Source organism: Nocardia sp. NPDC127579, from assembly GCF_042672005.1.
Taxonomy (GTDB): Bacteria; Actinomycetota; Actinomycetes; order Mycobacteriales; family Mycobacteriaceae; genus Nocardia.
Genome location: NZ_JBHXVZ010000001.1, coordinates 411,093 through 641,778 on the forward strand (window position 1 = coordinate 411,093; position 230,686 = coordinate 641,778).

A 230,686-nucleotide genomic window follows, 5' to 3' on the forward strand; every position below is an offset into this window, starting at 1 on the left:
AATCTCGGCGACCGCTCAGCTCCCCAACCCGACTCCGGGCTCCGTATCGGCCAGTCTCCCGAGCTGCCGTTGCACGCGGCGCAGCGGTTCTTCCGTCAGTACGCCGACCCCGGCGGGCACCTGGCGCGGCCGCTGAGCGATGACGAGCACGCATATGTCGCCGAGCTGGCCCACCGGACCGGATGCACGGCGGAGCTGACCTGGCAACATCAGGAGTCGTCGGCGCTGTCGGTGCAGTTCGTCGCCAAGGGCACACATCTTGCGAAACACGCTCCGTTGCACGCGTTGGCGGAGTTCGCACGTGGCCGCGCGGACGCCGCAGAAAACAGTTGGGGTGCGTGGGACCCTACGCTCGCGGCGACCGAGGACCTGGAATCCATGGCGGTACTGCGAGACCGGCTTGCCGCTCAACTGGGGGTGCCGCAGTCCGCGTTGACCGCGGACCGGTTGGCGGAAACCATTGCCGAGCAGCACTATCGAACAATCTCACGGGCCGGTGCCGTGGAGGCCTTCGCCGATGCTCATCGGCGGTTCGCGGAGGCCGATCACGAGCTGGCGCTGCAGCAACAGTTCCGGGAACAGCCCGTCCATCCGCCGATGTCCGATCCTTACGGCTGGAATCCGAACGAACATCTGGCGGAACGGGCGCGCCGGAACGCCGAAGCCGAGCGTGCGCTGTGGGCGCAGCGCCTCGGCGTCGCCGCCGCCCCGGACCAGTTCGCCCAGACCATCACCGAACTCCGCAGCGAGGTAGTGGCACGCGCCGCCGCCGTCACAGATCTCGCCGACGCCGTCCTGACAGCCACCGCTCCCGAGGCTGCCTCCCGCTTCGATCTGACCGTGGATGGGCGACGGCTTGCCTTGTCCGTGGCATCGGACGGTGCCGGTGGCTGGCTGATCGCGCCCGCAGCCCGCCGCGCAGCGCCGACGCCGGCTGCCCCCGCACAACCGGAACCGCAACCGAGCCGGCTGCGCCGTACAGCGGCTCGGTTCGGCGTCACCGAGCGCAACTGGCTCGAGCACCACATCCAACCCGAATATCCGTTCGGCGCCGGCGAGAACACCGCGTACTGGGGTGACGCGCTGGAAGTCGCTCAGGCCAAGCTCGGGATCCTGCCCGGGCTCGATCCGAAGAATGCGAAGGATCCGGCGTTCATCCTGCTGCAGATGTTCCGTCTGAACGAAGGCCGGTCGGAGTTCTGGCGGAAGCTCACCCACCGCGGCATTTCCGCGACCGGCGCGGTGCCCGCCACTCCGGCCATATTGGGATCGCAGCCGGCCGCCGAGCAGCTCGGCATCACCGATGACGCTATCGCCGGCGCGCAGGGCGCAACGACATTCACCCCGGGCGATACCGAATTCGGCATGCACAGCAGTGCATTCGTGTCGTCGGGGCAGGCCCGCGAACTCCATGGGCAGGCGCTGTACGAAATCGCGCGGCAACACGGGCTCACGCTGCCAGATCTAAGCCCCGCTGCCAGGGAGCGGGCCTTGAATGAACTGCGCTATCGCGCGGGTCGGCATACCGCAGCGGTCCGGGCGTACCTGGAGGCTCAGTGCCGCTTCACCGCCGAGAACCTCGTGCTGCCCTACCGGGCCACCAGCCTGACGGTCGGTGTCCAACAGGGGAAACTCGAACCCCGTGATCCGATGCAACAACTGGTGATGGAGCTTCGGGCGAAGCTGAAACTGAATCCCGACGCGGCGAATCCGGAGACGGCACCGACATTGAACAATACCCGCCAGCGCACCAAACAAGGGCACTGGTGGGATCTGGACTTCAATCGCAGCGACTTCGCGTTGAAGCTGTACCGCACCGCCTCGGCGCGCGAACAGCTGAAGAACGAGGTCATCACCTGGGCGGATTTTCTCGGTGTCGAGCACACCGCACCCATCGCGGAGCAGGTGCACGCACTAGGCGCGATCGGGCACGAATTATCCACGGCCATAGCCGGTTTCGAGACACTGTCCGGCCAGTACGAGCAGGCCGCGACCGATGTCGAGGCCGCCGCCGCCGCAATGGCCGACGGTGCGGGCACCGCCTGGTTGCACGCGAACTGCGACCAGGTACTCACGGCCCGGGTCGGGGTGATCGACGGTCCCCAGCCGCGGGTGTTCGTCCTCGACGGATCCGATGGTCACGATGACGTGCTGGCGGGAGTGCTGGCCGATCCCCTGCACGCGCCCTGGGCGCAGGCGCTGACCGACGGCAGCGCTGATCTCGAATACCTGGTGGTGCGGCCGGACCTCGGACTCGATGCCCGGCTGGTCCGGGTTCCCGCACCGCGAATTCATCAGGCGGTGACCGAAGTCGGTGGCATCCACCTGCCGGTCACGATGGCCAGTGACGACTATGGTCCGTGGCGGCCGCTCGCCGGTGCGGAGCCCGGCCCGAACGCGGTATCGCCGAGTAGCACGGGCCAGGACGTGCTACCGGATGCGGAAGTCGTGGCACAGTTCGAATCGGCCGCCACCCGGCTGGGAGTGCCCTTGATCGATCTGGCCCCGGGCCAGGTCGGCGAAGTCGTGGATCGGCTACGGAATGCGCTCGCGATGCGCGCGTTCCGGATCATGGCGCTGTCCGATCACGTCGCGGCGGGAAGCCGAAACCAGCTGGCGGAGGCGATGCGGGCCATCGTTGGACGCCTGGGACCAGCGCTGCAAGACCTGGACCTCAACGCCTATGCGGCGGAACCGGCAGCGACACTGACTCTGTGGACCGGTCGGCACCCGGACAAAACAGGTGATCTGCGCCTGTTGATGGAGCTGAACAGACAGGAGCCGGAGCTGCTGAACTGGGCTCCGCCGGGCGGTCTCACCGCGGCGGTGCTGTCCGACGATGCTGTGGATCTGGCAGCGGGATTCCTCGGCGATCTCGCGGCCGACCCGGAGTCCGGCATCAACACCGAACTCGAGCGACTCAATGTGCTCCAGGCGGTAGCCAAGACGCTGAGTTCCGACCAGGACGCGAATATCCGGATCATGCAATCCGAACCGGCGGCGGTCGCGAGTATCGTGCAGTCCGACCGCGACATCGTCGACCGCATTCTTCGGCTCACGCCGGAGGAGATCTCGAATCTCCAAGGCGCGCAGCCCAACGAAGTCGCCGACTACTTGCAGAACCAGACCGACGGGGCTGGCAATCCCCCTGCGGCCGATCGGGATTGGGTACGCCTGATCGGAATCGATCCGCAGCGCGCATTTCCCGACCTCATGGTCCCCGAAAAGCGAGCGGCCGCGGCCGATGTGGCCGCGGCAACCTATGCGAAGTTCAAGGTGGGCACGGGATTCGGGCGCCTGATGGACTCCCCCGAGCAATTGGCAACGGCCCGGGCCGAACTCCTGGCCGAACTCGACCTGGACTCCGCCGCGCTGGACACCCTGGTCGCGCTGGCCGACCAATTCCATGCGATCCGGGATCACGGCCTCTTCGCGCAGACGACTACCGCGATGATCAATCACTGTGTGCCCGAATCATTCGGCTATCTGCGCACACGCCAAGGCAATGTCGTCGATGAATTCACGCTCGATCCCAATCGGCTGAGCGGAGTGCCCTGGCACGAGCTGAAACCCTCATTCCGTGGCGTCGAGCCAGAATTCTTCGCCGAGGACAATCAACTCGGTGGTCGTGCCAGACTGATCGAAGGCATGATCGGCCGGGCGGCGAAATCACCCAGGGGTGCGACCATTTCGGCGTGGGTGCTGGAGAAGCGCTCCGCGGTGGATCAGCACGGTGTCGGTGCGCATGGTTACACGGTGACCCTGCTGGGCAAGAACTCCACTGGAAAATCGGTGTTCGACGTCAACGGGACATCAGCGGTCTACGAAGGGGTATCGAACGGGCAGGACGTCTTCGTCACCGCCACCGGCGAGCAGCTCAGCTTGACCGAATTGGCGGGCGGCACCGACGATGGCGTGACCGACACCTGGGCGGCGATCTACCGCCGGAAGCCAGGCGCTGAGATCGGCGTGGTCGTCCAGGGTGTCGGCGAAGTCAAGCCGCCCCCGAGTGATCTGCGCATCGGCTCGTCGCGGCCGTCACCCGATCCTGCGGATCCCGGGCCCGGGCAGGTGCCACCGCGACCGCCCGGTCGCGCAACGGATCTGGCGCAAGCCATTGCGCGGCGGGCTGCGGCCGTCGAGGTCCGCAATGCCGCCAGGGACCGCTTGGAGGCAGCCCATCGGCGGTCCCCGAGGATGGCCGACATCTGGAACTTGATGTCCTCGGACTACCGTGCCGAACTGGACCGGATGCACGCCGATGTCGTGCTCCTCGGTCAGCAGATGCTGGCGGACATGACGGAACTGGGGGACGCGACGCGCGCCTACCAGGCGGCTCGGCGGGAGGTGGCAGCGGCCGAGGACGCGGTCCAGGCCCTCGCCACCCGGGCAATCGGGCGAGTTCCCATGGCGAACATCGCTGGTGCCAACCCACTGGCCGGTCTGCGAGTCGCCGACCGGGGTCCGGTTACCCCACCGGTCGATGGGGCGGTGGGAAACACGCCCGCGCTGTACCGGGGTGGCCAGCGAATCTCGCCGGTGAACGACGAAATCCACCTCGACGCTGTGGAACTCGGTGTCACACCCGACACACCACTGGCCCCGAAATGGCCGGTGGGGCGGGTGCGGATGCCACCGCCGGCCGATGTCGGGCAGTCGGCGGATGGAGCTGCGGCACCGCAAGCACGGGGACCGGTCGCACCGTCCGGGTACGGGGTCGCACCGCAGCCGTCGGGGCATGCCCCACCACCCGCACCCGGGACGGCCGAACCTCCCGCGCCGGCGTATCCCGCACCCAGGGCCGCTGTACCGGCGGTGGATGGCGCGACCGATGTGCCGATATCGAATCCGCCTGTCCTACAACTGGTTGACGGGCGATCCGAACCCGAGCGCACCATAGGTGCCGCGGATGGCATCGCGGCGGTGAGCGATATCGGCTACCGCCGGTCGCGCAATGAGGATGCGATGGCGTTCGCGACCCTCGATCAGCCGGGCGGTCCGGTCCGGATCGCGGTGGTGTGCGATGGCGTCGCGTCACGTCTGGGTAGTGATCGCGGAGCACGGGTGGCCGCGGATGCCGCGCTCGCACACCTGCGCGCAGCACTGGCGACCGCGAATATCGATGTGACTCAGGCGGTCCGGGACGCCATCGATGCGGCGCAGCGCGCGATTGTCGAGCTCTCCGACCGAGAGTATCCGGACCTGGGGAACAAAGGACCGGCGTCGACGATCGCCATCGCGGTCACGAGTCCCGGGCAGGTCACGGCGGGCTGGGTCGGCGACAGCCGCGTGTATCTCCTCGATCCGGTGGGCCCACATTCCCAACGGCTCACCACCGACCACACGCTGTTGCCCGCGTTGATGCAAGCAACAGGGTCGACCGAAGCCGAGGCACTCCAGAACCGACTGACCAATGGCTTGACTCATCGGCTGGGCCGGGGCGGAACACTACCTGCCACAGACGATTCGACTTTCGGCGACTACGTGGTGACCGTCCCGGTCAACGCTCCACGCCACGTGCTGGTCTGCACCGACGGCATGTGGAAGGACACACCTCGGGCAGACGCACTCGCCACTGCACTCACCGCGCATCCCGGCGATCTTCGCACCGGGCTGGACATGCTGGCCGACAACGCGCTGCACCGGATTTCGCCCAGCGGGGAACTCGAGCAGCGCGGTACGGACAACATCACCGGTGTGCTGCTGCACGCCGACGCGCTGGGCAGGCCGGCCGGGCCTACCGGGATCAACACCTGCTTCTTCGATTCGGTGAACCGGGCGATCGACAAACAGGGTGATGTGCTGGATCGTCCGGGGTCGCAACCGGATAACCCATCCGGCGTGCTATGGCGGGAAGGCAAGGAGGCGTTCCGGGGCGCCCGGCTGAGCGGCTTCGGAACCAAAAGGGCGCACGCGAACCTGATCGCGGACATGATGACCAAGGGCGGGCCCGGCGCACTGGCCTGGGTACTGGATCAGCGCACCACGGTCGCACAGGACGGCGCCGACGCACACGGGTACACGGTCGAGTACTTGGGCGACGGCTGGTTCCGGATCGACGACAACTCCCCGGTCCACTTCGAGAAGATCGATGACGATGGGGAATGGTTCGCCGGACCCGACAACAGGTTGGTATCGCTGGCGGAACTGGCCGGCGGCACCCGTGCCGAAACCGTCGCCACCTGGGGAATCGTCTGGCGCGACGGCCAGATCGTGCCGAAGGTGGGTAGTCCCGCCGTCCCGCAACCCGGCGACGACCTGCGCATCGGCCAGACTCCCGAGGTCAATCCCCCCGACGGCCCGAATCGGCAGCCACCCGGCCACGCCCCGCCCGATCGATCGGACGACCATGCCGCCGGCACGTCCGAGGTCAGTGCCGAGGCACCACCGGCCGTCGCCACCGAGTGGCTGCCCTCTGCCCTCGTACCGCTCACCGCCGTTACCGCGATTCGGCGGCTGACGATCCAGGGCTTGTCCGAGGTGCTCGCCGATCCGGCCAACGCGCGCACGGCGATCGAGAACATCGCCGCGGAATTCGACCGGACGGCCCGGCAGACGACGCTGCGAGTCGGCGATACGGTCGCTGTGTGGACGGCACTGTTCCACCCGGATCAGCTTGCCTATCTGCGGTATTCACTCGAGCGGTCGATCGCTTCGGGCGCGTTGCAATACAAGGTGGCCGAGCAGGCCCTGCAATACATCACCGATCATCCTGAGCGGGTAGCCTCGGCCCTGCGGGCAAGCTACACCGACGTCGCCCCGGGATACTTCGCCTCCCGGCTGGACGACGACTACGTCATGCACGGCATGGACGGATATCCGCGCGACACCGGGAAACACGCGTTCATGCAGGCCGCGGTCGAACTGCTGACCGAGGCCTCGGCGGGGATGATGGACGGCCCCGAGTGGCGAGAACTCGCCGCCATCAAATCCGAACGCTCCCGTGATCGGGAACCGATCCTGGCGGCGGTCCCACCGGAACTGCGGCACGAGTTCGACCTGCCAGCCCATTCCATCGAGGAATTCGATGTACCGGGCGACAGAACGGTGCTGAGCGCCGCGACCAATATGGGCAGCGTGCTGATCGTGCTGCGCGGCTACCTCGACAGCATCGTCGAGCACGCGGACCAGCTCGGCGACTGGTCGTGGTCTGACATTCAGCAGGGAGCGCTCGTCGGCGCCAACTCGTTGAGTGTGATGGCTCGGACCACCTTCACCACGCTCGGCGAATTCACCGAGGGGAAGGACCCTTTCCAGCCCGACGACGGGTCGCCGGACCGCCTGCCGCCCCGGTTCCAGCTCGAGGTGAAACCCGCCGAGCACACCGTGAGACCGGTGCGGCTCATCGGTGAATCCCAGGAGCGCCGCAGCAACGATCGCGGCGGCGTGTGCCCGGGTGCGGTGAATGTCCGTCTCACCGGCGCGGCCGAGGCACCTGCCGAGTCATTGCAACAGTCCCTGCACGACTACGGGGTCGATGCGCACCACAGCTCCGGCGCGATCATCGCGATGCGCATCGGTGCCTTCCTGCTTCCGCTGCTGGCAAGGGATTACCCGCAGCTGCGGCTGACCGGTGACACTCTCACCGGGCGGATACCGGCCCCGATGGTTCCGCCGAGCCGGGCCGCCTACGATGCCGCAGAGCCGGACCAGGAAGCGCTCGAAGGCATCAGGCGCACGCCGGACGCCGTCATCACCACGATCCGGTTGGGACGCGACGGATTGTTCCGTCGCCCGGACGGGCGGCCGCACTTCACCGCGGATGACCTGAACGGCGACTACTTCGTCATGGGTACCGCACCGGGCGAATTCCGCACGCTGGGGTGGGGCGGGCACGTCGACCTGTGGGAAGCGTTTCCCACCGGGGGCGCCCCCGCCTCCTTCGGGATGTGGACCATCGCCGATGGCCGGCTTGTGTCCGTCACGGTCGGCAGTGGGCTATTCGCTTCCGACAGCTTCGACCCGAAGTTCGTGGCGCAACTGCGATACGAGCTGCTCCGGCACGGCATCGATCCGGCGGGTGTCGATTTCGCCAGTGCCGAACAGCAGGGCAAGCTGTGGCCGGAGCTCGGCTCATATCCCGGCCGGCTGAATTCGGTTACGCCGCAGGAACTTATCGAGAACCCCTCCATCGCTCCACAGGTGTTCACCGGTTGCGGTGACGACTTCTCGGTTCTCGTCGTTCCACAGGAGCAGCACGGTGACGGTGTCTCGGTGCGGCTGGCGCTACGGCCGGTGCGCGGCGAACCCGGGCAGGTCACGGTGCGGCTCGAACGAGCGGACGGCGCGATCGTGGCGCGGTACACCGACCTCGATCGCGGGCCCGAACCCGTGCGCGTCGACCGAATCCGCCGTGCCCTGCACGACCGGCTGGTCGACTGGCTGGCCCCGGCCGGGGTCGACCTCTCGGAGTTGCAGGCCGAGTTCGACGACGGCATGGCTTCCGACAGCGTGCAGCCGGCGTCGGCCGTCGACCAGCCTGGCCGACTGGCCGCTGAAGTACTTGCGGCAGTCGGGCAGTCGCCCGTCGGTGGGACCGCGCTGGGGATACCCGAGACATCCGGCAGGCGCGTAGCACTCGGAGTCGGCCCCCGCACGTGCGGGCTGGTCGCTGCCCAGGTAGCGGCGCTGGTCACCGGCACCCCGCTGGAGCAGTCGGCGCTGCACACCGAGCACATCGCGCGCGACGGGCTCAGCGGTGTCGACGAGGCGATCGCCGTACGAGCGGACTGGCACCACCAGGGCTTCGCCTCGCCGGAGGCGATTATCGACCAGGCTCGCAAGGGCGGAACGATCCTGGGCGCCGTCGGCTTCGGCGACCGGGGTGCGCACGCGTTCACCGTATTCCAGGTCGACAAGCACCACGCGGCTCGGTATCCGGAGTTCCAGGTCGGTGAGATCGTGCTCGTCGAGCAGGTCATCCGGTTCGATCAATGGGGCCGACCAGTCACCGATCTCGCGATCGTGCGCACCGCCGAGCTCGAGGACTGGGCGAGCGACCTCGCCGCGGAGGCCGGCGCCGACGCGACCTGGCACGGAATCGTCTGGTTCGGCCGCGACCAGACCGGCCGCGCTCAACCAGACCTGCGTTTGGCGCCGGGCCAGATCCCGAGCGGCACACCCGGCTCGTCCTACCCGCGAGCACCGCTCGGCATGCGCGACGCGTCGCCCGCTCCCTTCGTCACTGCGGGCAACCCTGCCGAGGTCGCCCGGCTGCTGTCGCGGCGGCACCCGGATCGGGCGCTTCGAGTATTCGGATTCGACAGTCCCCGAATCGAACTCGACGTCGCGAGGGATATCGCGGCGGCGGTCGATGCTGGGCTGGCAGCGTTCCGGATCACCGGGCTCCGGATCCGCTTCGGCGAGACCTCCTCGGGACTGGCGGCGGAGACAGTATCGGGCACGCTGACGGTCAACGAGGAATGTTGCACCAACCCCTCGGTCTTCGACGAGCAGGTGGCTGTTTCCCCCGTTCTCGGCACGCGGCCCGGCTCGCCGGTGTTCCGGGCCACCACGCTCGCCTTCGGTACCGCGGTGGTCGACGAAGGCGGAACAGCGCTGCTCGAGCTGGTCGATCAGCGCCTGCGACAACTACACGCGCAGTCCGATTCCGAACTGTCGCTGGAGTCTTGGGTGGCAGACAAGTTCGGCTCGGACGCCTGCGACGGCTTCGAGATCGACCTGTCCGAAGTGCTGACAGCCGCGGTGGCGATCACGCTGCTCGAGTCAGGAGCAGCCGATCCCGCAGTCCAGGCGATGGCATCGATGGCGGCCGATCATCTGGCCGACCCGGCTCCGGACTCCGAGATCGCCCCTGTCGTGGACGATCCGGACGGTGTCGAGGCGGACGCCGTGGCACTGGAGATCCTCACCGACCATCATCTGCGGATGGTCGCCAGGAACGGATACATTCCAGCTCCCGCCCCGGCGACCGATGCCGCGATCATCGGTCGAGCCCGGGCGCGACAGCCCGGCGCCCGCGCGGAACTGGAACGTCAGTTCGGCGCTGTGCTCGAAGAGCACGTAATGCGCACGCTGTCAGGCGATCTCGGACCGGCGGATCCGAGCTTCGTCGCGGAGATCGTCACGGTGACACTGAACCGGATGATCGTCGGGACCGATCCCATTCCCGAAACCGAGATCGATTTCTGGCTCTACTCCGTGGCCGACAACGCAATCATCTCCTGCTACAAGCGCCGACTCTGGGAGACCGCCGCATTCGCGCCCGGGGCGAAGGTCACCGAGACGTTGCGCGGTTCGCTCCAAGGCACCGACCGGCACGGATTGACGGCCGCGATGGCCGGTTCGATCGACGCCGATCCGCGGCTGGCCGCTGCCGTGATCCGAACCTGCTGGCAGGGCTTTGCCCCGGCCGATGCCGCGGCGCGGATATCGGGCGCAGGCCCGGCCGAGGTCCACCGCTTGGCTCGCGATGGTGCTCGCGCCGTGATCTACACGGTGGCCGAGTCAGGCGGACAATCTACAAATCAGGCTGTGCAGGACGGGATTCCCGCCGGCGAGACCAGCGACCCGCCCACACCCGAGTCCGCACTCGCCGAGGCCCGCACCGGAGCCATGATCGCCCTCATCGTCGCCGACGGCGATGCCGAACGCCTGGCGTTGGGCGGCGCCGAGGCCCATCCCGCGAACGAACTGCATCTCTCACTCGCATTGCTCGGAAAGGCGACAGACTGGTCGGATCACCGACACCGTGCGGCAGTACACCAGTTCGCTGCCGATCTCGCGAACGGGCACGGTGTCATCGACAGCCATACCTCGAACGCCACGGCCTTCAACCCGCCCCCCGACCGAATGTGCGTGGTGTACAAACTCGATGACCCCACCGGTGAGCTGGGCCGCCTACACACCACCATCGCCGACTGGCTCGCTGCGAGTGACCTACCGGTCCCGCCGCCTCCGGCCTACACATGGATGCCGCACATCACCGCTTCCTGGGGAACCGACGACATCGGCCCCCTCTTGGCGCGCAGCGGCCCGGTCCAGCTCGTCGGCCTCCGCGTCGCCTTCGCGGACCAGGTCACCGACTACCGGTTCGGGGACACGAGCCCCGACATCCCCTTCACACTGACCGACGGCGAATGACCTCAGGCGCGTTCGTCCTTGATGACCCGAATCACCTCGGCGATCTCGGTGTTGATCAGAGCGGTCAAGCGGGCTGGGTCGACGGCGACCGCCAGGGTGGGATCGTGGTCGGCTACGGCGTAGCGGCCGTCGCCGTCGAGGTCGCGCCAGTGGACGCAGCGGCGGACGATCCCCCGCGGCCCGAAACGGGAACTGCCCTGGGTGATTTCGATTCGGCCGGAGCCGGTGACGGTGGATTTGTGGAAGCGGTCGGCGCGTTCGCGGGCGCGGTCCTCGGTGAGTTCCTTGGTGAGTCCGCGCGGGATGTAGTCGGCGTTGTTCTCCGGTTCGGGGAGGTTGATTCGGCCCAGACGGCCGGGTGGGCAGTCCGGGAGGGCCTCGGCTACGGCGCGTCCAAGGGCCAGGGCATCGCATTCTGCGATGGTGAAACCCGCCGCATGCCACAGGGTTTCGCCGGGTGACTGGGTGGCCAGGCAGCCGGTGTCGCCGCGCCGCGCGGCGAGCAGGCGGATGACGTCGCCGTCCTCGGGTCCCTTTCTGCCGTTGACCAGGATCCGAATGTCCGGGCGGGCAAGGGTTTCCAGGAGGGCGCGCACATCGGGCCCGAGTTCGAACCGCTGGCGTTCGCGGATGTCCGCGGTGCGGCGGCCGAACTCCTCGTAGTCCGGGATCCGGCTGGTGACGACGAACGGGCTGGGGACCGACTGGCTGTTCATCGGCTCCCAGGCGACCACGAACTCCAGGTCGCTGAATTGCCAAGTCCGGCCGGTCATTCCTCGACGACCGCCCGGGTCACGACCTGGGGGCCGCCGACTGCCTCGTCGAGAGCGTCTTCGGAGAGCAGGTAGCTCGGCATTTTGCGCTTCTGGTTGTCCTCGCCCGCATTGCGGCCGGCCGCGCCCGAGGCACCCGGAGTGCCCGGCGTGGCCGAGGAGGCCGCGGACGCGGCCTTCACCGCCGAGGCGGTCAGCGGGAGCTGAGCGTAGGTTCCCGCACGCGGGAAGGTGCTGGTCGACTTGCCGAGCTCTTTGGCCGGGGTGGCCGCACCCGCGCCGCCGGGGCTCGCACCGCCGGTGCCCTTGGCGGCCGGATTGGCGCTGGCGGCCATGGTTTTCGGCGTGGTCGACGGTGTCGCGCCGGACGGATTCACCGTCGGCGACTGCGCGGAGGGTGCGCCGATGGCGGACGCCGCCTGCTGGGCCAAGCCGCTGAGCGCGCCCAGATCGCCACTGCCGGAACCATTTCCGGTCATCGCGGGATTCGGTGTCGGCGTGGTGGACGGGGTGCCGGCCGGAATACTCGGCAGCGTCGAACGTGGCATCACGCCGCCGCCCGGCCGGGTGCCCGAGCCGCGCGAGGGCGAGCTCGGCGAAGGCTGTTTCCCGCCAGGCGGATCCTGCGGTTTCACCGTGGTTTCCGGCGGGGTGAACCCGGGAATCGCGGCGGCGGAGGCGAGGACGGCGGGCTTGTAGATCGCGTCGATCACCTCCTGCCCGGCTTTGACAGCCTGCTCCACCTTCGAGAACTCCATCTTGGATGGGTCCCCGATGCACCCCGCCTCGGAGAGACGATGCGAGAGCACGCGCCGCCAGGACGCGACATTGGTCAAACCGTCGTTCATCGACACGGTCTCGTTCGCCAGCGCGATCGTCGAACCGACATAGATCTGCACTGCTTTGCCTGCGGCGTCGCGCCCGTTACCCTGCCATCTGTCACCGATGCCGTTCATGAGGGTCAGCAGGTTCTCCGACTCGCGCGCCAGAGTTTTCGCGACCCAGCCCCAGCGTTTGGCATTCTCCTGGATCGGCATATTGTGGTAACCCGCCTCGCGCATGGCGAAGAGTTCGGGAGCGCCGAAATGCAGGCCGTAATAGTCGGGGGTGAGATTCGCGCCCTCGAATCGCATACCGCCCTGCTGATATCGCGACGCGGGCGGCAAGATCTTCAGCAGATCAGCGGGTTTCGTGTGTTTGAGCTGGAACTCGAGCTGATTGTCCTTGCTGTAATCGCTGATCTCGTACCGATACGAGGCGATCTTGCTGTCCAATCGCTCGTTCGCGGTACCCAGCAACCCGGACCGATCCCGCGGAATCGCCTCGAGATCGGCCGCCGACCGAACATCCGCACCCAGCAACGCCTTTCCAGCGTTCACGAACGCGGTCTGCATATCGCCCAGCACCGTGACGTGCTGATCGAGCAACTCGCCGGCCCGGGTTCTGCGGTCGTTCAACGCTTTCGCCAAATCGGCCCCGGACAGCTTCGGCACGAACGGCTCCATCGTGGAGATTCCGTCCACAACCGCCTTGACCGCCAGCATGACACCGGCCAAATCGCTGGCGGCCCCGGCCAACTGCTTCGCCAACCCCGGATCGAGCTGAACCACACCAGGTTTGGCCAGCTCTTTCCAGGACGGTAGTACCCCAACCATAGCGCCTCCCGTTCGCTATTCCTGGGCTCACCGTAACCGGCCTCCGCGCGGGAGTCATCCGATTATTTGTCACGCACGATGCGATACTCGCTCATCCCTGATGGTCTGGACGATCTTCGCGATCTCCTTGTTGATCATGGTCACGAACTTCTTCTGATCGGCAGGCTGCGCGACCGGCGGCAGATCCGGGCCTATCAGATATCTGCCATCATCGGGCAGATCCCGCCACTTGATTTCGAAGCTGACCCGTCCGCGAGGTCCGAACACCGAAAGCCCCTGGAATACGCGCACTGTCCCGCGTGATGCCGCGACGGTGCTCTCGAACCGTTCTCCGGACAGCGAGGAGATGGTGTCGCCATAGGCCTCGTCCCAGAGGCCCGACCTACTGGTATCGATCATCTCCTCGCCCTTGGGCGCCGGTAGCTTGATGCTGCCCTGCTTCCCAGGGTCGACCTTCGGCAATTCGTCCACCACCGCGTCGGCCAGCGCCAGCGGATCGCATTCGGTCACCGTGTACGCCTCGGCACGCTCGAAGGTTCTGCCGGTCACCTGTTTCAGCACATAGGCGCGGTCGGCCCGGCGGACCGCGAGCACACGGACCCAACCACCCGGACGCTTGTACTCGCGCTCGTCGAACCCGCGCACCTCGAGCCCGATGTCCGGCTGTAGGACCGTCTCGGTGATCTCGTCGAGCAACCGATCCTCCTTGCCTCGCCACCGTTCCCGAACCTGGTGCAGCGCGTACTCGTATTCGTCGGCGGTCTGCATGTCGGTGACGTAGGTGAACGGCCGGGGAAGCACCGTGCCCTGCGTTCGCGACCACAGGGCCATGAACTCGGTGTCGGTGAACCTCCAGGTGCGGCTCACTGTTCGACCACCGGTCGCACCACCTTCGGCGCTTCACCGAGCAATTCGTCGAGGTGCGTGTCGGATTCGAGATAGGCCGGGCGCTTGTGCCCCTGCTGTCCCTGGCCCGCGCCCTGACCGGCCGCCCCGGCGGGGCCGGGGGATCCGGGCGCCATCTGCCCCGGGGCCGCGCCGGCGCGGCCGAGCGCACCGAGACCCGTTCCGGAGGTCGCGGCGGTGGCCGCACCCGCCCTGGGGAACAGCTTTGCGGCTTCGGTGAGCCCCAAGCCCTTTGCCGTGGCGGGGCCCGGCCCGGGGCCGCCGAGCTTGCCAGCCAGATCACCCATCTTGGGCATACCGCTGCCGTTCAAAGCGCTCTGTGCGGCCTGCTGCGCCGCTGCCAGTGCTTCGGTGGCGCCCTGCTGAGTACCGGCCAGGGCTTCCTGCGCGGCCTGCTGTGCCGCCTGCAGACCTTCCTGCGCGGCCCGCTGAGCCTGCGACGCAGCGTCTTTCGCAGCGGAGTCGGCCTGCTGCTGCTTGGCCTTCTCCTGCATCTCACGCTGGTAGGCAGCCTGATCGGCCGCCGAGTCCTTGGCGCGCTGCTCGGCTTCGGACTGCCGTCGGTCGTTGTCCGCGCGCTGCTTCTTTTCGTACTCTTCCTGGGCTTTCGCGCGCCGCGCCGCGTCTTTGCGCTGCTCCTCCGCGAAACGATCCGACTTTTCCTGTGCCTTCCGTGCGCGTTCCGCCGCCTCGCGCTGCTGCTTCTTCTGCTCCGGCGTCATGCCGGGTGCGGGCCCGGGGCCCGTCTTGGCTTTCGCCAGTCCGGGGCCGGGGCCGGGGCCACCGGGGCCCGGGCCGGGGCCTTGCGCCTTGGTATATGCCTTCCGCTCGGCCTCGGTGAGCTTGCCGTCGTTGTTCTTGTCCCCGGGGATCTTCTCTTTCCCGGTGAGCTTGCCGTCCTTGTTCTTGTCTCGGGAGTGGAAGATCGGGGGGATGTCGTTGAACGCCTCGGTCGGGTAGACCAGTTTCGGGATGTTCTTCGCCGTGAAGTTGGCGCCCCGAACGTATGTTTCACCGAACATCTGCTGTCGGTCGGTCAGATAGTAGTCAGGGTCGAGATCTTCGGTCGGAGCCGAGGGGCCCCACTTCTTGGTGTCCGACAAGTACTCGGTCACGTAATTCAACAGCGGCTCGTATTGATTCGCGACCGCCGCGAGCGGCTCCATGGCGGCGACATACCCCTTGAGCGCGGCTTTGATAGCCCCGGCACCGTCACCCTGCCAGGTCTTGTCGCCCTCCACATCGGCCGAATTCAACACCTCGGAGGCTATGGTGTTGAAGGTGGTACCAGCCTCTTTGAGCGTATCGCCGATTATCTTCCACTCACCCGCATCCTGTTTCACCCAGGTGGCCGGGTCGTGCCGCTCCAGGTAACTTCGGTTCGCGTGCAGGGTTTCCCATTCCTTGCCCTGCGACTCACCGATAGTGTTGGAAACGTTCCCTTTTCCCTTGGCGATATTCGGCTGCTTCCGATTATCTTTTACATGAAATCCACTATCATATTCACCGGGATCATATCTGGTGGCTTCCGTGTCATATCGACGTTTTCCGTCTTTGACGACCACTCGACCGACATCATCGACCTGCTTGCTTTTCCGATCATGCCAGGGATCGTCTCCCGTACGCTGATCCAACGGATCAGGGACGGTCCCCATCGGCGCGTGCGTGGTTCCTTTGTAATCGGACGAGATCGTGTCCAGCTGCCTGTGGAGATCGTCGACATTCCCCGTCTCGGCCGTCTCCATGTTCTTGCCCGCCGCGACGATGCTATCGAGCATGTCCTCGAGGATCTTGTGATGCGCGTCGAGGATCCGATACATTTCGGTCCCCTGCTTGGCGAATTCCTTGGCGAGCGCCGGGCCGGATGCGATCTCCGGCACCGACCAGTCCGGCATCCAGGTGAGCGTCTGGGCATTACCTCGGAGCTCGAACATCCGCCATTTCAGGTCGGAGATCGCCTGCCCCAACTTCACCGCGGCGCCCGGTTCGAACTGGATCCAATCCTTGTTGCCCGCACGTTTTTTGATGTCCGGCCAGGGATTCTTGTCAAGCTTCAGCCCCTCGGGCGGTAGCCATCCGCTGCCGCCGCCATCATCTTCCTTGGGTGGCATGCTCGTACTCCTCGACTATCTTCGAAACCCGGTGTCCCCGGACTCACCCGTGTGCCGTCCCGCGCCATCTTGTCACGGATTCACTCGATGAACATCTCGGCGTGACCCGGATGACTCAGTTACGCAATACATCCGACCGTTCGGACATTATCCTTTGCGCGCGGATATCCGAACACTATGACGGCCAAGGAAATTCCTAAGGAACGGTTAGGGAATGTGCGGGTAGTGGATGCGGTCTTCGTCGGACAATTCCGCGATACGGAGTTCACCCGCTCCCCCGCACACCGGGCACACCCGCGAGCCCAGGCAGGTGCGGCAGCGCTGGCGTCCGGTGGCGGTGGGCGCCTTGGTCCAGCCGCGGCCTCGGCAGGTCGGGCAGGAGCCCGCGCCGTCGCATTCGTAGCACAGGACGGCGCCGTCGCTGATCGTGTCGGCGGTGACGGCGGGGACCACCCCGGGCGACGGATCCGGCTGGTAGAGCTGGATGTTCGGGGTTTCGCCGAGCAGCACAATGCCGCCGAACCCGTCCTCGAGGCGGGCTTGCAGGCGGTAGCCTTCGCGGTCGCCGCGCACCGTGACCACGGTGGGGGTCTGCGGGTCGCGCTGCACCTGGACGGTCCAGCCCGCCGTGTGCAGTACCCGCGCGGCGTGATCGGCGCGGGTCGGGTCGGGCGGGCCGGACAGGTTGGCCAGCGCCTCGAAACGGTGCCGGGGCGGATCGGACCAGTCCACCTGGCTCGGGTGCTTCGGAATGACCACGTGCGGCACCGCACCCGGCACGAGCTGGCCGCCGAACCATTGCAGCTGACCGCGCAGGAACTCCGCGGACTGCTCCAGCCATTGGCGCACGCCTTCGATTTCCGTCATGACCGTGCACCACCTTCGTTCGCCGTAGCCGGACGGTAACCGACCGGGTTGTACACGATCACCATACGGTCGGTGGGTTGCGGCGCGGAGTACTTGGCCATGGCGGCCGGGTTGATCACGTTACTGGCGCCGGCGTCGATGGTGAACAGGTATTCGCTGCTGCCGTCGCCGGTGAACATGGTGTGCTCGACGACCTGGAAGCCGGCGGCGATCGAGGGCGGCAGTACCCGGTTGATGGCGAGCATGAGCTCGTCGCCCTGGATGTGCCCGCGGTCGCCGGGCGTACCACCCTGCACCAGTTCCGATTTCATGTCCCACTGGATTTCGATATGGGCACCGGGAACCAGTGTGTGCGGCAATTGCCGGGCGAGGGTGTCGTAGTCGCTGTCGCCGTAGTGGGCGCTGACATTGTTGATGAAGTAGCGGGCCACGCCGCCGTTGCCGCCGATATTGAGTACCGCGCCGTGCAACAGGAAATCGGCCCACACCATGAGCGAGCCCTCGCGCGTCAGCGGACCGGGGTCGAGGATGCCGAGGTTGCGGCGGCGCTGTCCGGCGTCGGCGTAGTCCATGGGCAGTTCGGTCTGTAGCACCAGGCCGCCGCCGGAGGTGTCCTGGGCGGGCGTCAATTCCACGGCAAAGCCACCGCGGCCGACACCCACGTCGACGGTGTGCCCGCCCGCGACGGCGGCCGGCACCGAGGGGCGCGGCACGAACAGCACCGGATGGTTCCGCTGCGCGGGCAGCCGGTACTGCGCGCGGGGGCGGGAGAGCACATCGACCGAGGAGTGGCCGTTGGCGTCGTCATGGATCACCACGACGTATTCGATGTCCAAGCCTGCGGTTTCGGCGCCGCGGTTGGCCCGATCCATGGCGTGGAAGAAGTCGAGCAGGGACATGCTCGCGCCGCGCGGGCTGGTGGCCAGGGTCCGGAAGTCCACCTGTCCGCTGTATCGATCGAGAATGCCGCCGACCCGATCGGGCATTCCGGCGTAGTCGCGGGCCTGCGCGCGCATCGCCTCGAAATCGATGGCTTGGTTGATCTGCTGCATGAAGCCGGGGGTGTTCTGCACCTCGGTGATCGCCGCGTCCAGCGCGCCGGCGCGCCACTCGGAGGCCATCGGGTCGTTGAAGGCGCGTTTGATCGGGTTCAGGGCGGCGACCAGATCGTCGGCGCTGAACTGCCCGGCGGCTTCGAGCCGTCTGCGAATGGCGCTGACCTCGCGGTTGGCGAAGATCGGCTCGAAGAGGCGGCGGCACTGTTCCTCGCGCATCCGGGCGCTGAGCGAAAGTCCTTCCGCCATCATGACATCGGAGGCATGCGGGCCGGTCAATTGGAGCGCCAGCTGCCCGAGATAGGTTCGCGTGCTCTCGTCGAAGGCCTGGACGGTCAATCCCTTCCCGAACACGGGGCGGTAGCCGACGGCATCGCTGTATTCCAGGGTGATCCGGTGTGCGAGCGCCGGATCGTGCTCGGTCAGTGCCCGAGTGGCCGCGCTGTCCCTGCCTACCTCGGCGATCAATTCCTCGAAGTCGGCCCGGATCTCTACGGTCAGCTTGCTGCGCGCGGGATCGAAGATCGACTGATCCAGTTGGGTCGCAACTATTTTCAGTTCGGCCACCCGCGGCCCCGGATGCTCGAAGGTCGGATCGGTCAACTGCCGGATCCGGACCAGCATGTGTGCGACGGCGCGCGGCACGTCGCGGGTGCGCAGGCCGTCGGCGAGCACGATGTCGAAGGCCGTGCCGTCGGAGCTCAGCTGGAAGCTGCCGACCTCGTTCTCGAAACCACTGTCGACCCGAACGTGCACCGGGCGACCGTCGGGCAGCCGGAAGTGACCGTCGCGGTGCCAGCCGGTGTCGACCGGCATGATCGCCTTCAGCATGTTCCCGATCGCCTGCTGGACCTGCTCCACGGTGAGCACACCATCATCGACGGTGCGGCCGTTGCCATCGAAATTGCCTATGCCCTCGATGATTTCGCTGTAATCGGCGGGCAGAACCGAGGACAGTGGCTGCTGCGACGGTTCCAGGTACTCCGGTCCTTCGACGTCCCCTTCCTCCCGAGCCGGAACGGTCTGGAACGGATTGCGGTATTCCACCTGCTCGGCGGGTTCGGCCGCGGGCGGACGGATCGTCTGTTCGGGGTCGAGGTACTCCGCCTCTTCGGTCTCCCGCCCCGGCACGATCGCCTCCGGGAGTGCGGAGCCGACACCGAAATAGTCCGGCTCCTGGTCGCTTTCGATGGATACCGGCCCACCGAGACCAGATTCGCTGGCGTCGCCGGAGGGTTCCGACACCTGCTGGACCGGTGGCGTCCGGGTTCCACCGGGCGCTTCGATCCCGATCATGGTCTGTGCTTGATCGACCGGCGGCGCGACGGCCGGGCTCGGGTCGATCATGGTCGGTTCGTGCGGCATCGCGGGCGGGACCGACCGGCGCGAGGTGGGCGTGGGTATCGAGGTCATCGTCTCGGCGCCCGCGACCAGACCGGCCACCTCGCCGACGCCGAGCTTGTGCGCGATGCGGGCCAGATAGGTCGCCACGGTGTGTACCGAAATATCCAGCGCCGCGGCGATTTCCGCGTTCGAATGATTCGCCGTGCGCCGCGTGTACACCTCGGTCTCGCGGGGGCTCAGTGCGGTGCGGCCCTCGCTCGACTGTGGCCGCAACGCCACGTCGGCGTCCATCGCGAGGATGCCCGCGCGCAAGGCGGTCGCCACCATGCCCGCGCGGTTACTGATGCCCAGCGCACGACCGATCCGGACCAGGTGATTCTTCACCGCGGACTCGGAGTCGTCGATGGCCAGGCCGATCTCCTTGTTCGACCAGCCATCGGCAACCAAGGCCAGGACCTCGAGCTGGATCTCGCTCAGCACCTCCGCGTGCAACCCGCCCTCGAGCTTCATCGCGACGATCGGATCGTCGAGCGGCAGCAGGCCCGAGCGCACGCCGACCGCCGCCATCGCGGCGCGATCACCGGTGCCGAGCTTGACCGCGATGCTGTTCAGATGCGAGCGCACCGTGAGCGGGGCCATCTCCAGCAGGTCCGCGATCTGCTTGTTGGTCAGACCGGTGGCGACCAGCTCGAGCACTTCTTTTTCCCGGGCGGTGAGATCGGTGTGGGTGATCGGCTGTGTCGGATGCGCCGCCAGGTCGGGGCCGTGCTCCGCGATCGACAGCAGCGCTTTTCCATTGGCGCCGTAGGCGATCGCGGACAGCATGCGGGAGCCCTCGGTCACGGTGCCCGGTACGTACTCGTGCCACGCGCCGTTGTCCACGTTGACGTCGCTGACCAGGATCTTGCCGTTGTCCACCCGCATCCAGGACGGGTGCGCCACCTCCATACCGCCGATCATGTACTCCTCGACCAGCAGCAGCGCGGTCGCCGGATCGGCGCTGTCGATCAGTCGCGCGGCGGCCGCGTCACGGGAGACGACCTGGCGCATGCGGCCACGCGCGTAGGTCTCCTCCATCTCGAGCGCGGTCCGCCCGGACGGCTTCGACTCGGCAGGCACGACGACATCGAGCCCGGCCTCGCGGCCGATGCGCATGGTAGGCCCGACACAGTCTTCGTATCGTCCCGAATCTTGTTGCGGCACAACGGCCTCGGGCATCGCGAAGCTCGTCGAGCAGTCGCCCTCGACACCCGGATCGGGTATCGGGGTGCTCGGCTGCGGACCGGCCACCGGCGCACCCGAGCCGAGGATGCGTCCGGCCATCCGCCGCAGGAAACTCCGTTTCGCGGTGGCGGGTTCGGCCCCCGCCGGCGCGGCCCCGGACTCGGGCCGTGATTCGGCTTCCGGCGCACTCTCGTTCGCCGTCCCCGGCGTCTGCGATTCGGTCTCCGGCGTGCTCTCACTCGCCGTCCGCGATTGGGCTTCCGGCGCACTGCCTACCGCCGGTCGCGGGGTGTACAACGCGACCAGGTCCGCCGGCACCAGCGGCGCGATCCGAGCCGAGCCGTCGGTGAGCAACCCGGCGATCAGCTCCGCCACCTGCTCGGTGGTGCCCGAAAGCCCCTGGAACCAGCGCGACAGCACCTCGCTCGGATGACCGGAATGGGTCGGCGGCGCCACCCGCCAAGTGCCCGCGCCGTCGGCGAACAGCCGCAGCGGGAAATGCGCCACCTCGATCGGCAACCCGATATCGACGAACTGGCCGGCCGGCCGATCGCTGGAATCCCGGATCGGCAGGGCGATCTGGCGGGTCACCAGCCGATGGGCGATCACCGCCGGATGCGGCTCGCTCAGCGATGGATCCACCCGCACCATCTGGAAGCCGGCCAGCGCGAGCTCGTGGGTGACTTGCGCGGGATCGATCCCCGCTGGGGCGACGGCCCCGGGCCGGAGCAACGCGAGCCACCGCCGGATATCGAGGACAAAGTCGAAGTTCGGATCCAGCTCGGCGCGCAGCCGATAGCGCAGGTAGTGGTCCAGCAGTTGGGGCACGACCTCGTCGTAGCGGGCCGCACGCAACACACCCTCGGCGTCCTCCGCCGACATCGGCTCGACCAGCAGCTCGCCCTCGGGACCCGTGGCGACCGACCGGTATTCGAGTTCGTACACCTGCCGCCAGAGCACGCCGTCGAAATCGGGCTGCTCCAGCTCCAGCTCGCGCAGCAGATCGACATGATTACCCGGTTCGGCGAGCACCAGCAGCCGCGGCTGATAGCTGCGCGGATGCGGGGGCAGCAGCGCGATCCGGTCCGCCAGCGGGCCTTCGTCGACCACCCGGCGCGCACCTGGGTTATCGGCGAGCAGCCGGTCCATGACCTGGCCGAACACCTGGCGCTGGACCACCGAGGACTCCAGCTCGGGAGTCACGGCGGCCTGGATCGCGGCATCCAGCGCATCCGGCACGGGCGCGCCCTCGTCGGTGTCCCACGGCAGCGGCCGGCGCAGGTCATCGTGGGCGGAACCAGCCAGGTCCAAGGCGATCTGGGCCTCCGCCGGGCCGACCTCGACCAGGTAGGCGCGCACGGCCGCGAGCCGTGCCCTCGCGCTGTCCTCGGCGGCCAGATAGGCCTGTTCGGCGGGGCCGCGCGGCACGAACACACCGTTCGCGCGCAGCGCCCGCAACTCCTCGACAGCGGCGACGAAGCGCTCGGCTTGCTGGTCGAGCTGCGCCTTGGTGAGTTCCGCGGGCTCGGCGACGACCTCGGGCGCGGAGGGGGCCTCGACGGCCGGGATGGCATGCGCGCCATCCCATTCCGAGCCGAAATGGGTCTCCAGATCGACCCCGTCGAGCACCGGTCCGAGCACCGTCAGCTGCGCGCGGACCGCGGCCGCGGCATAGCGGTGCGCCACCGCGCGCACGGCCGCCTGCGGTACCTGGTTCTCGTTGCGCAGGATGTCGTACTTGGATTCCACCGAATAGACGTTGCGCAGCAGATTTTCGGCGTGGTCGAAGGCGTCGTGATAGGCCACGGCCAGCGCGTTGCTGGTGTAGCGGCTGAAACCGCCGGTCTCCCGGCGATGGTAGAAACCGCGTGCCTCGGCCTCGGCCCGGAGGTCAAGCATCATCTTCAGATAGTCGGCGCGGCTCTCGGTGAGCAGCGCCAGCGGATCGCCGGCCGAGCGCATGGCCTGCGCGAGGTGCGCGGCGACGATCAATTGGCCACTGCCGACCTCGCCGCTGAAGGGCAGCACCAGGGTATTGGTGATCGGGTCGTAGCCCGATTCGCCGGTGAAGTTCTCGCGCCGGGCCTGGGTCAGGGTGACCTGGTCGAAGCCGAACCGGATCCGCACGCCCAGGCTCTCCAGCGTCCGCAGCGCCCAGCGACCGGTCTCGCTCGACTCCAATTCGGTTCGGATCCTGCTCATTTCGCCGGCCGCCGTGCGGTCCAGCGACGGCAGCAGGTTCCGGTCGGTGACCTCCAGATCAGGGACGGTCGCGACGGCACGGCGGGGGAAACCGTTGATGTCGTCCATCGAACGGCCGACTTCCGCGGACTGCGCCTGCGCGCGCTGCCACAGCTCGGTCAGCTCGACCAGCGCGCCCATCTGCCGTCGAGCCTGCCGCGGCCACGTGTGCACCGGCGCATTTCGGTTGTGCTCGGCCACGGCATCGAGCACGTAGGCCAGGCGGGCCGCGCGGTCCGAAGTGTCGGGCATTTCGGCGAGCCGCCGGGCCGTCATCGCGGGCACCTGCTCCAGCACCTGATCCCAGGCCGTCTCGATCGCTTCGATCTCCCGGCTCAGCGCCGCAGTGATGCGCATCAGCCGCTGCCGCTCCCGAACCTGCTGTGCGGAGAGCACGATTCTGCGGCCCATACTCTGGCGGCTCGCCCACTCGGCCTCGAGGGTTTCGCGCAGGTCGGTTCCGGCCATGAACTCGCCACTCGCCAGCAGCGCGTCCACACCGGCCAGCAGACGCGCGCGGCCGGCCAGCCCGGCGTCGACCCCGGGCGCGATATCCGCGGCGGCGTAGGCGGCGGAGTACTGCTCGAACAGCGCTTGCTGGAACGCCAGCTCGGCGCGATCGACGCCGAGCTGATCGGTGCGCGCGAATCCGGCCTCCTGCACCTGTTGATCGAACTCGGCGCGCCAGGCGATCGCGGTGGCTTCGGCCCGCAGCCACGGCTCCACATACGCGTCCTGCGCCATATCGCGGATCCGGATGGGCTCGGTCGCCACCGCGTCGGCCGCCACGGCCTGCATCCGGGCCGCGTGCGCGAGCACTTCCTCGGCGATGGCGATCAGACCGCGGCCGGTGGTGTCGATGGTGATCTGGCGGATCCGGCCGTGGAAATGGTCACGGTCGCCGAACTGGACGTGCGCCTCGGCATTGTGCAGGACCGCCATGGCCTCCTGGCCGATCGCGGTGCGGAACAGCAACTCCCACACCGGATGTGTGGCATCCCTGGACTGGCCGATGACGGTCGGGGCCAGCAATGGCTCCGGTGGTTGCGGACGCAGCGTGATCCGGGTGGTTCGCGGCTGGTCGGCGAACGGGTCATCCGGTGGCACGGGACCCTGATCGGACGCGGTCGCGCCGATGCGGAGGTCGTCGTCGGGCAGTGGGACGCGGGGGTCGCCGATACCTTCGACGACCACACCGTCGCGCCAGATCACCGCCCGCGTGACCGCGGTCTCGGCATTCGTGCTGTCGGTCAGCTCGGCCAGCGAAACCCGGTCGTTCCCACCGAAACTGAACCACGCCTGCCCTGCGTCGTCCGGGCTGCCCGCGTAGGTGGCCCGTTTCCCGTCGACATCGAAAACGTTGTTGCCCAGGTACTTCACCGTGTAGGCGTGCGCACCGATCCCGGTATCGGTGTCGGCGGTCTGACGCTGGTCCAGCACCCACGCGATCGCATCCGGCCCCGCCTGCTTCAGACCCTCGATCAGATTCGCGTGCGGTTCGTGCGGTCCCGCGGTATCGAAGCCTTCCGGCCGCGCCGCACCCAGCAGCGCCCGCACCTCGGACCACTTGCGCCCGAACGGACTCCGCGTCTCGGGATCCGGAAGACCGACCACCGCACCCTGATCGGCGACAACGCGGGCCAAGGACCGGTCGACGCAGTCGGCGAGCGGAAGCTCGGATGTCGGCTGGGCCCCGGGCAGGGACTGGCCGCCGGGTTCATGATCCGAAACCTGCTGTGGTGCTTCGGTATCCGGTGATGTGAAGTCGTGTCCGCCGTCATTGAGACCCGCGGCGAGATCCGTACCCGCCAGATTCGGCGCGGCGGCCGCGCCGACCGCACCGCCGACACCCGCGCTGTGTGCGGCAGCCGGATCGATCGGTGGCGTGTTCCGAGCCGGTACCCCGCTCACGCGCGGGTCGTGCGCGGTGCCGGTCCAGCCGCGCAGGCCCTTCGCGGCCTCCGCTGGACCCGGGCCGGCCGTATTCGGCGCGACGACAGCGCCGATCGCGCCGCCCACCCCGGCCGCGTACGAGGCGTCCGTTTGCGCGGCCGCGCGGTGCGGCGCGGCAGCGCGGGACAGGTCCAGGCTGATCGGGGCCACCGACCCGGTGCCGAGGGCGAGGTTCTTGTCGTAGTGGACGGCCGCGGTGGCGACCGGGGCGAGGGTGGCGGGTGCGCTCGCTGCCGCGGGATGGGCGGTAAGGACCTCGGCCACCGCGTGCAGGGTCTGGGCCGAATCCGGATTCGGCATGAGTGCGGCGAGAGCCCGCAGACGTTGGGGTGCAAGGATTTCGGCGATCCGGTCGACGTCGGCGGACGCGTCGAACGGTGTGCCGTGCGCTTCCCACAGCAGGTGCTCGTGCAGCGTCAACTCCAGGACGCCCGCGTGGTCGCCCTGATTGGGCACCCGGACCGGCATCAGGATCTGTGCGTGTTCGCCCTGGGGCAGCATGAGCTGGAATGCCTGCCACAGCGTACGCAGCTCGGTGTCGGCCGCAAGGGTCTGCGCGTGCGTCTGCGACCAGTCGCTCAGCGCAGTGGCGATCAACTGGTTGACGCCCAGCGGCCGGCCGAGTTCGACGATGCCGTGGGTGTCGTAGCCACGCGCCGTCAGCAGCCACTTGAGCGCGTAGGCCGCCTCGGCATAAGCGGCGCGGGCCGCGGCCGGGTCGGCGGCCGGTGCGGTAGCCGCGGCTGCGGTAGCCGAGCTCGGATCGGCCGCGGGTGCGGAAGCCACGACTGCCGGAACCATCGCGGCGGTGAGAATCACGTTGCCGCGCACCACGAATCGGCCGTGCATCTCGGTCAGTGGCAAGCCGTCTTTTCCGGTGGCCGCCACCATCAGCCGCACGTGGAAGGTACCGGCCTCGACGTCGAAGGTGACCAGCGAGTTCTGGAAGATGTGGTTCAGGCGCAAGCTCTGGTCGCCGGTCGCGGTGTACCAGGCCTTGAAGATGCTCTCCTTGGCCGAGAACAACACTTTGTCCCATGCGATGCCGGTATCCGGCAGGCAGTCCAATTGCTCCTGTATCCAGAGCAATTCCTCGACCCGGCCCGTGCCGTACATCATCTGCCGGACCGACCGGTTGTCCTCGGCATCGATGCCGACCGCACGGAACTGCTCGGCGTCGGCGATGGCCGCGGCGTAGTAGTTGAGCTGGTCGGCGCGGTCGATCATCTTGTTGGTGAGGCTGCCGACCACCCCGTCCGGGAACACCGGTTCGCCCAGCGGTCCGCGCGGAATTTCCACCTCGCCGTGGCCGTGCTCGGCCAGCGCACGCCGGGCGGCGGTCCGGGTATTGGCCTTCTCCCGCACCCACGACGGCGGCGAGTTCTCCTTCAGCAGGACAGCGGCCTCGCCCGGCAGCAGCGCCGCGGCCGGGTTGTCGCCGACGATCTCGTAGGTGGACAGTTCCGGCAGCAGCTCACCGATGAGCGAGCCCGGGGCCTGGGCCTGGGCAGTGCTGCCGTCATCCGGCGTCGCCGTCGCGACGGCCTGGTTCTTGCTGTCGTCGACCCCGAGGTCGGCCTCGTCGAAGATCTGTTTCGGGGTCAGGCCGGGCACGATCTCGGTGACGCCGACATGCAGGCCCATACCGCGGTAGGCGGCGTCACCGGGATGCTTCGGATGCTCGATCACATCGAGTCCGTGCTCGGCGGTGTAGGCGGCGACCCGGGTTCGGATGTCGGTAAGTACCTCGGTCAGGGTTTCCGGGTCGATGCCGATGACCACCGCGGAGAGTTCGTCACCGCCGGTGCGCATCGGCACGACGACACCGCCCGCCGCGTCCAGGGCGAAGCGGAAAGCCTCGGCGATACCGCGGAAGTGCACGTTCGCGGCGGCGGCCCGGTTGTTCATCGCGGCATTGAGGCCACTGAGGTTGGCGATATCGGCGGACAGGTAGAAGGCCGGTACCCCGGTCGCCGCGACGAACTGCTGTGCGCGCACCACCTCGGCCGTCTTCACCCCGGACAGGCGCGCGTCGTAGAACTCGGTCACCTCGTCCCGGGCGACCGGGCGGTACATTTCCGCGGCCACGACCTCCGGGGTCAGCGTGCCCAGGGCGTAGAGACCTTCGGCGAAGGCGAAGCGACGCAGCTCATCCGGTGATGGGTAACCCGCCAGCGCGGCGAGGTTGCGGTTCAGTCCGCCGAGGCCGAGTCCGCGCGGCGCCGCGCCTGTTCCGCTTGCAGCGCGGCCTTGGCCGCCGCTCGTTTCGCCGTCAGTTCGCGGCGCATTTCCTCGATCCGGCGTTCCCGTTGCTCCGGTGTCAGTCCGGTCAGTCCCAGTCGCGCGTCGCGGCTCTCCTGCGACATCGGTCCTCCCGTTCTTGCTGTCGTCGACGCCGAGGTCGGCCTCGTCGAAGATCTGTTTCGGGGTCAGGCCGGGCGTGATCTCGGTGAACCCGGCATGCAGGCCGACACCGCGATAGGCGGGGTCGCCGGGATGCTTGGGGTGCTCGATCTCGCTGAGGCCCTCCCGCTGAGCATAGGCAGTGACCCGGCGGTTCACCTCGGCCATGACCTCGGTGAGACTCTGCTCGTCGATGCCGAGCACGATCGCGCCGACCTCGTCACCGCCGGTGCGCATCGGAATCACCACGCCACCGGAGTCCTCCAGCGCGGTCCGGAACGCGGTCGCGATGCCGTTGTAGTACACGTTCGCCGGCTCGGCCTGGTTGTTGCAGAACGCGTTGAGCCCGCTCAGATTGGCCACATCCGCCGAGACGAAGAACGCGGACGCGCCGGTGTAGGCGGCGAAGGTCTGGGCGCGCAGCACCTCCGCCGTCTTCAGCCCGGACACTCGCGCGTCGTAGAACTCGGTGACCGCGTCCCGCCCGACCGGCTCGAACAGTGCCGCGGCCACGGCCTCCGGCGAGGACAGATCGGTCTCGCGCACCTTGCGCTCGAATTCGGCGCGATGCACGTCGTCCGGGGACTGGTAGCTCGGGGCACTCGAATCCGCTTCGGCGACAAGGCTGTTCACGACCGGATCGACGGTGTCCCTGGCCGCCGCGGTCAGGACCTCGGAGGTGTCCACGTCCCGCGCATGGTGCCACGCAAGGGCGATCAGCCTGTTGTAGAGGACTCTTTGCGCGACGGTGGCCGCATCGGGAGCGTGCCGGACCGCGGAGTACGCCTCGGCATAGGCTTCGTGGGGAACCAGATTGTGTTCGGCGTCGAAGCTGTATCCGCTGAGCTGGGCTTTCAGCCACGGCGGGAACAGATCCGCGAAATCGGCATCCTGCTCCGTGATCGGGTAGTTCCGTTCCGCCATGTGCTGGATGAATGCCGCGCGCAATTCGGCCATCGCTTCGTTCCAGTCGTGCGCGACCTCTTCCTTGGAGAACCAGTTGACGACGAGACCGTGCATCGCATGGCCGACCTCGTGGCGCATGACCGACCGCACCGGTGCGTCGGGCGAACCGGCCGTGAAACGGTTCTTCTGGTTCTGCTGAATCCTGGCGCGAAGCAACGCCGGATTGATGGCGTAGCGTTCGTTCAACGTGATGATCACCGCGCCGGGCCGCATTCCGGGCGCCGAGCCCACATAGTGCGTGCTACCCAGCGAGCGATCGCGGAGCGGGGCGATATCGACCGCGATGATGTCGAGGCCGGGCTGGGCGCGCACTTCGTCGCGAATCGTGTGGAGGAACTCCCGAATAGTCTGGATATCGACGTCCTGCATGGGCATGCCCGCCACATGGATACCGGTTTCGGCCGTGAACGCGGCGATCTCCGCCAGTACCTCCTGGCGTTGCTCGGCAGACCGCGTGTCGACCGGTGCCGTGTCGTCGAACGGTGTGCGGCGATTCCAGGCGGCCGCCTCCCGCTGCATCAGGTCGACCAGCACACGCTGACCGACGCTGACGTGCGTTCTGCCGTCCACGGCTGCCCGGGCGGCGACCTCGAACGAATGCGCCAGGGCTCCGGGGTCGAGCAAACCACTCGTCGAGTCGTAGAACGAGCCGAACTGAAGCGACATCCATTCCTCGAAGGGTGCGCGTCCCCGGTACTCGTTGTCGAACCAGTGCCGCAACGCATCCAGCGCATGCACTTCGGCTCGCCACCGCCCGGCGTATACCAGTGCCCGCCCGAAAGCCGAAACAGTATCCCAGTACAGCTTTTCCGGATCGATCCCGTTGTCGAAGTGCGACAAATTCACGGTGATCCGCGCGAATGCTTCCTGGCCGCCCCCGACTTCGACGTCGACTGGTTGTGAGCCTTTCACCGGAGATCGCGTGAACGCGATCTCGCGCAGATCTATCTCCGGATGCGCGACGAGCAGTTGGTGCGCCGTCTTCGCAAACTTCCGGGCGACGTCCAGGTCGCGTGTACCGCGAATCTCGTTGCCACCCAGAACTGCCAGGCGCGGATGATGATCCCGCAGCTCTGCCCGGATATCGAGAATATCCTCGGCGTTCTCGACGTCGAATCCCGCAGCGGGTTGGCTATCCACGCTGTCGGCGTCGGATGTCGCGGTGGGATCTGTTGCCGTCGGGCCGGCATCGGAACTGCCGAACTTATCGCCCAGCCAGCGCGCGGATTGCCTGGCGGCCCCGACGACATTGCCCATGAGCCCGCGGAATTCGGCGGATTCCCCGACGGTCCCGGTCCGCGAATCGGTGGGGTCCGCAACCTGATCGCCGATGGCGGCTTCCGGGTCCGCGGGCGTATTCCCCTGTGGCGCGGGCGGATCGGTCGGCTGCGCCGGATCCGGGTCGGTGTCGGGGCCGAGGTCGGTGTCGGGGTCCGGGTCGCTGTCGGCCGGGGTGCGGGTGAACCAGAGCGACTTGCCGCGACCGTTGGCGAAGGGGGCGTAATCCCAGGCGTCGGATTCCGAATGCAGGATCTTGATGCCGCGGCCGCGTTCGTCGTTGATCGCGGCGTCCTGCTTGTCGATTTCGGCCTGGTCCGGCTCGGAGGTCTCGGTCTCGCCGAGGGCGGCCGACACCGCGGCGCCGATCTCGGCGAGGTCCATACCCGCGATGCCGTCCTCGTCGAAACCGTCCAGCAGCGCATCGATATCGTCCTGACTCGGCTGCTCCGAGGCCGCCTCTGCCCGGGCTACCGCGGCACCGATCTCGGCGAAATCCATGCCGTCCAGGGCGCCCTCGTCGAAACCGTCCAGCAGCGCATCGACATCGGCCTGATCCAGCAGCTCGGGCGCAGGCTCGGCGGCAGCATCGTCCTGCTTCGCGGCCTCCTTCTTCGCCGCGTCCGCGGCGTCGCGGCGCTCCGCGGCGGCCGTCGCCAGACCTGCCATCCGGTTGGAACCGTCGCGGATCGGACCGCTGTCCGGATGGTCGGTGACATTGTCCTGGGTTTGCAGGAGGAGATGGCCGGTGCCGGGGAGGACACGCAGGGTGATCCGGACCTGGCCGGTGCTGTGCTCCAGGCAATTCGCGATGGCTTCGCTGGCGCTGACCACCACGTAGTGGACGCGGACGGGCGCGCCCGCGCTCCAGCCGATCGCGGCCAGTTCATCGCGCACCCAGTGCCGTCCGGCGCCGATCGGCTCGCGACGCGCCGCTTTGACGCGGTCGTGTTCGTCGAGATCGTCGGGGCGCGCGGTGTCGGTGAATTCCTCGCCGATCGTCGTTTCCCCGTAGTGCCCGGGATGGCCCTCGAACGTGACGCCGGATTCGGCGAGCCACGGCAGGATCACCGATTCGTGCATTTCGACGAAGGCGTCGGCGATCCGGATCGGGTCTGAACCCGGCCGGAAGGCAGGGGCTTTGGTGTCGACGCTCGCGTAGCCCAGGTCGAGGTCCCGGTAGCTCATGGTGGTGCCATTGCCATCGCGGGTGAATTCCAGGGTGACCCGGCCGGTGCCGCCGCGGGCCAGGTCGATCGCCAATGTCACCGACAGCGTGTCGACCGGGCCGGCGGTGTGCCGCAGGTCGACGCTCTCGACGCGGGTCGAGAAATGTGTTCCGGGACCGGACAATTGGGCCGCGCCCGCGCCGTCGTTGTCGAGCAGGTCGGAGACCGAAAGGGTGGGGGTTTCGTCGAGCCACAGGCTGGGAATGGTCAGATCGCCCAGGAACGGGATGGCGGCGACATCGACATTGTGCCGGGACAGCTCGAACTTCAGCTGACCGGCGAACCTCGGGTTATGGCTGGCCTGGAGGAAGGTGCCGCTGAACGGTTTGACCTCGACCAGTTCGCCGTTGACGATCTTCCAATCGCCGAACGCGGCCGGGCCCTCCGCGACGGTGGCATACCTGCTGTACAGGTCGGCGTGGTTGCCGCTCGTCGCGGTGCTGAACTCACCATCGACGCCCATGAGGAAGTGGTCGCCCTCGGGGTTGATCGTGTTGTACAGCTCGTTGTACGGGCCCCAGCGGAACAGGCCATCGGCACCCAGCCGGATGATCCGCATATCCGTTTCGCTGGACGTGCTCGGTTTGTACGCGTCCTCCTTATCCGGTTTCGCGGCCTCATACCGGTCGTCGGTCGGCACCAGGCCCGCCAGCGGTTCCGGCTCCGACGCGACTTCGGCGACCGGTGCGGGATCCGCCGGCGCGGGTGGGTTCTCGTCGAACTCGAACCACACGGTCTTGGCATGGCCGGGGTCGGGCGCACCCTCGGCGTCGTCGACCAGATGCCAGTCGGCACGGTGCGCGTAGGTCTTCAGCTGGGCGACACCGGTGATCGTGTCGCCCTGCGGTGCGACCGGGAATTCGATACTGCCGTCGGTCATTTCAACGCTGAGCAAGCGATTGCCGGTCGGCCCGGAAACCCGGATCTCCAGCGTTCCGTCGCCGTCGGTGTGCGCCCGGGCATTACGCGCCAGCTCCTCGGCCAACCGACCGGACCAGGTCACGTCCTCGGCGGTGCGCCAGCCGGGCATCAGTATCGGCGTCAACCGGCGCGCCAGCGTGATGTCATCCGGATTGGCTTGGCGCACCGGCATTTCCAGGTCGAACGTGGGAGCGTCCACGCCGTCCACGGTGACGATCACCGGGACGGTATCCCCCTCGGGGGTGATCTCCAGCCGCAGCCGCGCGGGCACCGGGCTGCCGGAGAGTTGCGCACGTACCGTGCCACGCCCTTCGCCGAGTACGGCGGACAGCAATTCGCCCACCGTGTTCGTCTCGGTCAGGCCCAGCCCGACAGCAGGCCCGGTCAGTTCGGTGAGGGCCAGCGCCAGATCCGAGGCGGCTGCCATACCGGTTTCGAGTTCTCGCGCCCCGTCGAAAGCCGCCTCGGATTCGGCCAGCCACGGCAGCACCAGGGACCGATGGAATTTGGTCAGCGCGTCGGCGAGCGGAGTGCGGGCACCGACGGGACCGAGATCGAGATCGGTGTAGGTCGCCGTGGTTCCGAGATCGGTGCGATCGAGCACGAGTGTCGCCGCACCGCTCGGGCCGCCCAGCTTGTCGATCGACAGGGTGATCGACACGCTGTCGCCCTCGGTTCGGACACCGGTCACACCCAGCCAGAAGTCCGGGCCGCTGCTGTTGAAGATGTCGGTGGCCGAGTCACCGGACCGGTCCAGCAATTGGTCGACGGTCGCCAGTGGCGCGGCGGGACGCCACACAGCGCCGTCGTGGTGCCCCTCCAGGGAAACCCCGGACAGGTTGATCTTGTTGACAGCCAGCAGATTCCGCAACTGCGTGGTGAACCGCGCCACCGTATCCGGGTTGTTGCCGAACGTCCCGCTGTGCGGCGACAGCTCGAGCACCTTGCCCTCGGAAACTCGCCAGAGACCGAAACCGGTCGGGCCATCCGCGGGATCCGCATAGGTGCTGTACAACGCGCCGTGTGGGCTGTTGGCCAGCGCCGCCACCTGGAGTGCGTCGGCCGTCGCCGAGCGGATGTCCGTCGGGTCTGTGCCGATCAGGAAGTAGGCGACCCCGTCGCCGGTGTTGTACGGCTCGTCGCCGTCGTAGAGCAGCCCGTCGCGCACGGTCAGTGCCTTGTAAGCCACCTTGTCCGCGATCTCCGGCATGTAGTGCGCGGGGTCCTTCGGCGGCGCCACCCGGTGGACAGCCTCGTCCGCGCCGATGTTGTATTCCGGCTGCGCCGCCGGATCGGCCGGGAACGTCTTGGTCGAACGCACCGCGACACCGTCCGCGTCGAAGACGACGCCGGACAGCGCGACCACGCCCGGTCGCGTCGAACCCCACACATAGGGCCGCCAGGTTTCGGTGCGCGGGTCGAACTCCATGACCATGCCGCCGCGCCAGGCCATGGCGTAGGCGTGCGCGCCGATACCGTTCGTGTCGGGGCGGTCGTGGTGTTCCACGACGAATATCTCGCTGGCCGGATCGCGGCTGTCCAGCAGGCGCAGAGCGATCTGGTCGCGGGAGCGCATGCGCTCCAGGCGACCGCCCAGATGCCGTTCGGTGATATCGGCGCTGCGGCCCCGAAGACCCGGCGGCTTGCCGAACGGTGTGATGCTGGTGCGAGGCTTGCCCTTCGCGATCGCCGCCGCCGACCTGTCGACACAGTCGTTGTCGGTGATCTCGGTCTGCTCGGGCAGCGCATGGCCCTGCGTGCCGTCGGCGGTCGGCACGCCGAGGTCGCGGGCCGCCGCGATATGCGCCAGCTGCGCCAAACCATCAGTGGGCGTGTGGGTTTCAGGGTCGGCGAGACCGAACCAGCGCAGGTACGCCTGCTCGTCGGCATTGTCGACCGCCGCCGGCGGGGTGGCCCGCGCGGACAGGTCGGTGGCCGAGAGCAGCTGTGGGACAGAGCCGACGATGGCCCGGGTGCCCTGCCGCAGGAACTTGCCGACCCGGCTGGGCCCGGCCAGCATGCGGAGATCGAACCCGCGGATCAGCTGGCTGACCCGCATGACCGTCCACTGCGCGGGCGTAGCCGGGGCGAGGAACACTCGTCCGTCCGGTAGACCGAGCCTTCCCGGTGTCGGAATATCTTGTGTCGACGCCGGATTCAGCCCGGTTACCGACGCGACCTGACCCGAGAGCCCGTGGTTCTCGCCGGCTCGCGCCACGACCGCCACATCCGAACCCACCGCGATGAGATGGTTCCGCGGCATTCCGGCATCCCGCCCGGCCATCAGGTTCTGGTAGGCGCGCAGCGCGTTGAACGACCCGATGCGGTCGCGCACCCCCTGATGGGCGTAGCTGTCGAGGTCCGCGCCGATCCGCCCGACCACCGCGACCTTGCCGGTGCCTACCTTTGCGACCGTGGCCTCGTACAGGTTCACCATCGCGTACAGGTACTTGTCGGCGTCGGCGAGGTCGACGTCACGACCGAACTCGACCCAGAGCACATGCTCGGCGGAATCCAGGTCACCGACCGAAAATTCGGCGGCGCCGCGACCGTCCACGATATTCGACTGCGCCGAGCGGATCCGCACCGGCGGCGGATCCAGCGGCGCGCGCACCTGCGCGGCGAGCTGGCGGCCACGGTAGAGCCCGCGCCAGATCGACTCGGCGTCGTTCAGCAGCGCCGCGTCGCGGGCTTCCAGATCGAGCTTGTCGCCGAGGCGGCTCACCACGCCGCGCAGCACATGCTGGTGCGCGGCGTCACGGACCTCGGCGGGCAGGCCCTCGGAATTGGCCATCGACCGCGGGTAGTCGTACAGCATCCGCAGTTGCTGGGCCGGGGTCAGCCCGGCCCACCAGCGCGCCAGCCGCAGCGAGTGCCGCGGGCTGGGATCGCCGCTCAGCAGGCTCGAGATATCGACGCTCTCCCCGGAGGCCGAGTGCAGATACATCAGCTGGCGAACCGCTTCGGCGCCCTCCTCCATGTCCGGGATCGGACCGTCGAGCCCGCGCAGGGTGTCCGCGGCGGTCCACGGCGCGTCGTCCGGCGATTCCGGCGGCCGGTGCCGGTTACCGGCGGGGCCCTCGGGGTAGCTCGGGGCGGTCCGATCGGTAACGACATCCGGCGGCTGGTAGGCGGTGCTGGACTGCCAATTCGCGGGCGTCTCGGTGACCGCTACGCCCAGCCCGGCCGCGATCAGCGCGAGTTTGCGCTGGGTCGCGTTCGGGATCCGGGCCAGGGTGTCGATGAAACCGTGGTGACCGGCGATGGGCTGGGAACCGGTGTTCGCGCCGACCACGCGCTGCGCGGCGAACTCCTCCACCGAGACGCCGATACCCAAGGGGGCGAACAGACTTCGGGCCGCACCCGGCGGTCGACCATCGGTCCAGGCCACGAGTTTTCCGGTGGGCGACACAACGTAGACGGGCACGCCGAAGCCTTCGGCCTGCGCGGTGGGGATGTCGAGTTCGGCGGCGACGGCATCCTCGAGGCCGAATTCCGTTGCGCTGGTGACGGGTCCGGTGCCCGCCGGGTCGATCAGCGTGACCGCCTCGACGAGACGAGCGGTGGGATCCACGCTGGCGAGCCGGCCACTGCTGAAGCCGCCGCGGGCACCCGCGGCATCGACGATGAGCGCGCCGGTGCCGTAACCGAACAGATAGTTCGACGGCACACCGAGTTCGTCTGCCTCGGAACGGTATTCGGGGTTCGATTCGGCAGTGTCGGCCTCGGCGTCCGGCAGGGCCAGACCATTCAGCGCCCGACCCTGATGGAGGCCGACCAGGTCACGGAGCAGCAGATTCCCGGCCGCCTCGGTGCGAGCCGCGACGGTGTTCGGATGGACGCCGAGATCCTGGCCGGTACCGACCCACGCGATCACCGCCACCGCGTCCTCGTCACGCAGGGTCCGCGCGGTCACGTCGTAGTGGTTGCGTGCCGCGAGCAGGACCGGATCGAGGCCGCTCGATGTCGCGGCATCGGGCACCATCCAGCTGACCGACCGGGCGGCCGCCACATCGCCGTAGCCGATCAGGGCCCGGCCCGGGCCGAACGCCAGCAGCTGGACCTGCGGCGGGCGCAGCGAGCGATGCACGGTCTGCGCCAAAGCCTCGGCACGCAGCAGGGATCGGGCCGTGTTGTGCAGGTCATCGCGGTGCGCGCGCTGCGGCGGCGTCAGGTCGGCTTCGGGAATCGCGCTGTACTGCTGGATCTGCCGGGCCATCGCGATCCGATTGGCGTAGTCGCGCAAGCTGTTTCGGTGCTCGTCGTGCGCGATCGGAACCTGGGCGGACAGGCCGTCGGCATTGCCGATCGCCTCCGGGAACACCCGCAGCAGCACGTCCTGATCGGCCGGCGACAGCGCGGTCCAGAAGGCGTTGTTCTCGGCGGTCAGCAGATTCGCGTCACGGACGAGATCCGGCGAGTTCTGGGCCCAGTGCGTCAGGACCGCCGGGCCGAGATTCCGTCCGGATGGGTGCGTGGCGAGCAGTTCGGCGGCGCGGCGGCGGTCCGCGTCGGTGAAGCCGGGGTCCACCGGGAACACGCGACGGTCATTCGGGTCGACCGGCGGCACGGAATCCATCTGCGCGATCGGCACTCCGGTTCGGGTGATCGGATCGACCGGGTGATCGGCGTTGGGCTGCAACGCTTTACCGTCGACGCCGAACCCGATCGCGGTGGTGAGCACCACATCCGGAGTTTCCTCCGACCGATACGGCCGCCAGGCCCCGTCGTCGACGTTCGGATCGCTGATCATCGGCTCTCCGCCGTCGCGGACCAGCTCCCCGTTCGGATCGAGATTCGCCAGCAACACCATGTGCGCGATGTTGTCGTGCATGTACTGCACGACAACGAACGCCGCGACCATCGGATCGTCCGGATCGGTGAGCTTGTGGGAGATCGTGTCCCGGTCGTCGTGCACACGCAGGCGGCCACCGGCATAGAACTCCGCCTGGCTGGCGGTGCGCCCGGCCAAACCACCGTTATCGTCGGGCGGGTCGACATCCAGGCCCAGGTCGCGACCGTTCCGCATCGAGACATCGACACAGTTGCCGACGTGCCCGTCGTAATAGGTGGGCGCGTTGTCTTCGAACCAGGTATCGCCCCATGGCGGCGACGGGTCGAGCCGGATCAGCTCCTGCGGGTTCATCTCGGACCCGAACGGCGCGGCATCCTCGTTCGACAGGGTCGGGTCGAACCAGCTCCCGTCGATCTCGACGAGCCGATCGCTCGCCGGATCGATCGGCATCCGCACGTCGGCGGAGTCCAGTGCCGCGGGATCCGCGATACCGGGCCGGTGCTCGTCGAAGGTGAGTTCGGCGTGGCGGCCGGCGGCGATCCGGCCGAAATTGCGGAGCGCCTCGGTCGGCGTCATCGTGTCGGGGTCGAAGTCGAAGTAGCTGGTGCTTACCGCGTCCGCGTGCTGGTATTCCCCGGCCGTGGCGAGTTCCGCGGCCAGCCGCTTGGCTCCGAAGGCCGCGGTCGCCGGATCCAGTCCGGTGCCCCACCCGAGGTATCGGCCCTGGCCACCGGGCTCGTCGGCGCCCAGCCAAGTCTGCTGATCCTTGGAAGTCGCTGCGACATAGATCTTCTCGGGGTCCAGACCCGTTTCGGCGGCATGCGCCAGCGGTAGGCCCGGCGAGCCGACGATCACGAGATCGGTCACCTGCGCGTCCGCGCCCGGCAGACTCGCCCAGGCCGTCGCGGCGATCAGCGAGCCCGCGCCGTCCAGCGCGAAGACATGCGTCTCCGGCTCCGGCGCGCGCAGCGCGTTGACGGCGGCCAGATCCCGGGCGAGCAACCGGCCGTCTGCGGCGACGGATTCGCCGTAGCCGAGCCAGGCGATGACCGCGTACTCACGGTCGGGGTCGGTGGCGGCCGCTGACTGGTGCAGATAATTGGCGGCGAGCAGCCCACCGGGCGACGTAGCCGCCGTCAGCTTGCCGGTGTCCAGCGTCGACACGACGGTGGACACCGAATCGGCGGTGGCGAGGTCGCCTTGGACGACGACGGACCGCACCTGCCCATCAAGGGTCGGTGTGTAGGTACGCAGCAGCACCCTGGGGCGGCCCGGCACATCCCCGGAGTTCGCCACCATTTCGGTCAGGTCGCGCCCCAGGTCCGAGATCGACTGCCGCAACTTGCCGGCATCGGGCGACAGCGCGGACTGCACCAGCAACGTGAACATGTCCTTGTCCAGCAGATGCTGGTTGACCTCATTGCGGACCGTGTCCGGAACACCGTCGGCCTGCCCGATCTCGCGCGGCGCGAGTTTGATCAGCGCGGCCTGCTCGTCGGCGCTCAGCCCGTCCCACCACTGCTGGTTCCGGACCGCCAGTGCACCGGATTCGGTGAGCAGGTCGGTGTGGGTTTCGGGGTGCAGCAGGACATCCGGGGTGTCGGAACCCAAGCGGGACAGTGCGTTCCGAACCAGTGCCTGCTCGTCGGGGGTGCCTTCGGGCGGTGCCCAGAGCCGGGGCGGCGCGCGGTCGCCGTGCGCGTCCGGGTCGGTGGTGCCGATATTGCCGAAGATCGGGTAGGCCTCCGGGTCGGCGGGGAATTCGGCGACGCTGCGCAGCGGAATACCGAATCTGTTGAAACCGATGCCGGACATCGCCACCGCGTCCGGCGAACCTTCGCCCCGCACATACGGCCGCCAGGCGCCGCCGTTTTCGTTCAGATCACGCACCATGATCACGCCGCCGCGGTTGGCCATCACATAGGAGTGCGCACCGATACCTCCCTTGGCGGCGGCGTAGTGATCGACCATGATCGCGATGGACAGCGGATCGTTCTCGTCGGCCAGACGCGCGTACACGTCGTCGCGGCTGCCGAACCGCTGGAGTCGCCCACCAGCCTGGTTCTCGAGCTCCTCGGCGGAACGCCCATCCATCCCCGGTTCATCGTCGAACGGCTGCACGACTACGCTTCCGGTCTCCTCACGCACCGTGTCGACCGAGAAATCGGTGCAGCGCTGCGCGCCCGGACGATCCGTCACCGGGGCGGGTGCCGCGCCGAGCAGCTCCGCGACCAGGGCCTGCTGCAATTCGGCGACCTGCAATTGGTTGCGCCGCAACGGCTTTGCCGCTTCCGCGATCGACTTGCCCTCGACCACACGCAGTTGTATGAACTTTCGCGCATCGGGGCTGAGCTGTTTCAGCAGCTCGGCGAATTCGCTCGGCCTGGTGCGGCGCATGGTGCGCAGCGGGTCCAGATCGGCATCGTTCGGTGGTGTGATCGGGCTCGGAGCATCCGGCGCGGCGAGCGCGGCACGCAGTGGCGCCTGCAATGCGGCGACCACGGCACGCTGGCGTGCCTCGACATCGATCTGGCGGATACCGAGTATCGCTTGCAGGTCGGCCACCGAACGCCCCTGCCGGAAGCGCAGTTCGGCGAAACGCCGGTCGTCGCCGATCAGGTTGTCGATCGCGCGGACCAGCGCGGGGAAATTCTCGGCGACCGCGGCCCGCACGGCGGCCAACGGAGCATGCGGCCGACCGCGCTGTGCGGCATCCGGTTCGGCGGCGGCGTGGGTGCCGTCGGCGACCGTGCCGGAATCAGCGGCACGAGCGCCGGGTTCGACGGTCGCCGCCGAGCGCGGGCGATAACCCGGCGCCGACTCGGGTGCGTCGTCGACAGGCGTTCGGGCGGCGGACACATCGAGGCTGGGTGCAACCCGCTCACCGACGCGGGGCGGATGCCCGTACAGCGCGAGCGCGAGTTTGCGCACCGCACGAGAGATCTGATTGGTCGCAGACTCGGCCGAAGCGTAGGCCAGGGCGATCGCGGTAAGACTTCGCCCTTCGACGACCGCCCACCGGGCCGAATCCTGAACGGGCGGGCTCAATGTCGCCAGCGCGCGCTCGAATGCGGCGGGGTCCTGGTGGCGCGCAGCGCGCAGCAGCCGGACCAGGCCTCGACCGCGGGCGAGCGGGCGAGCCGGCAACCTCTCCGACAGCAGCAGGTCGAGAGCCACTGGATCCAGCATCCTGGGTCCAGCGGAAGGATCGATCAGATCCGGCGCGACCGACGGTTCGGCAACCAGACGCTCACCGAGCGTGGGTAGCCGCCCACCGAACAACGCTCGGCCGACGCTCCGGAGCACGACCGATACCGCCGTCGCAGAAGTTTCGACCGCATGCAGGATCTCGTCGGTTGATCGCCCCTGCGTGACGGACAAATTGATGATTTGCCGGTGCAACGGCGGAAGCGCCGTCACAGCCGCCGAGTAGGCCCCCGGAACATCGTGCCGCGCCAGCCGCAATACGTGCACCAGGTCGTCACCATGCGCGACGATGTCACTGCCGTGCAGCGCGGCCAGCAACCGCTCGATAGCCCTCGCTTCCGCCCCATCCAGCGAAGTTCTCCGCAACCCGGCAACCACCGCCGCCTCGGCTGCTGTCAATCCGCAGAGCAGACGCAGCTGGAGCACCAGGCGATGGTTGCCGCGCAGTAGCGGGCTGAACTCGATCAGATCGCGCACCTTGGCAAAGTCCGCGACCATTGCCGCATCCACTCGAGCGGCGAGGTCCGGCCCCGACGGCGTGGCGGAGGCGGTGAGATCGGCGTTCGGCAACGGCCCGGAGTCCGGGTCGGCCTCGGCTTCGGCACGCAACAGGAGATCACCGAATCCCGGAATCAGCCCCTTCAGCATGGCCCGTAGCGCACCCTGCGCCAGGGAATCGGTCGCTGACTCCGAGAGCTGCATGGCCGCGGGTGGGACCACCCCGGTCATGAACCGCGCCACGATGATCTCGCGCTGGATCTTGGTGAGCCGCTGCAGCGCGGACCGTAGGTCCCCGGCGCTGGCCGCCGTCAGCACTCGATGCTCGGGCCCGTCGATATCCACCCCGGCGGTCTCGAGCAATGCATCGATCAGCACTGCACGCAGTGTGGCCACCCGCTGGTCGGTTCGGCTCGACGAGAGGGTTCCGTCGACCGGGCTCTGTCCCGGTGCCGCCTTGCGGCCACTACCGGGCAGCCGGTGCGCGTGGGCGCTCTGATGCTCCGGATCGAAGGCGTAGAGGGTCCCCGGCTCGCGCGGCTTTCGGGGTTTGCGGGCGGGGCTGTCGGTGACATCGGCGTCCGTAGCGGGGGGGATCTGCGGTACCGATTGCTGCTGTGGCGCAGTCGAACTCGAAGCCACCGAGGTCTCGACAGCGGCGAGCAGCGTGTTGTAGTGTTCCGCCGCCTCCAGGGCGGCAGCGTGGTTCAGCCAATCGATGTAGCGGTCGAGCGTCGCTGGGGCGGTATCGGGGTCACCGGACAGATCCCGTTGCTCCAGAACGCTTTCCAGCTCGGCGACCGAGGTATCCAAGGCGGCCGCGAGCGCGGTGGCACGCGCGGCGCAGTCGGCACGCAAGGAGTCCAGCCCGGTCGATCCGTCGGCCAGCAGGTTCGGGTCGGCGCGCAGCTGCTCGGCCTTGCCGATCCGGGCCACCATGTCGGCCAGGTTCTGGCGGGCCGTCTCCAGCCGAGTGTCCGGGTCCGGCTCGGCGACCGGGCTCGGCGGGAGCACCTGGGCGGCCAGGTCCGCGAACGCGGCCAGCTCGGCCGAGCCGATCGCCACCGCGACCCGACGCAGTTCGGCCACCGGATCCGGGCCGATGTGCCGCACCGCCTCGGACAGTTCGGGCACCGCGAGGATGGCGGCCAGCTCGCGCTGCAACGCGACCCTGGTCTCGCGCAGCTCGGTCTCGGTCGCCGCGTCGACCGACCCCTCGCGCAGTCCCTGAGCGTGGAGCTCTTGCGTGGCGTTGTCCCAGCGCATGCGCTCGCCGATCCACTGCCGCAGCTCCGGCAGCCGCCCGGCGTCCACCGCCCGCTGCCACGCCTCGGCATCCAGGGCCAGCAGCTGTCCCTGCACCACGTCGATGGCCTGGCGCAGCAGCCCGGGCCGTTGCATCAGCTCCGGATCCACACCGAGCATTGCCGCCAGTTCCGCGGCCGGAGTGGCGGCGACCGGTTCGGTCAATGAGGCGAACGGGTCGACATCGGTGATGCCGGAGGCGGCCAACCACGGAGTCAGGTTCTCGTGCAGTTCGCTCAGGACCGCGCGGGTGCGGACGGCGTCCGGGCCGAGAACGATATCGGTGTAGCGGGCGGCGAGCACGCCGTCGGATTCGGTGAGCTCGAGGGTGACCCGACCGGGGACGCCGCGCACCGGGTTGAGGGTCAGTGTCACCGAAACGCGGCCGGTATCGGCGTCCACGCTGTGGAAATCGATCCAGAAGTCGTCGCCGAAAGCTTGGAACAGCGTGTTGGCGCCTTCGCCGTGATGCGCCAGCAACCGTGCGACGGTCGGCGACAACGCCTCCGGGCGCAGTAGCCGCCCCTGATACTGGTCGGCTCGGAAGTCGACTGCCGACAGGTCCACGCGCAGCCGGAGCAGCTCGTATCGCAACTGCGCGGTGGAACGGACGGTGGGCGCGAACAATCCGCTGCGGGGCACGATGGCCTGGATCTGGCCCTCGACAACGATCCAGAGGCCGAATCCGGCGGGCCCCCCGCTGGCATCGGCGTAGGTGCTGGCGAGAGTCGGATGAGTACCGCCGGGCAATGGAAGCGACCGCAAGTCGCCCGGGGTGGTGCCCATGACGAAGACATCCCCCAGCGCGGCAGTGTTGTACAGCTCTCCGTTCAGGTAGAGCAAACCGTTCTGGTCCACGGTGATGGTCTGGTGGGCGCGTTCGGTCTGGCCGAAATCTATCCGGCCTTCGTGATCGGGTGGAATAGCCTCGTATTCCGGCTTGCTCGGCTCGGTGTCGGGGTCGGGGGCAGGCGTGTGGGGGCCTTCCGGTTCCGGCGGCGTTTCCGGGTCGGCGGGGTCCGTCGGTGGCAGGTCGGTGTAGTCGATGACCTCGACACGGTGATCTTGGAGAACATGCCCGTTCTCGTCTTCGATCCGCAGGTCCATCAGCCGGGCCCGGACGGCCGGGTGGACGCCGTTGACGAAGTGCCACTTGATCTTCGGCGGAGCGCCGTCCACCCAGTTGTCCCGATTCAGCAGCGCTACCAGCAGCTGCTTGCGCGCCTGCGCCTCCATCTCGGAGGCTTTGGACCGTTGGCTGTCGACTGCGTTGGTCTTGACCTCGTTCCAGCTCGCACCGTTGTCCGACAGGACGTCGACTTCGCAGACCAGAGGTTTGGTCGTGTTCGGCAGCTCGATCTCGGAGATCAGGTTGACCCAGTGGATCTCGCCGAGACGACCGGCCACCCAGATTTCGGCGAGCGTGCCCTCGATCAGCACCTCGGATCCCTCGAGGAACCGCATGTCGAGATCCGGGGTCACCGGTTCACCCGCCGGAGTGGTGCCGTCGTAGTAGTCGCCGGCGAGCACCGCGAGGTTGCCGCGCACCGACTCGATCACCTGGCGCCAACGGTCGATTCCTCGTTCCGCCAGATCAGGTTGCCTGCGCACGAGCGCGTCGATCGCCTGCTCGGCACGCGTCAGTTCGCGCTGCATCGCGTCCAGCCGATCGATGACTGCCCGTTGCGACACCGGAAGTTCCGGATCGACAGCCAGCAACAAGCCCTGTTCGTACCGGTTGATGTGCGCCATCGCATCGACCGGGTCGGCGCCGGCCGGCTCCACGCGGTTTCGGAGGTTGTTCACCCATACCTGGACCCGGTCGGTAGCGATGTTCGTGATCGCGCGCTGGCCTCGGGAACTGGCGATGTACTCGTCTGCGGCCTGCCGCGCCGTCTCGCGCGCCTCGGCCTCGGAACGCCCCTGGTCGATCAGGTTGCGAACCTGGTTGTCCGCATAGCTCTTGTGATTGGTCTCCAGAGTCTGCTGTACGAATGCTCGATACCGCCGCACCACCGCGTCGGCCGCCAGCGCCGCGTTCTCCGGATTCGTTGCGGTCTGCCTGATCTCGTCCACGATCGTGCGCAGTGATTGCGGCAGGTCGATCGGGACTGGCAGCAGGTCGATCGTATCGGGCAACTGCGGATCCGGCAGGACCACAGGTGAGGGCACGGCGACGGGTGCGGGCGTCGCCGCCTGCGTATCGGAACTCTGGACGGCGCCGATCGCCGGATACTGTTTCAGCGCCCACTGCTCGATCCGCTGCAGGACGTCACGGTCGATACCGCGCTGTGCCCGCTCCCCGACTATGTACTGGTCAGCCGCTTCCCGTGCGGCTGTCGCGGCCTCGGCCTCCGGCGTCCCTCGATCGATCAGGGTACGGAGTCTGTTGTCGACATAGTTGCGGTACGAACTGTCGGTGCGGTCGACGCGGAATGCCGCGTATCGCCCGAGGATCGCTTCCTTGACCCGAGTCGCTTCGGCCGGGTCCGAGACAGCGGCCTCGACGCGGGCGAGGAGCTGCTGGATACCCTGCGGCAGTGCACCGTCCAGCTGCGGGGCCGCGGGCGGCTCAGCTGCCACGGGCGCGGGTGTCGTAGCCGCCGGCGAGCTGGTCTCGAGCCCGAACGGATTCCGTCGCGCCCACTGTTCGGTGCGATCCGCCGCGGTGCGGGAGATGCCACGCTGCGCTTTGTCACTGGTTATGTACTCGTCGGCCAGCTGACGGGCGGCGACTTCCGCGTCCGCCTCCGGTGTCCCCTTCGAGACAAGCGCGGCGGCCTTGTTGTTCAGATATTCCTGGTACAGGCTGGCGGCGCGTTCGTTGTAGAACGCCCGATACTGCTCGCGGACAGCGTCTTTCGCGCGATCGATACTCGGTTGATCGGCCGCCGTCCGGTCGAGGCTGTCCAGTAGCTGTTGCACCCGCGCCGGAAGTGCCTCGGGAGGCTGCGGTAGCGCGGGATTCGTCGGGGTGCCCATCCCGACATAGAGGTCCGCGTCGGGCGCGACGGCGTTCGGGTCGGCGAACTCGGGGGCCAGGTGGACGGCCTGGCCGTTCTTCCACACCGCGGCCCACAGCGCGACGGTCTGGTCGGGGCGGCTGCCGGTGAGGTGGGCCAGGGAGACCTCGACGGGTGCGTCGGGCTCGCCGCTGGTGAGTTCGCGGGTACCGGCCGGGGTGGGGCGCTGGAACCACTCGTTGCCGTTGTCGTCGACCCGATTGAGGATGACGATTTCACCGTTCAGGTCGAAAGCGTGTGTGCCGTCGGCATTCTCGCCGACGTAGGTGAGGGCGGCGGCGTGGCCCATGGCGCCGTGGCGGTCGGCGGTGGCGCGCTGCTCGAAGAGGTAGGCGGTGGTGCCGGGGCCGGAGTCGAGCAGGCCGCGGACGAGCCTTGCGTAACCGGTGGACTGGTCGTCGCTGACGAAACCGTGCACGGGTGCGCCGTTGAGTGTGGGCACGATATCGCTCCACAGCACACCGGCCAGCCCGGCGTCCAGGAGGTCGGCGTCGGTGACCCGGGTGCCCTGCGCCTGATTGACGAATTCGGCGGCCACCCGCACGCAGTCGTTGTCGTGCTGATCGAGGTAGTACCGCGTCCTCGGGAAAGCACCGTCACCGTTGACCGAGACGGTCACCGACAGCACCTGTTCACCCAAACGACCGGTGACGCGCGCGGTGACGTTCACACCGCCGCGAGCCAGGTCGTGGTCGTTGGTCGTGAAGGATCGGGTGGCTCGGTGAACAGTGCGTTTCACCTCGGCCAGCGCCTCGTCGATCTTCGCCTGCGGCCAACTGTGCATGACCGCACGCAGACGACGGTCCACACCGTCCAGGCCCTGCATGCCGTAGTACAGCTCGAGCGAGAACTGGCGGGTTCGGATCGGGTCGTTGACGTTCGGGTCCAGCCCGGGGGTGAAGTCGAGTGGGTCGGCACGGCGGCCGGTGAGCCGCTGCCGCCAGGTTCGTTTGGCGGGCTGATGCGGGCGGTTGGCATCCCAGTCGAGCCCGGCGGCCTTGGCGGCGGCGTGGGCTTCATGCCCGGTGGCCTTGGGATGGCGTGCCAGATACTCCGCTTCGTACAGCGCGGCTTCGATCGCGATGATGTCCTCGCGAACCGGATGACCCTCGATCAACCGGTTCCACATTCGCACGACATCGGCGATCCGGTTCAGCTCGGCATTGCGCAACAGGTAGTCACGCGCCCGAATCATGTTCCGCAGCACCTGTTCCGGACTGCGAGTCTGCCCCGCATGGTCGCGCAGCCAGGTCGAACCATCGGCCCGTTTGGGCATGTGCTGGCCCTTGGGATCGCGCACCCACGCATTACCCGGACCACGGACCCAGCGCTTCGGGTCACCACCGGAATAGGCGTCGGGGTTCGACAGCGCGTTGTTGACGATCAACGCCAGCAGACTGTCGTGCTCGTCGACGCGGTTGCGTTCGAACTCGTCGTACGCGGCGTCGGTCTCCCGCTGGATCCGCCGAACCGCGCGTTCGTTGGCTTCCCACTCCGCGACTTGGGTTTCGGCGACGTCGACGCTCTCACCCGTGTACGGGTAGGCGACCGTGCCGTCGAGCCGCCGCTGCTCGGAATTCAGCGCGACCGGCGCGAGATCGGCACGATGCAGCGCTTGTGGATCCGGCTGCGCGTCGTTGAACCACGCGTAGGTCCGGGTGCCGCGCACCACGGGCAGCAGGTGGATCCACCTACCGTTGCGTACCGCCGGAAGCCACTGCGTCACATCCGAAATCGCCTGCGCGACATAGGGATGCCGGTTGACGAATTCCACCGAGAGCGGCAACTGCACCGACTGGCCGTGCGCGGTATTCGCCGGTAGGTGCAGCAGCCGGGCGACCGTCAGGACGAACTTGCCGATCCCCGGACGGTTCTGCACCGCGGATTGCGTCCACGGATGGGTGGAGATCCGATCCGCGACACCCAGGCCGAGAATGCGCGTGTGGAACAGGTTGAGCCCGACATCGGAGCTCCAGGCGTCCACGCCCTCCGGGACCGAGTAGATGTCCTTGGAGAACGGCAGATTCTGCGGGAACAGGAAGGCCGGAACCTCGCCGGGTTCGAACTCGTGCAGCCCGGCCATGATCTTGTCGAAGGTCGGCACCATCGACACCTTGAACAAGAACGGCGGCTGCGGGTCGGTCCACTTGGTCTTCTCCCACTTGCGCGGGTGCTTGGCCGGATCCCACGAACCGGACCGCTGCGTCAGCTCGGCATCGGTGGACGGCAACGCCACCGACTGCTGGAAGGCACCGTCGGCGTCGACCTCCACTTGGCGGAACGTCACATTCACCGGAATCACGGCCGACTTCGCCATGCTCAGCAGCATGTCCAGATCGGCCATCGGCGGCAGGGTCCGGTGCAGGGCCTGGCGATAGTCGTTGACATCGGTATCGGCGCCGACGACCACCGTCTCGGTGTCGAAGGCGGTGGGACTCGAGGACGGCCGCACACCCACCCGCTCGGAGACGGGCAGCAGTCCGAGATCGTTCAGCGCGTCCAGCGCGGCCCGCCGCTGCGCCAGCTCGCCGTCGAGATGCTCGGTGAGCGCGGCCTGTTCGGCTTCGGTTTCCTGGATCTGGTTCAGCACCTCGCGCAGCTGCTGAACCTGCTGTGCACCCTGCTCACGCGCACCCTGGAATTCCGGGTTCAGCTGGTTGATGTCATCGATCTCGTAGACGTCGGCCAGCGCGTTCCGCGACCTGGTGCCCGCCAGGATCTCCTGGGTCAAGGCCGCGCGCAGCTCGATCAGCGGACCGGCCGGGGTCTTCTCGAGCAGGACGGTGTGCGCGGCCTTCAACTCCTCCACCGCGTGCACCGCGTCGCGCAGCTCGACCTTCAGCACTCGCAGATCCGACTGCTTGGCTCGGGCGGCGGCCCGGGTGTCGACGCCGTCGTATTCGCGCTCGAGAATCGCCCGCTGCAATGTCGTCACCGCGTTCTCGCCGCGGGCGATCCGCGCTTCGAGATCGAGACGCAGGTTGTCCGCCATATCGACTCGATCGCGCATCTCGAATGCCGCGCTGAGGTTGTCGACCAGTTCCAGATCCTTGCGGAACTGCGCGGCCTGCGTCTCGTCGCCGATCGCGTCGATCAACTGTTGCTGCAAATCGGCGACCTGTGCGGACAATTCCGCCTGCCGCGCCTGCGTCCGCTCCTCGGTCCGGGTCAGCGCGTCGGCATGCGCTTGCACGGCGGCCGCGCGCGCCGCCTCCGCCTGCGCCTGCGCCGATTCCGCTGTCTCGGTGAGCTGTTCGGCCCGCGCGACTAGCTCGGTCGTATCCCGGCCCGCGGCCTGCGCCTCGGCCAGCTCGGTCCGCACCCGCGCCGCCTCAACACGCGCGGCGTTCTCGCTGGCCAGGGCCTCGGACATCTCGACGCGCAGCGCGGCGAGCTGCGTCGTCGACGGCGGCGCGTGCGCCGGGGGTTGACGATGCGGGCGCACCGGCAGGTTCGAGTCGGGAGTCTGACCGATGCGCAATGCGGCCCCGGGCTGAGCAGCGTCGCGGTCGCCGAGCCCCGTGAGCACTTCGCCGTCACGCCAGACCACCGCCCAGGTCGCCTCGGTGGTGTCGGTGGTGCCGCCGGTCAGATCCGCCAGCGATACCTCGGTGTCGCCGTCGAGGAACAGGGCCACGCCGTCGTCATCGATGCGGCTGTAGGTGTAATCCACCCCGTTGATCTGGAAGCTGTTGCCGCCCAGATACTTCAACGCGAACGCGTGCGCGCCGATACCGTGCGGGTCCACGTCCGGCGGGCGCACCTCGCGCTGATCGAGCACCCAGGCGATCGAATCCGGACCGGCCTGATTCATCAGGGCCAGCACCAGATTGGCGTGCGCGTAGTGCATGCCGAAGTCGAAGCCCTCGACCCGCGCGCCACCCAGCAGCGGCTCGACGTCCGACCACATCCGGCCCGCCAGGTTGTCCGGTTGCGGCTCCGGTTGAGTCACCACGTCGGGGCGGCCCTCCACCCGCTGATCGGCGGCGATCACGCGCATCGAATCGTCGACGCAGGTGTTGATCGGCGCTTGCTCCACGGTGGCGAGGGCTGTGGCGGGTGTAGCCGTGGCGGCGGGGGCCGCCACGGGTGTGACCTCGGCCGACCCCGGTGCCGCCAGCGTCAGCCCCGACTCGGCGAGCCACGGCGCGAGCTGGGCCCGCAGATCCCGCAGCACCGCACGCACCCGGGCCGGCTCGGTACCGAGATCGATATTGGTCAGGCTCGCCGTCGGAACCGCGCCGGTCCGATCGAGCAGCAGCGTGGCAGCGCCGGGCTCACCGCGAACCGGGTTGAGCCGCAAGGCTATTGCCAGCTGGTCCGGAGCAGACCGCGCACCGTCCACCGTGATCCAGAAGTGGTCACCAGTACCGGCGAAGAAGCCGGCGGCCTGTTCGGCCACATCGATGACCGAATCGAACTCCGGCATGCGCGCACCCGGCTGCCAGAGGCGGCCCTCCTCGATCAGCTCGAACTCGAACGCGCTGAGATCCGCCTTCAGCCTGGCCAATTCGGAGCGGATCTGCGCGACATTTCGCAGTTCGGCCGGGTCGTGGGTGAATCCACCCGAGGCCGGGATGATCGACCGCAATTGCCCGTCGACGATATGCCATGTGCCGAACATCGCCGGGCCCTCCGACGGACTGGCGAAGGTGTTGTACATGATCGGGTGCAGGACGGCGGTGGTACTGGCAGATCGGATGTCACCCGGCACGGCACCGAAGAGGAAGGTATCGGTGTACTCCGGGTCGGTTGTGTACAGGTTGTCGTTCTCGTCGCGGAACAGGCCGTTCTCGTCCACCCACAGCTTGGCGTACCGCACGTCGGAACCCGCGTACGGCATGTGGGTCGTCCCGTTGCGCGGTGTGGCCAGCTCGTAGCGCGGTGCGCTCGGGGTGAGATCCGGCTCCGACTGGGGGTCGGATTCGGCCATCGGCTCGATCGTCTCGTGGCCGTCCTCCAGCGCCTGTGCGGCGGCGCCGTCCACCGGCCCTTCCCCGGGGCGGCGGCCGTGGGCACGGTCCCACGCGTCGCCGTAGATTTCGGTGTATATGTCGACGTAGGTGGTGCCGTCCATCGGATCCGGCCCGATTTCGCGCATGCGCTCGGCGACGGCTGCTGCGCCACCGAGATCGTAGGCCAGTTCCAGGTCGTCGGTAGGCAGGTCGTAGTCGAGTTCGCGGAACTGCTTGCGTAGTTCGATCTCCTGCGCGTGCGCCCGGCTCTCCTCGGCCACCATCGCGTCGACATACGCCTGGCGCGGCAGCGAGATCCGGCTGAGGCTGCCGCTGACGGACTCGCCGCGGTGCGTCGCGTCGGCGTGGCTCGCCAGGTGCGCGAAGGCGAACGCCTGCTCGATATCGGAGGCGGCGATATCGACCACCGCGGTCCGGCTGTCCGGCAACAGGCGCGTCTCGACCATGGGCTCGTGCGTGATATCCACCCCGGCGGCATCCAACGCGGTGACCATCGTGTTCCCGATCACTGTCTGGTTCAACAGGTTCCGGACATCGTTTCGGCGACGCGCGGACTCCTGGTCGGCCTGCCCCCGCGCAGGTCCGACATTCCTGGGTTGTTCGGCACGGCGCGAGTCAGCCGCCATCTCCGCGGAGACGGTCTCGACCGTGAAGGTTCCGTCGAATCCGACGGTGACATCCAGGTAGGTCACCTGGCTGGGATTCCCCGCCATCGCCGCGATCGAGGGATCGCTTCTGATCGCTTCCTCGAGTGGCGTTTTGAAGTCCCCGCGCATCGCTGTGACCACGAGATGCGCCGGATTGCCGCTGACCAGCATCACCCGATCGGTCACCATACGGCCGCCGCCGAGGCCGACCACCATACGCTGATCGCGGAGGAATTCGCTGTCACCCAGTAGGTCACGCGCCGCGAGCGCGGTCATCGCGTCCTCAGCCTGCAGCGTCTGCTCGTGCGCGTGCAGGCTGCCTTCGGCCGCGTCGGATATGCGCAGCAGTTCGAACTGCTGGCGCAGCAGATCGGCACGCAGTTCCGATTCGGCCTCCGGGAGCGGAAGCCGGGGCAGGTCGATGGCGGTGGCGGGCCGGCCGGCAGCGGCCGACCATGCGTGCGCGAGCGCCGTACGCTCGGCCAGGTTCTGCCGCATCAGGGTCGAGATCTCCGCCTGCGCCAGATCGGGGAAACGGTTCCCGATCAGCAAGTCCAGGTATTCGGCCAAGCCCAGGAACTCGTTGGTGTACGCACTCTCGCGCGCCTCGGCGGCACGGTACTGATTCAGCAGCTCGTGGAATTCGGATCGCACCGCATCCGACGGTCGGCGGACCCGGCCACCCGCCTGGGCCTGCTCGGATTCGTGCCACATCTCGGTGTAGTACAGCGTGTAGTTGCGACCATCGTTCCACGCGGTGGTCGCGACCTCGTCGCGGATCGCCTCGATGGCGGCCGCCCTGGCCAGTTCACGCATCCGCGCGGGATCCTGCGCCGGATCGGTCCGCGCGGACTTCGCCATCGCCGCGTCGTAGGCGGCCAAATAGGCGATCTCCCGATCGGTGAACTCCAGGTCGTAGTCCGCGCTGCGCAGCTGGCGCACGAATTCGGCCGCTCGGCCGAACGCCGCGGCTTCTTCGCGGACCTTGGCATCGACGTAGGCGTCCACCGTCATCAGCCGCGCATGGGCCGGGGACTTCACGCCGACGCCGCGCAGACCCCACTCCGCGTGTACCGCTTCGTGCACCAGGTGCCGTGCCTGCTGCAATTGCGACGGCCCCACCCGACGGACTGTCGCGGTCAGAGTGGCGTGCCGATAGGTTGCGGCGGCGCTCCGGTCCAGTCCTTCGATATAGGTGACTCTGATTCCGGATCGGTCGATCAGGGCCAACGTGTCGCGACCGATCTGGGTCTGGGCCAGCAGAGTGCGCACCTGATCGGGGTACTGGTCCAGCGAGGTGCCGATGTAGGCGTCGTCGCCGGGCGGCGGCGCGTTCACGTCGCCGGTGTCCAGGATGACCGCCTGCTTGTTCCGGTAGGCGGTGGCCCACAGCGCGACGGCGCCCTCCCGGGTGCCGCCGGCCAGGTCCGCCAGCGAAACCTCGTGCGAGTCCTCGTCCGTGTCAGCCTTATTCGGGCCGGGTAGCGCCGCCACCGCGGCAGTCGGCGTGGGTGCGCTGAACCATTCCCGGCCGTTCGGGTCGATGCGGTTCAGGGTGACCGGCTGACCGTTGAGCTCGAAAGCGTGTGTGCCGTCGGGGTTCTGGCCGACATAGTGCAGCGCCACCGCGTGGCCGATTGCGCCGTGCCGATCCGGCTCGCCACGCTGTTCGAACACATACGCCGTTGTCCCTGGGCCCGAGTTGATCAACCCCTGCACCAGGCGGGCGTGCCCGGTGAACTCCGTGTCGGTGCTGAAGCCTTGCAGCGGTGCGTCGTTGAGCGTGGGCGCGATATCGCTCCACACCACGCCCGCCAGGGACGGCTCGAGCAGATCGGCGTCGGTGACCCGGACACCCTGTGCCTCGTTGACGAAACCCGCCGCGACCGGCACGCAGTCGTTGTCGTGCTTATCGAGGATGTACCGCGTCCTCGGGAAAGCACCGTCACCGTCGACCGCGACCGTCACCGACAGCACCTGCTCGCCGCGCGGACCCGTCACCTTCGCCGTGACGTGCACACCACCACGAGCCAGATCGTGATCGTTGGTCGTGTACGACCGCGTGGCCCGGTGCACGGTGCGCTTCACCTCGGCCAACGCCTCGTCGACCTTCGCGGGCGGCCAGCCACGCATGATCGCACGCAGTCGACTGTCCACACCGTCGAGGCCCTGCACACCGTAGAACAGATCGAGCGAGAACCGGCGGGTGCGGGCCGGATCGTTCACATTCGGATGAAGCCCGGGGGTGAAGTCGAGCGGATCGGGGCGACGCCCCGTGAGACGCTGCCACCAGGTCTGTTCCGCGGGCAGGTGCGGTCGAACCCAGTCGAATCCGGCGGCCTTGGCGGCGGCGTGCGCCTCGTGGCCCGTCGCCTTCGGGTTGCGCGCCAGGTATTCCGCTTCGTACAGCGCCGCTTCGAGCCCGATGATGTCCTCACGCACCGGGTGACCCTCGATCAACCGGTTCCACATCTGCACGACATCGGCGATCCGGTTGACCTCGGAATTGCGCAACAGATAGTCACGCGCCCGAATCATGTTCCGCAGCACCTGATCCGGTGGACGGGTCCGGCCCGTGTGGTCCCGTAGCCAGGTCGAGCCGTCGGCCCGCTTGGGCATGTGCTGGCCCTTGGGATCACGCACCCACGCCTTACCCGGACCACGCACCCAGCGCTTCGGGTCACCACCGGAGTACGCGTCAGGGTTCGACAGCGCGTTGTTCACGATCCGCGCCAGCTGACTGTCGTGCTCGGCTACCCGGTTGTGCTCGAACCCCGCGTAGGCAGCATCGGTCTCTTCTTGCAGCTCCTCGATCGCGAGTTCGTTGTCCTCCCACTGCTCGGCCTGAGTCTGCGAGATGTCGACGCTGTCGCCGGTGAAGGGATAGGCGATCGTGCCGTCGAGGCGCTTCTGCTCGGAATTCAGCCCGATCGGCGCCAGCTCGTCACGATGCAACGCCTGCGGATCCGGCTGCGCGTCGTTGAACCACGCGTAGGTTCGCGTGCCACGAACCACCGGCAGCAGATGGATCCATCGGCCCTTGCGCACCGCCGGAACCCACTGCGTCACACCGGCCATCGCCTGGGCGACGTGCGGGTGCCGGTTGACGAAGTCCACCGACAGCGGCAGCGCCACGGCCTGGCCGTGCGCGGTATTGGCGGGCAGCCACTGGGTCGCGCGCAGCACGGTCCGGCCGATCCACGGGCGATTGTGGACCAGGTTCTGCATCCACGGATGTGTCGGAATCCGTTGCAGGATACCGACAATCAGAATGCGGGCGTGGAACGAGATGAGCCCGACATCGGAAGTCCAGGCGTTCACGCCCTCCGGGACGGAGTAGATGTCCTTGGAGAACGGCAGATTCTGCGGGAACAGGAACGCCGGAACCTCACCGTTCTCGAACTCGTGCAGTCCCGCCATGATCTTGTCGAAGGTCGGCACCATCGACACCTTGAACAGGAACGGCGGCTGCGGATCCGCCCACTCCTCTTTCTCCCACTTACGCGGATGCTTGGCCGGATCCCACGAACCAGACCGCTGGGTCAGCTCCGCATCGGTGGACGGCAATGCCACCGACTGCTGATACGTGCCGTCGGCGTCGACCTCGACCTGCCGGAACGTCACATTCACCGGAATCAGGGTCGACTTCGCCATGCTCAGCAGCATGTCCAGATTGGTCTGCGGCGACAGCGTCGCGTACAGCGCCTGCCGATAGTCGTTGACCTTGGTATCGGTCCCGACGACCACCGTCTCCGCGTCGAACGCGTCGGGGCGCGAGGACGGACGGACACCTACCCGCTCCGAGACTGGCAGCAGTCCCAGCTCGTTCAACGCGTCCAGCGCGGCCCGGCGCTGCGCCAGCTCACCGTCGAGATGCGCGGTGAGCCTGGCCTGTTCGGCCTCGGCCTCGCGGATCTGGTTCACCAGCGTGCGCAATTGCTGAACCTGCTCGGCACCCGGCTCGCGGGAACCTTGGAATTCCGGGTTCAGCTGGTTGACGTCATCGATCTCGAAGACCTCGGCCAACGCGTTCCGCGCCCTGGTGCCCGCCAGGATCTCCTGGGTCAACGCCGCACGCAGCTCGATCAGCGGACCGGGCGGCGTCTTCTCGGTCAGCATCGTGTGCAGGGCTTGCAGCTTGGCCACAGCATGGTCGGCGTCGCGCAGTTTGATACCGAGCGCCTGTAGATCCGCCCGTTTGGCCCGGGCGGCGGCCCGCGTGTCGACACCTTCGGATTCGAGATCGAGAATCGCCCGGCGCAACGTCGCCTTGGTGTTCTCGCCACGGGCGATCTGCTCTTCGAGGGTGTTCTGCACCTGCTGGGCCATGTCGACCCGGTCGCGCAGTTCGAAGGCCCGGCTGAGATCGTCGACCAGGGCCAGATCCTGACGGACCTGCGCCACCTGGGTATCGTCGCGGACCGCGTCGGTCAGCTGCTGCTGCAAATCGGCGAGCTGCGCGGACAATTCGGCCTGCCGCGCCCGCGTCTGGTCCTCGGTCCGGCTCAGTGCGTCGGCGTGCGCCTGCACGGCGGCCGCGCGCGCCGCCTCGGCTTCGGACCTGGCCAGCGCGGCTGTCTCCAGCAGCTGTTCGGCCTGTGTGGACAGCACGTGCGCGTCTCCGGAACGCCCGTCCGCGAGTGCTTCCGCGGCCTGGATGTTCAACCGCACCGACTCGGCCATCGCCTCGGTCTCGCGCGCCACTGCCTCGGACATCTCGACACGCAGCGCGGCGAGCTGCGTGGCGGGCGGCGGCGCGTGCGCGGGTGGCTGCCGGTAGGCCGGGGCGGGCAGGTTCGGACCTGGGGTCTGACCGATATTCAGGTCCGCGGCCGGCTGGGCGGCATCGCGGCCGAGGCCCGCGATGACCTCTCCGCCCTTCCACACCACGGCCCAGGTCGCCGCGTTCCCTTCGGGCGAGCTGCCGGTCAGCTCCGCCAGGGACAGTTCCGGACCGCCGGGGCGGTTGGTGAACCACGCCGTACCGTCGCTGTCGGAGCGCACGTAGGTCACCGGTGTGCCGTCGAGCAGGAATACGTTGTCGCCCAGGTACTTCAGGGCGTAGGAGTGCGCACCGACATCGTTGTGATCGACGGTCACCCGCTGGTCCAGGACCCAGGCGATCGAATCCTTCCCGGCCCGTTCGCTCATCAGGCTCTGCACCAGGCTCGCGTGGTCGAAACCCTCGACCTGCGCGCCCAGCAGCAGCGGCGCCACATCCTGCCACCGCCGGCCCGACAGGTTCTCCGCCGACTGCGGCTCCGGCTGGCGCACCACATCCGGCCGACCCTCCACCCGCTGGTCGTTGGCCACCAACCGCAGCGAGTCGTCGACACAGGTGTTGATGGGTGCCGGTTCGGCGACTGCGACAGCCGGTACCGGGGCGGTGCGCGCCGGGGTCGCGGCGGTGCCGTCCTCGGCGGCCTGCGCCGGCATCGCATCGGTGAGCATGTCGGCGGTGAGCTGGAGTTGCGGGAAGTCACGACCGAGCAGCGGCAGCAGGAACGCGCCGATCCGGATCCCGATGGTCGCCCCGGAGACCTTCCCACCCGGCTCGACATCGAACGCCTGTAGTGATTCCTGTAGCTCCTCGATCGCGGCGACCGCCTCACCGAACGGCTTCATATTCCCGAAGCCCGGGCACACACCGCGGCGATCGACCTTGAGCATCTCCTTCGACCTACCGGTGATCGATACCGAGGTGATCCTCTGGTTCTCGGTGTCGAAAGTGATTGCGAACTCTGGTGGTTTCGCCGGAGAAGTGAAGCCACCCAGCGTCGTGAACGTGACCCCGGCCATGGTGGCGAACTTGGTCGTGAACTGCAGGATCGCGTGCTGGATAGTGGACCACGGCCAGCCCGCGATCACCTCGCTGTGCTTGGCCAGGCTCTCCAGATAGCCGCGCAGGACGATCGCGACGCTTTCCATATTCGTCGAGGCGCTGAGCACCGTCTTGTCGCCCGTCACATTGACGACGACATCGCTCACGCCGAAGGCGGGCAGATCGAACATGGCCCGGCGGTGCGCGGGGACGCTGTTCAGGATCGGATTCCGGCTGGCGGACCGCTCTTCCTTGATCGCCGCCAGCTCGTCCCAGACCGATCGGACGCCTTCTCGGGCCGGGTTCATCAGCGGCCAGGTGGCGGTCAGATGCTGGACCGCGGCCTGCGCGTAGGCGTGCTGGCCGCTCTCGCGCGGGTGGCCGTCCATGTCGTGCATGACGTAGTCCGTGTCCAGCCACGAGGCGTAATAGCCGGGCTGGAGGTTCGTGTAGTCCGCCCGCAACGCCGCACTCACCCGATCCGGATGATCGCTGATCTGTTGCAGGGCCATCTCGCTCAACTTGTACTGCAACACGCCTGATGCGATCGAGCGCTCCAGCGAATAGTGCAGGTACGCAAGCTGAGTCGGTGGGAAGATATCCGAGATCGGAACTCCCGGAAGATCCCCGGCCTTCAGTTTCAGGTCGACCTCGGCCTCGAGGAACTTGCGGCCGATCTCGGCGATGGTCTCCCGCAGCTCCGCGGCGAGCTCGGCCGGATCCCGCGTCGCGGCCTCGGCCGTCAGTGCCAGGACCTTCGACTGCCCCTCGACCGTCAGCGCGCGAATCAACGTGACCGCGCCACGCGGCATGTCGTCCGACTCCACCCAGCCGTGCGAAAGATCGCTGTGCACCTCGAACGGTCCGGACAGCTCTGCCTCGGCGAACTGTACCGAGGTCACCTTGCCCGCGTCATCGGCGAGCGCGACGACACTGGTCCCAGCATCCGGCTCGGTCGCGACCGGCTGATTGTCGATCACTTCCAGTAGCAGCACTTGCCCGATTCCGGCTTCACCGATCACGCGCAGCACGATCCGAGCGCGAGCATCGCTGTGCTGCAAGGCATTCGACGCCAGTTCGGCGGCGGCCTGCTGCACCAGCGGCCGCTGCGAGAGGCTGCCCCAATCCAGCGCGACCAGCTGCTCCCCGACCCAGTCCGCGATGGTGTTCGGATTCTCGATCACGGTCTCGATCGGACTGCCGGCCTGCCCGAGGAAGGTGGTGTTCGATTCGGCGAGCCACGGCGCGATCCTGGCGTGCACCTGCTCCAGCGCGGCGGCGACCCGAATCCGGTCGGGGCCCAGTTCCACATCGGTGTAGCGGGCGGTGCTCGAACCTTCGGTGTTGTCGAGCACCAGCGTTACTCGACCGGGCACACCGCGCACCGGGCTCAGTGCCAAGGTGATCGAGAGCTGATGCTCACCGGTCACCTGGACCTCGGTCACGTCGACCGAGAAGTCGGTGCCGAAACCTCGGAACGTCTTGGTGATCAGATCCCGGGTCGATGCGTCGACCTCGACGAAGGCCTGATCGACGAGCATCTGCGGCGTCGTCAGAATCCGCGGCGACTGCCAGATGCCCTCCTGGTTGTAGGCGCGGAAGTCGACATCGGTGAGATCGACACCGGAGTCGACCAGCAGGTGCTGGAGCTGGGCGGCAAACTTCGGGTTCAGCGAACCCGCCCAGAACGACTCCGCCGAGGAAGCCCAAACACCCGTCAGCACACCGTTTTCGATGATCCACACACCGAACGCGATCGGTCCGGCGTCCGGGTCCGGGAACGAGCTGTACAGCTCGGCGTGCGAGGTGTCGCTGGTCGACGCGCTACGGATCTCGTCGGGGAAGATCACGAAGACTTCGCCGAATTCGCCGGTGCTGTGCAGCTCGCCCTCGGCGTCGTAGATCAACCCGTTCCGGATGGTCAGCGTGCCGTACTCGGCGATCGCGCCCAATTCCGGCCGGTGCGTGTCGGGTCGGTTGGGTTCGGCGACGTCGTAGGCGGCCACGCTCGGCTCGACTCGCGCGTCCACCGCGGGCGGCTGGATCGCCGGATTCGAGCCGATGTAGGCGTTCTCGCCGGGCGTCGGCGCGTTCACATCGCCGGTGTCCAGGACGATCGCCTGCTGGTTCTGGTAGGCGGTGGCCCACAGGGCGACCGCGCCGTCGCGGGTGCCGCCGGCCAGATCGGCCAGCGAGACCTGACGTGACTGCCCGCTCGGCAGGGCGGCGGCCGGGGCGTCGAAGTACTCGCGGCCGTTCTCGACCCGGTCGAGTGTGACCCGCGCACCGTTGAGTTCGAAGACGTGCCTGCCGTTTTCCTGACCGACGTAGTGCAGCGACAGGGCGTGACCGATCGCGCCGTGCCGGTCCGGATTGCCGCGCTGCTCGATCACGTAGGCGGTGGTGCCGGGGCCCGCGTTGATCAAACCCTGCACCAGGCGAGCGTGGCCGCTGACCTGGGACGTGCCGGCGAACCCTTGCAGCGGTGCGCCGCGGAGCGCCGGGACCAGGTCGCCGAAGCGCACACCGGCCAGCGACGACGGCGCGAGCAGATCGGCGTCGGTGACGGTCGCGCCCTGGGCGGCATTGACGTACCGGCCCGCCGTCCGCACGCAATCGTTGAGGTGCTGGTCGATCTCCACATGCTGTGGCACGACCCGCATATCGCCGCCGACGCCCACGATGTCGACCACCAGCGTCTCGGCACCGACCGGCCCTTCGACGTACGCCGAGACCTGGACTCCGCCGCGCATGATGCCGACATCACCCTCGTAGGACCGGACCGCGTGCCGGACCAGGTCGTCGATCTGGCTTTGTGCCTCAGCGACTTTCGCCGCCGGCCACTGGCGCAGCACCGCCGCGATATCGCGGTTGAGCTGGGCGAAACCGGTCTCACCCGGGGCGAACTCCAAGCCGATGCGCCGGGTGCGCGCCGGGTCGTTGACATTCGGATCGAGTTCGGTGGTGAATCCGAGCGGGGTCGGGCGAGCACCGGTCCAGCGTTGCCATCTGGTGCGCTCACGCGGCAGGCGCGGTCGGCGATCCCAGTCGAAGCCCGCGGCTTTGGCCGCCGCGCTCGCCTGCTGCACGCTCGCGCCCGGGTTCGCCGCCCGGAAGGCGATCGAGACGATCGCGGCTTCGATCCCGATGACGTCCTCGCGCACCGCCTGGTTGGACATCAGACGCTGGAACATCAGGGCGATGTCGTGGTTCGGCGGAATCTCGATATTGCGCACCAGGTAGTCGCGGACCTCGGTCAGCGTCTGGATGATCTGCTCGCGCGAGCGCGGACTACCGTCGGGGTGCTTCAGCCAGGTCGACCCGTCCTTGTGCTTAGCCATGGTCGACCCGTCCGGGTCGATATCCCAGGCCTTGTCCTTGCCGCGTACCGGCTCCAGCGGGTTGCCGCCGGAGTAGCGGTCCAGATTCGCGAGGGCGTGATCGGCGATCGCCGCCAGCATGCTGTCGCCCTGGTGGACCCGGTTGTACTCGAAACCCTCGTAGGCAGCTTCGGTCCGCTCCCGGATCTCGGCGCGTTCGGCTTCGTTGGCGGCCCACTGCGTGGCCAGCTGATCCGGAATCTCCACGCTCGGGCCGGTGTACGGCAGGGCGTGCGACCCGTCCAATCGGGCCTGCTCCGAATTCCGCGGCGGCGTAGCCAGTTCCGGGTTCTGCAACTGCTGCGGATCCGGCTGGCTGTTGTCGATCCAGGCGTAGGTGCGGGCGCCGCGCACCACCGGAATCAGCTGGATCCACTTGCCGTCGCGCACGGCCGGAATCCATTGCGTCACATCCGACATCGCTTGCGCGACATGCGGATGCCGGTTCACGAAATCGATCGACAGCGGCAGCGCGACCGACTTGCCGTGCGCGGTGTTCGCGGGCAGCCAGCGGGTGGCCGAGAGCATGAATCTGCCGATCCAGGGCCGGTTCTGGACCAGGTTGACCGTCCATGGATGCGTGGAGATCCGGTCGGCGACACCAATCGCGAGGATGCGCAGGTGGAACAGAATGAGCCCGACATCCGAACTCCAGGCGTCCACACCCTCTGGAATGGTGTAGATCTCCTTGGAGAACGGCAGATTCTGCGGGAACAGGAACGCAGGAACCTCACCCGGCCGGAACTCGTGCAAGCCCGCCATGATCTTGTCGAAGGTCGGCACCATCGACACCTTGAACAGGAACGGCGGCTGCGGATCGGCCCACTTGGTCTTCTCCCAGGCGCGCGGATGCTTGCCCACCTCCCAGGAACCGACCCGCAGGGTGAGTTCGGCGTCGGTGGACGGCAATGCCACCGACTGCTCGAAGACGCCGTCAGCATCGGCGATGACCTGCCGGAACTGCACGTGCACCGGGATCTCCGCCGACTTCGCCATGCTCAGCAGCAGATTCAGGTCGGCCCACGGCGACATGGTCGCGTTCAGCGCCTGCCGGTAGCTGTTGACGTCGGTATCCGTTCCGACGACCACGGTTTCGGCGTTGAGCGCCTTGGGATCGAGCGCCGGGCGCACGCCGACGCGTTCGGAGACCGGCAGCAGACCCAGCTCGTCCATGGCGGTCAGGGCGGCCCGCCGCTCGGCGACCTGGGTGTCGAGATACTTGTGCAGCGCGTCCTGCTGCGCCTGGAGATCCCGGATCTGATCGACCAGCGGGCGCAGCTCGCGAACCCGCTGCGCGCCCGGCTCCAGCGCGCCCTCGTACTTCGGGTTCAGCTGCTCCCGGTCGGCGATGTCGAACTGTTCGGCCAGATCCTCGCGAGACCTGCTCCCCGCCAGGATCTCCTGGGTGAGCGCGGCACGCAGCTCGATCAGTTCACCCGGCGGCGTCTTCTCCGTCAGCCGCTCGAGCGAGGTCCGCAAGTCCTCCAATGCGTTGGTCGCGCTGCGCAGCCGCAGCCGCAGCGTCGCCAGATCCGACCACTTGCCCGGGGTATCGTCCGGTTCCGCTTCCAGCAGCGCGATGGTCTCGCGCAGCGCCCGCGCCGACTCCTCGCCGCGGGCGATCTGCTCCTCCAGCGTGTGCTGGATCCCCTGCGCCGTGTCGACCTGCTCCCGCAGTGCGAACGCGGCGGCCAGATCGTCGACCAGCGCGAGATCGCGGTGGAACTGCTCGGCGTCCAGCCCGCCGCCGAGTTCGACCTCCAGCCGGGCCTGCACGGCGGCGGCCTCGGCGGCCAGGGCCGCGATCTGCGCCCGCGTGTCGGCCTCGGTGCGGGTCAGCGCGTCCTCGCGCGCCTGGACCGCCGCGAGTCGCGCTGATTCCGCCTGCGCCGCAGCACTTTCCGCGGCTTCGAGCTGCTCACGCGCCTGCGCGTCCAAGGCGGCGGCCGCATCCGGGTTCCCCTCGGCGCGCGCGGCCTGCGCCTCAGACGCCAACCTGGCGGCCTCGAGCCGGCTGCTGTTTTCCAAGGCCAGGGCCACCGACATCTCGCCGCGCAGCGCGCCGAGGCGGGTGGCGGGCGGCGCGTGCGCGGGCGGCTGCCGATGCGCGGGCACCGGGGCGTTCGGATCCGGGGTCTGGCCGATGGCCAGATCGGCGGCGGGCAGGGCGGCGTTGAGGTCGCCGAAGTTCGCCACCGGCCGGCCGTTGTTCCACGCCGCCGCCCACGTCGTCTTGGTGTCGTAGCGACTGCCGCCGGTGAGATCGGCCAGCGCGACCCGGCTGCCGTCCGGAGCCACGAACCAGTCCAGATTGCTGCGCTTGGAGCCGACCTCGTCGTAGGTCACCCGGCGGCCGTCGATCTCGAACTGGTTGCCGCCCAAGTACTTCACCGTGTAGGAGTGCGCGCCGACACCGTGCGCGCCGGGGCTCCAGCGCTCGTCCACCACCCAGGCGATGGCACCGGGCCCGCCCTGCTGCCGCAGCGCCTGGATCAGGTTCACGTGGCCGCGGGCGTCGCTGTTGTCGAACGCGCCCGGGCGCGCGCCGCGCAGCATCGGCTGCACATCGCCCCAGGTCCGGCCGGACAGGTTGCCCGGCACCGGGATCGGCACATCGACGATATCGCCCTGATCGGCGAGGACGCGACTGAGCGAATCCGAGACGCAGGTGTTGATCGCGGCCGGGCCCGCGGCATCGATCTCGCTGGTGTAGTAGGTCACCAGCGCGGCCAAGGCTTCGATCTCGACGGCTGCCTGGCGCACCTCGCCACGCAGCTGCTGATGCAGCTCGGCCAGCGCCTTGGGGTCGCGGACGAAGATGTCCTCGAACTTCTCGGTCTTGAACTTGCCGAAGGTCGCCTTGTACTGGGCGTCGGTGGCGTTGTAGATGTCGGCGCCGTGCAGGCGCACCCAATCCTGGTCCGGCACGACAACTCCCGGCACGGTGGGCAAACCGGCCAGTCGCAATTGGGCGAGCAGCAGATCGACATCCGCGATGAGCGTGTCCAGGTGCGCGGGCGCATCGGCGAGAATGATCGGCGCGATGTCGTCGGCGACACGCGGGTCCCGGGTGAACAGTTCCGGGTCGGCCTCCAGCTGCGTCAGCAGCGCGTCGATCTCCTTGACCAGCTTGGGTTTCGCGGTCTTGAGCGCCTCCAGGGTGGGCTTGGCGTCGGTCGCGAGATCGGCGCGCGAGAGCGCCAGCTTGTTCAGCGCGGTATCGACCCGGTGGTAGGCGTCCAGGGCGTGCAGGTTCTGCGCGTACTCGACCAGCGCCTCGATCTGCGCAGCCCGCACATTGTTGTCGAAACGCAGGCGCTCCAGGGTGGCGTCGAGCTGGCCCGGGGTCAGATCGATCCGGCCGATCGGCAGCCGCCCCACCAGTTCGGTGATGGCCGACTCGATCTGGCCGCGCGACATCCGCGACAGATCCAGTGCCGGGCGGCTCTGCTGCGCCGGATCGGTGACCGTCTGCCACGGGCCCCCCTCGTGGCGAACCATGGTCGCGGTCAGGTTCCGTCCGTCGAAATCCTCGGAAATATGGCGCACCGCAGGTGATTCCACCGGCGCGGTGGCCACCCGCCAGGTGCCGCCGACTTCGCGCGGCCAGGCAACGCGGTACTCGACCTCGAGGCTGCCGTTGTTGATCAGCTCCACCAGTTCGAAGTTCGCGGGATCGGCGAGTGCCTTAGCCAGCGCCACATCGTGATTCATGGCGTTATCGATGACGACCAGCTTCATCGGCGTCCCGACCAGCCCGATGCCGGGATGGGCGACCGGATCGATCAGGAACCCGCCGCTGACCCGAATCCATTCGCTGCCGGCGATATTCGACATCGCCTCGGCGCTCTGGTCGAATGCGCTGTCTGCATCGAGCACGCGCTGCGCCTGCGCCTGGAACGCGGTGATGTCGTTCTGCAACTGGGTGAGCCGAGAATCCAACTCCGCCAGCACATCCGGGTTCTCGGGATCGACACCGAGAATGTGCGCGCGATGCTGGAGTTCGGTACGGATGTGGTGCCGGCGCAGCGCCTCCTCGAAGAACCTGCGAGCCGCGGGGGTGTCGCGGTGCGACAGATCCCACCACTGCCGACCGCCCTGCATATTGTTGTTGATCCCGCCCCAGCCCATCAGGCTCGCGCGACCGTTGTGCGCCGCGTCGACCTCGCGCGCGTACCGATCCAGCGGGCTCGGACGGTTGACGACGGCGGCCGGAAGCAGATGCGACAGGTCGATATCGGGCAGGAAGGGGATATCGGCGTTCTCGGCGACATAACGCGCCAGCGCGGCACGGAAGGCCTGGGCCGACACCGCTTCGCGGGTCAGCAGATAACGCGCCTGCCGCATGGCCGCCTGCACCGATTCCGGGCTCGGATTCGACAGATCGATGCCGAGCGGTGCCGCCAGCGCCTGCAACGCACGTGCCCGCGCGTCCAGTTCCTGGGCGGCCCGCTGCATCTCCCGGCCCTTGTCGGCGAGTTCGGTCTGCGCCGGAACGGACGGATCGTGCTCGGCCTCGGGGGTGACCGGAGGTTCCAGTGAGGTGTCGACGCCGGGCACCAGCTGCGTGGGCGGCAACGTCGGCGCCACCGGCGGTCCCGCCAGGAAGCGGTCCGCCAGCCCGAGGCGGCGGAGTTCGGCCTCGCGATCGCTGAGCGCCTTCGGATCGGCGTCCTCGAGGGCGTAGTCGTAGACCTGGCCGGTGCGCGAGACGGGGCCGTGCGATTCGGCCGCGGTGCTCTGGCTGAGCAGGAAGGCTTTGATCTTCGGCCAATTACGCTTGAGGTTGACCACCTCGCGAATGGTGAACGCGGGATTGGCCTCGAAGTTGCTCCAGAAATCGCTGTCGGCCAGGTGACCGAAGTTCTGCACCGTGAACGACTGACCGGCCGGCACCAGCTCCGAGGGCGGATGCACCGGGTTGACCACGCCCTGCTGCTCCCGCAGAGTCTGGATGACGCCCGGCTTCGTTTCCGGCGCCTTGACGATCGCGGCGGTGGGCACCTCGGGTGCGGCCAGCCGGGTGGCCGGGTCGATCCGCCAGCCGCCGGAGCCGTCCGGCGTCAGCTGGATCGGGATCCGCCGGCCGCCGACCTCGAGGTCGATCCGCACCGGCCCGCCCGGCCGCTGGCCCGCATGCATCACCTGCGTGACATCGGCCAGCTCCAGCACCGCCTGGGCCCGCGCCGTGGTCTCGGCTCGCAGCCGCGCCAGCGTGTCGTCCAGATTCTTCCCGGTCAGACCGTCAGCCGGGACGGCGAGCAGATCAGCCCAGACCTCGACGATCTTGTCGATCTCGGTCTGCTGCTGATGATCCAGAGCGGCGTCGCGGCGGCTCATGGCGGTGGCCAGGGCTTCGATCGCGCCCGCGCGCAACAGGACTCGGTAGCGTTCCTGCGCGACGGTGGTCGCCAGGTTGGCCGGATCCCGCTGTTCGGTCGTCAGATTCAGCTGATCAGCGAGCGAGGTGTGCGCCTGCTGCATGGTGAGCGGACGCGGTGGGGCGTCGGGGTCCGGCGGCGAGACCAGCGGTCCGGCGATCGCGTCCCGATGCGCCAGTGGAATCGGCGGCGCCGCTTGGGTATCCGGCGGCACGCCGATCGACAGCATGAAGTAATCGGTCGCGTCACGCTGCGCGAGGAAGTCGGCGTCGGCCGGGTCGGACGGATAGCGCCAGTAGCGCTCCCCCGGGAACTGCTCGTCGGCGGTCAGCGGATCGAAGTTCGTCGGGAACAGCATGTGCTGCTGGGCCAGACCGTCCGCCGAATCGTCCAGGAAGCGGCGAGCCAGCGCCATCTGCGCCATATCTTGCAGCGCGGCCTGCGGATCCGGCAGCGCGCCAAGGGTTTCCGGGAGATCCAGGCGGGCGGCCAGGTCCTGCGCGTAACTCAGATGCGCGGGCGAGGGCTCGGCCCCGGCTTCGGGCTCCACGCGCAGACTCGGCGTCTCGTCGAAGAACCGGGCCGCCTGATGCACCGGATCCTCCGGCCGCCGCGGCGCGGGTGCGGGATCCTGGCCGACGCGCAGGTCGGCGTCCGGCATCGGGCCCTCGTCGCCGAGATTCGGGACATGCGCGTCGTTCTGGAAGATGCTGGCCCAGGTCGCTGCGGTCTCCGCCGGTGTGCCACCGGTCAATTCGGCCAGCGACTTCGGCTGGGTGTCGCCGCCTGGGCCGAGGTCGAGCAGTTGCTCCTGACCGTCCTGATCGACATCGGCCAGCAGCACCCGCTGACCGTCCACGTCGAACACGTCACGGCCCAGGTAGGTGACGGTGTACGCGTGACCGCCGACACCGTAGTCGTCGACGGTGGTGCGCTGATCGATCACCACGGCCGAGGCCCCGACGCCCTGCGTCCGCAGCGTGGTCAGCAGGCGGGCGTGCGCACCGCCCTGCTCGCCCGGCAGGAACGGTTCGGGCTGCGCGACACCGAAGTGGTCCGACAGCTCACCCCACGGCACACCGCTGATCCGGCCGGGATCGACCGCGAACCCGCCGAGCGCGTTCGGATGCCGCACCGCGAGCAGATCGAAAGCCCTTGTCACACAGTGGTTTATCGGCGTACCGGCGGTGGGCAGGCGGTAGTAGGTCTCCGCGAGCGCCGCCAGGGCGGCGATATCGGCGGCATCGGCGCGGACATCGGCGCGCAGCTCCGCCAGCGCCTGCGCGATCTGCTCCGGCGTGCGCAGCGCGGCCAGGTCGAGCTTGCCCGCCCGGAAATTCTTGTAGATCGACACCAGCTCGTCCGGCGTAGCGGTGTCCAGATCGACACCCATGAGATGCAGCCAGTCGGCGTCGGGTTCCGCCATATCGGGAGTCGGACCGGGCAGCGTCTGACCGTGCTGTGCCTGGGACAGGAAATCGGCGAGATTGTCGATCAGCAGCGCGACCTGATCGTGGGCGTCACTGTGATGCATCGGCAGGCCGCCGGGGCGCTGCTGATCGTCCGCGTCGTAGAGATTCGGATCGAAATCGACCAGACCCGGATACCGGCCCAGCATCGCGGCGAGCTTGTCGAACTTCTCTGCCCGCGCAGGCTGCTGCTCGGCCAGCTCCTTCAGCTTCGCCAGCGGACGGTCACGCAGATCGTCGCGGCTCAGCCCGGCATCGACGAGCGCGAGGTCGAACGCGTTGAAGCGGGCCACATTCGCGTGCAGACGAGCCATATCGGCCAGCGCTTCGATCCGCACCGCACGCAACCGGTTCGCGACGCGGGCCGCTTCCAAGGCGTCCTCGACCCGGTTCGGAGCCAGATCGGTCAGCTTGACGCCTTGATGCGCGGCGGCATCCTCGACCCGCGCCACCAGCTCGGCGGTCGACAGGTCGGCCGGATCCGGGACCGGGATCGCAGTATCGGGCGCGGCGAGCGCGGCTGCGCTGGGGATGACCCGCCACGGCCCGCCGTCATTGTCGCGCACCATGGTCATTTCGAGCGTGCGACCGTCCACCGCGCCCGAGAAATGCCGCACCTGCGGCGCGTCCAGCTCAGCGACGTGGATAACGCCGCTGCTGTCGGCCCACGCCACCCGGTACTCGAGCTCCAGCTCACCCTGGGTGAGCATCTGCGCGATATCGGTATTGCGCGGATCGGCGAGCGCGTTGGCCAGCTGCTGATCGTGGTCGCCGCCGTCGTTGATCACGACCAGGCGCTGCGGGTTGCCGTCCAGCAGGCCGATACCCGGCGCGGCGTCCGGATCCAGCAGATCGCCGCCATTGTCGAGCAGCCACCGGTGGCCGGCCGTCGCCGCCATCTCCTCGGCGATCCGGGCGAATTCGGTGTCGGCGGCGGTGTAAGCCGCTTCCAGCAGCGCGAATTGGTCGGCCTCGGCGGCCAATGCGGTAGCCCGCGCGTGCAGCGCGGTGAGCGCGCGCGCCACATCGGCCGGGCTGTGCTTGGCCGGGTCGACATCGAGCAGATTGGCCCAGGTGCCGTGTTCGGCGCGCACCTGCTCGCGCTGCATCGCCTCCTCGAACGCCTGCCGGGCCTCAGGGCTGGGGTTGCCTTCCGGGTCCCACCAGAGCTTCAGCCGCGTCGGATTGTTGTTGACGCCACTGGCTTCGGAGTCCGCGCCGGGCAGGCCATCGGCCACGTTCTGCTCGCGCATATAGCGCTCGAGCGGATCGGGCCGCAGATCGTTGGTCGGCAGGTAGGCCAGGCGCTCGTTCTCGTTGTGGAACCGTGTGGCCGCCTGCGCGTAGGCGGCGGCGGCCGCCGCCTGCCGCATCGCCCGATATCTCGCCTCGCCGAGCGCTGTGCGCACCGCGGCCGGACTGTTGTCGGCCAGCGGCAGGGCGATCGCGTCGGCGCCCGCGTAGAGCGCGGTCAGGGCGGCGTTGCGGGCGGCGATGGCGGCAGCGAGTTCGGCACCGCTGCGCGCCAGCTCCGGATCGGTGCCCTGAGGTTGCGCGTCCGGCACCGGCGGCACGACATCGTCGTCGAGGCCGGCGCGCTCGTCCGGCGCGACCGGATCCGTGGTCTGTGGGGCACCGACCTGCGGACCATCGGAGTAGTTGCCGGTCACCATGTTCCAGAAGGCCTCGCGGCCCTTCCACAACTTCGTCGCCTGCAAAGTGAAGAACGCCGGATCCCAGTTGAAGCCGCTGACATCGGCGGCCGCGTCGCCGGTCAACAGCTCGAACTCCGCGCCGAAGGCGTTGTAGAGATCGCTGTTGTTCTCCGAACCCAGCGCGTACTGGATCGGGCGGCCGGTGCCGTGCGAACCGAGGTGGGTGCGCAGGAACTTCAGGGCGCGCTTCCACCGGCCCGGCTGCTGCGCGGTATCGGAGTCGCTGGAGTCCGGCTCCGGGAGCGGCGGCGGGGGCAGCGGTTCGGCGGGCTCCACCCGCCAGCCGCCCGCGCCGTCCGCGATCAGCTGGACCGGCACCCGCTGACCATCCACCACCACGACGTACCGGCGAGTCTCGCCCGCGACGACCTGGGTGCTCTTCTGCTTGACCTTGTGCACCGCCTGCGCTGCGTCGGCGAGGTCGTTCAGGGCTTCCGCCCGCGCGACCACATTGTCGCGCAACCGCTCCAGCGTCGTATCGACCTGCCCCTCAGCCAGGTCGCTTTCCGAGAGCTGAAGCAGACTCGCCCAGTGGTCGGCGACCTTGGCGAGGTCGGCCCGCTGGTTCGAATCGGTGGCTGCGTCGAGCGCAGCCAGCGTGTAGGCCAGCGACTCGATCGCACCCGCCCGCAGCATCGTTCGATACCGCTGTTCCACAATCGTTTCCGCGAGATTCGCGGGTGTCACCCGATCTTCGGTCAGCTGGAGCTGACGGAGTAGCTGCGCCTGCGCCGACTGCGGCGCGAGCGGCTGCGGCGCCCGGCTCGAGCGGCTCGGCGGGGCGCCCAGCGCGGGTGCGATCGCATCCGGCACGGCGATCGGCATGGCGGGTGCGGCGGCATCGGGGTCGACCGGCGGCAGCGCGTGCGACTCGTCGCGGTGCCGCGCGAAATCCGGGTCGCCCAGCACCATCGAGTAGTTCCAGTACCGCTGACCGAGGTGCTGCTCATCGAGCGTCAGCGGAGTGAAATCAGCCGAGGTCATCAGCTCGCCCATCCGGCCGGTGATCGGCGTCGGATCGAGGAACCTACGCGCCCAAGCCATTTGGGACAGATCCGCGAGAATCCGCCGCGCGTCCGGCATGGTCGACAGCGAGTCGCCCAACCCCAGCGCCTGCGAAAGCCGGGACAGGCGTGCACGGTCGGCGTCGGTCAGCGCAGCGAGTTCGCCGACCGGAGCCGGGGTGGTCCCGGGCGCCGCGGGCGTCTGCTGCGCGTTCGGATCGGGCTGGGCCGCCGGGTCCGGCGTCTGCAACGAATTCGGATCAAGCTGAGCACCCGGGTCCGGCGTCTGCAACGCATTCGGATCAGGCGTCTGCAACGAATTCGGATCAGGCTGAGCACCCGGATCGGGCGTCTGCTGCGAATTCGGATCAGGCTGAGCACCCGGGTCCGGCGTCTGCAACGCATTCGGATCAGGCTGAGCACCGGGATCAGGCGTTTGCGACGTAGTGGGATCCGGCTGAGCAGCCGGATCGGGCGTCTGCTGCGCGTTCGGGTCAGGCTGAGCACCCGGATCGGGCGTCTGCTGCGAATTCGGGTCAGGCTGGGCCGCCGGGTCCGGCGTCTGCAACGCATTCGGATCAGGCTGAGCACCCGGATCGGGCGTCTGCAACGCATTCGGGTCCGGCTGCACAGCGGGATCAGGGGTCTGCAACGCATTCGGGTCCGGCTGCGCGCCAGGATCAGGCGTCTGCGATGCAGTGGGATCCGGCTGGGTCGGGTCCGGTGGCTGCGTATCCGGGTCCGGGTCGGGCCGGGTGGTCCGCTCGTCGCGCAGGTTGTCCAGGAGTTGACGCAGATCGCGCATCGGGTCCGGGCGACCGCCCTGGTCGTCGCCGACACGGGGGCGCGGATCGTTCTCGTCGTCGTCATCGTGGCCCTGAGTGGCGGCGCCGACCGCGAGCGGGCGAGCCACGTACGGGCGCACGGCATTTCCATTGCCGTCGTAGATCATGACCCAGGTCTTCCGCTTCGACCTGGGGAAATTCTCCGGATCGAACTCGACCGGACCGTTCTCCTGGTTGTACGGGTCGTCGACCATGATCTTGCCGGTGTCGGCGTCGTAGTACATGACGTACGCGTGCGAGCCGACTCCGTCGCTGTCGACAGCAGCGCGCTCGTCGATGACAATGGCCGTCGCCCGGCCCTCCATGAAACCCAGCGCCTCGGCGATCGCCCCGTGCGGAGACTTGCGCTTACGGACCTTGACCTCGATGGCCTGGGCGTCGCCGTGCTGCTCCAGCTTCTGCATGGACATGCCCTCGGCGGTCAGCTCGGTCGGCAGGGTGACGTCCGGGTTGCCCGTGCGCTGGCGCGCCCGGTACAGCGCCTGCTCGGAACACCCGTTCTTCTCGCGCAGCGGCGGAGCGTCGGTGTCGAGATACGACTCGTTGTCGGGACGCTGGTACTGGGTGGTTCCGGCAGCGATGTTCTCCAGCCGATACATCCGATCGACCGGCACCGGACGCACCGGCTCGCTCCGAATATGCCGACCGGTGAACTCACTGAACAGCCCGCTGGCGCGATCCTGCACATGCACCCGGACATCGCCGAAGTGCTTCTTGCCGATCATCGGCTCGTCTTCTTGGCCGAAGGCGATCAGCACGACGTCGTCGACGATGCGCTCCAAACGCCCCTTGCGGCCGGAGGATTCGACGACGTCCACGCCGTAGCCGCGCGCGATGATCTTGTTCGAGAGCGCGATCCGCGGTTTGCCGTCCTGCACGCGCAGCTCGTTGGCCGCCGCCCGGCCCGCGTCGAACGCGGCCATGTCGCGGGCGAGCAGCTTGCCGCCCTGCCGAGCATGCCAGGTCGTGACGGATTGAGCCTTGCTCGGCGTGCCGTAACCGATCCACGCGATCGAAGCGGCCGACTGGCCCTCGCGTAGTCGACCGGCGGTGGCCTGGTACTGGCTGGCCATCTGCGCCACGATGCCGCCGACATTGGCCAGCGAGGCATCACGGCCGGGAACATGCCAGGACAACATGGTCGCGGTGTCGACATCGCCGATGGCGATGGCCGCGCGGCCGCTGCCGTTGAACGCGGTGGAGTCGAAGGCCATGACATGTACCGGCGTGCCGGGCGCGGTGAAGAAGGCCGTGAGTTGCGCCTGGGCGATGGCCGATTCGGTGCGCAGCAGGTTCGAGAGCTGCTTGTTGGCGGCGGCATCGAGCTTGCTCTTCCCGATCAGAGTCTCGAGCTCCGCGTTGACCTCCTTGACCTTCGCGTCCCGGGTCTTGCGCGCCTCGGCGATGTCTCGCTTGGCCCGCGCGATCTCGCGGCTGATCTCCTTGCGGGCCTGGTGCCGCTCCCTGAGTTTGGCCTTCGGGTCGACCTGGGTCTTCGCCCGCGGCAGCTCGGACTTCGCCTGCGCCAGAGCGGCTTCCGCCGCTTTCTGGGCGTCCAGCAATTCGCTCAGTCGCTGCTGTTGATCCGCGTCCAACCCGCTGCGGGCGATCAGATCGGCCTTCTCCCGAGCCATCTGCAGGCGGGCCGCGGTATCGATATCCGACACGGGGATACCGGGCATATTGGCGACAGCGGCCGGATGCACCTGGATCAGGAGCCGCTGCTGCTCCGGGGTGAGGTTGTTCCACCGCTCGGAGTTGCTGCGCGCCAGCGCATCCGCGTCGGCGGGCTTGGTCTTCGGGGTGAGCTGGAGGTCGGAGAGATCCGGCTTGGCACCCATCCCGGCGACCAGCGTCTTGGCCTCGTCCTTCTGGGCCTGGCTGGGTTCGCGGGTGTCCGAGGGCAGCACCTGCCGCGGGTCGCGGATGTTGTTGTCCGGGTCGGGGCTCGGGTTGGACGAATCATCCGGCGTGGCCCGGCTTTCCGGATCGGTGGTGTTCGCGGGATCCGTGCTGGAGTCGGGATCGGTGCTCGCGCGCGCCGGAGCCGGGTTCGCCGGAGTAGGTGCAGGAGGCGGAGGCGGAACCAGCGCGGAGTCGTCGTCGCTGTCCGGATTCGCCGCCGAATCCTCATCGGAGTCCGGATTCGCCGCCGAATCCTCATCGGAGTCCGGGCCCGCCGCAGAGTCCTCGTCGGAGTCCGGACTCGCCGCAGAGTCCTCGTCGGAGTCCGGACTCGCCGCAGAGTCCTCGTCGCTGTCGGGCCGCGCGGCCGAATCCTCATCGGGCGTCGCGGCCGAATCCTCGTCGGGCGAAGTCCGGGCGTCGTCGTCACTGTCCGGCTGGGCCGTCTGATCCGTGTCCGAGCGCGCGGCCACCTGCTCGTCGGTGTCGCTGCGCACCTGCGCTTCGCTCTCCGGCGTGACCTGGACCTGGCTGTCGCTATCGGCATCCGAGTCGGACGTATTCCGCTGCGGCGCTTCCGAATCCGTGATCTGACTCTGCACCGAACCGGCCGAAGCGGCGCCCGGCGCTGCGGCACCGGCGCGCGGGGCCGCCGTGGATTCGGCATCGCTGCTCGGGGTGACGGCCGAGGAGCCGTCGTTGACGGCGGACACCGAGGCGTCTCCGACGCGCGGCACACCGGGGATATTGGGTGTGGTGGGCCGGCCCGTGCTCGGCTGCGCGGGCGAGTTGCTGGTCTGGCCCGGTGTCGGCGCGGTCGAGCTGGAACCCGTTGCGGATGAAGAACTTCCGGGCGTGACATTCGACGCGCCCGTACTCGTGCTCGCCCCCGGTGCCGAGGCGCTCGCGCCGGGTGTGGAACCAGTCGCGCCGGGCGCGGCCATCCCCGGCGCGGCGGTTCCAGGCGCGGACATACCGGGCGCGGCGGTTCCAGGCGCGGACATACCGGGCGCGGCGGTTCCAGGCGCGGCGGTGCTGGTTCCATTGGTCGCGGTATTCGCACCCGCAGTGTTCACATCCGTGCCGGATGTTCCAGAAAGCCCTGTGCCGGAACCGATCTGAGAATCACCGAGCGGTACGCCGGCCAGGTTGTTGACCGCGCCCGGGTCGGTGACCGGGCTGATCTGCGCCGCACCGGCGCCGGGATCGGTAACGCCGGAACCCGGATCCGAAACACCCACTCCTGCACCGGGATCCGACACTCCGGTAGTGGGATTGGACGCGGCCGAACTCGCTTCTCCGGCCTGCGGTGCGCTGTTCTGGTTTCCCCCGGAATTCGACGAATTGCTTTCGCCCGCAGCGGCTTCCGAGCTTTGCTGCCCCGCCTGCGGTCCGGCGTCGTTCTGCTGCTGGTTCGCGCCCGATTCGGCGGGACCGGCCTGCGGCGCGTTCGTGTCCTGACCGGTCGTGGTATCCGCACCGGCGGTGTTCGTGGCCGGGCTGTTGTTGTTCCCAGCGCCGTTCTGCGTACCCGCGCCATCCTGATTACCAGCGCCGTTCTGAGTCCCAGCGCCGTTCTGAGTCCCAGCGCCGTTCTGAGTCCCAGCGCCGTTCTGGGTACCCGCACCGTTCGTGCCCGAATTCTCGCCGGTACCAGTGGGATTGGTGCCGTTCTGGTCCCCCGTCGGCGCGGTGCCGTCGGGCTGCGGCACATTGAAATTCTCGCCCTGGCCGACGTTCGGCGCACCGGAGTACTGCTGACCACCACGAAAGCTCGACGCCGCCGACGGAATCGCACCCGAGAGCCCGCCGCCGACGAACGCGTGCGGCGTGAACTCGCCGGTCATCGCCCACGCAGCGCCCGCACCCGCCAGACCCGCGCCGGTACCGACCATCGCGCCCGCCCAGGCACGGGTCCACCGGCTGTCGCTCTGCATCATCCGCCGCATAGCCGGGATTTGCCCCAGTCCGAAACCGGTGCCACCACCCACGGCGCCCGCCACGAACGAGACACCGACGTTCTTCAGGTAGCCGCCCCAGTCGAAAGGCTGCGACTTCAGGCCCTCCGCCTTGAGGATGTTGTGGATGGCGACTTCCTCGATCGTGGTCTGGACGACCTCGACCATGCCCTCCTGCACCATCTCGTAGACGACCTTGGCGATGACGGTGCGGGCTGCCTCGGAGAGGAACCGCCGGCCGATGATCCGGGCGATCGCGCTTTCCAGAATGCGGCCGATGATCCCGAAGGCGGCGCGGGTCGCGGCGATCGCACCCGCCTGCAAACCCGGGGCGGCCGGACCGGCGGCCAGCGCCCAGGCCAGCTCGATGACCAGCCAGCCGAGCGCGAAGATCGCGCTCAAATGGTTGCCGTGCACCTCGCCGGTGAAATCGTCCACGGCGGTGGCCAGATCCTTGAACGAATCCCCCATCAGCTCGATCGAGCCGTGCTTGGGATCCTGGCCGTGGATTACGCTCTGCAGCTGCTCGAAGATCTTCTCGCCGCCGGAACCGGCCGGATAGGCGACTTTGATGGAGTTACTGGCGACATCGGCTTCGCCGATCGCGTGCGCGAGGATCTCCTCGGCGATCTCACGCAGCACATCCGAGATCCCGTCCAGGTCATTGGGATCGATGTGCGTGATCTCCGCACCCGCTACCCACCCGACCCAGGCGAACTCTTCGGGAATATGCCAGTAACCCATCTAACCGCGCGCACGTCACCAGACCGAGTCGGTGACGCCCTTCCCGGTTTCGGGCTTGTCGTCGAGGTTCTCCACATCGGTGAAGACCAGTTCCGTGTCCTCCCGCTCGGCGTCGCCGGGAGGCGCGACGGAAACCTCCGGCTCCAGCGGAATCTCACTCTGCAAGTCGGGCATGCCCGGGATCACATCGGAGAGTTTGGGCAGCCGGGCGCGCTCCTCCGCCAGCGGAGCCATGACCTGCTGGCTCTGGCCGAATACGTCCTCGGCCGCCTGCTGGGTGAGCCTGGTGATGGCCTTGGCGATGTCCTCGTAGCTGTATTCGTCGATGCCGCTGCCGAATTTGGTCTGGATCACCACACCGTTGGCGTTCACCGTCACCGAGATCTGCCGGTCCCGGGTGGATGCCGTGGCAGTCAGCTTGACCCGCTGCTTCTGCATGTCGGCGATCTCCCGAATGCGGCTGCGGAATTCCTCCATCACACCGGCGATCTCGGCATCGCGTCTTGCCATCTAGTTCTCACCCACTCCACAGACTCTCAGGGCGGCCCGATCGGACCGCCCGCCAACCACCAGCAACCGAACCGGATCAGACGATCTTTCCGAATTGCTCGCGACGCTTCTGTTCTTCGAGTTGGACGTTGGTGGCCGTCTGGTACTGGCCGTCGGAGAGCTTGCCCCAGGATTTTGCCATCGTGCGCGTGCCTTCGATGGCACCCTCGAGCTGGTACTTGAGGCCCTTCGGGTCGTCCATGAACTTCTTGCCGAAGACCGGATCACCGCTGATGATGGCGATCAGCGAGTCCAATTGCGACTGCACGCGATCGGCGAGCCCATCCATCCGGTCGCGCACCTTGCCGGTATCGGCGCCCGCAGTACGTAGCTTCTCGACATAACTCTCGACGCCAGTCACTCTGCACCTCTCATCTACCAAGACACGCAACACCTGCAAAGCAGCTGCTACGCAGAGCTTTCCGACCATTCTGGCACTTCAACCGCGGGCTCGGGCCGATTCACCGACCCGAAAAGCTAAAGAACCGGTTAGGAATCGGCCATCGATTCTTTCCCCGACGTTAACCCGCGAAGTGCCGGTTACCGAGGTCAGGCGTCGACCATTCCATTGCGCTCCTGGAAGCGCTGCTCGAACTCCGCGATATAGCGCGACGGCGCGATCGACGACGAGGACTGCTCCAGCACACCGTCATCGGCGATGTAGAACAGGGCGCGGCCGATGGCGATCTCGCCGGGTGCGGTCGGCACGTAGACCATCCAGCCGCAGCTGATCCGGTCGGCACGCAGCTGATCCAGCGGATAGCCGGTGGTGTCGAGATTACGGTCGAGAATGTAGCGGCGCACCTGGTCGATGGCCTCGTCCTCGGGCATCGGATCCGGCAGCGTGGTCGCGACACCGGCCATGGTGAGCTGGTAGAACGCGCTGTCGATATCGCGGGCTCCGTCGTCACCGAAGACGCTGATCAGCGTATCCCGGGTCACCACACCGGCTTCCGCGGCCGAGACCAGCGTGGCCACGGCGGCCACCTCGCCGTCGGTGGGCTCGGACGACACCAGGCTGGCGATCACGTTGGTCACGGTCTGCGCGGTCCAGATACCCGGTACCGCCTCGGCCAGCTGATCGGCCGTCGGCGAATCCGAGCGATACCAGCGCCCGCCCTCCCACCAGTAGCAGAACGACAGCAAACCGCTGGCGGCACGAGGATTCAGCACCGGGTTGGCCACCCAGGCGGGCGCGCCCGCGTAGTAGGCGGGCAGCTGAGCGTCGTCGTTGTAGGTCGCGTCCAGCGCGGGTGCGTTCCAGACACCGCCGGAAAGCACAGCCCGGCCACCCGGCAGCATGTACAGCGTGGAGCCGCCCCGCTTGGCGCCCTCGAACCAGCCCAGCGCGGGCAGAATACGCGGACCCCACTCCGAGCCCACCGCCACGAACGACGCGGCCAGCACCGCCCAGCGGGCCCACAGGGTGGGCAACGCCGGGAAATCACGCTCGGAAATCGTCCCGCGCACACCGGCTTCCCGGTCGGCGCGCGCCCACACGGCCGCCTCGGCAGGCGTGCGGGACTGGCGATTGCCGTGATTCACGTAGGCGGCCAGCCATACCGGCAGCCGATCCCGCGGATTGGCTTCCAGATCGGCCTGATACACCTCGGCCGGGAACAGGTGATCGTCCGGGAACGGCTCGTCACCGTAGTCGTAGTCGATATCCAGCTGCCCCGCGGGCGAGAGCTGCAACAGCAGCCGCCACCAGGGGCCATCGCCCATGGCGGCCGACACCTCGCGGTGCCGGCGCACCAGCTCCAGCACACCCTCCGAAGGCTGGACGCGGACCGAGCGCTCCTGATCGTCGCTGAACACGACCTGCGCGACCTCGGCGACGGCGGTGAACGCGAACACCGCGTCCAATTTCACCCAGCCCTGCGGTGCACCGGTAGCCAGCTCGCGAGCCAGCTCATGTCCCAGCTGACGAGCCTGGTCGGCCGGATCGGCCGCTTCCTCGGGTTCGGGTTCCGGCTCGGGATCTCCGAGCGAGAACTCCACATCGGGTTCTTCGCCGGATTCCTCGAAGGCCTGCTGGAACTCCCGCAGGAACTCCTCGTCGGCCTGCTGCTCGGGAGTGGGATTCGGCTCGCCGGGGACCTCGTTGTCGCGGGCCTCGTCGTTCGGGCCTTGTGGGCTGGTCACTGTGCAGCTATCTCCTCATCCATACACCCGTAGCCCGGAATCCGGTCGGATTACGCGGGCACGGGCTAGAGCCGACTTGCTGCCCTTCATCCTGGCACAAGATGTCGAAACACCGCCCGGCAAGCCGAAACCCTCACCCCTCAGCAGGGTTTCCGGACCCGCCTGGGCGGACCCCGACCCGCCTTCGTAGGGCTGGACGAGGCCGCGGCGCTGCTGGCGGACCGGGGTGCTGGTCATCGGCTCCTTCGAAGGAAGCAGCTGGGAAGGAATTCTCGCGCACCAAGCGGTCGTTCGTCTCGCTCATGAGCGCCGACTTCCCTAAGAAGATGTCAAGACCTCGAAAGTGTCGATTCCCCCGCGTCCGATACGCCTGCGGACAGAACCTCCGATTTGCGAGGATCGGCGCGTGAGACTTGCGATAGTCGAAGACGACCCGGGGGTCGGCGACGCCCTCGTCGCCGCGCTACGAGCCAAGGACTATCAGGCCGACCACCTCCGGCGCGGCGCCGACCTGCTGCTCACCCACGACCGCTACGACGCCGTCATCCTCGACCTCGGCCTGCCCGATATGGACGGCCTGGACGTGCTGCGCAAACTCCGCGAGATCAGCACCGTGCCGGTCCTGATCCTCACCGCCCGCAGCGGTGAACGCGCCGTCATCCGCGGCCTGCGCGCGGGCGCCGACGACTACCTGACCAAACCGCCCCGCGTCGGCGAACTCGTCGCCCGGCTCGAAGCCGTCACCCGCCGCCCCCGGACACCGAGCACCCCCGCCCAGCAGATCGTGGTGACCGGCGACGTCCGCGTCGACCTGCAAGCCCGCACCGTCGAAGTCGCCGGCGCGCCGATCACACTCACCCACAAGGAATTCGAACTCGTCCGAATCCTCGTGGAACACCCCGGCTCCGCCGTCAGCCGCCAACAACTCATGGACCGCATCTGGGGCGACGCATTCGCCGCCATCTCCCGCGCCCTAGACGTCCACATGGCCGCCCTCCGCGCCAAACTCCAACGCCCCCACCTCATCACCACCATCCGCGGCTACGGATACCGCTGGGAGACGGAGACTCCCTAGTGGGAGGAGGGAAGGCGGGACATGACTGCGGCGTTTCGCGAGAAGCCCCCGCAGTGGTGTCCCACTTCGACTGCGGGCTAGTGGAGGCCGCGGGATTGGAAGAGGCGTAGGCGTGCGGCTTTTCGGGCGGCGATGTTGGTGCCGTCCAGTTGGCCGGAGAAGGCGGTGCGGGCGGCGGTGATGAGGGGGGTGGTGATGTTTGGGTGGGCGTTGGTTATGGCCCAGAGGGCGGTTTGGGTTTCGATGTCCAGGGGGGTGTCCGAGGGGATCGCGCCGCCGTCGCGGACTGACGCGAGCAAGGTTTCGAAGGTGACGCGGAGTTCGTCGGGGGTGGGATCGCTGTCGCGCATTGCTGCTCCTCGAGGTCAGGACGTGAAGATGCGGGTTCGGCGGACTGGGTCGGACAGGACATCGCGGATCAGCAACCCGAAATCCAGGTCCGGAAGAACCGCACGGTAATAGACATCGCACGCGACTGCACCCGACACGGTCAGCATGAAACGGTTCGTCTGCTCGTCGGTGCGCTGCCAATGGGCGGAGACCTGCTGTCCGTCCAGATCGACCACCCGCTCGCCGGCGCGCAACAGCAGCCGGCCCGCCTCCCGGTAGAACACCATGCCCACCGGACCGACACTGCCGTACAGCCCCGCCACCGACCCGGCCCCTTCCGCACCGCCGCGCAACGTCCCGGTCCCCGGTTCGAAGTCGGCGAACTCCCCCGCCCCGGCATGTGACCGCACCAACAGCCCCGACGCCCGGTGCGCACCACTGTCGTGCTGTGCCTGACCATTGCCGTACGCGGCCACCCGCGGAAACGCCCGCGAGCGTTGCCTTCCCGCGGACCCATTGGCCCCCGAGCCACCCGCCGGCGGCATGGGCGGCGGCATGGGCGGAACCCCACCGGTGCCTCCCGGGTTCCCGGACCCGCCATTCGGTGAGGTCCACTGCGGGCCCTCCGAGTAGCCCGGCACCGGCGGCGCGATCGGATTACCGCTCCCATATGGCGGCCGCGGCGGCGTCGACTCACCCGATGTCCCTGGCGCATGCGAGTTCTCCGGAGGTGCCGGAGGACTCGGCAGGTCCGGTAGGTCCGGTAGGCCCGGTAGGCCCGGTAGGCCCGGAGGCTTCGGCAAATCCGGAGGCTTCGGCAGGTCCGGAGGCTTCGGCAGGTCCGGAGGCTTCGGCAGATCCGGTAAGCCCGGAAGCTCCGGCAGATCCGGAAGTTCCGGCAACTCTGGGAGTTCCGGCAACTCTGGAAGATGCGGAGGTTTCGGTGGCTCCGGCTTGGGCGGCTCCGGCTTGGGCGGCACCGGTTTCGGCGGCTCCGGTTTCGGCGGCTCCGGCTTGGGCGGCTCCGGTTTCGGCGGCTCCGGTTTCGGCGGCTCCGGCTTGGGCGGCACCGGTTTCGGCGGCTCCGGCTTGGGCGGCTCCGGCTTGGGCGGCTCCGGCTTGGGCGGCTCCGGCTTGGGCGGCTCCGGCTTGGGCGGCTCCGGCTTGGGCGGCTCCGGTTTCGGCGGCTCCGGCTTGGGCGGCTCCGGCTTGGGCGGCTCCGGCTTGGGCGGCTCCGGCTTCGGCGGCACCGGCTTCGGCGGCACCGGCTTCGGCGGCGCGGGCGGTTGCGGCCCTGGCGGCTCCGGCTTCGGCGGCGCAGGCGGTTGCGGCCCTGGCGGGACCGGCGGCTTCGGCGGACCTGGCAGGTGCGGAACCGGCGGGAACGGCGGCACGGGTCGCGTCAAGCGCGGCTCACGCTCCTCCTCCGCGCCACTACCCGCCCATAGCCCAGCCCGCGCTCCCCCATCGGGACCGGTAATCCGCGGCCCACCCTCGGCCCGCCCACCGGACCTCTCCCCAGAGTCGGTCCGTCCTCGATTCGCCCCGTCGCCGGAATCCGCGCCGGGATCACCTCCCCTATCACCCGTCGGCGAAGGCCCCGCCCCACCGGTCTCCGATTCCCCATCAGACCCCTGGATGGTCTGCGGATCCAAAGCCGGAACGCCCTGTGCCCCACCACTTTCTGACTCCCGGCTACCGACGCCCGCATCGTCGCCAGCCTCACCGGGCAGCGATGCGGGCTCCTCCGCCACACCATCCGACTGCTGGATGGCGCGAGGATCGGTCGGCTGGGTAGCCTCCGCAGACTCCTGCGATCCCCCGCCAGGCCACTGCACCGTCCGGGGATCGGTTGGCTGGGTGGCCTCGTTCCCGGAAACCTCCGGCTGCGCGCCGGTAGCACCGCTCTGCTCCGACTCGCCGCCAGTCAGCGGCGCGGACTGCTGAAGACCCTGCGGCCCAGCACCTTCCGACTTGCGATCCACACCACCATCAGACTCGTCGGCCTCGACACCGGGCAGCGGCGCGGACTCCTGCCGCACGCCACCCGGCCAGTGCACAGTGCGGGGGTCGACAGGCTGAGTAACCTCGTTCGCCGCGTCATCGGGTTGTGCGCCGGTCTGCTCGGACTCATCACCGGACTGCGGCGCGGACTCCTGCGTCACGCCACCGGGCCAGTGCACAGTCCGGGGGTCGACGGGTTGGGTGTCGACATCATCCGGCGACGGCAGCACGACGGTCGACTTGTCGGGGGACGCCACAGGCTGTGTGTCGACGTCTTCCGGTGCAACGGGTTCCGGGGTGGTCGGGGGCGGCCCAGGTGGGAGCGGCGGCCCAGGTGGGAGCGGCGGCCCAGGTGGGAGCGGCGGCCCAGGTGGGAGCGGGGGCCCAGGTGGGAGCGGGGGCCCAGGTGGGAGCGGAGGCCCAGGTGGGAGCGGAGGCCCAGGTGGGAGCGGAGGCCCAGGTGGGAGTGGGGGCCCAGGTGGGAGGGCGCTGTGGGAGGGGGGCGGGGGGAGGAGGTCGGGGGGGCGGAGGTCGGCTGGGGCGTATTTGATTCCCTTGCGCCAGTCGGTGAGGGGTGGGCGCGCGGCGTCCCAGTCGAAGCCGATTCGAATGGCGTACTGGTTGGCGTCGCGCCAGGTCGCGCCGTACGGGTGGGCGCGCAGGTAGTTCGATTCGGCCAGGGCGTCCTGCAGCATCAGGATGTCGGCGGGCAGGATGCTGTCACCACCCGCGATCAGCCGGTTCCACGCTTCGGCCACATCCGCGACCGCGTCCAACGGCAGACGCCGCGTGACACCGTCGCGCGGGTCGACGCGCAGATACAACTCCTCCATCAGATGCTTCTTGATCTGCGCGATCTCCTCCCGGGAGAACGCGGCGACCGAACTGTCCAACCGTTCGGCGACAGCGCGCGCGATCTCGGCGCGATCGGGCCGCAGCCCCATCAGCGCGTCCCGGATATCGTGCACCAATCGTGCTGCGTCACCGGGCCTTTCGTGATCCAGGTGGCCGGTGATCGCGTCGACGGCGCGACTCAGGTCGGGGCCGGGATCATCCGGCCGGCGCGTGGTCACCTCGATCAGCCCGGCGAGGTGGTCGTCGACGACATTCGCGATCACATCGACGAGAACCGCGGCCCGCACGGCACGCCCCGCACCCTGCGCGGCCGGATGGTCGTTCAGATTGCCGGTGATCTTGTCGATATCGCTGTCGTCGCCGCGGAATTTGTTGTACTCGGCATCAGCCCAGTCCTGCACCCGCTTCCAGGCTGCCCGCTCGGCACGCTGTCGCTGTTGGAACAACTCGCCCAGCTCGTCATCCGAGGCGCGTTCGGCGATATTGAATTCCCGCGCCATCGGCTGCACATCCCGCCGCGGAGCCCGGAACCAGGGGTGCCCCTTGAAGCCCGGTTTGATCCGGCCGGGATGCTCCTTGTCGTTGAACCAGGTGAACCCGAACAGTTTCGCCGGTTCCAGTGTGAGCCGCAGGATGTTGTACCACAGGTCGGCGAACGGCAGGTCGTAGGTCTGCATACCGTTGTCGATCGGGTCGCCGCCCGGAATCGCCGGCAGGAACGCCTTGTTCACGCCCGGGCCGTTATCCACGAACGGGTCGACGAGCGCGGCCTCGACGGGGGCCATACCCCAGCCGGAGACGCCTTCGGGCAGATCACGTTCCTTGAATTCCTTCGGCACGGTCGCGCCGTCACCGCCGGATTCGCCGACATTCGGGTCCAGCGCATGCCAGTCGCCGGCACCGTCCTGCCAGCGCACGATCCGCAGCGGCGGACGGCCGCCCATCGCCGGCAGGGTGACGAACTCACGACGAGGACCGTTCATGCGGGCGGTGCGCACGGGAGTCTCGCGATCAGCGACGATCCAGTGGTATTCGATGCTCGCGTCGGGCCGGGTCATGGCGTGGGCGACAACCGGATCCGTCCGGATCGCCTGGGCGAGCGCCGCGTCGTGGTCCAGACGCGAACGATGGTAGGGGCCGATCGGGGCGATCACGATGATGCGCGACGGATTGCCCGAGACGATCCCGACACGCGGTGGGCCGTCGGTGTCGATGACCCGCGCGCCGAGGGCGGCGAACAGGTCGTGGCCCGCACCGGTCAATTCCGCCATCTGGCCCTGGATTCGATGCACCAGCTGGTCGAACTGATTGACCCGGGTCGCCGCCTGACGCAGTAGCTCGATCCGGCGGCCGTGCTCGGCGACTTGGTCGGCGAGCACGGTGCGGCCAGCCACCTCGTCCAGGGCGGCGTCGAGTTCATCTCGGCCGAGGCGGCTTTCGTCGATCCGGAGTCGCCGCGCCAGGTCGGCGCGCATCAGGCGCCACGGTTTGCATTCGAGCACGGCCTTCGCGCGGTCTCGGGCGAGGCGGTCGAGTTCTTGTCGAACCTGCTGCGACAGTTCCGGTTCCGCGACTCCGACGCGACCGAGCGCGGCGATCTGGCGGTCCAGTTCGGCCAGTTCGGAATCGGCGTCGTTGAACCGCTGCGCCGCGTCCTGCAGGTTGAAGATCTGTTCACGACGGCGTGCGAGTTCGGCGGGACCGACCAATTCGGTTGCTCGCGTGGGGCTTTCCTCGCCAGTTCCGTGGATATCGCGGGTACGGACGATGCCGTTCTCGAGCTGCTGCAGGGTGGTCGCCAGGTTCGCCTGGTTCAATGCCCGCTGCGGGTCACGGATCGGGAGCGGGATGTCGCTGAACCGGGAGAACCGGTCATCGCGCTTCGCCCGCCAGAACGCCCGTTCCGCCGCGAGCTGCGCCCGCTTGCGCATCAACTCCTGATAGACCGCCTCGGGCGTCCCGGCGAGTTGCTGCTCGACGATCTCGGCGTCCAGCCGAGCCACCTCGGCCTCGGCCGCGGCGAGCCGCTCGGTCGCCCGGGCCAGCGCCGCGGTCTCGGGTCCGCCGGGCTCCGCGTCGGCCATCAGCCCGGCGAGCACATCGCGAATATCCCGCAGTTCCTCGCGCCGGGCGACCGCCTCGGCTCGCTCCCCCCGCAACCGCTCCAGCTCGGCCCGCGCCTCGGGGGTCAGATCCGCCGGGTCCGCCATCGGCTGCGCGGACCGCCCCTCCTGCTGCCGAGACGACTCGAGCTCTTCCGCAGCCTGTTCCGGCGCAGGCGTCACGCCCTCGGGTTGCGCCGGAGTGGCCGAGCCGGGCGGCTGCTGTGACGCTCCCGCCGGAAGCGCTTCACCCTCGGACTGCGATGCGCCCGCCGAGCCGGACTCCGCAGGTGACAGGCCCGCCGGAAGCGCCCCACCCTCGGACTGCGGTGGGCCAGCCGGACCCGACTGCACAGACGACGGGTCCGCAGCCGGAGGTACGGTGACGCCCGCGCTGCCAGGCCCGGAGGTCGGAGGCTTCGGAGTTACGGCAGGCGGGGTGGCCTCACCCTCGTCGCCCGGCGGGTTTTGGTTGGCCGGGGCGGCACCGGGCTGTGGTGGTGCCGAGTTAAGCGGGCCGGAGAGTTCGCCCTCGGACTGCGGTGAGCCTGCCGGACCAGACTGCACAGACGACGAACCAGCCGCAAGCGCTTCACTCTCGGACTGCAACGGACCAGCCGGACCCGACTGCACAGGTGACGGGGCCGCGGCCGGAGGTACGGTGACGCCCGCGCTCCCGGGGCCGGAGGTCGGGGGCTTCGGAGTTGCGGGAGGCGGGGTGGCCTCGCCCTCGTCGCCAGGCTGTGGCGGTTCGACGGGCGGGTTCTGGTTGGCCGGGGCGGCTCCGGGCTGCTGCGGTGGCGAGTTGGGCGGGGCGGAAGGTTCGCCCTCGGTCTGGGTTCCGTCCAGCTCCGCGGCCTGGCGCTGCTGCTCGGCCAAGGCTTCGTCGAATTCGCGCAGGCGGTTGTCGAAGGCCTGCTGGTTCTCGGGGGTATCCTCGGTGCGGCCCTGCAGTTGGTCGAGGGCTCGGCGTGCTTCGTCGACGCGCTGCTGGATCGCGGACATCGCGTCGTCGAAACGCTGCTGGGTGCGCTGCCGCAGCGCCTCGAATTCGGCTGCGGTGTCCGGGTTTCGGGGCTCACCGTCCAACTCGGCCCGGCGGCGCTCGTGCTCGGCCAGCGCCTCATCGAGCTGGCGCATACGAAGTTCGAACTCGCTGTTCAGAGCCTGGCGGGCCGCGGCGGCGCGGCGCCGGATCGCGTCCAGCGCTTCCTGCACCCGGGCCGCGGTGCGCTGACGGATGGCCTCGAATTCCGCCGCCGGATCGGGGGCGGTCCCCGGCGGCTGCGGAGCAGGCGTCTCTCCGGCCCCGTCCCGCACCTCGTCGAGCGCTTCGCGGGCCTGGTCGACCTGCCGCTGGATCTCGGCCATCGCGTCATCGAAACGCTGCTGGGTGCGCTGCCGCAGCGCCTCGAATTCGGCAGCGGTTCGCGGATCCAGGGATTGCCGCGCGCCGCTAGCGGTTCGCGGGTCATCGGAATCGACTGCGCCGCTGCCGTTTTGCGTTCCACCGGACTCCCCTGCGCCGCCATCAGCTTGCGAACCGCCAGACTCCCCAGTGCCACCATCAGCTTGCGAACCGCCAGACTCCCCAGTGCCACCATCAGCTTGCGAACCGCCAGACTCCCCAGTGCCACCATCAGCTTGCGAACCGACAGAATCCCCAGTGCCACCATCAGCTTGCGAACCGACAGAATCCCCAGTGCCACCATCAGCTTGCGAACCGACAGAATCCCCAGTGCCGCCATCAGCTTGCGAACCGCCAGACTCCCCTGCGTCATCGCCGGTTTGCGAACCGACAGAGCCCTCTGCGCTGTCGGTGATTTGTGGATCCGCTGGGGCAGAGACAGCCGTCGACTCCGGGCCGAAGTCTGTGTGGCGGTAGCTGATTCGGCCGTCGTCGCCGTAGGTGATCTCGATGTGGCGGATCACGAGGTCCGGGTTCGACAGCAGGGCGCGCAGTTCCGGGTAGCGCGCGGCGAGATCGGCGCGGACGTCGCCGGGGGCGTTCCAGCCGACGACCACTATGCGGGGAGGTTCGCCGGGGACGACGCCGACCGTATTGTCGATCCGGTTCGCGCCCGCCTCGGCCAGAGCCTCGCGTTCCATCGCCTGAGCGACCGCCCGGTCCAGCACCTCCAGCACCGATTCGGCCTGGTTGAACCGGATCGCGGCCGCACGCAGCGCTGCGATCCGCGCCGCCTGGTCGGGCAGCTCGCGACCGAGCCGTTCGACGGTACCGTCCAGCGCGACCTGGGTCAGATCACTTTCCTGGACAGGAAGACCATCCATCGCCTCCGCGCGCGCTGTTCGCGCCGCATCCAATTCCCGTACCGCGGCGACATTCTCGGCTGCCAGCCGGTTGGTGACCCGGCGCGCGAGATCGGCATCGGGCCCGTCCGCGTCGTCCGCGTCGCCCGCAGCCATCGGCGGCGCCACGGGCGGCTTCCCGCCGCCCCCGCCCTGCCCTGAAATCACCGGCGGAGCACCGAGTTCCACCGACTGCGCACCCTCACCATCGGCAGGTGGCTGCGACCAAGCCACCCGCGGATCAACCGGCGACTTCGGACCGGACCCACCACCGTTGGGCCCGAGCGGGACGGTCGGATCATCCGTACCCACACCGTCTGTCGGCGTGCCCAACGGCAGGGTCGGGTTGTCCGATTGCTGCGCCCAGGCCACCCGCGGATCGACCGGGGGCTGTGCCCAGGCCACGCGTGGGTCGACCGGCGGCTGCGCCCACGGCACCCGCGGATCGATCGGCGGAAGTGGTTGTGTCACCACTGAATCCGGGTTCCCGGTGCGCAGGCCGAGGGGCAGGGTCGGGGTGTCGGGGTCTGCGGGCGGCGGGCCCGGGGGTGGGGTCACGGGCTGGGTGGCCGCGAGTTCCGCTGTGATGCGCTGGAGTTCGGTCTCGGCATCGGTGTAGCGCTTGGCGGCGGCGCCAAGGACGGCGGCGGATTCGGAGTCCGGGTGCTGGCGGAACGCGGCGGTGGCGGCGTCGAGGGCGGCGCGGGCGGCATCGCGTTCCGCGCGCGCGGTTGCCTGATCGGCCAGGAGACGGGCGATCAGGGCGGGTCGCTGCGCCGCGGCCGCCAGGTCGGCGGCGCGTTCGTTCAGCGCCTCGAGCAGGTCGAGATCGTCGGAGCGACGCTGGGTTTCACTTCGCAGCTGGGCTTGCACCTCGGCCAGTTGCGCCGGCTTGAGCCGTTCCTTCTGATCGATCTTGCCGTCCCGGTAGACCTCGTAGACCTTGGCCCACCGCTTCGCCTTCTCCTCGGCCACCTCCGGAGGATCATCGGGCCGCACCGGGTCGGGCAGTTCGACACCGACCGTGCGGGTGAAGTCGGGATTGGCACGGGTGTCGGGTTCGGGACCGGTGTGCTGGCCAAGAATGCCGAAGCGGTCCAGGATATTCGCGCCCTCAACCGCGTCGGCGAGCACATCCAGATTGCCGACCAGATCGAGCAGATGCGCGATCGCCTTGTCGTGCACCGGGAATTCGCCATCGGTCACGCGCGGATCGACGAGGTCCGCACCGCGCCCGACCGGATCGTAACGGTCCAGCGCGTTGATCGTCCGATAGAACTCGGCGAGCGCATTCCGGAGATTCGCGTGTTCGCTCTCGCGGCGCGCGAGCTTGGAGATCGCCTTGTGCAACCGCTTCGGGTCGATCCGGGTGGCGTCCGCCCGGTAGCGCATGTCGTCGTTCTTGTAGTTGCGCGGCAACAGATCCCGTGGGAACCGGCCTCGGCGCGTACCCACCCCCAGGCGCTCGGCGAGCCGGTTCCGGGCGGCGATCACCACATCGGCGTCGATATCGCGCATCAGGTGCGCGTACGCGACGAGGTCTTCGGCCGCTTGACGCCGGCGCGCCTTTCCGATCCGCTCATCGGTCAGCCCACGCGCCATCCGCTCGGGTGTCAGCTGATCGGAATGCATGTCCACCCGGTGCGCCAGCTGGGAGCGGGCGTCGTCGCTGGCGTGGAAATCATCGATATCCCATGCGGTGCGCCCGTAGTCGATGATGGCTTCGATCTGCGCGGCGCGGATCGCGTTCTCGGATCGCAGCTGTTCGATGCGTCGCGCGAGCGCCGCAGGGTCGGCAAGGTCGGTGTCCGAGATGCCGAGGCGCCGCACCAGTTGCCGGCGGGCCACGTCGACTTCGTTGCTGGACAGTCCATCCGGCAGCAGTGGCGTGCGCTGGTCGCGGGTCGTGACCGCGTCGTCGTAGACCGGCCGCCATGCCCCGTCCGGCTCCCGGACCAGGGTGACGGCCAACTCGCGTCCGCCGACCTGTTCCCGGATATGTTGCACAGCAACGGGTTCGGCGTCGAGCAGCCGGAGCGATCCGTCCAGATCGACGTGCGAGATGCGGTGCACCACATCGACCAGCCCGTCGTTCACCGCCTCCGCGAGCTGCGGATGAGCCCGCAGCGCGTCGGCCAGTACCCGTTCGTGGTCGAGCCCGGCGTCGAATACCAGCAGTTTCGGCCGCTGCCCGGGTGCGCCGGGCAGGATGGCGATGCCGTCCACATCGGGCAGCTCGAAGCCGCCGTCGGCCGCGACCGAGGCCCGCAGTCCCAGCTCGGCCAGCTTGCGGGTGGCCTGGTCGACCCCGGCGTCCGAATCCAGGAAGGCGGTCAGCCGCTGTTCGAAGTCCGCGAGTCCGCGGGCCTGCGCGCGGATCTGATCGAGCACCGCGGCCAGCGTGCGCCGCGGATGCGTGTCGAGCTGGCTCAGGTCGCTGCCGAGCAGTTGCGCCCAGACGGCGCGCTCGTCCCGAATCTGGTCGCGGCGCAGGGCGTTCTCGAAGTAGCCGGGCCGGCCCTGGTCGAGGCCGGGCTGATCGGTGTAGTTGGGATCGCCCCAGTCCCGGCCGGGTTCGCCGCCATTGTTGACGCCGTCCCAGTCGAGCACCGTGGTGGGCCGGTCGTTGGCGCGGATGACCTCGCGCAGGAACCGGGTCATCGGGTCGGTGTCGAAGAAACTGACCTCGGTGCTGAACGGGATGCGGCGGTTCTCGGCGTCGTAGCGGGCGGCGGCCTCGGCGAGCCCGGCCAGCGCGCCGAGGCGGCGGGCCTGCTGGTAGCGCAGCACCTGGAAGGCGCGCCGCGCGGTCTCCGGGGTGACTTCGGGGCCGAGGTCCGCGCCGAGGGCGCGGGCGGCGGCGATCAGGTCGGCCGCGAGGTCGGTGCGCCGGTTCGCGGCATCGGCCAGTTCCTGGGCCAGTTCGGCGAATCGGCCGGTGGCGTTCGGATTCGGCTGGTGCCGTTCGGGTTTCGGAGCGGGGGACGGGATCTCCCGGGTCGGTTGTTCGGCATCGGCCTGGCGGCGCAGCTCGTCGACGTCGACGCCGTGCTCGCGGCGCACCTGCGCCGGGTCGGCCTCGTCCAGCCATGGCCGATATTCCTCGCCGTTGCGTAGTCGCGCCGGTGGCGCGTCGGCCGCCGAGTCGGGGATGCGGCTGGTCAGTTTCTTCAGGAACGGAATGAGCTCCCGGCTCTGCCACATCGTCACCCCCTCTTTGAGGATGCGCGCCGGGTTGAACTTGGTCTGTAGCTCATCGCCCTGTGGCGTGTGCTTGACCACCGGAACGTCCGCCTGGTAGGCGAGCACCGACTGCCCCGCGCTGTCTTGTCCGGAGCCCGAGGGGTACTTCGGGTTGTGCCCGCCGAATCCGGCACGCAACTCGGCCCACTTGCGGCGCAGGAAGTTCGGGCGACGCTCGGGCACGGTCGGCGGCTCCGCGCTGGGCAGCGCCGAATTGCCTACGGTTGCAGCAGTTTCCGGCTGCGGCGCGGGTGGCTCGACCCGCCAGCCGCCGCGGCCGTCGTCGACCAGGTGTACCGGTAGACCCGCGTCACCGACATCGATGGTGTGCGGTCGGCTCGCACCGGTTTTCGGCCGCGGGCGCCCGGGATCGCGCGGTTCGGCGGCCGTGGGCTCGCCGGGCGGTTTCCCTACTCCCCCAACCGAATTCGGATCCGGCGTCGACGCGGCCTCGTCGCCGAGGCGGTCCGGACCAGAGTTCGCGCTCCGGTCGCCGCCGGTGGCCTGCTCGGCGGCTTCGGTCAGCATCCGATACAGCAGCCGCGCGGGTTCGCTGGCATTGCGGCCGTTGAGCGTGACGTCCAGGAAGGCCTCGGCCAGTGCCTCCGGAGTGTTCAGCATGCCGTGTTCGAAGCTGTACCCGCTGAGCTGGCTCAGCCAGCTCGCATAGCCCGCGATGGTGGCGGGCGTGTGCGTCCGACGGTAATGCCGCAACAGCTGGTCTTCGAGCGTGGTGTGCAACGAACGGCCGCTGGCGTAGTCGAGCGCGTGCCCGAACTCGTGCACGAACACGCTGTAGGCGGGGCGGGCAAGGATGACGGCGTGGAACCGCCCCTCCTCGACCCGCAGGCGCAGGCGCTCGGTGAAATACGCCGGATCGGAGGCGTGCCGGTAGTTCAGTGTGATCGAGTCGGTGTAGAGCTTGCCGGTGGTGCGGTCCCGGCGCGGTTGTGCCTGTGCGAACGGATCGCCGTCCAGCTTGCCGATGCCCACACTGCGCAGGTCGGTTCGCGGATGGGCGGCGCGCATATCGACCACACCGCGCGCGAATTCGCGCACCGTTTCCGGGTCGAGGTTCGGCAGGTCGAAGCCGAACACCTTCAGCCCGGTGACGTCGGCGAGGTGCTCGCCGACCTGCTTCGGGGTCAGATTCGTCCATTCGTCATCGACCGCCGGGGTGAGGCGAACGGGCTCGGCAGGGGCCGGGGCCGGTGCGCTCTCGTCGTTCAGCAGATCCGGCGTCTCGGGCCGGTACCCGTCCCGGCCTGACGCATCGGCGTCGATCGCGCCGTGCGACGCACGCCAGGCCCGGTCGTAGAACTCCGTATTGGTGAGGTCGGAACCCGCGGGCTGGTCGGCCGCGACCAGGGGACGCAGCGCGTCGAAACCGGCCTGGGCCGCGATGGCATCCCATTCCGCCGCGAGGACGCCGCTTTCGCTCGCCGCCGCGCGCGCCTGCCGGTAGGCATCGAGATATGCCTGGTCGGCCGCGGTGAGATCGACCGCGCCGGGCAGTTGCACCGCGGCGACGATCTCCCAGACGCGGGCGGTGGTTTCCTCGTCGATCTTGCGATCGATGTAATCCTGCCGCTCCGAACGCATTCGGTCCCGGGCGTCGACGGCGGCGTCCTGCTTGCCCGCGATATCGGCGTGGATCGCGCCGCTGACGAGAGCGCGCAGGTGTGCGGCGTCGGTGGCGCCCGCGTCGATGACCAGCGCCCGCCGCGCGGGGAACAGTCGCGTGGGCCCGCCGGAACTGTGCTCGATGGTGATCCCGTGCTTGCGCAGGGTTTCGATTGCCCAGGCGCCGACCGGGCTGGTCGCCAGGTAGGCCATGATCGGTTCGAGCCGCTGCCGGGTCGCGGTGGCGGCCAGCTCCGGTTCCGTGACGATCCGGCCGTTGGATTCGATGACCTGCGGATCGATCGAGGTGGCGGGGCGGGCGCGGACCTGACCGGCGTCGTCGATGTCCAGCGAGAGGTGCTCGAATTCGACCGGTCCGCTACGCAGGAGCGCACGCACCCGCGGGTCCGCCGCGACCGCGTCGCGCAGCGCCTGGTGCTGGAAAGCCTTACCGGCGATGATGATTCGGTTCGGTTCCCCGGGGACGAAGGCGTAGTGATCGCCGAACGATTGCGCTTCGGGAACGTGGGCGGCGAGCACTTCGCGGGCGGCCAGCGCGTTCAGCCGGTCGATGTGCTGCTCGAACTCGGTATGCGCGTTCTCGCGGCGCACCGTCAGATCGGTGAGGGTCAGCAGATCGTGGGCGATTCGGCGTAGTTCCGCCAGTCGCGCGGGTGCGATCGACGGATCGGCCATCTCGTCGCGCACCGGGCGCAGCCGATCGGTGATCGCCCGGTAGAGCGTTTCCGCGTCTCGGTCGCTGTCGATGCCGTATTCGGCGGCCCGGCTGTCGAGTTCGCGCGTGATCTGGAGCAGGTCACGCAGGGACCGGGCCCGGTCAGCGGTGGCGGCGAGCAGCTCCGCGGCGATGTGCGGCGCGGGTCGCGGTGCGATGGGCGCGTCGTAGAACCCGGCGTGATCGGTGCGCGCCCGGTCCCATTCGGCGCCGTAATACTCCGCGTAGTTCCGGCCGTTCGGCCACACATGCGTTCTGACCTGGTCGACCAAGGCCGCGGCCGCGCGCTCGTGCGCCCGTTCGGCATTCGATTGCCCGGTGTCGCTGCCCGATTCGAGCGCGGCGGTGAACGCGGCGTCGTAGACGTCCTCGAGGTAGTGCCGGTCGGTGAAGTACGCGCCGAGTTGGTCGTCGCCGCGGAACTCGCGGGCGAGCTGGATCCAGCGCGCGATCGCCGCCGCCTCCTCGGCGACCATGGTGCGCACGAAACTCGCGCGGTCCATGGCGAGATGGCCGGATTCACCGCGGAGGTATCGCTCGGCGTGTACCGATTCGTGCGCCAGCGACAAGGCTTGGCGGACTTGGCTATTGGTGCCGGTGTAGACCGTGGCCGTCAACGCGTCGGCGGCGAATCCGCCGCTGCGCCCGTCCGCGGCGGCGGCCTCGAACCGCACCCGCACCAGGGCGTCGTCCAATACGCGCAACACATTCGCACCGATCTCGGTGCCGCGCAACAGCGCTCGGACCTGATCGTCGACCGAGTCGAGCGCCCGCCCGATCCGCCGCTCGGAAGCTGCGGCGAGGTCGGCGTCGGGATCGGATCCGAGCGGATGGATCGCCTCGCCCGTCGGGTCGAGCAGAATCGCGAACGTGGCGCCCAGCTCCTGCGGCACCAGCGGCGGGAAGCCGCGCGTGTACCCCGCGCCCGGGTCGGCGACCAGGATCTGTCCGCCCGGCTCGTGGACCAGCAGGTAGGCGTGCGCGCCGACGCCGTGTTCGTCGACCGCACCGGCGTACTCGTCGACCACCAGCGCCATCGAGCCTTCGGGCAGTTCGAGCAGCTGCTGTCGAATCGCGTCGTGGTCGGCGAACGCGCGCAGCATGCCGCCGGTGGCCTGCTGCACCTCGGCGCGCGTCATGCCGTCGAGCCCGATCGGCCGGGTCGGCAGGGTGATCGAATCATTGCCGGTGAGCCGTCTGATCAGCTGCAACGCGAGTTCGGCGCAGCGGCCGCGGTTCTCGTCCTGACCGTGCGGAGGCGGTGGGTCGGCCTCCGGCGCAGCAGGCTGATCCGAGTCGGCCGCTTGATCGGGGTCAACAGCCTGATCAGGTTCGATGACCGTCGGCTCGTCGGTCTCCGGGACCGGTGCGTCCTGATCGGGGTCGCTGACCTCCGGCAGATCCTCCGGGACGAACTCAACCCCGCTGAGCTCCTCGTCGACCTTCGGGTGGGTCCCATCGGCGGCCGGGTCGGGAGCGGGCTGCGGTCCGAGCGCATCCGCCCAGGTCTTGCCGAACGCGGCCCGGTACTCGGCCAGCCGACCCGAGTCCTCCAGCTGCGCTCGAATCCGCGCGGTATTCCGAACGAACGCGTCGGTCCCCATCGGATCCGTGAGATGTGCGGCATCCGGGCGCGCGAACAGCGAGCGCATCGCCCGCCCGACACCGCCGCGGACGGCTTCGAGCGCCGAGGCGAGCCGGCTTCCGGTCACCACGAGCTGCTGCGACATGGCGTAGTCGTGGGCCAGGAGTTGTTCCAGCAGCGTCCGTTCCGCCGCTACCGCGCGGGTGCGCTGGCGCAGCATGGCGTCGACATAGTCGTCGGCGGTGCGCTGGAACGGATGCGGCACCGTGCCCTGGGCCGCGTCGTGCAGATACGCCGCGGCGTGCACGAGTGCGGCCGCCTGCTCGATATCGGAGGCGCCGACGTCCAGGACCACCGTCCGGCGCTCGGGTCGATACCCCGGCTCGCCGTCGATCTCGTGCACCACGCGAACCGCGTTGGCGCGCAGCACCTCATCGGCCCACACGCCGATCTCGGTCTGCGCGAGGATCGTGCGCGCCAGCTCGATGCGCCGTGCCGATTCCTCGGCGGCGCGCACCCCCGGGAAGGCGACCGCCGGGTCCGGCGCGGACTCCCGCTCCTGGGCGGCCTCTACGACAACCGCGCTGGCGGCTCGGTCGAGCACATCCATGCCCCACAGCTCGCGTGGCGCGGGCCAGCTGTTGAGGTTGGCATTGGCGTCGGGGCGGCCAACTGCGATCAACTGCACGTCCACGTCGGGATTGCCGAGCGCCGCATCGAGTTCCGGGCTGCGCAGCCGAGCGGTCGCGAGCACGTCGGCATGCGTTGTATCCGGCGCGACCACGATCACCCGCGGGGTGGGGCCGGAGATCAGCGCTACATTCGAGGTGATGATCCGCGCGTCGGGCAGCGCGCTGACCTCGGCCAGCAGCACGTCCCGCGCCGCAAGCGCGTCGATCTTCGAATGGGCCTGGTCGAGCAGGGCCTGCTGCACCGCACGGGCGTCACGGAGATCCGAGTGCAGCCGAAGTTGCAGCTCACGCCGCAGCAGCTCCGCTCGGCGGGTCTGTGCGGGCTCGGGCAGCATGTCGCGGGTCACGGTGGCCGGATCGATCCCGGTTTCCTGCACGAGCTCGGCCAATTTCGCGCGATTGGCCGCGAGCAGATCCACGACCGCCTGCCCGACACCGACCGAGTTCTCGATCTGATGGGCGGCTATCTCCGGCAGCAGCGAATCGTGCAGGAGCCGGCGGCCGAGTTCCTCGAGGCTCCGGTTCGCCACGATCGCCTGGCGCGCGTATTCACGGGCCTGGGCCTCGGCCTCGGGACCGCTCCACCGGTGATGGTCGATACCGATTTGCGCGTCGTCCCACGCTTTGCCGTAGTAGTCGAGGTAATTGCTGCCGTTCGTCCAGGGCCGCGAACCCACCCGGTCGGATATCGCATCGATCGCGGCGTCCCGCGCCTTGTCGTAAGCCTCTTCCGTCCCGGGATCCGGATTCTTCTGAATGGAGTCGTCGAACGCTTTCCAGTAGATGTCGAATAGTTCGTCGTGGCCGCTGATCGCGGTGACCCCGCCGCGCTCGAGCTGACGGAAGAACTCGAATTCGCGTCCTTTGGCGTCGGCCTCCTCCCGCACCATCGCGGCGATGTAGTCCTCGCGCGACATCTGTTTGATCCGGTGCAGCGCATTGGCTGTCTTTCCGGACAGGGAGTATTGGGCGTGCACACCTTCGTGCACCAGTGTCGCCGCCCGCGTGAGATGCCCCCGGTCGTTGTCGCGCACGTCGGCTCGCAGGTCGGGATGGCTGTACTGCCCGCCCATCTCATCCGGCAACTGATCGGTGAAATTGACTGCGACCTGGGAACTTTCCAGGGTGACCAGGATGTCGCGCCCCACGGCAGTCTGCGCGAGCAACCATTTGACCTGGTCATCGGCCTCACCCAGCGGCAACCCGATCTGGCCGTCGACGCCTTCCCGGACCGTCTCCGCACGGTGGCCGTGATAGTACGGATTCGGGATCAGTTCGCCGAACTCCCGATAGCCGATGAGCAACCGCACGCCACGGATGTATTCCCGTTTCACGCCCCCGGGGAACGCGACTTCCAACTCCTCCTCGAGGTCGTGCTTGCCGAGTGAGTTGTTGACGTCGAGGCCGCCCGGCGCGTCGATTTCGTAGATGTACTTGCCGAACCGGAGTCCGATGGCATCGGACCGCGAGGTGCTCAGGAAGGCCGACTTGCGGTTCTGCATGACATACATGTGCAGGTCTGTCCTGGAGAACGGGTCCTTCGGCCGGAACCCCTCTCGGAAGATGATCTCCGGCCCCCGGTCGTCGCCGCGGTAGAGCGGGGCGGAATCGGAACGCCACCGCGCCCGCGCGAAAGGCACCCCGAAGAAGACCCGCCCGACGAGGCTCAGGAAGAGATTCGGCCGGACCTTGATCCTGCGCATTCGGACGAGCCAGGGATCGCCGTTCTCGAATGGGTTCGGGGCGGCGTCGGTTTCCGCGAACTCGGCTGAGCCGTCGGCCACCTCGGCACCGTCGGGCCGCGCGCGCCCCTTGGCTCCGGACGCCTCCGGTCCGTCGCCGACGTTCGGCGTGACCAGCTCCGGCGTGAATACGCCCAGCAGATTCGCCTGCGACACAGCGGCATTCGGCGTAGCGACGGGCTGCGGGCCGGTCGCGGCCGGGCCGGGCTCGGCGATCACACCGTTGGCGTAGTCCCATCCCCTGGCATAGCTGTCCCGGTACCGGGCGTCCGCGGCGAGCGGTGTGCGCAGATAGCCTTCGAAACCGGCTGCGGCGTGCTCGCCGGACTGCTGGTTCGCCGACTCGGAGCGGGGCAGCCGCAACATCGCACTCAACCGGTTCAGTCGAGACGGTGGCTTCGGGCCCGCGACCTCCCCGGCCTGGGTCGGGTCGGCCACCGGGATGACGTGGCCGCGGGCGCGCAGCTCCGCGGCGAAGTCGGCCTCGCGGGTGTGCGCGTCCTGCTCCTGTCGCAGCATCGCCGCCACGTAGTCGGCCCGGTCGGTCGACAGCGGATTCGGCGTACGGCCTTCGGCCGCGTCACGCAGGTGCACCGCGGCGTGCACCATGTCGATGGCCTGGCGAACCTCCGAGGTCCGGTAGTCGAGGACGAGCGTGGGCGGTACCCGCTCCGGGTAGAAGCGCGGCTCGACGCCCAGTTCGTGCACGATCCGAATGTTCTCGCGCCGCAGCAATTCATCCGCCCACACACCGATCTCGGTGCTGCGCAACAGCTCTCGCGCCCGCGCGATCCGGTCCGCCGAGGTCGTGCCCGCGGTATCGCTGGGCATGCCCAGCGGGGTCCGCGTGGACTCGGGCCGCAGATTCAGCTCGAGCGCGTGCGCGAGGATATCGCCGACATCCGAGCCGAGCACCACCGAGACCTCGACATTCGCGTCCGGCACCGGCGGCACGAGCTCGAGCACGCGCAGATCGAGATCCGGATGCCGCAGCGCCGCGGCGAGTTCTGGATCGGTCGCCATCGCCTCGGCGAGCGCCACAGCATGATCGGTCCTGCGTTCGGTCGGAAGCAGGCGTTTGGTTCCGACGACGAGCACCCGGGGCGGTTCCCCGGCCACCAGCGCGACCCGCGGCGTGAGCTGCACCGCCCCGGCGTATCCCGACCGCCCCAGCTCGGCTGCGAGCACATCCTGCGCGGCCAGGGTATTCGCGACCGAACGCTCGCGTCCCACCAGCTCGGTCTGTAGGTCGAGCCGCTCGGTGAGATCGGCCAGCAGCCGGATCCGCAGCTCCCGTTCGAGCAGTTCGGCCCGCCGGCCCTCCAGCTCCGGATCGGGCAGCATCTCGCGAGCCACGTCGGCGCGGTCCACACCCAGCCGGCGCGCCAATTTGTCCAGGGCTCGGTCGTTCTCGGTGGCCAGGCGGCGCAGTGCCCCCTCCCGCGAGCCCTCGATGAGCACCTCCATGCGAGGCGCGCCGAGGCTTTCGATGAGACCGTCGATCTGTCGGCTCAGCTCGTTGCGGCGCCGCTGTGCGATGAATCCGCGCGTGGCCGCCTCGGCGACCTCGGCCTCGGTCTCCAGCGAACGCCAGGTGTGGATCTCGGCGTCCGGGCGCACCGCGCGATCCCAGCCCGCGCTGTAGTGCTCGGTGTAGAGAGTAGCGACGTACTCCATGATGGTGGCCGCCGCCACCTCCCGGGCGAGCACCTTGATCTCCGCCTCGGTGCGGCCGGTGTTCGCTCGGGTGAGCTGGTCGACCCGGGCGTCGTAAGCCGCCAGATACCGCTCTGCGTGCGGTCCACCCGCGATCGAGACCGGATAGCCCAGCTGCCGTAGTTCCCTGGCGAATTCGTAGCCCCGGCCCCGGGCGATCGATTCCTCGCGGACCATCTGCGCGACATAGTCGGCACGCTCGAGCTGCCGGATGCGACTGCGGCGGTTGCTGGTCGAACCGTCCAGCGCCATCTCCGCGTGCACGGCCTCGTGCACCAGGGTCACCGCCTGGTCGAGGATATCTCGTCCCCGAGTACCGATTTCGGCCATCACCAGGCTCGACATATAGCTGCCGAGTACGACATCGGCGTCCTGGTCCGGCGCGGCGAATGTGACCGTGACGTCGTCCCCCAGCACGGCCAGCGCCTCGCGGCCGACGTCCGTGGCGTGTAGCAGTCCCAGCACCTGGTCGGCGTTCGTGCCGAGCGAAAGACCGATGCGCGCAGGCAGATCCACGTTGCCGGAACCGTCCGGCGTGACGGGATGCACCGGAACACCGTTCTCGTCGAACAGGATCATGTGGGTCGAGGCGACCTCCGAGGGCACGCTCGGCGGGAAGCCGCGCACACTGCCCGCGCCCGGGTCGTAGACGACGATGCCGCTCGACTCGTGCCGCAGCACATACGCGTGCGCGCCGACGCCGTGCTCATCCACCGGCGCGGAGTAGGTGTCGACGACCAGAGCCGCAGCGCCCACGGGCAGATCGAGCAGCGCCGCTGCGATGTCGTCGTGTCCGGTCACCGAGTCCAGGCGGCCGCCCGCCGCGGCCTGCACCTCGGCCGCGCTCATACCGTCCAATCCGACCGCGCCGGACGGCAGCTGGATCACCGAGCTCCGGGTCAGCGCCCGGATCAGCCGTAGCGACAGCTCGGCGCACCGGCCACGATTATGCGTGGGTGTCGGCTGCGTCCCGGGCTCCGGCCGCTGCGGGCTGGGCTCAGAGGCTTGCGAACCGGGTTCAGGTGACCGCGTGGCGGATTCGGATGACCTCGAACCGGAATTTGGTGTGCGCGAACTAGATTCAGGTGCGCGCGAACTGGAATCGGGTGACCGCGTGGCGGATTCGGATGACCTCGAACCGGAATCGGGTGACCGCGAACCGGAATCGGATCCACGCGTCGCGGGATCGGGCGCACGCGAACCGGATTCACCGCGCTGCGGCGGGGTTTCGGCCAGCTGGGCGTAGGCCGTTGCGAGTTCCCGGGTTTCCGCACGCAGCCGGGCCAGCGTTTTCGCTGTCGCGCGGTCGGTGGCGAGATCGTTGGCGGTAACGTCGAGCGCGCCGGCCCAACGGGCGACCTCGGCGGCGGCGAGATCGATATCGTCGGTGGCCGGCGACCCGATCGCGGCGGCCAGTGCCTCGATCGCGGCGGCGCGCAACAACGTTCGCGCGCGCTGCTCGTCGACGGCTTCCCGCAGCTGGTCGCGCAGCGTGAGGTCGAGCGGGATGTTCATCTGCCGCAACAGCCACGCCTGGGTCAGCTCCGGCGACAGTGCCTGCGGGACAGGTACTTCCGGCGTCCGAGTGGCCGGATCCCCCGCGTCCGGATCGGGCGCGGGCAGCGCGGTCCGAGCTAGATCCGCCAGTGTCCGTAGCGGATTCGAGATTCCGGCCAGCGAATCGCCGAGGCCGAGCGCACGAGCCAGGTCATCGACATGGGCGCGGTCGGTATCGGAGAGCACCGCCGGGTCCCGCTGCTCCGGCGTCTGTGATTCGTCCAGCAGACGCAGCACCGCCGCGATCGGGTCCGCCGGATCGCCCGCACCCACCCGCGACGGCATGAACCGGTCGAGATCGTCGTTCTGCGCGCCACTTCCGGCCGCGAGCCCGCGGCTACCCCCTTCGCCGAGCGGGCGAGTCGCCACACCGTGCTCGTTGAAGAAGATGCCCCAGGTGCCCTCCGCGTCGGACACGTCGGCCGGGTCGTACTCGAACGGGTCCGGACGCCGCCGCGGATCGAACACCATCACCTTGCCGGTGTCAGCGTCGTAGTACATGGTGAACGCGTGCGCGCCGGGTTCACCGTCGGCCACCGGCCCGCGCTGCTGATTGACCACGATCACGGCGGCCTTGCCGCCCATGTGCCGCAACGCGTCTGCGATCGCCTGCTCCCCCGAACGCGCGCGGCCGACACCGAGCAGATCCGCCACGGACAGCCGCTTGCGCCGCCACACCGGCGTCATCTGCGCGTCGGCGTTCTGTTCGAGCTGACGCCAGTCCATACCGTCGACGCCGACGCTCTCGGGAACAGTGATGGCGGGGTTCCCGGTGACCCGGGCCGCCATCCACAGCGCCAGCGGCCCGCAATGGTTGCGCGTCGAATCCGGACGGGAGGTATTCGGTTGCGACGGATCGACATCCGGCAGATGCGGCGCGGTCCCCGCCCGATCCGCCTCGATGTCGGATACCCGGTACATCGTGTCGATCGGCAGGCCCCGCAGCGCCCGCGGCACGTCGGTGTCCGGTCCGTTCCACCGGTGGTACAGCCCGTTCGTCTCGTGCGGAACGAACACGCGCACGCCGTCGCCGAAGTGCTTCGACGGCAGAATCGGATCGCCGGGAATGCCGACCAGCACGATATCGCCCACTACACCCGACAACCGGCCGTCGCGACCCGCCTTCGCGATGACATCGACGCCGTAGCCGCCCGCGACCACCCGGACCGCGGGCTTCTCGCCCATCCTGGTCGCCTCCAGGATCGCCAGATCACGCCGGAGCAGCTGCGCCGCGCGCTTCGTGCCCAGGGTCACCTTCGAGCGGAGCCCACCCGGGGTGTCGTACCCGAGCCAGGCGACCGAAGCCAGTGATTCGCCCGCCCGCAGCCGGCCCGCGGCGGCGGCGTGGCGCGCACCGACCGTCTGAAGCACCGCGTCGATGTCGGCCACGGTGCCGTCCCGGCCGCTGACATGGACCGACAGTTGCGTCGCCGTCTTCGGCTCACCGAAGCAGACCAGTGCCCGGCCCTTGCCGCCGAATGCGGTGGCGTCGTAGGCGAGTACTCGCACCCTCGGATTCGAATCGAGCCGCGCGGCGCGCACCTGGGCCCGTCGCAGGCCGTCGACGGTGCGCCGCAGATTACGCAACTGCTGACGTTCCTGGCGGGTCAGGTTGTCGCGCGAGCCGAGATCCGCCAGGTCCCTTGCCATCTGCAACCGGTTGGCGCTGTCGGCCGAATCGAAGTCGATGCCGGGCGCTCGGCTGATCACGTCCGCGTGTGCCCGCACCAGGACGGCTCGCTCGGCGTCACTCAGCGCCGCCCACCGCCGGGCATTGTCAGCCGCCTTCGCCCGCGCCTCCGCGTCCGTCGCCGGCCGCGTCTCGGAATCGCCGAGCAGCAGATCCGACGCCCGCATACCGGGTTTCATCCCCTCGAGGATGGCCGCGGCCGCATCGATCTCCGCCTGGCTCGCCGCGCTCCGGTCCTCCGGCAGGACCCGACGCGGGTCGGGTCGGCTGCCATCGGAATCAGGGTTCGAGCTCGAGCCGGGATCGGTATCCGTGTCGGAGTCCGGGTCCGTTCGCGAATCGGGGTTCGTGCTCGAATCAGGATCCGTACGCGAATCTGGGTCGGCGTTCGTGCCCGGATCGGAATCGGAGTCCGCGTCGGAATCGGTATCCGGTCCGCTCGGCGTGCGTCCCGGACCCCCCACCGGCGCGACCGGGGCAACAGCGAGCGCCGCTGCGGGATCGACAGCGGGATCGGTCGCGAGATCAGCATCGGGATCGGCCGGATCGGCAACACCGGTATCGAGGCCAGTCGCGAGATCAGCATCCGGATTCGCCGCGTCGCCGCGATCCGGCGACGGGACAACCGAATTCGGGTCCGCGGTCGGCGAGCCCGGGACACCGGCAAGGGCCGCACCCGGATCAACCGTGAGACCGGCCTGCGGATCGACGGAATCGGCAGGCGAGTCGACATCGGGGTCGGGCGCAGCGCTGCGATTCGCTGCGGGGGCCGCCTGATTCGAATCCTGATCTGGCGAAGCTGTTGCCGGGGTCGCGGATTCGGGATCGGCGGCCACCTGGCGCTGTTGGCGGGTGCTCGCTGCCGCGTCGGGGTCGACACCGGACAGCGGGCCGGATTGCGGGGCTTCGGAATCCGTGAGGTTCGCCTGGACCGCTCCGCCATGGTTGGACGGGGCGAGGCCGGTTGCCCGCGCGCCGGTGTCAGGTGCCGGTTGGGTCGTCGGCGGCACGCCGGAGACATCGGGCAGCATTGCGGGGTGTACGCCGTCCACCGGGATCGGGCCACCGGGCTCGATAGATCGCCGGCGGAAGTCTCCCGGCGCCGGCGCGGCACCGGGCTGCTGCGGTGCCGCGGCCGAAGTCGATCCGGGTGTCGCTGCGCCGGACGTGCTCGTTGGCGCGGCACCGGCCGCGGGTGCCGAACCCGGGACAGCGGCACCGACATTGGGCGCGGCGTTCGGGCCGAAGGCCGGGGTCGCAGCCGAGCCCTGCTGTGCGGTCTGCGCAGACCTGGTTTCACCGGTCGGCGGAGTAGATTGGGGCACAACCGAATCCGAGTCGCCCACCAGGGGTACGCCCGCACGCGCGGCTGGATCGCCTGCGGACTGTCCGGAATCCGCCCGAGCGGGATCGGTGTTCGCCTGCCCGACGTCACTGCCGGTCTCGGGCGAATTCGCGGTCGACTCGGGCGAGTTCGCGTCTGCCTCGGGCGCGGCTGATTCGGGTGAACTTGCCTCGCTCGCACCGGACTCCGGCGAACTTGCCTCGGCCTGGGGCGCACCCGACTCCGCCGAACTCGCCTCCCCCTGAGAAGCACCCGACTCCGCCGAACTCGCCTCCCCCTGAGACGCACCCGACTCCGCCGAATTCACCTCCCCCTGAGGAGCACCCGACTCCGCCGAACTGGCTTCGCCCTGAGACGTACCCGCTTCGCTCTGCGCACTCGACTCCGGCGAATTCGCCTCGGGCGCGGGCGAACTCGCACCTGCCTCGGGCGCCCCCTCATTCTGCGCCGAAGTCTCGGACGACTCGCCCGTACTACCTTCGTCGGGAGCACTGTTCGTGTCACCGGTGGGCGGCGGTGCCACTTGCTGATCGGCCGCGGGATCCCCGCCGGTCTCGGAAGTTCCGGTGTCGCCTCCGGTTTCGCCGGTGGCGGGCGGTGCGCCCGCGCTGGCCGCCGTCACACCAGGCGAATTGGGGGCCCCGGTGTTGGGCGCCGCACCCGCCTGGCCGGTGGTCGAAGGGTTGTTGGTGCTCGTCGGGTCGGTGCTGGGCGCGTTGTCGGGACCCGGGACCGGGGACGTACCGTCGCCGGGCCCGGCGCCGGGCATGGTGCCGACTCGCAGGGGTTCATTGCTCGGATTCACCGGCCCGTTGGACTGGGACACGCCCCGCGCCCCGGAGATCGCGCTCGGCCCGGCACCGGAGAGACCGCCGCCGACGAAGGAACGGGGATCCCAGTTCCCGGTTGCCCAGGCCGCGACGAACGCGCCGGCCAGACCCGCTCCGGTGCCGACGATGGCGCCGCCGGTGGCGCCCCGCCAGCCGCGAGTGCTCATGAGCCCCGGCGCGATCCGGTTCATCGCGCGGTTCAACCCGAAGCCCGCGCCACCACCGGCGCCACCGGCGAGCGCGGACACCCAGGCGTTCTCCCAGATCGCTCCGGTATTCCAGCCCTGGCTGTTCAGGCCCTCGCCGATGACGATGGCCTGCACCGCGACCTCCTGGGTGGTGCCCTGGAAGACCTCGACGATCGCTTCCTGCACGATCTCGTAGACGACCTTGGCCACCACCTGTTTGGCCGTGTCCGACAGGAATGTCCTGGCGAGCATGGCCATGATCCGGCCCTCCAGCCAGCGGGCCAGGCGTTGGAACGCGATGCGGGTCGCGGCGATGGCGCCGGCCGAGACGGCCCCCGCACCCGGGCCCGCGAACGGCGCCAGCGCGAGTTCGATCGCCAGCCAGGCCAGCGAGAAGATCGCGTTCAGGTGATTCGAGTGGACCGCGCCGGCGAAATCGTCGACCGAGACCGCGAGATCGTTGAACGAGTTGCCCATCAACTCGATCGAGCCGTGCTTGGGATCTTCGTTGTGGATCACCGACCGCAACGACGTGGAGATCTGCTCGCCGCCCTGCCCCTGTGGATAGGCGTTGACCACCGCCGCCGCGGCGACGTCGGCCTCCGCTATCGCCTCCTCGAGGATCTCCTCGGCGATCTCGCGCAGCACCTCGGAGATCTTGACCACATCGTCTGGATCGATGCGTGTGATCTCCGAGCCCGCCACCCATTCGAGCCACGCGAGCTCCGGCGGAATCGCCCAATATCCCATCGACAGGCCAGCTCACACGTCACCAGGACAGACTGGTGACGCTCCCTCCGGCATCGCGGCGGTCGCCGTGCGCGTAGTCCTCGACGTCGGTGAAGACCATCGCCGGTTCTTCGTCCGCGCGTTCCGACGACCCGGGCGGGGCCAGTGAAACCGGCGGCTCCAATGGGATCTCGGCCTCGATGTCCGGCATCCCCTCGATCACGTCGGACAGTTTCGGCTGCCGGTCCCGGTCCGCGAACAGCGGCGCGGCGAGCTCCTTGGTTTTGGCGGCCACTTCCGCGGCCGCCTGCTGAGCCAGCTGAGTGACGGTCTTGGCGATCTGGTCGTAGCTCAGTTCGTCGACGCGTTCGGAGAACTTCGTTTCGATGATCACGCCGTTGGCGTTCACGGTCACCGAGATCGCGCGGTCCCGGGTGGTCGCGGTAGCGGTCAGCTTGACCCGTTTCTGTTGTGCCTCCGCGATATTCCGCATGCGTCCGCGGAATTCGTCCAGGAGCCCGGCGACTTCACCGTCCATTCGACCAGATGTCAACATCGCACCCACTCCAGATCCGTGGCGGCCCGCTCGGCCGCCGGCCTTACCGCCGCTGTTCAGACATTCAGGATTCGGTCCCGGGCCGCCTGCTCGTTCTTCTCGGCGACGACGGCGGCGTTGAACTGACCTTCCGACAGGGTCCCCCAGGATTGCGCCATGGTGGTGGTGCCGTCCACCGCGCCCTGGAGCCGCTCGGTCAAGCCGGGACTGCCGTTGCCCTTGACGTATTGGCTGCCGAAGTTGTCGCTGCCGATCACGGCGAGCAACGTGTTCAGCTGATCCTGGACCCGGGTGGAGATGCTCTCCAGACGGGCGCGCACCTTGTCGGTCTCGGTCGCCGCGGTCCGCAGTTTCTCGGAGTATCGCTCGGTCGTCGTCATCTCTACCCCCGGGTTCGGGCCCAACGCATGGCACGGAATGAACGGCTCGACCATGACAGGCTTCGGCAACTCCCCAGTAGCCTTAAGTTGAACTAAAGATGTTGCGGCAGTGACGCACAGCGATACCGCTACGGTGGAACCATGGTTGGTTTCGACGATGTTCCCAGCGATGAGCAGGCGCTTCATGCCCTGCGAGCCAGTTCCTTCGGCGCGCACGCCGCCGCCTACGCCGAGCATCGCCCGGACTATCCGGAAGCCGGAATCCGCTGGGCCCTCGGCGATATCGAGCGTCCCACGGTGCTGGACCTCGGCGCCGGCACCGGCAAGCTGACCGAAGGTCTGCTGGCGCTCGGCGCGTCGGTGATCGCGGTCGAACCGGATGCGGAGATGCGCTCCGAGTTCGTCCGCCGTTTTCCGGGTATCACCGTGTATCCCGGTGCGGCGGAGTCGATTCCGCTTACCGACGGCGCGGTGGACGCGGTCGTCGCCGGGCAGGCCTTCCACTGGTTCGACCGGGATCGAGCGTTCCCGGAGATCGCCCGTGTGTTGCGCCCGGGCGGCGTGTTCGGCGCCCTCTGGAACCAGGACGACACCGAGGTCGCCTGGGTCGCGGGCCTGCATCGCATCGCCCGCACCCTCGCCTCGCTGCCGAAGGTCCAGAACCTTCCGGCTGTCCCCAGCCATCCACAGTTCACCGATTTCGAACAGGACTGGTTCCCGCACACCCAGCGCCGCAGCGCGCAGTCCCTCACCGCGACGATCGGAACCTACTCCCACAACCTGGTCATCACCCCGCAGGAACGCGCGCGAGTACTCGGCGCCATCCACGACTACTTGCGCGACACCCCGGAAACCAACCGCGGCGAGTTCGACGTCCCCCTCCGCACCAGGGTGATCCGCGCGCTGCGCCGCACCTGAGCTGATCAGCACATGCGGGCCGGGCGCTGCCCGTAGTGCTGTAGAACATCACGTTCTACACTGGTGCCATGGACAGCATCCCCGTGCGTGAACTCAACCAGCACACCAGCGCGGTGCTCGCGCGCGTCGCTGGCGGCGAATCCGTCGAGATCACGGTCAGCGGCCGCCCGACCGCCATGTTGATCCCGATCCACGACAACACTGCCGGTCTTGCCGATCTGATCCGGCGCGGCCGCCTGATTCCGGCCAGCGACCCGACGCCGATGGCAACCCCTCCGGGTGAGCCGGACCTGTCCATCGATTCCACCGAGATCGTCTCGGAACTCCGCGAGGAGCGCCTGTGATCTATTTGGATTCAGCCGCGATCGTCAAGCTGATCCGTCGCGAACGGGAAAGCGAGGCACTCACCACCTGGCTTGCGGAACAACCGGACAAAACACTGGTCGCCTCGAGCCTCGTTGCCACCGAAGTTCCGCGCGCACTGCGCCGGGCCGACCCGAGCCGACTCGTGGCAGTTCCAACCATCCTGGCCAAACTCAACCGGATTCCGATCGACGACACGATCCTGGCGACGGCCGCGGCCTATGCCGACCCGATGCTCCGCACCCTGGATTCGATCCACCTGGCCAGTGCGCAAACCCTTGTACTGGAAGGTATCCCACTGACTGCACTGGTGACCTACGACAAGCGTCTACTCGCCGCGGCAACTGACGCCGGGCTCACGACAGCTGCACCCGGGAACTGACACCCCGAATTCACGTCCGCCGCACCTGAGATGATCACCGCATGCGTGTACTCGTGCAGCGTGTGACCTCGGCCCGGGTGACGGTGGAGGGGGTGATCGTCGGCGAGATCAGTCCGAATCCGCAGGGGCTGGTCGCGCTGGTCGGTGTCACCCACGGCGATACCGAGGCCACCGCGCGGGCGCTGGCCGACAAGCTGTGGCGGCTGCGAATTCTGGACGAGGAGCGCTCCGCGGCCGATGTGGACGCGCCGATTCTGGTGGTCAGCCAGTTCACGCTCTACGCCAATACCGCCAAGGGGCGGCGGCCGTCCTGGAACGCGGCGGCACCGGGGCCGGTGGCCGAGCCGCTGGTCGCGACCTTCACCCAGGCACTCACCGAGCTGGGCGCGACCACGGCGACTGGCCGGTTCGGCGCCCACATGCACATCGAACTGAGCAACGACGGCCCGGTCACCCTGCTGCTGGAAGGCTGACCGAACAGCAGGATAGCTCTGAAGTAGCTGTCGCGCTGTCGGATCCGGCCGGATCGTCCTCGGGATTACTCGATCGCCTTGCCATGTCCTGGGCGTGGACCCTCGATTTGTGGCAGACTCGGCCGAACACGAATGCGGCCGATAGCCGACCGTATGTGCCAGGTGATGCGGGAGTTGGGTTCGCGATGACGTTGAGTTCCATGGAAACCGGGACGGGCAACGATGTGGGGGCGCTCGAACGCCGGGTAGCCGCCGATCGCAGCGCGGCCCGAGACCGCACAGCGGAGTCCGAACTGCGGCTGGCCGCCTCGCTGGTCGAGCTAGCCAAGGCGATGCTCGCCACCAAGACCGACGCTGGGGGACGGAAGGAGACGCCGCCGACGGGGCGGGTAAACTCCGTTGCGCGCCGCGATCGCACGCTGGAGGCGCTCTCCCCGTCGCAGGAAGCTGTCGGATTGCGGCTGCACTGGTTCGCCAACGGGAACGTCTCCTCACGTTCGGCCGGCGAATTGCAGGAAGCCCTGCGGGTCTTCGAGCAGGCCACCCGGGCGTCCAACCGCCGCGAGCTGGCCACCAGCACCATCAAGAGCGCGTGCGCGGTCTATCTGCGTGCCGCGCAATCGGATCCGTACGTGGCCGGGATGTGCGCCGACTGCCTGGGCAAGTGCGGCGTCTGGCTGGGCCGCCTCGATCAGGATGCCGCCGTCGCCGCCACCGAGGATGCCGCCCGGATCAGAAGTGAACTGGCAGTGGCGAATCCGGAACTCGCCGGAAAGTACCTTCAGAGCCTGAGCACGCTACTGCGCACCCTCATGGTCGGCCGCTCCCGCAAGCAGGCCCTGTCGATGTACCGCGAACGGTACGCCGCGTTCACCTCCACCGGGATGGCGATCCGCTTGCGCGCCTGCGGAATCCGTGATCTCGATCTCACCCCGAAGTCGTACAACGCACTGCTCGAACTGGAATGCCGCACACTGGAGCAGGCCGGGCGCCTCACCCAGCAGCAGATCCTGCGCAAGACCTCCGGCGACCTGTCCACCGTCGAGGAGATCAACTGGCGGCTGGCACTGGTCGGCCTGCGCCCCATGGCCCCCGGCGAGGATCCGGACCCGCCATCGGCCCCCGTCGAAATCGGCCCGACCTTCGGCGCGCTCGGCGTGCGCTGTCCCGACCGCGACGCCATAGCGCAGCTCCGCGAAGCCATCATCGAGGCCTACACTGCCGCCGGTGCGCAGCCGGTGGGCAGCACCGCCTACCTCAATGGGGTCGAAAAGGACTGGCGGATGGGCGAACCCGAGTTCACCACCACCCAAACCCTCGGCGACGACGTGGTCCTGATCGAGATGTCCTACGGCGGCTGGGTCACCGTCATGAGCATGAACTACGCACTCACCGCCATCGGCAAGAACCCGCTGGCCGTGGCACTTTCGGCCAAATGGCCGGTCATCGCCGTCACCGCGACCTCGAACTCCTCCTACGAGCTGTGCCGCTACGAGAACGGCAAGCCCACCCAGTACGCCGCCCTCGGCCTACCCGCCGGCCCGGCCTCCGCACTCGAAGAACCACTGTCCCCCTTGGATTTCGGCGTCCTCGCCGCCTACGGCGCCAACGGCGCGACCGAGACCAAGCTGCGCTCCGCCTTCGGCAACACCCACTCCTTCGCCAACCTGACCTATCTCCCGTCGGGCGGAATCCGCCAGGTGCGCAAGACGATGCCGCTGATCGATCACGATCACGTGCTCTACTTCCGCGGTCCCGCCGCCGACTGAACACGCGACCGCGCAGCGCGCCAACAGAATTCGAGTAGTTCCCTACTCACGCGTAGCCCCCTGCCCCGGACATACGGTCGATGCATCGTCACAGTTCATCGACCCAGTTCAGGAGGTCTCCAGCCAGCCCACTGCACGACCCGAGAACCAGGTCGGACGCAGCGGGCGCGGGTGTAAGGAACGACGTCGCCGATCCAGCGCCAGCGCTGGGACTCGCACTACGGCGGATCGCCCACGGGCCCCCGGCCCGCGGCGTCGGCACGCATCGCTTCCTCGCCGCGCAGCGTCAGCACACCGAATTCTCGGATGCCACGATCCATCTTTCGTCACACGGGCAATGCCGCCCGGATCCCGCCCGCGTCAACGTCAGCCGCGGACAGCAGTCGCCCTGGCGCGGGATCGATGTGACCGAAACACGCACCCCCGAAACGAGGGGTTCGGGGGTGCGTGAAAGTGTAAGCGCGAGTTGCTATTCCGGACGCAACGTCAGAATGCGCGGACCGTCCTCGGTCACCGCGACCGTGTGCTCCCAATGCGCGGAGCGGGAACCGTCCAGGGTGACGACGGTCCAGTCATCGGAAAGCACCTTCGATTGTGTGGTGCCGAGAGTGAGCATGGGTTCGATGGCGAGCACCGAGCCCACCACCAGCTTCGGGCCCTTGCCCGGCGCGCCCTCGTTCGCCAGGAACGGGTCCATATGCATTTCGCGGCCGATAGCGTGGCCGCCGTAACCGTCGACAATGCCGTAGGAACGGCCATGCAGCTGCTCGGCGGCGCGGGTGCCGAGCTCGATGGCATGCGAGACATCGGTCAACCGGTTACCCGGCACCATGGCCTCGATACCGGCCTCCATCGACAGCTTGGTGGCCTCACTCAACAGCCGATCCGCCTCGATAATGGCGCCGACGCCGAACGTCCACGCCGAATCGCCGTGCCAGCCATCGAGAATCGCGCCACAGTCGATCGACACCAGATCACCCTCGGCGAGAATGTCGTCCGCGTTCGGGATGCCGTGCACGATCCGGTCGTTCACCGACGAGCAGATCGAACCCGGAAAACCGTGGTAGCCCTTGAACGAGGGCACCGCACCCGCCTCACGGATGACCTGCTCGGCGACCTCGTCCAATTCCAGGGTCGACACCCCCGGCTTGGCGGCCTCGCGCACGGCGACGAGGGCGCGGCCGACCACCGCGCCCGCCGCCGCCATGGCGTCGAGTTCACCGGCGGTGCGAAACGGCACCACCTTCTTGGACTTACGGCCGAAGACCATCAGGTCAGTGCCCCAGCGCCCGTAGTGCGCGGGCGTTCACGTCATCCACCTCGCCGACACCATCGACGGACACGACCAGGCCCTCGTAGTGGTTCAGCAGCGGCTCGGTCTCCTCGCGGTACACGCGGAGCCGATTGCGGATGACGCCCTCGTTGTCGTCGCCGCGGCCACGGGCCAGCATGCGCTCGACCACCGTGTCCTCCGGCACGACGAAGCACAGCACCGCGTCCAGCGTGCTGTTCATGTCGCCGAGGATCTTCGCCAGCGCGTCGGCCTGATCGACCGTGCGCGGGTAGCCGTCGAGGATGAAGCCGTTCGCCGCGTCGGGCTCGTTCACCCGGGCCTCGACCATGCGGTTGGTGACATCGCTGGGCACCAGATCACCGGCGTCCATGTACTTCTGCGCTTCCCGGCCCAGCGAGGTCTGCTGGGAGATGTTGGCACGGAAGAGGTCCCCGGTGGAGATGTGCGGGATGCCGAGCTTGTCCGACAGTAGATCGGCCTGGGTGCCCTTACCGGCACCCGGCGGACCGAGCAGTACAACTCTCACTTGAGGAACCCTTCGTAATTTCGATTCATCAGCTGGGACTCGATCTGCTTCACGGTGTCCAGGCCGACGCTCACCATGATCAGCACCGCGGTGCCGCCGAACGGGAGGTTCTGCGCGCCACCGGAGTTGCCGATGTCCAGGAACAGGTTGGGAAGAACGGCAACGAGGCCGAGGTAGAGCGAACCGGGGAGGGTGATCCGGCTCAACACGAAATTGAGATAGTCGGCGGTCGGCTTACCCGGACGGTATCCGGGAATGAAGCCACCGAACTTCTTCATCTCGTCGGCGCGTTCCTCCGGGTTGAAGGTGATCGCCACATAGAAGTAGGTGAAGAAGACGATAAGGCCGAAGTAGATGCCGATGTACACCGGGTTGCTCGGATTGACCAGATAGGTCTGGATGATCTTCTGCCACCAGTTGGGATTCACGGCGTTCTGCGAACCGGTCAGCTGGGCGACCAGGTTGGGCAGATACAGCAGCGACGACGCGAAGATCACCGGGATGACGCCGGCCTGGTTCACCTTCAGCGGCAGGTAGGTCGAAGAGCCGCCGTACATCTTGCGGCCCACCACGCGCTTGGCGTACTGGACCGGGATCCGGCGCTGACCCTGCTCGACGAAGATCACCGCGGTGATGATGGCCAGAGCGGCCACACACACCAGGCCGAAGGTCAGGCCGCCACGGCTGTCCAGGATGTTCTTGCCCTCGCTCGGGATCCGCGCGGCGATACCGGCGAAGATCAGCAGCGACATGCCGTTACCGACACCGCGCTCGGTGATCTGCTCGCCGAACCACATCACCAGCGCCGCACCGGCGGTCATCACCAGCACGATGATGATCATGCCGAAGATCGAGGTATCGGCGAGGATCGGCTGATTACAGCCCTGGAGCAGCTGATCGCGCGCGGCGAGCGCGACCAGGCCGGTGGCTTGCAGAATCGCCAGCGCGATCGACAGATAGCGCGTGTACTGCGTCATCTTGGTCTGGCCGGATTGGCCTTCCTTGCGCAGTTCCTCGAACCGCGGGATGACGACGGTCAGCAGCTGAATGATGATGCTGGCGGTGATGTAGGGCATGATGCCGATCGCGAAGACCGACAACTGCAGCAGCGCACCACCGGAGAACAGGTTGATGAGCTGGTAGATACCGGCATTATCACCGCCGGAGACCAGGTCGATACATTCCTGTACCGCCTGATAATCCACACCGGGGGACGGCAGCGCGGCACCGAGACGGTACAGCGCGATCAACCCCAGCGTGAAGAGAATCTTCCGCCGTAAGTCCGGAGTCCGGAAGGCCGATACGAAGGCGGAAAGCACAGATCCTCCTGGCGAACGACATGGTCATGCCACGGCTAGAGCCATGACGGGGCTTGGCAGGCAATACGTGAAACTCTAACAGTGGCACTGGACGAGCTCGCGACTCGTCCAGTGCCACATGTCTTATTGCAGAGTACCGTCAGCCCAGTTCGGTGACAGTGCCACCGGCCGCGGTGATCTTCTCCTTGGCAGATCCGGTCACCTTGTCGGCAGTCACCTGGACTGCCACGCCGATCTCACCATCGCCGAGAACCTTCACCAGCTGGTTCTTGCGAACCGCGCCGGCAGCCACCAACTCGGCCTTGCCGACCACGCCACCCTGCGGGAACAGCTTGGCGATAGCCGAGACATTGACGACCTGGTATTCGACCCGGTTCCGGTTCGTGAAGCCCTTGAGCTTGGGCAGCCGCATGTGCAGCGGCATCTGCCCACCCTCGAAGGCGGCCGGAACGTTCTTGCGCGCCTTGGTGCCCTTGGTACCACGGCCCGCGGTCTTGCCCTTGGAGCCCTCACCGCGACCCACACGGGTCTTCTCGGTCTTGGCGCCAGGGGCCGGACGCAGGTGATGCAACTTGATTGCGGACATGCTTAGACCTCCTCAACAGTAACGAGGTGGCGCACGACGTTGATCAGCCCGCGGTTCTGGGGGTTGTCCTCCCGCACCACGCTCTGGCGGATCTTGCGCAGGCCGAGCGTGCGAAGGCTCTCCCGCTGGTTCGCCTTGGCGCCGATCGACGACTTGATCTGAGTCACCTTGAGATCGGCCATCACTTACCTCCCGCAGCCAGTGCGCGCGCACGCAGCATGCCCGCAGGGGCAACATCCTCGAGCGGCAGACCACGGCGAGCCGCGACCTCTTCCGGACGCTGCAGCATCTTCAGCGCGGCGACCGTCGCGTGCACGACGTTGATGGCGTTGTCGCTACCCAGCGACTTCGCCAGAATGTCATGGATACCGGCGCATTCCAGCACGGCACGAGCCGCGCCACCGGCGATCACACCGGTACCCGGCGAGGCCGGGCGCAGCATGACGACACCGGCCGCCGCCTCACCCTGAACCGGGTGGGTGATGGTCGAGCCGATCATCGGGACGCGGAAGAAGTTCTTGCGAGCCTCTTCGACACCCTTCTGGATGGCCGCGGGAACTTCCTTGGCCTTGCCGTAGCCGACGCCGACCAGACCGTTGCCGTCACCGACGATCACGAGGGCGGTGAAGCTGAAGCGACGACCACCCTTCACGACCTTGGAGACGCGGTTGATCGCTACGACGCGCTCGAGCTGGTTCTTCTCGGCCGCGTTGTCTCGACGGTCACCGCCGCCGCCACGACGGTCGCGGCCACCGCCACGGTTGTCGCGGTTGTCGCCGCCACCGGCGGCACCATTCTGTCCGGCGGGTCCGTTGCCGCCGTCACGCCTCTGACGTCCGGGCATCAGACGGTCCCTTCGTTCGCGCCGGCTCCGCCGGCCATGTTTTCAGCTGCAGTCATCAGAACTTCAACCCCGCTTCACGCGCGGCATCGGCCAGCGCCGCGATACGGCCGTGGTAGTCGTGACCACCACGGTCGAACACGACGGCCTCGACACCAGCGGCCTTGGCACGGGCGGCGAGCAGCTCGCCGACCTTCTTGCTCTTGGCCGACTTGTCGCCGTCCACCGCACGCACGTCGGCCTCGATGGTCGAGGCGTAGGCGATGGTCTTGCCGACCGAATCGTCCACGAGCTGAGCGTGCAGGTGCCGCGAGGAGCGGTTGACCACCAGGCGCGGACGCTCGGTGGTGCCTGCGACCTTCTTGCGCAGACGGAAGTGACGGCGGGTCTTGGACAGCCGACGCGTGGTCGACACGTCCTTGCCGCGCGGCTTGCGCTTGGCGATCTGGTTTTCGGTTTGCGCCATGATCACTTACCCGTCTTTCCGACCTTGCGGCGAACGACCTCGCCGGCGTAGCGGATGCCCTTGCCCTTGTACGGGTCGGGCTTACGCAGTCCGTGAATGACAGCGGAGATCTGGCCGACCTTCTGCTTGTCGATACCGGACACGGAGAACTTGGTGGGCGATTCCACCGCGAAGGTGATGCCCTCCGGGGCCTCGATCGGCACCGGGTGGCTGTAGCCCAGGGCGAACTCGAGGTTCGAGCCCTTGGCGGCCACACGGTAACCGACACCGAAGATTTCCATCTTCTTCTCGTAGCCCTTGGTGACGCCTTCGATCATGTTGGCGACCAGGGTCCGGGTCAGGCCGTGCAGCGCGCGGCTCTGGCGCTGATCGTCCGGACGCACGACCTCGAGCTGGTTGTCCTCACCCTTGGAGATGGTGATCGGCTCGGCGACAACGTGGGACAGGGTGCCCTTGGGACCCTTCACCGACACGTTCTGGCCGTCGATGGTCACCTCGACGCCGGCAGGAACTGCGATGGGCTTCTTACCAATACGCGACATGAGTCCTACCTCCCTTACCAGACGTAGGCGAGGACTTCTCCGCCCACGCCCTGCTGCTTGGCCTGTCGGTCGGTCAGCAGGCCGGTCGACGTGGAGATGATCGCCACGCCGAGGCCGCCCAGGACCTTGGGCAGGTTGGTGGACTTCGCGTACACACGCAGACCCGGCTTGGAGACGCGGCGCACACCCTGCAGGGAGCGCTCACGGCTCGGGCCGTACTTGAGGTCGACGATCAGGGTCTTGCCGACCTGCGCGTCCTCGGTCCGGTAGTCGGCGATGTAGCCCTCGCGCTTGAGGATCTCGGCGATGTTCGCCTTGAGCTTCGAGTGCGGAGCCTTCACCTGATCGTGGTACGCCGAGTTGGCGTTGCGCAGACGTGTCAGAAAGTCTGCGATCGGATCAGTCATGGTCATGATTCGACCTAGACACCTTTCTCGCTACGGTTCCCATACAGCACCGGTGCGCGATGCACGCCGATCGTGGGCCTACAGCAATTCGGATGGTCCGGTGCGACACTTGCCGCCCGGAGGAGTCGCTGGCGCTGGGCATGGGGGTGCCCAGGCAACCGGTCTAGTGTAGACAGCCCCGCGACCAGGACAAAATCGGGGTCAGGCGGAATTCTCGTGGGAACCGGCGGCACCACGGCTGCGTCGAAGAACAGTGACGGGCCGACCCGCCCGTCACCGACTCGAAAGTTTGGAGTGTCACCATGATTCGCGCTGCCGGATCGGGCCTCGCCGCCCTTGCCGCGTTCGCCACCATCGCTACCGTCTCGACCGGCGTCGCCGGGGCCGAACCCAAGCCCACCGTCTCGTCCGAGCAGTGCATCAAAGGCGGCGGCCAAGCCTTTGTCATCAGCGGTGAGTGCGTCGACGGCAAATACGACGGCTCGCTCATCAGCCCCCGGCGCTGATATGAGCAGGTACTCGACCTTCACGAAATACGCCGTCACCGGCGCGTTCGCCATGACAGCCTGGGCCGTACCGGCCACGACCGCCACGGCCGCCTCCTGCTTCGCCTCACCGAAGGACGGCAGCTGCATCGCCCTCCCAACGGAGGTGAGCTGGAACGAGTGCGAGACCGTCCGGCACGCCGCGGCCGGCTGGTACTGCCGGGAAGTAGCACCTGGGCGCTTCAGCCTGACGCCGACCAATTAACGCAGATCAGGGACCCGAGCCGCACAGCTCGGGTCCCTGATTACCCATCAATTGCGCAACCAGCTCGAGTGAATCCGAGACGAACTCTCCTCCACCAGCTGGTATCCCCTCTGCTACGCCATGATCTCGGCACAACGCCGAGCAGCTTCCTCGTCGCCGACCCGTTTGCGATAGCCGTCTCGGTCCCATTTGGTGAAGCTGGTCATGCTCTTGCTCCTCGACTCGGCGACGTGAATCAGTCCGCAGAGCCTCTCGGCACCACCCACTCCACGGGCTGTCCGGTAACCTCCGCGATCGTGTCGAAGTTTCCGTCGTAATGCAGCACTGTGAGGTTGTGGCGTTCCGCCGTAGCCGCGATCAATAGATCGGGAATCGGCACCGACCGGTGTTTGGATTTCTGCGCGAGGTGGCCTTGCACCTCGATGGCTCGAACCAGCGCCTCGTCCGTGACCGGAAACCACTCGAAACTCTCACGGTCCGTGCGAATTCGGTGTGCTCGGTGCCGTTACGGGCACTGTAGAGGAGTTCGAGGTCGATGATCCCGCACGTACCGACCAGCCCGCGAATGATCGCGTTCTGCAACACCAGGTTGACCGCCGGTCTGTCGGCACGTGCCCAAGCGCTCTTGTCCACCAGGAAGCGGGCTACCGCCATGCCTCGGCCATGACATTGCGGTCACCGAGATCCGGGAGTGCGCCAGCCGCCAGCCGTTGCAGATGACTGATCTGACGTTCGCGCAGGACGATCTGCCGAAGGGCCTCGTTGACCGTGGCTTTCTTGGTAGTTGTACCGAGAATCGCCGCCGCGGCAGCCAGCAGCTCCTGGTCCAACTCGATCTGCGTAGTGGTTCCCATGGCGCCTCCCTTGTACATATTCAGAGTACGCGGTGTACAAGGAATTCTTCTGTCTGTATCCACGCCCACTATTCGTAGCGGGAGAGGACGTGGCTTGGTCACCATCGTGAACGCAGAACAGGGACCCGAGCTGGATGGCTCAGGTCCCTGCTTCTGTATGTACTACCGATGCGCGCTCACGAGGAGCGCGGGCTCACCAGGAGCTCTTGTGCACGCCCGGGAGCTCGCCCTTGTGGGCCATCTCGCGCAGGCAGACACGGCACAGGCCGAACTTGCGGTACACCGCGTGCGGACGACCGCACTTCTGGCAGCGCGTGTACGCGCGAACCGCGAACTTCGGCTTGGCGTTGGCCTTGTTGACCAGTGCTTTCTTAGCCATGTGCTCAGTTCTCCTTGAACGGGAAGCCGAGGTGCTTGAGCAGCGCGCGGCCTTCTTCGTTGTTGGTCGCGGTGGTGACCACGGTGATGTCCATACCGCGCGGGCGGTCGATGGAGTCCACGTCGATCTCGTGGAACATCGACTGCTCGCTCAGGCCGAACGTGTAGTTGCCGTTGCCGTCGAACTGCTTCGGCGACAGGCCGCGGAAGTCGCGGATACGGGGCAGCGCGATGGAGACCAGGCGATCCAGGAACTCCCACATGCGATCGCCACGCAGGGTGACCTTCGCACCGATGGGCATGCCCTCACGCAGCTTGAACTGCGCGATCGACTTGGTCGCCTTGCGGATCTCCGGCTTCTGACCGGTGATCAGCTCCAGGTCGCGGACGGCGCCGTTGATCAGCTTCGCGTCACGGGCGGCGTCACCGACACCCATGTTCACGACAACCTTCACCACGCCCGGGATCTGCATCACGTTGGCGTAGTCGAACTCGGTGTTCAGCGCGTCCTTGATCTCGGCGCGGTAGCGCGCCTTCAGACGAGGCTGGTTCTCAGTGGAGGTCATGTCAGATGTCCTTCCCGTTCTTACGGGAGATCCGGACCCGCTTGCCGCTCTCCTCATCGGTGCGGTAACCGACGCGAGTGGGGTTGCCATCCGAATCCACGACCATCACGTTGGAGACCTGGATCGGGGCTTCCTGGGTCACGATGCCGCCCGAGGAGGCGCCGCGCTGGTTGGCGGAGTTCGCGACGTGCTTCTTGATCCGGTTCACGCCCTCGACCAGGACCTTGCCGGTCGCGGGGTAGGCCTGAATGACCTTGCCCTTCGCGCCCTTGTCCTTACCCGAGATGACGAGAACGGTGTCACCCTTGTGCACCTTCATGTCAGAGCACCTCCGGAGCCAGCGAGACGATCTTCATGAACTTCTTGTCGCGCAGCTCGCGGCCGACCGGGCCGAAGATACGAGTACCGCGCGGATCGTTGTCCGCCTTGATGAGAACGGCGGCGTTCTCATCGAACTTGATGTACGAGCCATCCGGACGGCGGCGCTCCTTGACGGTGCGCACGACGACAGCCTTGACGACGTCGCCCTTCTTCACATTGCCGCCAGGGACAGCGTCCTTGACAGTGGCGACGATCACGTCGCCGATACCGGCATAGCGGCGCGACGAGCCACCGAGCACGCGGATGCAAAGGATTTCCTTCGCTCCCGTGTTGTCGGCGACGCGCAAGCGCGACTCCTGCTGAATCACTTCAGCCTCCTTGACCTGGACGTATAAGCACGCCGGATTGCCGACCCGACGGGCATGGTCATGTGCCATTCGAACGCGCGCCTGCCAGCGGTTTTCTCGGTCCGAGCAAGCAAACTCGGGCCCAACTACTGGGGGTTCGCGGCCGAATCGCGGGCATAGCTCCCGCAGGCAACCGGTCTAGTGTATGGGAAAGCCCAGGTCGTTCCCAAATCGGGTACGGACGCGCCGCCCCGGGTAGCCTCGGTCCGAGCATTTGCCATCGGGGTCGTGGTTTCGATCACGCTCAGCGGGGAGAGGAATCTCGTGACATCACCTGGTCGCCTGGACCGTCGTGCCTTCTTGGTCGCTCTGGGCGTCGCGGCGCCCGCCGCGTTGCTGCTGACATCGTGTTCCAAGGATGCCGAGCCGAAGCTCACCGGAGTCGACCTGAGCGGCGCCGACCAGGCGATTCGACCCCAGGACGATCTGTATCGGCACGTCAACGGCAAGTGGTTGCGCGAGTACCAGATCCCCGCGAACAAGACCAGGGTCGGCGCGATCAGCGACGCCGGTGACCGCACGAGCGAACAGTTGCGCGCGATCATCGAGGACATCAAGGATCCGGAGCCGGGCTCCGAGGCGCAGCAGATCCGCGATCTCTACGACGCCCGGATGGACCTCGACGAGATCGAACGGCTCGGCATGAGCCCGATGGCCGGCCTGTACGCGAAGATCGACGGCGCGACCACGAAGGCCGAACTGGCCCGGGTGATGGCGGAACTGCCGATCGGCGGGCTGATCGGCCTGGGGCTCACCATCGATCGCAGGGATTCCACGGCCTATCTCCCCTCGGTCGGACAGTCCGGGCTCATGCTCGAAGAGCAGTACTACCGCAAACCGGAGTTCGCGCCCCAGCTCGCGGGTTTGAAAATCTATCTGGAGAAACTCGCCGCGGGCGCGGGCTTCCCCGATCCGCCGGGCTTCGCCCAGCGGATCCTGGACCTGGAGACCCGGATCGCGGCCGCGCACTGGGACAGCGTCCGGTTGCGCAATCGCGACGCGACCTTCAACCTCATGAGCTGGAACGAGATGACAGCTCTCGCACCGCAATTCGAGTGGGATCCGTGGTTGTCCGGGATGACGGGCCGGCCGCGGGCACTGTTCGACCAGATCGTGGTGGGCCAGCCCTCCTTCATCACGGCCGCCGGCCAGATCTGGGCCGAGGTCGATATCGCCGTCTGGCGTGAGTACCTCCGCGCGCACGTGACCGAGGCGTACGGGCGCTTCCTGCCCAAGGCGATCGCCGATGCCCGGTTCGATTTCGTCGGCAAGGTGCTCGGCGGCATCGAGGAGCGCCCGGAGCTGTGGAAGTCGGCGCTCGGGGTGGTCAACGAGAATCTCGGCGAGCAGCTCGGGAAACTCTATGTGGAACAGCACTTCCCGCCGGAGGCGAAGGACAAGGTGCGGGCGATGGTCGCCGATCTGACCGCCGCCTACCGGGAGAACTTCACCAACTCGTCCTGGATGTCGCCGCCGACCCGGCAGGCCGCGCTGGCCAAGCTCGACAAGATCACCACCAAGATCGGCTATCCGGATCAGTGGGTCGACTATTCGAAGCTGACGATCACCCGGGGCAAACTGATCGAATCGCTGATCGCGGTCAACGATTTCGAGTCGAAGCGGGCCTTCGCGCGTCTCGGTGAGCCGGTCGACAAGGCCGAATGGTCGATGGCGCCGCAGACCGTGAACGCCTACTACTCCGCGACGAACAATGAGATCGTCTTCCCCGCCGCCTATCTGCAGCCGCCTTTCTTCGACCGCAACGCCACCGCGGCGGTGAACTACGGTGCCGTCGGCGCGACGATCGGCCACGAGATCGGGCATGGTTTCGACGATCAGGGCTCCAAGTACGACGGCGACGGCAATCGCCGGGACTGGTGGGCGCCGGAGGATCTGGCCGCCTTCCAGGCCAAGACCGAACAGATCGTGGCGCAGTTCGACGGATTGGTGCCCGAGGGCATGGATTCGCAATACACGGTCAACGGCGAGCTCACGGTCGGTGAGAACCTCGCCGACCTGCGCGGATTGCAGATCGCCCTGGACGCCTACCGGCGCGCGGCCGAGCGCGACGGCGTCACACCGGACTACCGCGAGATGTTCCTGGCCAATGCTCTCGCCTGGCGCGAGAAGCAGACCCGCGAATCCATGATCGACCGCCTCCAGGACAGCCACTCCCCCAACGAGTTCCGTTGCAACCAGACGGTCCGGAATATCGCCGAGTTCTACACTACCTTCGAGGTCAAAGAGTCCGACAAACTGTTTCTCCGCCCCGAGGATCGCGTCACGCTCTGAATCGAGGACTGATGACCGGTCAGCACCAGGACAGGAACAACATCATGAGCGTTCGTTTTTCTCGTCGGTTGCGCGCGATCGCCGTTCCGCTGGTTGTTCTCGCGTTGGTCGCTGCCGGCTGTGGCGGGGACACGGAGGTGAAGACCGGTTCCGGTGCGATCGGCAAAACCAACGACATCAATCCGAAAAGCCGTGACGAGGTCCGCGACGGCGGGAACTTCCGCCTGAGCGTCACCCATTTTCCATCGACGTTCAACCCACATCATGTCGACTCCGACGGCGAGGGCGTCGAAATGCAGGGCTGGACACTGCCTCGCACGGCGAAGTCCGATGTGGCCGGCGAAATCACCTTCGACAAAGACTTCTTCAGCGATATCCAGCTCACCAACAGCGATCCACAGCAGGTCACCTACACCATCAACCCGGAAGCGGTGTGGTCCGATGGCAGCCCCATCACCTGGGAGGATCTGCGCAGCCAGGCCGAGGCGCTGAGCGGCCGCAATCCGGAATTCCAAGTCTCGGCCACTCAGGGCTACAGCCGGCTCGAGAAAGTCGAGCGCGGGGCGGACGACCGCCAGGCGATCGTCACCTTCGCGAAGCATTACGCGGAGTGGCGCGGCCTGTTCGACCCCTTGGTCCCCAAGGAATTGACCGCGACGCCGCAGGCGTTCAGTGATCTCGCCCGCAATGAGCCGACTAAGTCGGCGGGCCCCTTCATCATCACCTCCGTCGATCGCGGCGCACAGCGAATCGTGCTGAGCCGCAACCCGAAATGGTGGGGCGAGACCCCGAAGCTCGACACCGTGACCTACAGCGTGCTGGACCACTCGGCCATGCTCACCGCATTGCAGAACGACGAACTCGACGCCGTCGACCTCAGCGGGATCGAGGCTGTGAAGACCGCCACCAACTCACCCGGCATCGCGGTGCGGCGCGCCGCGCGGCTCTACAACTCGCACTTCACCTTCAACGGCGCGCCCGGGTCGATTCTCGAGGATCCGCGGATGCGGGTCGCCATCTCCAAGGCGCTGGATCGGCAGAGCATGGTGACCACGACCCAACTGGGCATCGTGGAGAACCCGAAACCGGTCAACAATCACATCTATCTCGACGGCCAGAAGGGCTACCAGGACAATTCCGCGATCGTCGCCTTCGACCCCGCGGCCGCCGCGCGCATGCTCGATGAGCTGGGCTGGAAACTCAACGGCGAGTACCGGGAGAAGGACGGCCGCCAACTGGTGCTGCGCGATGTGATGTACCAGCAGGACACCTGGATTCAGATCGCCACGATCGCCCAGCAGAACCTCAAGGCGATCGGTGTGAAGCTGCTCATCGAACCGCACGCGGGTAATGGCCTGTTCACCGACATCATCGATCCCGGCAATTTCGAGATCACCCAGTTCAGCTGGTCGCGCAGCATCTTCCCACTGGGTGCGCTGCCGCAGATCTACGCCTACGATCCGGCCAACAGCCTGAGCAACAAGGGCCGGGTCGGCTCGCCCGAGCTGAATGCCCTGATCGAAGAGGTGATTTCGGAGCTCGATCCGGCCAAGGCGATCGAGCTGGCCAACCGGGCCGACAAAATGATCTTCGAGCTCGGGCATTCGCTGCCGATCTCGCAGTCGCCCGGAAATGTCGCGGTGCGCGCCACGCTGGCGAACTACGGCGCGTTCGGGCTCAGTTCCGCCGAGTACACCGATATCGGCTTCGTCGAGTAAACGCTATTCGGCGCTGCGGTCACGTATCGAGGACCACACATCGGCCAGCGCGAACAGATCACGGAGTTCCGTGTCGCGGTCGGCGCGGGTGTTCTCGACGACCGCGAGCGACGTGGTCGGCGCGATGCCCGCGGCCCGGGCCCGGGCCGCCTGGGCGAGCTGGCGGGCATAGTCGCTCGCGCCGGGCTCTGCGACGGGCAGGTAGGGCCGTAACCGCACCAGGGCGTCGCGAATTTCGACGGTCATGCGATACAGGCGGAGTTCGGAGTCGGGGTGCTGGTCGGGGCCGAGGACTACTTCGGGGACGGCGGTGGTGAGGTCGGACCAGAGTGGGTGCAGGCGGCGGCAGGCGCGGCCGGGGGCGTCCCAGCCGGTGCGGGTCAGCAGGGCGCGAGCCAAGGGAATGGTCAGGACCGCGGTGATGACCCCGAGGGTGAGGAAGGACGCGCCGATCCAGGCGCCGGAGATGTCGCGGGGGCCCTGTCCGCCGGGGATGCCGGGGACCGCGATGATGCCGAGCATGCCGCAGGCGCCGAGCGGCGCGGCGATCGCGCTGTAGCCGCAGACCAGGAACAGGGCGGCGTAAGCGAGTCGCTGGCGGGTGGTGCGGGAGCGGGAGCGTACATCGCGCAGCGCGGCCACCGCCACCACCCCGGCGACCACGCCGAGGGCCAGATTGCCCAGTGACCACAGGATTCCGATCAGCTGGGCGTCGTCCGGGAAAGCAAGTACGCAGACCAGGGTCGCCAGGGAGATCAGCGCGGCGACCGCGTCGTATCGGCGCTGCCGCTGCCAGACCCGCCGAGGTTCCGCACCGGCGAAGAGCATCCCCACCCCGACCAGGTTGGCTACGGCCAGCACCCCCACCGCCAGATACAGCTGGTGCCCGAGCACCTCCGCGCCGCTCGCGGCGACCGCGCCCCAGAGCAGCATCCCGCCGAGGTTCCAGGTGAACGCGCGGTTGAGCAGCCGATCCGAATTGAGCTCGTTGACCAGCCACCACCGCCCCGCCAGCACGACGGCCAGAAAGACAGCCGTCGCCACGAAGAGCGGGGTGGGCATGGGAGCTCCCTGCAAAATAGGTTAGCCTTGGCTGACTAAGCGAAAGAGGTTTCGGCGATGAGGTCTGTACGAGCGTCTCACGGATGGGCGCGGGCGGCACTGGCCGCCCTGGTGGGTGCGCTGGTATTGAGTGTGGCGGCATGCGGCTCCGGCGAGGAGAACGCCGCGGTGGGCGAACCGATCACCATCGCCCACGTCAGGGGCGAGACCACGATCACCGGCACCCCGAAACGGGTTGTCGCACTGGGTAACCAGTGGCTGGATACGGCGCTGGCGCTGGGCGTCCAGCCGGTCGGCTACATCGACAACATCGCGGTCATGGGCAAGGGCGCGCCGCCGTGGCAGCCGAAGCTGGACGAATCGGTCAAGGCGCTGAACACCACCGGCAATATCGCCGAGCAGGTCGCGGCACTGGAACCGGACCTGATCCTGGCCGACTCCTTCATCGCCGACCAGAAGAACTACGACGAATTCTCCAAGATCGCCCCGACCCTGCCGGGCCTGAGCCAGGAGATCGTCACCCCCTGGCAGGACCTGGTGACAACGCTGGGCAAGGTACTGCGCAAGCCGGATGCGGCCGCCGCGATCATCCAGGGAGTCGACGCCGAGGTCGCCGCGCTGATCAGCGCCAATCCCGGCCTGAAGGGCAAGACCTTCGCCAGCACCTTCCTCTTCAACGCCAGCCAGCTCATGGTGCTGACCGATCCGAAAGACGGTTCCGCCAAGCTCTTCGACCAGCTCGGCCTCGGCATTCCGCAGAGTCTCATGGACCTGCCCGCGACCCAGGGCCGGGTGGCCCTGTCCCCCGAACGCGTCGATGAACTGACCGCCGACCTGCTGCTGGCCGGCGCCGCAGCCGGCATGGACGAGAAGTACCGCCAGCTGCCGGGGTACTCGGAGCTGCCCGCCGTGCGCAAGAACGCCGTGGTGTTCATGAACATGACCGAGATCAGCGCCGTGAATCAGCCGACCGCCCTGTCGATTCCGTTCGTCCTGGACAAGCTGGCGCCCGCGCTGGCCAACGCCGCGAAGTAGGAGCTCCACCCGATGTCCGCCCTGGTCTACCCCGAGCAGACCCGATTCGCGCTGCGCGAAGGGGTCACCTGTGTCACCGTTCCGACCGGGGCGGTGCTGCTGAATCCGCCGCACAACGAGAAGCTGACCGGCCTCGGCGCGGCGCAGGTGCAGGCTCTGAAGTCGCTGAACCAGGGACCGGCCACCCTGTCGGAGATGACGGTCGAGGACGGCGTCGGGGAACTGCTGGATCGGCTGACCGACGGCGGCTGGCTCGCGGTGACGGTGCGCGACGGCGGCCGCGATCTGTACACCATCCGCCCGTTCGCCCAGGCGCCCGCCCGGCCCGCCCACGTGCGCACCTGGTCCGCGACGCTGTCCAAATTCGCGGTGGTGCACCGTGATTCGGAGGGCTTCGTGCTGGAGCATCCGCTGGCCTGGTGTGATCTGCGCATCCACGACCCGCGCCTGCTGGCCCTGCTGGACGGTACCGGCGCGGCCGATATCGATCTGCCGTACTCGATCAAGAATCAGCTCACCGAGGACCTGCTGTGGTGCGGCTTCTTCGTCGCCGACCCCGAGGACGAGGACCGCGAGTTCCGCACCCGCAGCTGGAGCGCGCCGGATCTGTGGTTCCACCGCCGCAGCACCCTGGGCCCGCGCACCATCACCTGGGAGCATTTCGGGCCGACCAAATGGGCGAAGGGGACCTTCCCGCAGCCGCCCGCGCGTAAGACCGCCTACCCGGGTGCGCCGATCGCGCTGCCGGTGCCGGACCTGACCGCCCTGCGCGCGCAGGACCCGACGCTCACGGCGGTGCTCGAAGATCGCTACTCCTGCCGGGCTTTCGACGACAACGCCCCGATCACGGCCGCCGAATTGGCCGAGCTGCTGTACCGCGCGGCGCGCACCCGCGAGGTGAAACCGGTCGGCGACGACGAGGAATTGCTTTCCCGCCCTTACCCTTCCGGTGGCGGGGTGTACGAGCTGGAGGTCTACCCGATCGTCCGGCACGCCGACGGCGTCCCCGCGGGCATGTACCACTACGACTCGTTCGAGCACGCGCTGCGCCCGGTCGCCGACTTGGATTCGCCTGCGGTGCAACGTCTCCTGAAGTCGACCTCGGCGACTCTGGCCGACGGCGCGCTCCCCCAGGTGGTCCTGGTTCTCGCCGCCCGCTCCGGCCGCGTCATGTGGACCTATGAGCAGGTCTCCTACGCCTCCATGCTCAAACACGTCGGCGTGCTCATGCAGACCATCTACCTGGCCGGCACCGCCATGGAACTCGGCGTCTGCGCACAGGGATTCAGCGATACCGCCGCGTTCGTCACCGCCGCGGGCGTGGATGAGCTGGAGGAGTGCAATGTGGGCAGCGTCATTGTCGGACGGCCGGCTCCGCGGGGCTGAGCCCGGGCCAGGTCCGAGCCAGCCGTAGCAGCTGATCCAGTTCGGCCGCCCGATCCAACGATGGCGCGAGCAGGTGCTCACGGCGCAGCTTGGTGAGCGCGTCCCGGATCTCCACCGTCATGCGATACAGCCGCAATTCCGGTTCGAGCACAGTGTGTTCGGGGTCGGCCAGCACCACTTCGGGCACCGCGGTGGTGAGATCACGCCACAGCGGTCGCAGGGTGCGAATCGCGCGCCCCGGACGATCCAACCCCGCCCGGGCCAGCACCGCGATAACCAGCGGTATGGCAATCAGCAGGGTGAGAATCACCAGGGCGGCGAAGGACAACCCGGTCCACAGCGGCCCGGCCATTCGCAGCGCGCCGCCGGTGACCATCCGGATCAGCGCCGCCACGCTGAACACCGCCCAGTACCCGGCAAGCAGCAATACCCCCGAGTAGGCCAACCGTTCCAACGGCCGCTTCGGCGCGCCGCGCAATTCGTGAATACACGCCCAAGCCACCCGGATCACGGTCACCGCGAGTGGTACCAGCGAGAGGTTCCAGAGGATGGTCATCGTATCGATCGCGAACGCTCGATCCAGTGGCGGCGCGCCTCCGACCAGAATGACCGATCCCAGTACGCCGAGCGCGTCGTAGGTCGGCTGGCGCCGCCGGGCCGCGATTTCGTTCCCGAGGTGCAGCAGCACGCCGAATCCGTGTAGTCGCGCATAGGTCATGAATCCGCACGCCAGGTACAGCCGTGCGGCCGTATCCGGTGCGCCGGCCGCGACGGCGAGCGTGAACAGTGCGATCCCCACGGTCTGCCACACCATCGCCACGTTGACCTGGCGTTCGAACAGACTGGCTCGCAGCAGCAGGCATCGGCCCACCGTCACCACCGTGAGCAGCAGGCCGACGCTCGCCAGCAGGAGCGGCGACATCGCGATCATCACGATCGGCTCTGGATGTATCCGGCTGCGGTGGCGGCGAATTCAGGTTTCATCGGGTCGAACCTAGCGCGCGCGGACTAAGAGCGGGGCCGTTGTGGTCCGGCCGCGCCACCGGCCGGACCACATCGGGCCTATTCCTTGATGCCGACGAAGACCCGCTGATCGAGGATGGCCAGCGGATGACCGGGGTCCGGCAGCACCAGGGCGGGGGTGAGCGCGGCGCGGGTCAGTTCGGACCGCCATTCGGTTTCGGTGAGGAAGATGCGGTCGGTGCCCGCGCGGACATCGGTCAGTCCGGCGTGCGGGGCGCCGTCCTGCGGCGACATCAGCAAGTGCACGGACGTGAGCATTTCGCAATGGGCGTGGCAGGTTTCGATGACCACCACCGCACCGCCCGGTTCGAGCAGATCGTGCAACTGACGCAGGGTGACACCGATATCGTGCGCGTTGTGCAGCACATTGGCCGCGATCACGATGTCGTAGCGCGGCTGGGCCGGCAGATCCGTGTTCATGTCCACCAGCGCGAAACGCATCCACGGATAGTCGGCGAAGCGCTGGCGCGCGGCGTCGAGAAAGAAGGTGGAGACGTCGGTGAAGTGGTACTCGACCGGGAGCCCGGCCACCGCGGCCGTGACATTGTCGGTGGTGCCGCCGATGCCCGCGCCGAGCTCGAGGATCCGGATCGGTGATCGTGCATCGCCCAACCGCCCGACCAGGTCGGCGACGGCCTGACCGGCCGCCAGGTTCAGGTAGCGGCTGATCGTGTTCTCCCGGTATGCGGCTTCCGCGGTGAGCATGTCGCCGTCGGGGAACAGCAACTCCTGCAAGCGCATTCGATCCTGCACCAGCTCGGTCAGGTGGAGGTCGGAGGCGGTGAGGAACTGGGCCGACGCCGGAGCGTAACCGAGGTCGGCACAGACCTGGAACAGGTCCTGGCGTTCCGGTGCGGGGACCGCCGCCCGGAGCCGGTAGCCGTGCTCGCCGGAGTGCTCGAGGCAGCCCGCCTCGGCGAGTGCCAGCAGCCATTGCCGCAACAGCCACCGATGCCGTGGCGCGAACTCCATCCGGGCCGCGATCTCGTCGATCGTCCGGAATTCGGTGCTCGACAGCGCGGGGGAAAGGGTTTCCAGCATGGCGCGCAGGCCGAACAGGTCCATATCGGCTCGCGCGGAATGGAATCGGTCCAGGTCGAGCGCCTCGGGTACGGCGCCCTCGGCGACGATCCGGGCCCGATCGACGAAATCGGTGGCCGCAGGCGCCCGGGGCGGGGCAACGGCAGCCGCGCGAGGTGCGCCGGAGGCGGCCGATACGGTGCGCTCCGGTGCGGCGGTTCCCGCGGACGCCTCGATCACCCGGATCAGGTCGTCGGCGGAGGCCCCGCCGATGAGGTCGCCTACCGGCAGGTCACAACCGAATTCGGCCGCCGCCCGCCGCCGGAGTTCCAGCGCCTGTAGGGAATCGAGCCCGAGGGCCACCAAAGATCTTGTGCGGTCGATGCTTTCGGCGTCGTCCAGGCCGATGATCTCGGCGAGCAGGTGAGCGATCCGCCGCGGCACCTCGATACCAGCGGCCGCAACCGTTGGCGGGGCCGCCGGGACCGGCACAGCGGCCGGTGTTTCGAGCTCGGACAGCAGCGGGCCGTAGCCGAACGCGCCGAGCACCCCGCGTCCACGCTCCCAGTCGAAGGACGCCACGATGGCATCCCGCCGCAACCCGCCCAGGCCGAGCGCGAGGGCGTCGGCCGAACTCATCGGCAGGTAGCCCAGCTCGGCGAGTCTGGTGAGATCCGAAGCGCCGCCCTGGCTCTGGTGCACCGCCCACTGCCCCCACTGCACCGAGACGCAGTGCAGGCCGTCCGCGCGATAGTTGCGCGCGAGCGCGTCGAGCATGCGATTGGCCGCCGTGTACACCGTGGTGCCGCGACCGCCGAGCGTCGCCGCCAGCGACGAGCACAGCAGTACCTGGCAATCCTGGCTTCGGGCAATCGAATCGAGGACATGGCGCAGGCCGGTGATCTTGCCGCGCAGCGCTCGCGCCACCCGATCGGGGGTGAGCTGTTCGAGTTCGGTGTGCGCGATGGCCGAATTGTCCGCCGCCGCATGGATGATCCGATCCACCGGAGTTTCCCGGAGCCGCCCGGCGAGTTGCCCGACGGCCGCCGGATCGGCGATATCGCAGGACACTACTTGAATATCCGTGGCTCCCAGACCCCGGATCCGGCGCAGCCGGTCGGCGACGGCCGGGGTCTCCCCCGAGCGACTGACCAGCGTCACCCGCCGCGCCCCGGCCCGCACGGCATGCGCGCAGAACTCCAGCCCGAGCACGCCTGTCCCACCGGTGATCAGCAGATGATCCGGCACGGTCGGACCAGTGAGTTCGGCCCGATCGCCCGGTGTCAACCGCTTGGCGTACACGGTGCCGTCCCGCAGCGCCAGTTCGGATTCCCCGGCGGTGTGCAGGGCCGAGACCATGGCGGGCACGGACTCCGGTCCCGTCTGGTCCGGCGCCAGATCGAGATGACGGAACGCGACCCCGGGATAACCCGTACCCATGGACCGGAATCCGGCCGCGATTGCGGCAGCGGCCGGGTCCGGTGCGCGATCCTCATCCAGCACGGCCGCACCGCCGACGGTGACCAGCCAGATCTCGCTCACCCGGGCGGTGGGCTCACGCCACCAGGTCCGTGCCCCGAAGAAGTCCGCGACCGCGTCGACTGGATCGGCGTCGCGCGACTCGGGCAGCAGTACGACGAGGGTATCGATCTCGGCGTCGTCCTCGACCGGTACCGCGACCAGCCCCTGATCCCGCGCGTGCGTGTACAGCGCGGCTGCGAGTTCCCCCGCCGCGCCGGTGTGATCGACCACACCGATGGCGCGCGGCGGCGTCATGGATCGACGCGACAGCCTGGTCCACTGCTCGACGATCAGCTGGGCGGGCGCGGTCGTGGACTCCGCGGGCTGTTCGAGTACGACCGCGGGCGCCACTGCGCCCGGGCGACCGGTGTAGTCGTGCGCGAGCCACAGCGGGGTCCGCTGCATCCTGGTGTTGGGGAAATCGGTGAGTGGAAGACGCGTGGGCGCATCGGTGTCGACGCGCAGGCGCTGCCACGGGTAGTCGATGTCGTTGACCGCCAGCGCGGCCAGGTTCCGAGTGAATTCGCCGAGGTCGGCGGCGTCGCGGGTGCCGCTGCCCAGCACCGAGCCGACCCGGTCGGCGGCGAATTCGGCGAGGCTCTCGGTCACGGCGAGTTGCAGCGTGGGATGTTCGGCGAGTTCGACGAAGGTGTCCACGTCGCGCGCCACGGCCGCCGCCACCGCCCGATCGAAGCGGACGGTATTGCGCAGGTTCCAGAACCAGTAGTCGTGCAGCGGCAGGTCCGGGGTGACCACGTTGCCGAGTGTGCCACCGATACAGGCGATTTCGGTGTCCGCGAAGTGGCGGGCAGCCAGGCGACTGTCCGCGGCGTCGCGGATCACATCACGGAATTCGTTGAGCAGACCGGTGTGCGCCGGGTAGCGCACGCGGATCACCCGCGCGAACCGCCCACGGGCAGCGAGCTCGTCGACCAGATTGCCGACCGTCTCCCGGTCGCCGGAGATACCGACCATGCGCGGCGAATTCACCACGGACACTTCGGCCCAGCCCGATTGACGCGCCAGCAGCAGTTCACATTCGTCGCGGTCGGCGGCGGCGACCGCCATCGCATAGGCGTCCGAGGAGATCTTGTCCACGGCCAGCGCCCTGGTGCCGACCACTACGACCGCGTCGGCGAGCGTCATCGCACCGGATACGCAGGCACCGGCGATCTCACCCTGGCTGTGCCCGATCACCGCGTGCGGTTCGACACCGAAGGACCGCCACATCGCGGCGAGCGCGACCATCTGGGTGAACAGCGCGGGCTGCACGATCGCCGCGTGGTCATCGGCTTCGGCAGCGGAGTCGAGTAGATACGGCAGCGGCGAGAAGCCGAACTGCTCGGTGAACAGCTCGGCACAGCGATCGGCCGCGTCCCGGTAGGCGGGCACCCGGTCGTAGTAGAGGCGTCCCATTCCGGGACGCTGGCCGCCCTGTCCGGGCAGTACGAATCCGAGCTTGCGCGCGGCGGCGGGGGCGCCCGTACGGACGACCAGTGCGTGCTCGGCGCCACCGGCCACGGCACGCAGCGCCGCGAGCAGTTGGTCTCGATCGGTGACCATCGCCAACGCGCGATGCCGCCGCGCGATCCGGGTGCGGAACAGCATGTCCGCCACCCGATCCGGGGTGATCCGGGGCTGCTGTTCGAGGTAGTCGAGGATGGCCGCGGCCTCGGCGCGCAGCAGGTCCGGGGATTCCGCCGACAGCAGGACCGGGATCGAGCCGTCGGGCAGCTGGTAGCTAGAAATCGTCGTTCTCCTCAGGCGCGGGCATCGCGATGATCGCGTGCGCGTTGGATCCCCCCGCACCGAACGACGAGACGGCGCCGTAGCGGTAGCCGTTCGTCGGTGCCCAGGTGTGCGCGGTGTCCGCCAGACGCAGGCTCGACCGGTCCCAGTCGATGCGGGTGGTCGGCTTGTCGGCGAACAGGGTCGCCGGAATCCGCCCGTGGCGTCCCGCGAGCAGCAGTTTGATCAGGCCGAGCATGCCGGCGGCGGCCTGGGCGTGCCCGGCATTGGATTTCACCGAGCCGAGCAGCGGTGCCGAGCCGGCCGCGCCGTAGGTGTTCTGCAAGGCGGTGAGTTCCACGGGATCGCCTGCGCGCGTGGCAGTTCCGTGGCCTTCGATCATTCCGATCAGGGCTGGATCGATGCCCGCGCGGTCGAGCGTCTTGCGGATCACCCGCTCCTGCGCGTCGGCGCGCGGCACCAGAATCGGTTTGCCCCGGCCGTTGTGGTTGTGATGCGAGCCGAGGATCCGACCGTGGATTCGATGTCCCAGCCGCTTGGCGCGTGATTCCCGTTCCACCACAACGAGTCCCGCGCCTTCACCCCAGAGGGTGCCGGTGGCGTCATCCGCGTAGGACCGGCAGTGCCCGTCGGTGGACAGCGCGTTGTGCTTGGCGAACTCGTAGAAGGCCATCGGCGACCCCTGCACGCACACCGCCCCGGCCAGCGCCCACTCACAGTCGCCCGCACGTACCGCGGCGGTGGCCAGGTGCAGCGCGGTCAACGACGACGCGCACGCGGAGTCGACGGTCAGCGACGGCCCGATCAGTCCCAGGCTGTGCGAGATCCGCCCGGCCATGCTCAGCAGGCCGTATCCGATGGTGCGCACACCGGTGTAGTCGTTGACCTCGTCGGCGCGCGGTCCGTACTCCATCGGTGAGGCACCGATGAAGCATCCGACCTCGGCTCCCGCCAGCGAGCCCGGGTTGATCCCGGCGTTCTCCAGCGCCTGCCACGCCACCCGCAGCATGACCCGCTGCTGCGGATCGGTCGCGAGCGCCTCGCGCTGTCCGATGCCGAACAGCCCGGGGTCGAATTCGGCCGCGCCGGTGAGGAACCCGCCCGCATCGCGGACCTCGCTCCACCCGTCCAGCCGGGATACCGCGAGCAGGTCGTCGATGCGCCAGCCCCGATCCCGCGGGAACGGGCCGACCAGCTCCTTTTCCGCGATGAGCGCGTCCCAGTAGGCCGCCGGGGTGTCGACGCCGCCGGGCGCCTCGACCGCCATACCGGAGATGACAATGGGATCGTCGGTCATGGCTGCGCCTGCTTCGCGAGGATCTCGGTGACGGCGTCGACATGGCTGTTCAGATAGAAATGCCCGCCCTCGAACATGGTGACCTCGACTTCGTCTGCGTGCTTGTGCCAGCCGTGCAGATCGGCCATGGACACGATCGGATCCCGGTCGCCGCCGATGGCGTGGATGCGGGTGCCGACGCGCACCGTCTCCGGACAGCGGTAGGCCTCGGACGCCTTGTGGTCGGCCTTGATCGCGGGTAATGACATGCGCATGATCTCCCGGCTGGCCAGCACGTCGGAGTTGATGCCCTCCAGCATGATCAGGTGATCGAGCAACTCGTCGTCGTCTTCGGGTGTGGGTTTGCGGTAGGCGGCCCGGGAGGGGGCGACGGCCGCGGACACCGTCAACTGCCGCACGTCCACGCCCGCGACGGCCGCCAGCCGGACGAATTCGAAGGAGACCAGCGAGCCCATGCTGTGCCCGAACACGAGGATCGGTACGCCGCGGTTGTACCCGGAGTGCCGGAACTCGGCGAACGCGCCGGCGGCGAGATCGGGCAGTGCGGTCAGGGCCGGTTCCTTGGCCCGGTCCTGACGGCCGGGATACTGCATGACGGCCACATCGAAGTGCTCGCTCAGGGCCTTGGACAGCGTGCGATAGGCAGACGCACCCGCACCGGCGTGCGGAAAGATCAGCAGCGGTAGCCGGTCCGGCGCCGTCGGCTTGTGGAACTGCCTCATCCATAGCGGCTTGTGCGGCATGGTCGTACTCACTTTCACTTACTCGAATCCAGGGCGGCCGCGAGGGCGGCGACGGCGCCCTCCCACAGTTCGACGAGGCGGTCCAGGTCGGCGGGGGTGAACAGGGCGTCGCTCCACCGCCAGGTGACCATCAGTTGCGGACCGGCCGCGGTGGCGTGCACGGCGGCGATCAAGCCGAGCGAATAGCGCAGCGGCAGATCGGGTTCCGGTGCGATCGGCAAAGCCGCGGCTACGGCCGGGTCGGTGATCATCGTCCACGGGCCGGTGTCCGCGGCGCCGAGATCGATCCGGCCCAGATAGTTGAACTCGACCTGAGGCTGCGGGCAGGCGGACCATTCCGGTACGCCGCGCACCGCGTGCAGCAGGCCGAAGTCGATCCCCTGCGCGGGAACTGCGGCCAGGTGCGCGGCGACCGAGCCCAACAGGGCCCGGGCGGCGCGCGGATCGGCCGCGGCGCCGTCGAGGTCGAGCGCGGCGGAACCCGCACCGAGCCGGACCGGATACGTGGTGGAGAACCAGCCGACCGTTCCGGAAGTGTCGGCACCGACCACCGCGTCGGCCCGGCCGTGGCTCTCCACACCGATCAGCGCGCCACCGGCATGGTCCTGACCACGTTCCCGTCGCCAGGACGCCAGCGTCACCGTCAGTGCCGCGAGCAGGAACTCACGAACACCGGCCGCCTCGGCGAGGATGCGCGCGCTGAGTTCGATCGGCGTCGCGACCGGGGTGAGCCGTAGGCTCGACCAGGTGTCGTCGGCGCGCGCCGGGCGGGCGCCGAGGGCCGGATCGGGTCCGTCTAGCTGGTCGGTCCAATAGGGCTGCTGGGCAAGCACTTCCGGCGTCTCGGCGCGCTCCCACAGCAGTCGGCACCACTGGCGATAGGTAAGGGGTTCGGTCACCGCCTTGGGCACCGTGCCGAGGCCGATCTGCTGCCACGCGTCGGCCAGATCGGCGAGCAGCAGGGCCCAGGAGACCACGTCCACCGCGAGGTGATGGATGACCAGGAGCAGCAGATCGCCGCGCGGGGTACCGCGCAGCCGAACCGCGCGCACCAGGTCACCGGCGCGGGGATCGAGGCCGCCGAGTGCGGTGCGGGCCACCGCACCGAGCCATTCCTCGAACGACGGCGCGGCACCGTCGAATTCGACCTGGGTCACGATGTCGGCGGCGGCGACACACCCCGGTTCACGGGTGACCAACCGCGGTCCCGCGGCCGTGTCGTCCAGGCGCGCCCGCAGGGTGTCCCGGCCGTCGAGCAGCGCCTGGAGTACCGCATGCAGGTCGTCGGCGCGGAGCTCGGCGGGCAGCGTGACGAGCGCGGACTGGGCCAGCCCACGGTGTTCGGGCTGCGCCAGCAGCCAGGACACGATCGGCAGCGGCGGCACCGGACCGTAGTCGTCGACGGTGCGCGCCCGCGCGGTCTGCTCGCGGCGGTCGATCGCGGCGGCGAGGTCGCGAATCGTGGGGGCGGACACCACCATGCGCACATCGACCGCCAGCCCGTGCCGTCGCACCCGATTCACCAGCGAGATCGCGACGATGCTGTCCATGCCGAGCGCGAAGAAGTCCTCGTCGACGCCGGCGACCCGGCCGTCGAACACCTCGGCGAGCGCCTCGGACAGCGTGTGCTCGGTCGGTGTGGCAGGAGTCGTGCTCGCCGGGCCGGCACCGTCGAGCGCCGCCTCGGCCAGCCGGGTCAGTTCCCGCACGTCCAGCTTGCCGTTGCGGTTCACCGGCAGCTCGGGCAGTGCCAGCAGCCGAGCCGGAATCATGTAGGCGGGCAGGCGATTCGCCAGCGCGGCTCGCAGTTCCACCAGGTCGGGCTCCGTACCGACGACGAATCCGATCAGGCTCACCGCGTCACCGCGGCGCAGGACGGTCGCGGCCGCGGCGGTAATGCCGGGCAGCCCGCGCAGCGCCGTTTCCACCTCGCCGATCTCGATCCGGTAGCCACGAATCTTCACCTGATCGTCGGCCCGGCCGAGGTAGGCCAGCGAGCCGTCGGGCAGCCGCCGGACCAGATCACCGGTGCGGTACATGCGCTCACCGAGCCGGAACGGGTCGGCGGTGAAGCGGTCCGCGGTGGCCGCGGGACGGCCCGCGTAGCCCCGGGCCAGCTGTGGCCCCGCGAGGTACAGCTCACCGGTCACACCGGTCGCTACCGACCGCAGCCGGGAATCCAGGACGTAACCCGACATGCCCGCGGTCGGGCGCCCGATGGTCGGCACCGCGGCTTCCGGCGTGAGGTCCGCGACCACCGCCTCGACCGTCGTCTCGGTCGGGCCGTAGCAGTTGTGCACAGCGATCCCCAAGGCGCGCAGTCGATTCCACAACTGGGTGTCGATTGCCTCACCGCCGAGTGCGAGCACCGACAGTCCCTGATCGAGCAGTCCGGCGGCTGCCAGCTGCCGGAACATCGACGGTGTGGTGTCGATCATGTCGATACCGTGCCGTCCGAGCGAGGACACCAACCGCTGCGCGTCGCGCACAGTCGCGTCGTCGAACAGGTGGATCTGGTGGCCGTCGAGCAGGCCGATCAGCGGCTGCCAGGAGGCGTCGAAACTCAGGGACCACGCGTGCGCGATGCGCAGTGGGCGGCCCAGTCGCGCCGTCGCCGGGCGGTAAACCCGCTCGCGATGATCGAGGAAGTAGCTGACCAGCGCCGCGTGGGTGTTCACGACCCCCTTGGGTTCGCCGGTCGAACCGGAGGTGAAGATGACGTAGGCACTCTGCGCCGGGTCCCGGCGGCCCGGCGTTGCCGCCGCCCCGGCCGCCAGGTCGTCCAGGTCCAGTGCCGAATCCAATTCCGCGCCATAACCGTCCGAGGTCAAGACCAGCTTCGGCCGGGCCTGCCGCAGGATCGATTCGACACGCGACGCGGGCAGCGTCACATCGACCGGCACGTACGCCGCACCGGCGGCGAGGGTCGCCAGGATGGCGACGATCGAGCGGGAACCGCGCGGAAGATACAGGGCGACGACATCTTCGGGGCCGACACCGCGTTCCGCGAGCGCGCCGGCCAACTCGGCGCTGGCCCGGTACAGCTCACGGTAGGTCATGCGCTCTGTGTCGGTGGTCAGCGCCACGGCCTCGGGCGTCGCCGCGACCTGTCGTTCGAAGAGCTCGAAAATCGTTGTGCGGGTCTCGGGTTCGGCGACCGGACGAGTCGATTCAGCGATCCGCCGGCCGGGCAGCACCGACAGCTCGTCGGTGCGCAGCTCCGCGCTGCCGGGCAGCCCGCGCAGCAGCGTGAGCATGCACTCACCGAGCTCCTCCGGCAGGAACGAGATCGCCGGCCGTACCGCCTCCACCACCACGGTCAGTTCGTCCTCGTGGGCATAGGCGACCACGGTGAGCGGGTAATGGGTGAGATTCTTGGCCATGAGCGCGCGGAAGCTGACCGGCTCGGCGGTATCCGCGGTCAGCACGTCGTCCATGGGCGCGTTCTGGAACACGAACATGGTGTCGAACAGCGCGCTGTGCCCCGCTGCCCGCTGCACCGTGGACAGGCTCAGGTAGCCGTTGTCCCGCATCACCGCCGATTCCCGTTGCAGCCGAACACAGTCCGCGGCGACGGTGGCCTCCGGCTCGAAGCGGAAAGGCACCGGGATGGTGTTCAGGAACAGCCCGATCATGCGTTCCACGCCCGGCATCTGCTCCGGGCGCCCGGTCACGATCGTGCCGTACACGACATCGCGGCGGTCCGAGAGCCGCGACAGCAGCACGGTCCAGGCGAACTGCACCGCCGTGTTCAGGGTCAGCCCGTATTCGCGCGCCCACCCCCGCAGTCGTTCGGTGTCCGCGGCGGGCAGGACGAACCGCGTGACTTCCGCCGCCTCCGCGCTCGCCCCGGCGATGCCCGGCCCCGCACCATCGGCGACCAGCAGCGGCGCGCTCAGCCCGGACAGCTGTGCGGTCCACCAATCCCGGGCCGCGGCCCGGTCTTTCGCGCCGAGCCAGCCGATGTAGTCGCGATACGGCCGGGCCGGTGGCAGCGCGTCGGCCGCACCGCCCGCTCGATACAGCGCGCGCAGCTCGCCGAACAGGACGCCGAGCGACCAGCCGTCCACCAGGATGTGGTGGATCATCAGCAGCAACCGCGCCCGGGCGACACCGTCCTCGGACGGCAGCGTGACCAGGGTGGCCCGCAGCGCGGGTCCCGCGCCGAGATCGAAGCCGCGGCGCAGTTCCCCGGCCTCGATGGCGTCGAGTTCCGCGGGCTCCGCGGCCCGTTCGGTCCACGGCAGCACGACCTCTCGCGGCACGATCTGCACCGGCGCCGGCACATCACGATCCCAGAACACCGCGCGCAGATTCGGGTGCCGTCGCAGCAGCGTCTCCAGGCAGCGCCGCAGCAGCGCCGCGTCGAGCGGACCGGCGATGTCCACGATGAACGGCACCGTGTACACGTCCTGGCCCGCCTCGGACAGCCGGGCCAGCGAGAACAGCCCCTCCTGCAAGGGGCTCAGCGCGAGGACATCCTCGATCTCCGGAACACCCATCAGCGCTGCGCCCACGAACTCTGCAGTGCGGCAAGCGCGTCCGCGTCCAGTCCGGACGCCGACATGGGCGCGTGGGTGACCTCGGCGGCTTCGACCACGGGCGGGTTCGCGATCGCCTCGTCCACGGCGGCGGCCAGCTCGGCGATGGTGAAGTACTCGAAGATCAGCTGCGGCGTCAGCGGAAGACCGGCTTCGGCAGCCCGGGTAGCCCACTTGATCGCGATCACGCTGTCACCGCCCAGACCGAAGAAGCCGTCCTCCCGGTCGATCTCGGTGATCTCCAGGAGTTCGCCGAGCAGCGCGGCCAAAGTGCGTTCGGTGTCGGTTCGCGGTGCGCCGCTTTCGGATTCGGCCGATTCGGCGGCCGCGTACCGGACCGCCGCACCGCGTGGCTCCCACCCGGCGGGCAGCAGGGCGAGGTCACCGAGCGCGCGGTCCGGCTGCTCGGCGAAGGCCCGCAGCACGGCGACCAGCACATCGGCGAACACCTGCCCGGTGGCGGCCTCGTACAGGTCCGGATTGACCACCACGCGCGCGGTCAGATCGCCGCTGGGTTCGACCGAGTAGTCCAGGTGGAAGTCCATGAACGAGACGTCGTAGTACCCGGCGATGCCGCTGATCGTGGTCGCGCCGTCGGCGCTGAACGGCTCGGCCGCGGGCCGATGCCGGAAGTGCATCATGACCTGGAACAGCGGATTCCGCGACAGTGTGCGGGCCGGATTGATCGCCTCCACCAGGCGCTCGAACGGCACACCCTGGTGACTGATCGCGTCCAGCGCCCGGTCCCGCACGCGCTCGAGCATGCGGTGCGGCGTCGGGTCGCCGGACACGTCGTGGCGCATCACCACCACATTGGCGAACAGGCCGATGAGTTCATCGGTGCTCTGCCCGATCCGGTTCGCGACCGCGGCGCCCACCGCCACGTCCTCGATCCCGCCGAGTGCGTTGACCACCACGGCGCTCACCGCCTGGCACAGCATGAACTCGGTCGCACCGGCCGCTTCGGCCCTGGCGCGCAAGGCATTCCAGGTAGAAGCAGGTAGCGTGCGCGCAGCACTGTGGCCATCCCGGCCGAGTACCCGGGGACGCGGATGGTCGTGCGCCACCGCGATCTCGTCGGGTAATCCGGCCAGGGTGTCGCGCCAGTAATCGAGCTGTGCCTGACCGTAGGCGCTGACCGCGCGGTCGGCGCCGCGGTCGAAGATCTCCCGCTGCCACATCGCGAAATCGGCGAACTGAATGGCGAATTCGGACCATTCGGGGGCGTGGCCCGCGGCCCGGGCCCGGTAGGCGACGCGCAGATCGTCGACGAAGATCTGGCAGGACCGCATATCGGCGATGATGTGGTGCATCAGCACCGACAGCACATGCGTCCGGGGCCCGAGTTCGAGCAGCCGCAGCCGCAGCATGGGCTCGCCGGCCAGGTCGAACACGTAGTCCCAGTCCGCCGCCAGTTCCCGCTGGAGTGCGGCGTCGAGGTCACCGGTCAGGGTCTCGACCGGCAGCGATACCGGCGCCGGCGCGTGCACCGCCTGGTACGGCGTGCCGTCGTGTTCCGGAAAGGTGGTGCGCAGCGACTCGTGCCGGGCCACCACGTCATCGACGGCGGCGCGCAGCGCGGCGATATCGAGCGCGCCGTCGAAACGCACCGGGTAGCTGACGTTTTCGCCTTCGATCGGGCCCTCGAGCCGGCGTTGCAGCCAGTAGACCCGCTGCGAGTACGACAGCGGAACGAACTCCGACCGCACTCGGCGCAGCAGATCAGGCTTGGCGGTGGGGTTGTCGGCGATCGGTTCGGCGGGCGCGGGCGCGTCGAGTTCGTCCAGGTCGATCTCGAACTCGGCGCGAAACACCGCGACCACGTGTGCGGCCAGCGCGGACACGGTCGGCTTGTCGAACGGCACCCGCATATCGATCTCGAGGCCGAACTCGGCTCGGATCATGGTGATCAACCGGGCCGCGAGCAGCGAATGCCCGCCGAGTTCGAAGAACGAGTCGTCGGCACCCACCCGCTCACGCTGGAACAGGTTGCCGAACAGGCCCGCGATCTTGACTTCGGTAGCCGTGCCGGGCGCCCGATAGGCGCGGGTGTCGGCGAGTACCGGAGCGGGCAGGGCGCGCTTGTCCAGCTTGCCGTGCGCGGTCAACGGCACCTCGTCGATCTGCACGAAGGCCGCGGGCACCATGTACTCGGGCAGGGCGGCGGCTACATGCGCGCGCAGGTCGGCCACGTCGACCGGGTCGGCGGCGACGACATAGGCGAGCAGCACCGGCCCCAGCGACTCGTGCTCGGACACGATCACCACACAGTGCGCCACCGCCGGATGGTCGGTGACCGTGGCTTCGACCTCACCCAGTTCTATCCGGTGACCGCGCACCTTGACCTGTTCGTCGGCCCGGCCGACGAATTCGATGGCGCCCGCGACGTTCCGGCGTGCCAGGTCGCCGGTGCGGTAGAGCCGGCCGCCGGGAGCGAACGGGTCCGCGACGAAACGCTGAGCGCTCAGCCCTGGCCGATCCAGATAGCCGCGGGCCAGCTGACGACCGCCGAGATAGATCTCGCCGACCACGCCGCAGGGTACGAGTTGCAGTGCGTCGTCGAGCAGGTAGAGGTGGACATTGCGGTTGGGGCCGCCGATCGGCACGATGCCGGTGCCCTGCGGTCCGTCGACCGTCATATGAGTCGAGCTCACCACCGCTTCGGTGGGGCCGTAGTGATTTCGCAGTTCCGCGTCGAACTGGGTGGCGAAGCGGTCGGCGAGCTCGCCGGCCAGTGCCTCACCGCCGACCGGGACGTGCCGCAGCGTGCGCCAGTCGTTGGCCTCCGGCAGGGTGAGGAAGGTCGCCAGCATGGATGGCACCATGTGCAGCACCGTGATGCCGTGCCGGGTGACCAGATCCGCGACATAGGGGATGTCCCGGTAGGCGTTGGGCTTCGGAACCACCACGCGCGCACCGGCGTTCAGCGTGACGAAGATATCCAACAGCGACGCGTCGAAACTCACCGAGGTCGACTGCAGCACCCGGTCGGCGGGCGTGAGCGCCCATTCGGCGGTGAAGCCGGTGAGATGCTCGGCGATCGCATCGTGCGGCACCGGAACGCCTTTCGGCTTGCCGGTGGAGCCCGAGGTGTAGATGACGTAGGCGGTGTTCGCGGGATGGAGCGCGCGGAGGCGGTCGGCGTCGACCGGGTCCCGGTCGGGTAGCGCGGCGGCCGCCTGTTCCGCCTCGGCCAGGGTCGTCTCATCCAGGACCAGTGCCGGGCGGGCGTCGTCCAGCAGGTAACGCACCCGGTCGGCCGGGTAGGCCGGGTCGATCGGCAGGTAGGCCGCACCCGCCTTCAACACCGCCAGGGTGGCCACCACGAATTCCACAGAGGTGGCCAGGCGTAGGGCCACCAGGTCCTCGGTCCCGACGCCCTGTCGAATCAGCCAGTGCGCCAACTGGTTCGCGCGACGGTCCAGCGCGAGATAGGACAGCTCGACGGTGTCGGAAGACAGCGCGATGTGCTCCGGCGACGCGGCGACCTGCCGCTCGAACAGCGCGACCATGGTGGTCACGGTTTCCTCGACCCGCGCACCGCTCGACTGCGCGAGCACCGTGTCGCGATCGGCTCCGAGCAGGTCGAGGTCCCGAATACGCTGGTCCGGGTCGGCCAGGGCACTGGTCAGCAGCTGGACATAGTGGTCGAGCAGTTGCGCCACCAGCGGCTCGGCCAGCTCGTCGACCAGGTAGGTCGCTTCCACCCGGGCGCCCGTGTCGTCGTGCACCACCATCAGGCCGAGCGGCTCCTGTGCCACCGCACTGCCCAATTCCAGTTCCCGGGCCTGGATTTCGGGTAGTTCGAAGCTGTTCGCCGCCCGCCGGACCGCGAAACTGAGCTGCACCAGCTGTGCGAGCGCATCGCTGCCCGCGACCCGCTGCGGGCTGACCGCCGCGATCACCCGATCGATACCGGCCTGCTGATTGGCGAACGCGTCCAGGCACGACTGCCGGGCCCGGGCGAGCAGTTCGGTGAAAGTTTCGGTGCCACGCGCGGACGCCCGGATCAGCAGGGTGTTGCCGAAGTAGCCGATCAGCGGCTGCGCGCCCGCGGCATTGCGTTCGGTCACCGGCACCGAGACCAGGAAATCGGTGGCCGCTGTGTAGCGCCGGATCAGTGCCTGGAAACCGGCGAGCAGGACCATGAACGGCGTCAGCGATCGCTCCCGGCCGATGACGGACACCTGTTCCATCAGTTCCGGTGGCAAGGCGCGCACACAGCGGGCGGCGTTACGCGAAACCGGACCACTCACCGGCCGATTCGGCAACTCGATGCGTTCCGGCAGCGGGGTCAGCGCGCCGCGCCAGAATTCCAGCGCCGCGCTGTCCTCCCGATCGCCGGGACCGGACACCTCGACATCGACGTACTGGGCCCGCAGCTCCGGCAGCCGCTCGTTTCGGTAGGCCGCACTGATCTCGGCGAAGAACACCGGCCAGGAATCGTCGTCCCAGGCGATGTGATGCACGGTCAGTACCAGCACATGCGTGCGCTCGGCGGTACGAATCAGACTGGCGCGCAACGGACTGTCCGCGGACAGGTCGAAGGGCCGGGCGAACTCACGCCGAGCCAGCACCGTCACCCGCGGCTCGCGTCCCCCGGCAGCGAGTTCGGTGAGATCGTGTTCGTGCCAGTCGAACTCGGCCTGCGGCCGGGAAACCTGGTACGGCTCACCATCGGCGCCGACGTGGTAGCGGGTGCGCAACACCTCGTGCCGGGCCACCACCGTCTCGAACGCGGACCGCAGGCGCGGCGTGTCCAACGGACCGTCGAGCTGGTAGGCCACGCAGATGTTCAGTGTCGTATCACTCGGATCGAGCTGTTGCAGAAACCACATGCGCCGCTGCGCCGCCGAGAGCGGGCCGGGCTCGCCGGGCGCCCGGTTCGCCGGTGCCGGTTCCGGAGTCGCCGCCGTGACACCCTGTTCCCGCATGCGCTGCTGGAGCAGGAGCTTGCGGCGCTCGCGAATGTCGTCTGCCATGTCAATCCTTCGAGATTTCTGCGATTGTGGTGGTTGCCGGATCGGCCGCGGTCACTGATCGGTGAGGTAGCCGCCGCGCACGAAGAATTCGGCCCCGGCGTGCTCTTGGCCGTCGTCGGTGCGCACCCGGTCGATGACCAGGCCGTGGTTGCGACCGCGGACCGCGTCCGGGCCGCAGACCACCGCGGCGCCGCCTTCCTGCACGATCACCCGGCCGGGCGTTCCGCCGTAGCGCGCCTGTGAGATCCGCGCGCCGAGCACCTCGACGCGAACGCCGCGGTAGTGCGTGAACGCCCTCGGGTACGGCGCGGACAGCGCGCGCACGAAACGCTCCAGATCCGCGGCCGACCAGTTCCAGTCGATCCGGCTGTCGCGTGCGGAACGCTTGTGGAAGTAAGTGCGCTCGTCCTTGGGCTGGGGCCGCCACTGCGCGGTCCCCGATTCCAGGGCCGACAGCGCTTCGGCCAGCGCGCCCGGAATGAGTTCCATACCGCGCAGCACCAATTCGGTGCCGGTGTCGACGGGTCCGATCGGAAGCCGGTGTTGCACCAGGATGTCGCCGGTGTCGAGTTGGTCGTCCATCCGGTGGATGGTCAGCCCGGTCTCGGACTCGCCGCTGATCAGCGCCCAGAGGACCGGCGAGAAACCGGTGAACTTCGGCAGCAGCGAATCGTGCAGGTTCAGGGTGCCGTGCGGCGGGAGGTCGTAGAGCTCCGCGGGCATCCAGGTGTACCAGCTGTTCACGACGATGACGTCGGGTTCGGCCCGCTTGACCAGGTCGATGGTGGCACCGTCGGCCCGCTCGGTGAGGTGCACCGGAATGCCGTGCTCGCGCGCGAGTTCCTCCACGGAATCCGACCAGATTCCCTTGTAGGCATCGGCACTGGCCGGGTGGGTCACCGCGAGTACCACCTCGTGCTCCGAATCGAGCAGGGCCTGAAGGGTTTTACGGCCCCAGGTCTGGAACCCGAAAGACACGATGCGCATACCGAACCTCACTAACCGAATAACTTAGGTCAGCCTAGCCTAATGCTAGCCGCCGGGCGCCATGCGCGCAGGTGCCACCTCGCTCGGCCGCCGCCCCGGCGTCGCGGTCATCGAGCGCAGTACCCGATCCGAAAGTTCGCCCAGGCAGCTGAGATTGGGAAAGCCCGGCCCCTGGGCCAGCGCCGCCAGATTCGGCAGGAACAGCTTCGTGTCCAGACCGGACACCGCGAGGTCGTAATCGATCGAGGCCTCGATCCGCGCGGTGGTCAGCTCGCCGCCGACCGCGAGCTCCAGCAGATCCGAGGCGTTCGCGTCGAACAGATCCAGGAACCACAAGGGTTGCCCGCCGGTCGCGTCGATCACGAGATCGAAGGCGTGCACCTGATCCGGGCGCAACTCGTTGCGCAGCGTCAACGCCACCCCCTCGCCCTGATCCACGAGGCGCACCACTCGGCCCTGCATGTGATGCACCCGATTGTCGCCGAGCAGGCTCTCCTGCACCCGGACCGAGAAGACACCCCGATCCGTCCGCCGGATCACATCACGCCGCTCGGCCATGCTCAGCGCCGTCCACTTGACCGCATCGCTGAACAGCGAATTCTCGAAATAGCTTTCGCCGCGGGTGTACAGGGTGGCCATCGGCGAGATCACCGAGATGGAGAGCATGCCGTGCCGCACCAGTTCGTCCAGCGCCGACCCCGCGGTCTCACCCCCGCCGATCACCGCGACCCGCGAGGACACCGGTAGCCGGCGCTTGCCCGCGAGATCCCAGAATTCCGCGATACTGAGCACTTTCGGATGCTTCGCGAGCGCCTTGGCGCTACGGCCCGGACCGGTCATCATCAAAGCGTCGGCGTCGATCTGAGTGGGCACGCCGTCGGCGTCGACCGCAGTCACCAGCCATCCGTCGGCCGCCGCCGCGATGGCGGACACGGTGCCGAGCACGAGTTCGAGATCGATCTCACGGGCCACCCACTGCAGGTATTTCGCCCACACGTGATGCTGGGGACTGGGCCGGCCGCGGTCGATCCATTCGGCATAGGTGCCGTGCTCGACCAGGAACGAGGTCCAGCTGTAGGCCGTCATCGCCTGGTTGATCGCACGGTTGTGGCCACGCGCCCAGGTCGAACGATAGGGAAAGCCGATGTCCTTCTCCGGACTGGTGCCCAGCCGGTGCTGCCCATCGGTCCAGCCGCCGCTGGGTAGCCAATTGCCGCCCACCGCCTGGGCTTCCACCACCACGACGCGCGGCGCGGACAGCCCGAGCGCACGCAGTACGTGGGCTTTGGCCGCGACGGCCAGGGCTTTCGGCCCGGCTCCGACCACTACCAGCGTTTCCACGAACCGCGCTCCCATCGATCTGGCGCGTCCTCGTACTTCACGCACTCGGACCAGGACTGTACCTGTAAGGTAAGGCTATGCAAACACCTTGCCATTAGGTTAACCTAACGCGCATGGGCAGAGGATTCAACGGCGTCATGGTCAAGGCGTGGGGTGGCCAGGATTATCGCCTCACCGTGCGGTCGAGCGAGGGCGTCACCGAGAACTACGTGCGGCTCGAGTTCGACGCGAACGGACTGCTGGCCGACCACCCGCAACACCCGACCCAGTATGTGCGGGTATGGATTCCCGAAGACGGCACCGAGAAGCTGCACCACCGCGCCTTCACCCTGATCGATCAGGATCCCGAGAACGATCGCCTTTTCATCGAGTTCGCGCTGCATCACGGACCCGCGGCGAACTGGGCGCGCAACGCCGTTCCAGGCGATCAGCTCGACGTGACCGTACTCGAGTACGACGCCAAGAAGCGGCTCCCCGAGCAGGTCGAGGGCGAGTACCTGATCTTCGGCGACACCGCGTCACTGCCCGCGATCAACGCGCTGCTCGAATCCATCGGTGACACGCCCGCTCGCATCTGGCTGGAATGGCAGCACGAGTCCGATCAGACGCTGCCCGTGCGCAACAAGCCGCACCACGAGGTGACCTGGTTGCAGCGGGTGGACGACGGACGTCTGATGCGCGAGCAGGCCCAGGAGATCACCTGCGCCGCCGACGCGTTCGCCTGGGTGGCGTGCTGCGGGCAGACGACACGTTCGATCGTGAAGACCTTCAAGACGACGCACGGACTGCCGAAGACCTCGCTCAAATACCAGGCCTACTGGAAGTAGCCCGAACGACGAAGGCGCCGTATCCGTCACGGATACGGCGCCTTTCGCGTTTCTCAGGCGGGTTCCAGATGCCAGCCCGCGGCGCGGGACCGCTCGTTCCAGAAGGCGGCGTAGCGACCGTCCCGGGCGAGCAATTCCTCGTGCGTACCGCGTTCGACGATTCGACCGCCATCGAGGAACAGAATCTGATCAGCGTGCGCGATGGTGGACAGTCGATGGGCCACCACGAGCACCGTTTTGTCCCTGGTGATCTCGTGCACACCGCGCACGACCACCGCCTCGCTGTGCGGATCGAGGGCGCTCGTCGCCTCGTCCAGCAGCACGATCGGCGCGTCCTTGAGCAGCGCCCGCGCGATCGAAACACGTTGACGCTCTCCGCCGGAGAGCGCGGCGCCCCCCTCACCCACCTGGGTGTCGAACCCCTCGGGCAGGCGCTCGACGATCTCGTCGACGCGGGCCGCCGCCGCCGCGCGGCGCACCTCGTCGTCGGTGGCCTCCGGGTTGCCGATGCGAATATTGTCGGCGACGGAACGGTCGAAGAGGTAGACGTTCTGGAAGACAAGTGCCAGCTGACTCAGCAGTGTCGCCGACGGCTGTTCACGGACATCGTGGCCGCCGACCTGAACCCGGCCGGAGCCGACGTCGTAGAACCGGGCCACCAGGCGCAGCAGGGTGGTCTTACCCGCACCGCTCGGGCCGACGATGGCCGTGGTGGTACCCGCGGGCACGGTGAACGACAACTCCGAGAGCACCGGTTCACCAGGGCGGTAACCGAATTCGACGTTGTCGAAGGACACGCTCGGCGCACCCGGGGTGACCGGCGAATCCGCCTCGGGCAGCACCGGTTCGGCGAGCAGCGCGCTCACCCGGTCCGCGGCGGACGCCGCGGTACGCAACGCATTGCCGACCTGCGCGGCCTGGTTGAGAGGTTCGATGAAGCGTGAGCTCACCGCGATCAACGCGATGGCGGCGGCCGCCGAGATCGCGCCGCCGGTCGCCTGATTCACCACGACATACACCAGCACCAGGAACACCGCCTGCACGCACAGCGCGAAAACGATCAGCGCGGGCACGCTGGCCACCATCATGCGCAGCCCGGCCGACCGCTGACCGGCCAGCGCCGCGTCCAGCGCGCGGTTGCCCCGGCCCACCGCGCCGAAGGCCCGCAGCACCGGCTGAGCCTGCGCGAATTCGATGACGCGGGAATCGGCTTCGGCCGCGGCGGCGTGCAGCCGCCGGTCCGCGCGGGTGTAGGCGCGGTTGGCCGCCCCGTTGACCAGGTAGAGCACCGGCGCGGCGAGCAGCATGGCCAGCGCGATCCGCCAGTCGATGAACAACATGCCCAGCGCGACGCCGAGCGGGACGATGACACCGGCGCAGATCTTGGCGACCAGATAGGCGACCAGGCCCTGGATCTCGCGCACCTGCTCCACCACCAGCCGCGACAGCGGGCCGGCGTCACGCTGCTCGAACCAGCCGAGCGGCAGCGCGTTCAGATGGTCACCCAGTCGGGTCTGGAGCCCGCGCTGCATGCCGACGCCGATCCGCAGGCCGATCGCTGCCTGCTGGAAGCCGAACACCACCACGCCCGCGACCGCGACCGCCATCCCCGCTGTCCACAGCCAGGCCCGGCCGAGATCCCCGTCGAACAGGGCCTGCAGCACCGGGACCAGCAGCAGGTAGGCGGCGGCCTGGCTCAGCGCCTGAGCCAGGATCGCGGCGAAGAGTTTCGGTGTGAGCGGGGCGAATTCGACCGGGATCAGGCCGAGAACCTTGCGAATCATCGTGCGTCCGTTTCGATCATGGCCAGTTCACCCACGGCCGCCTCGTTGATTTCCCAGAGCCGCTGGTAGGTGCCGCCCGCACCGCGCAGGCTCGCGTGGTCACCCTGTTCGACCAGAGACCCGTTCTCCAGCACCAGGATTCGATCCACGCCGGTGATGGTGTGCAGCCGGTGCGCGATGACGAGCACGGTGCGACCGGCCACCAGCACAGCCAGCGCGTCCTGCACCGCCGCCTCGGATTCTGGATCGGCGAACGCGGTGGCCTCGTCGAGAACCAGCACCGGCGTATCCGCCAGCAGCGCGCGGGCGATCGAAAGGCGTTGCGCCTCACCGCCGGACAGGCTCGCATCGCCGCCGATCTCGGAGTCGTAGCCGCGCGGCAGCGCCATGATCCGGTCGTGGATCTGCGCCGCGCGGGCCGCCCGCTCCAGTGCGGCGTCATCGGCGTCGGGGCGGGCGAGCAGCAGGTTGTCCCGCACGCTGCCGCGCACCAGCCGCACATCCTGGAAGACGAATCCGACGGCGCGGTAGAGCTCCTCGGTGCCGAAGTCCCGGATATCGCGGCCGTCGATGGTGATCCGGCCCGCGCCGACGTCGTAGAACCTGGGCAGCAGCTTGGCCAGGGTGGACTTGCCGGAACCGCTCGGGCCGACCAGGGCGGTGATGGTGCCCGGGGTCAGCTCCAGATCGACGCCGCGCAGCACCTCGTGGCCATCGCGGTACCCGAAGCTGACACCCTCGTATCGCACCACGCCGGAAGGCGCGGCCGCCGTGCCGGTTTCCGACGGCGCGCGCAACTCCTCGGTCTGCTGCAACTCGTGCAGGCGCAGCGCCGCGGCGCCGCCGGAGCGCAGCGCCTGCGCGCCGTAACCCAGCCCGGTCAGCGAGCTGCCGATGCCGAGCCCGACCAGCAGGAAGGGCAGCACGTCCAGCGCCTCGAGCCAGCCCCAGCCGGTCGCGGCCAGCCCGGCGACCAGCACCACCAGCATGACGAAGACCGGCATCACCACGGTGTCGGAGGCGGATTGCACCTTGACGATCGGCGTCTTCATCCGGTCCACGCTGCGCGCCTGATGGTCGACCGCGGCCTGGAACTCGCTGTGTGCCTTGCCCGCCTGACCGAATGCCCGGACCACCTGGATGCCGTCGGCGAACTCGATCAGCGCCTGCCGGGTGCGCTGTTCGGCCCGGTTGTAGACCACGATCCGGTCCCGGCCGTCGACATCCACGATCCGGCTGTACAGCACGGCGAAGGCGATGATCGGCAGCAACAGCACCAGCGTCAGCCGCCAGTCGACGGTGCACAGATAGCCGAGGGTGAACAGTGGGACGACCAGCGCGCCGACGAACTCCAGCCGCGCGTGCGCGACCAGATAATGCAGCGCCTCCACGTCGTCCTGGAGGAACCGCTTCACCTCGCCGGAGTTGCGGGCGTCGAACCAGCCCAGCGGCACGCGGGTGAGTTTGGCGGCGAGCAGCCGGCGCAGCGAGAGCTGGTAGCTGCCGTCCACCAGGTGCGACCAGGTCAACGCGGCGGCCTGCACGATCGCGCGGACGCCGAGCACGATGCCCGCGATGGTCAGCAGCCGCCAGACCCGGTCGGAGTCGGCCTGATCGGCCAGCAGTTCCCGGCAGGCCTCGACGATCAGCAGGAACGGCAGCACGGAACCGACCGCGGCCACCGCCATCAGCAGGCTGGCCAGCAGCAGCGGTGCACGGACCGGCGCCAGGATTTCCTTGCGGGCCTGGGCCTCCTGCTGTTTGCGCGACTTCGCGTGCGCTCGGGGCGTGCGGTTTCCCGTATCCGCCGCCGGTAGCGGCGCGGCCTCCACCGTCATAGGTAACTCCCTCTCAACCTCACGGTACGAAAGGAAGGCTAGCCTAAGTTGCATCGGCGTGGAAACTGGCGTAAATCGGACGACCCCGGCGCGTCCGGAATCCGAACGGGCCCACGACTTGTTATGCACAGGCATGACCTCCACCGAAGACCGCCCCGTCGTCGACCCCGCCACTCCACTGGGAGCCAAGGTCGCCCCGCGTCTGGACCAGGAGACGCTGATCTGGCTGACCACCGTCGGCAGCACCGGCACGCCCCAGCCCAACCCCGTGTGGTTCGCCTGGCGAGACGGCGAATTCCTCATCTTCAGCGAGCCCGACCAGGCGAAACTTCGCAATATCAAGCGCAATCCACGAGTCGCGCTGAACCTGAACACCGCCGGCGGCTACGACGTCGCGGTACTCACCGGCAACGCGCGCATCGACGACGCGGGGCCAAGCACCGAGGAACTCGACGCATTCCTGACCAAATACACCGATGGGCTGCGCAGCCTGGGCATGAGCGGCGAGAAATTCGCGGCCACCTACTCGGTCGCGATCCGCGTCACCCCGGACCGTTTGCGCGGATTCTGAGATTCTCGAACCGACTCAGCAGTCGGTGTCTTTCGCAGTTCACCGATTGGCTCTACGATCCCGCAATTGTGAGCATCGGCGGGGACACCGAATCAAAGCGCAGAGTTCGATGGTGGGGTGCGGCCACGATCGCCGGCGTCATCGCGGGCTACGTGGCCGTTCTACTCGGCGATCCGCGGCACTACTACACCGACGACACCGAGGCACAGTACGCGCCGATGTGGGTCGCGCTCGGTAAACGGTTGCGGGACGGCGAGTTTCCCTGGCTGATCCCGCACGAATGGATGGCGGGCAACTACACCATCGAGGAAGCCGGGCTCTACAACCCGCCCCAGCTGCTGGTCCACTTCCTGGCCCCCTCGTTCGACAACCTCGCGCTCTACGCGACGCTGGCGAAACTGGCGTTCTCGATCATCGCGGCGCTCGGGGTCTACCGGATCTGCCTGGCCTACGGCGCGCGCACGCACTGGGCGGCGGTGGCCGGTATCGCGTTCCCGCTCAGCGGCTGGTTCCTGTTCTTCGATCAGGCCAGCTGGATGACCTGCCTCACGGCTACCGCGTGGATGGTGCACGCCTGGGCCTCCGCGGTGCGATACGTCCGAGGTCGCAGTGGCCCGATCTCGCTGTTCGTCTACCTCTATCTGGCGCTGACCGTCCAATACGCCTTTCCCGCAGTCGAATCCGGGTTGCTCATGGCGACCGTCGCGGCGGGCGAGTACTTCCATCGCCGCCAGTGGCGGCCCGTCCTGAACCTCATGCTGGTCTCGGCGCTGGCCGCGTCGGCGGCGCTGATCGCCAATCTGCCCGGCCTGCTGTCCTCGCAGTACACCTGGCGGGGCAACGCCCGGATCAGCAACGACCCGTTCCTCACCGTGCCCTGGTCGGAATCGCTGAACGCCAGCCTGCCCAGCACCACACCCGCGTTCACCGCCTGGTGGGGGCATGTACAGCCGCTACCGATGGTCTACATCGCCTGGTTCCTGATTCCGGCGCTGGCCTTCATCGACTGGCGGGCGGCGGCGAAATCGGCCCGGGAACTGAGCAGCGTCGCACTGTTCGCCACCGCGGTGCTCATGTGGACGGCCGGGCCCGGCGCGATCGGCCCGCTACGCTGGCCCGCCCGGGTCCTGCCCATGGTCGCGCTCGCACTGCTCGTGTTGGTGTGCGTATTGCTAAGCCGCCATGGAACTTTCGCGATCACCAAACAGCGCGTCGGGGCGGCGGCCTGCCTGATCGGACTACTGTTCATCCGATCCTTCTCGGCGGCGCCACTGATCGTGGTCCGGCATCTCGTCGCGGTCACCGCGGTGCTCGCCCTCGGCGCGGTCGCGCTGTGGCTGGCGCGCAGACACGGCGTCGCGGTGGCCTGCGGTTTCATCGCGGTGGCGATGTTCCCCATCGCCTACACACAGGTGGCGATCGCCCCCAGCACGCCGATGTCGTACAACTTCCCGGTGAAACGGTCCACCATGACCGCCGCGTTCCCCGACTTCGACGGTGTGACACTGCAATTGGCGGACCGCGCGATCCTCGGACCCGAAGACCGCGATATCACCGCCGCCTACGGATCACTGGCCATCGGCAACTACGCCAAGGCGCTGGGCCTGAACTACGTCAATGCCTACACCCCGATCGGGCACGCGCCCTTCGCCGGACAGCTCTGCCTGGCCTGGGACGGCAGCGCCTGCCCCGACGCGTTCCGCCGGGCCTTCAGCGTGGAACCGAGCACCGGCGCGCAACTCGTCGACCTGATGAAGGTCGACCGGGTGGTACTGCACCGGGCCCAATACCCCGACGCGCGCAATCAACCCGCGCCCACCGGCTGGAAGTGGGTCGACTATCCCGGCCACGAACGCTACATCTGGGTGCTGGAACGCGAATCCGGTCCGGTCTCCACGGCGAACGGCCTGGTCTCGCACACCACCGACGTGACCGCCACCTCCCGCGCCAGCGACGAGGCCGCGGCCCGGCTGCGGGTCAGCTCGACCGACGGCGGGCGGATCGTCTTCGCCCGGCTGTACTGGCCGGGCTATCGGATCACCTTGAACGGCGAGGAGATTCCGATCAGCGCGGTCGCGAAGACCTTTGTCGCCGTGGACATCCCGGCCGGGACCACCGACGGCCTGCTCGAACTCACCTGGCGCCCGCCCGGCTGGCGGGCCGGAGTCATCGGCGCGATCGTCGGTGTCGCCGGGACCGGACTGCTGCACTGGGCCTACCTGCGCGGCCGCCGACGGGAGTCGGAGGACCCGGTCGCCGAGGTGCTACCGGAACAGCCGGAACTGGAACCCGCCCGGGTCTGAGCGCGCCGGCCTCGAGCGACCAACGCGCCGAGCCATCGGCGGCACCCGGACCGGACTGCAGCACTGGGCCCACCTGCACGACCGCCGACAGGACACGCAGGACCGGGTGGCCGAGGTGCTGCCGGAACGCCGGAACTGGAACCCGCCCGGGTCTGAGCGGGCCGGCCACAGGCGGCAAGCAGGCCGAAGTCATCGGCGTCGCGGGTTACCAGCCCGCCCCACTGGGCCCACTTGCGCGGCCGCCGACGGGAGTCGGAGGACCCGGTCGCCGAGGTGCTGCCGGAACGGCGAGCGGCCTCAGCAGGTCAAGGGCCGGGGATCAACCACGTCGACTGGCTCGCCCCGACCGAGCGAGCACCACCTGACCTGCCGGTTCGGGCAGGGCATAGGGTCGTGGCGGTGAGAAGGAGACAGCGGCCACCACTGCCCAAGCGGTTCGGGCTGGATCCAGCGCGCCTGCGGCTGCCGGAGGACGGCGACTGGGTGACGATCCGCGATCACCTGGTCGAGCGGCTGCCCCGAGTCGACCCGGCCCGGATCGACGAACTGCTGGCCGAGGGCGGGATCGTCGACCTGGAAGGGCCCATCGCGCCCGATGCGCCCTACGTACCGGGCGGGGCGGTGTGGTTCCACCGGGATCTGCCGGTGGAGACGCCGGTGCCGTTCGACATCACCGTCGTGCACCGCGACGCGGACCTGCTGGTCATCGACAAACCGCACTTCTTGGCGACCATTCCGCGCGGCCAGCACATTCGAGAGACCGCGCTGGTCCGCCTGCGGCACGACCTGGACCTGCCCGATCTGATTCCGGCGCACCGACTGGACCGGGTGACCGCGGGCCTGATCCTGTTCGTGATCAATCCGGCCCGGCGCGGGGCGTATCAGACCATGTTCCACAAGCGTTCCGTACACAAGGAATACGAGGCGATCGCGCCGTACTCCCCCGACCTGACACTTCCCCGGACCGTGCGCAGCCGGATCATCAAGGAGAAGCAGGTGCTCGCCGCGCAGGAGGTGCCCGGCGAGCCGAACGCGGAAACCGTCGTCGAACTGCTCGACCAGCGCGACGGCCTCGGCCGCTACCGCCTGCGCCCGCACACCGGCCGCACCCATCAGCTGCGCCTGCATATGAACAGCCTCGGCGTCCCGATCCTCGGCGACGACTTCTATCCGGTGCTCACCGACAAACCGGTCGACGACTTCACCCGCCCGCTGCAACTGCTCGCCGCAGCGCTCGAATTCACCGACCCGATCAGCGGTGAACCGCGCCGCTTCGAAACCACCCGCACCCTCCAGGCATGGACCGACCTCGCCGGTTGGCGCAACTCCGCCACCAGCTGACCGCACCGCCACGGCGCAGGACACCCTGAGGTTGCCCCGGTTTCCCGGACGGGTTTCCTGAGCGCTCACGCTGCTGCGTGAGCGGTGGTGTGTTGTAGTTCGTAGTCGACGGGGCTGAGCATGGCAATCTTCGAGTGCCGTCTGACGGGGTTGTAGAAGGCTTCGATGTATTCGAAGATCGCGTTGGCCAGTTCCTGGCGTGTGGCCCAGGCTCTGGTATCGAGCAGCTCCAATTGCATTGTGCCGAAGTAGCTTTCGACCACGCTGTTGTCGAAGCAGTCTCCGATGGACCCCATCGACCCCAGCAATCCCGCCTGTCGGAGACGCTGACCGAAGGCCCAACTGGTGTACTGCGACCCGTGATCGCTGTGCGCTACCGTCGCCCCCGCCGGCGGCTTGCGCCGCCACCGGGCCATGTCGAGGGCATCGCAGACCAGTTCGGCGCGCAGATGGTCGGCGATCGACCAGCCCACGATGCGGCGGGAGAACGCATCCAAGACGACCGCGCAGTACACCCAGCCCTCACCGGTGCGGTGCTGGGTGACGTCCATGCACCACAAGCGATCCGGGCCGTCGACGGTGAACTTGCGGTTGACCAGATCCGGGTGCGGGTCGGCGCCCGGATCGCGCTTGGTGCAGCCTTTTCGGCGTCGGAACACACCGGCGAGCCCGGCCGAACGCATCAGCCGGGCAACACGTTTGCGGCCGACGCGGATGTCGCGCCCGAGGCGCAGTTCCGCGTGCACCCGCGGTGCCCCGTAGGTGCGGCGCGAGGCCGTGTGGATCTCGGTGATGGTGGCCGTGAGCTCGGCGTCGGAGACCGCCCGCGCCGAACAACCACGCTTGCACCAGCCATAGAACCCGGAGGTCGAGACCCCCAACACCTTGCAGGCCAACGCGACGGGAAGCCCGTCACGGCCGGCCAGCTCGGCGACCACCGGGAACATTATTTGGGAGGTTGTCCGCCGCTAGATAGGCCGCGGCCTTGCGCAGCACCTCGTTCTCGAGTTGCAGCGCCCGGTTCCGGCGCCGTAGTTCGGTCAATTCCTTACGCTCGGCGCTGGTCAGTCCCTCGCTTTTGCCCTCATCGGCATCGGCCAGGGCAACCCAGTGCCGCAGACACGACTCCGAGATCCCGAGCTCGCCGGCGACCCGGCCGATCGACTTGCCGCTGGTCCGGGCGAGCTCGATGGCGCGCTTACGGAACTCCGGCGGATGTGCGGGTGGCATCCAGACTCCTTCCGGAGGCGAGTATCCCCTCGCCTCACCGTTGGTGTCCGGGAAACCGGGGCAACCTCAAATCGCGAGCTGTGACAGGGCGGTCCATCACTTCACATCGCGAACCGCGACGACACAGGGATGTACGCGAGACTGCATTTGCGATCGAGTATGTGATGTCGCTGATGGCTGTGGTGTTGTCGCGCGGGCGGGCGCCGGGTTGCCAAGAGGTCGCCGCGCGGGGGTGGGATCGATCCGTACACTGGGCCGGGTGCTTCAGACGGTCACCGCAGATTCGCCCACGGTCCGCCCCAGAATGCACGCGTATCTCGATGTCGCCGTCGTGGTCGTGGTGCTGGCGGGAACCAACCTGATCGCGCATTTCACCACCGCGCTGGCCAGTATCCTGGCCGTTCCGATCGCCGCGGTGATCCTGCTCGCACTCATGCGCAAGCGCGGACTCGGCTGGGCCGAACTCGGACTGTCGCCGCGGCACTGGCGGCGCGGCACCACCTACGGGCTGGCCGCGGTCGGCATCGTGCTGGCCGTGGTGGCTATCGGCGCGCTACTCCCCTTGACACGACCGTTCTTCCTCGCCGACCGCTATGCGACGCTGTCCGGCGCGCTCATCGCCTCCATGATCGTGATCCCGCTCCAAACGGCGATCCCCGAGGAACTCGCCTTCCGCGGCGTGCTGCACGGCACGCTGGACCGGGTGTACGGCATCCGCGGTGTCTTCGCCTCGGGCTCACTGCTTTTCGGGCTCTGGCACATCGCCTCGTCGCTCGGTTTGACCAGCGCCAACCGCGGGCTCACCGCGATTCTCGGCGGCGGCCTGCCCGGCCAGATCGCAGGCATCGGCTTGGCCGTCCTCGCCACCGGCGCGGCCGGCGCGCTGTTCACCTGGCTGCGTCAACACACCGGCAGTTTGCTCGCGCCCATCGCCCTGCACTGGTCGGTCAACGGCGCGGGAGCCCTTGCGGCCGCGCTGGTCTGGCACACCACGCTGGGCTGACCAGCTCGTACGGAGTTCGGCCCGGCGTCGGCGTTGACGTTCGGAGACGGCCGGTTTACGCTCGCTGCGATCAAACGTATGTTCGAGCAAACATGCCGCCACCGCTGCGGTGGGCATGTCACCCGGTTCAGGAAGGTTCGCGATGCGGCGCATACCCGCCCCGCCGGCTCCCCCGTCTCAGCACGAACAGTCGAACGCCGCCGGCACCGAGATCGCGGCACTGGCCGAACGGGTCGCGACAGCCCGGGGGAAACTGCCCCTGCAATACGACTCGGCCCTGGTGGACGTGCTGTCCGAGGACGAGATCGCGGCCGAACGCGAGCTGGCGGAATGGATCCGGACACAGCGGCGCGGGCAGCGACGGCGTGCCCTGCGCGAGGAACTGAAAGCCGAGCAGCGCGACCGGCGCACCGCGTCGTCCATCCGACGGGTCGAGGAAGCCGACGCTCGCTGGCATCGGCAGGCGCTGGCCGCCCGGCGGCGAGTGTCGAGCCAGGACGCGCGGCTGGCGCAGCTGTACCGGCGGGCGGAATGGTCGTCGCGGGCGCTGATCGGCGTCGTGGTGCTCGGCATGGTGTGGGCCGGGGTCAACGTGCAGCACAATCTGGTGCCCAGCGGGGACATGTCGGATCCGCTGTATTGGCTCAGCTACGGCATCGAGGCCATGATCTCGATCCCGATCATCACCATCATGGTCGTCGCCACCACCGCCGCCCGCTGGGGGCGCGAGCTGCCGCGCGGCAAGGTCGCCTTCTTCGAAATGGCGTTGCTCGGCACCACCATCGGCCTGAACGCCGGCCCCCACCTGGCCGCGGGCCACTGGGCCAAAGCCGCCGAGTTCTCCATCGCCCCGATCATGGTCGGCGTCGTCATCTGGCTGCACGCCTGGGTCGCGGCCCGCTACGCCCAGCTCATCGACGGGGTCATACGCACCGAACCAGCGGATCCGATCCCACTGCACGAACTCGATACCCCCGTGGACGCACCCCGCCCCAGGGACAAGTCCAACGGCAACCACCTCAACGGCCACGGCACATCGAACGGCCACCTGCCGGTCGGCCATTGCGACAACGGCGTAAGCACCAACGAACTCGGCAACAACGGCCGCCAGGTTTACAGCCCCCGCAACGGCGATGGCCCCCACCGTGCTGCCCGTGATGAAACCATGGGCCGCACAACGTTTTCCACCGGCTCAACCGGCGCCAACGGTCATGGCACCAACGGCGACGCGCTGGTCGGCGACACCGGCTGGAGCGAGGGCCCGATCGTGCCGAATAGCCTCGGCATCAATCGGACCGACCGCCTCGGACACATAACCGAGGGGTTCGACAAGGGCGAGACCGCCGAGCACATCAGCGGTGATGAGCCTCTCCGCCACACAACTGATCTCGACCGCCACGCACACAACACAAACGGCCGCGGCACCAACGGCCACCGAGGATCCACTGACCAGACGCACACCAAGAACGGTCGCGACCCCAAGCCCTACGGCACATCGAACGGTCACGCGCAGGCCGACAGCGCGAGTCTGATTGTGCCGAATAGCCTCGGCGGCAACAGGTTCAGCCACAACGGACACGACACCGGCAGGCTCACCAACGGTGCGGCCACCGAACCCATCACCAGCGATGAGCCCCTCAGCCATACAACGGGTTCCGACAGCCACGCACGTAACACCAACGGCCACACGCGTGTCGGCGAGAACGGCAGCGGGACGAGCGTCAACGGATTCGGCCACGACGGCCGAACCGGCACGGGGCGCGGCGAGCGCACCAATGGGTTCGCCCACAACGGTCGCGAACTGCCGAGCGACAGGACTGCCAATGGCGAGGCCACCCGCGACGGACACGGTGCCGATGACCTCGGGCACGAAGGCCGGTCCCGTTCCGGGGGCGGTGCGGCCGATGGGGACGTCACGGATGGCCGGCAGAACGGCAATAGTGTTGCGCTGCGGGATGATCAGGGCTTGTTCGACAGCCACAGCACAAGCGAGCACACGGACAACAGGCTCGGTGACGATATCCATCGGGGCGATGAGCGGGCCGGCCGGGGGCGAGGGAACCGGCGGACCGCAGATACCGGCGGCGGCAGTGCCGGTGACACGTCGCGTTCCGATGCGTCCGAAAAGCCTTCCAGTCGTAGCGAACCCGTGGTCGAGCAGTTGACGCTCGACGCGGATCCCGGGCCGGAGCCGCGGCATCCGCGGATCACGCTGGATGCGATCGCGGCGGCGCGGGAGGCGGTGGGCGGTGTCGAGGAGCCGCCGGTCGACCCGGACGAGGAAGACGGCGTATGGGCCGTAGCGCGAGCGATCGTCGAGCGCCGGATAGCCAAGGCCCCGGTGGGCCAGGTAGCCGAAATCCTCACCCTGGCCGACCAGTCCTGGACCCCGATCGGCATCGGCAGCGAACTCGGCCTGTCCTCAGCCGCCGTAACCCGCATCCTCGAAGCCGCCCGCAAACTACGGCACCCCTACGTCCTGGCAACGTAGCTGGTGGTAGACGGGACATGACTGCGGCGTTTCGCGAGAAGCTCCCGCAGTGGTGTCCCACTTGCGGGGGGCAACACGCGTGGCGGGAGACACGCGGCGGTTAGGCGGGAGGTTGGGGGGTGTGGAACTATCCGGGGGTGATGCGGAGCGTGGAGATCACTGCTGCCCTGACGGGACCGATCGACCAGGAGCATCGGTCGAGGTTGTATTGGGAGCGGCTGATCGAGTTCAGCTTGGATTGTTTTGTCTGCGAAAGAGCTGGGCGCACAACGATCTTGAAGTATGGGGCCGAGCGCGCTATTTGTAGTGGCGACACCGAACACGGGCAGCATTTCACGGCCGCTCGCATTTCCTCCTTCGACCACACCCACGCCAATGATCGGATCGTACTGCGGTCCATCGTGGATTTCTGGTGGGCGCCGTTCGACGACGCCAAGCGCGATCAGCAGGCCGTCGCTCCCACGAAGGCACCGTGGATCCGCCTGCATCTCGGCTATTCCTGCCCGCATCGCGACGAGGCCGGCAAGGAGTCCATCCAGACCAACCTGGTCCGCCCGTACGGATTGACCTGCACCCATTGCGAAACCGTGATGGCGGTCAATGCCGAGGCCCCCACCATTCGCCTGCTGTCCTGAAACGACAACGACCCGCCTCCGAAACCGGAAGCGGGCCACTGCCTTTCGATCAAGGCTGCCATCCCCCGCTGTTCGCTCCCACCGTGGCGGGCTCGTGCGGCCGATCCGGGCCGCGCTCGGGCCGGTCACCGTGCCCCGGCCACCAGGCCGCCCGCCCGAACAGCGCGGTCACCGCCGGTGTGAAGAACATGGCCATCACGAACGCGGCGATCCCGATGCCGACGGAGATCGCGAACCCCATCTGCGAGAGAGTGTTGTTGCCCGCCAACATCATCGAGGCGAAGGTGCCCGCGAGAATGACTCCGGCGGCCGCCACCGTCGGCCCGGTGTGCCGCAGCGCCAGCGCGGCGGCTTCTCGCGGGCTGCGGCCCTCCTGGGCCTCCTCCCGCAGGCGGGCGACCATCAGGATGTTGTAGTCCGTGCCGAGCGCTACGACGAACAGGTACATGATCACCGGCAGCGTGAAGATCAGCCCGGAGTCACCCTGAATGTGCTGGAACACCAGCACCGTCGCGCCCAGCGTGGCGGCGAAGCCGAGGAACACCGAGACCATCAGGTACCAGGGCGCCACTAGACTGCGCAGCAGCAGCGCGAGCACAAGCATGATCAGCACCGCCGCCACCGGGAACACCAGCGCGTAGTCGTGGTTCATCGCGGCCTTGAAATCGACGAACACCGAGGTGATTCCGCCGACCGCGGCGGTGGTCCCGGGCGGCGCGGCCGCGTGCGCGATCTCGCGCAGCGGGCCCTTGACCGTATCCAGCGCCGCGTCGGACTCCGGCGCGTGCGCCAGGGTCACCTGGAAGTCGGCGACCGTACGGTCCGCCGAGAGCTGCGCCGCTCCGACCTGCCCGACGCCTGGCACCTGGGTCAGCGCGACCCGGTAGGCGTCGAGCTGTTCGGTGGTGAGCGGTCCACCGGGCGAATGCAGCAGCACATCCGAGGGCTGCGTGGCGCCCGCGGGCAGGCCCTTCAGCAATTCCTTGTTGTAGACCACGGATTCGGAGGCGTCGGTCGTTGCCCCGGAGCCGAGGTCGAAGGTGGGATTGAATCCCGCGGCCAGCACACCGAGCGCCACCAGCACACCGCCCGAGACCACGGCGAACGCGCCGGGCCGCCGGCCCAGGGCCTGGCCGATCGCCGCGAACCGCGCGCCTTTCGGCTCATTGCGCCACGCCTTCGACGGCCAGAACACCTTGGTCCCGAGCAGCGAGACCACGGCGGGCACCAGCGTCAAACCGGCCAGCAGCGCCACCGCGACCGCGATCGCCAGCGCCGGACCCAGCGCCCGGAACATGCCGAGACTGGACAGCACCAGTGCCATGAACGCGATGATCACCGCGCCCGCCGCCGAGGTGATCGCTTCACCGACGCGGGTAACGCTGCTGACCATGGCGGTCTTCGGGTCCTCACCGGCGCGCAGGCGCTCCCGGTAGCGGAACATCAGGAACAGGATGTAGTCGGTGCCGACACCGAACAGCACGACCAGCAGGATGGCGTTCACCGAGGTGTCCATCTCGAGGTCGAAAGCCTTGGCGGCCATGGCGATCAGTCCGTTGACCGAGCCGGAGATGGCGCCGATGACGATGATCGGCAGCAGCGCGATCACCGGGCTGCGGAAGATCACCAGGAGCAGCACCAGAATCAGCACGATCGTGGTGACGCCGATGATCGCCATGCCCTTCTCGCTGGATTCGGTCTGATCCAGGGTGGACGCCGCCATGCCGGTGATCCCGGCCTTCAGGTCGGTACCCGCCACCCGCGGCTTCAGCTGTTCACGCAGTTCCTTCACCGCGTCGCCCTGGGTGGAATCGGCGGGGTTGGTGACCTTGTCCATCTGCACCGCGATCACCTGGATCAGGCGGTTCTCCGAGGGTGGGGTGGCGTGCACGCCGGTGACACCCTCGACGCGCTCACCGGCGAGTTCGGTGGCGGTCGCCAGCACCGAGGCGGAGTCGGCTTCGGTCAGCGGCGCGCCATCCACCCGGGCCACCACGATGAGCGCGGCGGGCGCGGAGTTCTGCGGAAACGCCCGCTCCTGCAACTCCATCGCCTTGATGGACTCGTAGTGCGAGGGCAGGAAGGCGGATTGGTCTGTGGTGGAGGCGAATTCCGGCGCGGCGGCCAGGACCGCGACGATGGCGGCGACCCACAGGCCGATCACCTTCCACGGGTGGTGGACGACGACGCGCCCGAGTCGAGCAAACATGGGGACGAGGATCCTTTCGGGGTCTCGACGTCAGACGTCGAGGTCCTGAGCGAGCGGGTGCGTGGCGACATCGGTGACTTCGGCACAGGCCCGGGCGGGCACGTGCGCGCGGAGCTCCTCGAGCGTGTCGACGATGTCGACGGTGTAGTCACCTGTTCCCGGCCCATCGCCCAGCGGGTCGACGGACTGCGAAACCCAGCTCTTCCAATCGGTTCCCCAGGAGCGGACGTCGGCCAGGTCGAGCCAGTTGGACCGGCGCTTGTGAATCACGTACTTGCCCTTGCGGCTTCGGTAGACCCGCGTCACGGTGATACCCGACGTGCCGGCCTCGCGCGTCTCGGTGATCTGCCGGCCGAAGAAGCGCTGGGCGCGGTGGCCGCCGGGACCGACCCGAAGGGTGATCTGCTCGAATTCGCCCGGACTTTTCGTGACATCGACGGGTTGCGGATCGGTGGACATGATTCCCCTCATTTCCATTAGTGAATGCGCAATTTTGCATGGGTCTAGTAGCGGCGGTGCCCCTTGCTCTCGGCCCGTCGTCCCACTTCGATCTGCGGTTATTGCGTATCGCCACTATAAGTAGATGTATACGTATAACGCAAGGGTGGGTATTCATGGGATAAATCCCTGGCGCGCCGATCCGGCCCGTGACACTCTCGTTCGGTGCGGTCCTATCGGGAAGTGCTGACCAACCCGACGGTGCGGAACATGCTCGTACTCGGAGCATTGGTGCGCATCCCGTTCTTCGCCGGCGGCGTCCTGCTAGCCCTGCACGTGGTCCAGACACTGCACGGTTCCTACGTCCAGGCCGGAGTGCTGAGCGGGATCGTCACCCTGTGCGTGGCCGCCAGCAGCCCGTGGCGCGGACGGTTCCTCGACCGAATCGGATTGCGCCGCACCATCCTTCCCTCGATCGTGGTCACCGCGATCTGCTGGGCCATCGCGCCGTTCGCCGGCTACTGGGTGCTACTCGGCCTCGCCTCACTCGCGGGACTGTTCTCCATCCCGGTGTTCACCGTCGTCCGGCAAGCCGTCATCGGGGCGACCACCGAGCAGAACCGGCAATCAGCGCTGGCACTGGAAGCCGCCTCCGTCGAAGCCGCGTTCATGGTCGGGCCGATACTCGGTGTGGCGCTGACCGCGTTCCTGTCGACGACGGTCGCACTGTTCTGCATGCAGATGGCGATCGTGCTGGTCGGCGTACTGCTGTGGCTGCTCGATCCGCCACTGCGCGGCGGCGACCGGACCGACAGCGCCACCGTGCCCCGCAAGACCTGGTTCGGAACCGAATTCGCGGCGCTCTGCGTCGGCGGCTGCGCCGCCATCACACTGCTCGCCGCCTGCGAACTGATCTACGTCGCCGCCATGCGCGAGTTCGACCAGCAGCGATGGCTGGGCGTGGTGCTCGCCATCTGGGGATTCGGGTCTCTGGTCGGCGGACTGATCTACGGTGCGCTGCACCGGCCGATCTCCGCCTACCTGCTGCTGGCCGGGCTCGGCGTCGTCACACTGCCGATGGCCCTGGCCGACAACGCTTTCACGCTCGGCGTGGTCGGACTCTTCTCCGGACTGCTGTGCGCGCCGACCCTGACCGCCTCACTCGACCAGCTCAGCCGCCTTGTTCCCGAAGGCGGGCGCGGCGAGGCGATCGGGTGGCACGGCGCGGCCCTGATGCTCGGCAACGGGCTCGGCAGCGGGCTCGCCGGGATCACCATCGATTGGGGCGGGTACCGGGCGGGCTTCGCCGTTTCGGGCGGATTGGGGATCGGGGTGGGCGTGCTGCTGGCGCTGGTGGTAGGCGCGCTGCATCGGCGGGCGATGGTGCCGCGGGACGCCGTGGGTGTCTAGCGCACCCGCATATGGGCATCGCGTGTGGGGCCCGATCCGGTTACCGCACAGTGAAGTTCGCGCGTCCTGGGCGTGACAGCCCAGTTGGCGGAGGCGAATTGTTGTGAACCGCAGCATGATCGGCATTGACTGGGCGATTTCGGCGCACGAATCATGGTGTATGCGAATCTCGTTCACCACGCTCGGCGGCGCGGCCGCCCTCGTCTCCGTCCTCCTGATCGGCGGACCCACAGTAGCCCCGGCGAGCGCCGCGGTCGGTCGAATCTGTTACTCCGGCCTGCCCGCCCAAGCCCATCACACCCTCGAGCTCATAGCGAACCAGGGCCCGTTCCCGTACCGGCAGGACGGGACCGTATTCCAGAACCGCGAGGGTATCCTGCCGGGGCAGTCGGCCGGCTATTACCACGAGTACACCGTCGAAACCCCCGGTTCGCCCACGCGCGGCGCTCGCCGCATCGTCACCGGGCAGGCGGTCGAGGAGGATTACTACACCGCCGACCATTACCGCTCGTTCGACCTCATCGACCGCAAATGCTGAGCCGCGTATGAACCTGGCTGACATTCGGGACGGTCTGGTACTACGCCTGGGCGTCTAGCGCGCACACCGGGGAACGTGCACAGTGGAGGTATGGCGGTCGCGAGCGGGTCCCGGATCGATCGAGAGACATTGCGCGAACATCTGGTTCGCACCCGGATCGCCGGGGAGGTGGCCACCTCGCGGGAGGCGAATCTGGCCAACTTCCGGCTCATGGTGGCCCGCGACCCCGGCTACCAGTTCGGGCTGCGGCTGCGGGACTGGACCTTCGACGAGACGCTCGCCATGATGGCCCGGCTCTGCGGGGTCAGCCCCGATCCCGGCCACACGCACGGCGTCGACACCATCGATCCGGACCGCACCATCGACGCCCTCGACGTGATGGCCGCGCGCATCGCGCATGCCGCACGCACCCGCTGCACGGTCCTGTTCGCCACCGGTCATCCCGCGACCCTGATGGGCGTCTACCGTGCCGTCGCCGCGAAACTCACCGCCGCCGGATGCCGCATCCCCACCCCCGCCGCCAACTGGAGCTACGCCTCCACCACCGACGGTCTCAAATACCGCGAAATCACCTATACCTCAGGCGTAGCCGCCCTGGTCAGCCGCACCGGCGACTACCGCCACACGCACGACCCACAACCCATGCAGGCCATGCTCTCCGAACTCCACGGCACCGGCACCTGGCCCGACCTGGTCATGGCCGACCACGGCTGGGCCGGCGCCGCCGCCGAAGCCGGCATCGAAACCGTCGGCTTCGCCGACTGCAACGACCCCGCCCTCTTCGCCGCCCACGCCGAAGGCAAACTCACCACCACCGTCCCCCTCGACGACGGCATCCTCCCCACCCACTACCAGCCCCTCACCACCTACCTCCTAGCCCGCGCGGGCCTGACCTAGCCGCCGTCACCGAAGGCGAATCACTCGGGTTCGACCCACAATCGCCGAATACCGACCGCGCCATCGGCGGCATCGAGATCGATGCGAATCTCGTCCCGGCTCACCAGGTACGGGACCAGGACGTCGAGCGCCCAGCCGGCGCGGTGTTCGAGCACGGTCTTGATCGCGGTTCCGGTGAACGGCTTCGACACCGTCACGTCGAACACAGACGCTCTGGCGCGCAACGCAATTCGATCGCCAACGATTTGCAGACCATCGATGATCGCCTGCTCGTCGGTAGTCGAACCGTGCGACTGACTCGACCGCATCCCTTTTCGACCGGAGCGATCGATGACCAGCATCAACGGTTCGAAGGAATCGACTTCGGCAAGTATCCGGGCCACTGCGTCGACCGCGTCGCGGAGCAGCGTGTCGAAGTCCTGCTGCACCTCTTGCGGGGCAGTTGCTCTCCAGTCCAACGGTTTACCACCTTGCTGGGCGATTTTTGGCTCGATACGCTTTCAGATAGTGCACGGTATCGGGGAGGGGCGGGCGTGAGTCTACTGGTCGACCCGGCGGTACTGAATCAGGGCGCGAATGATCTCCGATCCCTCCAAGTCCAGCTCACGGAAGCTCTCGCAACGATCGGCACCGAACACACCCGATTGAAGGATTTGTGGACCGGCGCGGCAGCCGACCACGTAAGCACCACCTGGGACGAGCTCCGTCCTCGCCTCGTCGCCCACATCGGGAAGCTGGAGCAGCAGGCGGCAGCCTTGAACACGGTGGCCACCGAGATCCTCGGTCAGGATCAGGCGAACGCCGACGACATTTCGACAGCAGGGTCGAGCTTGGATCTGCCTTGAGCGCACACAGTTACGACCTCGACGCGATGCAGGAGTTCATCACTCTGCTGGACCAGCAGATCACCACGATCGCCGAACACAACACCAGTGTCGAACGCACCGCGGCTGGGGTCCTGCAACATTTCACGGGCAGCGCGGCAGCCGCCTACGCCACCCGCCACACATCGTGGCAGGCCGACGCGACCGAGCTGCTTGCCGAGATCCGAGCGATCCGCGACCAGGCCGCGACCGCCCGAACGAACTATCTCGAGGCTGAGCAAGCCAACCGGGAGATGCGATCGTGATGATCCGGAACGGGCTATGACCAAGGTCGATCCCGGGTCGTATTACCTGGTAGGCGGATTGCTGATCGCAGCGAGTTCCGTTCTGGAAAACGACCTTCGCGAACTCGACGAGGCTTTGGACACCCCGCGCTCTGCCGGGTTGTATCCCTACGGAGGCCCCGGCTGGGCGAAGAGCTTCGACCAATCCGCCTCGGACGTGTTCGAAGCCGGGTCGACCGCGGTGATGGCGGCCAACGCGCTCGGCATTCAGATCTACACCGCGGGCCAGAACGTCGCACGCGCGGAGAACAACTCGCACCCGGGCACCCAGCAAGCTATCCCGGACGTGCCCGCCGGAACTACCTTGACCAGGAATCTGCACCCCACCGATTTTTCGATCGGTGCGACCGAAGGTAATCCGGACCACTGGACCATCATCGAGGATGTGGTGAAGGCCAAGAACCTACGGGTCTGGGCCGATTGCGACGAGGCCAGGATCGCCGATGCCGGAAAGCATTTCACCGACTACGGCACCAGAAACCAGGACTACGCCGACAATATCTATCGCACTGTCCTGGACACGTTCCCGGCGGAGTCCGAACGCGAAGATCCGATTCTCGCCGGCTACGTCCGCGATGTCGGTGCGGTGTGCGATGCCATCGAAGCCTTCTCGAACGGTGCGAAATACCTGGGACTGGCCTGCACCCAGGTCGCGGCGACCGCCAAATCCGCCAAAGACGACTGCCGACTCACGCTGAAGCTCCTGCGCGGACTCGAGCTCACCTACGAGGCGGATAAGGCTGTGGCGAAGAACCCGATCGCCGAGAAATCGATCGACTTCACCTGGGACACCACCAGAACCGCTAACGCACAAACGATCTCCGACCGGCTGGGCAACATCGAAGAGAAGGTCAAGAACGCCGTCTCCTCGAACACCGGAATCTATGCGATGGTCACGGCCGAACTCGCCTTCCTGTCGTCGATCCTGGGTCGAACACCACGTAGCACCCAATACATCAGCCGACCGCCCAGCCAAAACAAGGCCGCGGGCGAGGAAGCTGAACTACGCGCCGGGATCGACCCGACCCTGCCGAAGCGGAAGATTACGATAACCGGCCAGAACGGCGACGTTTCATCGATCCCGGACCGAATCGATGAATTGAATCACCAGGTCACCGAGGTGAAGAACGTCAATATCCTCGGCGAGGACGCATACGGTCCGGACAGAGCAGTCGAGCAGATCAAGATCCAGGCTCAGTGGGCGCAGGAGAACGGCTATACGCACACATTGATCGTCGATCACCGCACGAAGATCACCGATCCTGACATTCAACGCCTGATCGAGGAAGGAAAGGTAGAACTGGTACGGATGGAACTCGATGACGGACCGAAGACATGAACATCATCAAATATGCGCGCATGCCTTATGGGAGCGAAGACGGCAGCACCGAGTGGATGAGCGACCTACCTGCTCGATACAAGCACGGACAGCGCGGGTTCGACCGGCGGATCATGGAAGAACTCGCTGCGGTTGGTGTCCCCTGCTACACGCTCAGCGATCTTTCCAACGGGCCACGCACCATCCCGCAGGGCATTCCGATCTTCATCGATTGGCTCACCGACCTCGAGAAAAAGATCCCGGGCCCTGAAACCGAACATCGCTCGGGGATCCGGGCAGGTCTCATTCGAAATCTGATCGACCCTGCGGCCCGAGGCAATCAGCAAGCCATCGATCTCCTGATCGCTCAGCTGAACCGCCGACCCCCCCTTCCACTGCCACATCGGGACTGGGCCTGCACCGGGTTGGGCTTGATCGCCACAAAGCACAACTTCGAGCAGATCGCGGAGCTTCTCTCCGACCTGCCAGAGGGGACGCACAGAGGCGACCTCGTCGCATACCTCGGCAAAGTCAAAACGGTGGAGGCGCGCGAACTGGCGATCAGCTACTTGGGCAGCGGCGCCCGTGAGTCGGCGATCAAGGCACTGGTTCAAATGAAGGCCACCGGCGTCCGGCACCTCATCGAACCACTCGTCGACGACCCGCATCCACCGGTGCGGAAGCGAGCCATACGCGCCTTGGAGCGACTCCCCGAGTAATACTACGAAGGCCCGCTTCCGGAGAGAAGCGGGCCTTCGTAGTGACTTGATCAGTCGTGAATAAGGCTTACTTGGCCTTCTCCAGGACCTCGACCAGACGCCAGCGCTTGGTGGCCGACAGCGGACGGGTTTCCATCAGCTGAACGCGGTCGCCGACACCGGCGACCTCGTTCTCGTCGTGCGCCTTCACCTTGGAGGTGGTGCGAATGATCTTGCCGTAGAGCTTGTGCCGGTTACGGTCTTCCAGCTCGACGACGATCGTCTTGTTCATCTTGTCCGAGACAACGTAGCCGACACGAACCTTGCGGCTGTTGCGCTCTTCCTTGTTCTCGCTCATGCCGCATCTCCCTTGCCAGCGGGTCCGGTGGCCAGACCGAGCTCGCGCTCACGCATGACCGTGTAGATGCGCGCGATCTCGTGACGGACGACGCGCAGACGACGGTTGTTGTCCAGCTGACCCGTCGCCATCTGGAAGCGCAGATTGAACAGCTCTTCCTTGGACTCGCGCAGGCGGGAAACGAGTTCCTCTTCGGTGAGCTCGCGGAGCTCTGCGGCCGGTGTTCCGGTAGCCATCAGAACTGCTCCTCCCTGGTCACGATCCTGCACTTCATGGGGAGCTTGTGCATCGCGCGACGCAGGGCCTCGCGAGCGATCTCCTCGTTGGGGTAAGACATTTCGAACATCACGCGACCGGGCTTGACGTTCGCGACCCACCACTCCGGCGAACCCTTACCGGAACCCATGCGGGTCTCGGCAGGCTTCTTGGTCAGCGGGCGATCCGGGTAGATGTTGATCCAGATCTTGCCGCCACGCTTGATGTGGCGGGTCATCGCGATACGAGCCGACTCGATCTGCCGGTTGGTGACGTAAGCCGGCTCCAGCGCCTGGATACCGAACTCGCCGAACGCCACCGAGGTGCCGCCCTTGGCCATGCCGGAACGGCCGGGGTGATGCTGCTTGCGGTGCTTGACCTTGCGAGGCATCAGCATGGCGTCAGCCCTCCTGATTCTCTGCCGGAGCCTCCGCCACAGCAGTGGCGGCGCGCCCGGCCTCGGTGCTGGTCGCCGTGGTACCGGCGGAGCCGGACCGACGCGGGCGCGACGGACGCTCGCGACGCGGACGGTCGTCACGACCGCCGGCCGGAGCGGCAGCGGCGGTCAGCTCACGCTTGCCACCGACGATGTCGCCCTTGTAGATCCAGACCTTCACGCCGATGCGACCGAAGGTGGTCTTGGCCTCGTAGAGGCCGTAGTCGATGTCCGCACGCAGGGTGTGCAGCGGAACGCGACCCTCACGGTAGAACTCCGAGCGCGACATTTCGGCACCACCGAGGCGGCCCGAGCACTGCACACGGATGCCCTTGACGTTCGGCGAACGCATGGCCGACTGGATGGCCTTACGCATCGCGCGACGGAACGCCACACGGTTGGACAGCTGCTCGGCCACACCCTGAGCGACGAGCTGCGCATCCGACTCGGGGTTCTTGACCTCGAGGATGTTCAGCTGCACCTGCTTCTTGGTGAGCTTCTCCAGCTCGGCGCGAATGCGATCGGCCTCGGCGCCACGGCGGCCGATGACGATGCCCGGACGAGCGGTGTGGATGTCGACGCGAACCCGGTCACGGGTGCGCTCGATCTCCACCTTGGAGATGCCGGCCCGCTCCATGCCATTGGCGAGGAGCTTGCGGATCGCGACGTCTTCCTTCACGTAGTCCGCGTACTGCTTGTCCGCGTACCAACGCGACTTCCAGTCGGTGGTGATACCGAGGCGGAAGCCATGGGGATTGATCTTCTGTCCCATTTACTTTGCCCCTCCCTTCCGGCGGTTACGAGTGGCACCACCGGCGGTGGGAACGCTCTCGACCTCGATAGTGATGTGGCTGGTGCGCTTGCGGATCCGGAACGCGCGGCCCTGGGCCCGCGGCTGGAAACGCTTCATGGTGGCGCCCTCGTCGACGTACGCGGTCGCGATGACCAGGGTCGACGGGTTCAGGCCGAGGTTGTTCTCGGCGTTCGCCGCGGCACTGGCCACGACCTTGGCGACCGGCTCGCTCGCGGCCTGCGGCGCGAACTTCAGGATCGCCAGGGCCTCCTCGACTCGCTTGCCGCGGACCAGGTCCACGACACGACGAGCCTTCATCGGAGTGACGCGCACGTGCTTCGCGGTCGCCCGCGCAGTCGGGTTCTGAGTCTCAGTGGTCATCGCCGCTTGCTCTTCCGGTCTTCCTTGACGTGGCTCTTGAACGTCCGAGTGGGCGCGAATTCACCCAGCTTGTGCCCGACCATGTTGTCCGAGACGAACACCGGCACATGCTTGCGACCGTCGTGGACGGCAAAGGTGTGGCCGATGAAATCGGGGATGATGGTCGAACGACGGGACCAGGTCTTGATGACCTGCTTGGTGCCCTTCTCGTTCTGCACGTCCACCTTCGCGAGGAGGTGGTCGTCGACGAACGGGCCCTTCTTCAGGCTGCGTGGCATTTTCTACCTCCTCCTTAGCGCTTCTTGCCGGTCTTGCGACGGCGGACGATGAGCTTGTCGCTCGGGCGGTTGGGCTTGCGGGTGCGGCCTTCCGGCTGACCCCACGGCGAGACCGGGTGGCGACCACCGGAGGTCTTGCCTTCACCACCACCGTGCGGGTGGTCGACCGGGTTCATGACGACACCACGGACCGTGGGGCGACGGCCCTTCCAGCGCATGCGGCCGGCCTTGCCCCAGTTGATGTTCGACTGCTCGGCGTTGCCGACCTCGCCGACGGTGGCGCGGCAGCGCACGTCGACGCGACGGATTTCACCGGAGGGCATACGCAGGGTCGCGTACGGCCCTTCCTTGCCCAGCAGCTGGATGCTCATACCGGCCGAACGGGCCAGCTTGGCGCCGCCGCCGGGACGCAGCTCCACCGCGTGGATGGTGGTACCGGTCGGGATGTTGCGCAGCGGCAGGTTGTTACCCGGCTTGATGTCGGCGGTGGGGCCGGACTCGATCGGGGTGCCCTGCGTCACGCCCTTGGGGGCGATGATGTAGCGCTTCTCGCCGTCGCGGTAGTGCAGCAGCGCGATGTTGGCGGTGCGGTTGGGGTCGTACTCGATGTGCGCGACCTTGGCCGGGATGCCGTCCTTGTCCAAACGACGGAAGTCGATCAGACGGTAGGCACGCTTGTGGCCGCCACCGCGATGCCGGGTGGTGATGCGACCGTGGGCGTTACGACCACCGCTCTTGGTGAGCGGACGGATCAGCGACTTCTCGGGGGTCGACCGGGTGATCTCGGCGAAGTCCGAGACGGACGACCCGCGGCGGCCCGGGGTTGTCGGCTTGTACTTGCGAATTGCCATGAGTTCTTCTCTACTTTCTGGATTCCCAGGCGCTTACGCGACCGGGCCTCCGAAGATCTCGATGGGCTTGCTGTCGGCCGAGATGGTCACGAGCGCGCGCTTGGTGTCCTTGCGCTTGCCGTAACCGAAGCGGGTCCGCTTGCGCTTGCCCTGACGGTTGGCGGTGTTGACGCTGGTCACCTTCACGCCGAAGACCTTCTCGACGGCGATCTTGATCTGCGTCTTGTTGGAGTCCGGGTGCACGATGAAGGTGTAGGTGCCTTCCTCGATCAGTCCATAGGACTTCTCCGAGATGACCGGAGCCAGCAGGATGTCGCGGGGGTCGGCGATGGTGGTCACTTGCTCTCCTCCTGAGCCGCCTCGGCCGGGCCGTGAACGAACGCGTTCAGAGCCTCGACGCTGAACACCACTTCGTCGCTGTAGAGCACGTCGTAGGTGTTGAGCTGATCCGGGGCGATCGGCTGCACGTTCTCCAGGTTCGCCACGCTCTTCCACGCGGCGACGTCCTCGCGGCCGACGACAACCAGGAACTTCTTGCGATCCGAGAGCTCGGACAGGAAGGTCTTGGCGGTCTTGGTCGACGGGGTCTGACCCGCGACCAGTTCGGTGACCACGTGGATACGCTCGTTGCGCGCCCGGTCGGAGAGGGCGCCACGCAGGGCGGCGGCCTTCATCTTCTTCGGGGTGCGCTGGCTGTAGTCGCGCGGCTGCGGACCGTGCACGGTGCCACCGCCGACGAACTGCGGTGCGCGGGTCGAACCCTGGCGGGCGCGACCGGTGCCCTTCTGCCGGTACGGCTTCTTGCCACCGCCGGAGACCTCGCCACGAGTCTTCGTGGAGTGGGTGCCCTGGCGAGCGGCGGCCAGCTGCGCGACAACGACCTGGTGCATCAGTGCGATGTTGGCGGTCACGTCGAAGATCTCCGCGGGGAGCTCGACGGTGCCATTGGTCTTGCCACCGATCTCCTTGACCGGCAGCGTCAGGTTGGCCTTCTTCTCGAGGCTGGTCATGCGTGCGCACCACCCTTCACGGCGCTCTTGACGATCACGACGCCGCCCTTGCGACCCGGGATCGCTCCCTTGATCAGCAGCAGGCCGTTCTCGGCGTCCACCTTGTGAACCGAGAGGTTCTGGGTGGTGACGCGGTCGTTGCCCATCCGGCCCGACATGCGCATGCCCTTGAACACGCGGCCGGGGGTAGCGCAACCACCGATGGAACCGGGACGACGGTGCACAGCCTGCGCACCGTGCGAGGCGCCCTGGCCGGCGAAGCCGTGACGCTTCATGGTGCCGGCGAAGCCCTTGCCCTTGCTGGTGCCGGTGACGTCGACGTAGGTGCCCTCTTCGAACACGTCGGCCGAGAGTTCCTGGCCGATCTCGAAGGAGGAGGCGTCGGCGACGCGGATCTCGGCAACGTGGCGGCGCGGGGTGACACCGGCCTTGGCGAACTGGCCGGAGACCGGCTTGTTCACCTTGCGCGGGTCGATGGCGCCGAAAGCGATCTGCACGGCGCTGTAGCCGTCGCGCTCCTCGGTGCGGATCTGGGTAACGACGTTCGGTCCGGCCTTGATGACGGTCACGGGGACGACGCGGTTCTTGTCGTCGAACACCTGGGTCATACCGAGCTTGGTGCCCAGGATGCCGGCCGCGGGCCTGCTCTTGTTGTCAGTAGTCATGTCTCGAGTCCCCGTCACTGAATGTTGACGTCGACGCTGGCCGGCAGGTCGATGCGCATGAGCGCGTCAACCGTCTTCGGCGTCGGGTCGAGGATGTCGATAAGCCGCTTGTGCGTGCGCATCTCGAAGTGCTCGCGCGAGTCCTTGTACTTGTGCGGCGAGCGGATGACGCAGTACACGTTCTTTTCGGTGGGCAACGGCACCGGGCCGACCACACGGGCCCCGGTACGGGTCACCGTCTCGACGATCTTGCGCGCAGACGCGTCGATCGCCTCGTGGTCGTAGGCCTTGAGCCTGATGCGGATCTTTTGTCCCGCCACGCTAAGTGTCCTTTTCTCCGCTTTCGTTCGTGATCTCGTCAAGCACTGGGGCTTGGTCGAAACCACCCTCATTTACACAGCCCGAACACACGAAGACGTCTCACGTGAGACCACGATCGAGGCACGCTCGATCTCTCGCCGCTGTTCATCTGTCATGGTTCTCCGGTCCACGCGGTCGGGCGTGTCGCCCTAGCGCTCATTCCTCGGCCCTGATCAGAACTTCTTCTCGGGCCGGGAACCATGTCCCGGACGTACTCACACCGAATTACCGGCGAAGTACATGATTGCTTTCACTCGCCCCGCTCCGGTCTACACCAGGTATCCATAGGACTCAGGCATAACCCCGTGCAAGGCAACCCGAACAGTATGCCCGACGCGCTTCCTCGATTCAAATCCACCCCCCGGTTACCGCTCAGCCCCCGCTGAGCAGGGCCTTTAGGCGCGCGGTCCGTAGGGGCCCGGAGGTGGCGGGCCGTACCCGGGCGGTGGGCCGTAACCAGGTGGCGGGCCGTAGCCGGGCGGCTGCGGCCCGTATCGCTGCTGCGGCGGCTGAACCCAGCCGGGCAGTGGCTCACCCGGTTCCGGCTCGAGATAAGCCGGAGTACGCCGCAGATACACCAACGCACCGACCGCGCCTGCCAGCGCGAGCACGCCGGTAACCAGGAAAACGATGCGCCAGTTTCCGCCGTTGTAGGCGACGCCGATCAGGAAGATCGCCGCTGTGAGGAGAACACCACCGGTGACCTCCACCAGCTTCCACTTCGCGGCCCGCACCAGATGCGGCTTCATTTCACGCAGTACGTCTTGCTCGCGCCCCCACATGTCCGCCGATTATGCCAATGACAGTGGGATCCAGAACTTACTTGTGAGTAAGATACGAATATGAGCAAAGAGACCGCCACGTATCGGGGCTGGAAGAAGCTGCCGGACAATCGGCTGGGACACACACTGTTCTCGTTGGGAATGGTGGCGCGGGTGCCGTACTTCGGGACGGTGCTGCCGAGCGTCGTGCGGCTGGAACCGGGGCTGTGCGAGGTGACCTCGCCGAAGTGGTTCGGGATCCACAACCACCTGGGGACCTTCCACGCGATCGCGGCGTGCAACCTGGCCGAGGTGGCGATGGGGATGCTGAGCGAAGCGACCGTGCCCGGCACCCACCGCTGGATTCCCAAGGCGATGAACGTGCAGTACCTGGCCAAGGCCGAGACCGGGCTGCGGGCGGTGGCGAAACTGCCCGAGATTCCGGACTTCACCCAGATCACCGAGGGCCGCGAACTCGTGGTGCCGATCTCGATCTACGACAAGCACGGACTCGAGGTCGTACACGCCGAGATCACCACCTGGGTCACGCCGAAGTAGCCGCACGGCGGCGCTGGTTGCCAGCGGTCCCGCCCAACGGATTAGATGCGTCTATGAGTGGCACCGGGGAATTCGAGCTGTGCGTGGTCGGGCTCGGTCCGACCGGGCGGGCGCTGGCGCATCGGGCGATGCGGGCCGGGTTCCGGGTCGTGGCGGTGGATCCACGGCCGGAGCGGCTGTGGCCGGAGACCTTCTCCTGCTGGGTCGACGAGCTACCCGAATGGCTGCCCGCCGAGGCCATCGCCCAGCGCATCGAGGCGCCCACGGTCTGGACGAAGACCGAACACCGGATCCCGCGGCCCTACTGCGTGCTGTCGAAACCGGGCCTGCGCGCGGCACTCCCCCTGGACGACGCCACCGTCATCGCCGGTCGCGCCACCCGCGTAGACGCGCGCGAGGTCGAATTGCAGGACGGCACGATCCTGCGGGCGGCGACCGTCTTCGACACTCGCGGCCTGCCCACCCTGGGAAAGCGCCGCGCCGCCAGCGCGCACGGCATCTTCGTCGCCGCCGAAACGGCCGCGCCCATGATCGCCGACGGCGAGGGGCTGCTGCTGGACTGGCGGCCGGAGAACGGGGCCGGGCCGGACGAGCCGCCGTCGTTCCTGTACGCGGTGCCGCTCGGCGACGGGACGGTCATCTTCGAGGAGACCAGCCTGGGCCTGCGCGGCGGTATGCCGCAGCACGAGCTACGCAGACGCACGCTCAATCGCCTTGCCGCGCACGGCATCCGGCTCGAAGGCAGCGAGCCGAGCGAGGCCGCGCACTACCCACTCGACCAGCGCCCCCCGAAAAAGGGTGTGGCACAGTCGATTCCGTTCGGCTCCCGAGGCGGGATGATGCATCCCTGCACCGGCTACAGCGTCGCCGATTCCCTCGCCCTGGTCGACACCGCGATCACCGCGGTACGCACCGGAGGCGACCCGATCGAGGCGCTGTGGCCGTGGCGCGCCCGGCTCGTCTACTGGATGCGCATGCGCGGCCTGTGGGGTCTGGGCCGCCTGACCACCGATCAGTCCATCGCCATGTTCGAGGCATTCTTCACCGAATCCGACCGCGGCCAGCGGGCCCTGCTCTCCGCCCACGCCGACTACACCGCCCTGGGCGCCGTCCTGTTCAACACCGTCGCCCACACCTGGCCCTTCCGCTGGCGCTACGACCTCGTCGGCTGGACCAACCGCGACCGCTGGCTCGACTACCCGTTCGCCCCCGCCCCGGAACGCGCCGAACGCCGATAACTCAGGCGCCGGTTTGCGCGGCGCGGCGGTAGCCGCGAATGGCGGGCCAGGCGAAGACCACGATCAGGCCGAGAGTCCAGGCGACGGTTTTCCAGAGGGCGCCGGCGACCGGGCCGCCATAGGACAGGCCGCGCATGGCGTCGATGGCGCAGCTCATCGGCTGGTTCTCGACGATCCCCTGTAGCCAGACCGGATAGGCGAATTTCGGGACGAAGCCGGTGTTGAAGAACATCAGCAGGGTATTGACGATGCTGACCAGGCTGACCAGCATGACCCCCTCGGTGACGGTCGCCAGCGCGGTGACGAGCACGGCGAAGCCGACACCGAACAGCACCGGCAGCGCGATCAGCGCCAAGGCAGCCACCGGCCCCTGATCGAAGCGGAACCCGAGGGCCAACCCGACGGCCAGCACGAACAGGGTGGTGATCAGCACGCGAACCGCTTCGGCCAGCAACCGGCCGGTCAGACCCGCCGCGCGATGCACGGGCATGGTCCAGAGACGGCCGAGCAGACCCGTGGCCTTCTCGGTCTTGAACCCCAGCGCACTCACGACCGCGCCGGACATGGCCGCCACCAGGGTGATCATCGCGACCTGACCGTAGATAGCGGGTGTGCCGGTGTAGCCGGTGATCGCGCGCCCCAGCACCACATCGAACATCAGCAGCATCAGCGCCGGATAGACCAGCGTCTGAATAGTGGTCGAGGGATCGCGCAGCCAGCCGATCAGCAAGCGTTTGCATTGCAGCAGACTGTGCGTGATCAGGGTCGACAGCGCAGACTCCGAAGGCGTCGCCACCTCCGGCAGCGCGGCGAACCGAGTCGCTTCGAACGGCGCTTCGGTGGCTTCCACAACGTTGTTCACGATCGCCTCACACTCGCCCACACCGCGAACGGGATGAATACCACCGCGGCTCCGATCAACCACACCAGCGCTACCCACAGACCAGCCCAGGTGACCCCGTCGGCGGCCATGTCCCGCATGGCGAACGAGAACTGGGAGATCGGCTGATTGCGCACGAACGGCTGGATCCATTCGGGAAACCGGTCCTCTGGAACGAAACCGCAGGACAGCATGCCGAAGATCAGCGTCGGCAGGGTGAGCGCCTGACTCAGCGACTCGGGGCTTTTCGTGAGCGAGCCGAGACCGTCCGCGCCGATGGCGAGCACGGTGCCGACCGCGAGCGAGAATCCGCAGAACAGCACGGCCTGCCCGAATCCGGCCGAGAACCGGAACCCGATCATGTGCCCGAACAGGATCGCCGCGACCAGCGAGGTGAGCGAGCGGACCAGGCCGGCCGAGATCCGCGCCGACAGCGGCACCAGCGCCCCGATCGGCATGGTCTGCAACCGCGCGCTCAGGCCCGTCAGCGCTTCGTAGGCCGCGAGCTGCGCATTCGACATCATGGTGAACGCCATGGTCTGCAACACGATGACCGGCATGACGAACTGCGCGTAGTCGATGCCGTGGAACTTCATCACGTAGCGCAGCGGCAGGTAGAAGCCGAGCGTGAACACCAGCGGGGTCACGACGGCGACGATCAACTCACCTTTGGTGGCCATGGTCCAGACCACGCGCCCGGTCAGCGCGCGCCACTGCGCGAATGACGATGGTGTGGCGGTGGGCAACTCAGCGAACAGGGAGCTCGGGTTCGTCTCGAATCCGGTTTTCTCGGCAGTGGTCACGCCTTGCCACCCGAGTGTCCGGTGAGGGACAGGAAGACGTCGTCCAGGGAGGGGCGTCGCAGGCCGATGTCGGCGAGATCGACGCCGACATAGTCGAGGCGGCGCAAGGCTTCGGCCAGGGTGGCCGCGCCGTCGGGGGCCGGGAAGGAAAGACGGTCGGCGGAGTCGAGTGCCGCGAGTACCGCGGCGGGCACCAGATCGCCGAGGGCGTCGGCGGCGGTGCGCAGCTTGCTCGGGTCCAGCGGGACCACCTCGCAGAAGCTGCCGCCGGTCTTCTCCTTGAGTTCGTCGGCGGTGCCCTCGGCGATCACCGTGCCCTTGTCGATGACGATGATGTTGTCGCTGAGTACGTCGGCTTCCTCGAGGTACTGCGTGGTGAGCAGCACGGTGATGCCCTGGGTCTTGAGGACCTGCACCAGATCCCAGACGCCCTGGCGGCTGCGCGGGTCCAGGCCGGTGGTGGGTTCGTCGAGGAAGACCACCTCGGGGCGCACCACCAGACCGCAGGCGATGTCGACGCGCCGCCGCATACCGCCGGAGTAGTTGCGCACCGCTCGCCGCCCGGCGCCGACCAGGTCGAATTGTTCGAGCAGGTCGTCGGCGCGTTTGCGGGCGGCGGATTTGCGCAGGCCCATGAGGCGGCCGAACAGTTCCAGGTTCTCGCGGCCGGAGAGGTTCTCGTCGAGGGCGGCGTACTGGCCGGTCATCATGATCGAGCGCCGGACCGCGGCCGGGTCGGTGCGCACGTCGTGCCCGGCAACCACGGCGGTGCCGGAGTCGGGGCGCAGCAGCGTGGACAGGATCTTGACCGTGGTGGTCTTGCCCGCGCCGTTGGGGCCGAGGATGCCGAGCACGCTCGCCTTGTCCGCGGTGAAGCTGATGCCCTGCAGGGCGTGCACGTCGCCGAAGGATTTGCGCACGTCCTCGACGCGGACCGCGGTCTCGCGTGCTGGCCCGCCGCTGGTCTCCGCGTACGAATCTGGCTTGGTCAAGCTCGGCATCAACTCTCCACTATTGCGATTGGCGGCGTCTCCGGAGGAGATCCGCCCCAATGGGCGTGATGTTACCGGCTGGGTGAAAACGCACGAGGTGTCAGCGCTTTACCCATTTTCCACCTCGTCTATGTGTGTCATTGCTCACAATGAACGAATTGCCTTGGGGCGATACCGGATCGACGCTGGTCGAACCTGCCGAAGGGCAGCGCGGGGGCGGCGGCGGTGCCTTGTCGGGGCGGCGTGCCGCCCATACTCTGCAAAACAGGGGTCAGGGCGGGACGCATGGAGGTGACCGATGGCAGAGTCTGCGCAGCCACGAGTGACGGCGCACCGGGGCAACTCGAATGTGCTCACCTCCTATGACCCTCGCACCGGGGAGATCGTCGGAAGCTACGCCGTCATGGGCTACGGCGAACTCAATCGCACCGTCCGTTCCGCCCGCGCGGCCGAATCCTGGTGGGCGGGGCTGAGTTTCAGCGTTCGCAAACGCTGGCTGCTGGATTGGAAGCGCGGTATCGCCCGCCGGGCCGGCGAGCTGGTGCACCTGGTCTGCGAGGAGACCGGCAAACCGGAGGCGGATGCGGTCATCGAGGTGATGCTCGCCGTGGAGACCCTGGACTGGGCCGCCCGCAACGCCGACCGCGTGCTGCGCCGCCGCAGGCTCGGCTCCACCTGGCTGACCAGGAATCAGCAGGCTTCGGTCGGCTACCTGCCACTCGGCGTGATCGGCGTACTCGGTTCCTGGAACAACCCGGTCTTCACCCCGATGGGCTCGATCGCCTACGCCATGGCCGCCGGCAACGCGGTGGTTTTCAAACCGCATGAGCTGACCACCGGCGTCGGCGTCTGGCTGGCCGAGAGCTGGAGCCGGCTGGCCCCGAGCCAGCCGGTATTACAGGCCGTCACTGGGGAGCGGGGCACCACCAACGCGCTGTGCCGGGCCAAGCTGGACAAGATCGCCTACGCGGGTTCCGACAGCGGCGCCCGCGAGGTGATCGCGCTGTGCGGGCAGACCCTGACGCCGGTCGTGATCGAACGCGGCGGCAAGGGCACCATGGTCGTGCACGTCGATGCCCAGCTGCACGACGCCGCCGAGGCCGCCGTCTTCGGCGCGATGGCGAACGCGGGCCAGAATCCCACCGGCATCCAGCTCGCCTATGTCGCCGATTCGGTGTACGACCGGTTCCTGGAGCTGGTCGTCGAGCAGGCCCGCGGGTTGCGCCCGGGCGCGGACAAGCGGGCCAGTTACGGGCCCATGATCCTGGAGTCGCAGGTCGACGTGGTACGCAAGCAGGTGCGCGATGCCCTGGCGCGTGGCGGCAAAGCGGTTGTCGGCGGGCTGGATTCGTTCCGGGAGCCCTATATCGAGCCGATCGTGCTGGCCGAGGTGCCCGAGGAGAGCATCGCGGTGACCGGTGAGGCGTGCGGTCCGGTGCTGGTGGTGAATCGGGTGCCGTCGATGGCGGAGGCGGCGCGGCGGATCAACGCCACCGGCAACGGCGTGGCGGTGTCGGTGTTCACCCGCGACACGGCGAGCGTGCCGGAGTTCGCCGAACGGCTGCGGGTCGGGGTGGTGACCATCAACTCGTCGAGCGCCTACGCCGGCATCCCGGCCCTCCCGTTCGGCGGGGTCGGCGAATACGGCCAGGGCCACACCCACGGCGATCAGGGGCTGCGTGAGTTCAGCCGGACCCTCTCGATCGCCCGCAAGCGCTACCGCGCGCCGGTGAATCTGTCCACGTTCGACCGCCAGGGACGGCATCTGCGCATGGCGCGCACCATGTTCCGGCTGCGGCACGCTCGGCGTACCTGACCCGGTCAGCGACTGAAATTCGACAATTTCAACATTGGTGGCGGTGGGCCTGGATAAGCTCGGAAACCGCTCGTCCGGCTCGTCGGTGACCATCGATCGCGCAATGGAGGACGGTCTTGACCACAGTGATGGATTGCTCCGAACTCGACAACGGCACGCTGCTCACCATCGAACCCCTCCCACAGGCCCTGTGGCCGGAAGGCACGAAACAGGGCTACCGCATCGAATATGTGGCCGCCAATTTCAGCGGCGGCAAGCGCGCGGTCGGCGGCTCGGTCTTCGTCCCCGAACTGGGCGCGGCCCCGGCGCCGGTGCTGACCTGGGCGCACTGCACGGTCGGCAGCAACGAGCACAACGCGCCCTCGAAGGTCGGGCTGCTGCCCGAGGAGCGCGGTCACCTGGCGCACTGGCTGGCGGCCGGATTCGTGGTCGCGGCCACCGATTACGAGGGCCTGGGCACCAAGGAGCCGCACCCCTATCTCGACGGTGAGGCCATCGCCGACGACATCATCGACATCGCCCGCGCCGTGCACGGCATGGATCTGAACATCGACCGGCGCACCGTGATCGGCGGGTTCTCACAGGGCGGCCACGGTTCGCTGTTCGCGGCGGCGATCTGCACCGCCTACGCACCCGAACTGGATCTGCGCGGCACGGTCGCGCTGGCGCCGCCGGTGCGCTTCCTGGAATTCGTGCGGCCCTACACGATGCGCGGCGACCAGACCGTGCATGCCCTGGTGCCCACCATCCTGGCCGGGCTGCACACCCGGCGACCGGAATTCGATCCGGCTGTCCGGCTGCATCCGGTGGGCAGCGCGCTGCTCGACGCCGCACAGCAGCAGTCGATGCAGGACCTCGATGCCCTGTGCTCGGCCACCACCAATGACGAGGCCGGGACCACCGGACTCGCGACCTGGCAGCCCTTCGTCGATGCGCTGGAGTCGACCAGCCCGCCGGTCACCAAGTACGACCGGCCACTGTTTCTGTGCGCGGGCGGCGCAGATCCGGTGTTCACCTCCCGCCAGGGCAGCGAATTCGCCCGGGAGCTCGCCGAGTGCGGCACCGAGGTCACCTTCCACGACTTCGAATCCCTGGACCACATGGCGCTGCTGGAACCCGCCGGGCAGCGCGTCACCCGGTGGGCCGCCGATCTGGTCGGCGCACCGCACGCCGCGACCCCGGTGGTGCCCGACGACGACCGGGACATCCGCTTCCGAATCCTCGACGCGACCGGTGACGGCCGGATCGGCCCGGACGACTTCCGCGCGCACGCCCTGCGGCTGGTGCAGAGCTTCGGGCACCCGCTCGGCGATCCGACCGCGATCCAGGTGCGCCAGGGTTACGAGCAGCTGGCCCGGCATCTGATCGAGCACTACGACCGCGACGGCGACGGGCACGTCGACCTGAGCGAGTTCCTCGCGACCGACGCCGGCCCGGTCCCGGCCGCGATCACCACCGCCGCACACGAACTCGTGTCCGCCGTGCTGCGGCTGATCGACGACGCCGACCAGTGGATCTCGCGTGCGCAGTTCCGGTCGGTGACGCACGGTCTCGGCATCGACGAGGCCGAATCCGATGTCATTTTCGCGCTGACCGACAGCGACGGCGACGGCCGGCTGATCGCCGACGAGCTGGCCGACAGCGTCGTCCACTTCCTGACCGGTGACGATCCGGGCGCACCCGGCTATTGGCTGTTCGGCCGAGCGGAGTAGGCGGTGACCGGGTGGACCTGTCTGCTCGAGGCCGATCCGATCCCCTCCGAGCTGTGGCCGGCGCACACCGCGCGCGGCTGGCGCGTTCGCTACCGCGACAGCGGACGGGTCAGCTCGGGTTCGGTCTTCCTGCCCGCGTACACCACGGCCCGGATGCCCTTGCTGACCTGGGCGCATTGCTTCGTCGGGCTGGATGGGCACAACGCGCCGTCCGCGCACGGCCTGCCCCGGGTGGAGCGCGCGCATCTCTCCGCCTGGCTCGCACAGGGTTTCGCGGTGGCGGCCGCCGATTATCGGGGCCTGGACGGTTGCGGACTGAGCCCGTTCCCGGGGACGCAGCAGATCGCCGCCGACATCATGGGTATCTGTCCGGCGGCTCGCGAACTCGATGAGCGGATCGAGAAGACGGTGCTGGCGGGCGGTTTCTGTCAGGGCGCCCGGGGCGCGCTGCACGCCTGCCCCGGACCGGATCTGAACTACAAGGGCGCTGTGGCCTTGGCCCCGCCGGACTACCCCGCCTACTTCGCCCATATCTCCGACAATCCGGATTTCCCGGCCGACGCCTTGATGCTGGTGTTACTGGACGGGGTGCGGCGCACCGCACCCGAGTTCCGGCCGCGGGATTTCCTGACCCGCACGGGAGTCGAACTCCTGGAGGCGATCTCGACGCTGTCGGTGCCGCAGATGCGGCAGCTCGTCGCGCCCTACACCGTCGGGGACCTGGGTGCCGCGGGTTCGGCGCGGTACGAACCGGTGGCCGCGGCGCTCAACCGGTGCGCGAGCTTCGCACCGGGCATCGCGAAGTCGGTTCTGGTGGGCACGTTGGGCGCGGATCCGGTGTCACCACGGGGTGCGGCGCAGCGGATGTGCGAGCGGCTGGCCGAGCGCGGCGCCGAGGTGACGCACCGGTCCTACATCCGCGGCGGCCACCTGGACATCCTGCGGTCAGCGGCCGCCGACACCCTCGACTGGGCGATCGAGCGCGCCGTGTGAGAGCAGCACCGCCTCCATCAGCTTGCTGACCCGCGCCAATTGCTCGGGGCGGGAGTCGAATCGGATGAGCCGCCCGACGTCGATGACCTGGCCGATGGCCGCGTGCACCCGGAATCGCGCCTCGACCGGGTCGCCGTCGAGCAGGTTGGCCCACTCCAGCACGTTCTGCCGTTGGATGGCGCGCAGCTTGTGCTGTTCGGCCGGCGGCAGATTCGAGAATTCCGCGTAGTAGACCGGCATGATCTCCGGCATGGCGAAGGTCAGCTTGGCCTGGCGTTCGGCAATGCGGCGCACCGCGTCCGGGCGGCTGGTGGCTTCGGCGAGGGCCTCGGTCATGGCCATGGCGACCCGGTCGCCGGTGCGGTAGAACGCGGCGGCGAGCAGGTCGGCTTTGCTGGTGAAGTACCGGTAGACGCTGGAGGCGTTGATGCCGACGGCCGCGCCGATCTCCTCGATGCTGGCCTCGTGATAGCCCTGGCGGCCGAAGATCCGGATCGCCTCGGTCAGCAGCTGTTCGCGCTTGGAGGTGACCGGCAGACCGCGTATGGCCGGGCCGGGCTCGGGTTCGGCCGGGGCGGGCGGCAATTCGACCTGGAGCACCGCCCAGGCCATATCGCGCAGCAGCGGCAGCAGGCGCGCGCCGGAGAGCGCGGTGCGATGCGCGGAGATGCTGGCGACCGCGCTGAGTACGGCGGCCGCGCGCATGGCGACGTCGGCGGGCGCGTCCTGCGGTCGCAGCAGCGCGATCGGCGCGGCCAGGGTGGCGTTGAGGTCCTGGTAGATCGCGCGAATCCGGATCCGGTCGTCGCGCTCGAGGTAGCGGCGTTCCCAGCGGTAGAGCCCGGCCTCGCGGCGGATCTCGATGGTGTGCTCGCTGATCGCGCGGATCAGCGCGTCCAGGCGTTCGCTGGGTGGAAGCTCGGGGTCGTCGGCGCCCGCGGCCACGCCCAGCAGATGCTTGGCGCCTTCTTCGGCGGCAGCGACCAGCAGCGCGTACTTATTGGTGAAGTGGCGATAGAGGGCGGGCCCGGAGATGCCGACCTCGGCGGCGATCTCGTCGACGCCCACCGGGTAGTACCCGCGCTCGCTGAAGGCCCGCGCCGCAGCGCGGATGATCTGCACCTTGCGGTCCTTGGGGCGGCGGCGAACCGGGGCGGCGGACGCGAGGTCCACCTCGCTGCGGTCCGCGACCATGCACCTCTCCCGTTCTCCTACGGCACTGCTGGTTGACAGCGCCGGACCAATCCACATAAGTTAACCACAATTCGCAAAGTTAACCATCATTCATGGCGTTATGCCCGCCGAATGCCAGACCAGGAGCACACGATGAGTAATCCGGATTCCGACCGACCGGCGGGTTTCTCTGCGGTTCACGACGGCAAGATCCTGCGCGTCACCATCACCAAGCCCAAGCGCAAGAACGCCGTCGACTACGACACCATGGTCGCGCTGGGTGATACTTTCCTCGCTGCCGCCACCGACCGTTCGGTGCGCGTGATCGTGCTCAGCGGCGAGGGCGGCGACTTCTGCACCGGCGCCGATCTGGCCACCGGCCCGGAAGAGGCGGCCCGCGGTATCACCTCCGACATGGTCATGGACGCCGCCAACCGCCTGGTCAAGGCGATCGTGGACGCTCCGGTCCCGGTGATCACCCGGATTCGGGGCGCCGCCGCCGGGGTGGGCGTCGGCATGGCACTGGCCGGTGACCTGGTCTACGCGAGCGCGGACTCCTACCTGCTGCTGGCCTTCATCAATATCGGCCTGATGCCCGACGGCGGCGCGGCCGCCATGGTCGCGGCCGCCGCGGGCCGCCCCCTGGCCGCGGAGATGGCGCTACTCGGCGAGCGGCTGCCCGCGCCCGCGGCAAAGCAGGCCGGACTCTTCACCGCGGTACTGACCGACGACGAACTCGACGCGAAGGTCGAAGCGGCCGCCGCCAAGCTGGCCACGGGCCCACGCCGGGCGCTGGAACTGACCAAGCGGGCGCTGAACAACGCCACCCTCGGCGCGCTCGACACCGCGCTGGCCGCCGAAAAGGCCGGGCAGACCGAGCTTTTGCAGTCCCCCGACTTCTTCGAGGGCGCGACCGCCATGCTCACCAAACGCCAGCCGGTCTTCGGCGACTGAAGCCAGACCGATCCCGGGGATGAGTCGTCCGGAACGCCGGACTATGTTGGCTGGCTATGGCTTACCTGGTTACCGGCGCAACTGGGTTCATCGGTCGCTACTTCATTCCTGAGCTGCTCGAACGCCAGGGCGACATCCACGTCCTGGTCCGGCCCGGCCGTGCGCAGGCCGAGCGCTACGCCGCCTGCGCCCGCGCATGGGACGCGGGCGATCGGGTGCGGCCGGTGCACGGCGATCTGGGCGCGCCGAAGCTAGGGATCCGCCCCGACTGGCTGGATGCGCATCGCGGCCGAATCGATCATGTCGTGCACCTGGCCGTCGGCTACGACGCGCATACCGGCGACAACGGGACCCGCAATCTGGTCGAGGCCGCCGCCGATCTGAAAGCCGGTCTGCTGCATCACGTCTCGACCGTCGAGGTGGCCGGAGCCAGCGAGGGCCTGTTCACAGAGGACATGTTCGAGACCGGTCAGGTACTGACCGAACCGGCGCAGCGGGCCAAGTTCGACGCCGAGAAAACCGTGCGCGAATCCGCGCTGCCGTGGCGGATCTATCGCCCCTCCATCGTGATCGGGCATTCCGAGACCGGCGAGATCGACCGGATCCACGGGCCGTACTACTTCTTCCAGCTGCTGCGCATGGCGGCGCAGCTGCCGCGGCTGCTGCCGGTGCTGGCGCCCGAACTCGGCGAAACCAATATGGTTCCGGTCGATTTCGTGGCGCGGGCGCTGGCGCACATCGCGCACCACCCGGGCCCGAATTCCGAGACCTTCCACCTGGTCGACCCGCGCCGCTTCCGCGCGGCCGAGGCCCTGAATCTGTTCGCCGACGAGGCCGGCGCCCCGCATCTGGTCGAGGTGATGCCCAAACCCGCCCTGGCCATGACGCTGCGGGTGCCCGGGGCGAACTGGCTGCTCCCCCGGGTCGGTGTGCCGCTGGAGGTGTTGGAGCACAGCGAGTTCAGCTGTCGCTTCGACTGCCGCAACACCACCGAGGCGCTGGCCGGCACCGATATCAAGGTGCCGCCGCTGGATGCCTACGCGGCGCGGATCTGGAAGTACTGGATCGAGAACTGGGTCTAGCCGGTGACCGTCAGATAGATCAGCACCACATTGAGCGCGCTGATGATGACGGCGACCAGCCAGGCCAGGGCGCTGGTGAGCCGGTGGTTGACGTCGGCGCCCATCAGGCCGCGGTCGCTGGTCAGCAGCACCAGCGGGATCAGCGCGAACGGGATGCCGAACGACAGCACCACCTGCGAGATGATCAGGGCGCGCGTCGGATCGATGCCCGCGGCCAGGATGACGATCGCGGGGACCAGGGTGACCAGGCGGCGCAGCAGCAGCGGGATGCGGCGGCGGATCAGGCCCTCCATGATCATGGCGCCCGCGTAGGCGCCCACCGAGGTCGAGGCCAGGCCCGAGGCGAGCAGGCCGATCGCGAGCAGCAGGGCGGCGACCGGGCCGAGCGCATCGCGGACGGCGGCGTGCGCCCCCTCGAGCGTGTCGACGTTCTCGCGCCCGCGCAGCGTGTGCGCGGCCATCAGCAGCATGGACAGGTTGACCGTGCCCGCGAGCACCATGGCGAGGCCGACATCGATCTTCGTGGCCTGGAGCAGCCGGACCCGCAGCGGACCGGGTTCGGGGTTGCCGTGCCGGTCGCGGGCCAGCCCCGAATGCAGATACACCGCGTGCGGCATGACCGTGGCGCCGATCATGGCGGCGGCGAGCAGCACGCTCTCGGCGCCGTCGAATCGGGGCACCAGACCACCGAGGGTGTCACCGGCCTCGGGCGGCGAGATGACCACGCTGGCCAGGAAGCCGACCGCGATGACGGCCAGCATGCCGGTGATGACCCGTTCGAAGGGGCGCTGCCCACGCCGGTCCTGGACCAGCAGCAGCACCATGGATACCGCGCCGGTGATCAGTCCGCCCAGCACCAGCGGCAGATCGAACAGGAGCTTCAGCGCGATGGCGCCGCCGACCACCTCGGCCAGATCGGTGGCCATGGCGACTGTCTCGGCCTGCGCCCAATAGGCCAGGCGCACCGGCCGATTCGATTTCTCGCGCACCGCCTCGGGCAGTGACAGTCCGGTGACCAGCCCGAGTTTGGCGGAGAGGAACTGGACCAGTCCGGCCATCACGTTCGCCATCACGATGACCCAGACCAGCAGGTAGCCGAACTCCGCGCCCGCGCTGATATTGGAGGCGACATTGCCGGGATCGACATAGGCGATGGCCGCGACGAACGCGGGCCCGAGCAGCGCGACGAGCGAACGCGGCCGCCGGGGAGCCCGCAGGGTAGTACTCACAGCACGGATTTTACGGGTTACCGAACTTTGTGTTCAGTGGACCCGGAAGAATCCGACCGTTCACAGTCCGAGGCCACGCGCCAGCACCGGCCAGGACTGCCGCAGGTCGTCCTGCCAGTAACCCCAGGAGTGGGTGCCGTTGCCGTGGAAGTTGAAGGTCGCCGGAATACCCAGCTGGTTCAGCTTGGCCTGCATATTGCGGGTGCAGAAGTTGGTGCCCGCCTCGATCACGCCGCCGATCAGCACCTGATTGGCCAGGCCGTACGCACCCGGCAGCGCGTACTCGCCGTTGAGCGTGTCGTACTGGCCGGGCAGGCCGTTGCCGCTGGACAGGTAGAGCTCGAGCCCGCGCAGCCCCTCGGCATTGACATACGGGTCGTTGCGCACCCATTCCTCGGAACCGACCGGGCCCCACATGTTCTCGGTGTTTCCGCCGCCCCACACCTCGACGGTGAGCCGGACGAACTCCGAGCCGATCGGATCGGAGGTCTGCGCGCACCCGCTGTAGGCGGCGGCCGCCTTGTACAGGCCGGGCTTGGCGATCGGCAGCGCGAGCACGGTGGTGCCCGAGGTGGACAGGCCCGCGATCGCGTTCACGCCGTTGGTGCCCAGGGCGCCATCGATCAGCGGGGGCAGCTCCTCGGTGAAGAACGTCGTCCACTTGTTGCGGCCCAGCGTCGGATCGTCGGCGATCCAGTCGGTGTAGTAGCTCCACTTGCCGCCGATCGGCTGCACCACATTGACGTTCTTGTCGCTGAGGAACTTCAGCGCGCCGGTCTTGGCGTCCCAGGAGGCCGAGTCCTCACCGCCGCCCGCGCCGTTGAGCAGATACAGCACCGGGCGCGGCACCGAGGCGTCCGCGGGGCGCTGGACATCGACCGGGAAGGTCTTGTCCATGGCGGCGGAGTAGACGTGCAGCCGGATATTGCGCGCGTCCTTGATCTCGGCCTTGGTGATCTTCGAACCGTCGGGCGCGCTCGGATTGGCCAGCAGCGCCTTGTTGTCGATCACCGGATCTGCCGCGGAGGCCGGTGAGACGCCGAGTCCGGTCATGACACCCGCGAATACCGCGGTCGCCGCGATCATCGCCGCGGCCCGGGAGCCACGACGCCGGTTGGATCGACGAATCACTTTGCACCCACTTCTCTCGAGATTGGAAACATGCACAAGTCAGAGCAACGCCCCGACCCTACGGGCTGGGTGGCGCGGACAACAGAGGGCATTTTCTCGCCCTGAGCTCCGCGCAGCAGTTTATCCAGAATCGGCCCGATCCGGCTCGAGGCGCCGGGCCGGGTCATGAACTCGTGTCCTGGGCCGCGGCCGGGTCCGGCACGGCGGCGCCGAGATACTCCAGACCACCGCGGGACAGCCGCACGATATCGCCGCTGCGATACAGCCGCTCTCCCGCCGTGAAGGGGCTGGCGACGAACCGCTGCGCCGTGAGCGCAGGCGCACCGAGATACCCGCGCGCCACCTGCACACCGGCCACGTACAACTCGCCCGGCGCGCCGACCGGCACCTGCCGCAGCTGCCGGTCCAGTACGTAGACCCGGGTGTTGGCCACCGGGGTGCCGATCGGAACCGCCGCGTCCGGCTCCGAGGGACGCGTCCAGAACGCGGTGACCACCGCGGCCTCGGCCAGGCGGTACCAATTGTGCAGAGCCGCGGGCAGGACCGCAGCGCATCGCAGCACCGTGCTCGCGCTCAGCGCCGCACCCGCGGCGAAGATCCGGGCGGGCGCGGCGGGCAGGTCGACGCCCAGGTCCAGGAACTCGTCGAGAGTCGACGGCGCGAAGTGCACCGTGCTGACCCGCTCGGCCGCCATCAGCTCGGCCAGATAGCGCGGATCACGATGCCCGCCGGGCGCGGCGAGTACCACGCGCGCGCCGGTCTGCAAGGGCCAGAACAACTCCCAGGCGGCGATGTCGGAGGTGATCGGCGTCTGGTGCAGGACCACGTCACCGGGGCCGTGCGGGTACACCGTTTGGGCCCAGCGGAATTGGTTGACCAGCTGCCGATGGGTGACCATCACGAGGCGCCCCGTGGAACGGGAGGGGTAGTTGACGTACGCGAGATTGCCGGGGCCGGGCTGCGGCAGGTCCGCGCCGGTGGGATCGAGCTCAGCGATATCGAGTACCTCCGTGCCCGTGCCGGTTTCGAATCCGTCTCCGGCGGTGGTGAGCACGAAGCGCGGGCGCGCGCCCGCCAGCACCTGTTCGGTGCGCTCCACCGGATGGTCGGGATCGATCGGGACGTATCCCGCACCCGATTCCAGTACCGCGTAGATCGCCACCACCAGCTCGAGGGACCGGCGCATGGCCACGGCGACCAGGATCTCGGGTCCCGCGCCGCGCCGGACCAGGGCTCCGGCCAGCGATCGCGCCCGATAGTGGAGTTCGGCGTAGCTCAGGGTCTGGTCACCGAAGGTGAGCGCAGGCGCCTGCGGCGTGCGGGCGCACTGCTCGTGGAACAGCGACAGCAAGGTGGCGTCCGGGGCCGGCTCCGGGGCGTCGGTGTCGTTGAGCGAAGCCAGGATTCGATCCTCGGCGCCGAGCAGCAGCGTGGTCGCGGCCAGGGTGCGTTCAGGCGCCTCGGCGAATCCGTTGACCAGCATGCGTAGTCGTTCGGCCACCGCGCCCGCGACCGCGTTGTTCAGCGTCGACCGCTGATGCAGCAGCTCGACGCGCAGCGTGGCCTCGAGCCTGATCCGCACGGTGAGCGGATAGTGGCTGTGCTCGACCACTTTCAGGTCGGCGATGCTCATGCCGTCGACGGTGTTCCCGGCCGCGGGCAGCCCTTCGACATCGACCGGGTCGGACTCGAAGACCAGCAGCGAGTCGAACAGGTTCTCGACGCCGAGACCACGCTGGATCTCGGCGGACCCGACACCGAGGTGATCCAGCAGCGCGGCCTGTTCGGTCTGCAAGTGGCGCACCAGGTCTCGCACCGTCCAGCTCGGGACGAAGCGCACCCGGACCGGAAGAGTGCCGCCGAAGACCCCGACCATCTCCTCGACGCCGTCCAGTCGCGGTGGGCGACCGGAGACCGCCGCGCCGAACACGGCTTCGTCCCGGGCGGTGCAGCTCGCGATGACCAGCGCCCACGCCGCCTGCACCACGGTCGCCGCGGTGACTCCGGCCGCCGTCGCGAACCGGGACAGCGCAGTTGTCTCCGCCGGGGACAGCTCGAACTCGGTGGAGCCCACGCCCGTTCCGGGCACGAGCGGGGCGGGCAGGGCGGGCGCGAGCGGCGTCGGCTCCACCCCGGACAGCGCGGCGGTCCAGGCCCGCAGCGACGCCGCCCGATCCTGGCGCGACAGCCAGACCAGGTAGTCGCGATAGGGCCGCACCGGCGGCAGGGTGGCGGCATCGCCTCGCGTGCCGTACAGCGCGAGCAGATCCTTCATCAGCAGCGGCAGGGACCGGCCGTCGACCAGGAGGTGATGGGTGGTCAGCGTGAGAAAACTGCGCCCGGACAGCGTGCGGTGCATGGCGAAACGCACCATGGGCGCGACCGCCGGATCGAAGCGGCGCCGCTGTTCGGCGGCGAGCACCTCGGTCAGCTGTTCGTCCGGTACACCGTCGATGGCCTGCCAGCCCACCTCGGCCGTGTCGAGCACCAGCTGTACCGGGGTGCCGTCGGCGGCGGCGCCGAAGGCGACACGCAGATTGGCGTGCCGGTCCACCACGGCCTGGGCGGCGCGCTGCATGCGATCGATGTAGATGCTGCCGGTCAATTCCAGGGTGGACTGGACGATGTGGTCGTCGACGGCCGCGGCCGATGCCGCGCGGTCCAGCAGCTCCGCCGGTAGCGGCGCGAGCGGCAGTACATCGGACAGGCTCGGGTAGGCGCGCTGCCAGGCATCGATCTCGCCCTGCTCGACACGCACCAGCGGCACATCCGAGGGCGTGAGCCCGCCGGAGGCCGGATGTTCGGCGTGCCAGGCCAGGGCTTCCAGCGCCGACAGCCAGTCCTGCGCCAGCTCCCGTACTTGGGCTTCGCCGACGATTTCGGAGGCGTAGCGGAACGAGACGTCGATGCGCGGCCCGTCGTCGCCGTCGACAGCGACGGCGACGATATCGACCACCGCCCGCGCGGGCATGGCCTCGTCCTGTTCCGGATCGTGCTGTCCCGCTTCGCCGGTCGGCATCCAGCCGAGCGCGGTCGGGCCCTCGGGGACACCGTCGGCGCAGACGCGGCCGGAGTAGTCGAAGCTGATCTGGCCGAGCTGTCCGGGAAGTTCATCCGCGGTCTCGGGGTTCAGATGCCGGAGCAGGCCGTAGCCGAGCCCTTGATCGGGCACGGCGAGCAATTGCTCCTTGATCGCCTTCACCGCGGCACCGGTGGCCTCGCCACCGTCGAAGGCGGCGTCGATATCGACCCGGCTCAGATCCAGGGCCGCCGGGTACCCGGTGCGGAACCAGCCGATGGTGCGCGCGAGATCGCTGCCCGGCAGCATCGCTTCCGCGCGTCCGTGGCCTTCGAGTTGCACCAGGGTCGCCGGGGCGCGGACGCCGCGACGGGCGCGCCAGGCGTATACGGCCAGGGCAAGTGCGGTCAGCAGACCGGCATCGACACCGGCGTGGTAGAGCGCGGGCAGCTTGGCGAGCACGATCTCCGCGGTGTCGGCGGGCACCTGGATTTCCACCCGCCGGACCGTGGCGAGGGTGTCGGCAGCCGGATCGAGGGCGCGGTCACCGAGCAGCGAATCCGGTGTCGCCAGGACGGTTTTCCAGTAGTCCAGCTCGGGGCGGCGGCTCGCCGCCAGATCGGCCAGACCGTGTGCCCAGCGGCGGAACGAGGTGCCGTTGGCGGGCAGGGCGATGGGCTGCCCCGCCGCGCGCTGCGACCAGGCGAGCGCCAGGTCCGCGGTGACAATGCGCCAGGAGATGTCGTCGATGACGTAGCGGTGCGCGGCCACCACGAGCAGATCTCGGCCCGCGGGCCGGTGCAGCCAGGTGAGCGCGAGCATCCGGCCCGCACCCGGATCCAGTTCCGCGACAGTGGCTTCCATCGCCTCGCGGGCCACGAAACGCAAATCCTCGACGCTGATCTCGGCGGGCAGGTCGGTGCGGGTGATCAGGTCGGCCATCTCCAGCGCGCCGGTGGGCAGTGTCTCGAAGGTCCACTCCCCGTCGATATGTCGCACCCGGGACCGCAGCACATCGTGGTGGTCGATCACGGCCGCGATGGTCTGCACCAGTCCGGCCTCGTCGATATCGTCGGGCAGGCCCAGCATCCTGGACCCGAAGAAGCGGTCGAACGCCCCGTGCCGCAGCTGCGCGGCGAGCCCGGGGGTGAGCGGCACGACGCCGATGCCCGCACCGGGAAGTTCTTCCAGCACAACCGCTTCGGTGGCCTCGACGGCGACCTGCGCCAGCCCGGCGACGGTGCGCTGCTCGAACACATCGCGCGGGGTGAACACGAGGCCCGCGGCCGCGGCCCGCGACACCAGCTCGATGGACAGCAGGCTGTCGCCGCCCACGGCGAAGAACGAGTCGTCCACGCCGACCCGCTCCAGCCCGAGTACCTGCGCGAACAGCTGGGCCAGCCGGGCCTCGAGCGCACTGATCGGCTCCCGCGACACCGTGGTCGCGAACACCGGTTCCGGCAGCGCCCCGCGGTCGAGCTTGCCGACCGGGGTGAGCGGGACGGCGTCGAGCACCATGATCGACGACGGCACCAGGTAGGCGGGCAGTTGCCGCTCGACATGCGCGGTCAGATCTGGAATATCGATCGAACAACCCGGTGCCGCAATCACATACGCGACCAGCGCGACCACGCCCGCCGAATTCCGGTGGCCGACGGTGACCGCGAACTCGACGGTGTCGAAGGTGGACAGGGCCGCGTCGATCTCGCCGAGCTCGACCCGGAAACCACGGATCTTGACCTGGAAGTCGGAGCGCCCGACGTACTCGACCGCACCGCTCGCCGACCAGCGGGCCACATCGCCGGTGCGGTACATGCGCTCACCCGCGACATACGGGTTCGCCACGAACCGTCCGGCGGTCAGACCGGGCCGGGCGTGGTAGCCGCGCGCCAGCTGAATACCCGACAGGTACAGCTCCCCCGCGACACCCACCGGGACCGGTCGCAGCCCGGCATCCAGGATCAGCGTGCGCATACCGCGAATCGGGCCGCCGATGGTGACCGGCGCGCCTGTGGACAAGGGAGCGCTGATGGTGGTCATGATGGTGGTCTCGGTCGGGCCGTACCCGTTGTGGAACGCGCAGTTCGGCAGCGCGGCGGCCCATTTCGCGACCAGCTCGGGCGGGCAGACCTCGCCGCCGGCCACCATCACGCGCAAGCTGTCCAGCCCGGACGGATCGAGGGTGGCCAGCGCGGACGGGGTGAGGAAGGCGTGGGTGACCCGTTCGTCGCGGATCAGCGCAGACAGCTCCGCGCCGCCGTACACGCGCGGCGGCACCACCACCAGCGCACCACCGCGCGCTCCGGCCAGCAGCAATTCCAGGATCGACGCGTCGAAGCTCGGCGACGCGAAATGCAGTGCCCGCGAATCGGAGTCGAGGTGGTAGCGCTCGACCTGCTCGGTGCTGAAGTTGGCCAGACCGGCGTGGGTGATCAGCACGCCCTTGGGTCCGCCGGTGGAACCGGAGGTGTAGGTGACGTAGGCCGGATGCGCCGGACGCAGCGGCCGGAGCCGGTCCGCGTCGGTGATCGGAGCCCGGTCCAGGTGGTCGGTGTCGAGCTCCTCGAGCACCAGCCAGCGCACCGTGCCCGGTAGGTCGTCACGCACCGCGGCGACCGTAATACCCAGGGCGGAACCGGAATCGGCGACCAGGTGGGCGATCCGGTCGGCGGGGTAGGCCGGGTCGATCGGCACGAACGCCGCGCCGGACTTGGCCACCGCCCAGGCGGTCGACACCGACTCCACCGAGCGCGGAATGGCGACCGCCACGAGATCCTCGGGGCCGAGCCCGGAGCCGATCAGCAAGCGCGCCAGCCTATTCGAACGCTCATCCAACTCGCCGTAGGCGAGGGCGCCGCCGGCCGCGACCACCGCCGGGGCGAACGGGTTGATCGCCGCGGCCTCGGCCAGCAGTTCCGACAGCGTGCGCGCGGGCACAGCGGGCGGCCCGGTGCGCGACACCAGATCCGCGCGTTCGGTGGCGGCGAGCACCTCGATCGCGCCCACCGGGATCGCCGGATCGGCGGCGATCCCGGTCAGCACCCGCTGCCAGCGCTCGGCGATCACGGTGGCCGTGGCCGCGTCGTACAGATCGGTGGCGTAGGACAGGCGGCACCGCAACCCCTCGGGCCGCTCGCGCACGGTCACCGACAGGTCGAACTTCTCCACTTCGGGATCGAAATCGACTGCGCCCACGGTCAGTCCGGGAAGGTCGAAGGTGTCGCCGGGCAGATTCCGGAATGCCAGCATCACCTGGAACAGCGGGGTGCGGGCCGTCGAGCGCTCCGGAGCGAGCACGTCGACCAGCCGTTCGAACGGGATGTCGGCGTGCGCGAACGCGGCCAGATCCCGTTCGCGCTGCCGGGTCAGCAGCTCGGCGAAGGACTCACCGGGCGCGAGCGTGCTGCGCAGCACCACGGTGTTGACGAACATGCCGATCAGGTCGTCGAGGGCGGCGTCGCCACGCCCGGCGACCGGGGTGCCGATGGCGATGTCGTCCGCGCCCGACAGCCGGGACAGCAGCACGGCGAGCGCCGTGTGCACCACCATGAACAGGGTGGCATTGCGCGCGCGGGCGAGCTCGGCGAGCGCGTCGCGCACCGCGGCATCGACCACGAAATCGACCGTGCCGCCGTGGAAGCTGGGCTTCCCCGGCCGGGGACGATCGCCCGCCACGGTGGATTCCTCGGGCAGCCCGGCCAATTCGCGCTGCCAGAACGCGATCTGCGCGGCGGCCGGCGATTCCGGGTCGTCCTCGGCGCCGAGCACGGCGCGCTGCCACACGCTGAAGTCGGCGTACTGCACCGGCAGCGGCGCCCAGCCGGGTGCCGCGCCGTGTACGCGGGCGGCGTAGGCACTCATGAAATCGCGGGTCAGCGGGCCCATCGACCAGCCGTCACCGGCGATGTGGTGCACCACGAACACGATCACGTGGTCCTCGGCGGCGCCGTCCACACGCAGCAGCGCGACCCGCAGCGGGACCTCGATGGCGACATCGAAAGCGGTGTTTGCCAGCCCGGTCACCCGCTCGATCAGCTCGGCAGCGGGCACATCGACCGGCGCGAGCGTTGGCACCGCCGCGGCCGCGGGCTGGATCGCCTGGATCGGGCCGGTAGCGCCGGTCTCGGGACCGGGCTTCGGATAGAAGGTGCGCAGGATCTCGTGCCGCCCGATCACGTCCGCCAGCGCCAGCTTCAGCGCGTCCAGGTCCAGCGTGCCGGTCAAACGGACGGCGACCGGGATGTTGTAGGCGGCCGAGGCGGTGTCGAACTGGTTGAGGAACCACATCCGCTGCTGCGCCAACGACAGCGGAATCCGTTGCGGGCGTGGCGCGGCCGCCAGGGGCGGTTTCGTGGCGGTGCCGGTCGAGTCGGCCAGTCGCTCGGCCAGGGCCTCGACTGTCGGCGCCTCGAACAGCAACCGCACCGGCACCTCGGTGTCCAGGGCGGTGGCCAGCCGGGCGGTCACCCGGGTGGCACTGAGCGAATTGCCGCCGAGTGCGAAGAAATCGTCGTCCACGCCGACCTGCTCCAGCCCGAGTACCTCGGCGTATACCTCGGCGACCGCCTGCTGCGCCGAGGTGACCGGCGCCCGGTACAGCGCGGTCTCGAAGACCGGCTCCGGCAACGCTTTTCGATCGAGCTTGCCGACCGGGGTGAGCGGGATCCGGTCCAGCACGATGATCGAGGCCGGCACCATGTACGCGGGCATCCGCTGCTGCGCGTAACCGGTCAGCTCGGCGACATCGACGGTCTGCCTGGGCGCGGCGTGCACATAGGACACCAGCACGGTGGTGCCGCTGGCCGACTTGCGGCCCAGCGTGACCGCGAAGTCGACGGTGCCGTGCGCGGCGAGCACGGCGTCGATCTCACCGGGTTCGATCCGGAATCCACGCACCTTCACCTGGAAGTCGTTGCGCCCCACGAACTCGATCGCACCGCTGCGGTTCCACCGGACTACGTCGCCGGTCCGATACATCCGGGCGCCGGGCAGCCAGGGGCAGGCGACGAACCGGCTCGCGCTCAACCCCGGACGCCGGTGATAGCCGTTGGCGAGCTGGTCACCGGCGATGTAGAGCTCACCGGCCACGCCTACGGGCACGGGGTGCAGGCGCTCGTCGAGCACCCATTCGGTGACACCGCGGATCGGCGCGCCGATGGTCAGGTCGGCCCCCGGCGCCAGTGCCTCGCTGAAGTTCACAATGATCGTGGTCTCGGTGGGGCCGTACGCATTGTGGAAGCGCCGGCCGTCGACGGCCCAGCATCGCACCAGATCCGGCGACCAGCTCTCGCCGCCGGTGAACACCGCCCGCAGCTCCGTCAGCCGGGCCGGATCGATCGAGGCCAGCACGGCCGCGGTGAGGAACATGTGCGTAACCCGTTCGGCACGCAGCAGATTCGCCAGGTCCGCGCCGCCGTACACGTCGGTCGGGACGACCACCATGGTGCCGGCCGCGCCGGTGGCCAGCAGCAATTCCAGCACCGCGCCGTCGAAGCTGGGCGTCGCGGCGTGCAGCGTGCGGGAATCCGGTGTCAGCGCGAACCTTTCGCACTGCTCGGCGCAGTAGCCCGCCAGGCCCGCATGGGTGACGGCGACGCCCTTGGGCACGCCGGTGGAGCCGGAGGTGTACACCAGGTAGGCCACATTCGCGGCGCGCAGCGGCCGTACCCGCTCGGCATCGGAAATCGGTGCGGCACTGCACTGTTCGCTATCGACCTGATCGAGATCGAGCCACGTGACGACATCGAGCAGGTCGTCGCGGGCCGACTTCACGGTAAGCCCCAGCGCGGCACCGGAATCGGTGAGCATGTGCGCGATCCGCTCCGCGGGATAGGCCGGATCCACCGGCACGAAACCGGCACCGGACTTCGCGACGGCCCACAACGCCAGCACGGACTCGATCGAGCGCGGTACGCCGATGGCCACCAGATCCCCCGGCCCGATCTCGCGGGCGATCAGCTCCCGCGCCAAACGCGAGGAGCGGGCATCCAATTCGAGGTAGGTCAGCGATCGGTCACCGCATCGCACGGCAATGCGATCCGGTTCCCGCGCGGCGGCAGCGGCGAGAATATCGGGCAGCGTGCCGACGGCGGTCACCGCCGGACCGCTCATCCGGATCAGCCGATCGGTCTCGATATCCGACAGCAGACGCAGATCGCCCACCGCCACCGCCGGATTCGCGGCGATCTCGCGCAGCAGCCGGACGAATCGCTCGGCGAAGGTCCGAATGGTGGCCACATCGAACAGATCCAGGGCGTAGCTGAGCTGGCCCGCCATGCCGTCGGAGCCGCCCGCCGCGCCCTCGGCGATATTGAGCTGTAGATCGAAGCGCTCGATGTCGACCGGCGCGTCCAGGCCGCGGATGCTCAGGCCCGGCAGTTCGAAATCGCCCGCAGGCGGATTCGAGAACGACAGCGCCACCTGGAACAGCGGCGTGCGCCCGGTGGAGCGAACCGGCGCGAGCAGGTCGACCAACTGCTCGAACGGCACCTCGGCGTGCGCGAACGCCGCCAGGTCGGCTTCGCGCTGCCGGCTCAGCAGCCCGGCGAACGATTCGCCCGGCGCGATCCGGCTGCGCAGGACGACGGTATTGACGAACATGCCGATCACATCGTCGAGTTCGGCCGCACCGCGCCCGGCGACCGGCGTGCCGATGGCGACATCGTCGCGGCCGTTCATGCGAGCCAGCAGCACCGCCAGCGCGGTGTGCACCACCATGAACATGGTGGCGTTGCAGGCGCGGGCCAGATCCCGCAGACCCTGATGGGTGCGCGCATCGACCCGGAAGCTCACCGCGCCGCCCTGATAGGACTGGGCGGCCGGACGTGGCCGATCCAGCGGCAGCGTCGATTCCGCGGGCAGATCGGCCAGGGCGGTGCGCCAGTAGTCGAGCTGCGCGGCGGCGGTCGAGGCGGGATCTTCGGACTCGCCGAGCAGGGCGCGCTGCCACAGGGTGTAGTCGGCGTACTGCACCGGCAGCGGCGGCCAGTTCGGTTCGCCGCCTTGTGATCTGGCCGCGTAGGCGGTCATCACGTCCCGGGTGAGCGGGCCCAGCGACCAGCCGTCGGCGGCGACATGGTGCACCACGATCAGCAGTACGTACTCCGTGGCGAGTTCGGCGAGCTGGAACAGCGCCATCCGCACCGGCACCTCGGCGGCGACATCGAATCCGGTGCCCGCGAGCTCGGCGATCCGCTCGTAGAGCTCGCTCTCCGCGACGACGACCGGCCCGAGCTCCGCGGTGGTGTCGGCGGGCGCCAGGATGACCTGGATCGGCCCGTCGGCGGTCTGCGGGTAGATGGTGCGCAGGGTCTCGTGCCGGGTCACGATATCGGCGGCCGCGGCCCGCAGCGCCGCGATATCGAGATCGCCGGACAACCGCACGGCCACCGGCAGGTTGTACGCCGCCGCATCGGGGTCGAACTGATTGAGGAACCACATCCGCTGCTGCGCCGGGGAGAGTGGAATCGGATCCGGTCGGGGGCCCGCGACCAGGGGCGGGCCGCCGTCGGGGGCCGCGACCTCGATTCGCGCGGCCAGCGCGGTCACGGTGGACGCCTCGAAGAGCGCGCGGACCGGCAGTCGGGTGTCGAAGGCCGCGCCGAGCCGGGCGGCGACCCGGGTCGCGCTGAGCGAATTGCCGCCGAGCGCGAAGAAGTCGTCGTCGCGGCCGATGCGCTGTACCCGCGGGCCGAGGATCTCCGCGAAGACCTCGGCCACCGCCGCTTCCATCGGGGTGGCGGGCGCGGCGAACGCGGTGGTCTCGAAAACCGGTGCGGGCAATGCCTTTCGGTCGAGCTTGCCGGAGGTGTTGAGCGGTAGCTCCGGCAGCGACAGAATCGTCGCGGGCACCATGTAGGGCGGTAGCGCGGCGCTCAGGGCCGCGCGCAGTTCGCCCGGATCTACGTCGCGGCCGGGCACCGGCACCACATAGCCGACCAACTGGTCACCGGTCGGCCCGGTGCAGACGAGCACGACCGCCTGGCTCACCGCGGACTGTGCCAGCAGGGCGGTTTCGATCTCGCCCGGCTCGATCCGCTGGCCCCGGAACTTCACCTGGAAATCGGTGCGCCCCAGGTATTCCAGCCGATGCGGCCCGTCGCGCCAGCGCACCAGATCGCCGGTGCGGTACATGCGCGCACCGTCGGCGAACGGGTCGGCCACGAAACGATCCGCGGACAGATCCGGCCGCCGCAGATAGCCGCGCGCCAGCTGAGCACCGGCCAGATACAGCTCACCCGGTACGCCCGGCGGCACCGGGAGCAGGCGTGAATCCAGCACGTACACCCGGGTATTCCATTGCGGCACACCGATCGGCACCGTCCGCACCGCATCGGCCGAAGCGGGCCAGTAGGTCACCGATACCGCGGCCTCGGTCGGCCCGTACAGGTTGTGCAGCGGCGCGGCCGACACCGTCCGCCAGGCGGCGACCGTTTCCGGCGTCAGTGCCTCACCGATGACGAACACGTAGCGCAGCGCGGGGTAGGCGTCCCAGTAGCGCTGCGGGGAATCCGCGCGCCGGCCCGGCGAACGGCGCGTGCCGTCGACCGTGAATTCCGCAGTGTGCGTAGCGAATACGGTCAATGTGGAAGGCACGAAGTCGGTGACGGTGACCCGGCCGCGGAGCAGGGTCTGCTGGATGTACTGCGGATCGCGGTGCCCGTCCGGCGTCGCCACCAGCAGTGTCGCCCCGACCCGCAGCGGCAGGAAGAAGCCCCACAGCGACACGTCGAAGGTGGTCGCCGTCTTCTGGAAGTACACATCGTCGGGACCCAGCGGATACTCGGCCAGCATCCAGGCGATCTGGTTGTGGATCGCCGCGTGCGAGATTGCGACGCCTTTCGGCCGGCCGGTGGAGCCCGAGGTGAACAGGACATAGGCCAGCTGCTCGGACCGGAGCGGAGCCGAGAGTTCCTCGGGGCGAACCGATTCCGCGGCGAAGCCGGACAAGTCCAGGGTGTCGAGCAGAACGGTCCGGGTATCCGATCCCAGCGCCGCGACCACGTCGGAGGTGCTGAGCACACAGACCGGGCGCGCGGTCGCGAGAATGTGGCCGATCCGCTCGGCCGGATGATCCGGGTCCAGCGGCATGAACGCACCACCGGCGGTGAGCACCGCGTACATGCCGACCACCAGATCCAGCGAACGCCGAACCGCCAGGCCCACCAGCGACTCCGGGCCCACGCCCTGCGAGATCAGCAGGCGGGCAAGGCGGTTCACCCGCTGATCGAACTCCCGATAGGTCAGCTGCGCGTCTTCGAACTCCAGCGCGATCTCGTCGGGGTAGGCGCTCACCGCGCGGCGATAGCCGTCGAGCAGCGTTTCAGCCGCCACGGATCGGTGGGTGTTGTTCCAGCCCACCAGGATTCGGTGCCGCTCGGCGGGCTCGAACAGGTCGATGGCGCCGACCGCGCGCTGCGGATCGACGGCGGCCGTGGCGAGCACACGGGTCAGCCGGTCGGCGAAACCGGCGATGGTGGGCTCGTCGAACAGATCGATGGCGTAGGTGAACAACGCCGATACGCCGCCGGATTCGCGGGGCGTGAGGCTCAGCTGCAAGTCGAACTTCGCCAGCGCGCCATCGAAATCGATGACCTCCGTGGACAGTCCGGGCGGATCCGGCGTCGCCTCGGTCGGGGGCTGGAAGGACAGCGCGACCTGGAACAGCGGATGATGCGCCTGCGAACGCACCGGGTCCAGCACCTCGACCAGTCGCTCGAACGGGAGCTCGGCATGCGAGAACGCCGCCAGATCGGTTTCCCTGGTGCGCCGCACCAGTTCACGAAACGACGCGGCGCGGTCGATCGTGGTGCGCAGCACCAGGGTATTGACGAACGTGCCGATCAGATCGTCCAGCGCGCCTTCGCCCCGGCCCGCGACCTGCGTACCGATGGCGATGTCGTCGGTATCCGACAGCCGCGCCAGCAGGATCGCCAGCCCGGCATGCACCACCGTGAACAGTGACGCGCCATTCTCTTCAGCGAGCTTTTCCAGCGCCAGCCGGGTTTCGGCGGAGATCTCGAATCCGTGCACCGCGCCCAGGCCGGTGGCCACCGCCGCACGCGGCCGGTCCATGGGCAGATCGAGGCGCTCCGGCAGGCCCGCCAGCGCTGTTCGCCAGTAGGCGATCTGCTCGGCCGCGACCGAGCCGGAATCCTGTTCGTCGCCGAGGATCTCGCGCTGCCGCAGCGTGTAGTCGGCGTACTGCGCGGGCAGCGGCGTCCAGTGCGGGGCCGCCCCGGCCACTCGGCCGGCATAGGCGGTCATCAGGTCGCGCACCATCGGCGCGACCGATGCGCCGTCGGCGGCGATATGGTGCAGCACCACGATGAGCACATGCTCGTCGGGGCTGAACCGCGCCAGCCCCATCCGCAGCGGCACCTCGGTGGTGACATCGAAACCGGTCAGCGCGTGGCCGAGTAGCCAGTCCTGGAGCTGGTGCTCGGCGACCGGCTGCGGGATCAGCTCGGGCAGTGAGCCGCCGGTAACGTCCGCCGCGGGGCGAATCGACTGGTGGCCGGTGCCGTCGACGGCCGGATAGTGCGTCCGCAGCGACTCGTGCCGGTCGATCAGGTCCGCGACGGCGGCCTGTAGGGCCTCGATCCGCAAATCGCCCGACAACCGGATGGCGAACGGAATATTGTTCGCCGCCGATTCCGGATCGAAGCGATTGAGGAACCACATCCGCTGTTGTGCCGGTGACAGCGGGATCCGCGTGGGCCGCGATATCGGACCCGGGTGCTGCGCGTCCAGCGCCGCGTTCAGGTGGTCGAATTCCACCTGGAAATCGTTGCGGCCCAGGTACTCCAGCTGCCCGTCGGCCGTCCAGCGCACCAGGTCGCCGGTTCGAAACAGTCGAGAACCATAGGGCTCGAACGGATTCGCCACGAACCACGCGGCGGTGTGCGCCGGGCGTCGATGGTAGCCGCGCGCCACCTGCGCACCGGCGATGTACAACTCGCCGACCTCGCCCTCGGGCACCGGGGTCAGCCGGTCGTCGAGAACGTACTCGGTGATCGCGCGGATCGGCCCGCCGATGCTGATCACCTCGCCCGGGGTCACGGGCGCACTGATGTTGGTCATGACCGTGGCCTCGGCCGAACCGTAACCGTTGAACAGTTCGCGTCCGGACGCCCAGCGCCACATCACCTCCGCGGGGCAGGCCGCACCACCGGTCACCACCACACGCAGCTCGGCCAGGCCGTTCGGATCCACCGACGCCAACGCGGCGGGAGCGAGGAACGCGTGCGTCACCCGCTCGCGTTCCAGCAGTTCCGCCAGCTCGGCGCCGCCGTCCACCGCCGGTGAAACCGCGACCATGGTCGCGGCACCGCCTACAGCCAGCAGCAACTCCAGCACCGACGCGCCGGAGGACGGCGACGCGAAATGCAGTGTCCGCGACTCACTTGTGACGCGATACCGATCCCGCTGTTCATCGCAGAAGCTCGAAATTCCGGCCTGGGTGACCACGACGGCCTTGGGCCTGCCCGTCGCACCCGCGGTGTGCACGACATACGCCGGATGCTCCGGGCGCAGCATTCGCACCCGATCCACATAGGTGACCGGCTCCGGCGAGTACTGCGCCAGTTCTGCCTGGAACTCGGGCTCATCGATGACCAGCCACCGGATCCCCGGGACGACCACGGAGGTGATCGTCAGACCCGCCGCCGCGCCGCAGTCGGTGATCGCCCGCGCCAGCCGATCGGCCGGATGACTCGGATCCACCGGCACGAACCCCGCACCGGTCTTGGCCACCGCCCACACCGCGACCACCGACTCCACCGAACGCGGCACGGCTACCGCGACCAGATCATCCGGCCCGATACCGCGATCGATCAGCAACCGCGCCAGCCGGGTCGACCGCTCATCCAGTTCGGCATAGGTGAGCTGAGTCCGAGCCTGCTCCGCGCCGACGAAACACAGTGCGACACCGCCGGGATTCGCCTCCACCGCGGCAGTCAGCAACTGCGGGAGCGTCCGCGCCCGGGAACGCTGCGCGCGACTCGCGGGACGGGTTCTGCTCGGCCGGGTCATGCGCGCCCCGGTCCACTCAGCACGTACCGGAACCACATCTCGACCCGCACCATGAAGCAGCTTCCCTATCTATCCAGCGATCGTCTGCTCTTGTGCTCCCCTTCACAGGCGACTATCTGGACAGCATCGTAGAGCCACTTGCTCACCGTTACCATTTCGGACGGATCACCCAGCCCTCGAGACAGCGGAGTGAGCGTCGCTGCCCCGGAAACACGGTTGCCACTGGCATGCTGGACCAGTGAAAATTCGGACACTTGGCAAGTCAATGCTCATTTGCTTCGGATTGCTACTGGCCGCTTGTTCCTCCGATGAGGGCGGCACCGGCAAGCGGGAGGTGATGTCGGAGCCCGACTATCCGGAGGGCGAGAAGAAAATGGACATCCCCGACGACCAAGTCCGTGACCGCATGACCGATGTGCTGTCGGTACAGGCCATCGACTCGGTCACCCCCGCCGACTGCCAGGGCCGGGTCGACGATATGACCAGCCAGGCCGAGAAGGTCACCGACAAGGCGTCCTTCACCGCTGCATCCGGCGGCACGCCGCCCTCGGTCTACTTCGAGGCCGTGTCCAAGACCAAGGTCGACCTCTCGGTCTTCCGCGAGGCCGTGGAGAAATGCCCTGACATGCAGGTCACCAGCACCAGTCCGGACCGCCAGCATCTCACCTCCCAGGTGACGATGGAACCGCGCAAGCCACCGGCGGCGATCGATGGTGTCGACGCGGTCGCCTACCGCACCACCACCGTCTCCTCGGTCCCCGGCTTCGGCGCCTTCACCATCAAGGCGTATATCGGCTGGGCCATCGTCGGCGACAAGACGGTCGCCGTACGCGCCGCCGTGCAGACCAAGGAGTTCGACGAGGCCGCCGCGGAGAAGTTCTTCGTCGCCGCGGTCGACAAGGCCCGCAAATAAGAGTCAGCGGTATTGCTCGGCCAGGGCCGGCAGGTGCGGCGCCTGCATGGCCTGCTCCCGGGCGTAGGCCTCGAAGCTGGTCCGCGCTTCGTCGATGGTCATGCCGAGCGCGGTTTCCACGAAGACCCGGTCGCCGCCGACCAGGATGAAATCGTCGGTCGAGAGGAGGACGGCGGCCATGTGATCGGTGGACGCCAGCAGCACATCCGCCCGGCCGGGCCAGCGCCACTCGGCGATGTCCTCGAGATTCACCAGTACGGCCTGGTCTGCCTTGTTCTTGCCCAGACGTTCGGTGGTCAGCCCATAGATCTGGTCATAGCCCGACCAGGAGAACCCGTTGAGAATGTGGGCCGCACCCTGATCGCTGGCCAGCGGGCCCACCGCAGGCCCCGGAACCACGAATCGACCGGGTCGCGTCGCCCATTCGACATCGAATTCCCGGACCGAGGACAGAAAATGGTCCCGTAGTCGCGCGCTCTCCTCCTTGCTCAGATTGTGCATGCCGCGCCCTCCTGCTCGGTCCACACCGGAACGGTCATCGAACCACGCGGTACGCGACAGGTTCGGCACCGTGGCCGGTGTGGCACCAGATCGCAATGCCCTGACCGGTCGCTCGACTGCGCTTTCAGGCCCGCGGGTTGCGAAGATCCAGGTTCGTGAGGATGCCCGCGGGGGTGGGGTCGGTGAACATCCACAGCACCGGCACCGGCCGGGCCAGGGTATGGCTCAGGCGGGTGGTCAGTTCGATGGCCAGCAGGGAGTCGCCGCCGAGTTCGAAGAAATCTTCGTCCACACCGATTCGGGATACTCCCAGAACCTCGGCGAACAGGTCGGTGACCGTGATCTCGAGCGGAGTGACCGCGGCCCGAGCGGCGCGGAGCTCGAAGTCTGTTTCCGGCAACGCTTTTCGGTCGACTTTGCCGTTTCCGGTGAGCGGTACGGCATCGAGGACGACGAACTCCGAGGGCACCATATGGGAGGGAAGCGTATCGGCCAGAGCCGACTGCACCCGCGCGATATCCACGACCGCGCCCGTGCGGAGCGTGGCCAGGCGGGCGGCCTGAACGGTCGCGCCCAGCACATCGGCCGGATGTTCCTCCGGGACAGCCGAAGTCATCGCCGGACGCGGCACCAGGTAGGCGACCAGACGATCCGACTTCACGACCACCGCCGCCTGGGCAACCTCTCGGACCGCCAGCAGCGCGGACTCGATCTCCTCCGGCTCGATCCGCATACCCCGCACCTGCAACTGAAGATCGGCACGACCCCGATACTCCAACTCCCCCTTACGGTTCCAGGCCACAAGATCACCCGTGCGATACATCCGCGCACCCCGCTCGAACGGATCGGCCACGAACCGCTCCGCACTCAGGCCCGCACACCCCTCATACCCCCGCGCGAGTTGCGCCCCCGCCAGATACAACTCACCCGTCACACCCGTCGGCACCGCCCGCAGGCGAGCATCCAGCACGTGAACCCGGCAGTTCCACTGCGGCACACCGATCGGCACCGAAAGCTCGTCACCGCCGGTGACCCGATGAGCCGTGGCCGACACCGCCGCCTCGGTCGGACCATACAGATTGAACAGCTCCACCCGTGGCGCCACAGTCCGCACCTGTCGCGCCAACGACGCCGGAAGTGCTGCGCCGATCGCGAGGATCCGCCACAACGAATCCGGTAGTCCGGCCGTCACCAGCGCATCCAGCAGGGACGGCACCACGTGCAGGGTGGTCACCCATTCCCGCGCGATCAACTCGTTGAGGTATGCCGGATCCTCGCGCCCCGCAACCGAAGCGATCACCAAACGTCCGCCGCAGACCGCCGCGGACCAGAACTCCCACACCGACAGATCGAACGTGGGCGCCGTCTTCGACAACACTGCATCCGCGGCATCGAGTCCGAACTCCCTTGTCTTCCACAGCAACTGATTCACGATCGCGGTATGCGTGACCGCGACCCCCTTCGGACGACCCGTCGAACCCGACGTGAAGATCACATACGCGGTATTGCCCGGACGCAACGGAGCGACCCGATCGGCATCGGTGACCGGCGCCGACGAATACCCGGCCGGCGCCGCCACGTCCTCGGGGCCGCCGGATGGAGTGCGGTCAGCTGGGGCATCGATCTCGATGACCGGCACCGACCCGGCCGTGAACGCCTCCCGCGAGGTCGACAGCACACAGACCGGGGCGGTGGCCTCCAGGAGGTAGGCGCTGCGAGCGGCGGGCTGGTCCGGGTCCAGCGGAACATACGCACCGCCCGCGACAGTGACCGCGTACATGGCTACGACCAAGTCCACCGAGTGGCGGATTGCCAGCGCGACACGCGATTCCGGGGCGACTCCGAGGTGGATCAAGTGGCGGGCGAGCCGATTCACCCGAGCGTCGAGTTCGGCGTACGTCAGTTGCGCGCCGTCGTCGGTGACCAGGGCGGTCGCCGAGGGGTCCGCGGCAACCGTGGCAGCCAGCAGCGATGCCAGGGTCGCGGACGAATCCACGTGGTGGGCAGTGGTATTGCGGGTGGTCAGAACGGAACGCTCTGCCGTGTCCAGCAGTTCGAGGTCACCGACCGGAGCGTGCGGGGTGGCGACCAGGTCGCGGAGCAGACCGGTGAAGCGGTTGGCGAAACCGGTCGCGGTAGACGCGTCGAAGAGGTCGGTGGCGTAGGTCAGGAAGCCGCCGAGTCCGGCGGGTGCGCCGTCCGCGTCGTAGGAATCGATCAGTTCCCAGTGCAGATCGAACTGGGACAGCCGCGTGTCCGGATCGAACGGGGCGACGGTGAGTCCCGGCAGATCCAGTGTGGTGCGGGAAATGTTCCGCACGGTCAGGCCGACCTGGAACAGCGGATGCCGCGCGGTGGAACGCACCGGGTTCAGCACCTCCAACAGCTGCTCGAACGGTACGTCGGCATTGGCGAACACCTGCGTGTCCAGTACGCGTTGCCGCGCAACCAGATCGGCGAAACCCGCACCCATATCGACCTTGGTGCGGACCACCAAGGTGTTGACGAACACGCCGATAAGGTCTGCGACGGCCGCCTCATCGCGGCCGGGCCGCAGCGTGCCGATCGCGATGTCGGCGCTGCCGGACAGCCGAGCCAGCAGTACCGCCAGCGCGGTCTGCACCGTCGTGAACAGGGGCGCGCCCTGCTGTTCGGACAAGTCGACGAGTGCCCGATGCAGGTCGGCGTCGATCACGACCTCGACCTGCTCGCCCGCACAGGACCGCACCGGCGGCCGCGGCCGGTCGGCCGGAAGGTCCAGGTGGTCCGGCAGATCGGCCAGGGTCGCGCGCCAGAAGGCGATCTGGCGGGCCGTGACCGACTCCGGATCTGCTGCGCTGCCGAGTAGTTCGCGCTGCCGGGTGACATAGTCGGAGTACTGCACGGCCAGCGGAGCCCAGCCCGGAGCCATCCCCGCGCTGCGGGCCTGATAGGCGGTCATCAGGTCGCGGGTGAACGGCGCGGCCGACCAGCCGTCGGCGCTGATGTGATGCACCGCGACGGCGAGCACGTAATCCGCACCGCGCCCGGCGATATCGAACAATGCTGCCCGGACCGGCGGCGCGGCAGTCACGTCGAAACCAGTGGAAAACACTTCCACCACGGCCTTTTCGACATCATCGGCCGCGACCGCGCTGAGCCCGAGTTCGACCTGTTCGGCCGCCAGAATCACCTGCACCGGGCCGGCTTCGGTTCCCGGGTACACCGTCCGTAGCGTTTCGTGCCGGTCGACGACATCGGCGATCGCGTGCCGCAGCGCGGCGACATCGAGAGATCCGGTGAGCCGCACCGCGATCGGAACGTTGTAGGCCGCGGACTCCGGGTCGAAACGATTGAAGAACCACATCCGCCGCTGCGCGGGCGAGAGCGGAATCCGCTGCGGCCACGTCGACGGTGCGACCCGCACGTCGGTAGCGGCATCGGTGTGCTGCTCGACCCGGGTTTCGGTGCGGCCCCGGTACTCCAGCTCACCGTCTGCATTCCAGGCCGCCAGGTCGCCGGTACGGTACATCCGGGTGCCGCTGGGGCCGAAGGGGTTGGCTACGAAGCGATCCGCGGTCAAGGCGGGGCGGCCGAGGTAGCCGCGAGCGAGCTGCGCGCCGGCCAGGTACAGCTCGCCGGAAGCTCCGACCGGCACCGAGTTCAGGTGGCCGTCCAACACGAAGACCTGGCTGTTCGGTTCCGGACGGCCGATCGGCACCGAAGTCTCGTCGGCAGTCGTGACCTTGTGGCTGGTGATGGACACCGCCGCCTCGGTCCGTCCGTAGAGGTTGAACAATTCGACCAGCGGCCGTTCACGCCGCAGGCGCTGTGCCAATGCACCCGGCAGCGGCTCGCCGAGGGTCAGCACGCGCCACATGCATTCCGGCAACCCTGCCGAGACCAGCGCGCCCAGCATCGACGGCACCGTGTGCAGGGTGGTCACCCATTCCCGGGTGATCAGCTCGCCGAGGTACGCCGGGTCCTGGTGACCGTCCGCCGTCGCGATGACCAGGCGCCCACCGCAGACCGCGGCGGACCAGAACTCCCAGACCGACAGGTTCAGGGTTGCCGCGGTCTCGAGCAGCATCCCGTCCTTCGGCGTGAGACCGAATTCTTCAGCCTTCCAGCGCAACTGGTTCGCAATGGCGCGGTGCGTGACGGCGACGCCGCTGGAGCCGGGAGTGACGAGGACATAGGCGGTATTGTCCGGGCGCAGCGGGGCCGAGCGGTCGGCGTCGGTGACCGGCGCGGTGTCGCCCGCGCGGATGTCGTCGATCTGCACAATAGGGAAAGGGCCGGTGCCGAAACCGGTTTCGACGTTGGTCAGGACACAAACCGGTGCGGCAGCGTCGAGCAGGCGGTTGAGGTGATCAACCGGCTGTTCAGGATCCAGCGGCACGTACGCGCCGCCGGACCGCGTGACCGCGTACATGGCGACGACCAGGTCCACCGAACGACGCAGTGCCAGCACAACCCGGGATTCCGGTCCGACGCCGAGCGAGATCAGGTGGCGGGCAAGTCGATTCACCCGCACATCCAGCTCGGCATAGGTGAGTTCGATCCGGCCGGTCGGCGCGTCGGCGACCAGCGCCACCCCATCCGGGTTCGCCGCGACCGTCGCGTCCAGCAGCCCGGCGAGCGTGGCCGCGGGATCGAGCGGATGCGCGGTGGCACTCCAGGTTTCGAGCACGCGGTCGTTGTCGGCGGCCGCCGGCACCGGCTCGATGGCCCCGACCGCCGCTGCCGGATCGGCGATCACCGCGTCCAACACGCGATCGTTGTCGGTGGCCGCCATCACCGGATCGATAGCCCCGACCTGCACGGCCGGATCGGCGATCACCGCGTCCAGCACGCGCACGAACCGCTCGGCGAAGCCGAGCACCGTTGGCCCATCGAAAATATCTGTGGCGTAAACGAATTCGGCGTTCATCTCGGCTGGAGCGCCATCCTCGGCGTAACTGTCGGCGAGGGTGAGGTGCAGGTCGGACTTGGCGGACCACGTGTCGAAATCCACGCCGCTGACCGTCATCCCGGGCAGTTCGAACCGGGTTCGGAGCGAGTTCTGCAACGTCAGGCCGACCTGGAACAGTGGGCCGCGCGCCGGGGCGAGCACCTCGAGCAGTCGCTCGAACGGGATGTCCGCGTGCGCGTGGGCCTCCAGGTTGCGTTCGCGCACCTCGGCCAGCAGTTCGGTGAAGCCGAGCTCGGGCCGCACCCGGGTACGGAGCACGAGTGTGTTGGCGAACATACCGATCAGATCGTCGAGTTCGGGCTCCCCGCGACCCGTGACCTGGGTACCGACAGCGATATCGGCGGTATCCGAGAGGCGGGCCAGCAGCACGGCCAGCGCCGCATGGCACACCATGAACAGCGAGGCGTCAGCGGCGCGCGCGATCTCCTGTAGTCGGGCGTGCCGCTGCGCCGAGATCCGGAAGCGCACCGTATCCCCGCGCAACGAACGCGACGGTGGGCGGGGCCGGTCGGTGGGCAGCTCGAGCTGGTCCGGCAGACCGGCCAGCGTGCGCTTCCAGTAACCGATCTGGCGGCTGGCCACCGAACCCGGGTCCGCTTCGGAACCGAGTACGGCCCATTGCCACAACGCGTAGTCGGCGTACTGCACCGGCAGCGGCAGCCACTGCGGCCGGGTGCCGCCCGTACGCGCGGTGTAGGCGATCCGCACATCGCGGGCCAGCGGCGCCGTGGACGAGCCGTCGGCCGCGACCTGGTGCACCACGAACCCGATGACGTGTTCTGCGGGCGCGAGCCGGAACAACGCGATCGCTACCGGAACATCCACGGCCACATCGAATGTCGTGACCGCCAGCTCGACGATCCGAGCGACGATGTGGTCGGGGTGTACGTCGATCGGACGCAGGGCGAACGGTTTCGCCGGCGCCGGATGCACCACCTGGAAGGGCCCCTCGGGCGCGGCCGGGTACACCGTGCGCAGCGCCTCGTGCCGGGCGAACACGTCGCCGATGGCCGCGCCGAGGGCAGCCACGTCCAGTGCGCCGGACACGCGCACCGCTATCGGAATATTGTCCACCGCCGACGCGGCGGGATCGTATTGGTTGCGGAACCAGTACCGTTGCTGCGCAGGCGAAAGCGGAATTCGCGCGGGCCGGGGCATCGGAGTCAGCACCGGCCGCGGCCCGAATCCCTCGAGATTCTCCGGCCGGGCCGCGGGCTCCCCCGCATCTGTCCGTTGCATCCGAACCCCCGCAGCCCGCGACTCAGGTACGGACACCCGGTCCGGGTTACCAGGGGGCGTCAGCGAGACTTCGTCCAGAACTGCGCTGGTGGCGGGCACCTGGAAATCGTCGCGGCCCAGCAACTCCGAGTTCCGGGCGGGCGTAAGCGAGATGTCGTCCAGAACTGTGCTGGAGGTGGGCACCTGGAAATCGATGCGGCCCAGGTAATCCAGGTGCCCAGCGGACGACCGGGATACGAGATCACCGGTTCGAAAGAGGCGAGAACCATTGGGGTCGAACGGATTCGCGACGAATCTGGCCGCGGTCGACCCCGGCCGCTTATGGTAGCCGCGCGCCATCTGCACACCGGCGATGTACAACTCACCGAGCACACCGTCGGGCACCGGGCAGAGCCGGTCGTCGAGGACGTACTCGGTGATCGCCCGAATCGGGCCACCGATGGTCAGCGGATCGCCCGGTGCCAGAGGCGGGCTGATGTTGGCGCAGCCGGAGGCCTCCATCGGGCCGTAGACGCTGAAGAACTCGCGGCCCGGCCCCCACCGCCGCACCAGCTCCGGTGGGCACACCGCACCGCCGGCCCCCACCACCCGGAGTTCGTCCAGGCCGGTCGGATCCACCGACGCCAACGCGGCGGGGGTGGCGAACGCGTGCGTCACCCGCTCCCGCTTCAGCAGCTCCGCCAGCTCGCCACCGCCACGAACCGTCGACGCGACAACGACCATGGTGGCCGCGCCGCCGACCGCCAGCAATAGCTCCAGCAGCGAGGATTCGTCCGACGGCGCGGAGAGATGCAGTGTCCGCGAATCACTCGTGACGCGAAACCGATCACGCTGTTCGTAACACAGACTCGACAGACCGGCCTGGGTGACGACGACTCCCTCGGACACGCCGGTCGCACCCGAGGTGTAGCCGACATACGCCGGATGCTCGGCACGCAGCATGCGCGGCCGGTCCGCGTAGGTGACCGGCTCCGACGGGTACTGCCGCAACTCGGCTTGTACGCCCGGATCATCGATGACCAGCCACTGGATCCCCGGGGCGACCACGTCGGCGCTGGAGCCGACCGTAAGTCCGAGCACCGCACCAGAATCCGACACCATGTACGCGATGCGGTCGGCCGGATGGTTCGGATCGACCGGCACGAAACCCGCACCGGCCTTCGCGACCGCCCACACCGCGAGCACCGACTCGACCGAGCGTGGCACACTCACCGCGACCAGATCGTCCGGCCCGACACCGTGATCGATCAGTAAACGCGCCAGCCGCGTCGAGCGCTCGTCCAGCTCGGCGTAGGTCAGCCGCGCCCGCGTCGCCTCCGCGTCGGCGAAAACCACTGCGATACCCGAGGGATTGGTTTCGACGGTCGCGGCCAGGAGTTGCGGCAGGTGCTTGACCCGGGAGCGCTGCGGACGTGCGGGCCGGGTGCGGGTGGGACGCGACATCAGCGCATCCCCCCGCTGACCACGGTCGACTGCCGGCCCACAACCATCAACGCCACTCCCACCATTCTGGCCTGCCGCCGACACGGACGATACGCCGTGCCGGTACTACTACCTGCCTTCGAGCTCAGCCGATCCGGCTGGGCACCTTGACTCCCAGCAACTCCGCCAGAGCCACGACTTCGATGCCCGCGCTTGCGCCCGAGCCGTCGACGAGCACCGCCGCGCGTAGGTCCTCCAGCGCGGCGAAATCGACGCCATCCAGCCGAGCCTGATCGGTGACCACGTGGGTCACCCATTCGTCGGCCAGCACGGCGGTCAGATCACCCGCGTCGCCGGTGACCACCACGGCCGCGCCGTGGGCGCCTGCCGCCACCACCTCGAGCAGACTCGCGGCCGAGACCGGGCCGCCGGTGCCGTAGGTGCGGGACTCGAAGGTCAGACCGGTACGGGCGACGAACCGGTCGACCGCGGCCGCCAGTTCGTCGTAGCTCAGCGCGCCACCGTCGTCGAACAGGGCGGTATCGCCGCCACGCAGCGTGCGCAGCCGGTTCGCGTAGGTCACCGGGCGCGGTGACTGCGCCGCGAGCGCCGAACGCACCTCCGGGGCCGCGAGATCCAGCCACCGCAGCGCTTCCGGCCCCGAACCCAGCCCGACCGCCACCTCGATGCCCGCGGGCAGGCGCGAACCCACCAGCGCCGCACCGGTTTTGAGCACCGCCCAGCTCGCCACCACCGCGTCGACACCGCGCCCCAGCCGAACCGCGACCCCCGTGCCCGGCCCACAACCGTGCTCGATCAGCAACCGCGCCAGCCGCGACGAACGCGCGTCCAGATCCTGGTAACTGACCTCCGCCGCACCCCACACCACGGCGGGAGCCTGCGGATCGTCCTCCACCGCAGCGGTCAACGACTGCGTCAGTGCGGCACCCGCCGTACCGATGTTCTCCACCGGATCGGCCACAACAGACTGCTCGGCCACGGGCCGCTCAGCCATAGCAGCACGCTCGGCCGCAACAGACGGCTCGGCCACGGCAGGCCGCTCAGCCACAACAGACTGCTCGACCACGGCAGGCCGCTCAGCCGCAGCGAACTCCTCGGCCACAGCAGGCCGCTCGAGCACAGCAAACTCCTCGGCCACCGAAAGCCGCTCAGCCACAACAGGCTCCTCGGCCACGACAGGCTGCTCGACCGCAACAGACCGCGCAGCCACAGCGAACTCCTCGGCCACAGCAGGCCGCTCGACCACAGCAAACTCCTCGGTCACCGAAGGCCGCTCAGCCACAACGGGCTCCTCGGCCATCGAGAGTCGCTCAGCCGTGGCAAGCTGCTCGATATCGCCGCGATCGCGTTTCTCGGCGTCGAGAAGGGCGATATCGCCGACGATCACGGCCGGATCCGCGGCTACCGCGGTCAGGATCCGGGCGAAGTAGCCGGCAAACGCGTGGACCGTCGACTCGTCGAAAATGTCTGTGGCATAGCTGAATTCGAGGGTGAGCTCGCCGGAGGTGCGCGCATCGACGATCACCTGTAGATCGAACTCGGCCGAGATCGCGCTCAAGTCCAAACCGGCGATGGTCAACCCGGGCAGGCGCAGACTCGGCATCTCGGTGCTCTGGAACGACAGAACCACCTGGAACAGCGGATCGGTTCCCGGAAGCCCGCCGGTCACCTCTTCGACCACCCGCTCGAACGGCACATCGGCGTTGTCGAAGGCGGACAGATCGGTCTCGCGCGTGCGCGCGACCAGATCGGTGAAGCGCACATCGCCTTCGACGGTGGTGCGCAGCGCCAGGGTGTTGCCGAATGTGCCGACCAGATCGTCCAGCGCCCGCTCGCCGCGCCCGGCGATGGGCGTGCCGATGACGATGTCGGCGCTTCCGGACATGCGAGCCAGCAGCACCGCCAGCGCCGCGTGCACCACCATGAACAAGGTCGAATCATGTTCCCGCGCAAGCTGAGCCAACTGCTCGCGCACGTCGGCGGGCAGGGCCAGCCCGGTTGCCGCACCGCGCAGCGACGGCACCGGCGGACGCGGGCGATCCAGCGGCACGGCCGGCTCGGCGCGCAGCCCGGACAGTCGCTCGCGCCAATAGGCCAGCTGCGCGGACGCCACCGAGGACGCGTCGTCCTCGGCGCCGATCGCGGCCCGCTGCCACAGCGCGAAATCGGCGTACTGCAACTCCAGCGGCACCCACGCCGGCGACCGGCCCTCCACTCGCGCCACATACGCGGTGGCCAGGTCCCGGGCCAGCGGCGCCATCGAGACCCCGTCGGCGGCGATGTGATGCACCACCACCACGAGCAGGTGCTCTTCGGGATTGCCGGGCGAGGTCAACAGCACCGCGCGCAGTGGAACCGCGGCGGTCACGTCGAAACCGCCCGACATCATCGTGGTCAGCCGGCCGATCGGATCGTCGGTGGTCTCGGCGTCCAGCCCGCCAGGCAGCGCGTCGGCCACCGAGACGATCTCCTGGTACGGCAGACCGCCCGGCCCGGGGTAGCGGGTGCGCAGTGCCTCGTGGCGTTCCAGCACGTCGGCGACCGCGTAGCGCAGCGCGGACACATCGAGCACGCCGGTAAGCCGGATGGCGAGCGGGATGTTGTAGGCCGCGGAGTCCTGGTCGAGCTGGTTGCGCGCCCACATCCGCTGTTGCTGCAGCGTCAGCGGAATCCGCCCGGGGCGCTCGCCCCGAGCGAGCGGCGGCCGGGCGGTCGGGCCGGTGCCCGCAGCACCGCGAGCCACCGACGGCCGAGCGGATGCACCACCATCCACAGCACCCCCAGCCACCGACAGCCCCGCAGACGCACCACCATCCACAGCACCCCCAGCCACCGACAGCCCCGCAGACGCACCACCATCCACAGCACCCCCAGCCACCGACAGCCCCACAGATGCACCACCATCCACAGCACCCCCAGCCAGCGACGGCCGAACAGGCGCACCACTATCCACGGTGCTCCGAGCGAGCGGCGGCGGGGTGGACGGGCCGGGGGCCGAGGTGCTCCGGGCCGCTGGCGCGGCGACGGTCGAGCTCACGAATTCCGGTGCGGGCAGCGCCTTTCGGTCGAGCTTGCCGTTCGGGGTGAGCGGCAGCGCGTTCAGGAGCACGATGGCGTCGGGCACCATCTCGGCGGTCAGGAATTCCGCTGCTGCGGAACGTAATTCGGTTGGCTCGAGCTGAGCCGCGGTGTCCGGCACCACATACCCGACCAGCCGGTCGCCCTCGTGCACCAGCACCACGGCCTGACTCACGCCGGGGCAACCGAGCAGCGCGGACTCGATCTCACCGAGCTCGATCCGGAAACCACGCAGTTGCACCTGCCGGTCGCCGCGACCGGCGTATTCGAGACTCGCGCGTCCGCCGAAGCCGACCCAGCGGCCCACATCGCCGGTGCGGTACATGCGCGCGCCGGGCGCGCCGAACGGATCCGCGACGAACCGGGTGGCGGTGAGCCCGGGGCGGCCCGGATAGCCGCGCGCGAGCTGCTTGCCCGCGATGTGGATCTCGCCCGCGACACCCACCGGCGCGGGATGCAGCCGCTCGTCGGCGACATAGGCGTCCGAGCCCGGCAGCGCCCGGCCGATCAGGCTGGCCGCGCCCTCGACCATCTGGTCGTTCAGCTCGAGGAACGACACGTGCACGGTGGTCTCGGTGATGCCGTACATGTTCACCAGCCACGGCTCGTCCACCGCGTGCCGCTCGTACCAGCGCCGGAGCTGACGCAGATCCAGCGCCTCGCCACCGAGAACGACGTAGCGCAGGGCCAATTCACCGGCCGAGGATGCGGCGTGATCGACCTCGGCGAGCTGATGGAACGCCGAGGGCGTCTGGTTGAGCACCGTGACACGTTCACGAATCAGCAACTCGCGCAACAGCTCCGGCGATCCCGCGGTGACCTGGTCGACCACCACGACGGTGCCGCCGTTGGCCAGCGCGCACCACAGCTCCCACACCGAGAAGTCGAACGCGTAGGAGTGGAACAGCGTCCACACATCGGTTTCGTCGAAGTCGAACAGGAGCTGGGTATTGGCGAACAGCTCCACCACATTGCGGTGCGCGACGCCGACCCCCTTGGGCACGCCGGTCGACCCGGAGGTGTAGATGACGTAGGCCAGGTTGTCCGGGCGCAGCGGCGCGAGCCGATCCCGATCGGTGAGGGGGGTGTCCGGCAGGTCGCCGGTCGCTTCCAACCGCAGCACCGGCACGTCCCCGGCGGGCACCGCGTCGGCCACCGCGGCGGTGGTCAGCACGCAGGTGGGCGCGGCGTCGGAGAGCATGAACTCCAGGCGTCGCGCCGGATAGGTGGTGTCGATCGGCAGGTAGCCCGCGCCTGTCAGCAGCACGCCGAGCAGGCCGACGGGTAGCTCCTCGGTGCGCGGAAGCGCCACGGCGACCAGGGTTTCCGGCCCAGCGCCGTGCGCGATCAGCGCCCGCGCCACCCGGTTCGCCCGGCGTAGCAGTTCACCGAAGGTCAGCTCGGCGCCCTGGGACCGGACCGCGACCGCGTCCGGCCGCCGCAGGGCCTGCGCCGCGATCAGATCCACCAGCGAGACCTCGGGTATCTGGGCGCCGGGTGAATTCCATTCGCGCAGTACCAGATCCCGTTCGCCCGGGGCGAGCAGATCGACATCGCCGGCCACGGTCGCGGCATCGGCGGTCAGGGCCAGCAGAATCCGGCGGAATCGATCCACGAGATCCTGCACTGTCGGCTCGTCGAACAGATCGGTGGCGTAGTTGAAGACCAGCGAAATACCCTGCGGGGCACCGCCTTCGGCGAACTCCTCGACAATCTCCAGCTGTAGGTCGAACTTTGCCAGCGGCACGTTCGAATCGGTGCCGGTCACGGTCAGCTCGGGTAGCTCGAGCCGGGTGTGCTCCGAGTTCCGCAGCACCAGCTGCACCTGGAACAGCGGATGCCGGGCGGTGGAGCGCATCGGGTCCAGCAGCTGCACCAGCCGCTCGAACGACACGTCGGCGTGCTCGAAGGCCTCGATATCGCTGTGCCGGACCTGTCCGATCAGCTCCGCGAATGCCGCGCCCGGATGGATCTCGGTGCGCAGCACCAGGGTGTTGTCGAACATGCCGACCAGCTCGTCGAGCGCGGCCTCGCCGCGGCCCGCGACCGGCGTGCCGATCACGATGTCGCGGGTGCCCGACAATCGCGCCAGCAGCACCGCCAGTGCGGTGTGCGCGACCATGAACAGCGTCGAATCGTGCTGCCGGGCAACCTGGTACAGGGCAGCATGCAGTTGCGCGTCGATCGTGGTGCGCAATGTCGCGCCACGTTTGCTTGCGATGGCGGGTCGCGGACGGTCGGCGGGCAGATTCAGCTGTTCCGGCAGCGCCGCCAGCCTGCCCCGCCAGTAGGCGATCTGTTCGGACAGCGGTGATTCCGGGTCGTCTTCGGACCCCAGGGTGTCGCGCTGCCACAGCGCGTAGTCCGCGTACTGGACCGCCGGCTCCGGCCACTCCGGCCGGGCGCCTCGGGCGCGTTCGGCATAGGCGGTCATCAGGTCCCGGATCAACGGGCCCATGGAGAATCGGTCACCGGAGATCTGGTGGACGACGCACACCAGCACATGCTCGGTATCGCTCAGCCGCAGCAACTGCACACGCACCGGCGGCTTGGCGGTGACATCGAACTTGGTCATCGCCACCCGGGTGACGAACTCGACCACCCGGTCGGCGGCGGCATCCAACGTCGGAAGCGGCGGCACCGCACGGGGATCCGACAGTGGCAACACCACCTGCGTCCCGCCGCCATCGACCGCCGGATAGACCGTTCGCAGCACCTCGTGCCGCTGCACCAGGTCCCGGATAGCCGACTGCAACGCCGCCACATCCAAGCGCCCCGTCAGCCGAACCGCGACCGGAACATTGTCGACCACACTGTCCGGATCGATCCGATTCAGACCCCACGGCCGCTGCTGCGCGAAAGACAACGGCACCCGATCGGGCCGCACCACCGCCCGCACAACCCGCCGCGCAGGCTCAGCCCCTTGCCCGGACCGCATGCCCTCGAACTCGGCCGCCTGCCCGAACGGCTTTCCCACAGGCTCGAGCACATGTTCAAGCTGCGCGCCCACACGTTCGGGCCGCAAGTCCACGGGCTCAGGCACCTGTCCTGGCCGCACATCTACTGGTTCAGCGGCCCTTCCGGGCTGCGCACCCCCGGGCTCAGCCGCATGCTCGAGCCGAAGTCCGGCAGGCTCTGCATCCTGTTCTGGTTGCGGGCCCATGGGTTCGGGTGCATGCCGAATTCCCTCAGGCTCAGCCGCATGCTTCGGCCGCGAGTCCGTGAGTTCGTCCGTTCGATCGGGCCGCACGTCGACAGGCTCAGCCGCATGCTCGGATTGCGTCTCCGCGAGTTCGGCCATACGTCCGGGGTTCGTACCCTCATGTTCACCGGCGTGCTCCAGCCGCGGACTCACAGGCTCGGCCGAGTGTTCGAGCTGAACGTCCACACGCTCACGCCGCAGGTCCGCGAGCTCGGTCACCTGCTCGGATAGCAAGTCCACAGGTTCGGCCACGCGCTCGGGCCGCACACCGACAGGCTCGCCCGCCTGTACGGCCGGGGTTGTGCGGACGCGGTATTCACGCTCCGCGAAGACCGGCTCGGGCTGCGTGGTGCGGGCGGGCTCGTCGATCGGGTTCAGTGGAGTTTCGTCCGGCGCCTCGGTGTGGGCGTCGACTCGGCCGACGTGCTCGATGACGCCGCTCTCGGTGCGGCGCACCAGTTCACCGGTGCGGTAGAGGCGTGTGCCCGGTGCCTCCGGATCGAATGGGCTGGCGACGAAACGCTCGGCGGTGGGTCCGGGACGGCCCAGGTAGCCCTGGGCCAGTGCGGGACCGGATAGGTACAGCTCGCCGACGATTCCGGACGGCACCGGCCGTAACCGCGCGTCCAGGACGAACACGCCGACGCCGGGGATGGCCGAGCCGAGGGTGACCGGCTCGTCGGCACGTATGGGTGCGGTGCCGGTGACCAGGATGGTGGCCTCGGCCGGGCCGTAACCGCTGTAGAACTCGCGGTCGCCGATGGCCCAGCGGCCCACCAGTTCCGGGCCGAATCTGTCGCCGGTCACCACCACGACCCGCAGATCAGGCAGCTCGGCGGGATCCACCGATTCCAGCGCACCGGGTGTGATCAGCATGTGCGTCACCGATTCGCGGCGCAGCAGTTCGGCGAGTTCGACGCCGCCCGACACCGTCGGCGGCGACACGATCAGAGCGGCGCCACGCGAGAACGCCAGCAGTAGCTCCAGCACGGACACATCGGAGTCGAGCGAGCAGACATGCAGCACACGGGATTCGCCGCTGATCCGGTAGCGCTCGGCTTGGGCGGCGACCAGCCCGGCCAGCCCGCTGTGCGTGACGACGACGCCTTCGGGCTGATCAGCGGAGGTGTAGAGGACATAGGCCGGATGCCGCTCGTGCGGCGACCGCACCAGTTCGGCGTCGGCGAGGGGATGCTCCGGCCGGTCCAGCATCCGCTGCGCCACCACCGGATCGTCCAATTCGATCCAATAGATGTCGGAACCGAGCTTGCGGCGATGCCGGGAGGTGGTCAGCCCGAGCACGGCGGCGGAGTCACCGACGATGTGCGCGATCCGTTCGGCCGGAGCCGACGGGTCGACCGGTACGAACGCGGCGCCGGTCTTCGCGATCGCCCACACCGCGAGCACCGATTCGATGCCGCGTGCGATGCCGACGGCGACCACGTCACCCGGGCCGATGCCCCGGCCGACGAGTTCGCGGGCCAGCCGCGCGGAGTCGGCATCGAGCTGGTGGTAGGTGAATTCCTCGGCGCCGGCGCGCACGGCCACGGTGTCGGCGGCGGATTCGACGGCGGCGGTGAGCAGCTGACCGAAGGTGGGAACGTCCGACCTGCGGCGAGCACCGCGACCGGAATGACGGGCGGTATCCATTCGGGTGTGCTCACCTCTCGCGTCTAGCTCGGCCGCGCCGTCATCTCAACGGCCGCGCGGCCCGGTCTGGGCCGGCCCACCCAGGAGTTTCGGCCCGGGCCCGGCGCGGTCCGGGTCATCATAACGGGCTGTCTGATCCGCTGAATTCGGGCGAAACAGCCGTCACATTCGCGGACGCGCACGAACGTCAGAGCCAGCCGCGCCGAGTGGCCTGCACTCCGGCTTGGAAGCGGGTGCTGGCGCCGAGTCGCTCCAGCAAGCGCGCGGTCCGGCGCACGACGGTGCGACGTGACATCCCCAGCCGGCGGGCGATGGTGTCGTCGGTGGCGCCGAGCCCCATGAGGGTCAGGATCGCCTTGTCGCGTTCGTCGAGTTCCTCGGCGGAGGGGTTCACCGAGATCGGCGCGGCCAGCGACCACAGCACATCGAAGGTCTTGATCATCAAACGCAGAGCGGGTGACCCGGACACCCGGATGCCCATCGGATCCGGGCGGCGCTCGTCGGCGTGCAGCACCAGGATGCCGCGCTCGTCGTCGACAATGATCAGCTTGAACGGCGGTTCGGGCAGTGTCCGCGCCTGTGCCCCACTGGCATTGGTGGCCAGCGCGTGCCGTAGTCGGTCCGCGTCCTGGTAGATGGTGTCCTGGTAGAGCGTCTGGTAGCGGATGCCCTCGCCGAGCCGGGTGCGTTTGAGCTGGAACTGGCGCTGCTCGCGTTCGGGGTCGCTGAGGAACGGTCCGCGTTCGATGAGTTTCACCGAACTGCGTGCCGCGGACTGGATTTCCTCGAAATCGGCCAGCAGTTCTACGCGTTCGAAGACCGGCACGATGGCGCCGTTGCTGCGCGGCGAACGCCGCACCGAACGGAAGGTCTCGCTGAGCCGGGCCGCGGCGGCGTGCATCTGACTGATCTCGTGCTGGCGGCGGCGGGCCTCGGATTCCGAAAGCGATTCCGGTGCATGGGCATCCCAGCGGGGCGCGCCGTCACCGTCGGACAGCTGGACCGCGGCCTGGAGTTCGCACAGCACCTTCAGCGATGCTGCGGCCGACTCCTCCGAAACATCGAGGTAGCTCGCGATATCGGCCAGGCCGGAGCGCGGATGGTGGACCAGCACGGCGTAGGTACGGCCATGTGGTGATCCCGGTTCGAAGATATCGCCCAACTCGGTCACGTGATGAGCCTAACCAGGGGGCAATCCACAGGTTGGTGAGATATCAAGCTGGGCAACGAATATCAGTGCTCGGACGGACCCCAGTGCATCGGAACGCCCTTGGCGGCCAGATACGGCAGGGGGTCGATCTTCGAGCCGCCCTGATCCCAGATCTCCAGGTGTAGGTGCGGGCCGGTGGACTGGCCGCGGTTACCGACCGAGGCGATCACATCGCCCGCCTGCACCCGCTGGCCTTCCCGCACGAACGTCTCGTTGACGTGTCCGTAGACCGCGGTGGTGCCGTCGTCCTGGAGGACGCGCACCCAGAGTCCGAAGCCGGACGCCGGGCCCGCCTCGACGACGGTGCCGCTGCTGACGGAGTGGATCGGGGCGCCGAGCTGATCGGCGAAGTCGACACCGTAATGCATGGTGCCCCAGCGGGCGCCGTAGCCGGAGCTGATCGCCCCGGCCACCGGGCGCACCGCGGGCGCCGGGGCGATCTGCTGCTGCGCGCCCTTGAGCACGCCTTCGACCTGGGCGAGCGGGCCGGCGAGTTCCGGCGGCAGGTTCTGGATGCCGAACGGAGCGGCCACCGGGGCGGCGACCTGCGCGGCGACCGGGATGGGCTCGGGCTCGACATCGGCGACCGGGCTGGCGAACTTGGCCTGCGTGGTCGCGACCTCGCCGACGCCCTTGAAAGTGATGGGCTCGGCGGCGGTTTCGTCGGTGTCGTGGTGCGGCGAGAGCGGCGCGGCGAGCGCGGGAGCGACCTGGGTGGCGGTGCCGACCAGGGCACCGGCGGCGACCGCGAAGGTGGCGACGCGCTTGACGCGGTCGGCGGACGGCGACTCGGCGCGATGCCGCGTCGGGCGCTCCGATACCGCAACCTCATTGCCCAGAAGGCTCATAACGGTGATGGAACTGGGGCCAACCCGGTGCTGCGACAAAGCTTCGTCCTAGCGTCCGACCAACAGGGAAACGGAGTTCGAAGTTTGTAACGTTTCGGCTTCCGTTGTGATGGGAACTCTACCCCGTCGTGACCATTCCGCAACCTTCGAATATGTTTACGCAGGTAGCGGGCCGATGCAGGGTCCGGATTCCGGTAACTTCCGGCGACAATCCGTGATCTGGCGAGTGCCAGACTGGGTTTCGTGATCCTCGACGAGTTGCCGACCCCGATAGTGCTCGCTCCCATGGCGGGCGGGCCCTCCACACCGGAACTGACCGCGGCCGTGTCCGAGGCGGGCGGGCTCGGCATGCTCGCCGCCGGGTATCTCGGCATCGAGGAGACCGCCGCGCGAATCGAGAAGACGCGCGCGCTGACCGGTAAGCCGTTCGGGGTGAATCTGTTCGCGCCCGGAGCGCCGACTCCCCCCGCCGACTACGCGGGCTATGTCGACACACTGGCCGCCGGACACGAGGTCGGCGAGCCGCGCTACGACGGCGACGCCTGGGACGCCAAGCTCGACCTGCTGGTCGCCGCGCCCGTTCCGGTGGTCTCGTGCACCTTCGGCTGCTTCAGCGCCGAGGAGGTCGCGCGCCTGCACGCGGCCGGTTCCCAGGCGTGGGTGACCGTCACTTCGGTGGCCGAGGCGCGGGCCGCCGCCGCGGTGGGCGCGGACGTGCTGATCGCCCAGGGCGCGGAAGCCGGTGGACACCGCGCCACCTTCGTCGACCGCGCGGCCGATGATGTCACCGATCCGCTCGGACTGCTGGCCCTGCTCCAATTGCTCACCGCCGCCGTCGATCTGCCGCTGGTCGCCACCGGCGGCATCACCACCGGCGCCGGTGTCGCCGCCGTGCTGGCGGCGGGCGCCCGCGCGGCGCAGCTGGGCACGGTGTTCCTGCGCTGCCCGGAGGCGGGCACCAATCCGGTCCATCGCGGCGCGCTCGGGTCCGCCGAACCGACCATGCTCACCCGGGCCTTCACCGGTCGGCGCGCCCGCGGCATCCGCAACCGATTCCAGTTGGAGCACACCGACGCTCCGGCCGCCTACCCCGAAATCCACTACGCGACAGCGCCGCTGCGGGCCGCCGCGCGGGCGGCCGGCAATACCGACGAAGTGAACCTGTGGGCCGGTCAGACCCATGCGCTGACACCCGAGCTACCGGCCGGCGACCTGGTCGCGCGGCTCGGCTCGGAAGCGAAAATTGCTCTGACCAAGGCACTTTCGCGTTGAATTCAGGGTTGTTGACAACGACTTTCGATTAGACTCCAGGGGCATCGCCATCCACCCCACGACCGGAGGAGAGCGCTCATGTCCCTCGATGTCCCCACCGCCCTGCTCGAACGCGCCGAACGCGGCGAGATCGACGACGCCGACTTCGTCGACTGCGTCCGTACCTCACTGCCCTACGCCTACGAGGTGGTCAGCCGGGTAGCCGCCGAACTCCATTCCGGCACATCCGAATACGCCGACAACCTGACCGCACCCCCGGACGAGACGGCGCGCGGCCAACTGCTGCGCGCCATGGCCTCCGACGCCATCCGCGGCGGCCTGGAACGCCACTTCAACGTGAAACTGGCCTTCCAGAACTGCCACCGAGTCGCCGCCTTCCCCCTCTCGGCAGTCGGCGGCGACACCTACACCACCTTCATCAGCACCCGAGCCCAGCTACTCAACCAGAGCCCAGAACTCCGCAACTGCTGACCCACAGGCCCGCCCAGCCACCCGCCGGGCGGGCCTTCGCAGGTCAGGGGAGGGTGGTGACGGTGAGCTCGCCGTCGGCATATTGGGCGCGCAGGCGCTTCTTGTCGAACTTGCCCACGCTGGTTTTCGGGACCTCGGAGATGAAGGTCCAGCGTTCGGGGAGTTGCCATTTCGCGAACTTGTCGGTGAGGAAGTCGCGGAGTTCGTCGGGTTTCGCTTCGGCGCCCTCCTTGAGGACGATCGCGACCAGGGGGCGCTCGTCCCACTTCTCGTCCGGGACACCGATCACGGCGGCCTCGGCAACCGCGGCGTGGCCCATCACGGCATTCTCCAGATCCACCGAGGAGATCCACTCGCCGCCGGACTTGATCACGTCCTTGGAGCGGTCCACCAGGGTCAGATAGCCGTTCGGGGTGATCTTGCCGACGTCGCCGGTGCGCAGCCAGCCGTCGTCGAACTTGTCGGGGTCGACCTCCGCGCCATCCGGCGCGTAGTAGGAGCCGGTGATCCACGGTCCGCGAACTTCCACCTCGCCCAAGGATTCCCCGTCGTTGGCGACCACGCTGCCGTCATCGGCGACCAGCCGGGCCTGCACGGCGGCGGGGAAGCGGCCCTGGGTGTAGCGATAGGCCCACTCCTCCTCGCCGGTGACCCCGGCCGGCGCGTGCGCGACCGAACCGAGCGGCGAGGTCTCGGTCATGCCCCAGGCGTGCAGCACCTTGACGCCGTACTTCTCGTCGAAGGTATGCATCATCGAGGGCGGCACCGCCGAACCGCCGACCACCACGGCACGCAGATGCGAGATGTCCTGCGGAGCCGCCGCGAGCTGGGCCAGCACACCGCCCCAGATGGTGGGCACCGCCGCGGCGAAGGTCGGCTTGACCGCCGCCATCATCTCCAGCAGCGGCTGCGGTTGCAGGAACCGGTCCGGCATCAGCACATTCGCGCCGGACATGAGCGCGGCGTAGGGCAGGCCCCAGGCATTGGCGTGGAACATCGGCACGATCGCCAGGGTGGTGTCGGCGCCACTGAAACCCATGCTGTTGGGCTGGCAGACCTGCATGGCGTGCAGCCAGTTGGAGCGGTGCGAGTACACCACGCCCTTCGGGTCACCGGTGGTGCCGGAGGTGTAACACATTGCGGCGGCGGCACGTTCGTCGATCACCGGGAAGTCGAAGGTGTCCGGCTGTCCGGCCAGCAGTTCGGCGTAGGAGTGCACCTGCACGCCCTCGGGTGCTTCGAGCGCGGCGGCGTCACCGTTGGCGACGATGACGTGGCGGACGGTCTTCAGGTTCGGCAGGTACTGACCGAACAGCGGCAGCAGCGTGCCGTCCACGATGACGACCTGATCCTCGGCGTGATTGGCGACATAGACCAGCTGCTCGGGGAAGAGCCGGATATTGAGCGCGTGCAGGACCGCGCCCATCGCGGGCACCCCGATGTAGGCGACCAGGTGCTCGTTGTTGTTCCACATGAAGGTGCCGACCCGGTCGCCCTCGCCGATTCCCATGCCGCGCAACGCGTTCGCCAGCCGGGCCGCGTCGGCGCCGAGCTCACGGTAGGTCATGGTGCGTACGCCGGTTCCGGTCCAGGTCGACACCGTGCTGTCGCCCTGGAAGGTGGACGCGTACTTCAATAGCGTCGCCAGCGACAGCTGCTCGTCCTGCATGGTGCTGAACATCGGGGTACTCCTCTTTTCCTGCCGGTGGCCGAAGAGAGCCACGTCACATCCGGGATGCTACCCAAAGGTAGCCCGAGCGGAATCCCCATGGCCCGAAATCTGAAACCGAGCCGCATCAAATGTGAAACCGCAGGTCATAGCGGTGCGACATGACCAGCCGTCACCCGCTCGGATCACCCCGAATGCGCCGGGTAGGCGTGCACCAGCGCGGACTCCAGCCGGGCCACGGCGTGGGTCAGCGTGTGCTCGGCGGCGTGCGCGACCCGGTGCGCGTCGGCCAGGGTGAGCGCGGGCGCCACATCCACCTCCACATCGGCGTGCAGGCGATGCCCGATCCAGCGCATCCGGACACTGCGCACGCTCTGCACACCGGGTTCGGCGGCCAGCGCGTGTTCGGCCGAGACCACCAGGGCCGGGTCGACGCCGTCCATCAGACGGCGGAAGACATCACGGGCCGCCGTGCGTAGCACGGCCAGAATGGCGAGCGTGATCAACAGGCCAACGATCGGATCCGCCAGCGGGATGCCCAGCGCCACGCCACCGGCGCTGAAAAGCACCGCCAGCGAGGTGAATCCGTCGGTGCGGGCATGCAGTCCGTCGGCCACCAGGGCCGCCGAGCCGATTCGCCGCCCCACCCGAATGCGATACAGCGCAACGGTTTCGTTGCCGAGGAAACCGATCAACCCGGCCGCGGCGACCCAGCCGAGATGCTCGATCGGCGCCGGATCGAGCAGCCTGCGCACGGCCTCGTAGCCCGCGATCGACGCCGACAGCGCGATCATGGCGACCACGAACAGCCCCGCGAGATCCTCCGCGCGGCCGAAACCATAGGTGTAGCGGCGGGTGGCGGCCCGGCGCCCGACCGCGAACGCGATCCACAGCGGCACCGCGGTCAGCGCATCGGAGAAATTGTGGATCGTGTCCGCCGCCAGGGCGACCGAACCGGAGACCACGACGATCAGGACCTGGAGCAGGGCCGTGCCGCCGAGCACCGCCAAGCTGATCTTGACCGCACGGATGCCGATTGCACTGGACTCGAGCGCGTCGTCGACGCTGTCGGCGGCGTCATGGCTGTGCGGGGCGAAGATCTCGTGCAGGATGCCGCGGATCCCGGAGTGGTGCGAGTGCCGGCGACCATGCGAGTGCGCGTGATCGTGTCGATCAACGTCTGCGCGTTCGGGCGCACGGTCGTCTCGGTGCGTGTGGTCGTGTGTGGTTGGGCCATCGTGCGCGTGCGGTGTACCGCTACGCAGCAGCCCGCGCAGGGGATCCCTTCGCGTGTGACTCATTCCGCCACCGCCGGTGGAAGCTCGCGCACGGCGTCGGTGCGGTGGTGCGGCGGGATGCCTGGGCCCGCGTGCTCGGCGTTGTGCACGGCATCGACCACCAGTTGGCGGACGTGCTCGTTCTCCAGGCTGTAGTAGATGGTCGTGCCCGCCCGCCGGGGGCGCACCAATCGCGCCATCCGCAGCTTGGCGAGATGCTGCGAGACCGAGGGCGCGGGTTTTCCGACCTGACCGGCCAGGTCGTTCACCGACAGCTCCCGATCCACCAGGGCCCACAGGACCTGCACCCGGGTGGGATCGGCCAGCATCCGGAAGACCTCGACGACCAGGCCGACCTGATCCTCCGCGAGCGGCGCTGGTTGGCTATCTGCATTCATACGCAGATATTAAAGCATAGCGGTCCAGTTCGACCAGACCACCTCGGGGAGTAGAAAAAGGGCATGCCAGTTGATCGGATGCTGCCCACCCCCGAAGCCCGCGAGCTCATCGACCTCACCCGCGATATCGCCGACAAGGTGCTCGAGCCCCGGGTGGTGGAATCCGAGAAGACCGGCGTCTTTCCCGACGGCGTGTTCCCGGCACTCGGCGCGGCCGGGCTGCTGAGCCTGCCCTACCCGGAGGAATTCGGCGGCGGCAGTCAACCGTACGAGGTGTACCTCCAGGTCCTCGAGGAACTCGCGAGCCGGTGGGCCGCGGTCGCGGTGGCGGTCAGCGTGCACAGTCTGTCCTGCCATCCTCTGTTCAGCTTCGGCACCGACGAACAGAAGCAGCGGTGGCTGCACGACATGTTGTCCGGCGAAACCGTAGGCGCCTACAGCCTTTCGGAACCGCACGCGGGCTCCGACGCCGCGGCACTGCGCTGCCGCGCCACGAAAACCGATGCGGGATACCGCATCACCGGATCGAAAGCATGGATCACCAACGGCGGCCGGGCCGACTTCTACACACTGTTCGCCCGGACCGGTGAGGGATCGCGCGGCATCTCCTGCTTCCTCGTCCCCAAGGATCTGCCGGGCCTGAGTTTCGGCAAGCCCGAGGAGAAGATGGGCCTGCGGGGCATCCCCACTACCACCGCCGCCTACGACGACGCACCGCTGCCTGCCGAACGCCTGATCGGCGCGGAGGGGCAGGGCCTGTCCATCGCGTTCAGCGCGCTCGATTCCGGCCGGCTCGGCATCGCCGCCGTCGCGACCGGGCTCGCGCAGCGCGCCCTGGACGACGCGGTCGCCTACGCCAAGGAGCGGGAAGCCTTCGGGCGCAACATCATCGACCATCAGGGCCTCGGCTTCCTGCTCGCCGACATGGCCGCCGCGGTCGACTCCGCCCGCGCCACCTATCTCGACGCCGCCCGCCGCCGCGACGCCGGGCTGCCCTACTCGCGCCAGGCCAGCGTCGCCAAACTGGTCGCCACCGATGCCGCCATGAAGGTCACCACCGATGCCGTCCAGGTCCTCGGCGGCTACGGCTACACCCAGGACTTCCCGGTCGAGCGCTACATGCGCGAAGCCAAGGTCATGCAGATCTTCGAGGGCACCAATCAGATCCAGCGGCTGGTCATCGCCCGCGGCCTCGCCGGAAACAGCTAGCCGCCCGACGGATCGGGGGCAATGAGCTCGAGGTTCGGAAAATAGGTCCGGAACCGCGCCGGGTCGCGAGTAAGCAATCGGTAGCCCGATACCGCGGCATGGGCGCCGATATAGAAATCCGGTAGCGGACTTCGCTTCTCGCCACCTCGGCGACGATATGCCACGAACGCTTTGCTGGCCACGAAGCCGGACGCATAGGGCAACTCGACGCGCTCCAGTTCCGATTCGGGCAGCGCTTCGTTCAATTCCTCGATGCTGTCGAAACCGCCGGCCACCTCGGCGTAGATGATCGGGTTGATGACAGTGGCGCCGAGGTCCCGCGCTTGGGCCAACGCATCGTCCGACCAGTCTGCCCACTTCGGATACTAGCGCGGGCACTCCCCCGCGAGCGCCTTGCGTACCGCGGCGGCGAACCGCGGATCGCCCGGCTCGTCGGCGTGTCGCACCCCGGGAATCTCGGCGCGGCACCAGTTTCCGCCCACGATGTCGTGGCGGGTGCTGTCCAACGAGCTGTTCAGGAAGGTGTAGGTGACCGGTCCCGGCGTCGGATCGCCGGTGTTGAGCCGGGTGATGAACTCGTTGGCCGGGCACATCTGCCCGCCGCCGTCGGGCGGCAGCACACAGGCGGGCAGATAGCCGCGCTGCGCGGACCCCATCGAAACGTAGGTCCGCACCGCGTCGGTTCCCCCCTCGTACTTCAGGAAGTACCGCGCCGACAACCCGCCCATACTGTGCCCGACCAGATCGACCCGGCTGCCACCGTGCTCCTGCCGCGCCCGAACCACCGCCGCCGCGATCGCCCGCACATTGGCGTAGTTCTCATCCCCTGGCAACTCCACCGCGTACACCGGAAAACCAGCCTGCTCCAGCACCGTTCGCATCGGGGCGAACTGCCCCGCCGACCCCTGCCACCCGTGCACGAGCAGGACCGGGTTCGCTTGCGCGGCGCTCGCGGGCGGAGTCGCGCACAGTACCAGCGCCGCCGCAACCAGCAGATGATTCCGTACTCGTCCCAGCATCGGCACACTCCCAGCGGTCGTGGATGTCGGGCCAAGACTAGACCGACGGCTGGCCCCTGCGGCGCAGCGCTCGATGAATTTCGCGGCGGCGGATCGTCTGTACCGGTAAGCGCTGTCCACAGCCGAAAGGAACGCTATGAACTGGACGCTCGAGGTCGTCATCGTGCCGGTGTCGGATATCGACCGTGCCAAGGCCTTCTACAGCGAGCAGTTGGGGTTCGTCGTCGACCACGATACGACCGTCGGGGCGGGGATGCGGATCGTGCAGCTGACGCCGCCCGGCTCCGGATGCTCCATCGTGATCGGCGAAGGGGCGGTCCCGCATATGGAGCCCGGTTCGGTAAAGGGGTTGCAGCTGGTCGTGCCCGATATCGAGCAGGCGCACCGGGAACTGGTGGCGCGGGGCGTCGAGGTGACCGATGTGCAGGTGCTCGGCCAAAGCCCCACCCCCACACCGCATCCACTCGACAATGTCGGATTCGTGTTCTTCGAGGATCCGGACGGCAACAGCTGGGGTGTGCAGCAGATCTCGTCGCGCGGGTAGCGGCTAGCCGGCCAGCGTGGCTTGCAGGGCGGCGCGGGTCGAGGTGGGCGTGAGCGCGAAACGCTCGACCGCGGCGGTCGAGTCGATGACGAACGGGCGCTCGAACTGGTAACGCAGTTCCCGGATTTCGCGCGCGTCGGCGTTCACCAGCCCGGCGGCCCAGAGCATGGCGGCGGGCATCCGGCGGACCCGGGCGGGGGCGGCGTCCGAGAGATCGGCGGCCAGCTCGGCGAGTTCGCGCACCGACATCGGGGCGGCGGTGGGCACGTGCCAGGCTCTGCCCAAGGCCGATTCGTCATCGGCGACCGCCACCAGCAGCCGGGCGACGTCGTCGACGGCGGTCCAGCTGTGTGGCGCGTCGGGGTCGCCGGGGTAGAACGCGGGCTTTCCCGCCGTGACGGCGGGCAGGATGGTCGCCGTGCAGGTAGAGCGGGCTCCGGCGCCGAGATAGTCCGAGCTGCGGACTTCCGCGGTACGGATCCGGCCCGCACGATGCGCGTTCGACGCATCGTGCCACAGGGCGGCGCGCAGCCGTCCCTTACGCGAATTCGGTTGCAGGGCATGCGCTTCATCGACCGCGCCTTCGAATTTGCCGTAGCCGTAGAGGTTTCCGACGGTGAGCAGTGCGGCTCCCGACGCTTCGGCGGCGTGGATGGCGGCGGCGATAAGTGGCGGGAATCCGGTTGCCCACCTGGCATATTCGAGTCCGGCACAGTGATGGATCACGGTCGCGCCGGCGCAGTGCGCCGCGAGTGCCGCCGGGTCGGTGGCGTCGACCGGTACGCG

113 protein-coding genes (2 of these 113 only partly in view) are annotated in these 230,686 nt (G+C 68.4%); 39 read left to right on the top strand and 74 right to left on the bottom strand.

What is annotated here, in order from left to right; all coding sequences use genetic code 11:
- On the top strand, positions 1-11,103 hold the 3' end of the coding sequence (locus ACFVMC_RS01975; protein ID WP_379206005.1) for a protein phosphatase 2C domain-containing protein. The gene continues 11,193 nt to the left of window position 1, outside the view; the window shows 11,103 of its 22,296 coding nt (coding positions 11,194-22,296); the start codon falls outside the window, past its left edge; it ends in the stop codon at positions 11,101-11,103.
- Between the two features lie 2 nt (positions 11,104-11,105).
- Here ACFVMC_RS01975 and ACFVMC_RS01980 read toward each other — a convergent pair whose 3' ends face one another.
- The 9 genes from ACFVMC_RS01980 to ACFVMC_RS02020 all read right to left on the bottom strand — a co-directional run bounded on the left by ACFVMC_RS01980 (position 11,106) and on the right by ACFVMC_RS02020 (position 77,396).
- Positions 11,106-11,876, bottom strand: coding sequence for an ESX secretion-associated protein EspG (locus ACFVMC_RS01980; RefSeq protein WP_379206006.1), 771 nt, complete (start codon positions 11,874-11,876; stop codon positions 11,106-11,108).
- Positions 11,873-13,531 carry a hypothetical protein gene (locus ACFVMC_RS01985; protein ID WP_379206008.1) on the bottom strand — a complete coding sequence of 553 codons (1,659 nt, stop codon included), beginning with the start codon at positions 13,529-13,531 and terminating at the stop codon, positions 11,873-11,875. The genes ACFVMC_RS01980 and ACFVMC_RS01985 overlap by 4 nt, the downstream gene beginning before the upstream one ends.
- Positions 13,532-13,600: 69 nt before the next feature.
- The gene (locus ACFVMC_RS01990) at positions 13,601-14,398 is read right to left on the bottom strand and encodes an ESX secretion-associated protein EspG (protein ID WP_379206010.1); all 798 of its coding nucleotides are present in this window, start codon (positions 14,396-14,398) and stop codon (positions 13,601-13,603) included.
- Positions 14,395-16,548 carry a hypothetical protein gene (locus tag ACFVMC_RS01995; protein ID WP_379206012.1) on the bottom strand — a complete coding sequence of 718 codons (2,154 nt, stop codon included), beginning with the start codon at positions 16,546-16,548 and terminating at the stop codon, positions 14,395-14,397. The genes ACFVMC_RS01990 and ACFVMC_RS01995 overlap by 4 nt, the downstream gene beginning before the upstream one ends.
- Before the next feature lie 207 nt (positions 16,549-16,755).
- The gene (locus ACFVMC_RS02000) at positions 16,756-17,415 is read right to left on the bottom strand and encodes a hypothetical protein (protein ID WP_379206014.1); all 660 of its coding nucleotides are present in this window, start codon (positions 17,413-17,415) and stop codon (positions 16,756-16,758) included.
- The gene (locus ACFVMC_RS02005) at positions 17,412-74,702 is read right to left on the bottom strand and encodes a LuxR C-terminal-related transcriptional regulator (RefSeq protein ID WP_379206016.1); all 57,291 of its coding nucleotides are present in this window, start codon (positions 74,700-74,702) and stop codon (positions 17,412-17,414) included. The genes ACFVMC_RS02000 and ACFVMC_RS02005 overlap by 4 nt, the downstream gene beginning before the upstream one ends.
- Positions 74,703-74,717: 15 nt before the next feature.
- Positions 74,718-75,212, bottom strand: coding sequence for a YbaB/EbfC family nucleoid-associated protein (locus ACFVMC_RS02010; protein ID WP_379206018.1), 495 nt, complete (start codon positions 75,210-75,212; stop codon positions 74,718-74,720).
- A gap of 76 nt (positions 75,213-75,288) precedes the next feature.
- On the bottom strand, positions 75,289-75,612 hold the full coding sequence (locus tag ACFVMC_RS02015) for a hypothetical protein (protein ID WP_379206020.1): 324 nt from the start codon (positions 75,610-75,612) through the stop codon (positions 75,289-75,291).
- A 188-nt stretch (positions 75,613-75,800) separates the two neighbouring features.
- The gene (locus ACFVMC_RS02020) at positions 75,801-77,396 is read right to left on the bottom strand and encodes a hypothetical protein (RefSeq protein WP_379206022.1); all 1,596 of its coding nucleotides are present in this window, start codon (positions 77,394-77,396) and stop codon (positions 75,801-75,803) included.
- A gap of 406 nt (positions 77,397-77,802) precedes the next feature.
- Between ACFVMC_RS02020 and ACFVMC_RS02025 the strand changes: the two genes are divergently transcribed.
- Positions 77,803-78,471, top strand: a complete 669-nt coding sequence (locus ACFVMC_RS02025; RefSeq protein WP_379206024.1) for a response regulator transcription factor — start codon at positions 77,803-77,805, stop codon at positions 78,469-78,471.
- 77 nt (positions 78,472-78,548) lie between these two features.
- Here ACFVMC_RS02025 and ACFVMC_RS02030 read toward each other — a convergent pair whose 3' ends face one another.
- The 4 genes from ACFVMC_RS02030 to ACFVMC_RS02045 form a co-directional block, all read right to left on the bottom strand.
- Entirely contained in the window at positions 78,549-78,821 is a 273-nt protein-coding gene (locus ACFVMC_RS02030; protein WP_379206025.1) for a hypothetical protein, read from the bottom strand.
- A 15-nt stretch (positions 78,822-78,836) separates the two neighbouring features.
- Positions 78,837-103,769, bottom strand: coding sequence for a hypothetical protein (locus ACFVMC_RS02035; RefSeq protein ID WP_379206027.1), 24,933 nt, complete (start codon positions 103,767-103,769; stop codon positions 78,837-78,839).
- 19 nt (positions 103,770-103,788) lie between these two features.
- On the bottom strand, positions 103,789-104,286 hold the full coding sequence (locus ACFVMC_RS02040; RefSeq protein WP_379206029.1) for a YbaB/EbfC family nucleoid-associated protein: 498 nt from the start codon (positions 104,284-104,286) through the stop codon (positions 103,789-103,791).
- Between the two features lie 74 nt (positions 104,287-104,360).
- A complete protein-coding gene (locus ACFVMC_RS02045) occupies positions 104,361-104,684 on the bottom strand; it encodes a hypothetical protein (RefSeq protein ID WP_379206031.1) in 324 nt (107 codons plus the stop codon).
- Between the two features lie 141 nt (positions 104,685-104,825).
- Here ACFVMC_RS02045 and ACFVMC_RS02050 point away from each other — a divergent pair, with 141 nt between their 5' ends.
- The 5 genes from ACFVMC_RS02050 to ACFVMC_RS02070 all read left to right on the top strand — a co-directional run bounded on the left by ACFVMC_RS02050 (position 104,826) and on the right by ACFVMC_RS02070 (position 108,589).
- On the top strand, positions 104,826-105,602 hold the full coding sequence (locus ACFVMC_RS02050; protein WP_379206033.1) for a class I SAM-dependent methyltransferase: 777 nt from the start codon (positions 104,826-104,828) through the stop codon (positions 105,600-105,602).
- Positions 105,603-105,670: 68 nt separating this feature from the next.
- On the top strand, positions 105,671-105,946 hold the full coding sequence (locus ACFVMC_RS02055) for a type II toxin-antitoxin system Phd/YefM family antitoxin (RefSeq protein ID WP_379206035.1): 276 nt from the start codon (positions 105,671-105,673) through the stop codon (positions 105,944-105,946).
- Positions 105,943-106,347 (top strand): type II toxin-antitoxin system VapC family toxin, encoded by a 405-nt coding sequence (locus tag ACFVMC_RS02060; RefSeq protein WP_379206037.1) that lies wholly within the window; start codon positions 105,943-105,945, stop codon positions 106,345-106,347. Before ACFVMC_RS02055 ends, ACFVMC_RS02060 begins: the two co-directional genes overlap by 4 nt.
- 41 nt (positions 106,348-106,388) lie before the next feature.
- A complete protein-coding gene (dtd, locus tag ACFVMC_RS02065) occupies positions 106,389-106,820 on the top strand; it encodes a D-aminoacyl-tRNA deacylase (protein ID WP_379206039.1) in 432 nt (143 codons plus the stop codon).
- 200 nt (positions 106,821-107,020) lie between these two features.
- Complete coding sequence (locus tag ACFVMC_RS02070; RefSeq protein WP_379206041.1) at positions 107,021-108,589, top strand: hypothetical protein; 1,569 nt, start codon at positions 107,021-107,023, stop codon at positions 108,587-108,589.
- Positions 108,590-109,058: 469 nt separating this feature from the next.
- Here the strand turns inward: ACFVMC_RS02070 and map are convergent, their stop codons facing one another.
- From map to rpsH, 9 genes are all read right to left on the bottom strand, one after another.
- Positions 109,059-109,859: a type I methionyl aminopeptidase gene (map, locus tag ACFVMC_RS02075; RefSeq protein WP_379206043.1), complete on the bottom strand. Its 801-nt coding sequence runs from the start codon at positions 109,857-109,859 to the stop codon at positions 109,059-109,061.
- A 4-nt stretch (positions 109,860-109,863) separates the two neighbouring features.
- A complete protein-coding gene (locus ACFVMC_RS02080; protein ID WP_379206045.1) occupies positions 109,864-110,409 on the bottom strand; it encodes an adenylate kinase in 546 nt (181 codons plus the stop codon).
- Positions 110,406-111,728 (bottom strand): preprotein translocase subunit SecY, encoded by a 1,323-nt coding sequence (gene secY, locus ACFVMC_RS02085; protein ID WP_379206046.1) that lies wholly within the window; start codon positions 111,726-111,728, stop codon positions 110,406-110,408. The genes ACFVMC_RS02080 and secY overlap by 4 nt, the downstream gene beginning before the upstream one ends.
- 139 nt (positions 111,729-111,867) lie before the next feature.
- The gene (gene rplO, locus ACFVMC_RS02090; protein WP_379206048.1) at positions 111,868-112,314 is read right to left on the bottom strand and encodes a 50S ribosomal protein L15; all 447 of its coding nucleotides are present in this window, start codon (positions 112,312-112,314) and stop codon (positions 111,868-111,870) included.
- 2 nt (positions 112,315-112,316) lie between these two features.
- Complete coding sequence (rpmD, locus tag ACFVMC_RS02095) at positions 112,317-112,496, bottom strand: 50S ribosomal protein L30 (RefSeq protein ID WP_379206050.1); 180 nt, start codon at positions 112,494-112,496, stop codon at positions 112,317-112,319.
- The gene (gene rpsE, locus ACFVMC_RS02100) at positions 112,496-113,158 is read right to left on the bottom strand and encodes a 30S ribosomal protein S5 (protein ID WP_379206052.1); all 663 of its coding nucleotides are present in this window, start codon (positions 113,156-113,158) and stop codon (positions 112,496-112,498) included. Before rpsE ends, rpmD begins: the two co-directional genes overlap by 1 nt.
- Positions 113,159-113,213: 55 nt before the next feature.
- Positions 113,214-113,621, bottom strand: coding sequence for a 50S ribosomal protein L18 (gene rplR / locus ACFVMC_RS02105; RefSeq protein WP_379206054.1), 408 nt, complete (start codon positions 113,619-113,621; stop codon positions 113,214-113,216).
- A 2-nt stretch (positions 113,622-113,623) separates the two neighbouring features.
- Entirely contained in the window at positions 113,624-114,163 is a 540-nt protein-coding gene (gene rplF, locus ACFVMC_RS02110; protein ID WP_379206056.1) for a 50S ribosomal protein L6, read from the bottom strand.
- Positions 114,164-114,177: 14 nt separating this feature from the next.
- Positions 114,178-114,576 carry a 30S ribosomal protein S8 gene (rpsH, locus tag ACFVMC_RS02115; protein WP_356973786.1) on the bottom strand — a complete coding sequence of 133 codons (399 nt, stop codon included), beginning with the start codon at positions 114,574-114,576 and terminating at the stop codon, positions 114,178-114,180.
- Between the two features lie 296 nt (positions 114,577-114,872).
- Between rpsH and ACFVMC_RS02120 the strand changes: the two genes are divergently transcribed.
- Together ACFVMC_RS02120 and ACFVMC_RS02125 are read left to right on the top strand one after the other, a co-directional pair.
- Positions 114,873-115,076, top strand: coding sequence for a hypothetical protein (locus ACFVMC_RS02120; protein WP_379206058.1), 204 nt, complete (start codon positions 114,873-114,875; stop codon positions 115,074-115,076).
- A 1-nt stretch (position 115,077) separates the two neighbouring features.
- Positions 115,078-115,320 carry a hypothetical protein gene (locus tag ACFVMC_RS02125; RefSeq protein ID WP_379206060.1) on the top strand — a complete coding sequence of 81 codons (243 nt, stop codon included), beginning with the start codon at positions 115,078-115,080 and terminating at the stop codon, positions 115,318-115,320.
- Between the two features lie 235 nt (positions 115,321-115,555).
- Here the strand turns inward: ACFVMC_RS02125 and ACFVMC_RS02130 are convergent, their stop codons facing one another.
- From ACFVMC_RS02130 to rplN, 6 genes are all read right to left on the bottom strand, one after another.
- Positions 115,556-115,807, bottom strand: a complete 252-nt coding sequence (locus tag ACFVMC_RS02130) for a PIN domain-containing protein (RefSeq protein WP_379207761.1) — start codon at positions 115,805-115,807, stop codon at positions 115,556-115,558.
- Positions 115,808-115,964: 157 nt separating this feature from the next.
- Entirely contained in the window at positions 115,965-116,174 is a 210-nt protein-coding gene (locus tag ACFVMC_RS02135; RefSeq protein WP_379206062.1) for a type II toxin-antitoxin system VapB family antitoxin, read from the bottom strand.
- Positions 116,175-116,367: 193 nt separating this feature from the next.
- The gene (locus tag ACFVMC_RS02140) at positions 116,368-116,553 is read right to left on the bottom strand and encodes a type Z 30S ribosomal protein S14 (RefSeq protein ID WP_194817328.1); all 186 of its coding nucleotides are present in this window, start codon (positions 116,551-116,553) and stop codon (positions 116,368-116,370) included.
- A gap of 4 nt (positions 116,554-116,557) precedes the next feature.
- Entirely contained in the window at positions 116,558-117,118 is a 561-nt protein-coding gene (rplE, locus tag ACFVMC_RS02145; RefSeq protein ID WP_379206064.1) for a 50S ribosomal protein L5, read from the bottom strand.
- A gap of 1 nt (position 117,119) precedes the next feature.
- The gene (gene rplX, locus ACFVMC_RS02150; protein WP_209884038.1) at positions 117,120-117,437 is read right to left on the bottom strand and encodes a 50S ribosomal protein L24; all 318 of its coding nucleotides are present in this window, start codon (positions 117,435-117,437) and stop codon (positions 117,120-117,122) included.
- Position 117,438: 1 nt separating this feature from the next.
- Positions 117,439-117,807 (bottom strand): 50S ribosomal protein L14, encoded by a 369-nt coding sequence (gene rplN, locus ACFVMC_RS02155; RefSeq protein WP_379206067.1) that lies wholly within the window; start codon positions 117,805-117,807, stop codon positions 117,439-117,441.
- A 303-nt stretch (positions 117,808-118,110) separates the two neighbouring features.
- On the opposite strand from rplN, the gene ACFVMC_RS02160 reads away from it, so the two are divergent.
- Both ACFVMC_RS02160 and ACFVMC_RS02165 read left to right on the top strand, forming a co-directional pair.
- Complete coding sequence (locus ACFVMC_RS02160) at positions 118,111-120,138, top strand: M13 family metallopeptidase (RefSeq protein WP_379206069.1); 2,028 nt, start codon at positions 118,111-118,113, stop codon at positions 120,136-120,138.
- A gap of 44 nt (positions 120,139-120,182) precedes the next feature.
- Positions 120,183-121,856, top strand: a complete 1,674-nt coding sequence (locus ACFVMC_RS02165; RefSeq protein WP_379206071.1) for an ABC transporter family substrate-binding protein — start codon at positions 120,183-120,185, stop codon at positions 121,854-121,856.
- Between the two features lie 3 nt (positions 121,857-121,859).
- Here the strand turns inward: ACFVMC_RS02165 and ACFVMC_RS02170 are convergent, their stop codons facing one another.
- Positions 121,860-122,918 carry an MAB_1171c family putative transporter gene (locus ACFVMC_RS02170; protein ID WP_379206073.1) on the bottom strand — a complete coding sequence of 353 codons (1,059 nt, stop codon included), beginning with the start codon at positions 122,916-122,918 and terminating at the stop codon, positions 121,860-121,862.
- A gap of 57 nt (positions 122,919-122,975) precedes the next feature.
- Here ACFVMC_RS02170 and ACFVMC_RS02175 point away from each other — a divergent pair, with 57 nt between their 5' ends.
- The gene (locus ACFVMC_RS02175) at positions 122,976-123,953 is read left to right on the top strand and encodes an ABC transporter substrate-binding protein (RefSeq protein WP_379206075.1); all 978 of its coding nucleotides are present in this window, start codon (positions 122,976-122,978) and stop codon (positions 123,951-123,953) included.
- A gap of 12 nt (positions 123,954-123,965) precedes the next feature.
- Positions 123,966-125,339: a SagB family peptide dehydrogenase gene (locus tag ACFVMC_RS02180; protein WP_379206077.1), complete on the top strand. Its 1,374-nt coding sequence runs from the start codon at positions 123,966-123,968 to the stop codon at positions 125,337-125,339.
- Here the strand turns inward: ACFVMC_RS02180 and ACFVMC_RS02185 are convergent.
- The 8 genes from ACFVMC_RS02185 to ACFVMC_RS02220 all read right to left on the bottom strand — a co-directional run bounded on the left by ACFVMC_RS02185 (position 125,308) and on the right by ACFVMC_RS02220 (position 144,543).
- Positions 125,308-126,261, bottom strand: a complete 954-nt coding sequence (locus tag ACFVMC_RS02185; RefSeq protein WP_379206079.1) for a DUF6545 domain-containing protein — start codon at positions 126,259-126,261, stop codon at positions 125,308-125,310. The two genes, ACFVMC_RS02180 and ACFVMC_RS02185, sit on opposite strands and share 32 nt — an antisense overlap.
- A gap of 140 nt (positions 126,262-126,401) precedes the next feature.
- Positions 126,402-130,589: a nocobactin polyketide synthase NbtC gene (gene nbtC, locus ACFVMC_RS02190; protein ID WP_379207762.1), complete on the bottom strand. Its 4,188-nt coding sequence runs from the start codon at positions 130,587-130,589 to the stop codon at positions 126,402-126,404.
- Between the two features lie 55 nt (positions 130,590-130,644).
- Positions 130,645-131,949 carry a polyketide synthase gene (locus ACFVMC_RS02195; protein ID WP_379206080.1) on the bottom strand — a complete coding sequence of 435 codons (1,305 nt, stop codon included), beginning with the start codon at positions 131,947-131,949 and terminating at the stop codon, positions 130,645-130,647.
- Positions 131,946-132,692: a thioesterase II family protein gene (locus tag ACFVMC_RS02200; protein WP_379207764.1), complete on the bottom strand. Its 747-nt coding sequence runs from the start codon at positions 132,690-132,692 to the stop codon at positions 131,946-131,948. Before ACFVMC_RS02200 ends, ACFVMC_RS02195 begins: the two co-directional genes overlap by 4 nt.
- A gap of 14 nt (positions 132,693-132,706) precedes the next feature.
- Positions 132,707-137,194 (bottom strand): amino acid adenylation domain-containing protein, encoded by a 4,488-nt coding sequence (locus ACFVMC_RS02205; RefSeq protein WP_379207766.1) that lies wholly within the window; start codon positions 137,192-137,194, stop codon positions 132,707-132,709.
- Positions 137,194-142,215: an amino acid adenylation domain-containing protein gene (locus tag ACFVMC_RS02210; protein ID WP_379206082.1), complete on the bottom strand. Its 5,022-nt coding sequence runs from the start codon at positions 142,213-142,215 to the stop codon at positions 137,194-137,196. Before ACFVMC_RS02210 ends, ACFVMC_RS02205 begins: the two co-directional genes overlap by 1 nt.
- 51 nt (positions 142,216-142,266) lie before the next feature.
- A complete protein-coding gene (locus ACFVMC_RS02215) occupies positions 142,267-143,202 on the bottom strand; it encodes a methionyl-tRNA formyltransferase (protein WP_379206084.1) in 936 nt (311 codons plus the stop codon).
- 45 nt (positions 143,203-143,247) lie between these two features.
- Positions 143,248-144,543 carry a SidA/IucD/PvdA family monooxygenase gene (locus ACFVMC_RS02220; RefSeq protein WP_379206086.1) on the bottom strand — a complete coding sequence of 432 codons (1,296 nt, stop codon included), beginning with the start codon at positions 144,541-144,543 and terminating at the stop codon, positions 143,248-143,250.
- Positions 144,544-144,656: 113 nt separating this feature from the next.
- On the opposite strand from ACFVMC_RS02220, the gene ACFVMC_RS02225 reads away from it, so the two are divergent.
- Positions 144,657-145,370, top strand: coding sequence for a siderophore-interacting protein (locus tag ACFVMC_RS02225; RefSeq protein ID WP_379206088.1), 714 nt, complete (start codon positions 144,657-144,659; stop codon positions 145,368-145,370).
- Positions 145,371-145,423: 53 nt separating this feature from the next.
- Here ACFVMC_RS02225 and ACFVMC_RS02230 read toward each other — a convergent pair whose 3' ends face one another.
- Positions 145,424-147,154, bottom strand: coding sequence for an ABC transporter ATP-binding protein (locus tag ACFVMC_RS02230; protein ID WP_379206090.1), 1,731 nt, complete (start codon positions 147,152-147,154; stop codon positions 145,424-145,426).
- Positions 147,151-148,992, bottom strand: coding sequence for an ABC transporter ATP-binding protein (locus ACFVMC_RS02235; protein WP_379206092.1), 1,842 nt, complete (start codon positions 148,990-148,992; stop codon positions 147,151-147,153). The genes ACFVMC_RS02230 and ACFVMC_RS02235 overlap by 4 nt, the downstream gene beginning before the upstream one ends.
- A gap of 133 nt (positions 148,993-149,125) precedes the next feature.
- Here ACFVMC_RS02235 and ACFVMC_RS02240 point away from each other — a divergent pair, with 133 nt between their 5' ends.
- The 3 genes from ACFVMC_RS02240 (at position 149,126) to ACFVMC_RS02250 (ending at position 153,207) form a co-directional block, all read left to right on the top strand.
- Positions 149,126-149,563 carry a TIGR03667 family PPOX class F420-dependent oxidoreductase gene (locus ACFVMC_RS02240; RefSeq protein WP_379206094.1) on the top strand — a complete coding sequence of 146 codons (438 nt, stop codon included), beginning with the start codon at positions 149,126-149,128 and terminating at the stop codon, positions 149,561-149,563.
- A 68-nt stretch (positions 149,564-149,631) separates the two neighbouring features.
- On the top strand, positions 149,632-151,866 hold the full coding sequence (locus ACFVMC_RS02245) for a hypothetical protein (protein WP_379206096.1): 2,235 nt from the start codon (positions 149,632-149,634) through the stop codon (positions 151,864-151,866).
- A gap of 399 nt (positions 151,867-152,265) precedes the next feature.
- Positions 152,266-153,207, top strand: coding sequence for an RluA family pseudouridine synthase (locus tag ACFVMC_RS02250; RefSeq protein ID WP_379206098.1), 942 nt, complete (start codon positions 152,266-152,268; stop codon positions 153,205-153,207).
- 65 nt (positions 153,208-153,272) lie between these two features.
- Here the strand turns inward: ACFVMC_RS02250 and ACFVMC_RS02255 are convergent, their stop codons facing one another.
- Together ACFVMC_RS02255 and ACFVMC_RS02260 are read right to left on the bottom strand one after the other, a co-directional pair.
- Positions 153,273-154,154: an IS3 family transposase gene (locus ACFVMC_RS02255; RefSeq protein ID WP_379206099.1), complete on the bottom strand. Its 882-nt coding sequence runs from the start codon at positions 154,152-154,154 to the stop codon at positions 153,273-153,275.
- Positions 154,120-154,437: a transposase gene (locus ACFVMC_RS02260; protein WP_379206101.1), complete on the bottom strand. Its 318-nt coding sequence runs from the start codon at positions 154,435-154,437 to the stop codon at positions 154,120-154,122. The genes ACFVMC_RS02255 and ACFVMC_RS02260 overlap by 35 nt, the downstream gene beginning before the upstream one ends.
- Before the next feature lie 304 nt (positions 154,438-154,741).
- Between ACFVMC_RS02260 and ACFVMC_RS02265 the strand changes: the two genes are divergently transcribed.
- The 3 genes from ACFVMC_RS02265 to ACFVMC_RS02275 all read left to right on the top strand — a co-directional run bounded on the left by ACFVMC_RS02265 (position 154,742) and on the right by ACFVMC_RS02275 (position 158,566).
- Positions 154,742-155,440: a CPBP family intramembrane glutamic endopeptidase gene (locus ACFVMC_RS02265; RefSeq protein WP_379207768.1), complete on the top strand. Its 699-nt coding sequence runs from the start codon at positions 154,742-154,744 to the stop codon at positions 155,438-155,440.
- Between the two features lie 142 nt (positions 155,441-155,582).
- Entirely contained in the window at positions 155,583-157,931 is a 2,349-nt protein-coding gene (locus tag ACFVMC_RS02270) for a hypothetical protein (protein ID WP_379206103.1), read from the top strand.
- Between the two features lie 275 nt (positions 157,932-158,206).
- Positions 158,207-158,566, top strand: a complete 360-nt coding sequence (locus ACFVMC_RS02275; protein WP_379206105.1) for a hypothetical protein — start codon at positions 158,207-158,209, stop codon at positions 158,564-158,566.
- A 49-nt stretch (positions 158,567-158,615) separates the two neighbouring features.
- Here the strand turns inward: ACFVMC_RS02275 and ACFVMC_RS02280 are convergent, their stop codons facing one another.
- Together ACFVMC_RS02280 and ACFVMC_RS02285 are read right to left on the bottom strand one after the other, a co-directional pair.
- The gene (locus ACFVMC_RS02280) at positions 158,616-160,775 is read right to left on the bottom strand and encodes an MMPL family transporter (RefSeq protein WP_379206107.1); all 2,160 of its coding nucleotides are present in this window, start codon (positions 160,773-160,775) and stop codon (positions 158,616-158,618) included.
- Between the two features lie 30 nt (positions 160,776-160,805).
- Complete coding sequence (locus ACFVMC_RS02285) at positions 160,806-161,234, bottom strand: EXLDI protein (RefSeq protein ID WP_379206109.1); 429 nt, start codon at positions 161,232-161,234, stop codon at positions 160,806-160,808.
- A gap of 204 nt (positions 161,235-161,438) precedes the next feature.
- Between ACFVMC_RS02285 and ACFVMC_RS02290 the strand changes: the two genes are divergently transcribed.
- The 3 genes from ACFVMC_RS02290 (at position 161,439) to ACFVMC_RS02300 (ending at position 164,058) form a co-directional block, all read left to right on the top strand.
- Positions 161,439-162,623, top strand: coding sequence for an MFS transporter (locus ACFVMC_RS02290; RefSeq protein ID WP_379206110.1), 1,185 nt, complete (start codon positions 161,439-161,441; stop codon positions 162,621-162,623).
- 160 nt (positions 162,624-162,783) lie between these two features.
- On the top strand, positions 162,784-163,161 hold the full coding sequence (locus tag ACFVMC_RS02295) for a ribonuclease domain-containing protein (RefSeq protein ID WP_379206112.1): 378 nt from the start codon (positions 162,784-162,786) through the stop codon (positions 163,159-163,161).
- Between the two features lie 90 nt (positions 163,162-163,251).
- Complete coding sequence (locus ACFVMC_RS02300) at positions 163,252-164,058, top strand: phosphatase (RefSeq protein WP_379206114.1); 807 nt, start codon at positions 163,252-163,254, stop codon at positions 164,056-164,058.
- Between the two features lie 20 nt (positions 164,059-164,078).
- Here ACFVMC_RS02300 and ACFVMC_RS02305 read toward each other — a convergent pair whose 3' ends face one another.
- Positions 164,079-164,255: a hypothetical protein gene (locus tag ACFVMC_RS02305; protein ID WP_379206116.1), complete on the bottom strand. Its 177-nt coding sequence runs from the start codon at positions 164,253-164,255 to the stop codon at positions 164,079-164,081.
- Positions 164,256-164,303: 48 nt separating this feature from the next.
- Here ACFVMC_RS02305 and ACFVMC_RS02310 point away from each other — a divergent pair, with 48 nt between their 5' ends.
- The 4 genes from ACFVMC_RS02310 to ACFVMC_RS02325 are packed head-to-tail and all read left to right on the top strand — an operon-like array spanning position 164,304 to position 167,263.
- Entirely contained in the window at positions 164,304-164,903 is a 600-nt protein-coding gene (locus ACFVMC_RS02310) for a WXG100 family type VII secretion target (protein WP_379206117.1), read from the top strand.
- Positions 164,900-165,187, top strand: a complete 288-nt coding sequence (locus tag ACFVMC_RS02315) for a WXG100 family type VII secretion target (RefSeq protein WP_379206119.1) — start codon at positions 164,900-164,902, stop codon at positions 165,185-165,187. The genes ACFVMC_RS02310 and ACFVMC_RS02315 overlap by 4 nt, the downstream gene beginning before the upstream one ends.
- A 16-nt stretch (positions 165,188-165,203) precedes the next feature.
- Positions 165,204-166,565, top strand: coding sequence for a putative toxin (locus tag ACFVMC_RS02320; RefSeq protein ID WP_379206121.1), 1,362 nt, complete (start codon positions 165,204-165,206; stop codon positions 166,563-166,565).
- Positions 166,562-167,263 (top strand): HEAT repeat domain-containing protein, encoded by a 702-nt coding sequence (locus ACFVMC_RS02325; RefSeq protein WP_379206123.1) that lies wholly within the window; start codon positions 166,562-166,564, stop codon positions 167,261-167,263. The genes ACFVMC_RS02320 and ACFVMC_RS02325 overlap by 4 nt, the downstream gene beginning before the upstream one ends.
- 67 nt (positions 167,264-167,330) lie before the next feature.
- Here ACFVMC_RS02325 and rpsQ read toward each other — a convergent pair whose 3' ends face one another.
- From rpsQ to ACFVMC_RS02385, 12 genes are all read right to left on the bottom strand, one after another.
- The gene (rpsQ, locus tag ACFVMC_RS02330; protein WP_379206125.1) at positions 167,331-167,600 is read right to left on the bottom strand and encodes a 30S ribosomal protein S17; all 270 of its coding nucleotides are present in this window, start codon (positions 167,598-167,600) and stop codon (positions 167,331-167,333) included.
- Positions 167,597-167,836 carry a 50S ribosomal protein L29 gene (rpmC, locus tag ACFVMC_RS02335; protein WP_011207272.1) on the bottom strand — a complete coding sequence of 80 codons (240 nt, stop codon included), beginning with the start codon at positions 167,834-167,836 and terminating at the stop codon, positions 167,597-167,599. Before rpmC ends, rpsQ begins: the two co-directional genes overlap by 4 nt.
- A complete protein-coding gene (gene rplP, locus ACFVMC_RS02340) occupies positions 167,836-168,252 on the bottom strand; it encodes a 50S ribosomal protein L16 (protein ID WP_379206127.1) in 417 nt (138 codons plus the stop codon). The genes rpmC and rplP overlap by 1 nt, the downstream gene beginning before the upstream one ends.
- 4 nt (positions 168,253-168,256) lie before the next feature.
- Entirely contained in the window at positions 168,257-169,063 is an 807-nt protein-coding gene (gene rpsC / locus ACFVMC_RS02345; RefSeq protein WP_379206129.1) for a 30S ribosomal protein S3, read from the bottom strand.
- On the bottom strand, positions 169,064-169,465 hold the full coding sequence (gene rplV / locus ACFVMC_RS02350) for a 50S ribosomal protein L22 (RefSeq protein ID WP_379206131.1): 402 nt from the start codon (positions 169,463-169,465) through the stop codon (positions 169,064-169,066).
- On the bottom strand, positions 169,462-169,743 hold the full coding sequence (rpsS, locus tag ACFVMC_RS02355) for a 30S ribosomal protein S19 (protein WP_039795442.1): 282 nt from the start codon (positions 169,741-169,743) through the stop codon (positions 169,462-169,464). The genes rplV and rpsS overlap by 4 nt, the downstream gene beginning before the upstream one ends.
- A gap of 14 nt (positions 169,744-169,757) precedes the next feature.
- Positions 169,758-170,594 (bottom strand): 50S ribosomal protein L2, encoded by an 837-nt coding sequence (gene rplB / locus ACFVMC_RS02360; protein WP_036533184.1) that lies wholly within the window; start codon positions 170,592-170,594, stop codon positions 169,758-169,760.
- A 33-nt stretch (positions 170,595-170,627) separates the two neighbouring features.
- Positions 170,628-170,933 carry a 50S ribosomal protein L23 gene (rplW, locus tag ACFVMC_RS02365; RefSeq protein ID WP_040686547.1) on the bottom strand — a complete coding sequence of 102 codons (306 nt, stop codon included), beginning with the start codon at positions 170,931-170,933 and terminating at the stop codon, positions 170,628-170,630.
- Positions 170,930-171,604 carry a 50S ribosomal protein L4 gene (rplD, locus tag ACFVMC_RS02370; RefSeq protein ID WP_379206133.1) on the bottom strand — a complete coding sequence of 225 codons (675 nt, stop codon included), beginning with the start codon at positions 171,602-171,604 and terminating at the stop codon, positions 170,930-170,932. The genes rplW and rplD overlap by 4 nt, the downstream gene beginning before the upstream one ends.
- Positions 171,601-172,269, bottom strand: coding sequence for a 50S ribosomal protein L3 (rplC, locus tag ACFVMC_RS02375; protein WP_379206135.1), 669 nt, complete (start codon positions 172,267-172,269; stop codon positions 171,601-171,603). The genes rplD and rplC overlap by 4 nt, the downstream gene beginning before the upstream one ends.
- Positions 172,270-172,283: 14 nt before the next feature.
- Positions 172,284-172,589, bottom strand: coding sequence for a 30S ribosomal protein S10 (gene rpsJ / locus ACFVMC_RS02380; protein ID WP_003938093.1), 306 nt, complete (start codon positions 172,587-172,589; stop codon positions 172,284-172,286).
- Positions 172,590-173,024: 435 nt separating this feature from the next.
- Positions 173,025-173,411, bottom strand: a complete 387-nt coding sequence (locus ACFVMC_RS02385; protein WP_379206137.1) for a hypothetical protein — start codon at positions 173,409-173,411, stop codon at positions 173,025-173,027.
- Between the two features lie 60 nt (positions 173,412-173,471).
- Here ACFVMC_RS02385 and ACFVMC_RS02390 point away from each other — a divergent pair, with 60 nt between their 5' ends.
- On the top strand, positions 173,472-173,948 hold the full coding sequence (locus ACFVMC_RS02390; RefSeq protein WP_379206139.1) for a hotdog fold domain-containing protein: 477 nt from the start codon (positions 173,472-173,474) through the stop codon (positions 173,946-173,948).
- 53 nt (positions 173,949-174,001) lie between these two features.
- Positions 174,002-175,186 carry a lycopene cyclase family protein gene (locus ACFVMC_RS02395; RefSeq protein ID WP_379206141.1) on the top strand — a complete coding sequence of 395 codons (1,185 nt, stop codon included), beginning with the start codon at positions 174,002-174,004 and terminating at the stop codon, positions 175,184-175,186.
- A gap of 1 nt (position 175,187) precedes the next feature.
- Here ACFVMC_RS02395 and ACFVMC_RS02400 read toward each other — a convergent pair whose 3' ends face one another.
- From ACFVMC_RS02400 to ACFVMC_RS02410, 3 genes are read right to left on the bottom strand one after another with little or no spacing between them, the layout of a single operon-like run.
- On the bottom strand, positions 175,188-176,048 hold the full coding sequence (locus ACFVMC_RS02400; protein WP_379206143.1) for an ABC transporter permease: 861 nt from the start codon (positions 176,046-176,048) through the stop codon (positions 175,188-175,190).
- Positions 176,045-176,824: an ABC transporter permease gene (locus ACFVMC_RS02405; protein WP_379207770.1), complete on the bottom strand. Its 780-nt coding sequence runs from the start codon at positions 176,822-176,824 to the stop codon at positions 176,045-176,047. Before ACFVMC_RS02405 ends, ACFVMC_RS02400 begins: the two co-directional genes overlap by 4 nt.
- Before the next feature lie 41 nt (positions 176,825-176,865).
- Complete coding sequence (locus ACFVMC_RS02410) at positions 176,866-177,870, bottom strand: ATP-binding cassette domain-containing protein (RefSeq protein ID WP_379206144.1); 1,005 nt, start codon at positions 177,868-177,870, stop codon at positions 176,866-176,868.
- Between the two features lie 289 nt (positions 177,871-178,159).
- Here ACFVMC_RS02410 and ACFVMC_RS02415 point away from each other — a divergent pair, with 289 nt between their 5' ends.
- The 3 genes from ACFVMC_RS02415 to ACFVMC_RS02425 all read left to right on the top strand — a co-directional run bounded on the left by ACFVMC_RS02415 (position 178,160) and on the right by ACFVMC_RS02425 (position 182,382).
- Entirely contained in the window at positions 178,160-179,677 is a 1,518-nt protein-coding gene (locus tag ACFVMC_RS02415) for an aldehyde dehydrogenase family protein (protein WP_379206146.1), read from the top strand.
- 125 nt (positions 179,678-179,802) lie between these two features.
- Complete coding sequence (locus tag ACFVMC_RS02420; protein ID WP_379207772.1) at positions 179,803-181,389, top strand: lipase family protein; 1,587 nt, start codon at positions 179,803-179,805, stop codon at positions 181,387-181,389.
- Between the two features lie 3 nt (positions 181,390-181,392).
- Positions 181,393-182,382, top strand: coding sequence for a hypothetical protein (locus ACFVMC_RS02425; RefSeq protein ID WP_379206148.1), 990 nt, complete (start codon positions 181,393-181,395; stop codon positions 182,380-182,382).
- Here ACFVMC_RS02425 and ACFVMC_RS02430 read toward each other — a convergent pair.
- Positions 182,335-183,576 carry a TetR/AcrR family transcriptional regulator gene (locus ACFVMC_RS02430; RefSeq protein WP_379206150.1) on the bottom strand — a complete coding sequence of 414 codons (1,242 nt, stop codon included), beginning with the start codon at positions 183,574-183,576 and terminating at the stop codon, positions 182,335-182,337. The two genes, ACFVMC_RS02425 and ACFVMC_RS02430, sit on opposite strands and share 48 nt — an antisense overlap.
- 132 nt (positions 183,577-183,708) lie before the next feature.
- Here ACFVMC_RS02430 and ACFVMC_RS02435 point away from each other — a divergent pair, with 132 nt between their 5' ends.
- Both ACFVMC_RS02435 and ACFVMC_RS02440 read left to right on the top strand, forming a co-directional pair.
- Positions 183,709-184,509 carry an enoyl-CoA hydratase gene (locus tag ACFVMC_RS02435; RefSeq protein ID WP_379206152.1) on the top strand — a complete coding sequence of 267 codons (801 nt, stop codon included), beginning with the start codon at positions 183,709-183,711 and terminating at the stop codon, positions 184,507-184,509.
- Between the two features lie 56 nt (positions 184,510-184,565).
- A complete protein-coding gene (locus tag ACFVMC_RS02440; protein ID WP_379206154.1) occupies positions 184,566-185,591 on the top strand; it encodes an SDR family oxidoreductase in 1,026 nt (341 codons plus the stop codon).
- Here ACFVMC_RS02440 and ACFVMC_RS02445 read toward each other — a convergent pair.
- From ACFVMC_RS02445 to ACFVMC_RS02455, 3 genes are all read right to left on the bottom strand, one after another.
- Positions 185,588-186,820, bottom strand: a complete 1,233-nt coding sequence (locus ACFVMC_RS02445) for an Nramp family divalent metal transporter (RefSeq protein WP_379206156.1) — start codon at positions 186,818-186,820, stop codon at positions 185,588-185,590. The genes ACFVMC_RS02440 and ACFVMC_RS02445 overlap by 4 nt on opposite strands.
- Positions 186,821-186,880: 60 nt before the next feature.
- A complete protein-coding gene (locus tag ACFVMC_RS02450) occupies positions 186,881-187,906 on the bottom strand; it encodes an alpha/beta hydrolase (RefSeq protein WP_379207773.1) in 1,026 nt (341 codons plus the stop codon).
- Between the two features lie 208 nt (positions 187,907-188,114).
- Positions 188,115-202,931 (bottom strand): amino acid adenylation domain-containing protein, encoded by a 14,817-nt coding sequence (locus ACFVMC_RS02455; protein ID WP_379207775.1) that lies wholly within the window; start codon positions 202,929-202,931, stop codon positions 188,115-188,117.
- A 337-nt stretch (positions 202,932-203,268) separates the two neighbouring features.
- Between ACFVMC_RS02455 and ACFVMC_RS02460 the strand changes: the two genes are divergently transcribed.
- A complete protein-coding gene (locus ACFVMC_RS02460) occupies positions 203,269-203,916 on the top strand; it encodes a hypothetical protein (protein WP_379206158.1) in 648 nt (215 codons plus the stop codon).
- Positions 203,917-203,919: 3 nt separating this feature from the next.
- Here the strand turns inward: ACFVMC_RS02460 and ACFVMC_RS02465 are convergent, their stop codons facing one another.
- From ACFVMC_RS02465 to ACFVMC_RS02485, 5 genes are all read right to left on the bottom strand, one after another.
- A complete protein-coding gene (locus ACFVMC_RS02465) occupies positions 203,920-204,441 on the bottom strand; it encodes a hypothetical protein (RefSeq protein ID WP_379206160.1) in 522 nt (173 codons plus the stop codon).
- 100 nt (positions 204,442-204,541) lie between these two features.
- The gene (locus tag ACFVMC_RS02470; RefSeq protein ID WP_379206161.1) at positions 204,542-212,053 is read right to left on the bottom strand and encodes an amino acid adenylation domain-containing protein; all 7,512 of its coding nucleotides are present in this window, start codon (positions 212,051-212,053) and stop codon (positions 204,542-204,544) included.
- Between the two features lie 124 nt (positions 212,054-212,177).
- Positions 212,178-219,983, bottom strand: coding sequence for an amino acid adenylation domain-containing protein (locus tag ACFVMC_RS02475; RefSeq protein WP_379206163.1), 7,806 nt, complete (start codon positions 219,981-219,983; stop codon positions 212,178-212,180).
- 187 nt (positions 219,984-220,170) lie between these two features.
- A complete protein-coding gene (locus tag ACFVMC_RS02480; RefSeq protein WP_379206165.1) occupies positions 220,171-221,154 on the bottom strand; it encodes a DNA-binding response regulator in 984 nt (327 codons plus the stop codon).
- A 62-nt stretch (positions 221,155-221,216) separates the two neighbouring features.
- Positions 221,217-222,041 (bottom strand): M23 family metallopeptidase, encoded by an 825-nt coding sequence (locus tag ACFVMC_RS02485; protein WP_379206167.1) that lies wholly within the window; start codon positions 222,039-222,041, stop codon positions 221,217-221,219.
- A gap of 243 nt (positions 222,042-222,284) precedes the next feature.
- On the opposite strand from ACFVMC_RS02485, the gene ACFVMC_RS02490 reads away from it, so the two are divergent.
- Positions 222,285-223,313 carry a nitronate monooxygenase gene (locus ACFVMC_RS02490; protein WP_379206169.1) on the top strand — a complete coding sequence of 343 codons (1,029 nt, stop codon included), beginning with the start codon at positions 222,285-222,287 and terminating at the stop codon, positions 223,311-223,313.
- 78 nt (positions 223,314-223,391) lie between these two features.
- Entirely contained in the window at positions 223,392-223,784 is a 393-nt protein-coding gene (locus ACFVMC_RS02495) for an SCO5389 family protein (RefSeq protein WP_379206170.1), read from the top strand.
- A 43-nt stretch (positions 223,785-223,827) separates the two neighbouring features.
- On the opposite strand, the gene ACFVMC_RS02500 is transcribed toward ACFVMC_RS02495, so the two are convergent.
- From ACFVMC_RS02500 to ACFVMC_RS02510, 3 genes are all read right to left on the bottom strand, one after another.
- The gene (locus ACFVMC_RS02500; protein WP_379206172.1) at positions 223,828-225,465 is read right to left on the bottom strand and encodes a long-chain fatty acid--CoA ligase; all 1,638 of its coding nucleotides are present in this window, start codon (positions 225,463-225,465) and stop codon (positions 223,828-223,830) included.
- 173 nt (positions 225,466-225,638) lie between these two features.
- Positions 225,639-226,754, bottom strand: a complete 1,116-nt coding sequence (locus tag ACFVMC_RS02505; RefSeq protein ID WP_379206174.1) for a cation diffusion facilitator family transporter — start codon at positions 226,752-226,754, stop codon at positions 225,639-225,641.
- Complete coding sequence (locus ACFVMC_RS02510; protein WP_379206176.1) at positions 226,751-227,128, bottom strand: ArsR/SmtB family transcription factor; 378 nt, start codon at positions 227,126-227,128, stop codon at positions 226,751-226,753. The genes ACFVMC_RS02505 and ACFVMC_RS02510 overlap by 4 nt, the downstream gene beginning before the upstream one ends.
- A gap of 63 nt (positions 227,129-227,191) precedes the next feature.
- Between ACFVMC_RS02510 and ACFVMC_RS02515 the strand changes: the two genes are divergently transcribed.
- The gene (locus ACFVMC_RS02515; protein WP_379206178.1) at positions 227,192-228,337 is read left to right on the top strand and encodes an acyl-CoA dehydrogenase family protein; all 1,146 of its coding nucleotides are present in this window, start codon (positions 227,192-227,194) and stop codon (positions 228,335-228,337) included.
- On the opposite strand, the gene ACFVMC_RS02520 is transcribed toward ACFVMC_RS02515, so the two are convergent.
- Complete coding sequence (locus ACFVMC_RS02520) at positions 228,334-228,669, bottom strand: type II toxin-antitoxin system VapC family toxin (protein WP_379206180.1); 336 nt, start codon at positions 228,667-228,669, stop codon at positions 228,334-228,336. The two genes, ACFVMC_RS02515 and ACFVMC_RS02520, sit on opposite strands and share 4 nt — an antisense overlap.
- A 33-nt stretch (positions 228,670-228,702) precedes the next feature.
- Positions 228,703-229,356 (bottom strand): lipase family alpha/beta hydrolase, encoded by a 654-nt coding sequence (locus ACFVMC_RS02525; protein ID WP_379206182.1) that lies wholly within the window; start codon positions 229,354-229,356, stop codon positions 228,703-228,705.
- Positions 229,357-229,492: 136 nt separating this feature from the next.
- Here ACFVMC_RS02525 and ACFVMC_RS02530 point away from each other — a divergent pair, with 136 nt between their 5' ends.
- Positions 229,493-229,900, top strand: a complete 408-nt coding sequence (locus ACFVMC_RS02530) for a VOC family protein (RefSeq protein WP_379206184.1) — start codon at positions 229,493-229,495, stop codon at positions 229,898-229,900.
- A gap of 3 nt (positions 229,901-229,903) precedes the next feature.
- Here ACFVMC_RS02530 and ACFVMC_RS02535 read toward each other — a convergent pair whose 3' ends face one another.
- Positions 229,904-230,686, bottom strand: the 3' portion of a protein-coding gene (locus tag ACFVMC_RS02535; protein ID WP_379206186.1) for an NAD-dependent epimerase/dehydratase family protein. Its footprint extends 129 nt past the window's final position; the window shows 783 of its 912 coding nt (coding positions 130-912); its start codon lies beyond the right edge, outside the window — the gene reads right to left on this strand; the stop codon is at positions 229,904-229,906.

Bases quoted from the DNA above. Each gene is read 5' to 3' on its own strand.
- ACFVMC_RS02240 (WP_379206094.1), top strand. From the start codon at position 149,126: ATGACCTCCACCGAAGACCGCCCCGTCGTCGACCCCGCCACTCCACTG.
- ACFVMC_RS02510 (WP_379206176.1), bottom strand. From the start codon at position 227,128: ATGAATGCAGATAGCCAACCAGCGCCGCTCGCGGAGGATCAGGTCGGC.
- rplX (WP_209884038.1), bottom strand. From the start codon at position 117,437: ATGAAGGTGCACAAGGGTGACACCGTTCTCGTCATCTCGGGTAAGGAC.
- ACFVMC_RS02415 (WP_379206146.1), top strand. From the start codon at position 178,160: ATGGCAGAGTCTGCGCAGCCACGAGTGACGGCGCACCGGGGCAACTCG.
- ACFVMC_RS02270 (WP_379206103.1), top strand. From the start codon at position 155,583: ATGCGGCGCATACCCGCCCCGCCGGCTCCCCCGTCTCAGCACGAACAG.
- ACFVMC_RS02265 (WP_379207768.1), top strand. From the start codon at position 154,742: ATGCACGCGTATCTCGATGTCGCCGTCGTGGTCGTGGTGCTGGCGGGA.
- ACFVMC_RS02285 (WP_379206109.1), bottom strand. From the start codon at position 161,234: ATGTCCACCGATCCGCAACCCGTCGATGTCACGAAAAGTCCGGGCGAA.
- dtd (WP_379206039.1), top strand. From the start codon at position 106,389: ATGCGTGTACTCGTGCAGCGTGTGACCTCGGCCCGGGTGACGGTGGAG.
- rplF (WP_379206056.1), bottom strand. From the start codon at position 114,163: ATGTCGCGTATTGGTAAGAAGCCCATCGCAGTTCCTGCCGGCGTCGAG.
- rpsE (WP_379206052.1), bottom strand. From the start codon at position 113,158: ATGCCCGGACGTCAGAGGCGTGACGGCGGCAACGGACCCGCCGGACAG.
- ACFVMC_RS02485 (WP_379206167.1), bottom strand. From the start codon at position 222,041: ATGAGCCTTCTGGGCAATGAGGTTGCGGTATCGGAGCGCCCGACGCGG.
- ACFVMC_RS02300 (WP_379206114.1), top strand. From the start codon at position 163,252: ATGGCGGTCGCGAGCGGGTCCCGGATCGATCGAGAGACATTGCGCGAA.
- rplC (WP_379206135.1), bottom strand. From the start codon at position 172,269: ATGACTACTGACAACAAGAGCAGGCCCGCGGCCGGCATCCTGGGCACC.
- ACFVMC_RS02530 (WP_379206184.1), top strand. From the start codon at position 229,493: ATGAACTGGACGCTCGAGGTCGTCATCGTGCCGGTGTCGGATATCGAC.
- ACFVMC_RS02120 (WP_379206058.1), top strand. From the start codon at position 114,873: ATGATTCGCGCTGCCGGATCGGGCCTCGCCGCCCTTGCCGCGTTCGCC.
- ACFVMC_RS02525 (WP_379206182.1), bottom strand. From the start codon at position 229,356: ATGCTGGGACGAGTACGGAATCATCTGCTGGTTGCGGCGGCGCTGGTA.
- ACFVMC_RS02045 (WP_379206031.1), bottom strand. From the start codon at position 104,684: ATGACGACGACCGAGCGATACTCCGAGAAACTGCGGACCGCGGCGACC.
- ACFVMC_RS02180 (WP_379206077.1), top strand. From the start codon at position 123,966: ATGTCCGCCCTGGTCTACCCCGAGCAGACCCGATTCGCGCTGCGCGAA.
- ACFVMC_RS02230 (WP_379206090.1), bottom strand. From the start codon at position 147,154: ATGATTCGCAAGGTTCTCGGCCTGATCCCGGTCGAATTCGCCCCGCTC.
- ACFVMC_RS02475 (WP_379206163.1), bottom strand. From the start codon at position 219,983: ATGGATACCGCCCGTCATTCCGGTCGCGGTGCTCGCCGCAGGTCGGAC.
- ACFVMC_RS02460 (WP_379206158.1), top strand. From the start codon at position 203,269: ATGCTCATTTGCTTCGGATTGCTACTGGCCGCTTGTTCCTCCGATGAG.
- ACFVMC_RS01985 (WP_379206008.1), bottom strand. From the start codon at position 13,531: ATGGTTGGGGTACTACCGTCCTGGAAAGAGCTGGCCAAACCTGGTGTG.
- ACFVMC_RS02235 (WP_379206092.1), bottom strand. From the start codon at position 148,992: ATGACGGTGGAGGCCGCGCCGCTACCGGCGGCGGATACGGGAAACCGC.
- rpsC (WP_379206129.1), bottom strand. From the start codon at position 169,063: ATGGGACAGAAGATCAATCCCCATGGCTTCCGCCTCGGTATCACCACC.
- ACFVMC_RS02450 (WP_379207773.1), bottom strand. From the start codon at position 187,906: ATGATCGCGGCGACCGCGGTATTCGCGGGTGTCATGACCGGACTCGGC.
- rplP (WP_379206127.1), bottom strand. From the start codon at position 168,252: ATGCTGATGCCTCGCAAGGTCAAGCACCGCAAGCAGCATCACCCCGGC.
- ACFVMC_RS02410 (WP_379206144.1), bottom strand. From the start codon at position 177,870: ATGCCGAGCTTGACCAAGCCAGATTCGTACGCGGAGACCAGCGGCGGG.
- ACFVMC_RS02035 (WP_379206027.1), bottom strand. From the start codon at position 103,769: ATGGGATATTGGGCGATTCCGCCGGAGCTCGCGTGGCTCGAATGGGTG.
- ACFVMC_RS02515 (WP_379206178.1), top strand. From the start codon at position 227,192: ATGCCAGTTGATCGGATGCTGCCCACCCCCGAAGCCCGCGAGCTCATC.
- ACFVMC_RS02185 (WP_379206079.1), bottom strand. From the start codon at position 126,261: ATGTCGCCGCTCCTGCTGGCGAGCGTCGGCCTGCTGCTCACGGTGGTG.
- ACFVMC_RS02440 (WP_379206154.1), top strand. From the start codon at position 184,566: ATGGCTTACCTGGTTACCGGCGCAACTGGGTTCATCGGTCGCTACTTC.
- ACFVMC_RS02215 (WP_379206084.1), bottom strand. From the start codon at position 143,202: ATGCGCATCGTGTCTTTCGGGTTCCAGACCTGGGGCCGTAAAACCCTT.
- rplV (WP_379206131.1), bottom strand. From the start codon at position 169,465: ATGACCACTGAGACTCAGAACCCGACTGCGCGGGCGACCGCGAAGCAC.
- ACFVMC_RS02500 (WP_379206172.1), bottom strand. From the start codon at position 225,465: ATGTTCAGCACCATGCAGGACGAGCAGCTGTCGCTGGCGACGCTATTG.
- rpmC (WP_011207272.1), bottom strand. From the start codon at position 167,836: ATGGCTACCGGAACACCGGCCGCAGAGCTCCGCGAGCTCACCGAAGAG.
- ACFVMC_RS02435 (WP_379206152.1), top strand. From the start codon at position 183,709: ATGAGTAATCCGGATTCCGACCGACCGGCGGGTTTCTCTGCGGTTCAC.
- ACFVMC_RS02295 (WP_379206112.1), top strand. From the start codon at position 162,784: ATGCGAATCTCGTTCACCACGCTCGGCGGCGCGGCCGCCCTCGTCTCC.
- ACFVMC_RS02140 (WP_194817328.1), bottom strand. From the start codon at position 116,553: ATGGCTAAGAAAGCACTGGTCAACAAGGCCAACGCCAAGCCGAAGTTC.
- ACFVMC_RS02495 (WP_379206170.1), top strand. From the start codon at position 223,392: ATGTCCCTCGATGTCCCCACCGCCCTGCTCGAACGCGCCGAACGCGGC.
- ACFVMC_RS01995 (WP_379206012.1), bottom strand. From the start codon at position 16,548: ATGCCACCCAAGGAAGATGATGGCGGCGGCAGCGGATGGCTACCGCCC.
- ACFVMC_RS02165 (WP_379206071.1), top strand. From the start codon at position 120,183: ATGAGCGTTCGTTTTTCTCGTCGGTTGCGCGCGATCGCCGTTCCGCTG.
- ACFVMC_RS02170 (WP_379206073.1), bottom strand. From the start codon at position 122,918: ATGCCCACCCCGCTCTTCGTGGCGACGGCTGTCTTTCTGGCCGTCGTG.
- ACFVMC_RS02325 (WP_379206123.1), top strand. From the start codon at position 166,562: ATGAACATCATCAAATATGCGCGCATGCCTTATGGGAGCGAAGACGGC.
- rpsS (WP_039795442.1), bottom strand. From the start codon at position 169,743: ATGCCACGCAGCCTGAAGAAGGGCCCGTTCGTCGACGACCACCTCCTC.
- ACFVMC_RS02205 (WP_379207766.1), bottom strand. From the start codon at position 137,194: ATGGGTGTTCCGGAGATCGAGGATGTCCTCGCGCTGAGCCCCTTGCAG.
- ACFVMC_RS02070 (WP_379206041.1), top strand. From the start codon at position 107,021: ATGGAAACCGGGACGGGCAACGATGTGGGGGCGCTCGAACGCCGGGTA.
- ACFVMC_RS02260 (WP_379206101.1), bottom strand. From the start codon at position 154,437: ATGCCACCCGCACATCCGCCGGAGTTCCGTAAGCGCGCCATCGAGCTC.
- rplO (WP_379206048.1), bottom strand. From the start codon at position 112,314: ATGTCCGCAATCAAGTTGCATCACCTGCGTCCGGCCCCTGGCGCCAAG.
- map (WP_379206043.1), bottom strand. From the start codon at position 109,859: ATGGTCTTCGGCCGTAAGTCCAAGAAGGTGGTGCCGTTTCGCACCGCC.
- ACFVMC_RS02050 (WP_379206033.1), top strand. From the start codon at position 104,826: ATGGTTGGTTTCGACGATGTTCCCAGCGATGAGCAGGCGCTTCATGCC.
- rpsQ (WP_379206125.1), bottom strand. From the start codon at position 167,600: ATGAGCGAGAACAAGGAAGAGCGCAACAGCCGCAAGGTTCGTGTCGGC.
- ACFVMC_RS02505 (WP_379206174.1), bottom strand. From the start codon at position 226,754: ATGAGTCACACGCGAAGGGATCCCCTGCGCGGGCTGCTGCGTAGCGGT.
- ACFVMC_RS02000 (WP_379206014.1), bottom strand. From the start codon at position 17,415: ATGACGGAAATCGAAGGCGTGCGCCAATGGCTGGAGCAGTCCGCGGAG.
- ACFVMC_RS02005 (WP_379206016.1), bottom strand. From the start codon at position 74,702: ATGGGTTACTGGCATATTCCCGAAGAGTTCGCCTGGGTCGGGTGGGTA.
- ACFVMC_RS02125 (WP_379206060.1), top strand. From the start codon at position 115,078: ATGAGCAGGTACTCGACCTTCACGAAATACGCCGTCACCGGCGCGTTC.
- ACFVMC_RS02040 (WP_379206029.1), bottom strand. From the start codon at position 104,286: ATGGACGGTGAAGTCGCCGGGCTCCTGGACGAATTCCGCGGACGCATG.
- ACFVMC_RS02280 (WP_379206107.1), bottom strand. From the start codon at position 160,775: ATGTTTGCTCGACTCGGGCGCGTCGTCGTCCACCACCCGTGGAAGGTG.
- rpsH (WP_356973786.1), bottom strand. From the start codon at position 114,576: ATGACCATGACTGATCCGATCGCAGACTTTCTGACACGTCTGCGCAAC.
- ACFVMC_RS01980 (WP_379206006.1), bottom strand. From the start codon at position 11,876: ATGACCGGCCGGACTTGGCAATTCAGCGACCTGGAGTTCGTGGTCGCC.
- ACFVMC_RS02395 (WP_379206141.1), top strand. From the start codon at position 174,002: ATGAGTGGCACCGGGGAATTCGAGCTGTGCGTGGTCGGGCTCGGTCCG.
- ACFVMC_RS02210 (WP_379206082.1), bottom strand. From the start codon at position 142,215: ATGGCAGACGACATTCGCGAGCGCCGCAAGCTCCTGCTCCAGCAGCGC.
- ACFVMC_RS02255 (WP_379206099.1), bottom strand. From the start codon at position 154,154: ATGTTCCCGGTGGTCGCCGAGCTGGCCGGCCGTGACGGGCTTCCCGTC.
- ACFVMC_RS02195 (WP_379206080.1), bottom strand. From the start codon at position 131,949: ATGACCGACGATCCCATTGTCATCTCCGGTATGGCGGTCGAGGCGCCC.
- ACFVMC_RS02135 (WP_379206062.1), bottom strand. From the start codon at position 116,174: ATGGGAACCACTACGCAGATCGAGTTGGACCAGGAGCTGCTGGCTGCC.
- ACFVMC_RS02385 (WP_379206137.1), bottom strand. From the start codon at position 173,411: ATGTGGGGGCGCGAGCAAGACGTACTGCGTGAAATGAAGCCGCATCTG.
- rplB (WP_036533184.1), bottom strand. From the start codon at position 170,594: ATGGCAATTCGCAAGTACAAGCCGACAACCCCGGGCCGCCGCGGGTCG.
- ACFVMC_RS02390 (WP_379206139.1), top strand. From the start codon at position 173,472: ATGAGCAAAGAGACCGCCACGTATCGGGGCTGGAAGAAGCTGCCGGAC.
- ACFVMC_RS02430 (WP_379206150.1), bottom strand. From the start codon at position 183,576: ATGGTCGCGGACCGCAGCGAGGTGGACCTCGCGTCCGCCGCCCCGGTT.
- rplE (WP_379206064.1), bottom strand. From the start codon at position 117,118: ATGACCTCCACTGAGAACCAGCCTCGTCTGAAGGCGCGCTACCGCGCC.
- rpmD (WP_379206050.1), bottom strand. From the start codon at position 112,496: ATGGCCGATCTCAAGGTGACTCAGATCAAGTCGTCGATCGGCGCCAAG.
- ACFVMC_RS02225 (WP_379206088.1), top strand. From the start codon at position 144,657: ATGGGCAGAGGATTCAACGGCGTCATGGTCAAGGCGTGGGGTGGCCAG.
- ACFVMC_RS02200 (WP_379207764.1), bottom strand. From the start codon at position 132,692: ATGCCGCACAAGCCGCTATGGATGAGGCAGTTCCACAAGCCGACGGCG.
- rplR (WP_379206054.1), bottom strand. From the start codon at position 113,621: ATGGCGCAAACCGAAAACCAGATCGCCAAGCGCAAGCCGCGCGGCAAG.
- ACFVMC_RS02010 (WP_379206018.1), bottom strand. From the start codon at position 75,212: ATGGCAAGACGCGATGCCGAGATCGCCGGTGTGATGGAGGAATTCCGC.
- ACFVMC_RS02320 (WP_379206121.1), top strand. From the start codon at position 165,204: ATGACCAAGGTCGATCCCGGGTCGTATTACCTGGTAGGCGGATTGCTG.
- ACFVMC_RS02470 (WP_379206161.1), bottom strand. From the start codon at position 212,053: ATGTCGCGTCCCACCCGCACCCGGCCCGCACGTCCGCAGCGCTCCCGG.
- ACFVMC_RS02055 (WP_379206035.1), top strand. From the start codon at position 105,671: ATGGACAGCATCCCCGTGCGTGAACTCAACCAGCACACCAGCGCGGTG.
- rplD (WP_379206133.1), bottom strand. From the start codon at position 171,604: ATGACCAGCCTCGAGAAGAAGGCCAACCTGACGCTGCCGGTCAAGGAG.
- ACFVMC_RS02175 (WP_379206075.1), top strand. From the start codon at position 122,976: ATGAGGTCTGTACGAGCGTCTCACGGATGGGCGCGGGCGGCACTGGCC.
- ACFVMC_RS02030 (WP_379206025.1), bottom strand. From the start codon at position 78,821: ATGCGCGACAGCGATCCCACCCCCGACGAACTCCGCGTCACCTTCGAA.